General features: G+C 61.7%; 217 protein-coding genes, 3 tRNA genes and 2 pseudogenes (2 of these 222 running past the window's edge). 135 read left to right on the forward strand and 87 right to left on the reverse strand.

From position 1 onward, the window contains the following. A protein-coding gene (locus KUF59_RS17320; protein ID WP_212458391.1) for an MFS transporter crosses the window boundary here: on the reverse strand, positions 1–15 show its 5' portion. The gene continues 1,146 nt to the left of window position 1, outside the view; 15 of the gene's 1,161 nt are visible here — the first part of the coding sequence; it begins with the start codon at positions 13–15; the stop codon falls past the left edge of the window. 66 nt (positions 16–81) lie between these two features. Beyond that, positions 82–567, reverse strand: coding sequence for a GNAT family N-acetyltransferase (locus KUF59_RS17325; RefSeq protein WP_212458392.1), 486 nt, complete (start codon positions 565–567; stop codon positions 82–84). Positions 568–659: 92 nt separating this feature from the next. Here KUF59_RS17325 and KUF59_RS17330 point away from each other — a divergent pair, with 92 nt between their 5' ends. From KUF59_RS17330 to KUF59_RS17345, 4 genes are all read left to right on the forward strand, one after another. Continuing rightward, positions 660–1,811: a zinc-binding dehydrogenase gene (locus KUF59_RS17330; RefSeq protein ID WP_212458393.1), complete on the forward strand. Its 1,152-nt coding sequence runs from the start codon at positions 660–662 to the stop codon at positions 1,809–1,811. An 84-nt stretch (positions 1,812–1,895) separates the two neighbouring features. Beyond that, positions 1,896–3,644: a serine hydrolase gene (locus KUF59_RS17335; RefSeq protein WP_212458394.1), complete on the forward strand. Its 1,749-nt coding sequence runs from the start codon at positions 1,896–1,898 to the stop codon at positions 3,642–3,644. Next, entirely contained in the window at positions 3,641–4,120 is a 480-nt protein-coding gene (locus tag KUF59_RS17340) for a DUF5680 domain-containing protein (protein WP_212458395.1), read from the forward strand. Before KUF59_RS17335 ends, KUF59_RS17340 begins: the two co-directional genes overlap by 4 nt. Positions 4,121–4,136: 16 nt before the next feature. Beyond that, complete coding sequence (locus tag KUF59_RS17345; protein WP_212458396.1) at positions 4,137–4,604, forward strand: hypothetical protein; 468 nt, start codon at positions 4,137–4,139, stop codon at positions 4,602–4,604. A gap of 119 nt (positions 4,605–4,723) precedes the next feature. Here the strand turns inward: KUF59_RS17345 and KUF59_RS17350 are convergent, their stop codons facing one another. The 4 genes from KUF59_RS17350 to KUF59_RS17365 all read right to left on the reverse strand — a co-directional run bounded on the left by KUF59_RS17350 (position 4,724) and on the right by KUF59_RS17365 (position 7,494). Continuing rightward, positions 4,724–5,521, reverse strand: a complete 798-nt coding sequence (locus KUF59_RS17350) for a class I SAM-dependent methyltransferase (RefSeq protein ID WP_258769719.1) — start codon at positions 5,519–5,521, stop codon at positions 4,724–4,726. A 412-nt stretch (positions 5,522–5,933) separates the two neighbouring features. After that, complete coding sequence (locus tag KUF59_RS17355) at positions 5,934–6,401, reverse strand: hypothetical protein (protein ID WP_249140301.1); 468 nt, start codon at positions 6,399–6,401, stop codon at positions 5,934–5,936. 133 nt (positions 6,402–6,534) lie between these two features. Next, positions 6,535–6,852 carry a hypothetical protein gene (locus tag KUF59_RS17360; RefSeq protein ID WP_249140302.1) on the reverse strand — a complete coding sequence of 106 codons (318 nt, stop codon included), beginning with the start codon at positions 6,850–6,852 and terminating at the stop codon, positions 6,535–6,537. Positions 6,853–6,990: 138 nt separating this feature from the next. Then, positions 6,991–7,494: a GNAT family N-acetyltransferase gene (locus tag KUF59_RS17365; protein WP_212458398.1), complete on the reverse strand. Its 504-nt coding sequence runs from the start codon at positions 7,492–7,494 to the stop codon at positions 6,991–6,993. A gap of 212 nt (positions 7,495–7,706) precedes the next feature. On the opposite strand from KUF59_RS17365, the gene KUF59_RS17370 reads away from it, so the two are divergent. The 3 genes and pseudogenes from KUF59_RS17370 to KUF59_RS17380 all read left to right on the forward strand — a co-directional run bounded on the left by KUF59_RS17370 (position 7,707) and on the right by KUF59_RS17380 (position 9,364). Beyond that, positions 7,707–8,273 carry a hypothetical protein gene (locus KUF59_RS17370; protein ID WP_212458399.1) on the forward strand — a complete coding sequence of 189 codons (567 nt, stop codon included), beginning with the start codon at positions 7,707–7,709 and terminating at the stop codon, positions 8,271–8,273. 469 nt (positions 8,274–8,742) lie between these two features. Then, positions 8,743–8,832, forward strand: a pseudogene (locus KUF59_RS17375) (IS5/IS1182 family transposase); the annotation flags it as partial. 142 nt (positions 8,833–8,974) lie between these two features. After that, a complete protein-coding gene (locus KUF59_RS17380) occupies positions 8,975–9,364 on the forward strand; it encodes a COG4315 family predicted lipoprotein (protein ID WP_212458400.1) in 390 nt (129 codons plus the stop codon). Between the two features lie 8 nt (positions 9,365–9,372). On the opposite strand, the gene KUF59_RS17385 is transcribed toward KUF59_RS17380, so the two are convergent. From KUF59_RS17385 to KUF59_RS17395, 3 genes are all read right to left on the reverse strand, one after another. Next, positions 9,373–10,506, reverse strand: a complete 1,134-nt coding sequence (locus tag KUF59_RS17385; RefSeq protein WP_212458401.1) for a DJ-1/PfpI family protein — start codon at positions 10,504–10,506, stop codon at positions 9,373–9,375. 155 nt (positions 10,507–10,661) lie between these two features. Then, on the reverse strand, positions 10,662–11,228 hold the full coding sequence (locus KUF59_RS17390; protein WP_212458402.1) for a DinB family protein: 567 nt from the start codon (positions 11,226–11,228) through the stop codon (positions 10,662–10,664). A gap of 17 nt (positions 11,229–11,245) precedes the next feature. Further along, positions 11,246–11,599, reverse strand: a complete 354-nt coding sequence (locus tag KUF59_RS17395; RefSeq protein ID WP_212458403.1) for a cupin domain-containing protein — start codon at positions 11,597–11,599, stop codon at positions 11,246–11,248. Positions 11,600–11,996: 397 nt separating this feature from the next. On the opposite strand from KUF59_RS17395, the gene KUF59_RS17400 reads away from it, so the two are divergent. Then, positions 11,997–12,479: a phasin gene (locus KUF59_RS17400; RefSeq protein WP_212458404.1), complete on the forward strand. Its 483-nt coding sequence runs from the start codon at positions 11,997–11,999 to the stop codon at positions 12,477–12,479. A 275-nt stretch (positions 12,480–12,754) separates the two neighbouring features. Here KUF59_RS17400 and KUF59_RS17410 read toward each other — a convergent pair whose 3' ends face one another. Beyond that, on the reverse strand, positions 12,755–13,540 hold the full coding sequence (locus KUF59_RS17410; protein ID WP_212458580.1) for a Crp/Fnr family transcriptional regulator: 786 nt from the start codon (positions 13,538–13,540) through the stop codon (positions 12,755–12,757). Positions 13,541–13,695: 155 nt separating this feature from the next. Then, positions 13,696–14,250: a PAS domain-containing protein gene (locus KUF59_RS17415; protein ID WP_212458405.1), complete on the reverse strand. Its 555-nt coding sequence runs from the start codon at positions 14,248–14,250 to the stop codon at positions 13,696–13,698. Positions 14,251–14,716: 466 nt separating this feature from the next. Here KUF59_RS17415 and KUF59_RS17420 point away from each other — a divergent pair, with 466 nt between their 5' ends. Continuing rightward, positions 14,717–15,523: a rhomboid family intramembrane serine protease gene (locus KUF59_RS17420; protein WP_212458406.1), complete on the forward strand. Its 807-nt coding sequence runs from the start codon at positions 14,717–14,719 to the stop codon at positions 15,521–15,523. Positions 15,524–15,711: 188 nt separating this feature from the next. Next, positions 15,712–16,140 carry a CBS domain-containing protein gene (locus KUF59_RS17425; RefSeq protein ID WP_212458407.1) on the forward strand — a complete coding sequence of 143 codons (429 nt, stop codon included), beginning with the start codon at positions 15,712–15,714 and terminating at the stop codon, positions 16,138–16,140. A gap of 25 nt (positions 16,141–16,165) precedes the next feature. On the opposite strand, the gene KUF59_RS17430 is transcribed toward KUF59_RS17425, so the two are convergent. Further along, entirely contained in the window at positions 16,166–17,194 is a 1,029-nt protein-coding gene (locus tag KUF59_RS17430; RefSeq protein ID WP_212458408.1) for a patatin-like phospholipase family protein, read from the reverse strand. Positions 17,195–17,435: 241 nt separating this feature from the next. Here KUF59_RS17430 and KUF59_RS17435 point away from each other — a divergent pair, with 241 nt between their 5' ends. From KUF59_RS17435 to KUF59_RS17450, 4 genes and pseudogenes are all read left to right on the forward strand, one after another. Further along, complete coding sequence (locus KUF59_RS17435; protein WP_212458409.1) at positions 17,436–18,503, forward strand: hypothetical protein; 1,068 nt, start codon at positions 17,436–17,438, stop codon at positions 18,501–18,503. Positions 18,504–18,551: 48 nt separating this feature from the next. Continuing rightward, positions 18,552–19,040, forward strand: a pseudogene (locus tag KUF59_RS17440) (aldo/keto reductase); the annotation flags it as partial. Positions 19,041–19,310: 270 nt separating this feature from the next. Beyond that, positions 19,311–19,505 carry a hypothetical protein gene (locus KUF59_RS17445; protein ID WP_212458410.1) on the forward strand — a complete coding sequence of 65 codons (195 nt, stop codon included), beginning with the start codon at positions 19,311–19,313 and terminating at the stop codon, positions 19,503–19,505. Positions 19,506–19,676: 171 nt separating this feature from the next. Continuing rightward, entirely contained in the window at positions 19,677–22,139 is a 2,463-nt protein-coding gene (locus tag KUF59_RS17450; protein ID WP_212458411.1) for a putative bifunctional diguanylate cyclase/phosphodiesterase, read from the forward strand. On the opposite strand, the gene KUF59_RS17455 is transcribed toward KUF59_RS17450, so the two are convergent. From KUF59_RS17455 to thrS, 3 genes are all read right to left on the reverse strand, one after another. Beyond that, positions 22,125–23,411 (reverse strand): serine hydrolase domain-containing protein, encoded by a 1,287-nt coding sequence (locus tag KUF59_RS17455; protein ID WP_212458412.1) that lies wholly within the window; start codon positions 23,409–23,411, stop codon positions 22,125–22,127. The genes KUF59_RS17450 and KUF59_RS17455 overlap by 15 nt on opposite strands. Before the next feature lie 81 nt (positions 23,412–23,492). Then, complete coding sequence (locus tag KUF59_RS17460) at positions 23,493–24,056, reverse strand: nitroreductase family protein (protein WP_212458413.1); 564 nt, start codon at positions 24,054–24,056, stop codon at positions 23,493–23,495. Positions 24,057–24,150: 94 nt separating this feature from the next. After that, a complete protein-coding gene (thrS, locus tag KUF59_RS17465; RefSeq protein WP_212458414.1) occupies positions 24,151–26,193 on the reverse strand; it encodes a threonine--tRNA ligase in 2,043 nt (680 codons plus the stop codon). Positions 26,194–26,420: 227 nt separating this feature from the next. Between thrS and KUF59_RS17470 the strand changes: the two genes are divergently transcribed. The 3 genes from KUF59_RS17470 to KUF59_RS17480 all read left to right on the forward strand — a co-directional run bounded on the left by KUF59_RS17470 (position 26,421) and on the right by KUF59_RS17480 (position 29,477). Further along, positions 26,421–27,674 carry a hypothetical protein gene (locus KUF59_RS17470; RefSeq protein WP_212458415.1) on the forward strand — a complete coding sequence of 418 codons (1,254 nt, stop codon included), beginning with the start codon at positions 26,421–26,423 and terminating at the stop codon, positions 27,672–27,674. Between the two features lie 109 nt (positions 27,675–27,783). After that, a complete protein-coding gene (locus KUF59_RS17475; RefSeq protein ID WP_212458416.1) occupies positions 27,784–28,953 on the forward strand; it encodes an MFS transporter in 1,170 nt (389 codons plus the stop codon). A 98-nt stretch (positions 28,954–29,051) separates the two neighbouring features. Next, complete coding sequence (locus tag KUF59_RS17480) at positions 29,052–29,477, forward strand: hypothetical protein (RefSeq protein WP_212458417.1); 426 nt, start codon at positions 29,052–29,054, stop codon at positions 29,475–29,477. Positions 29,478–29,534: 57 nt separating this feature from the next. Here KUF59_RS17480 and KUF59_RS17485 read toward each other — a convergent pair whose 3' ends face one another. Both KUF59_RS17485 and KUF59_RS17490 read right to left on the reverse strand, forming a co-directional pair. Beyond that, complete coding sequence (locus KUF59_RS17485; protein WP_212458418.1) at positions 29,535–29,861, reverse strand: GrlR family regulatory protein; 327 nt, start codon at positions 29,859–29,861, stop codon at positions 29,535–29,537. A 151-nt stretch (positions 29,862–30,012) separates the two neighbouring features. Next, positions 30,013–31,347 (reverse strand): alpha/beta hydrolase, encoded by a 1,335-nt coding sequence (locus KUF59_RS17490; RefSeq protein WP_212458419.1) that lies wholly within the window; start codon positions 31,345–31,347, stop codon positions 30,013–30,015. A gap of 319 nt (positions 31,348–31,666) precedes the next feature. Between KUF59_RS17490 and KUF59_RS17495 the strand changes: the two genes are divergently transcribed. Together KUF59_RS17495 and KUF59_RS17500 are read left to right on the forward strand one after the other, a co-directional pair. Beyond that, the gene (locus tag KUF59_RS17495) at positions 31,667–33,034 is read left to right on the forward strand and encodes an APC family permease (RefSeq protein WP_212458420.1); all 1,368 of its coding nucleotides are present in this window, start codon (positions 31,667–31,669) and stop codon (positions 33,032–33,034) included. Positions 33,035–33,048: 14 nt separating this feature from the next. After that, positions 33,049–34,263 (forward strand): hypothetical protein, encoded by a 1,215-nt coding sequence (locus tag KUF59_RS17500; protein ID WP_249140305.1) that lies wholly within the window; start codon positions 33,049–33,051, stop codon positions 34,261–34,263. Positions 34,264–34,273: 10 nt separating this feature from the next. Here KUF59_RS17500 and KUF59_RS17505 read toward each other — a convergent pair whose 3' ends face one another. The 3 genes from KUF59_RS17505 to yidD form a co-directional block, all read right to left on the reverse strand. After that, positions 34,274–34,456 carry a hypothetical protein gene (locus KUF59_RS17505; RefSeq protein ID WP_212458422.1) on the reverse strand — a complete coding sequence of 61 codons (183 nt, stop codon included), beginning with the start codon at positions 34,454–34,456 and terminating at the stop codon, positions 34,274–34,276. Positions 34,457–34,583: 127 nt separating this feature from the next. Next, entirely contained in the window at positions 34,584–35,888 is a 1,305-nt protein-coding gene (locus KUF59_RS17510) for a tetratricopeptide repeat protein (protein WP_258769721.1), read from the reverse strand. A gap of 128 nt (positions 35,889–36,016) precedes the next feature. Continuing rightward, a complete protein-coding gene (gene yidD / locus KUF59_RS17515) occupies positions 36,017–36,367 on the reverse strand; it encodes a membrane protein insertion efficiency factor YidD (protein ID WP_258769722.1) in 351 nt (116 codons plus the stop codon). 248 nt (positions 36,368–36,615) lie between these two features. On the opposite strand from yidD, the gene KUF59_RS17520 reads away from it, so the two are divergent. Then, on the forward strand, positions 36,616–37,536 hold the full coding sequence (locus KUF59_RS17520; protein ID WP_258769723.1) for a COG3904 family protein: 921 nt from the start codon (positions 36,616–36,618) through the stop codon (positions 37,534–37,536). A 140-nt stretch (positions 37,537–37,676) separates the two neighbouring features. On the opposite strand, the gene KUF59_RS17525 is transcribed toward KUF59_RS17520, so the two are convergent. Continuing rightward, complete coding sequence (locus tag KUF59_RS17525; RefSeq protein ID WP_212458426.1) at positions 37,677–38,132, reverse strand: iron-sulfur cluster assembly scaffold protein; 456 nt, start codon at positions 38,130–38,132, stop codon at positions 37,677–37,679. Between the two features lie 257 nt (positions 38,133–38,389). Between KUF59_RS17525 and folE the strand changes: the two genes are divergently transcribed. The 3 genes from folE (at position 38,390) to KUF59_RS17540 (ending at position 40,660) form a co-directional block, all read left to right on the forward strand. Further along, on the forward strand, positions 38,390–39,082 hold the full coding sequence (gene folE, locus KUF59_RS17530; RefSeq protein WP_212458427.1) for a GTP cyclohydrolase I FolE: 693 nt from the start codon (positions 38,390–38,392) through the stop codon (positions 39,080–39,082). Positions 39,083–39,109: 27 nt separating this feature from the next. Then, positions 39,110–39,532: a phosphoribosyl-AMP cyclohydrolase gene (gene hisI / locus KUF59_RS17535; protein WP_212458428.1), complete on the forward strand. Its 423-nt coding sequence runs from the start codon at positions 39,110–39,112 to the stop codon at positions 39,530–39,532. A gap of 306 nt (positions 39,533–39,838) precedes the next feature. Continuing rightward, positions 39,839–40,660, forward strand: coding sequence for a hypothetical protein (locus KUF59_RS17540; protein ID WP_258769724.1), 822 nt, complete (start codon positions 39,839–39,841; stop codon positions 40,658–40,660). Positions 40,661–40,750: 90 nt separating this feature from the next. On the opposite strand, the gene KUF59_RS17545 is transcribed toward KUF59_RS17540, so the two are convergent. From KUF59_RS17545 to KUF59_RS17575, 7 genes are all read right to left on the reverse strand, one after another. After that, positions 40,751–41,668 carry a restriction endonuclease gene (locus tag KUF59_RS17545; protein WP_258769725.1) on the reverse strand — a complete coding sequence of 306 codons (918 nt, stop codon included), beginning with the start codon at positions 41,666–41,668 and terminating at the stop codon, positions 40,751–40,753. 198 nt (positions 41,669–41,866) lie between these two features. Beyond that, positions 41,867–42,214: a hypothetical protein gene (locus KUF59_RS17550; RefSeq protein ID WP_258769726.1), complete on the reverse strand. Its 348-nt coding sequence runs from the start codon at positions 42,212–42,214 to the stop codon at positions 41,867–41,869. After that, on the reverse strand, positions 42,211–42,477 hold the full coding sequence (locus KUF59_RS17555; RefSeq protein ID WP_258769727.1) for a hypothetical protein: 267 nt from the start codon (positions 42,475–42,477) through the stop codon (positions 42,211–42,213). The genes KUF59_RS17550 and KUF59_RS17555 overlap by 4 nt, the downstream gene beginning before the upstream one ends. A gap of 45 nt (positions 42,478–42,522) precedes the next feature. Next, positions 42,523–42,990 (reverse strand): hypothetical protein, encoded by a 468-nt coding sequence (locus KUF59_RS17560; protein WP_258769728.1) that lies wholly within the window; start codon positions 42,988–42,990, stop codon positions 42,523–42,525. A gap of 68 nt (positions 42,991–43,058) precedes the next feature. Next, positions 43,059–43,346, reverse strand: coding sequence for a hypothetical protein (locus tag KUF59_RS17565; RefSeq protein ID WP_258769729.1), 288 nt, complete (start codon positions 43,344–43,346; stop codon positions 43,059–43,061). Between the two features lie 114 nt (positions 43,347–43,460). After that, positions 43,461–43,658, reverse strand: a complete 198-nt coding sequence (locus KUF59_RS17570; RefSeq protein ID WP_258769730.1) for a hypothetical protein — start codon at positions 43,656–43,658, stop codon at positions 43,461–43,463. A gap of 2 nt (positions 43,659–43,660) precedes the next feature. Then, a complete protein-coding gene (locus KUF59_RS17575; protein WP_258769733.1) occupies positions 43,661–44,131 on the reverse strand; it encodes an Arm DNA-binding domain-containing protein in 471 nt (156 codons plus the stop codon). A 222-nt stretch (positions 44,132–44,353) separates the two neighbouring features. Here KUF59_RS17575 and KUF59_RS17580 point away from each other — a divergent pair, with 222 nt between their 5' ends. Then, positions 44,354–45,376, forward strand: coding sequence for a transglycosylase SLT domain-containing protein (locus KUF59_RS17580; RefSeq protein ID WP_258769735.1), 1,023 nt, complete (start codon positions 44,354–44,356; stop codon positions 45,374–45,376). A gap of 147 nt (positions 45,377–45,523) precedes the next feature. After that, entirely contained in the window at positions 45,524–46,693 is a 1,170-nt protein-coding gene (locus KUF59_RS17585; RefSeq protein ID WP_258769736.1) for a DUF2336 domain-containing protein, read from the forward strand. A gap of 177 nt (positions 46,694–46,870) precedes the next feature. Here KUF59_RS17585 and KUF59_RS17590 read toward each other — a convergent pair whose 3' ends face one another. From KUF59_RS17590 to KUF59_RS17605, 4 genes are all read right to left on the reverse strand, one after another. Then, complete coding sequence (locus KUF59_RS17590; RefSeq protein ID WP_212458435.1) at positions 46,871–47,449, reverse strand: Hpt domain-containing protein; 579 nt, start codon at positions 47,447–47,449, stop codon at positions 46,871–46,873. Between the two features lie 30 nt (positions 47,450–47,479). Then, on the reverse strand, positions 47,480–48,025 hold the full coding sequence (locus KUF59_RS17595) for a response regulator (protein WP_212407024.1): 546 nt from the start codon (positions 48,023–48,025) through the stop codon (positions 47,480–47,482). A 91-nt stretch (positions 48,026–48,116) separates the two neighbouring features. Next, positions 48,117–48,896, reverse strand: a complete 780-nt coding sequence (locus KUF59_RS17600) for an NAD kinase (protein ID WP_258769737.1) — start codon at positions 48,894–48,896, stop codon at positions 48,117–48,119. Between the two features lie 170 nt (positions 48,897–49,066). After that, positions 49,067–50,965, reverse strand: coding sequence for an autotransporter outer membrane beta-barrel domain-containing protein (locus KUF59_RS17605; RefSeq protein ID WP_212458437.1), 1,899 nt, complete (start codon positions 50,963–50,965; stop codon positions 49,067–49,069). Positions 50,966–51,360: 395 nt separating this feature from the next. On the opposite strand from KUF59_RS17605, the gene KUF59_RS17610 reads away from it, so the two are divergent. From KUF59_RS17610 to KUF59_RS17620, 3 genes are all read left to right on the forward strand, one after another. Beyond that, complete coding sequence (locus KUF59_RS17610) at positions 51,361–53,850, forward strand: caspase family protein (protein ID WP_212458438.1); 2,490 nt, start codon at positions 51,361–51,363, stop codon at positions 53,848–53,850. Between the two features lie 92 nt (positions 53,851–53,942). Further along, positions 53,943–54,248 (forward strand): hypothetical protein, encoded by a 306-nt coding sequence (locus KUF59_RS17615; protein ID WP_212458439.1) that lies wholly within the window; start codon positions 53,943–53,945, stop codon positions 54,246–54,248. A 115-nt stretch (positions 54,249–54,363) separates the two neighbouring features. Further along, positions 54,364–55,929 carry a S10 family peptidase gene (locus tag KUF59_RS17620; RefSeq protein ID WP_212458440.1) on the forward strand — a complete coding sequence of 522 codons (1,566 nt, stop codon included), beginning with the start codon at positions 54,364–54,366 and terminating at the stop codon, positions 55,927–55,929. Between the two features lie 199 nt (positions 55,930–56,128). Here KUF59_RS17620 and KUF59_RS17625 read toward each other — a convergent pair whose 3' ends face one another. Further along, complete coding sequence (locus KUF59_RS17625) at positions 56,129–56,266, reverse strand: hypothetical protein (protein WP_212458441.1); 138 nt, start codon at positions 56,264–56,266, stop codon at positions 56,129–56,131. A gap of 20 nt (positions 56,267–56,286) precedes the next feature. Here KUF59_RS17625 and KUF59_RS17630 point away from each other — a divergent pair, with 20 nt between their 5' ends. The 5 genes from KUF59_RS17630 (at position 56,287) to KUF59_RS17655 (ending at position 61,041) form a co-directional block, all read left to right on the forward strand. Continuing rightward, positions 56,287–56,649, forward strand: a complete 363-nt coding sequence (locus KUF59_RS17630; protein ID WP_212458442.1) for a hypothetical protein — start codon at positions 56,287–56,289, stop codon at positions 56,647–56,649. Positions 56,650–57,318: 669 nt separating this feature from the next. After that, a complete protein-coding gene (lpxD, locus tag KUF59_RS17640) occupies positions 57,319–58,329 on the forward strand; it encodes a UDP-3-O-(3-hydroxymyristoyl)glucosamine N-acyltransferase (protein WP_212458581.1) in 1,011 nt (336 codons plus the stop codon). Positions 58,330–58,599: 270 nt separating this feature from the next. Then, positions 58,600–59,643, forward strand: coding sequence for a class I SAM-dependent methyltransferase (locus KUF59_RS17645; RefSeq protein WP_408918099.1), 1,044 nt, complete (start codon positions 58,600–58,602; stop codon positions 59,641–59,643). 727 nt (positions 59,644–60,370) lie between these two features. After that, on the forward strand, positions 60,371–60,637 hold the full coding sequence (locus tag KUF59_RS17650) for a GlsB/YeaQ/YmgE family stress response membrane protein (protein WP_212458443.1): 267 nt from the start codon (positions 60,371–60,373) through the stop codon (positions 60,635–60,637). Positions 60,638–60,825: 188 nt separating this feature from the next. Next, entirely contained in the window at positions 60,826–61,041 is a 216-nt protein-coding gene (locus tag KUF59_RS17655) for a hypothetical protein (protein ID WP_212458444.1), read from the forward strand. A gap of 21 nt (positions 61,042–61,062) precedes the next feature. On the opposite strand, the gene KUF59_RS17660 is transcribed toward KUF59_RS17655, so the two are convergent. Continuing rightward, the gene (locus KUF59_RS17660) at positions 61,063–61,314 is read right to left on the reverse strand and encodes a hypothetical protein (RefSeq protein WP_249140309.1); all 252 of its coding nucleotides are present in this window, start codon (positions 61,312–61,314) and stop codon (positions 61,063–61,065) included. A gap of 935 nt (positions 61,315–62,249) precedes the next feature. Here KUF59_RS17660 and KUF59_RS17665 point away from each other — a divergent pair. Both KUF59_RS17665 and KUF59_RS17670 read left to right on the forward strand, forming a co-directional pair. Further along, positions 62,250–63,239, forward strand: a complete 990-nt coding sequence (locus KUF59_RS17665; protein WP_212458446.1) for a Bug family tripartite tricarboxylate transporter substrate binding protein — start codon at positions 62,250–62,252, stop codon at positions 63,237–63,239. Between the two features lie 293 nt (positions 63,240–63,532). Next, the gene (locus KUF59_RS17670) at positions 63,533–64,678 is read left to right on the forward strand and encodes an acyl-CoA desaturase (RefSeq protein ID WP_212458584.1); all 1,146 of its coding nucleotides are present in this window, start codon (positions 63,533–63,535) and stop codon (positions 64,676–64,678) included. 205 nt (positions 64,679–64,883) lie between these two features. Here the strand turns inward: KUF59_RS17670 and KUF59_RS17675 are convergent, their stop codons facing one another. Both KUF59_RS17675 and KUF59_RS17680 read right to left on the reverse strand, forming a co-directional pair. Continuing rightward, positions 64,884–66,197 (reverse strand): serine hydrolase domain-containing protein, encoded by a 1,314-nt coding sequence (locus tag KUF59_RS17675; RefSeq protein WP_258769740.1) that lies wholly within the window; start codon positions 66,195–66,197, stop codon positions 64,884–64,886. A 111-nt stretch (positions 66,198–66,308) separates the two neighbouring features. Further along, a complete protein-coding gene (locus tag KUF59_RS17680) occupies positions 66,309–66,845 on the reverse strand; it encodes a tetratricopeptide repeat protein (RefSeq protein ID WP_212458448.1) in 537 nt (178 codons plus the stop codon). A 246-nt stretch (positions 66,846–67,091) separates the two neighbouring features. Here KUF59_RS17680 and KUF59_RS17685 point away from each other — a divergent pair, with 246 nt between their 5' ends. The 4 genes from KUF59_RS17685 (at position 67,092) to KUF59_RS17700 (ending at position 69,537) form a co-directional block, all read left to right on the forward strand. Beyond that, positions 67,092–67,532, forward strand: coding sequence for a His-rich protein BRANT (locus KUF59_RS17685; RefSeq protein ID WP_212458449.1), 441 nt, complete (start codon positions 67,092–67,094; stop codon positions 67,530–67,532). 213 nt (positions 67,533–67,745) lie between these two features. Further along, on the forward strand, positions 67,746–68,123 hold the full coding sequence (locus KUF59_RS17690) for a hypothetical protein (protein WP_212458586.1): 378 nt from the start codon (positions 67,746–67,748) through the stop codon (positions 68,121–68,123). A 287-nt stretch (positions 68,124–68,410) separates the two neighbouring features. Then, positions 68,411–69,118, forward strand: a complete 708-nt coding sequence (locus tag KUF59_RS17695; RefSeq protein ID WP_212458450.1) for an outer membrane protein — start codon at positions 68,411–68,413, stop codon at positions 69,116–69,118. 173 nt (positions 69,119–69,291) lie between these two features. Further along, the gene (locus KUF59_RS17700) at positions 69,292–69,537 is read left to right on the forward strand and encodes a hypothetical protein (RefSeq protein ID WP_212458451.1); all 246 of its coding nucleotides are present in this window, start codon (positions 69,292–69,294) and stop codon (positions 69,535–69,537) included. A 9-nt stretch (positions 69,538–69,546) separates the two neighbouring features. Here the strand turns inward: KUF59_RS17700 and KUF59_RS17705 are convergent, their stop codons facing one another. From KUF59_RS17705 to KUF59_RS17715, 3 genes are all read right to left on the reverse strand, one after another. Next, a complete protein-coding gene (locus KUF59_RS17705; RefSeq protein WP_212458452.1) occupies positions 69,547–69,801 on the reverse strand; it encodes a hypothetical protein in 255 nt (84 codons plus the stop codon). 417 nt (positions 69,802–70,218) lie between these two features. Then, positions 70,219–70,998 carry an outer membrane protein gene (locus tag KUF59_RS17710; RefSeq protein WP_212458453.1) on the reverse strand — a complete coding sequence of 260 codons (780 nt, stop codon included), beginning with the start codon at positions 70,996–70,998 and terminating at the stop codon, positions 70,219–70,221. Positions 70,999–71,093: 95 nt separating this feature from the next. Beyond that, positions 71,094–71,489 (reverse strand): hypothetical protein, encoded by a 396-nt coding sequence (locus KUF59_RS17715; protein ID WP_212458454.1) that lies wholly within the window; start codon positions 71,487–71,489, stop codon positions 71,094–71,096. A 100-nt stretch (positions 71,490–71,589) separates the two neighbouring features. Between KUF59_RS17715 and KUF59_RS17720 the strand changes: the two genes are divergently transcribed. Next, positions 71,590–71,760 carry a hypothetical protein gene (locus tag KUF59_RS17720; RefSeq protein WP_212458455.1) on the forward strand — a complete coding sequence of 57 codons (171 nt, stop codon included), beginning with the start codon at positions 71,590–71,592 and terminating at the stop codon, positions 71,758–71,760. 12 nt (positions 71,761–71,772) lie between these two features. On the opposite strand, the gene KUF59_RS17725 is transcribed toward KUF59_RS17720, so the two are convergent. After that, positions 71,773–72,015, reverse strand: a complete 243-nt coding sequence (locus KUF59_RS17725) for a hypothetical protein (protein ID WP_249140310.1) — start codon at positions 72,013–72,015, stop codon at positions 71,773–71,775. A gap of 99 nt (positions 72,016–72,114) precedes the next feature. Here KUF59_RS17725 and KUF59_RS17730 point away from each other — a divergent pair, with 99 nt between their 5' ends. From KUF59_RS17730 to KUF59_RS17740, 3 genes are all read left to right on the forward strand, one after another. Next, positions 72,115–72,627 carry a P-loop NTPase family protein gene (locus tag KUF59_RS17730; protein WP_258769743.1) on the forward strand — a complete coding sequence of 171 codons (513 nt, stop codon included), beginning with the start codon at positions 72,115–72,117 and terminating at the stop codon, positions 72,625–72,627. A 232-nt stretch (positions 72,628–72,859) separates the two neighbouring features. Further along, a complete protein-coding gene (locus KUF59_RS17735; protein ID WP_212458457.1) occupies positions 72,860–73,579 on the forward strand; it encodes a class I SAM-dependent methyltransferase in 720 nt (239 codons plus the stop codon). A gap of 56 nt (positions 73,580–73,635) precedes the next feature. Beyond that, positions 73,636–74,322, forward strand: coding sequence for a class I SAM-dependent methyltransferase (locus KUF59_RS17740; RefSeq protein ID WP_212458458.1), 687 nt, complete (start codon positions 73,636–73,638; stop codon positions 74,320–74,322). A gap of 143 nt (positions 74,323–74,465) precedes the next feature. Here the strand turns inward: KUF59_RS17740 and KUF59_RS17745 are convergent, their stop codons facing one another. Next, positions 74,466–74,732, reverse strand: coding sequence for a hypothetical protein (locus KUF59_RS17745; protein ID WP_309500989.1), 267 nt, complete (start codon positions 74,730–74,732; stop codon positions 74,466–74,468). A gap of 104 nt (positions 74,733–74,836) precedes the next feature. After that, the gene (locus KUF59_RS17750; RefSeq protein ID WP_212458459.1) at positions 74,837–74,989 is read right to left on the reverse strand and encodes a hypothetical protein; all 153 of its coding nucleotides are present in this window, start codon (positions 74,987–74,989) and stop codon (positions 74,837–74,839) included. Positions 74,990–75,276: 287 nt separating this feature from the next. Between KUF59_RS17750 and KUF59_RS17755 the strand changes: the two genes are divergently transcribed. From KUF59_RS17755 to KUF59_RS17790, 8 genes are all read left to right on the forward strand, one after another. Continuing rightward, a complete protein-coding gene (locus KUF59_RS17755) occupies positions 75,277–76,224 on the forward strand; it encodes an alpha/beta hydrolase family protein (RefSeq protein ID WP_212458460.1) in 948 nt (315 codons plus the stop codon). Between the two features lie 154 nt (positions 76,225–76,378). Further along, positions 76,379–78,223 (forward strand): outer membrane protein assembly factor BamB family protein, encoded by a 1,845-nt coding sequence (locus tag KUF59_RS17760; RefSeq protein ID WP_212458461.1) that lies wholly within the window; start codon positions 76,379–76,381, stop codon positions 78,221–78,223. A gap of 15 nt (positions 78,224–78,238) precedes the next feature. Beyond that, positions 78,239–78,691, forward strand: a complete 453-nt coding sequence (locus tag KUF59_RS17765) for a hypothetical protein (protein WP_212458462.1) — start codon at positions 78,239–78,241, stop codon at positions 78,689–78,691. Positions 78,692–78,904: 213 nt separating this feature from the next. After that, the gene (locus KUF59_RS17770) at positions 78,905–80,539 is read left to right on the forward strand and encodes a hypothetical protein (RefSeq protein ID WP_258769744.1); all 1,635 of its coding nucleotides are present in this window, start codon (positions 78,905–78,907) and stop codon (positions 80,537–80,539) included. Positions 80,540–80,573: 34 nt separating this feature from the next. Further along, positions 80,574–81,659: a HamA C-terminal domain-containing protein gene (locus KUF59_RS17775; protein ID WP_258769745.1), complete on the forward strand. Its 1,086-nt coding sequence runs from the start codon at positions 80,574–80,576 to the stop codon at positions 81,657–81,659. Next, on the forward strand, positions 81,659–84,199 hold the full coding sequence (locus KUF59_RS17780; RefSeq protein WP_258769746.1) for a DEAD/DEAH box helicase: 2,541 nt from the start codon (positions 81,659–81,661) through the stop codon (positions 84,197–84,199). Before KUF59_RS17775 ends, KUF59_RS17780 begins: the two co-directional genes overlap by 1 nt. 50 nt (positions 84,200–84,249) lie before the next feature. Continuing rightward, positions 84,250–85,245, forward strand: a complete 996-nt coding sequence (locus KUF59_RS17785; RefSeq protein WP_258769747.1) for a hypothetical protein — start codon at positions 84,250–84,252, stop codon at positions 85,243–85,245. 433 nt (positions 85,246–85,678) lie between these two features. Further along, entirely contained in the window at positions 85,679–86,449 is a 771-nt protein-coding gene (locus KUF59_RS17790; protein ID WP_258769748.1) for a hypothetical protein, read from the forward strand. A gap of 406 nt (positions 86,450–86,855) precedes the next feature. On the opposite strand, the gene KUF59_RS17795 is transcribed toward KUF59_RS17790, so the two are convergent. From KUF59_RS17795 to KUF59_RS17830, 8 genes are all read right to left on the reverse strand, one after another. After that, positions 86,856–88,130 carry a DUF2130 domain-containing protein gene (locus KUF59_RS17795; RefSeq protein ID WP_258769749.1) on the reverse strand — a complete coding sequence of 425 codons (1,275 nt, stop codon included), beginning with the start codon at positions 88,128–88,130 and terminating at the stop codon, positions 86,856–86,858. A 195-nt stretch (positions 88,131–88,325) separates the two neighbouring features. Next, on the reverse strand, positions 88,326–89,105 hold the full coding sequence (locus KUF59_RS17800; protein WP_258769750.1) for a metallophosphoesterase: 780 nt from the start codon (positions 89,103–89,105) through the stop codon (positions 88,326–88,328). Beyond that, complete coding sequence (locus KUF59_RS17805) at positions 89,102–89,695, reverse strand: hypothetical protein (RefSeq protein WP_258769751.1); 594 nt, start codon at positions 89,693–89,695, stop codon at positions 89,102–89,104. The genes KUF59_RS17800 and KUF59_RS17805 overlap by 4 nt, the downstream gene beginning before the upstream one ends. Before the next feature lie 81 nt (positions 89,696–89,776). Continuing rightward, a complete protein-coding gene (locus tag KUF59_RS17810) occupies positions 89,777–90,619 on the reverse strand; it encodes a hypothetical protein (protein WP_258769752.1) in 843 nt (280 codons plus the stop codon). Positions 90,620–90,756: 137 nt separating this feature from the next. Continuing rightward, complete coding sequence (locus tag KUF59_RS17815; protein ID WP_258769753.1) at positions 90,757–90,951, reverse strand: helix-turn-helix transcriptional regulator; 195 nt, start codon at positions 90,949–90,951, stop codon at positions 90,757–90,759. A gap of 185 nt (positions 90,952–91,136) precedes the next feature. After that, entirely contained in the window at positions 91,137–92,144 is a 1,008-nt protein-coding gene (locus KUF59_RS17820; RefSeq protein WP_258769755.1) for a plasmid recombination protein, read from the reverse strand. A 142-nt stretch (positions 92,145–92,286) separates the two neighbouring features. Further along, entirely contained in the window at positions 92,287–92,634 is a 348-nt protein-coding gene (locus KUF59_RS17825; RefSeq protein ID WP_258769756.1) for a hypothetical protein, read from the reverse strand. Next, positions 92,624–93,277, reverse strand: coding sequence for a ParA family protein (locus KUF59_RS17830; protein ID WP_258769757.1), 654 nt, complete (start codon positions 93,275–93,277; stop codon positions 92,624–92,626). Before KUF59_RS17830 ends, KUF59_RS17825 begins: the two co-directional genes overlap by 11 nt. A 510-nt stretch (positions 93,278–93,787) precedes the next feature. On the opposite strand from KUF59_RS17830, the gene KUF59_RS17835 reads away from it, so the two are divergent. Then, entirely contained in the window at positions 93,788–94,099 is a 312-nt protein-coding gene (locus KUF59_RS17835) for a hypothetical protein (protein ID WP_404514263.1), read from the forward strand. Between the two features lie 496 nt (positions 94,100–94,595). Here KUF59_RS17835 and KUF59_RS17840 read toward each other — a convergent pair whose 3' ends face one another. Next, positions 94,596–95,312 carry a GntR family transcriptional regulator gene (locus KUF59_RS17840; protein WP_258769758.1) on the reverse strand — a complete coding sequence of 239 codons (717 nt, stop codon included), beginning with the start codon at positions 95,310–95,312 and terminating at the stop codon, positions 94,596–94,598. A gap of 104 nt (positions 95,313–95,416) precedes the next feature. Between KUF59_RS17840 and KUF59_RS17845 the strand changes: the two genes are divergently transcribed. The 12 genes from KUF59_RS17845 to KUF59_RS17900 all read left to right on the forward strand — a co-directional run bounded on the left by KUF59_RS17845 (position 95,417) and on the right by KUF59_RS17900 (position 109,222). Continuing rightward, positions 95,417–96,544 (forward strand): pyridoxal phosphate-dependent aminotransferase, encoded by a 1,128-nt coding sequence (locus tag KUF59_RS17845; RefSeq protein WP_258769759.1) that lies wholly within the window; start codon positions 95,417–95,419, stop codon positions 96,542–96,544. Positions 96,545–96,579: 35 nt separating this feature from the next. Beyond that, complete coding sequence (locus KUF59_RS17850) at positions 96,580–97,362, forward strand: SDR family oxidoreductase (RefSeq protein WP_258769760.1); 783 nt, start codon at positions 96,580–96,582, stop codon at positions 97,360–97,362. A gap of 27 nt (positions 97,363–97,389) precedes the next feature. Continuing rightward, the gene (locus KUF59_RS17855) at positions 97,390–98,271 is read left to right on the forward strand and encodes an alpha/beta fold hydrolase (protein ID WP_258769762.1); all 882 of its coding nucleotides are present in this window, start codon (positions 97,390–97,392) and stop codon (positions 98,269–98,271) included. Further along, complete coding sequence (locus KUF59_RS17860) at positions 98,271–99,557, forward strand: M20 family metallo-hydrolase (RefSeq protein WP_258769763.1); 1,287 nt, start codon at positions 98,271–98,273, stop codon at positions 99,555–99,557. Before KUF59_RS17855 ends, KUF59_RS17860 begins: the two co-directional genes overlap by 1 nt. Positions 99,558–99,599: 42 nt before the next feature. Beyond that, positions 99,600–100,916: an MFS transporter gene (locus KUF59_RS17865; RefSeq protein WP_258769764.1), complete on the forward strand. Its 1,317-nt coding sequence runs from the start codon at positions 99,600–99,602 to the stop codon at positions 100,914–100,916. A gap of 695 nt (positions 100,917–101,611) precedes the next feature. Then, positions 101,612–102,385: an enoyl-CoA hydratase-related protein gene (locus KUF59_RS17870; protein ID WP_258769765.1), complete on the forward strand. Its 774-nt coding sequence runs from the start codon at positions 101,612–101,614 to the stop codon at positions 102,383–102,385. A gap of 39 nt (positions 102,386–102,424) precedes the next feature. Next, on the forward strand, positions 102,425–103,285 hold the full coding sequence (locus tag KUF59_RS17875) for an FAD binding domain-containing protein (RefSeq protein WP_258769766.1): 861 nt from the start codon (positions 102,425–102,427) through the stop codon (positions 103,283–103,285). 6 nt (positions 103,286–103,291) lie between these two features. Next, complete coding sequence (locus KUF59_RS17880) at positions 103,292–103,774, forward strand: (2Fe-2S)-binding protein (protein WP_258769767.1); 483 nt, start codon at positions 103,292–103,294, stop codon at positions 103,772–103,774. Beyond that, positions 103,771–104,532 carry an N-acyl homoserine lactonase family protein gene (locus KUF59_RS17885; protein WP_258769769.1) on the forward strand — a complete coding sequence of 254 codons (762 nt, stop codon included), beginning with the start codon at positions 103,771–103,773 and terminating at the stop codon, positions 104,530–104,532. The genes KUF59_RS17880 and KUF59_RS17885 overlap by 4 nt, the downstream gene beginning before the upstream one ends. Beyond that, positions 104,525–106,927, forward strand: a complete 2,403-nt coding sequence (locus KUF59_RS17890) for a xanthine dehydrogenase family protein molybdopterin-binding subunit (protein WP_258769771.1) — start codon at positions 104,525–104,527, stop codon at positions 106,925–106,927. Before KUF59_RS17885 ends, KUF59_RS17890 begins: the two co-directional genes overlap by 8 nt. Further along, positions 106,920–107,669, forward strand: a complete 750-nt coding sequence (locus KUF59_RS17895; protein WP_258769772.1) for an SDR family NAD(P)-dependent oxidoreductase — start codon at positions 106,920–106,922, stop codon at positions 107,667–107,669. The genes KUF59_RS17890 and KUF59_RS17895 overlap by 8 nt, the downstream gene beginning before the upstream one ends. Before the next feature lie 11 nt (positions 107,670–107,680). Then, positions 107,681–109,222, forward strand: a complete 1,542-nt coding sequence (locus tag KUF59_RS17900) for a class I adenylate-forming enzyme family protein (RefSeq protein WP_258769773.1) — start codon at positions 107,681–107,683, stop codon at positions 109,220–109,222. A 15-nt stretch (positions 109,223–109,237) separates the two neighbouring features. Here the strand turns inward: KUF59_RS17900 and KUF59_RS17905 are convergent, their stop codons facing one another. Then, a complete protein-coding gene (locus KUF59_RS17905; RefSeq protein ID WP_258769774.1) occupies positions 109,238–110,176 on the reverse strand; it encodes a winged helix-turn-helix transcriptional regulator in 939 nt (312 codons plus the stop codon). Between the two features lie 286 nt (positions 110,177–110,462). On the opposite strand from KUF59_RS17905, the gene KUF59_RS17910 reads away from it, so the two are divergent. The 4 genes from KUF59_RS17910 (at position 110,463) to KUF59_RS17925 (ending at position 115,033) form a co-directional block, all read left to right on the forward strand. Further along, positions 110,463–111,683, forward strand: a complete 1,221-nt coding sequence (locus tag KUF59_RS17910) for an ABC transporter substrate-binding protein (RefSeq protein ID WP_404514250.1) — start codon at positions 110,463–110,465, stop codon at positions 111,681–111,683. Between the two features lie 5 nt (positions 111,684–111,688). Then, positions 111,689–113,245, forward strand: a complete 1,557-nt coding sequence (locus tag KUF59_RS17915) for a 4-hydroxyphenylacetate 3-hydroxylase family protein (RefSeq protein WP_258769775.1) — start codon at positions 111,689–111,691, stop codon at positions 113,243–113,245. A gap of 47 nt (positions 113,246–113,292) precedes the next feature. Then, positions 113,293–114,438 (forward strand): FIST signal transduction protein, encoded by a 1,146-nt coding sequence (locus tag KUF59_RS17920; protein WP_258769776.1) that lies wholly within the window; start codon positions 113,293–113,295, stop codon positions 114,436–114,438. Between the two features lie 154 nt (positions 114,439–114,592). Further along, positions 114,593–115,033 (forward strand): SRPBCC family protein, encoded by a 441-nt coding sequence (locus KUF59_RS17925; protein ID WP_258769777.1) that lies wholly within the window; start codon positions 114,593–114,595, stop codon positions 115,031–115,033. A 232-nt stretch (positions 115,034–115,265) separates the two neighbouring features. On the opposite strand, the gene KUF59_RS17930 is transcribed toward KUF59_RS17925, so the two are convergent. From KUF59_RS17930 to KUF59_RS17940, 3 genes are all read right to left on the reverse strand, one after another. After that, positions 115,266–115,988 (reverse strand): LrgB family protein, encoded by a 723-nt coding sequence (locus tag KUF59_RS17930; protein ID WP_258769778.1) that lies wholly within the window; start codon positions 115,986–115,988, stop codon positions 115,266–115,268. A gap of 8 nt (positions 115,989–115,996) precedes the next feature. Next, positions 115,997–116,371 carry a CidA/LrgA family protein gene (locus KUF59_RS17935; protein ID WP_258769779.1) on the reverse strand — a complete coding sequence of 125 codons (375 nt, stop codon included), beginning with the start codon at positions 116,369–116,371 and terminating at the stop codon, positions 115,997–115,999. A gap of 132 nt (positions 116,372–116,503) precedes the next feature. Beyond that, a complete protein-coding gene (locus KUF59_RS17940; RefSeq protein WP_258769780.1) occupies positions 116,504–117,214 on the reverse strand; it encodes a FadR/GntR family transcriptional regulator in 711 nt (236 codons plus the stop codon). Positions 117,215–117,390: 176 nt separating this feature from the next. Here KUF59_RS17940 and KUF59_RS17945 point away from each other — a divergent pair, with 176 nt between their 5' ends. The 8 genes from KUF59_RS17945 (at position 117,391) to KUF59_RS17980 (ending at position 125,602) form a co-directional block, all read left to right on the forward strand. Further along, positions 117,391–118,929: a sugar ABC transporter ATP-binding protein gene (locus KUF59_RS17945; RefSeq protein ID WP_258769782.1), complete on the forward strand. Its 1,539-nt coding sequence runs from the start codon at positions 117,391–117,393 to the stop codon at positions 118,927–118,929. 58 nt (positions 118,930–118,987) lie between these two features. Beyond that, complete coding sequence (locus tag KUF59_RS17950; RefSeq protein ID WP_212363485.1) at positions 118,988–119,971, forward strand: ABC transporter permease; 984 nt, start codon at positions 118,988–118,990, stop codon at positions 119,969–119,971. Between the two features lie 92 nt (positions 119,972–120,063). Continuing rightward, entirely contained in the window at positions 120,064–121,050 is a 987-nt protein-coding gene (locus KUF59_RS17955) for a substrate-binding domain-containing protein (RefSeq protein WP_258769783.1), read from the forward strand. Positions 121,051–121,115: 65 nt separating this feature from the next. Next, positions 121,116–122,180 (forward strand): aldo/keto reductase, encoded by a 1,065-nt coding sequence (locus tag KUF59_RS17960; RefSeq protein ID WP_258769784.1) that lies wholly within the window; start codon positions 121,116–121,118, stop codon positions 122,178–122,180. A 28-nt stretch (positions 122,181–122,208) separates the two neighbouring features. Then, a complete protein-coding gene (locus KUF59_RS17965) occupies positions 122,209–123,258 on the forward strand; it encodes an aldo/keto reductase (RefSeq protein WP_258769785.1) in 1,050 nt (349 codons plus the stop codon). After that, the gene (locus tag KUF59_RS17970) at positions 123,255–123,737 is read left to right on the forward strand and encodes a hypothetical protein (RefSeq protein WP_258769786.1); all 483 of its coding nucleotides are present in this window, start codon (positions 123,255–123,257) and stop codon (positions 123,735–123,737) included. The genes KUF59_RS17965 and KUF59_RS17970 overlap by 4 nt, the downstream gene beginning before the upstream one ends. Before the next feature lie 89 nt (positions 123,738–123,826). Continuing rightward, positions 123,827–124,582: an N-acyl homoserine lactonase family protein gene (locus KUF59_RS17975; protein WP_258769787.1), complete on the forward strand. Its 756-nt coding sequence runs from the start codon at positions 123,827–123,829 to the stop codon at positions 124,580–124,582. A 39-nt stretch (positions 124,583–124,621) separates the two neighbouring features. Further along, complete coding sequence (locus tag KUF59_RS17980) at positions 124,622–125,602, forward strand: aldo/keto reductase (protein WP_258769788.1); 981 nt, start codon at positions 124,622–124,624, stop codon at positions 125,600–125,602. Between the two features lie 204 nt (positions 125,603–125,806). Here KUF59_RS17980 and KUF59_RS17985 read toward each other — a convergent pair whose 3' ends face one another. Further along, the gene (locus KUF59_RS17985; RefSeq protein WP_258769789.1) at positions 125,807–126,691 is read right to left on the reverse strand and encodes a beta-keto acid cleavage family enzyme; all 885 of its coding nucleotides are present in this window, start codon (positions 126,689–126,691) and stop codon (positions 125,807–125,809) included. Positions 126,692–126,868: 177 nt separating this feature from the next. On the opposite strand from KUF59_RS17985, the gene KUF59_RS17990 reads away from it, so the two are divergent. The 24 genes from KUF59_RS17990 (at position 126,869) to KUF59_RS18105 (ending at position 158,199) form a co-directional block, all read left to right on the forward strand. Further along, positions 126,869–127,777, forward strand: a complete 909-nt coding sequence (locus KUF59_RS17990) for a LysR substrate-binding domain-containing protein (RefSeq protein WP_258769790.1) — start codon at positions 126,869–126,871, stop codon at positions 127,775–127,777. 207 nt (positions 127,778–127,984) lie between these two features. Then, on the forward strand, positions 127,985–129,262 hold the full coding sequence (locus KUF59_RS17995; RefSeq protein WP_258769791.1) for a ribulose-bisphosphate carboxylase large subunit family protein: 1,278 nt from the start codon (positions 127,985–127,987) through the stop codon (positions 129,260–129,262). Continuing rightward, positions 129,259–130,647 carry a four-carbon acid sugar kinase family protein gene (locus KUF59_RS18000; RefSeq protein WP_258769792.1) on the forward strand — a complete coding sequence of 463 codons (1,389 nt, stop codon included), beginning with the start codon at positions 129,259–129,261 and terminating at the stop codon, positions 130,645–130,647. Before KUF59_RS17995 ends, KUF59_RS18000 begins: the two co-directional genes overlap by 4 nt. 111 nt (positions 130,648–130,758) lie before the next feature. Continuing rightward, positions 130,759–132,609, forward strand: coding sequence for a TRAP transporter large permease (locus KUF59_RS18005; protein WP_258769793.1), 1,851 nt, complete (start codon positions 130,759–130,761; stop codon positions 132,607–132,609). Positions 132,610–132,661: 52 nt separating this feature from the next. Beyond that, positions 132,662–133,690 (forward strand): TRAP transporter substrate-binding protein, encoded by a 1,029-nt coding sequence (locus KUF59_RS18010; RefSeq protein ID WP_258769794.1) that lies wholly within the window; start codon positions 132,662–132,664, stop codon positions 133,688–133,690. 27 nt (positions 133,691–133,717) lie between these two features. Beyond that, complete coding sequence (locus KUF59_RS18015; RefSeq protein ID WP_258769795.1) at positions 133,718–134,503, forward strand: SDR family NAD(P)-dependent oxidoreductase; 786 nt, start codon at positions 133,718–133,720, stop codon at positions 134,501–134,503. A 74-nt stretch (positions 134,504–134,577) separates the two neighbouring features. Next, the gene (pyk, locus tag KUF59_RS18020; RefSeq protein WP_258769796.1) at positions 134,578–135,993 is read left to right on the forward strand and encodes a pyruvate kinase; all 1,416 of its coding nucleotides are present in this window, start codon (positions 134,578–134,580) and stop codon (positions 135,991–135,993) included. Positions 135,994–136,304: 311 nt separating this feature from the next. Then, a complete protein-coding gene (locus KUF59_RS18025) occupies positions 136,305–137,738 on the forward strand; it encodes an FAD-binding oxidoreductase (protein WP_258769797.1) in 1,434 nt (477 codons plus the stop codon). 40 nt (positions 137,739–137,778) lie between these two features. Further along, on the forward strand, positions 137,779–138,963 hold the full coding sequence (locus tag KUF59_RS18030) for an FAD-binding protein (protein ID WP_258769799.1): 1,185 nt from the start codon (positions 137,779–137,781) through the stop codon (positions 138,961–138,963). A 2-nt stretch (positions 138,964–138,965) separates the two neighbouring features. Then, positions 138,966–140,348, forward strand: a complete 1,383-nt coding sequence (gene glcF, locus KUF59_RS18035; RefSeq protein ID WP_258769801.1) for a glycolate oxidase subunit GlcF — start codon at positions 138,966–138,968, stop codon at positions 140,346–140,348. Positions 140,349–140,861: 513 nt separating this feature from the next. Continuing rightward, entirely contained in the window at positions 140,862–141,701 is an 840-nt protein-coding gene (locus KUF59_RS18040; protein ID WP_258769802.1) for a transketolase, read from the forward strand. Further along, positions 141,698–142,705 carry a transketolase family protein gene (locus KUF59_RS18045; RefSeq protein WP_258769803.1) on the forward strand — a complete coding sequence of 336 codons (1,008 nt, stop codon included), beginning with the start codon at positions 141,698–141,700 and terminating at the stop codon, positions 142,703–142,705. The genes KUF59_RS18040 and KUF59_RS18045 overlap by 4 nt, the downstream gene beginning before the upstream one ends. Before the next feature lie 700 nt (positions 142,706–143,405). After that, a complete protein-coding gene (locus KUF59_RS18050; protein ID WP_404514230.1) occupies positions 143,406–144,950 on the forward strand; it encodes an aminoacyl-histidine dipeptidase in 1,545 nt (514 codons plus the stop codon). Between the two features lie 126 nt (positions 144,951–145,076). Then, the gene (locus tag KUF59_RS18055) at positions 145,077–146,144 is read left to right on the forward strand and encodes a sugar ABC transporter substrate-binding protein (RefSeq protein WP_128944070.1); all 1,068 of its coding nucleotides are present in this window, start codon (positions 145,077–145,079) and stop codon (positions 146,142–146,144) included. Positions 146,145–146,209: 65 nt separating this feature from the next. Then, entirely contained in the window at positions 146,210–147,721 is a 1,512-nt protein-coding gene (locus tag KUF59_RS18060) for a sugar ABC transporter ATP-binding protein (protein ID WP_258769804.1), read from the forward strand. A 22-nt stretch (positions 147,722–147,743) separates the two neighbouring features. Continuing rightward, positions 147,744–148,721: an ABC transporter permease gene (locus tag KUF59_RS18065; RefSeq protein WP_258769805.1), complete on the forward strand. Its 978-nt coding sequence runs from the start codon at positions 147,744–147,746 to the stop codon at positions 148,719–148,721. 15 nt (positions 148,722–148,736) lie between these two features. Then, on the forward strand, positions 148,737–149,681 hold the full coding sequence (locus tag KUF59_RS18070) for an SMP-30/gluconolactonase/LRE family protein (RefSeq protein WP_258769806.1): 945 nt from the start codon (positions 148,737–148,739) through the stop codon (positions 149,679–149,681). A gap of 43 nt (positions 149,682–149,724) precedes the next feature. Next, on the forward strand, positions 149,725–150,474 hold the full coding sequence (locus KUF59_RS18075) for an SDR family NAD(P)-dependent oxidoreductase (RefSeq protein WP_258769807.1): 750 nt from the start codon (positions 149,725–149,727) through the stop codon (positions 150,472–150,474). Positions 150,475–150,961: 487 nt separating this feature from the next. Further along, a complete protein-coding gene (locus KUF59_RS18080) occupies positions 150,962–152,056 on the forward strand; it encodes a substrate-binding domain-containing protein (RefSeq protein ID WP_258769808.1) in 1,095 nt (364 codons plus the stop codon). Between the two features lie 45 nt (positions 152,057–152,101). After that, a complete protein-coding gene (locus tag KUF59_RS18085; RefSeq protein WP_258769809.1) occupies positions 152,102–153,679 on the forward strand; it encodes a sugar ABC transporter ATP-binding protein in 1,578 nt (525 codons plus the stop codon). Positions 153,680–153,722: 43 nt separating this feature from the next. Further along, positions 153,723–154,667, forward strand: coding sequence for an ABC transporter permease (locus tag KUF59_RS18090; RefSeq protein ID WP_258770021.1), 945 nt, complete (start codon positions 153,723–153,725; stop codon positions 154,665–154,667). Between the two features lie 33 nt (positions 154,668–154,700). Then, on the forward strand, positions 154,701–155,555 hold the full coding sequence (locus tag KUF59_RS18095; RefSeq protein ID WP_258769810.1) for an NAD-dependent epimerase/dehydratase family protein: 855 nt from the start codon (positions 154,701–154,703) through the stop codon (positions 155,553–155,555). Positions 155,556–155,733: 178 nt separating this feature from the next. Then, positions 155,734–156,732: an MBL fold metallo-hydrolase gene (locus tag KUF59_RS18100; RefSeq protein ID WP_258769811.1), complete on the forward strand. Its 999-nt coding sequence runs from the start codon at positions 155,734–155,736 to the stop codon at positions 156,730–156,732. Positions 156,733–156,918: 186 nt separating this feature from the next. After that, positions 156,919–158,199, forward strand: a complete 1,281-nt coding sequence (locus KUF59_RS18105) for a glycerate kinase type-2 family protein (protein ID WP_258769812.1) — start codon at positions 156,919–156,921, stop codon at positions 158,197–158,199. 60 nt (positions 158,200–158,259) lie between these two features. On the opposite strand, the gene gcvA is transcribed toward KUF59_RS18105, so the two are convergent. Beyond that, on the reverse strand, positions 158,260–159,153 hold the full coding sequence (gene gcvA, locus KUF59_RS18110) for a transcriptional regulator GcvA (protein ID WP_258769813.1): 894 nt from the start codon (positions 159,151–159,153) through the stop codon (positions 158,260–158,262). 235 nt (positions 159,154–159,388) lie between these two features. Between gcvA and KUF59_RS18115 the strand changes: the two genes are divergently transcribed. The 7 genes from KUF59_RS18115 (at position 159,389) to KUF59_RS18145 (ending at position 168,789) form a co-directional block, all read left to right on the forward strand. Continuing rightward, positions 159,389–160,315 carry an NAD(P)-dependent oxidoreductase gene (locus KUF59_RS18115; protein WP_258769814.1) on the forward strand — a complete coding sequence of 309 codons (927 nt, stop codon included), beginning with the start codon at positions 159,389–159,391 and terminating at the stop codon, positions 160,313–160,315. Between the two features lies 1 nt (position 160,316). Continuing rightward, positions 160,317–161,174, forward strand: a complete 858-nt coding sequence (locus KUF59_RS18120) for an alpha/beta fold hydrolase (protein ID WP_258769815.1) — start codon at positions 160,317–160,319, stop codon at positions 161,172–161,174. A gap of 66 nt (positions 161,175–161,240) precedes the next feature. After that, positions 161,241–162,254, forward strand: a complete 1,014-nt coding sequence (locus KUF59_RS18125; protein WP_258769817.1) for a TRAP transporter substrate-binding protein — start codon at positions 161,241–161,243, stop codon at positions 162,252–162,254. 7 nt (positions 162,255–162,261) lie between these two features. Next, on the forward strand, positions 162,262–164,121 hold the full coding sequence (locus tag KUF59_RS18130) for a TRAP transporter large permease (RefSeq protein WP_404514222.1): 1,860 nt from the start codon (positions 162,262–162,264) through the stop codon (positions 164,119–164,121). Positions 164,122–164,245: 124 nt separating this feature from the next. Beyond that, positions 164,246–166,219: a transketolase gene (gene tkt, locus KUF59_RS18135; protein ID WP_309500992.1), complete on the forward strand. Its 1,974-nt coding sequence runs from the start codon at positions 164,246–164,248 to the stop codon at positions 166,217–166,219. Between the two features lie 323 nt (positions 166,220–166,542). Continuing rightward, positions 166,543–167,262 carry a haloacid dehalogenase type II gene (locus KUF59_RS18140; RefSeq protein WP_258769819.1) on the forward strand — a complete coding sequence of 240 codons (720 nt, stop codon included), beginning with the start codon at positions 166,543–166,545 and terminating at the stop codon, positions 167,260–167,262. Between the two features lie 45 nt (positions 167,263–167,307). After that, complete coding sequence (locus tag KUF59_RS18145) at positions 167,308–168,789, forward strand: aldehyde dehydrogenase (protein ID WP_258769820.1); 1,482 nt, start codon at positions 167,308–167,310, stop codon at positions 168,787–168,789. A 15-nt stretch (positions 168,790–168,804) separates the two neighbouring features. Here KUF59_RS18145 and KUF59_RS18150 read toward each other — a convergent pair whose 3' ends face one another. Then, positions 168,805–170,412 carry a GMC family oxidoreductase N-terminal domain-containing protein gene (locus tag KUF59_RS18150; RefSeq protein WP_475647875.1) on the reverse strand — a complete coding sequence of 536 codons (1,608 nt, stop codon included), beginning with the start codon at positions 170,410–170,412 and terminating at the stop codon, positions 168,805–168,807. A 177-nt stretch (positions 170,413–170,589) separates the two neighbouring features. Between KUF59_RS18150 and KUF59_RS18155 the strand changes: the two genes are divergently transcribed. Continuing rightward, on the forward strand, positions 170,590–171,927 hold the full coding sequence (locus KUF59_RS18155; protein ID WP_258769822.1) for an MFS transporter: 1,338 nt from the start codon (positions 170,590–170,592) through the stop codon (positions 171,925–171,927). A gap of 73 nt (positions 171,928–172,000) precedes the next feature. Here the strand turns inward: KUF59_RS18155 and KUF59_RS18160 are convergent, their stop codons facing one another. Further along, the gene (locus KUF59_RS18160; protein WP_092295255.1) at positions 172,001–172,744 is read right to left on the reverse strand and encodes a GntR family transcriptional regulator; all 744 of its coding nucleotides are present in this window, start codon (positions 172,742–172,744) and stop codon (positions 172,001–172,003) included. 372 nt (positions 172,745–173,116) lie between these two features. On the opposite strand from KUF59_RS18160, the gene KUF59_RS18165 reads away from it, so the two are divergent. From KUF59_RS18165 to KUF59_RS18195, 7 genes are all read left to right on the forward strand, one after another. Further along, the gene (locus KUF59_RS18165) at positions 173,117–174,229 is read left to right on the forward strand and encodes an isocitrate/isopropylmalate dehydrogenase family protein (RefSeq protein ID WP_258769823.1); all 1,113 of its coding nucleotides are present in this window, start codon (positions 173,117–173,119) and stop codon (positions 174,227–174,229) included. After that, complete coding sequence (locus KUF59_RS18170; protein WP_258769824.1) at positions 174,229–174,549, forward strand: putative quinol monooxygenase; 321 nt, start codon at positions 174,229–174,231, stop codon at positions 174,547–174,549. The genes KUF59_RS18165 and KUF59_RS18170 overlap by 1 nt, the downstream gene beginning before the upstream one ends. A 30-nt stretch (positions 174,550–174,579) precedes the next feature. Further along, on the forward strand, positions 174,580–176,205 hold the full coding sequence (locus KUF59_RS18175; protein ID WP_258769826.1) for an NADP-dependent glyceraldehyde-3-phosphate dehydrogenase: 1,626 nt from the start codon (positions 174,580–174,582) through the stop codon (positions 176,203–176,205). A gap of 91 nt (positions 176,206–176,296) precedes the next feature. Further along, a complete protein-coding gene (gene otnC, locus KUF59_RS18180) occupies positions 176,297–176,953 on the forward strand; it encodes a 3-oxo-tetronate 4-phosphate decarboxylase (protein WP_258769827.1) in 657 nt (218 codons plus the stop codon). A 44-nt stretch (positions 176,954–176,997) separates the two neighbouring features. Next, positions 176,998–177,852, forward strand: a complete 855-nt coding sequence (locus tag KUF59_RS18185) for an SDR family oxidoreductase (RefSeq protein ID WP_258769828.1) — start codon at positions 176,998–177,000, stop codon at positions 177,850–177,852. Between the two features lie 204 nt (positions 177,853–178,056). Beyond that, complete coding sequence (locus KUF59_RS18190; protein ID WP_258769830.1) at positions 178,057–179,040, forward strand: D-2-hydroxyacid dehydrogenase; 984 nt, start codon at positions 178,057–178,059, stop codon at positions 179,038–179,040. Between the two features lie 347 nt (positions 179,041–179,387). Next, positions 179,388–179,831, forward strand: a complete 444-nt coding sequence (locus KUF59_RS18195; RefSeq protein ID WP_258769831.1) for a CBS domain-containing protein — start codon at positions 179,388–179,390, stop codon at positions 179,829–179,831. Positions 179,832–180,089: 258 nt separating this feature from the next. On the opposite strand, the gene KUF59_RS18200 is transcribed toward KUF59_RS18195, so the two are convergent. Then, complete coding sequence (locus tag KUF59_RS18200; protein ID WP_258770023.1) at positions 180,090–180,938, reverse strand: LysR family transcriptional regulator; 849 nt, start codon at positions 180,936–180,938, stop codon at positions 180,090–180,092. Here KUF59_RS18200 and KUF59_RS18205 point away from each other — a divergent pair. Both KUF59_RS18205 and KUF59_RS18210 read left to right on the forward strand, forming a co-directional pair. Beyond that, complete coding sequence (locus KUF59_RS18205; protein WP_258770104.1) at positions 180,819–181,112, forward strand: hypothetical protein; 294 nt, start codon at positions 180,819–180,821, stop codon at positions 181,110–181,112. The genes KUF59_RS18200 and KUF59_RS18205 overlap by 120 nt on opposite strands. 214 nt (positions 181,113–181,326) lie before the next feature. Beyond that, positions 181,327–183,366 (forward strand): methyl-accepting chemotaxis protein, encoded by a 2,040-nt coding sequence (locus KUF59_RS18210; RefSeq protein WP_258770024.1) that lies wholly within the window; start codon positions 181,327–181,329, stop codon positions 183,364–183,366. A gap of 930 nt (positions 183,367–184,296) precedes the next feature. On the opposite strand, the gene KUF59_RS18215 is transcribed toward KUF59_RS18210, so the two are convergent. After that, positions 184,297–184,647: a MarR family transcriptional regulator gene (locus KUF59_RS18215; protein WP_258769832.1), complete on the reverse strand. Its 351-nt coding sequence runs from the start codon at positions 184,645–184,647 to the stop codon at positions 184,297–184,299. A gap of 79 nt (positions 184,648–184,726) precedes the next feature. Here KUF59_RS18215 and KUF59_RS18220 point away from each other — a divergent pair, with 79 nt between their 5' ends. Together KUF59_RS18220 and KUF59_RS18225 are read left to right on the forward strand one after the other, a co-directional pair. After that, on the forward strand, positions 184,727–185,059 hold the full coding sequence (locus KUF59_RS18220; RefSeq protein WP_258769833.1) for a flavin reductase family protein: 333 nt from the start codon (positions 184,727–184,729) through the stop codon (positions 185,057–185,059). A gap of 133 nt (positions 185,060–185,192) precedes the next feature. Then, the gene (locus KUF59_RS18225; RefSeq protein ID WP_258769834.1) at positions 185,193–185,636 is read left to right on the forward strand and encodes a 4-hydroxyphenylacetate 3-hydroxylase N-terminal domain-containing protein; all 444 of its coding nucleotides are present in this window, start codon (positions 185,193–185,195) and stop codon (positions 185,634–185,636) included. A gap of 580 nt (positions 185,637–186,216) precedes the next feature. On the opposite strand, the gene KUF59_RS18230 is transcribed toward KUF59_RS18225, so the two are convergent. After that, positions 186,217–186,291, reverse strand: a tRNA-Thr gene (locus KUF59_RS18230). Between the two features lie 161 nt (positions 186,292–186,452). Next, positions 186,453–186,914 (reverse strand): hypothetical protein, encoded by a 462-nt coding sequence (locus KUF59_RS18235; RefSeq protein WP_212458463.1) that lies wholly within the window; start codon positions 186,912–186,914, stop codon positions 186,453–186,455. Between the two features lie 303 nt (positions 186,915–187,217). Between KUF59_RS18235 and KUF59_RS18240 the strand changes: the two genes are divergently transcribed. Together KUF59_RS18240 and KUF59_RS18245 are read left to right on the forward strand one after the other, a co-directional pair. Continuing rightward, positions 187,218–187,709, forward strand: coding sequence for a hypothetical protein (locus tag KUF59_RS18240; RefSeq protein WP_212458464.1), 492 nt, complete (start codon positions 187,218–187,220; stop codon positions 187,707–187,709). Positions 187,710–187,796: 87 nt separating this feature from the next. Next, positions 187,797–188,303 (forward strand): hypothetical protein, encoded by a 507-nt coding sequence (locus KUF59_RS18245; RefSeq protein WP_212458465.1) that lies wholly within the window; start codon positions 187,797–187,799, stop codon positions 188,301–188,303. Positions 188,304–188,371: 68 nt separating this feature from the next. Here KUF59_RS18245 and rlmB read toward each other — a convergent pair whose 3' ends face one another. After that, positions 188,372–189,202 carry a 23S rRNA (guanosine(2251)-2'-O)-methyltransferase RlmB gene (rlmB, locus tag KUF59_RS18250; protein ID WP_212458466.1) on the reverse strand — a complete coding sequence of 277 codons (831 nt, stop codon included), beginning with the start codon at positions 189,200–189,202 and terminating at the stop codon, positions 188,372–188,374. 217 nt (positions 189,203–189,419) lie between these two features. Here rlmB and KUF59_RS18255 point away from each other — a divergent pair. Together KUF59_RS18255 and KUF59_RS18260 are read left to right on the forward strand one after the other, a co-directional pair. Next, positions 189,420–189,505, forward strand: a tRNA-Tyr gene (locus KUF59_RS18255). Between the two features lie 140 nt (positions 189,506–189,645). Beyond that, a complete protein-coding gene (locus KUF59_RS18260) occupies positions 189,646–189,876 on the forward strand; it encodes a GIY-YIG nuclease family protein (protein ID WP_258769835.1) in 231 nt (76 codons plus the stop codon). Between the two features lie 18 nt (positions 189,877–189,894). Here the strand turns inward: KUF59_RS18260 and KUF59_RS18265 are convergent, their stop codons facing one another. From KUF59_RS18265 to KUF59_RS18280, 4 genes are all read right to left on the reverse strand, one after another. Further along, a complete protein-coding gene (locus KUF59_RS18265) occupies positions 189,895–190,926 on the reverse strand; it encodes an LLM class flavin-dependent oxidoreductase (protein ID WP_212458467.1) in 1,032 nt (343 codons plus the stop codon). 105 nt (positions 190,927–191,031) lie between these two features. Continuing rightward, positions 191,032–192,012 (reverse strand): NADPH:quinone oxidoreductase family protein, encoded by a 981-nt coding sequence (locus KUF59_RS18270; RefSeq protein WP_212458468.1) that lies wholly within the window; start codon positions 192,010–192,012, stop codon positions 191,032–191,034. 111 nt (positions 192,013–192,123) lie between these two features. Beyond that, the gene (locus tag KUF59_RS18275) at positions 192,124–192,369 is read right to left on the reverse strand and encodes a hypothetical protein (RefSeq protein ID WP_212458469.1); all 246 of its coding nucleotides are present in this window, start codon (positions 192,367–192,369) and stop codon (positions 192,124–192,126) included. Between the two features lie 30 nt (positions 192,370–192,399). Beyond that, positions 192,400–194,463: an ATP-dependent helicase gene (locus KUF59_RS18280; protein WP_212458470.1), complete on the reverse strand. Its 2,064-nt coding sequence runs from the start codon at positions 194,461–194,463 to the stop codon at positions 192,400–192,402. A gap of 77 nt (positions 194,464–194,540) precedes the next feature. Here KUF59_RS18280 and KUF59_RS18285 point away from each other — a divergent pair, with 77 nt between their 5' ends. Further along, the gene (locus tag KUF59_RS18285; RefSeq protein WP_408918100.1) at positions 194,541–194,699 is read left to right on the forward strand and encodes a hypothetical protein; all 159 of its coding nucleotides are present in this window, start codon (positions 194,541–194,543) and stop codon (positions 194,697–194,699) included. A gap of 9 nt (positions 194,700–194,708) precedes the next feature. Here the strand turns inward: KUF59_RS18285 and KUF59_RS18290 are convergent, their stop codons facing one another. After that, the gene (locus KUF59_RS18290) at positions 194,709–195,095 is read right to left on the reverse strand and encodes a YciI family protein (RefSeq protein WP_212458471.1); all 387 of its coding nucleotides are present in this window, start codon (positions 195,093–195,095) and stop codon (positions 194,709–194,711) included. 215 nt (positions 195,096–195,310) lie between these two features. Here KUF59_RS18290 and KUF59_RS18295 point away from each other — a divergent pair, with 215 nt between their 5' ends. Next, positions 195,311–195,496: a hypothetical protein gene (locus KUF59_RS18295; RefSeq protein WP_212458472.1), complete on the forward strand. Its 186-nt coding sequence runs from the start codon at positions 195,311–195,313 to the stop codon at positions 195,494–195,496. 30 nt (positions 195,497–195,526) lie between these two features. Beyond that, on the forward strand, positions 195,527–195,742 hold the full coding sequence (locus tag KUF59_RS18300; RefSeq protein ID WP_212458473.1) for a hypothetical protein: 216 nt from the start codon (positions 195,527–195,529) through the stop codon (positions 195,740–195,742). Positions 195,743–195,797: 55 nt separating this feature from the next. Here the strand turns inward: KUF59_RS18300 and KUF59_RS18305 are convergent, their stop codons facing one another. Further along, positions 195,798–196,514 carry a substrate-binding periplasmic protein gene (locus KUF59_RS18305; RefSeq protein WP_212458474.1) on the reverse strand — a complete coding sequence of 239 codons (717 nt, stop codon included), beginning with the start codon at positions 196,512–196,514 and terminating at the stop codon, positions 195,798–195,800. Between the two features lie 327 nt (positions 196,515–196,841). Here KUF59_RS18305 and KUF59_RS18310 point away from each other — a divergent pair, with 327 nt between their 5' ends. From KUF59_RS18310 to KUF59_RS18325, 4 genes are all read left to right on the forward strand, one after another. Beyond that, on the forward strand, positions 196,842–199,247 hold the full coding sequence (locus tag KUF59_RS18310; protein WP_212458475.1) for an ATP-binding protein: 2,406 nt from the start codon (positions 196,842–196,844) through the stop codon (positions 199,245–199,247). 390 nt (positions 199,248–199,637) lie between these two features. Next, positions 199,638–199,711: transfer RNA gene (locus KUF59_RS18315), tRNA-Gly, on the forward strand. Positions 199,712–200,072: 361 nt separating this feature from the next. After that, positions 200,073–200,252, forward strand: a complete 180-nt coding sequence (locus KUF59_RS18320; RefSeq protein WP_212458476.1) for a hypothetical protein — start codon at positions 200,073–200,075, stop codon at positions 200,250–200,252. Positions 200,253–200,437: 185 nt separating this feature from the next. Continuing rightward, positions 200,438–200,713, forward strand: coding sequence for a hypothetical protein (locus tag KUF59_RS18325; protein WP_212458499.1), 276 nt, complete (start codon positions 200,438–200,440; stop codon positions 200,711–200,713). Positions 200,714–200,898: 185 nt separating this feature from the next. On the opposite strand, the gene KUF59_RS18330 is transcribed toward KUF59_RS18325, so the two are convergent. Continuing rightward, entirely contained in the window at positions 200,899–201,090 is a 192-nt protein-coding gene (locus KUF59_RS18330) for a ParB N-terminal domain-containing protein (RefSeq protein ID WP_212458500.1), read from the reverse strand. Between the two features lie 424 nt (positions 201,091–201,514). Here KUF59_RS18330 and KUF59_RS18335 point away from each other — a divergent pair, with 424 nt between their 5' ends. Beyond that, a complete protein-coding gene (locus KUF59_RS18335; protein WP_212458501.1) occupies positions 201,515–202,264 on the forward strand; it encodes a hypothetical protein in 750 nt (249 codons plus the stop codon). A gap of 1,070 nt (positions 202,265–203,334) precedes the next feature. Here the strand turns inward: KUF59_RS18335 and KUF59_RS44360 are convergent. The 7 genes from KUF59_RS44360 to KUF59_RS18365 form a co-directional block, all read right to left on the reverse strand. Next, a complete protein-coding gene (locus tag KUF59_RS44360) occupies positions 203,335–203,613 on the reverse strand; it encodes a CPCC family cysteine-rich protein (protein WP_212456651.1) in 279 nt (92 codons plus the stop codon). Then, positions 203,610–204,101: a DUF4031 domain-containing protein gene (locus KUF59_RS18340; protein WP_212456650.1), complete on the reverse strand. Its 492-nt coding sequence runs from the start codon at positions 204,099–204,101 to the stop codon at positions 203,610–203,612. Before KUF59_RS18340 ends, KUF59_RS44360 begins: the two co-directional genes overlap by 4 nt. A gap of 1,783 nt (positions 204,102–205,884) precedes the next feature. Further along, the gene (locus tag KUF59_RS18345; protein ID WP_212456649.1) at positions 205,885–207,900 is read right to left on the reverse strand and encodes a hydantoinase B/oxoprolinase family protein; all 2,016 of its coding nucleotides are present in this window, start codon (positions 207,898–207,900) and stop codon (positions 205,885–205,887) included. A 12-nt stretch (positions 207,901–207,912) separates the two neighbouring features. Then, positions 207,913–209,964, reverse strand: coding sequence for a hydantoinase/oxoprolinase family protein (locus KUF59_RS18350; protein WP_212456648.1), 2,052 nt, complete (start codon positions 209,962–209,964; stop codon positions 207,913–207,915). A 56-nt stretch (positions 209,965–210,020) separates the two neighbouring features. Further along, on the reverse strand, positions 210,021–211,343 hold the full coding sequence (locus KUF59_RS18355; protein ID WP_212456647.1) for an NAD(P)/FAD-dependent oxidoreductase: 1,323 nt from the start codon (positions 211,341–211,343) through the stop codon (positions 210,021–210,023). Between the two features lie 11 nt (positions 211,344–211,354). Next, positions 211,355–211,810, reverse strand: coding sequence for an MFS transporter (locus KUF59_RS18360; RefSeq protein WP_212456646.1), 456 nt, complete (start codon positions 211,808–211,810; stop codon positions 211,355–211,357). After that, a complete protein-coding gene (locus KUF59_RS18365) occupies positions 211,807–212,109 on the reverse strand; it encodes a hypothetical protein (protein ID WP_212456645.1) in 303 nt (100 codons plus the stop codon). Before KUF59_RS18365 ends, KUF59_RS18360 begins: the two co-directional genes overlap by 4 nt. Before the next feature lie 237 nt (positions 212,110–212,346). On the opposite strand from KUF59_RS18365, the gene KUF59_RS18370 reads away from it, so the two are divergent. Beyond that, positions 212,347–213,081, forward strand: a complete 735-nt coding sequence (locus KUF59_RS18370; RefSeq protein WP_212456644.1) for an IclR family transcriptional regulator — start codon at positions 212,347–212,349, stop codon at positions 213,079–213,081. Between the two features lie 47 nt (positions 213,082–213,128). On the opposite strand, the gene KUF59_RS18375 is transcribed toward KUF59_RS18370, so the two are convergent. Then, on the reverse strand, positions 213,129–214,454 hold the full coding sequence (locus KUF59_RS18375) for an NAD(P)/FAD-dependent oxidoreductase (protein WP_212456643.1): 1,326 nt from the start codon (positions 214,452–214,454) through the stop codon (positions 213,129–213,131). 235 nt (positions 214,455–214,689) lie between these two features. On the opposite strand from KUF59_RS18375, the gene KUF59_RS18380 reads away from it, so the two are divergent. Further along, the gene (locus KUF59_RS18380) at positions 214,690–215,166 is read left to right on the forward strand and encodes an Lrp/AsnC family transcriptional regulator (RefSeq protein ID WP_018642567.1); all 477 of its coding nucleotides are present in this window, start codon (positions 214,690–214,692) and stop codon (positions 215,164–215,166) included. 21 nt (positions 215,167–215,187) lie between these two features. Here the strand turns inward: KUF59_RS18380 and KUF59_RS18385 are convergent, their stop codons facing one another. From KUF59_RS18385 to KUF59_RS18410, 6 genes are all read right to left on the reverse strand, one after another. Further along, entirely contained in the window at positions 215,188–216,849 is a 1,662-nt protein-coding gene (locus KUF59_RS18385) for an ABC transporter ATP-binding protein (RefSeq protein ID WP_212456642.1), read from the reverse strand. Continuing rightward, the gene (locus tag KUF59_RS18390; protein WP_212456641.1) at positions 216,846–217,700 is read right to left on the reverse strand and encodes an ABC transporter permease; all 855 of its coding nucleotides are present in this window, start codon (positions 217,698–217,700) and stop codon (positions 216,846–216,848) included. The genes KUF59_RS18385 and KUF59_RS18390 overlap by 4 nt, the downstream gene beginning before the upstream one ends. Continuing rightward, positions 217,697–218,647, reverse strand: coding sequence for an ABC transporter permease (locus tag KUF59_RS18395; RefSeq protein WP_212456640.1), 951 nt, complete (start codon positions 218,645–218,647; stop codon positions 217,697–217,699). The genes KUF59_RS18390 and KUF59_RS18395 overlap by 4 nt, the downstream gene beginning before the upstream one ends. A gap of 86 nt (positions 218,648–218,733) precedes the next feature. After that, a complete protein-coding gene (locus KUF59_RS18400) occupies positions 218,734–220,338 on the reverse strand; it encodes an ABC transporter substrate-binding protein (RefSeq protein ID WP_212456639.1) in 1,605 nt (534 codons plus the stop codon). Positions 220,339–220,609: 271 nt separating this feature from the next. Further along, positions 220,610–221,989, reverse strand: a complete 1,380-nt coding sequence (locus KUF59_RS18405; protein ID WP_212456638.1) for an aspartate aminotransferase family protein — start codon at positions 221,987–221,989, stop codon at positions 220,610–220,612. Positions 221,990–222,001: 12 nt separating this feature from the next. Further along, complete coding sequence (locus KUF59_RS18410) at positions 222,002–222,844, reverse strand: GNAT family N-acetyltransferase (RefSeq protein ID WP_212456637.1); 843 nt, start codon at positions 222,842–222,844, stop codon at positions 222,002–222,004. Between the two features lie 170 nt (positions 222,845–223,014). Here KUF59_RS18410 and KUF59_RS18415 point away from each other — a divergent pair, with 170 nt between their 5' ends. Continuing rightward, positions 223,015–223,683, forward strand: a complete 669-nt coding sequence (locus tag KUF59_RS18415; RefSeq protein WP_212456636.1) for a haloacid dehalogenase type II — start codon at positions 223,015–223,017, stop codon at positions 223,681–223,683. Between the two features lie 16 nt (positions 223,684–223,699). After that, on the forward strand, positions 223,700–224,974 hold the full coding sequence (locus tag KUF59_RS18420) for an NAD(P)/FAD-dependent oxidoreductase (RefSeq protein WP_212456635.1): 1,275 nt from the start codon (positions 223,700–223,702) through the stop codon (positions 224,972–224,974). Between the two features lie 50 nt (positions 224,975–225,024). Here KUF59_RS18420 and KUF59_RS18425 read toward each other — a convergent pair whose 3' ends face one another. Both KUF59_RS18425 and KUF59_RS18430 read right to left on the reverse strand, forming a co-directional pair. Continuing rightward, the gene (locus KUF59_RS18425) at positions 225,025–226,482 is read right to left on the reverse strand and encodes an NAD-dependent succinate-semialdehyde dehydrogenase (RefSeq protein ID WP_212456634.1); all 1,458 of its coding nucleotides are present in this window, start codon (positions 226,480–226,482) and stop codon (positions 225,025–225,027) included. A 17-nt stretch (positions 226,483–226,499) separates the two neighbouring features. Next, positions 226,500–227,537, reverse strand: the 3' portion of a protein-coding gene (locus KUF59_RS18430) for a tartrate dehydrogenase (protein WP_212456633.1). 6 nt of this gene lie beyond the right edge of the window; the window shows 1,038 of its 1,044 coding nt (coding positions 7–1,044); its start codon lies off the right edge, out of view; its stop codon occupies positions 226,500–226,502.

Here is a 227,537-nt window from a genome sequence, read left to right on the forward strand (position 1 = left end):
CCAGCGGCTGCGCAATGCCTCATCCCCCGAGAGATTGTTCCGACAGTGGGGTTACAACCGGCGCGTGTCAACCTGTGGATGTTATCGGCCTTCCAATGCCTTGGCGCAGACCGCGTAGGGCTGGCCTCTGATATCGGGTGCGTCGCGCAGCTTTGCAAAGCCCATCCGGAGATACATCGGCAGTGCAACCGACATCAGCGGCGTCGTGTGCAATGCGATGATCGACGCGCCGTCACGCCGCGCGCGGCGGATACATTCTTCCGTCAGCAGCCGGCCAAAACCCTGGCCGCGCGCCGGGGGATCGACGACGAGCATGCGGATGATCGGCCATTCCGGTTCGAAGAAGGCCGGTTTCGGCGCCTGCGGGCCAAAATAGGCGACGGCACCGACGATGCGCCTCTCGACCTCCGCGACGATGATCTCGCCATGCTCAGACAGTTCCGGCATTCGCGACACATTGTCCGCCATCGCCGGCCAATCCGAATAGTGCGGCGCAAATTGCGCAAAGGCAGCGACGGCGACGCGCGTCACCGCGTCTGCATCTTGCACCTGATAGTCACGCAGCATTGGCAAAATCCCGGATACTTGCTGCAGCGCATCGTCTCCCATAGGCTTGCATCGCGCCCAACAAACATAACAAGTGCGCGAGAGGAAACATCATGGAGCAAATCCGCGTCTGCACCCATGCCGGGCCGGGATCGGAGCCCGTCATCCGCACCGTGCCGTGGCCGAAGGTCGGCCGGAAGGCGGCGCTGATCAAGATCGGCGCCTGCGGCGTCTGCGGCACTGATCTGCACATCCTCAAGGGACATTGGCCAAAGCCGCTGCCATGGCCGTTCACGCTCGGACACGAGCTCGGCGGCGTCATCGTCGAATGCGGCGAGGAGTTCACCGAAGACTTCATGAGCAAGCCGCTGAAGGTCGGATCGAAGGTGATGATCCCGCCGCTGATGCCCTGTGGCAATTGCTACTACTGCATCCATTATCCGCAGACGGCCAACAAGTGCCTGACGCCGGTCTATTACGGCCGCTATCTCGGCTTCGATAAACCGCCTCACATGTGGGGCGGCTGGGCCGAATATGTCTATGTCGATCTCGAAATGCTGCCGGGCACCAAGATCTACAAACTGCCCGACGACATGTCGCTGCGCCTCGGCGCGCTGTCGGAGCCGCTGACCTCCTGCATCCGCGCCTTCAACCGCGCCACCCGCGCCGGCGGTTTCAGCTGGAGCGACACCGTCGTGATCCAGGGTTCTGGACCGATCGGCATCCTCGCGGTTGCCGCCGCCAAGGAGATGGGGGCAGGGCGCGTGATCTGCGTCGGCGCGCCGGAGGAGCCCAGGCTCAAGCTGGCGCGCGAGTTCGGGGCGGAGGCGACGATCAACATCGAGGAGCTGAAGACGCCGCAAGAGCGCATCAAGGCCGTGCGCGACATCGTCGGCGGCTTCGGTGCCGATCTCGTGATGGATTGCTCGGGCCATCCGACCGCCGGCCCCGAGGGCATCGAGATGCTGCGCGATGGCGGCACCTATGTCGAGATGGGCCAGTTCACCGACGCTGGCTCGATCGAGACATCCTGGCACCGCATCTGCACCAAGGACCTCAACGTTCTCGGCTCCTGGGGCTTTACTGCCAACGATCTGCCGCTCGGCGTCGACATGCTCTACCGCACCGCGGACAAATATCCGTGGCTGAAGATGCAGACGATCTATCCGTTCACGGAAGAGGGCGTCGCGCAGGCCGTGAAGGATGCGATGGCGATGAAGACGGTGAAGTCGACCATAGTGCCGTGGCCGGAATTGGTGGGATAGATTGCATCTCCGGTTGCGCAACCGTGATTTCCATTTGACGTTGAAGCCGCTAGCCTGCGCACCTTCGCAAGGCCGGCAGGTTTCATGAACACGTCATCCGATCTTCCCGACGGCTCCCTCGCATCCCTCATCCCCGACATCGACCGGCTCGCCGCCGACGCCATGGCGGTCTGGAAGGTGCCGGGCGCAGCACTTGCCATTGTAAGGGACGGCAAGGTCGTGCTCGCCCGCGCCTACGGCCAGCGCGACGTCGAGGCCGATCTGCCGATCACGCCGCGCACGCAGTTCGTGATCTGCTCGATCACCAAGACGTTTACGGCGACCGCGATCGCATTGCTGCATAACGAAGGGCTGCTCGACTGGAGCAAGCCGGTCCGCGACTATCTGCCGGAGTTTCGTCTCTCGGACGCGGTCGCGACCGAACGCGTCACCATTCGCGACCTGCTCAGCCATCAATCGGGGCTGCCGCGGCACGATTGGGTTCATGTGCCCGGCGATCTCGCGCCGGCCGAGATGCTGCCGCTGATGCGGCACCTCGAGCTGAGCAAGGACATCCGCGCCGTCTGGCAATACAACAATCTCTGCTACAACGCCCTGGGTCTCCTGATCGCGCGCGTCAGCGGCAAGAGCTTTGAAGCCTTCGTCCGCGAGCGCCTGACCAACAGGCTCGGCATGAGCGTCAGCTTCTCGCTGGACGACCTCGAGGCTGGATCGGAGCCGGCACGGCCCTACATGATGAACGTCGACACGCGGTTGCCGGCGCTGCGGATACCGATCCGCACCACGGCCGCCGGCGCCATCAACACGTCGGTGGCCGATCTCGCCAACTGGATGCGTCTGCACCTCGGCAAGGGCGAATTCGAGGGCGAACGGCTGTTGCCGGCCGCGCTGGTGGAGCAACTGCACACGCCGCTGGCGCATACCGGCAAGTCGGAATTTCCCGAGTTCGACCACGGACATTATGCGCTGGGTTTTCAGTCGAACACCTACCGCGGCGAGCGCCTGATGTGGCACGGCGGCGGCTGGACCGGCTGGAGCTCGCTGATGACGCTGGTGCCGGGGGCCGGCATCGGCGTTGCCGTGCTGACCAATCGCAGCCCGAGCGAGGTCCCGACCATCCTGTCGTGGTACATCATCGACCGGTTGCGCGGCCGGGAGCCGGCCGACTGGCTCTCGCGCTTCCGCAAGATGCGCGACGATTTCATCGCCCATATCCCCGCCGACAAGGAGGTGCGCGAGAAGGCGCGCCACAAGGACACCCGGCCGGCGCATGCCTTGTCGGCCTATGCGGCCGACTATGCCCATCCCGCCTATGGCGTGATCGAGATCCGCGAGCGCGACGGCGCGCTGCACTGGTCCTGGCGCGGCATGGGCGCGCCGCTCTCACACTGGCATTTCGAGACGTTCATGACGCCTGAGATCGACCAGTTCCATCCGGACAATCTCCCCATCACCTTCCAGACCGACCGCGAGGGCAACATCGCGCACCTGTCGGTGCCGCTGGAGCCGACGGTGAAGGACATCGTGTTCGAGCGCCGTGCCGCTGGTGACTGCCTCGATCCCGCATTCCGCGCCCGCTGCGTCGGGCAGTTCAGGAGCGGCGCCATCACCCATCGCGTGACCTTGGACAGCGAAGGCAGGCTCATTCTGAAGCCGGACTACCAGCCGGCCTATCGCCTTGAGCCCCAACAGGGCCGCCGGTTTCGCGTCGCCGAGCTGGAGGGCTTTGCCGTCGAGTTTCGCGGGGAGGGGGAGAGTATCGGCCAGATCATCTTCCACCAGCCGAACGGCACCTCAATCGCAGACCGCGTGGTGGAGCAGGAGAGGCGATGATGGATGTTCCCGGCGATCTCGTCGCATTCCTGATCGAGGCCAAGCGGCGCACCTATGCGGGCCTGGATGACGATGCGACCGTCGCCACGCCGTTGCTCACGGGCTCGAAGCAGCTCGAGCACCGTGCGGGGTCTTACGCCTACCGCGACATCTATTTCGGGATGGGTTTCTTCGTTGGCCAGGAGACGGTGTCGAGGGATGACACGGTCATCTGGTCGATGTGCTACAGCGGTGGCGCTCGCGCTGAGATCACGGACCGGACCACGCTGCTTGCCCTTTACAAGTTCCTGCGGCGGGCGTTGCTCGCGGCCGAGATCGAAAAACCCTATCGCGGTCCGCCGGTTCTCAGCGTCGATGACATGACTTATCGCAACGACGTCGAAGGTTCGCTCGATCGTTTCCACGGCGTCGAGACGATCGCGAAAGCCGGCGTACAGCTCTATGAGCTGCGTTACAGCGGCGGCCTGCTGCGATAGGTGCGGAGGACCTGCCATGTTCCGCGTCACGGCCGACAGCCTCGATGCCTATCTCGATTTCGACCCGGCGCGAAAGCCCGACCTCGTCCGGCTGCACGAAGTGATGCGCAAAGCTGCGCCCAATCTGAAGCGCCACTTCCACAAGGGCACGCCGGCGGGCCAGGCCGGCATGCGCATGCAGATGATCGGCTACGGCAAATTTCGCTACGCGATCAAGTCGGGCAGCGCGACCGACTGGCCGGTCGTCGGCGTCGCGTTGCAGAAGAACTATGTCAGCGTCTACGTCGCCGTGACGAAGCAGGACGCGCCGATCGTACAAGCCTATGCAGGCAAGCTCGGCGAGCTCCGGTCGGGACGCAACAACTTCAGTTTTGAACGGTTTGATGGCCTGAACGCGTCAGCGCTGTCATCCCTGGTCTCCGAGGTCGCCGCGATCTTCACGGCCGATCCGGAAAATCCCGTGCGCTACATGCAGGGAGCCTAGGGAGCGTACTCATAACAGGGTTCTGTAGCGGCGCCTCGCCGAATGTCCGCTTCGATCCGAAAGCGGCGGAATTTTTGCGTCGCCACGAAGCGACGTCCCATTATTCCTTCCGTTCGGTGCTAACGCCGCCCCAGCCCTATGAGCGCCGTCGACACCGAACTAAATCCCTTTGCCTCACCAGAACACACCCGCCTCCCTAGAGCAGTGAGCAGCCGTTCAGCATCTCCGGGATCCAAATTATCCAACGTGCGCCTCAGCCCGGTTCCGCGCGCTTGTTGCCAATATTCCTCGACATCCACGTATTTGAATGAATGAGATTCGAGACGTACTGAAACGTCAGTGAACCCCGCTCTAATCAAGAGGCTTGATAGTTTCTCTGGTTCGGCGATCCAGCCGGGCGCCTGCTCCCTCTTCATTCCCAACTCGTCCATGGCGGCCAGAATTTCACTTATTTGTGCTACTCTCCATGTCGAAACAGCTAGCAGTCCTCCGGGTTTCAGCACTCGTTGGAACTCTCCGAGAGCGTGCAATTGATCAGGAAAGAACATAATCCCAAATCCGCATAGCACACGATCAAAAGTAGCGTCCTTGAACACCAAGTGCTCCGCATCCATGACCTGAGCACGTCCAGGGACACCCCTCCGCGTTGCTTCCGCGTTTGTGGCGCGCACCATTTCATCCGAAAGGTCGATGCCGACGATCTCACCTGCGTTACTCAAAAGCTCAGCAGCGGGAAAAAAAGCTGCTCCTCGGCCGGTTGCCACGTCAAGTACTCGGTGATCGGGTAATATTTCCGCCGATTCCACCAAACGCTTACCAAAATAGGCAAAGCATCCTGGGCCCGTGTCATACTCCAATGCGGCGGTATCAAACTGCGCTCTAACTCGAGCTTTCTGCGCGGTTGCTTCGCTGTCCATGAAGCCTCCTTCCCGAAGCTGTGTTGGTCGATCGGGATCAATTATGGACGTCCGAGCACAGGCCGGTGCCAGTGTTGCGACCGATGATTACCTATCGAGCCGCCTTACGCAATCCGACCTCAACCGGACATGCATTGTGATCGCGGCAATCTGACCGTCGAGGTCCGCAACGGATCATTTTCGACCGATGAAGGCGAAAACGTCAGCTGGTTGATGTCGGCTTTGCCCAAAGAGCACCCCGTGCCGGGAGCGAGCTGGACGCGCTTCGCTTGGTCGGACGCCCGTGATTCAAGCTCCCAAACGCATGCTCTGTTGATTGCAAAGCCTACGTCCAGTTCGCATCAATCAGGCCAAGGTTGTGCGCTAATGAGTCCATGTTTGGTCTAGGCAGGCGCGACCTGACGGCCCGTCGTCAGGCCCAGGCGTAACCGCCGATGGCCGTGGGCTCGTCGTCGTCGCGACGTCGGCTCGCCGGACGCGTCCGATTCCTTGCGCCGCCTTCGCGCCGGTGGCGGACATCCAGCCGCTGAACCATTGCCAAGAGGCTGACGGCGAGCTCCCTGGCACGCGCGGCCGCCTGCTTGATCACGAACAGGATCGTCGTCACGCGGCTGAGAACGCCGAGCAGGAACACGACCGTGAAGATGTCGATATAGGCGAGGAAATCGCCGACCAGCATCAACTCCGGCGGAATGGGAATTCGGTGGTAGTAGGCGAGAACCAGGATGACGACGGGGATGAAGGCGATGATCTTGCGCAGCGTCAGGCGGTCGAGCAGGGCGGCCAGTTGCACGACAAGGACCTCCCACAGGAAATCACCGAACGCAGCCGGCTTGTCGATGGTCCAGGTCCTCCAAAGCGTCTTCCAGACTTTCCACATTCGCTCAGCCCGCATCTGCCTGCCACGCAACTCAATCATATCATGCGGAGATGGATGGCAAAGTCACACACAGGCGAGGCGGGCAAGCTGTCAGCTCGCCCGCCCCGAAACATGTTTCCAATGTCCGTGTGGCTCAGCGACCGCCGCCGCCGCCGCCGCCACCACCACCGCCTCCGCCGCCACCACCGCCACCGGCGTTGTTCATCGCGGAGCTGTAGCGGGGATCGCTCTGCTTCATGTAGGTGGGCGAGGTGTCGTGGGTCACCGGCACTTCACGAACGATGCGGCGGCCCCGCGGCACGGGCGTAAAAAACTCGCCGCAGCCACCCAGCACGAACACGTCGCAGGTCGAAACGCTGTAGGTGAATGCGCTGGCACTCGTCGAGATCGTCGCGGTCGCACCAGCGACAGTGATCAACGCGATCGCCGCAAGTCTGGATTTGATGGACATAGCGCTCTCCGTTCATTCGGTTGGGAATGTCGAAACAGTACGGACCGTTTGACGGAGCCTGATAAAAGCGGGTTCGAGGGCGCGCGCGCCAACGTGATCTGACGCACACAGGGTTAGGAGGCTGGGGGAGCCCCCGTGTCAGGCGGAAAGCGTGCACACCATGTAGGTCGCGCTCTCGCCGTAGGTTGCGAGCTTGACGCGCAGCGCAGCGTCAGGCGCGGCCGCACGGAAGCCAAAACGCTCCCACATCGCCTGCGTGCCATAAACGGAGACGAGCGCGAGAGAGCCGATCCCCGCCGACTTCGGCAGCGCTGCAACCATAGCCAAGAACGCGCCCGCGATTTGCTTGCCGCGAAAGTCCGGCAGCACCACCACGTCGTGCACATAGAGACAGTCGGCGTCATCTGGCAATCCGTGCAGGAAGTCGTCGAGCGGCGGAATGAGATGCAGTTTCCAGGGATGCGCGATCCCGTAACCGACGACCGTGTCATCTGCGATCAGCACCCGGCAACCGTCAGGGTAGAGGCGCATCTTCTCCGCAAACACCTCGGGGCGCTCGGGAAGCTCGGGGTGAATCCGCGCGGCGATGGCGGCGATATCGGGGAGATCCGACGGCAGTGCCTGGCGCCAATGCGAACTCACGGTCGTTCCTCTGCTTGTATCTGTGCCGTCCGCTAGGCCGTGGACCTATAAACTCGGCGGCGTCATGTAACTCGTTGCTCCTCAAGCGACCAAGTCCGGGCCGCAGCGCAATGTACCGCGATGGGCCAATTGCGGAAGTCCCGCATGGCTCGTATGTGCGACGCGGGATAGAGTGTCATGCTCAAACATGACCCCGCGGTAGAGGTGGTAAGATGATTGTCACACCGAGTGCTGTTCATAAACTCATTACGAGTTTTGCTACAGCACTCACGCTTCTCGCGCGGCCGTGTTTCGGGAATGAGCGTGCTACCATAGATACGAGAGGGTTCTCCGTCACGTTTGGCGAGATGTGGCACGTATCAACGGACAGCAATGGCACCATATTAGGAAGCATCAGGGGTGAAGAACCGCCATTTATTGTGATGTATTATGCCGACCAATCCATGAATGCTGATGGCGCAAAAGGAAATATGCTTGAACGCATGAAGCAGAGTTCGATTGCCGACATGCTTGGGGATAACGCGCGTAGGATGGTCGATGAAAGCAAGTGGCATCGCCATGATACCGTTCACAGGCCGGATGGAATTACTGAGGAGCAACTCGATTCCGAAGCCTACACCCGGGATGATGACGGTAAGGCCGTCGAAGTATGTTCATTCATGAGGTTTTACCATGGCGCCCCACACGCTGAACTTTACCTCGCATATATTTTGAACAAGCCGTGCGATAAAGCTCGCGCAGAATTTGACAGCTTTGCGAGTTCTATAATCTGGAAATGAATGGCTTGCGGGCGGCCGCCGACCGAGCTGCGGCCTCAGCGCATCTTGCTTTGATCTATTCTAGTTCTTGAACCCCACTCTCGAGCAATACCACGAGGATTCTAAGTCTCTCCAACCCATCTTGGCTCCGGCATCCTTGCACTCGCTGTAGGATTTCCAGTTGCCCACGTTTTTGCACGTTGACCAGCCGCCAGCCACGGAGCATCTGCCTGAGGAGGCATTGCCAGTAGCATGGAGGGGGGCGGCATTAGCGGGTGCAATCGACGAGACGGCGATAGCCAAACTCGCAACGAAGAGTAACGAGACTTTCATAGCTATGTCCTTCCGACCTGGGATGCGACTGGCCATCCCGGGTTGTAAGATAGCACGCCTCCGATGCGCAGTTGAGTCTGCTCCGGGTCATTTTCGACGGCTTCAGCGGAAATCGTCGGCTGGCCGATGTCCGTTTCTTGCCGCTGCCCAAGATGCATGCCGTCGGGTGGCGACGCGCTACGACAGGCTTGCCGCTCGCTATCAAGCCTTCGTTCAGCTCGCGTCAATCAGGCTATGGCTGCGCGCCCTAATGAGTCCGCGCCTTGGTAGCGCAATTATTCCCTCGGGGAACGGTGGGTCGCGAAAAATATCATTCCGGTCTCCTTCGGAATACACAGCGTTGCGCGGCGTCCTATCCGTGCAGGCCAATTGCATGACAAGGAGACAAGATGACGAAAATTTCGCTTCCCCTCGCACTCGTCGCGGCTGCGTCCTTCGCGGTGATGTCGGCGGTCGTCGCCGCGCCTCCGGCCAAGACCGGAACGACCTCCAAGGGCGCGGTGCTCACCGACGCCAAGGGCATGACGCTCTATACGTTCGACAAGGATGCCGATGGCAAGTCCGCTTGCAACGGCCCGTGTGCGACGAACTGGCCGGTGCTGAAGGCCGAAGCCGGCGACAAGGACGGCGACGGTTACACCATCATCACGCGCGACGACGGCTCGAAGCAATGGGCCTACAAGGGCAAGCCGCTTTACACCTTTGCCAAGGACCAGAAGCCCGGCGACATCACCGGCGACGGTTTTCTGAACGGCGCCTGGCATCTCGCGATGCCGTAGGCAAGCCGCTATCTCGGATATTCGAGCTGCATCGCGACGAAATCGGCGGTGCGTGCGCCGTAGCGGAAATCGATCGCACGCAGCGTCTCGTCCAGGGCTTTTGCCGGCGGCAGCAAGGCCGTCGCCGGCGGGCTTTGCTGGAGGGGCCAGTCCGTCGCGGTCGTGTCGGGCAGGATGCGCGCGCCATTGCGGCTTGGCTGCGCCCCCGCCGTTGCCGCATACGTGACCGCGCGCGAGCGATAAGTCCGCGACCAGGCATCAGTCGCGAGCGCAAGCGACACCTCGTCGAGGCCGGGGGTGAGCGCGATGCCGAGCTGCTCCCTGGTCCAGAAGGCCAGCGTGTTCGTGATTGCCGTCAGCGCAAACGGACGCGTGAATCTGAAGGCTTCGCTGCGATGGCGGGCATCCCAACTGGCCAGACCAATATCGCGCGCCACAGTCGCAGCCCTGTCGCGGCCGGCGATCGCCTCGATCAGGGTCAGCGCCATCGGCATCGACGCCGTGATGCCGGTCGTCGTTGCGACGCCCTTGTCGACCACGAACCTGCGGTCAGCGACGTAGCGGATCGCGGAATGCTTTTTGAGATCCTTGACCGAGTACCAGTGCGTGGTCGCGGCCTTGCCGTCCAGCAGGCCAGCATTGGCGACGATGGTGGCGCCGACGCAAACGCCAATGACGATCGCGCCCTTGGCCGCCTGGTCCCTGATCCATTGCAGGGCAACCGGATCGTCATCGCGGCTCATGGCTGGTACGATGACGTAGTCGGCGCCATCGGGATGTCGCGCATCGAAGTCGGCGATCGTCGCATGCGGTTCGACCTTCAGCGCCGGATAGAGCGTCACTGGACCCGAGCGCGTCGCCACCATCAGGACGTCGGCCACGTCGGCGCGCGCAAGGATGCCGTAGGGCATCAGATAGTCGGTGGTCTCGCTCATGTCGTTGATGCCGATGATTGCGATCAGCGGACGTTGGCGCTTCGGTGGCTTCAACGCGGCGATGGTTGCGTCGGTCTCGTCCCTTGCGATCGGCGCCGGCGTTCCACGCGCCGCTTCTCCGGGGAGGGAGAGCAACCAGATTCCGCCGATGATGAGCAACAGGGCGGTGATGCCGACACCGCTCCAGATCAGAAATCGCCAGCTCATGAAATTCCGCTCGCAAATGTGCCTCCAGCGGCGCGGAAGCTACGCGCGCGCGGCGCCGAGCGGAATGACGCAATTCCCGCAAAAACCGCCATGGGGCGTGGCGGCGCGGATCGTGGATGATCGCGATCCGCCCTCATGCATTCCGCCGGCGTCGATCAGTCGCCTTTCCAGATCGTTGCCTCCGTCCAGCCCAGCTCCGCAAACTCCGATGCGCGCAGCGGCGCTTCCTCGGCGGCAAAGAATTCATCGAGCTGTGGCGGCGCGACCGTCGTTCCCGACAACATTGCGTGCGCCTGACCGCGGTGGTGAATCTGATGCTGGAAGAGATGCATCAAGAGGCGGTCGCGGCGTTCGTCTTGTACGCGCGTGTCGCGATTGACGCGGACGATGCCGTCCAGGTCTTCGGGAGCGAGCGCGTTGCATATGGCGATCAGGCGCCGGTCCATCGCGATCTGGGCCGGCTTCAGTTCGGCGACAGTCGGAAATGGAATCTGGTTCGCCCAGGCCGCCGGGCCAAGCCAGCCGCCCTCCAGCGCATCAATGTAGAACAGGTCGACATAGTAGATGTGGTTCAGCGTCTGCTGAAGGCTTGGAAAGAAACTTCTCCGCTCGGCTTCGAATTCCGCCTGGCTGAGGCTTGCGCAGGACGTCAGCAGGCGATGATTGGCCCAGGCGTTGTTGTAGGCGAAAGCGCGGAATGTTTGGACGAGGCTTGAAGGCATGTCTGAGACCCCGGCTCCTATGCCAGCTTGCGCGGCGCCGCCGTGGCTTTGTCGCCGGTGTTCGGCGTGCCGGTCGGCTCGATCAGCAGGAGATGAACCTCCTCGCGCGCGACGGGACGATGCTCGACGCCTCTTGGAACCACGAACAGCTCGCCGGGGCCGAGTGTCACGGTGCGGTCGCGCAGCTCGATATCGAGCGTGCCCTTCAGGACGAGAAAGAAATCATCGGTCTCGTCATGCTTGTGCCAGGTGAATTCGCCCTTGACCTTGACGACCATCACATCGTTGTCATTGAAGGCCGCAACTGTGCGTGGCGACCAATGGTCCTGGAAGGTCGAAAGCTTCTCCGCGAGCGAGATCCCGTCTGTCATTTTTGGCCCTTGTCGCCTGGGTTGCAACAGAATCGATGTGGGTTCGCGCGGGTCGCTCGACAAGCCGAATGTGCGGGGATGCGGCGCCGCGCATTGGTCCAATTCACCTGATCGCAGGGTAGCGCGATCGATTCGCTGCAACTTTAAAGGCATCAAGTTCAAACATCCGGAGTTTCGTCGCCCGCATCACATTATTTCGATGCGAGAGTCCGAAAGCGAACGGAAGCTGCGACTTTAGTCGGTCATGATTGGCTTCGGCGGGGGTGAGAGCGGTTTATCCGCAGAAGCATCCGACATGTCGGGAAGGAGCACTGGCTGCCTGGTGCCGCGCCGCACCAGGAAGCTTCGGGGGAGTGTTGAATCCGCCACCTAGTTTCGCTTGAAAGGATCAAAGCCTGTGAATGACGCCAATGTGAAAGTCCAAACGAACGCCGAACCGCTGAATGCAGCGAATGGAAGTGAGAAAATCAGGTTCGAACTACCGCTGTTCGTCGCAGACGGACTCTTCCGCGGCTTCGCCGAGCAAGGCGCTACAAGGGCCAAAGAAAATCTCGAGAAGATGAAGGCGGCTTCCGAGGAGATCACCGAAGTCCTGCGCGAAGCCTATTCGACCAACGCCAGCGGTGCTGCGGACTACGGCGTCAAGGTCATGCAGATCTCCAGCGTCAACGCCAGCTCCGCCTGGGAATTCCTCGTCCAGCTCGCAGGAGCCAAGTCGCTGGTGGATGTCGTAAACCTGTCCACCATGCAGAGCCGCAAGACCTTTGAAGCTGCCACTCACCAGAACCGGGAGCTTTGGGAACTCGCGCGCAAAGTCGCGACCGAGACGGCCGAGCCGGTCAAGAAGAGCTTCGACCGGGTATTGCATAAGGCCTCTTGAAACGGGCTGCCGGCCGCGCGGATCGGCTGGACCAGCGTCTCCGCAAGAAGAGACGAATCCAGCCGACGGTGGCCGACCTTGCCGAGAGACGACATCAAGCTGGAGGAAACACTTATGGGTATGGTCATGATCCGCTGCCCGGAAACGGGGGACTCCATTCCGACCGGAATAACGACGGATCCCGAAAAATTTCAGTGTAGCGCGGTGTTCTTTTCGCGCACCTATTGCCGGATCTGCTCGGTCACGCACGAATGGTTTGCCAGGGACGCCTGGGTCTACGATGCCGCCCTGGCCAACGGGGAAGCCGGGCGCTGGCGGTCGTCTCCCGCCGGCGCGGTGTAATCCCTCTCGGCTCCTCCCGACACGATCCGATCGATCCTGCGGCTCATGACCTTGTAGCATTCGCATGCGGCGGCCTCGAGCCTTGGCCTGTCGATCTCGAGCTGGCCACGCCGATTGGACCTCAGGGCTCGCGATGCCCGAAGCGCGCGCACGACGTGTGTGACCGTCGTGCGTCGGACGCCGAGCAGCTCCGACAGTGTCTCTTGCGTCAATGGCACGAGGTCACCGCCATCCGACAGATCGTGGATATGAAGCAGCCAGCGGGACAAGCGAGCCTCGACGGAGTGCAACGCATTGCAGGCCGCGACGTGCTGGAATTGGGCCAGCATCGACCTCGTGAGGATCTGCACGGCGTCCGCGATGGCCGGGCTGCGACCGAGCGCGGCGTGAAATCGCGCCGGAGGGATCTGTAATGCGGTTCCGGGCACGCGGACGACCGCCGTCATGGGCGAGCGGGAGGGACTGATCGCCGACATGAGGCCGACAGCGCTCTCATTGCCGATGACCGCGGTGGCCACCGTCTGCCCGTTGGGCAAGCCCATGATGAAGGCGATTGCGCCGCTACAGGGAAAGTAGAGCTGATCGATCCAATCGCCCGATCGGACCAGCACGGCATCGCGTTCGAGAGGGACCTTCCGCAAATGAGGTGCAAGCAAAGCGAAGTCGGCCGGCGGCAATGCAGCTAACAGTCGATTACCAACCCTGGTCGTACGCTCCATCACGGGAATCTCCTTCCCGGACGCCTAAAGGCTTGCAGAACCCACCGGCGCAACGCTTCGTTGCAGAAAACGGCAGGCTACGGCAAACAACCAAACTCGCCGCGCCGGATAAGGTTCCGCTGTCGGCCGTGTGGCGTTTCGGAGCGGCGGTCCCGCTACCTGAATCCCTCATACACCATCAGCCCGCGGGCGACCTGCAGCTTGCGGATGGCGCGGGGCAGCAGCTTCTCGGGCTGATGCAGGTAGCGCCAGGAGGTGAGGGTGAAGGCGCCGAGGGCTGCGCATTCATCGTCGAACGGCGCGAGCACGCCGGTGACGCTGACCGGCGTATGCGGGCGGGCGTTGAAGGGGAGGAGCAGAAGCTCGAGATGCGATTTGGTGCCGTCATCGCGCACCGCCGTGATGCCGGCGATCGCTCCGATCGTCTCGTCGGCGACGATGGTCGCGATCTCCTCGATCTCGCTACGGCTCTGCGGCGCAAATAGCGCCGCGAAGCTCTGGTCCTTCAAGTCGCGTCCGGCCAGCGCGCAGACGCGGGTGCCGGCGACGCGGAAGGGGAAGCCGAGCTTCGGCTCGCAGGACAGAACGAAGATGTCGCCGAGCAGACCACGGACGGCGGCCGGGTCGATGTCGGCGCGATCGGGCGCCCGGGCCGTGCCGCGCTTGTCGTCCCAATAAGCGAAGAATTCGCGGCTTGACGGATGTTTCATGTTTGACGCTCGCCTCTCGGCGCACATCGTGGGACAGACCTGTCCCGCTTCAGTGCAGCTGAGATCCCTGTGTTGTTGTGCAGGAGGGGCATTGCAGCGTCCATGCCGCAGAGGTGTTTTTGGCCCCGGGGCGGGTGTCTTTGCGTCATTAACGTTAAATTAACTATGCGCTTTGCGCTGCGGAGACTGCTGCTATGGTGGCCGCGGTCGCAAGCCCCGCTGCTTTCATCCAGGTTCTCAGCGGGGCCTGTACACAGGCGTCAAACAGTTTGGTCACCGCACGGGGAGGGGTGGGGATACTCCTTACTTCTCGATTTTCGCGGACAAGGCCGACACGGACAGGGAGGGCTTCCCAGGGCCCTCCCTTTTCCGTTTCGGGTCACCGCATTGTGCCCTTGCACCGGGCGGGCAAAGGCGCCTATCTGCAGGGTGATCGCGACGACCGCGCCCGAAAACCGAGCTTCCCTTGGATTCCCCGCAAAATTCTCCGCCGGACGTGCCGGCCGAACCCGAGGGCGGCCCGCGCGAGCCGATCCTGACCCTGCCGTCGGCGCTGACCGCCTACATCATCCTGCTGGCGGTGATCCATCTGCGGATATTGCTGCCGCCGGAACTGGAGAACTGGACCATCGACGTCTTCGGCTTCATCCCGAAGCGTTACGATTCCTCGCTGCTCAATCTCCAGATTCCGGGCGGCACCGGTGCGAAGGTCTGGACCTTCGTCACGTATTCGCTGCTGCACGCCAATCTCACCCATCTCGGCTTCAACGTGCTGTGGCTGCTGCCGTTCGGCAGTGCGCTGGCGCGGCGGTTCGGCGCGGTGCGCTTCTACGTGTTTCTGGCGGTGACGGCGGCGGCCGGGGCGCTTGCCCATCTCGTCACCCATGAGCACGCGATCGCGCCGATGATCGGCGCCTCGGCGTCGGTATCCGGTGCCATGGCGGCCGCGATCCGCTTTGCGTTCGTGCGCGGCAGCTTCCTGTCGTTCAGCCGTACCGATGCCGAGACGGCGGCCAAAGTTCCGGCGTTGCCGCTGTCGCGTGCGCTGCGCGACGGGCGGGTGCTCGGCTTCCTCAGCGTCTGGTTCGGCGTCAACATCATCTTCGGCATCGGCGCGATCGGGGTCGGTAGCGAAGGCGCCACGGTCGCCTGGCAGGCTCACATCGGCGGCTTTTTCGCCGGCCTGCTGCTGTTCTCGCTGTTCGATCCCGTGCCGCGCGCGCGGGGCGATGCTGCAGATGCGTCATCACGGGACATTTCAAACCGTATTTGAAGCGGCGCTTGCGGCTCACGGCGATTTCATCCATCATCTTGCGCAAAGAATGTCGTGAACCGACAAGCCGGTAGCGGCCCTGCTTCGTGCAGCGCCTGAAAGATGAACCGGCATTGAGACTGTTAGTTGAAGACTCGCGAACAAGTCCGAGCCGTGCCAAGCGGCCGGGTCGGATTCAGGAGGCGACAATGACGGTACGTTCTATCCTCAACACCAAGGGCCACCAGATCATGAGCGTCGGGCCCGACGACAAGATGTCGGCTGCGATCAAGCTGCTCGGCGAGAAGAAGATCGGCGCGGTGCTGGTGATGAATCAGAGTCGGTTGGAAGGCATCCTGTCGGAGCGGGACATCGTGCGCGTGCTCGGCGATCGAGGTGCGGGCGTGCTGGAGGAGCCGGTCTCTGATGTCATGACCCGCAAGGTCGTGACCTGCAAGGAGACCGACACGGTCGCGGAGATCATGGAGAGGATGACCACCGGCAAGTTCCGCCATCTGCCTGTTCTCGACAATGGCAAGGTGGTCGGCCTGATCTCCATCGGCGACATCGTCAAATGGCGCGTCCACGAATTCGAGGCCGAGCAGGAAGCCCTGCGCGACTACATCAAGACGGCCTGACGCAATTCATCGCGCTTTGGCGCGCCTATTCGCTGGCCTTCGGCGCGGTGCCTTGCGGCGCCGGTGCCAGCACGTGGATCGCCTCCTGGATCGAGTCGATCGCGCGCTCGGCGGCGCGGGTGCCGAACGCGATCAGATCGTCGGCACGGTGGAAGTCGAACCAACCGATCTGGCCGACCCGCGGCGTGATCAGCATGTCAGGCGGATCGCCCGCAAGCCGCGCGCGGGTGATGCGGTCCTGCATGATATTGAAGGCGTCGACCATGACCGACGAGATGCCGGGCCGCCCGCCGCCGCCGAAAAACTCCCGCTTCACCGTCCGTTCCGGCGAGAAGAATCTCGGGAAACGACGCTTTGCAGTGGTGTCCTCGGCCACGGGCGCGGCGTCGTCCTGCATCGCGCCGTGCGAATAGATCGTGGTGGAATGGGTGAAGATGTCGCTGGAAAGATTTGCGGCGATGACGATTTCCGCACCCAGCGCACGCGCCGCCGAGACCGGCACCGGATTGACCAGCGCGCCGTCGACCAGCCAGCGGTCGCCGATCAGCACCGGTGCGAAGATGCCGGGTAGGGCATAGGAGGCGCGCATCGCGTCGACCAGGCGGCCGCGGGTCAGCCAGATCTCGTGACCGGTGCGGACCTCGGTCGCGACTCCGGCATATTTGACCGGCAGGTCCTCGATCAGGGTCGGGCCCATCGCTTTCTCCAGCCGCGAGGCGAGCTTTTCGCCGCCGATGAGGCCGGAGCCGTTGAGCCGGATGTCGAGGTAGCCGAGGATATTGCGCACCCCCCGCAGGCTGTGTGCCCATTCCTCCAATGCATCGAGATTTCCGACCGCATAGGCGCCGCCGATCACGGCGCCGATTGAGGTGCCGACTACGACGTTGGGAACGATGCCATTGGCAATCAGGGTTCTCAGGATTCCGATGTGAGCAAAACCGCGCGCTGCCCCCCCGCCGAGTGCCAGCCCGATGACCGGGCGGCGGACGCTGCCGAGGCCGACCTTTTCGCCGTTGGACCCGTTCGCGCCCCGGCCCTTCAACATATCAAGCACCGAACAACTCCCACGACACAGACCGTTCCGCGCACGGCCAGACTAAGACACCGCGAGCCCGCCCCGCCAGATTGACCGCGAAGCATGGTTTATGCCGCTTTGGACAGGGCGCGCGGCGCCAGTATGGCGACAGTGAATTGCACTGGAAATAACCAGTCGGGGTTCCCAACAGTTCCAAAGTCAGTATTTCCTTGGGCTTCTCAGGCTTGAATTTGCCGCGTTTTCGGTGAAAAGCAGGAACATGATACTCGGGGGTGACGGCATCGACGGATGGCGGCGCAGCGGACGGCTGCTGCCGGCGTTCATGCTTGTCGTTTCCGTGCTGGTTTTGGGCTCGACCGGGGCCCGCGCCCAGTTCTTCTCCGACCGTCCGCCGCCGGTCCCGCCGGCCTCCGTGCCCGATCCCGGCAATGCCGTCAGCCTGGCACCGCCCTCGGGTCCTGCGGGTGCGCCGAGCCTGCCGCCGACCCTGACGCAGCCGGCGTCTCCGACCATCCCGCCGACGGTCTCGACCGTTCCCCCGGCGGCCCCGCTCGGGGCCGCGGTGCCCGGCCAGGGCGTGCTGTCGCTGACCGCGAAATACGGCAAGGACCTGCCGGCGATCACCAGCGGCCTGGTGTGGCGGGTGTTCTCCGACCGTCCCGACGAGACCGGCACGTTCAAGCTGATCCGCGAGGATCGCAATCCCACGCCGAACATCGTGCTGCCGCCGGGCAACTACGTCGTGCACGTCGCCTTCGGCCTCGTCAGCGCGGTGCGCACGGTCAGCCTCAAGGCCGAGACCGATCGCGAGTCCTTCGTGCTGCCGGCCGGGGGCTTACGCATCGAGGGCCGCGTCGGCACCAGTCGCATCCCGCAGAACCAGATCTCGTTTGCGATCTACAAGGGCAGCCAGTTCGAAGGCGGCGAGCGCTCCTCGCTGGTGCCGAACGTCGCTGCCGGCGACGTCGTGCTGCTGCCGGAGGGCACCTACTACATCATCTCCAACTATGGCGACGCCAACTCGGTGGTGCGCTCCGACATCCGCGTGCAGGCGAGCAAGCTGACCGACGTTACCATCACCCACCGCGCCGCGGTCATCACGCTGAAACTCGTCAGCGACAAGGGCGGCGAGGCGCTCGCCAACACGGCGTGGTCGGTGCTGACCCCCGGCGGCGACATCATCAAGGAATCGATCGGCGCCTTCCCGCGCGTCGTGCTCTCCGAAGGCGAATATCGCGCGATCGCCAAGAACGAGGGCAAGGTCTATGAGCGCGGCTTCAACGTCGTCAACGGCGTCGACGGCGAAGTCGAAGTCGTGGCGCGCTGACTTCGCCTTGCCTCGCCCCGCTTGCCGGGAGGGGGCACACTTTCGCTGCGGCTCAATTGGTTTCAGCGCGTCGAGGCCGGCGCCCAGACCATCCGCCGCGCCCGCGCCGTACCCGGTTGCCGCACCGCAGCGAGTATTCGCTCTGGTGGCGCGAGCCGGAGGCGGCAAGGGATTCCTGACCGGCGCAATCAACGCGGATACAAGGTTCGACCAGAGCGACTTCCGCAACATCGTACCGCGCTTCTCATCCAGCGCACGAAAGGCCAACCAGGCTCTCGTCGATTTGCTGGGTGAGATCGCCGCGGCCAAGACGGTGACCCCGGCGCAGATCGCGCTTGCCTGGCTGCTTGCGCAAAGGCCCTGGATCGTGCCGATCCCGGGTACCACGAAGTTACCGCATCTTGCGGAGACTATCGGCGCTGCCGACGTTACGCTGACGCCGGATGATCTCGCTGCCATCGCCAATGTCCTGGCCAAGGTCGCGGTGCAGGGGGTGATCGCTATCCGGCCCATCTCCAGGCCAGGGGCGGCCGTTGAGCACTATCTTGCAAACGTCGCGGGCGGAAAGGCGCTGCTGGCACCTTCCTCTGTGTGCAAAAGTGAACACTGAGCGCGACCCGCGACACCGCCACCAGGGCCCATCGATCGCAACTGCGGTGCAATGGTCGCCATCGGATGCACAAATTCGACAATCAATTTTATTCTCTTTCCATCCCGCTGCGTTATATGTCGGTTGTCCGTCCACGGAGGCCGGATCACTGAGGCCTGTCGGCGCCAGTGACGAGCAGGGGGTTTCAGCCTTTCGACATGTTCGAAGTGGTCCTCACCAGACGCAAGCGATGGGGCTGGCGGTGGCAGGTTTGCGATCAGTCCGGCAAGGTCTTTGCCGATGGCTTTGAGCGCACGCGGCCGGCTGCGAAGTATCATGCCGAGCGTGCACTGTTCTTCCTGCTCTCCCAGGCCTATCTGACCAAGCGTTCCGCCGCCCCGAGCGAAGACTGACGATCGAAGCGATCGCGGCGTCATGCGCCTGTCATGGTCTCTAACGCGCACTAACCATCGCCCGACTTTAAACTGTCATAATCGCCTTCCGCGCCGTGCGCGCACGCAGCTTTTACAGGCCGTTAAGCACCCCTGCATTGGATGCGGGCGGCGAAGTGCTTGGGGAATGCGATGAATGCCGCGAAGAAAACGTCGGGGAAACCGGCGCCCGACATGTTCGACGACATTCCGGTGCTTCAGCGCAAATGGCGCGCGGCCTTGCGACCCGGCGAGCGCCTTCCGCGCTATGAAGACGTCATGCTCGGCAGTCTCGGCCGGCTCGCCGATCATATCGCGCTGCTGCGCCATGACGGCGCGCTCGAATTGTCGCGCAGCGGACGCTATGTGCAGCAATGGCTCGGCGACGAACGCTGGGACGTTCCCGTCGCGCAGCTTGCGCCGGATTGCGCCACTGTGCTGAGCGGAGCTGCGGCGAGCGCGCTCGAAACCGGCAAGCCGCATCTCGCGCGCGCGCATTGCGTGCGCGACGGCATGGTCAGGACCTACGACGTGCTGGCGCTGCCAACCGCCTCGCGGTGGGGCGTAACCCTGATCGGCGCCTACATCAACGAACGCGGCGCGCAGTACAATCTCCTCGACGCGATCTTCTCCTCCACCGACGATGCCGTGATCTCGCTTGCCGCATTGCGCGATGCGCGCACCGAGCCGTTCGACTTCCAGGTCGTGCATCACAACAAGAGCGCGGAGCTGTTCCTGGAGGTGCCGGCCGGCGGTCTGCTCTGGCACCGCCTGAGCGAGGACGGCGGCCTGCTGGCCTCGGCCGAGATCGTCGAGCTCCTGCGCACGGCTGTCGCAAGCGGCCGTAGCGCACCGCTCGAGATCGAGATCGGCGGCCGCCATTTGCGCCTGAGCGCCACCGCCTTCGCCGATGTGGTCTCCCTGACGATGTCCAACGTCACCGCGCTCAAACGGCGTGACGCTTCGTTCCGGCTGCTGTTCGACAATAACCCGATGCCGATGTGGGTGTTCGACACCGAGACCAAGCAGTTCCTGAGCGTCAACGACGCCGCGATCCACCATTACGGCTATAGTCGCGCGGCCTTCCTGCGCATGACATTGCCCCAGATATGGCCGCAGGACGAATGGGACAGCCACGCCCAGGCGCTGGAGCGGCTCGGCGATACCTACCGCTCCTCGCGCAACTGGCGGCATCTGCGGGCCGACGGCAGCGAGATCGAGGTCTTGACCTTCGGCCGCCGCGTCACCTTCGACCAGCGCGACGGCTATCTGGTCGCGGTGGTCGACATCACCGAACGGCGCAAGGCCGAGGCGCGGATCGCCTACATGGCCCACCATGACGGTCTCACGGAGCTGCCGAACCGCGAGCATTTCCAGGAACGCCTGAAACAGGCGCTCGATCAGGCCGGAGGAAAGCGGGTCGGCGTGCTCTGTATCGATCTCGACCTGTTCAAGAACATCAATGATTCCTTCGGCCATCCCGTCGGCGACCGCTTGCTGAAGGAGGTCGCCGAGCGCCTGCGCACCGCGATCCGCGGCGCCAACCTCGCCGCGCGCCTCGGCGGTGACGAGTTCGCGGTGGTCCTTGCCGCCGACGTCTCGCCGAACGAGGCCAGCGCCTGTGCGGGCTTGCTGATCGACATGCTGAGCGCGCCCTACGACATCGACGGTCAGGAAATGGTGATCGGCGCCAGCATCGGCATCGCGCTGTCGCCCGGCGATGGCGCGACGTCGGAAGAGCTGATGCGCAATGCCGACATGGCGCTGTACCGGGCGAAATCGGACGGCGGCGGCGTGCACCACTTTTTCGAGAAGGAGATGGATCGCCAGGCGCAGAAGCGGCGCGACATGGAGCTCGATCTGCGCCGCGCCTTCGCCAATGGCGAGTTCGAACTGCACTACCAGCCGCTTGTCGCGATCGCCGCCGGCCGTATCGCAGGCTTCGAATCTTTGTTGCGCTGGCGCCACCCGGAGAAGGGGATGATCTCGCCCGCGGAGTTCATCCCGGTCGCTGAGGATATCGGGCTGATCACCCAGCTCGGTGAATGGGTGTTGCGGGAAGCCTGCAGCGAAGCGGTGAAATGGCCGTCCGACGTCAAGGTCGCGGTCAATCTCTCGCCGGCGCAGTTCCGCAGCCGCAATCTGGTGCAGGTCGTGATCTCCGCGCTTGCGCAGTCCGGTCTGTCGCCGAAGCGGCTTGAGCTCGAGATCACCGAGTCGATCTTTCTCGCCGAGACCGACGTCAATCTCGCGACGCTGCATCAGTTGCGCGAGCTCGGCGTCGGCATCTCCATGGACGATTTCGGTACCGGCTATTCCAGCCTCAGCTATCTCCGCAGCTTTCCTTTCGACAAGATCAAGATCGACCGCTCCTTCGTCAAGGACCTCGCGCAACGGCCGGATTGCGTCGCGATCGTGCGCGCGATCTCCGGTCTCGGCCGCAGCCTCAACATCACGACCACGGCGGAGGGCGTCGAGACCGAGGACCAACTCGACTGGCTGCGCGCCGAAGGCTGCAACGAGGTACAGGGGTTTCTGTTCAGCGCCGCGCGTCCCGCGAGCGAGATCGGCACGCTGCTCGCCGAATTCGGCCAGCGCGCATCACGGGCGGCGTAACTCGGGCGGAAAGGTATCGTAGACCAGCGCCTTGAAGGCGGGGGTGATGCGGCTGCGCTCGTTCTGCGTCTGCTCCAGCATGATGAAGATCATGTCGAGCTTGCGATCGACGCCGAACAAGGTGCCGCTGCCGGAGTCCCATTTCAGTTCGCCGAGCGAGCCGGGCGGCGGCGGCTTTGCATTGCCGGGATCGGTCCGCACCCCGATGCCGTAACCGTAACCAAATCCGTCGCCGGGAAAATAGAAATAGTCGCGGCCGACGCCCGAGCCCGGTCCGATCTGGTCCGTCGTCATGTCCTTGAAGGCGGCGGGGCTCAGATAGCGCTTGCCGTCGAACTCGCCACCATTGAGCAACATCTGCGCAAAGCGGCTGTAGTCGTTCATGGTGGAGAGCAGACCGCCGCCGCCGGATTCCCATTCGGGATGGCCGAGCCGATCACGCTCGGCGTCGAGCAGGATCATGTCGCTGGGCAGCGGTCGCGCCATCCGCGCCAACTCGTCTTCGGTCTTCAGCACGAATTTGGTGCTGGTCATGCCGAGCGGATCGAAGATGCGCTCCTTCATGAAGCCGTAGAGCGTCTGCCCGGAAATCACCTCGATGACGCGGCCGAGCACGTCGGTGGAATGGCCGTAGCGCCACAGCGTGCCCGGCTGGCGCGCCAGCGGCAGTCGCGCGATGCGCTCGGCAAATTCCTTGTTGTCGAACTGGCCCTCGAAAATGTTGGCATCCTTGTAGGCCTGCTCGACCCACTTGCCACCGATATAGTCGTAGCTGATGCCGGAGGTGTGCCGCATCAGGTCGCGGATCGTCACCGGGCGCACCGGCGCCACCAGATCGAGCGCAAGCCCGCCATCCGGTCTCGTCCTCTCAATACCCACCTTCGTGAAGGCGAAGGAGGGGATGTATTTCGACACGGGATCGGTTAGCGCGAGCTTGCCCTCGTCGATCAGCATCATCGCCGCGACGCTGGTGACGGGTTTTGTCATGGAATGGAGGGCGAAGAAAGTGTCCGGGCTCATGGGGGTGCCCGTCCTGACGTCCTGCACGCCAAAACTTTTGAGATAGACCGGGCGGCCGTGTTGCTGAATGAGGACCACGGCGCCGGGCAGCTTGCCGGTCCTCACCTCATTGTCAAAGAAGGCGGTGATGCGCTCGAGCCCGTCCGGCGACGGCGCGGGAATGTCGGCCGCGCGGCTCTGTCCGATGCTGCAGATGCAGAGCAGGGCCCACAAGGAAGCGGCGAACGGCGATTGTGATCGCGCGCGATCCATCCCGGCATCCTCCAGTCCCGATCGTCTCAATGCGATCGATCAAAACCGGAAGATGTCTTACCGTCAACAGAGACAGCTCGATTAAAACCGCGTCACAATCTCCGAGAGCGCCGGGCGCGGACGGTCTTCGCTGGGTTTTGTGGGCTTGCCGATATGGACGAAACCGGCAAGCTTCTCGTCTGCCTTCAGGCCGAGGCCGTCGAGCACGTCGCGATCGAAGGCGAACCAGCCGGTCAGCCAGCAGGCGCCGTAGCCCAGTGCGGTCGCCGCGGTCACGATGTTCATCGCGCTGGCGCCCGCCGACAATTCCTGCTCGAAAGCCGGCACCTTCGGATGCGGTTTTGTGAAGCTGACGATGCCGATCACGAGCGGAGCGTCGGTCAGCCGCCGCTTCTCGACCTCGACATCGGCCGCCGGCGCGCCCGGATTCTTGCGCGCGAACACCCGCGCGATTACCTCGCCGGCGCGCATGCGCGCCTCGCCCTCGAAGACGATGAAGCGCCAGGGCGCGAGCTTGCCGTGATCCGGCACCCGCGCGCCGATGGTGAGGATCGTCTCGAGCTCGGCGGGCGAGGGGCCGGGCCCCGTCATCTCGCGCGGCTTGACCGAGCGGCGGGTCTTCAGGAGTTCGATGGCGTCGGGCACGGAAGTATCCTCTTCGGCTGGTCGTCGGGCATGCATACCCGAAATAGGCATGCATGCCCGGAACCGAAAGCGAATTTAGATCTATTTCAGCCGATCAGGCCGTTTCCCGCGCCCGCTTCACGTCCGGCGGCGTCGCCTCGTCGAGCAGAGCGGCTAAAGCTTCCGCGGTCGGCATCACCTTCTGGCCGTCGCTGCCGAGACGGCGGACGGACACCGAATGCGTCTCGGCTTCCTTCTTGCCGACCACGAGCAACGCCGGGATCTTGGCCAGCGAGTGCTCGCGGACCTTGTAGTTGATCTTCTCGTTGCGCAGGTCGAGGTCGACGCGGAGGCCGGCCTTGCGCGCCTCGGCCGCGACCTGCTTGGCATATTCGTCGGCCTCCGAGGTGATGGTGGTGACCACCACCTGCACCGGCGACAGCCAGAGCGGGAAGTTGCCGGCATAGTGCTCGATCAGGATGCCGATATAGCGCTCCATCGAGCCGCAGATCGCACGGTGCACCATCACCGGCGGCTTCTTGCCGCCGTCATGGTCGATGTAGAAGGCGCCGAACCGCTCCGGCAGGTTGAAGTCGACCTGCGTGGTGCCGCACTGCCAGTCGCGGCCGATGGCGTCGCGCAGCACGTATTCGAATTTTGGCCCGTAGAAGGCGCCTTCGCCGGGATTGATCTCGGTCTTGATGTGATTGTTCTGCGACTGGATCTCGCGCAGCACCGTCGCCATCACGCGCTCGGCGTGATCCCACATGTCGTCGGTGCCGACGCGCTTGTCCGGCCGGGTCGACAGTTTCACCGTCAGATCGCCGGTGAAGCCGAAATCGGCATAGGTCGACAGGATCAGATCGTTGATCTTCAGGCACTCGTCGGCAAGCTGCTCCTCGGTGCAGAACACATGGGCGTCATCCTGCGTGAAGCCGCGCACGCGCATCAACCCGTGCATGGCGCCCGACGGCTCGTAGCGATGCACCACGCCGAACTCGGCGAGGCGCAGGGGCAGGTCGCGGTAGCTCTTCAGGCCGTGCTTGAAGATCTGCACGTGGCCGGGACAGTTCATCGGCTTCAGCGCAAACCAGCGCTTGTCCTCGGCCTCGTCGCCGGCGGACTGCGCTGCGAACATGTTTTCGCGATACCAGCCCCAATGGCCGGAGGTCTCCCACAGCACCTTGTCGAGGATCTGCGGGGCGTTGACCTCGCTGTAGTCGCCGGTCAGGCGTCGCCGCATATAGGCGATGAGCTGCTGGAAGATGGTCCAACCCTTGGCGTGCCAGAACACGACGCCCGGACCTTCCTCCTGGAAGTGGAAGAGGTCGAGCTCACGTCCGAGCTTGCGATGGTCGCGCTTCTCGGCTTCCTCGATCTGCTTCAGGTAAGCGTCGAGGTCTTCCTGCTTTGCAAAGGCAGTGCCGTAGATGCGGGTCAGCATCGGATTGTTGCTGTCGCCGCGCCAATAGGCGCCGGCCACCTTCATCAGTTTGAAGGCGTTGCCGATCTTGCCGGTCGAGGTCATGTGCGGGCCGCGGCACAGATCGAACCAGTCGCCCTGGTAGTAGATCTTGATCGGCTCGTTGCCGGGAATGGTGTCGACCAGCTCGACCTTGAAGGCCTCGCCCTTGTCGCGGAACACCTGCTTGGTCTTCTCGCGATCCCAGACTTCCTTGGTGAAGGGTTTGTCGCGCGCGACGATCTCGCGCATCTTCTTCTCGATGGCGACAAAGTCTTCCGGGGTGAACGGCTCGTTGCGGAAGAAGTCGTAATAGAAGCCGTTCTCGATCACGGGGCCGATGGTGACCTGGGTGCCGGGCCACAGCGCCTGCACGGCCTCTGCCAGCACGTGGGCGCAGTCATGGCGGATCAATTCGAGCGCGCGCGGGTCGTCGCGATTGATCAGCTCGATCTTGGCATCGGACTCGATGGGATCGTCGAGGTCGGAGACGACGCCGTCGAGCGCCATCGCAACCGTGCGCTTGGCCAGCGACGGCGAGATGCCCTTGGCGATCTCGAGGCCGGTGATGCTCTTGTCGAATTGACGCTTGGCGCCGTCGGGGAAGGTGAGGGTAACCTTGGCGGGCGCGGTCACGGGTTTCAGATTGCTGAGGCTGTATTGAAAGCCGGATTCGGACTTGTGGTCGTCGGACATGCATTTCTCCTGAAGCTCACTCCTGCGAACGGACGCAGGTAAGCGGGAGCGAGCGGTATAGCAGGCGATTCGGGCGATGCAATCGGGCAAATCTTGGGAAAATCGGGGCCGGAGCGGTTCGCCGAGGCGCGCGCCGCCATGCCACCATGGGTTGCGGCCTTGAGTTTCATTGTCTAACGTTGTCGTGCTCTCACGTCTCTGTGGTTCGACCGTTGTTTTCGTGCATCATGAAGGTTCGGCTGCTGTTTCTCGCGACCCTGCTGTTGATTGCCGGTGAGCTGCGGGCGCAGACCCCGGCGGAGAAAGCGGGATTTCCGTCGAAGCTGGTCATCTACCTTGCCAAGGGGCCGGCGAATTCGTGCGGACAGGGTTGCGATCGCTGGATCGCCGTCGAGGGGACGGTCGATCAGGGGGCAGCCGCACGAATCCGTCGGTTCCTTGCCGGCGTCAAGGATACGCAGCGACCGATCTATTTCCACTCGCCGGGCGGTGCCGTGGACCAGTCCTTCGCGATCGGACGGCTGCTGCGCAGCCGCAAGGCTATCGCTCGCGTGGGACGGACAATCGTCACCGCATGTGCTTCCGGGACGCAGATCGACGACGCCTGCCTGAAGATCAAGAACGCGGGTGGGGAGGTCGAGGCAGAGCTCACCACCCGCAAGGCGATGTGCAACTCGGCGTGCGGCTATCTGTTCCTCGGCGCGACGACGCGCGAAGTTGCGCCCGACGCGGCGATTGCGGTTCACAACTCTAGGCTCACGTTGCTGATCCGCGGCGATCCGCCGCCGCAGGTGGTTGCCGAACTGAGGCAGCAACGCCTCGCGATGGCCGATCGGGAACGGGCGGCCTTCATCGCTGCGATGGGAATCAAGGGCGAATTGACCGACCTCATCAAGACGGTGAAATTCGAAAGTATCCACGTGCTCACGCGCCCCGAGCTTTACCGCTTCGGCATCGATACGCGTGCCCAGCCGGAGACATTGTGGACGCTGGAGAAGGGCGCACGGCCTTATGCTCGTAAAGTTGTGCTCGCAAGGAAGGACGACGGCGCCTCGTTCCGGATCATGGAGTGGCGGCTGTTCTGCGAGAACAAGAATCGCGCGCGGCTGTTGTTCTCACGGGAGTACGACGTGGGCACGACCGGCAAGAGCACGATCGTCATGATGGCCGAGCCGGGAAAATCGGTGTCATTCGGGCGTTTCCCGGCGCGCGTCGGGAAGTTCGATGTCTGGAGTGATACGGTGGCGCCCGACACGATCAACGCGATGCTGTCAACGCCCCGGCTGCTCATGGGCGAGAGCATGCCGGCGGCCGACGGCCAGAGCAATCTTACGACCTTCGAGATCGATACGACCGGCTTCGCCGAGGCATGGACGCAGATGCTGACAGTATGCCCCGCGGCATCGACCGCGACGATGGCGAGTCCGTTTCCGTCGGGCCCCGCGGCCGGCTCTCCAACGGTGGATGCGGTGCCGCCATAGTGAACGCCGCTCCCTGGCGAGGCGGGGCGCGGTGGCTTGCGCGACGAGGCCGCGAAATAAGTCCGGCAGGGCCTTTCGGGTCGTAACGCGATCGCTTAAATGCACTTGCATGGAAAATGCCGCCGCCGCCGGCCGCTTCGCGCCCACCGCCCTGATGCTTGGAAACGTCGTCACCGGCTGCTCGGTGCTGGCGCCCGCTGGGATGCTGCCTGAGCTCGCATCCGGGCTCGATATCAGCATCCGCACCGCCGGCCTTTTGATCACCTTCGGCGCCATCACGCTCTGCATCGGCTCGCCGTTGACGGCGTGGCTGACCAGCCGCATCGAGCGGCGGACCCTGCTCACGGCAACGCTTGCGGTGCTCGCCCTCGGCAACATCGCCTCCGCGCTCGCGCCGGACTATACGAGCCTGCTCGTCATCCGCCTGGTGATGCTGGCGGTTGGCGCGCTCTACACGCCGCAGGCCGCCGGCACCGCGGCGCTGATCGTGCCGGCGGAGAAGCGCGGCAGCACGATCGCTTATGTCTTTCTCGGATGGTCGCTGGCCGCAGCCGTCGGCTTGCCGCTGATCACCTTCATCGCCAGCCGCTACGGCTGGCGCGCGGCCTACGCCGAGGTCGGCGTGCTCGGCTGCCTCAGCTTCGTGCTGTTGGCTCTGCGTCTGCCCGCAGGGCTGAAGGGCACGCCGGTCGATCTCAAGACCTGGGCCGACGTCGGCCGCAGCCGCATCATCGTGCTGCTGCTTGCGATCACGATGCTCCAGATGTCCGGGCAGTTCGTGGTGTTCACCTTCATGGGGCCGCTGCTCAAGACGCTCACGGATGCCGGCCCCGACGCGATCGGGCTGGTGTTCGGTCTCTACGGCCTGTGCGGCTTCCTCGGCGTCGCCATCGCTACCCGCATCGTCGACACCTGGGGGCCCTACAAGACGTCGGTCCTGTTCACCAGCCTGCTGCTAACAGGCGTTGCCGGCTGGGCCCTGACATCAGGCAATTTCGCGGCGATGGCGGCTGCCGTCGCGATCTGGGGCTTGGGCTTTGCCTCGACCAATTCGATGCAGCAGGTGCGGCTGGTCACCGCCGCGCCGGCGCTGGCGCCGGCGACCGTCTCGCTCAACACCTCCGTGCTCTATATCGGCCAGGCCGTGGGCTCGGCGATCGGCGGGGCCTTGTTTGGACGCGAGTTGCCCCACGCGTCTGGCTTCGTGGCGGCCGGCTTCGTTGCGGTGGCGCTCGCCATCGTGGTCCTGACCAGGCCGCGGGCGGCCGTCCAGGTTTGATCCCGGCGGCGGAGGCGCTTTTCCCGCTGTCAGCGCTTGGCAAACCGCGCGGGAGAGGGCTAGAAGGCGAGTGGTGGGACCAACGAGAGTTGACTGAGATGAGGATGATTCTGGCGCTTGTCGCGGTGCTCTATGCGGGGACGGCGCTTGCGCAAACCGACAAGCCGCCGATGGTGGGGGACAAGCCGCTGGTGCAGGTCAAGCCGAAGGGGACCAAGACGGCAGCACCGAAACAGGCTGCAGCGCCAGACGCGGCTGCACCTGCCGCACCGGCAGCGCCAAAAGCAGCCGGAGCGAAGGGCAAGCCGCAATCCACGGCCGTCCGGCTGCAAAGCTGTCTCGATCTCGATGACGGCACCAAGGACCGGCTCAACTGCTACGATGCGGTCATTCCGCCCCAGCCGAAGCCGAAGCCCGCGAAGGCCAAGGGCGTGGCCGATTGCCGCTTCTTCAAGGAAGAGGACGAGCGGCTGACCTGCTTCAACGGCTTTGCCGAGAGCATCCCGAAGCTGCCCAAGAACTGAGATATCAGGAATTGAGACAGCTAGGGACCTTAAGTCCCGCGTTGCGCGCCGGCTCGGCTAATCGCTAAGCCGGGCCAGCACGGCCCTGAAGGCGAGGCCGGGCAACTGCAAAGCGGAGCCTTCGAACTCCACCATGTCGCCGTCTGTCCTGCCGTTCAGTGTCAGCGTGATCCGGTCGGTCCCGAACAGCGGCCGGAAGGCCGGGTCGGCATTGTAGCGCTCGGTCGAGATCTTGGCCTTGAGGCTGTCGCCTTCGCCGGCATAGGTGCCGATGAAGGCGAAGGCGGAGTTGCCGCCGCGCATCTTGCCGTTGGCTACATAGACCACGCCGCAACCGGTGCCGTGCACGGTGTGGAAATCGACCTTGTAGAGTCCCTCGCGCAAATTCAGTCCCCGAATCCTGACCACACGTTAGGGGCGTTGTCGCAAGAAACAAACCCGTGTCGTCACGGGTGGATTGCCCGTCAACATCACAATTTGATCATCGGATGAGCGGGCAGAACGCAGCGCAGCCGAATGCCTGATCTTGCAGAAACTAGCGGCTCGACGAGGCCGAGCTGCTCGCCGCCACGCGGGTCAGCGCCAGCGACGGCGTCGCCGCCATCTTCACCAGCACGTCCTTGAGCGGGTTTTGCGTCCAGGCGCGGGTGACGTAGTCGCGATGGGTGATGCCGTTGCCGGTCTCGACGAACACGACGCTGCCGGGGCGCAGCGGGCCGTCCATGTCCTCGGACACGCCGATGCCCTTCTGTCGCAGCATGCTCATCAGCTCGCGATCGCGGCGCGCGGTGTAGCGCGTGTAGGAGCTGACGAAGAAGCTGGAGCGGTGGTTTTCGATCCAGGAGGCGAACTTGTCGAGCTCGCCATAAACGGCGTCGAGCAGCACCACGCCGCGCACGCGGTCGCTGATACCGCCGACCTCGAGGCTCCAGGCGGTCGGCAGGAAGCCGCCGCTATAGCCGACGATGACGATCGGCATGTTGGCGAAGGCGCGCGCGCTGTTCGGATCGCCATAGAGGCGGGCGAGGTGCTCGGTTGACTCAGCCATGAAGCGCTTGAAGCCGCCGGGCTGCCAGAACTTGCCGGCACTGGAATCGGCGGCATTGACCGCCATCTGCGGAGCGAGCAGCACGGCGTTGGCGCCGGAGTCGGTGATCTGCTGCGGCACCAATTGCCGGTCGCGCACGTCGCGCTCGAGGGTCGCGCCATTGCCGTGGAAGAACACCACGATCACGCCCGGCTTGCGCGCGTCGAAATGCTCGGGGACGTGCATCATCACGCGGCTGTCGCTGTAGGTCTCGTCCTGCCAGTAGACGCGCCCCGAATAGCTGCGGTGGCCGCGGCGCTCGCCCTTGGAGATGTTGAGGAAGGGCGCCTCGGAGGCGGGGTTGTTGCCGAAATAGGGAAAGGCCGAGGACTTCATGCTGACGAGGGTCGTCAGGTCGTCGCGCTGTGGGCGCTTGTAGGGGACCTGCGGCTCGAGCGAGGCGACCTTGTAGGGCGGCGGCTCCGGCTGCTGCACCGCGCGCTTCGGCGAGAAATCCGACATCTGGCGCTGCAGGAAGCTTTCGCTCGCGGAAGGGAAACGCTCCTTGAACTGCGGCGCCGGGAAGCGGTCGTCGAACGTGTCGCCGCTTGCGACTTGCTGGGTTCTGGCGTTGGTATTGGTTTTGGCGACGGCTTGCGTGTTGGCCTGCGAGTTCGCGGCGAGCGCTGCCGGGTTGGGCGCCTTGCCGCATTGAACCAGCGCCAGGGACAGCGGCACAAAGGCGCAGACGATGCCTATCCGACGCGCGCGGCCGCGTGCGCCGGACGATGTCGTCCAGTCAGCACGCGTGTCTGCTTCAACTCTCGGAACGGCCCCGACCATCCACCCAGTAACCCCAAGCCGTGAACCCAGCGGCAATGTTGATCTAATTGAGCCGACTGGCGTTTAGGCGACGTTAAGCTTCCGGAGAAACTCCCCACATCCGGATGGCTTCAAAAGACCACGCAATCGTGTCGCGATTGTGGGGGAGGGGGCCGGGCTTCACCACACGACGCCCGGTTTATTGCCTACGGACGCGCGTAAGAGGTGCCCAAATACCATTCTTGGTTGCCTCATTTAACCCTTGTTAACCCTGCTTGAATTGACTGGCTCAATCTGCACGATGCTTGGAGAGGCGAGCACGCCTCAGCTTAGGGACCCGATGACGGCATCAGAGGCGGGAAGCGCGGCGTGGCCTGGCCGGCATCTCGGAGGCGGGTCCGGTGTTTCCGTCCTCGTGGCGACGGCGATCGTCGTGGCCGACATGATCGGTGTCGGCGTGTTCACGAGCCTCGGCTTCCAGGTCAAGGACATCCCGTCCGGCTTCTCGATCCTGCTGCTCTGGACCGTCGGCGGCATCGTCGCGCTGTGCGGCGTGTTCGCCTATAGCGAACTCGGGGCGATGTTTCCGCGCTCGAGTGGCGAATACAATTTCCTCAGCCGCGCCTATCACCCCGCCTTCGGCTTCCTCGCCGGCTGGGTCTCGGCGACCGTCGGCTTCGCCGCACCCGTCGCGCTCGCCGCGATGGCCTTTGGCGAATACGCCAAATCGGTGTTTCCCGACCTGCCGCCGATCCCACTCGCCATCGGCGTGGTCTGGCTGGTGTCGATCGTCCAGCTCACTGGCGTCAAGCACTCCTCGACCTTCCAGCTCGTCGCGACCATCCTGAAGGTCGTCCTCATCGTCGCCTTCCTGGTCGCGGGCTTCGTCATCGGCGAACGGCAGCCGATCAACTTCCTCCCGGTGCAGGGCGACTTCGGCCACATCGCCAGCGCGCCCTTCGCGATCGGGCTCGTCTTCGTGATGTATTCCTTCTCGGGCTGGAACGCCGCGACCTACATCATCGGCGAGATGCACACGCCGCAGCAGAGCCTGCCGCGCGCGCTGCTGGCGGGCACGCTGATCGTCATGGTGCTCTATGTCGCGCTTAACGCGGTGTTTCTCTATGCCACGCCGATCGGCAAGCTCGCCGGCCAGCTCGACGTCGCGAGCGTCGCCGGGTCAGCCATTTTCGGCGGCATTGGCGGGCGCATCGTCGGCGCGATGATCTGCGTCGGCCTGATCTCCTCGATCAGCGCGATGATGTGGATCGGCCCGCGCGTGATGATGACAATGGGAGAGGACATTCCGGCGCTGCGGGTGTTCTCACGTAAATCCGCGAACGGCGCGCCGGCCTATGCCATCCTGTTTCAGCTCGCGGTCGCCAACCTGTTGCTGTTCACCCGCAGCTTCGAGGCGGTGCTCGAATTCATCCAGTTCTCGCTGCTGTTCTGCTCGTTCTTCACCGTGCTCGGGGTGATCAAGCTGCGCATCACCGCGCCCGACCTGCCGCGCCCCTATCGCGCCTGGGGATACCCGGTCACGCCACTGGTTTTCCTGCTCGTGACTGCGTTCATGATGTACTATCTGCTCACCGAGCGGCCGGGTCAGTCACTGTCGAGTATGCTGATCATGCTCTCCGGCCTGTTGATTTACGCCATTTTCCGCAAGCGGCCGGACGCCGCCACAGCTTCAGACAATCGCGCATAGAGATGTTTCGACCCATGAGAATTGCGGCCGTCGCTTTCACCTTGTTGTTCGCGGTCGCCGGCGCCGCGCTTGCGGTCCCGGGCGCCGCGCGCGCCGCGGACGTCACGCCCGACGACACCGCGCGCTTCCTCGCCGGCATGCAGCCCTCGGCGGAGTCGCCTTTGACGCCGTACACCAGGGATCCCTCCTGGCAACGCCACGCAAAGTTTTTCGACGGCGCCTTTGCCCAGCTCGAGCAGCGCCAATTGGCGAAGATCCGCGCCTGGTCCGACGTCAATTTGGCGGCGCCGCGGCCGACCATGTTCTATCTCTTCAGCGGCCCGGACTTCCTCTACGCCGACGCCTTCTATTCCAAGGCGAATACGTATGTGCTCGGCGCGCTGGAGCCGGTCGGCGCGGTGCCCGACTTGACCAAATTGCCGCGCGGCTCGGTCGGCGCTGCGCTCTACAATGTCGAACGCTCGCTCGGCTCGATCCTGAGCTTCTCCTTCTTCATCACCAAGCAGATGAAGGTCGACCTGCACAGCAACCAGGTCAATGGCACCTTGCCGATCCTCTATGTCTTCCTCGCGCGCTCCGGCAAGACCATCAAGAGTGTCGAAATGATCTCGCTGGACGACAAGGGCGGGGTGCGTGCCGCCGGCGAAAATGCAGGCCCCAACGCCACGCGCGGCGTGCGCATCAGCTTTGCCGGCAGCGACGGCCAGGCCAAGACGCTGTATTATTTTTCGACCGACCTCTCCAATTCCGGAGCGCGTGCGGCCGGCTTCCTGAAGTTCTGCGAGACGCTCGGACCCGGCAACAGCCTGATCAAGAGCGCGTCGTATCTGCTGCATTCCGGCAATTTCACCGTGGCGCGCGACTGGTTGCTCGCCAACAGCGCGACCATCATCCAGGACGATTCCGGAATTCCGCTTGGACACTACAATGCGCGGCAATGGCGCTTCTTCCCGTTCGGCCGCTATCTCGGACCGATCGCGGAATTCCCGGGCCGCTACCAGGACTCCTACGCGCAGTTGTTCACGCGCGCGCAGCCGATCGACTTCGGCATCGGCTATCGCTGGCGCACCCATGAATCGAATCTGCTGCTGTCGGTGAAGGTGCCGGGCAGCGAGACCGCGCCTGCGGAAACGACCTCGTCGGCCGAGCCACCGCCCAAACCGCGTCCGAAGAAGCCGCGCCCGCCCGCGCCGATCACGCCGCTGGATCGCTCGTTCTGGTTCCGCTAGCGTGCTTTAGCTACCAGCGCACATTCTGACTAGGCACGATGAAAGCGGTCGAGCTCGGGGCCGCGGTGAAGCTGGCCGTGAGATACCAGATCGATGCGGCGACAATGATGAGCAGCGCGATGATGGCGAGCAGGTCGACTTGCCTGGGGTCGTGATGCCGGTGGGCGTTATCGGGGCTGATTTTCCAGCGCATTGTTGTTTCCTCCCGGAGGGAAGCAACAAGTCAACGCGGCTGCCCGTCTTGCAGTTCCCCGCGCCGTGATGCGCAAGCCCGCTGGAGGCGCTGCAACAAGCCGGAGCTTTGGCGCCCGGTCCTGATGTTACGGTCCCAAGAGCCGGGTGAGGTCGGCATCGCCAGGCGGAATGCTCGCCAGATCGTCATCAAGCGCGCCCGGCGCCGGTTTCCAGAACGAGCGAAGCAGTGATTTCGTCTTCGCATCGATGTCGAGCGCGGCTTGGACTTCCTCGACCACTTTCTTGCGCGCGCGCTCGGCCAGATCCCTGTCGTTCTGCTCGAGCGCGTGCTTGTGCTGCTGTCCGTAGGCCGACGCAAGCCAGACGTGGAGGTTGAGGCTCTTGGCCGCTTCGGGCTGCCGAAGCAGTCGCGTGCCGATCTCGAGAGCTCTGGTGAAGCCCTGGGGCGGCGGTTCGTAGAGCGCAAGGAACACGGCCAGTTCGGTGTCCTGGTCGCCCTGGATTACTTTTTCGGCGTCGGCGTTGCGCCGTTGCGCGGCGTAAACCGTCGCCAGCGCTTGCTTTGCAATCGGGTCGGCCGGGTCGACACGATTGGCTTCCTGGAGCGCAACGGTCGCGCTCTCCAGATCGTTGTGACGCGCCCGCGCGGTGCCCCAGGCGGTCAGTTGACGCGAGTTGTTGAGGGCCGTCATCGGCACCGTCAGCAGGGCCGCATCCGCCGACTTCACCGTCGGGTTGGTGGAGTCGACGATCCGTCCGTTGAGGTCGATCTTCAATCCTTCCCTCAGAGCTGCATCGACCACGGCAGGGCTTGGCCCGTCGATGGTGTCCAGCAGCTTGGTCAGGATCGTTCGCGTGCCGACATAGCCGAGCCAGAATCCGCCCGGGGCGAAATAGAGAAAGAGCGCGATCGCCAGCAACTGGCCCGACCCGTCCCATCTGAAGCCGGCGTTGTTGATCTTCTCCGCGGCCTGCCAGAGATAGTGGGGTACGAAGTAGAGCTGCGTCAGGCCGACGCCGACCAGCGTCTTGGTGAGCCAGTCGGAGATGTCTTCGAGATTGGTGTTGACGCGGCTGGTGGGCGCGGCTGCAGCTGGCGTCTGGCCTGGCGCGGCGCCCTGTTGCGGCGCCGGAGCGGGTGCGGCTTGCGGCCGCGACAAGGTGCGGGGAATGCCGAACAGCAACCCGAGCAGCCATCCGCAGACGGTGCTGGCGCAGGCGAACACCATGCTGAGCGCGACGATGCGCAGCGAGTCCAAGCCGCGCGATGGCAGCGCACCGAGGAACAGCGCAATGAAGCCGGCGATGGCGAAGCCGAAGAAGTAACTCGCGAACCAGTCGAAGATGATCGCGAAGTCTCTGTTCTTGAGCGCCAGGACCAATCCGCCCGACGACGGTGAATCCTGTGAACCCGGCAATCCGTAAGCCATTTGATGCCCTCGACGAAACGCTGGGCGGCAAAAACGATGGTCCAAAAAATTTCGGTGACGACGAAACTATCAAAGGTTGTGCTAGCAAACAGCAGCGACCGGCGAATTTCAAGGTGTTTTGGAAAAGATCAGCCGGGATGCGACGGATTGTACACGCCGCGCCAGCGCCCATAGCGCCACGGCAGATACCAGCGAGCGCCTTGCGGCGCGGCCTCTGGTACGCGGTCGATGCCCGATGTGCCCAAGGGATTGCAGCGCAACAGCCGCGCGAGCGTCATCCAGCCGCCGGCCCAGAGGCCGTAACGCGCGATCGCCTCGTCGCCATAGGCCGAGCAGGTCGGCAGGTGCCGGCAGTTGTAGCCGACCAGAGGCGACAGCGTGTGGCGGTAGAGCCAGATCAGCGCGCGGCCGAATCTGCGCGGGAGCTGCAGCACCAGCGTGAGGGCGGTGGAACCTCGATGTGAGGCTGAATGCTTCATGTGCGCCGTGCGGCAATCCTGTGCGACGAGTTGCGCGGTTCCTGCGCAGGGAACAGTAAGCTGTTGTACGCGCGCCATATTTTGCATGTTTTTAGGGGGCAGTGCAGCAAGTCTCTGTGGACGAGCTGTATTCCCCCGGATACCATTTTTGTGACGTCCATGTGTAGAATCATACGTCTGTATGATGGACTCATCGGGCACTAACCGGGGATTGTTGGGCTACCTTGGGGCTTGGGGAAGGAACCAGATTGAGACCTCTAAAGTCGTTCGATCCTCGCAGGTGGTTGTTGGTGGGAACCGCCGCCCTGTGTGTTGCATTGCCCGGCGCAATCGCAACCTCCGGCACGACTGCTCGCGCCGGTGGCACACTCGAAGAGCGCAAGCTGCCGATGAAGTTCAACTGGGTCGCCTGCGAGCCGGACTGCCGCGGTTGGGTTAGCGCCGTCGGCATCATCACATCAGATACGCCGAAAGATTTCGAGGAGTTTGCGCGCGGGCGCCAGCTTGGCGGCGCGACCGTCGTGCTCGACTCCAGCGGCGGCTCGGTCAATGACGCGATCACGCTCGGTCGGCGTTTCCGCAATCTGGGCCTGCTGACGACCGTGGGCGTCAGCAATCGCGGCGGGCAGGCGACGCGTCCGACCATCGCACCGGAAGCCTATTGCGAATCCATGTGCGCGTTCCTGCTGCTGTCCGGCAAGAAGCGCTACGTGCCGGAAGCCGCGCATGTCCGCGTGCACCAGATCTGGATGGGCGACCGTGCCGACGATGCCAAGGCCGCGAGCTACAGCGCACAGGATCTGATGATCGTCGAGCGCGACATCGGGCGGCTGGCGAAATACACCTTCGACATGGGCGGTGCGGGGGACCTCCTGTCGCTCGCGCTGAGCGTTCCGCCGTGGGAAGACCTGCACGAGCTGACGGCCGGGGAGCTGAAGCTCACCAATCTCGTGACCACCGATCTCATCGCGGACGTGTTGCCGAATGTGAATCTCGCAGGACCCGCGATGGCCGGCCTCGCGGCGCCCGCGATGGCCGACGCGGCGCCGAAATCGCAGGAACGGTTCGCCGATCATCCTGACGTGCAGGCGGCAAAGTCGACCCAGACCGCGGAAGCGCTGGTGCCGACCGGCGGCGTCGCAACGCCGACCACGGCGCCGCAGAAGTAACTCCAAACTCGGTCATTCCGGGGCGCGCAAAGCGCGAACCCGGTATCTCGATCCGTAACCTAACCTCTGGATTCTCCGATGCGCAATTGCGCATCTGAGGTTCTCGCTGACGCGAGCCCCGGAATGACGAACCTGCAGAATCAGCCCTGCGCCGTAGCCGGCTGCTTCGCCTTGGCCTCGATCTGGCCGATCGCATCGACCACGGCATCGAAGGTCAGCAGCGTCGAGGCGTGGCGCGCCTTGTAGTCACGGACCGGCTCGAGGAACTTGATCTCGGCCCATTTTCCGTCCGGCGGGGCGCCGTTTTCTTTCAGCATCTTGCGAACGGTTTCGCGTAACTCACGGAGTTCGCTCGCGGTCGAGCCGACGACCTGACTTGCCATGATGGATGAGGAGGCCTGTCCAAGCGCGCAGGCCTTCACGTCATGGGCGAAGTCGGTGACGGTGTCCCCACTCATCTTGAGATCGACCTTCACGGTCGAGCCGCACAGCTTGGAATGGGCCGTTGCGGTCGCATCGGGGTCGGAAAGCCGGCCCAGACGGGGGATATTCCCGGCCAGTTCGATGATCCGCTTGTTATAGATGTCGTTCAGCATGTCATGGAGTCCGAGGCGCAGCTTGCGGCTTCCTGAGGGATCGGTCTTGGCGGCCGCCGTCCTCGGTCCTATATAGGGTCGGAACTGGCGGAAAAACAGTCCAGCCGTGCAGCAGCGGTGGTCCAGAACCACGCCCGCAGCGCTAAGGTAAAGGACCGCTCGGCGCCAGGATCGGTTATTCTCTTCAGGCGTCCGGCGGCATTCCGCCCCGTCTGCCGGTGACACTCCGGCCGAAAGGCCGGTCGAACGGAGTTGACATGGACGCGTTGATCAAGCCCATCCGCCCCAACAAGCCTTCTGACAAGCAGCCCGAGGGCCGCCCCGCAGAGCTCGATCCTGCGGAATTCCTTGCGGCCGCCGTCCGTGCCGACCAGCCGCGCCCCGCGCGCGCCGAGGCCGAGCACGCCGTGAAGACGCTGCTCGCCTATATCGGCGAGAACACCGAGCGCGAGGGCCTGTTGGATACGCCGCGCCGCGTGGTCGAGGCGTTTGACGAACTCTACCAGGGCTACCACCAGTGCCCGGCCGAGGTGCTCGACCGCACCTTTGGCGAGACTGCCGGCTATGACGACTTCGTGCTGGTGCGCGACATCGAATTCACCTCGCAATGCGAGCATCACATGATGCCGTTCTACGGCAAGGCGCACATCGCCTATACGCCGGTCGAGCGCGTCGTGGGCCTTTCGAAGCTTGCGCGGCTGACGGACATTTTTGCCCGCCGGCTCCAGACCCAGGAGCACCTGACCGCGCAGATCGCGGCCGCGATCGACGAGGTGTTGAAGCCGCGCGGCGTCGCCGTGCTGATCGAGGCCGAGCATACCTGCATGTCGGTGCGCGGTGTCGCCAAGCATGGTGCATCGACGTTCACCAGCCGCTTCACGGGCATGTTCCGCGACAACCCGGCGGAGCAGGCTCGCTTCCTGTCTTTGGTGCGAGGCTTACAGCGCTGATCCTCGCCGGTAACTAGCGAGGGTCTTGTGTCCGCTCATTCCCACGACATCGAGGAAGGCCTCGACTTCCGGCCCAAATTCGACGCCGCCGGTCTCGTCACCGTCGTTGCAACAGACGCCGCGACGGGCGACCTGCTGATGGTCGCCCACATGAATGACGAGGCCCTGCGCAAGACGATTGCGACCGGCGAGGCCTGGTATTTCAGCCGCTCGCGCAACGCCTTGTGGCGAAAAGGTGAGAGCTCGGGTCAGACCCAGCGCGTCGTCGAGATGCGTACCGATTGCGACCAGGACGCGGTCTGGATCCGCGTCGAGCAGGTCGGCGCGGCCTGTCACACCGGCCGCAGGTCTTGCTTCTATCGCAAGGTTGAGCCCCAAGGCGGCATTGCGAAGCTCGTCTTCGTGGACGCCGAGCGGCTGTTCGATCCGGACAAGGTCTACAAGAAGTAGGCCGCGGCCGCCCCGGGGGCGCAAAACCACTCCTTAACCCCGCATTAATGCCTAATCTCGCAATAAGTATTTGATGTTGCTTTATTATTTATCGAACTATGACTCGTAAAGCTAGCGCCCAGCTAGGCTTTTGAGCGATGCGCCGCAAGGGCCAAGGGGCCGACCAAAACTGACCTCCTAAGCACTGACACGTTTGTGCAATTTAGACCAAGTTACCCACCCGCTTCCTGCCCACCATGATGCGGGCTGTCACGGTGCGCTATGGTTCAGCCCAGCGTGGTCGGTGGCCTTGAAGGGATTTGTCGGGTGTCAGAAGTAGATGATTATTTAGCAGCACTGCAGAAGTTTCGTGAGTACTACGACTTCCTCGTCAAAGTGCATGATGCAGCCCGGAAGCAAACCGTAGAACCACGGAGGGGGTGGGCAAATGTGCTGTTGTTTCGTCTGACCGTGGCCGCAACGAGTATCCTGAAGCTGACGTCCCCGAGCGAGGAAACCGAAAAGGAGGCTGGCATTGAATGGTTCGTACTTGATCATCCCTCAATCGCCGTGATCGGCAGGATGATAGTCGATGCGGCCATATTGTTCGGATATATTTCTGACCTGCATATCGCAAACGATGAATGGGAATTGCGTATGCACATACTTGAGCTTCACGACATCACCTCGCGCGGTCGCATATCGGGGCATCTGGACAAGATGAAACTCGGTGATGAAGATGGACTCGAAAATGAAAAACGGCAGGAAAGAAAACGTACTCTCAGAAAGCTGATTTCCGAATCACCTCAATTCAAGGCGCTCGACCAGGAGCGGCAGAAGAAGATAGTAGATGGAAGCGAGGTCTATCTAAGAGGTCTTCGTGCTGCTGTTCGCGAAATGGGTCAAGACGTCAATCACTTTGACGCAATCTGGGCGAACACTTCAAATTTCGTGCACACACATCCGGCCAGCCATTCGCGATCCGAAGCGCTGTTTGTCGATCAAGCTGCCAATACCCTTGATTTAAAGAACCAGTTTTTGCAGATGGACGTCGTGCTCGATTACTGCGCAGGCTGGCTTAAGTTCGTTGTTGAACGGACGTTCCTGCTATACCCAGAATTGTTCCTCAAGGGAGAAAGGAAGCACTAACAATTGGGGCAGCCGTTGCGGCTGCACGTAGTCGCCATCTTGGAGGACGACATGAAACGGTTTCTCTTCATCGTCGCTGCGCTCGCGGCCTCAGTCGTCCATTTCTTCGAAATAGTCCAAGTCGATTCGCTTGAGTTCAATGGTCCGCTCGGTACGAACTCCCACGCCGTATTGCATCATCAGTCTGGTGAGTTCGTTGCCGTCAACCAGGATAATCTTCTGAGGGATGCGCAAGGCAAACTCGGAAGCGCCGCGCGTGAATGAACTGGTTGTAACGAAAACTCCCTTGGTCGCTCCTTGTCCGACCAACGCCCCGGCGAATTGCTGGATGCGCTCCCGGCCTACGGTATTATCCGATGCATACCTTTTCGCTTGAATGTAAACTACGTCGAGCCCTAGCGGGTCTTCGTTGACTATGCCATCAATTCCCTCGTCACCGCTCTTTCCAAGCCGTTGAACAACGCTGGCGCGACTTCCGCCGTATCCCATCGCTATGATCAGATCGACGACGAGGCGCTCGAAGAGCGCCGGTGACAACTCCAAGACGCGTGCGAGTAATTGTGTCCTGAGGCTTGCCGAGATCGTGTCCTCGGCGGCTTGAAGGGTTTCTTCTGGTGTTGCGGACGACAGTTCAACGATTGACTGTTGTTTTTCTACCTGATCAGATTCCTCTGCTTCACCGGATTCAACCCGTGGTGTTTGGAACGCCAGAAACTCAGCAAATTGGCGGAGAGTACGTGCGTCCACGCGATCCGGGTTTTGTTTGAGGAGTTCTCTGCCCCTGTCGGTGACTACGAAATGGGAGCGTCTGGTTCGCTTGAGTGCGCCAGCCTTGTCGAGATAGGTGCGTGCCCAATGAACCCGATTAGCAAATACCCTCTGCTTGCCGCTTGGGAGTAGAAGCTCCCGATTCTCAGGGGTCAGATGAAACTCGTCTGCCAAGGCATCGATAGCCGCGTTTATGTTCCTCTCCTGACCGTCAGCCCCGAAAGCTAACAAGGGCCTCATGAGAGACTGATAGTCTGGGACTGACAAACGAAGCCCTCCAATCGCAGGTCGACACTACCTTATGGCATACGGTGGCGATGGCGACCTTGTCGAGTCACTCATCATTATACAGTAGCTGCCCTTCCTCTTGGAAGGTTCTGTCCGTGCGGTAGTTGGGGGACAAGTGGACATCAACGGTGTCTGAGCCGAGCCGATCGCTTAGAAACGGGGGGCGGCCCGATATTGTGTTGGCTCTTCGAAGCGTTCTCTTTCCAATAGACTACGGGTGTTCCGTTCAATCTGGGCAAAAAAGAAGATGCCGCCCGCCACTGATGACGAAAGAACAAATCCTAAAATTGCGCCCATGATAATCCCGAACACGACTCCGGCATTCGCTACGTGGCCGAAGCCTTGCAAATTGATGTCAACGTTGGCAACTCCGAAAACGGGCGGAAGAATCAAGCCGTAGAACGCGCCGTAAATTCCTCCGACAAGGGTACCGAAAAATATCGAAAGCACCGCCATCAGTTCGGCAATTCCCATCACCAACCTTCGAAAAGAAGTCATCTTAACCCTCCAGTTTGCGCGTTCTCCTTCCGCTTGCGCGACTGCGTGAACAGCTCCTGCAACGCAACGCTCATGAATGAGTTGAGCGCCTGAATCGCCTGCGAGCGGTCGGGAAACGAGCCGCCCATGCCGCCCAAAGGCTGACCGTTGACGTTGATGATGCCGTTATCGTAGTCGACAATCTCGAGCGTGAGCTTGAGACCCGCGTCGCGCGGTGTCGGTTCAATGGTGACCGACTCTTGTACCAAGGTTTTCATTGACATATAGGTCTCCTCGTTTTGTCACTGAGCAAGCGACGCTCAGCGTAGTCATTCAACGTAGGTTTTGAACGCGCCTGAAACGGCACGGCACCATTCACCCGGTCCGCGACCAGCTTCTGCCTGTTGATCTTTTAAGTGACGAGCAAGATCGGAGGCATCAGGCGGAGCCTTGGTCATAATAGCGTGCGCCATATTGATCAGTATATCCGGCTGCTTGGTGGTGCAGATGGCGCGATGAACGTGCAGAGTAATAACGAACAAAGCGCGCTGATCAGAGTTCATTCCGTTGAGGTCGAAAGTCATATGAGGAGTGACTTGCGCAGGAGCCGGGGCTTCCTTCAGCTTTTGAACCAAAGCCTTGGTGATTTCGTCCTGCAGTGGCGGTGTCACTATCGGTTGGGCGTCCTGCACGGCACCACGGATGGCGTCGTAGGCCGAGTTAGGAATGGTCGGGGTGAGTTGCGCATTGGCCGTGCCCATCATGAGCATGGTGAATGCGATAGTTAGATACTTCATGGTTCCTTAGTTTCCTTGATGATCGACACAAGCGGAGGCAGTTGTTAGCTTCGCAAACAGTTTTCAGATCAGATGGCCCTGAGATCGTCGGCGGTGAGTCCGATCCGGAGGGCGAGGCGGAGAAGCTTCGCGACCGGGGCGGCGACGGGTGCCGTTCCGTTGGCGTAGCGCTGCGACTGGCGGTGTGACACGCCGAGATGTTCAGCGGAACCGACGATTGAAAGGCCGAGTTTGTTGAGCGCGGCGCGGTATTCCGCGGTGGTCATCTCGTCGTAGGGCTTCTTGTGGTTACGCGCCTTGGCAAGTTGGGCGCGGAGCGCATCGCGCTCGGCCTTGAGTTCGTCGTACGTGGTCAATGTCGTGGTGCCTGTGATTTTGGGACGTCGTTGAGTCGTATATGTCAGGCCGTCGTATGCGCCGTCTTGTCCGATCGCGCCAAAGACTTGTGATCCCGAGCCAACTTTAGGTTCTCACTCCGTCAATACGGCGGCGTCGTCCGGTGGTTGCAACATGCGGGCGACGTCCTCCGGCGACAGGTAGCGCGCAGTGGGCACCGACACGATGTTGACCTCGCCGATGATGCCGACGTCGATGCCCCCCGACACCTGGAGCGGGAGCACTCGAGCGAGAAGCTGCGTGTAGTATTTAGGATGCTTGCGCGCGAGCATCTTCAGGTATCCCAGCAGCCCGCCCTTGCCGCACGCGTGACCTTGTCCGCCTGGAGCTTGCCCAACCGGGGGAGCAGATTTCTGGCGACAAGCTTCTGAGCTTGCGGCCACGACTTATTTTTCTTCTTCGCGTATTCCTCGACATAGCGCGCGGCCAACTCCTCGAACGTGCCGCGCCCCCGCTCGGCCTTCTTCTCTGCCGCAGGGTCGTTGCCCTTGGCCACCGCCAGCATGTGCTCTGCCGCCATCAGTCTCGCGTCCTCCAAGCCGATGGCATCCGCGGCTCCAAGATGCAGCCATCGCGTCCTGCGACCATGCCGATAGATGACCTTGTAAGCGCGATAGCCGGTGGGCTCGACGCGCAGCGCGAGGCCGCGCTGCTTGGTGTCCCAGATCAGGTATGCCTGTTGGGAGGGAAGAGCCTTCCACACCAGCAAGTGCGTGAGTTTCTTCCGGTTGGGGGTGGTCGCCATAAACTAATGCTCCGCTAGCAAATCGGGCTTAATTGCCTTTAACCGCGTTTAACGGTACGCAACGGAAAATACAATCATTTCAATGACTTAAGCCTGCTAGCGGGCCGAATGCAAGGGGGCGCAAAGGCGGCCCCCGTTAACCCCGCATTAACCATACCTGTCCCAGGGTGAGACGACAGGGCGCCGAATTGCCGGCGCCGCCAACGCGCTTGCGGCACCATCATGTCGGTCGACAATTCAAGTGCCACGCTGACGGGCAATATCGATCCGTCCCGCGCGCGGGTAGCCGGCGCAATCAAGCAGGCCTCCGGCCGTACCGGCGTCAGCTTCGAATACATGCTGACGACCGCCAAGATGGAATCCGACTTCAACCCGACCGCGGGCGCCTCGACCTCGTCGGCGCACGGTCTCTATCAGTTCATCGATCAGACCTGGCTCGGCACGGTGAAGGAGGCGGGCGGCAAGCTCGGCTATGGCAGCTATGCCGACGCCATCACCAGGACGTCGTCGGGCAGCTACACCGTGGCCGACGCATCGATGAAGCGCTCGATCATGAAGCTGCGCGACGATCCGCAGGCCGCCTCCGACATGGCTGCGGTATTGACGCAGTCCAACAGCTTCAAGCTGACGGGTCTGCTCGGCCGCCGTCCGAGCGACAGCGAAATGTACATGGCGCATTTCATGGGCGTCGGCGGCGCGGCAAAGCTGATCGCCAATGCCGAGGACAATCCGCGCGCGAGCGGTGCGCGGTTGTTTCCGAACGCTGCCGCGGCCAACCGCTCGATCTTCTACGACAAGAGTGGCAGCGCGCGCAGCGTCTCCGAGGTCTATTCGGTGCTGTCCTCGCGCTATGCCAGCGCGGCGAATTCCAAGGCGACGCGCACCGCCATGGCGCTCTATGGCGCAACGCCGTCGACGACGGCGGTGGCAAGCGCCAACGCCGTGCAGGCCACCGCGCCCGTCATCGACAATGCTTCCTTTCTGCAGACCTTCCCGAACACGCGCTCGGTGACTCCCGTCAGCTCGACGTCGGCAACGACGGTCGCGGACAATTCGACCGTGAACGCGCCGGTGTTTCGCTCGATCTATCAGCCGGGCGATACCAGCCAGCCGGTGTCGACGACGGTGCAGAAACTCTGGGGCAACAACGCCTCGCTGACCTCGGTCGCGAGTGCGACACCGGACGTCCGCCCGCCGCAGCCGCTCGATCTCTTCAGCGATCGCTACGGCGCGTTCAGCAGCTGACGGTACGCTGCAAAATTTGCAGCCCTTAACAAAACGTCAATAAACCCAAGCAGTTATAGTGAACGCTTTGTTAAGCGTCGTGGTTTATTTTGTCTTGCAGGTGACGGGGGTCACCGTTTCGTTTTCGTTGCGTAAGCCGGAAGGACCATGATCGTTCGGCAGTTCATCAATTGGATCAGGACGGCCTCGGCGGGTGAGCGGGCCGAGGCAACGCGGGCATTGGCCCGTGCCTGGTTGATCTCAGATCTTTCGTCAGACGACCGCATCGCCGCCGAAGGCGCGCTGCTGATGTTGCTCGACGATCCGTCCCCCCTTGTGCGCCAGGCGATGGCAGAGGCCTTTGCGCGCAGCACTGATGCGCCGGCGGCGATCGTGCAGGCGCTCTCGACCGATCAGCCCTCCGTCGCCTTGCCCGTGCTCGAACATTCGCCGCTGCTGATCGATGCCGACCTCGTCGACATCGTCGCGACCGGCAACAACGAGGTGCAGTGTGCGGTCGCGCGCCGCATTTCGCTGCCGGCATCGGTCTGTGCCGCGATCGCCGAGGTCGGCTGCGCGGCCGCAGCGCTCGAGCTGATCGAAAATCCCTATGCCGAGCTCGCGCCATTCTCCTGGGACCGCATCGTCGAGCGTCACGGCCATCTCGCCGCGATTCGCGAGGCGATGCTGGTGCTGGAGGATCTGCCGGCCGCAACCCGCGCCGCGCTGGTCGCAAAGCTGTCCGATACGCTCGCCCAGTTCGTGGTCGCCCGCAACTGGCTGAGCGCGGACCGCGCCGAGCGCGTTGCTACCGAAGCGCGCGACCGCTCCACCATCAACATCGCGGCGCGCTCGCGCGGCGAGGAGATGCAGGGCCTCGTGCACCATCTGCGCGCGACCTCACAGCTCACCGCCGGCCTGATCCTGCGCGCGCTGCTCTCGGGCAATCGCGAATTGTTTGACGCGGCGCTCTCCGAACTGTCCGATCTGCCGCTGGCGCGCGTGTCCGCGTTGCTGCACGATCGCGGCGGCAGCAGTCTCCACGCGCTGCTCCGCCGCGCGGGCTTCCCGGAATCGACCTTCGCGGCCTTCCAGGTTGCGCTCGATGCCTGTCACGAGAACGGTTTTGTCGACAGCCAGGACGGCGCCGCCCGGCTGCGCCGGCGCATGGTCGAGCGCGTGCTCACCCATTGCGAGACCGACCGCGGCGCCACCGAGCCGCTGCTCATCCTGCTCAGGCGCTTTGCGACCGAATCCGCGCGCGAAGAGGCGCGGCTGTTCTGCGACGAGCTCGCCGCGGAGGAGACGATCGTGCACTACGATCTGGCGGCGGCGTAACAAAGAATCTGTAGGGTGGGTTAGCCCCGCAGGCTGCGCGACGCGCAGTCTGCGAGGCGTAACCCACCTCTTTACTTTCCGCGCTGACAGAAAAGTGGTGGGTTACACCCAGCGAATTGCGCTTTGCGCAATCGCAAGGCTAACCCACCCTACGGCAGCTCGCATTAACGGAGAGCGCTATTCCCCCGGCACGATGCTCGGCGCCAGCACCGCTTCGAGATGCTCGGGGCGGTCGCGGTTGACGTGGGCGAGATATTCGTCGGCGACCTTGCGCAGGCGGCGGCTCAGCTCGCTGCCGACGGAGATGCTGTCGAGCTTGGTGTTCTCGCGCACGATCGCCTGGATGGCGTTGATGTGGTGCGAGAACAGCTCAGTCGGTACCCTGGCGAGGTCGGGTGCATGCTCGATGACGCGGCACATGCTCTCGGCAATGACGGCCGCGGAGGGATAGCCGAACGTTGCGGCATCGCCCTTGATGTCGTGGGCGGCGCGAAACAGCTCGTCGCGCGCATCCTTGGTGAAGCCGATCGTCTGCACGGCCGCATAGGCGGTGGCGAGGCGGCCGGCCTCGATCGCCATCCAGTCCTTGAACTCGCCGGAGAGGCCGGCGAGCGCCTGCTCGGCGCGGCCGACCGGATCGTCCATGTCCTTGTCCTCGACCCGGCGCAGCACCTTGCGCAGCGGATTGGGCTGCGTGATGACGTGGTGGGTGGCGAAGGCCTTGACCTCGATGTCCCGTGCGCTGTTCTTGGCCATGATGCCTGCCTCGCGGCTTGATGCTTTCAGCTAGATGGAGGACCGCGCCTTGTCGAGCAGCGAGGGCTGTTGCATCACCTCGTGCTTTTCGCCGACGCGGCGTTCGGGGCCCATATAGGCGGAGTTGGTGTTGCGGCGGCGGTCGGGGCCAAAGTAGGTCTTTGTCTTGATGAAGGGCCGGGGACTGGCGACCACGTTGAGGATGCGCTGATAGAGGCCCTTTGCCGAGATTGGCTTGGCCAGAAATTCGGTGACGCCGGCATCGCGCGCGACGGTGACGCGGCGCTTCTCGGAATGACCGGTCAGCATGATGATCGGCGCGTAGGGGTTACCCTTGGATTCCGGCTGGCGGATCATCTGTGCGAGCTCGAGCCCGTCGAAGATCGGCATCGACCAGTCGGTGATGACGATGTCGGGCACGTAGTGGCTGTACATTTCCAGCGCGGTGGCGCCGTCCTCGGCCTCGTAGACCTCGCGCGCGCCGAAGGAGTGCAGCAGCGTCCGCAGGATGCGGCGCATGTGCGGATTGTCGTCGCAGACGAGGAAGCGCAGCTTGTTGAAATCGATGCGGAACATGACGCCCGGGCCAAGCGGTAGACTTCGTTAACCATATCGCGCCCGGGGTTAACGAAGCGTTGCGATCGGCTCAAAGCGGGCCGGCAGGGCGCTAATGCCCGAACTGCTCGCGCAGAATCCGCTCTTCCAGGCTGTGGCCGGGGTCGAACAGCATGCGCATCGAGATGGTCCGGTCGGACAGCACCTCGACGCGGCGGACGTCGCGCACCTCGTCATGGTCGGCGGCCGCCGCGACCGGCCGCTTGTCGCCTTCGAGCACCTCGATGACGACAAAGGCCCTGTTCGGGAGCAGCGCGCCGCGCCAACGGCGTGGGCGGAAGGCGCTGATCGGCGTCAGCGCGAGCAGCGCCGCGTTGATCGGCAGGATCGGCCCCTGGGCGGACAGGTTGTAGGCGGTCGAGCCCGCGGGCGTCGCCACCATGATGCCGTCGGCGCTGAGTTCTGACATGCGTTCGTGCTCGTCGATCAGGATCCTGAACCGCGCGGCCTGGTTGGTCTGCCGAAACAGGGCGACCTCGTTGATCGCGTGATGAAGATGCACGACGCCATGCACGTCGGTGGCGCGCATCAAGAGCGGATGGATCACCGACTCATGCGCGGCCTCGAGCCGCGCCCGCAGATCGTGCGTCGAGTATTCGTTCATCAGGAAGCCGACTGTGCCGCGGTGCATGCCGTAGATCGGCTTCCCCGTGCGCATGTTCTGGTGCAGCGTCTGCAGCATCAGCCCGTCGCCGCCGAGCGCCACGACGACGTCGGCCTTGTCGGGATCGCAATTGCCGTAGGCGGCGGTGAGCTGCGTGAACGCGGCCTGGGCCTCGGTGCCGGCGCTGGCGACGAAGGCGATCCGGTCATATCGCGGGGATTTTGTCATGGGCACACGGACACGCTTTTCGACGAAGGTTGCGCGGAGGGTCCTCTATAGACCTCCGCGGCCATTGTCGAGGTGACCGGCCCCGAATGCAAACGGGCGGCCGTCAAAACGGCCGCCCGGCTGGATTCAGGGTAAAAAAGTCCCGATTGGCGCGGGATCAGTATTTTGGATCAGTATTTGGCGACGACCGTGCCGCCGGGATTGAAGCGGTAGTTCACGCCGACAGTGGTGATGAAGCCGCGCTCGCGCACGTCGAGGAGCTCGCCAGCGAGCGAATAGCGCTTCGTCCCGAGGTCGTAATAGTTGGTTTCCGAACGGACCGTCCAGTTCCTGGCGAGCGCGAATTCGCTGCCGATACCGAGCGTCCAGCCGAGCCTGGTCTGCGTGTCGCTGGGGCCGCAGTTGATCTGGAAGACGTTGTTCGGACCGGTGTTGCAGGAGCCGAACACCTTGGTGTTGCCGTAGGCGAGACCGCCGCGGCCGTAGACGATCGAGCGATCCCAGAAGGCATAGCCGACGCGGCCGGTGGCGGTGCCGATCCAGTTCACCCAGGCTTCGCAGGTGGCATCGACGGCCGGGCAGGGCCGCGCGCCATGCGCATTGGTGCCGTTGATGTTGGCCTCGACGCCGAACACCCACTTGGCACGCTGCCAGTCGTAGCCGGCCTGCACGCCGCCGAGACCGCCGGCAAAGCGCGGATTGGTGGAGGTGCCGGGGACGACGAAGTCCCAGTCGGTCCGGCCGTTGAGGATGCCGGCGCTGCCGCCGACGAAGAACCCGTTCCAGTCATAGGGCGCGACGACAGCGACCGGCGCTTTCACGGGAACCTTGGCGTACATCGGCGCCGGCGCGATCATCTCCGGCGTGAACTGATAGCGGATGCCGCCGTTCAGGCTGTAGCCCTGGATGTTCTGACCCTCGCGATAGTCGGCGCGCAGATAGCCGAGCAGGCCGGTGCCGACGACCTGCGCCGAGACGCCGACGCCGATCTGGCCGTAGGTGCCGATATTGGTCGAGGAGATCTGGCCCGCGCCGGAGAGCAGGTTCAGCGGGACCGGCAGGCCGGCGTTGTCGAACGACGAGGAGATCGCGCCCTCGAACTCGTGGTAGACGCTGGCGATCGCAAAGGGCTGCCAGATCATGTTGCCCGACGCGATGGTGGTGCCGCCGCGGATGCTCAGGCGGCCGAGCTCGCTGTTGATGTCGTTGACGTGGAGCGTGCCGGGCAAAGTGAGGCCGGTGCCGGTAACAAGGGTGCCGGTGACCGTGAGCGGATCGACCTTGACCTTGGAGATCACGATGCCGGCCGACGGCTCGATGAACCAGTTGTTCTGGAGCGGCATGTTGTAGCCGACATTGCCGCTGAAGGCGACGCCGCGCGCGTCGAGCTTCTGGCTGAACAAGCCGCTGACGAGCGGGTCGTTCAGCGAGTTCTGGTAGTAGTCGGCGCGGAGCTGGCCGTCCATGAAGAAGCCGCCCTTGGTGATGGCGGCGTACATGCCGGCGAACGGCACTTGCAGATTGTCTTCGAACGTGCCGCCGAGCGGGTTGAGCGCACCGGCCGACGACTTGTCGCGCGCGCGTGCGCCGAGATAGCCGACCGTCGCGCCGACATGGACGTTGAAGCCGTTCCAGTTCAGCCGCGCCACGTCGGTGCCGGCCTGCACGCCGGCGAATTGAAGGCTGGTCGAGTTGTTGCAGGTGATCGTGCCGGGCACGGGGACGCCAACGACCGAGATGTTCGTCGTGGTGCTGGTGCTCTTGGTGGTGATGTCACCGCCGATGGCGCGCGCCCAGACGCCGCCACCTTCCTGGTTCGGCTTCGGGTTCGGCGGCGCGCTGACGAATGCGCTCGACTGGGTGAGGAAGGCCGTATTGGCGGTGTTAATCGCCGAGATCAGCGAGTTGACCGCACCGCCCGAGGCAAACGGCAGCAGTGGAGACAGCGCGCCGGCTACGCCCGTACCGGAGCAGTCGGCCATGGCTGCGTGCGACGCCCCGAGTGCGGCCACTGCCACGATGCTGGCAATTCCCGTCCGCCCCAGGCGGGTCCCTGCCAAGAACTTCATTGCAGTCTCCAATCGAAGAAATAGAATCGGCGCGCGCATGCGAAACAATCTGCAACAAAGCCTATTGCAGGACTGGCGCGCTCGAAAAGGTCGATGGACCCTGTTCCATGTGACCTGTCGCGGATTTCCGCGACGCTGTACCCCGGCCGCCACACCCCGATGTGGCGGGATGCCGCAGATCTGAGCGGCGAGGTTGTGACATCGGTCACGCTGGCCTTGTGGCCGCACGGAATACCATCCTGTACAAGCCCGTTTCGGCACATTGATCGCGGCCCACCGCGGCGATAAACTTCGGCCAAACTTAGCGAATTTTTCGGGTAGGCCGGCGCGCAATTCTCGCCTCAAGCAACACTTGAGGAAATGTGCGGCGCCGCTTGCCCGGCATGGAAATTTCGATGATCAGGCGCCTTATCGCACTTGCGGCGAGGATCGGCGGGGCCATTCTGCTGGTGGCCCTCGGCTCCGATTCCGCGTTCGCTGAGCGGCGCGTGGCGCTGGTCGTCGGCAACTCGACCTACCAGTCGGTCCCGCAGCTCCCCAATCCGTCGCGCGATGCGAGCTCGGTGGCAAGGATGTTTCGCGATGCCGGCTTCGACACCGTCGAGACGCTGGTCAATGTCGGCAATCTCGAGTTCAAGCGTGCCATCCGCAAGTTCGAGACCACTGCCGATCAGGCCGATATCGCCGTGGTCTATTACGCCGGCCACGGCCTCGAGATCGGCGGCACCAACTACCTGATCCCGGTCGATGCGCGTCTGGCGAGCGACCGCGACGCCGATGACGAGGCGATCCCGCTGGAGCGGCTGGTCTCCTCGGCCGACGGTGCCAAGCGGCTGCGCCTGGTCATCCTGGACGCCTGCCGCGACAACCCCTTCGTCACCACCATGCGGCGCGAGCGGCGCAATAGCGCGACCCGCGCCGTCAGCGGCGGCCTCGGCAAGGTCGAGCCGACCTCGACGGACACGCTGATCGCCTACGCGGCGAAGGCGGGCTCGACGGCTGACGACGGCGATGGCGAGCACAGCCCGTTCACGACGTCGGTGTTGAAAAACCTGCCGGTGCCCGGCCTCGATGTTCGCCTGGCCTTCGGGCGGGTGCGCGACGAAGTGTTGAAGGCGACCGGCAACCGTCAGGAGCCGTTCGTCTACGGTGCGCTCGGCGGCGGCACCATCTCCCTTGTGCCTGCGCCGGCAGTGCCGCAGGAACAGCCGGTCAGCGACGTCAAGGCTGACTACGATCTGGTGCAGAAGATCGGCACGAAGCGGGCGTGGGAGGTCTTTCTCGCGACCCATCCGACCGGCTTCTATGCCGAACTGGCCCGCGCGCAGATGGAGGCCCTGGGCAACCAGCCGCAGGCGGCGCCTCCCAACGTCCAGGTCGCGGCCTATCCGCAAGCACCCGCGCCGCCGCGCGATGCTCCGCCGACCAAGGAGCAGATCGAGTGGGACCGGATCAAGGACAGCGTCGACATCCCGGCGCTGCAGCGCTTCGTCAAGCGCTTCCCGGACTCGCCGCTCGCGATCGCCGCGCAGCAGCGTGTCGACATGTTGAAGCAGGCGAACCAGGAGCGCGAGGACAGGGCGCGCGCCGAGCGCGAGGCGGCGCGGCTGGCCGCCGAAGAGGCCAAGCGCAAGGCCGATCAGGAGAAGGCCGAGCTTGCCGCGCAGAGGAAGCGCGAGGACGACGAGCGCCGCGCTCGCGAGGCCGAGGCCGCCGAGAAGGCGCGGGCGGCGGCTGCCGCCGTCGCCGCCGAGAAGAAGCGGCAGGAGGATGAGCGGCGCGCACGTGAGGCCGAAGCCGAGCGGCAGGCCAAGGCTGCAGAAGCCGAGCGCAAGGCGCTGGAAGCCAAACAGAGGGCCGAGCAGGCCGAGCGCGACCGGATCGCCGCCGAGGCTGCCACCGCAAAGGCGGCCGCTGAGAAGCAGGCCAAGGATGCCGAAGAGGCGCGCAAGCGCGCCGAGATTGCTGCTGCCAAGCAAGCATCAGCCGCCGAGAAGAAGCGCCTCGAGGACGAGCGCCGCGCCGCCGCCGCGGAAGCCGAACGGCTGGCGAAAGCCGCGGAGGTCGAGCGCAAGGCACAGGAAGCCAAGCAAAGGGCCGAGCAGGCCGAGCGCGACCGGATCGCCGCCGAGGCTGCCGCCGCGAAAGCGGCCGCCGAGAAGCAGGCGCGCGAAGCCGATGAGGCCCGCAAGGCGGCCGAGCTCGCCGCCGCCAGGGAGGCTGCCTGCAAGAGCGAGCAAAGCAGGCTCGATGCGATCATCGCCAAGGACAGCGACAAGGGCAGCGACGGCTCCGGCATCGACGACCTGAAGGCGTTCTCGAAGACCGTGACCTGCGACCGGCTCGGCCCGGTCGTGGTCGCCGCGATCGATCGCTTCAACGTGGAAGCCGCCAAGCGCGCGGCGACCCAGCCCAACTCGCCGCAGCTCGTCACCTCGGCGCAGACCGAGCTGGTTCGCATCGGCTGCCTGACTGGCAAGCCGGACGGCAGACTGAGCGACCCGACCCGCGCTGCGCTGGTCCGCTACCTCGCGATCGGCGGCCAGCCGACCCAGCCCGACAAGATCAGCGTGACGACGGATCTCGTCGCCGAGCTGACCAAGCATGCGACGCGGGTCTGCCCGCTCCAGTGCAAGAGCGACGAGACGCTGAAGGGCGACGTCTGCGTCGCCAACGAAAAACCCGCACCGGCGACCGCCTCGCGCAAGAGCGACGACGAGGACAAGCCGCGCCGCAAGCCGGCGGCAACCGCCGAGCGCGAGCCGGCCCGCCGCGCCAAGCCCGAAACCGAAGCGCCGCGCGCCCGCCAGCAGGCGGTCGCGCGCCCAAGCATCGTCAGTGGTGGCGGTGGCGGTCACAGCACGATGATCGGCGTCGGATTCTGATGTCGAAACGTTGAAACCATCGGCCGGTTCTGGCGTTATCGGGATCGGTCCGATGAGAGCGTAAGAGAACTAGAGTTACGAAGGAGCAGGTCATGCACAGCCTTTACCGTCATTCACTGGCGCTCGCGGCCGTGATGTCCGTGTCCGTCGGAATAGTGACGGCGCAGCCTGCTTCCGCCGCCGACCAGGCGAACGACCGGATTTCGGCGCAGGAGGTGGCCAAGGAGACGGCAAAGCCTGCGCCCGTGAGGCATCGCGTCGCCCATGTCGGCCGCCGGACAGTTCATCGCACAGCCGCGATCTACCGTCGCGCCTTTGCGCCGGTCGCGCGCGATTATACCTGCTCCAGCATCTGGTGCGGCCGGCAGTACGTGCTGATGCTCGGCATCGGCTATTAGCATCCTCGCTAGGGCGTGATCGCCCGCAACGTGAATCCGTCGTAATTTTCAGTTACCTCCGCGCACGCCATTTGCGTGTCGCGGGCGTATGCGCGACCGGGTAGGGAGATGCATCATGTCGATTGGTTTGCCCGCGCTGCGCCGCTCAGGTCTTGCGCTGGCGCTACTCGTCATCGTCGGCGCGGCCCATGCCGACGATGCGCCGCCGCGTCCCGACGCCGCCGCCACCGCGCAAAAGGGTGGCGCGCGCGGTGCAGGTGGACAGGCGCAGGGCTCGCCGTCCACTACCGAGCAGCATCGCCTGCCGCCTGATGCAACGACCAGCCAGACGCTGGAGCTGCCCGGCCGCACCCTCAACTTCAGCGCCACCGCAGGCTCGATCCGCCTGTTCGACGACAAGGGCGAGCCGCAGGCCGACATCGCCTACACCTCCTATCAACTCGACGGCACCGATCGCGCGACGCGGCCGGTCACGTTCTTCTTCAACGGCGGTCCCGGCGCGTCCTCGGCCTGGCTTCAGCTCGGCGCCGCCGGACCGTGGCGGCTGCCGATCAACGCCGACGTTGTCACGCCGTCGACCTCGCCTGAGCTCAAACCCAACGCCGAGACCTGGCTCGACTTCACCGATCTCGTCTTCATCGATCCCGTCGGCACCGGCTACAGCCGTTTCGTGACGGGCGGCGAGGAGGCGCGAAAACGCTTCTACTCCGTCGATGGCGACGTCGCCGCGCTCGGGCTCGTCATCCGCCGCTGGCTCGAGAAGCACGAGCGGCTCGCCTCGCCGAAATTCGTCGCAGGCGAAAGCTATGGCGGCATTCGCGGGCCAAAAGTCGTGCGCAATCTCCAGATACAGCAGGGCGTCGGCGTGAAGGGATTGATCCTGATCTCGCCGCTGTTCGACTTCCGCGAGTTCACCGGCACGAGCCTCCTGCAATATGTCGCGACGCTGCCGAGCTACGCGGCGGTCGCGCGCGAGACCAAGGGAGAAGGCAAGGGCGCGGTGACGCGCGCCGATCTCGCCGACGTCGAAACTTACGCAAGAGGCGAATTCCTCAACGACCTCATGAAGGGCCAGGCCGATGCCGAGGCCACCACGCGTCTTGCCGACAAGGTCTCGGCGCTGACCGGCATCGACCAGGCGACGAGCCGCAGGCTAGCCGGCCGCTTCGACGTCGCGGAATTCCAGCGCGAGCTCGATCGGAGGAATGGCAAGGTGACGGGGCGTTACGACGCCTCGGTCCGCGGCTTCGATCCCAATCCGGATTCCAATTCGTCGCGCTTCGGCGACCCTTCCGGCGATGCGCTCCAGGCGCCGCTGACCAGCGCCGCCGTCGACCTGACGACGCGCAAGCTGAATTGGCGTCCCGACGGCTCCTACGAAGTCCTCAACGGCTCCGTTGAGCGCAACTGGAATTTTGGCCACGGCATCAACCCGCCCCAGTCGATCTCGGAGCTGCGCCAGATCTTGGCTACGGACGCGAAGATGAGCGTGCTGGTCGCGCATGGCCTGTTCGATATCGCAACCCCATATTTCGGCTCAAAGCTGGTGCTCGATCAGTTGCCCGCCTTCGCTTCACCGCCGCGCGCAAAACTCGTGGTCTATCCCGGCGGCCACATGTTCTATTCGCGCGACGCCTCGCGCCAGGCGCTTCGCGGCGAAGTCGAGAAGATGATGAAGTGAACGATTTCCGCGGTACGGTCTTTTGAATGCGCCAATCTGTCCCGTCTTTCGCGGATGGCAGAGAAGCGATCGGCCTTGAATCACGAATTGGAGGGCAAGCTCAACTTGACTCGCCAGCGAGAAGTTCGGTCGCTATCCGCCAGAAAGCAGACGCATTATGCTCACTTGCAGTTTTGGCGTTCATGACCCAAAGCGGGCATTACTTGACGCCGCCGAAGTCATAAACCTCTTTCAGCTTCACCGCTCCGGCCAGGGAAAAAATCACTTTCCGCTGCGAAGCCTTGCGCCAGATCAAAAGGTGATTTTCTGGACCTTCAGAACTTGCGAGCAGGACCATCTGTTTGCGAGGGACTAAAAATGAAGATTGTCTTCTTATCGCTGGCCCTAATGGGCCAACCGGCCACGATACCGATCGCTGACAAGGTTCCAGTGCTGAACGTGGAGGCGGGATGCAAAGCAACAGTGGAAGAAGCCAAAGCGCACGGACTTACTGCCGTTGAGAGTTTCTCGGATTGCATGAAAGACGAAAAGGAGGCGCAACAACAGGTAAGCACTTTATGGGCGACCAGCCCCAGTGACGTTCGCAATCGTTGCGAGGGCACAGCGTCGATAGGTGTCCAAAGTTACGTCGAACTGCTCACGTGTTTGCAGGCCGCGTTTGTCGCAGCCCACCCCGAGGCTGTCCCTCCAAGGAAAGCAAGGGATCGAAATAAGCACTAGGTGGATGGAGCCTGTTATCCCGGAAGGCCGAGTCCGGTTGTGGCCCCAATGCGAAGTGCGGGCCAGCTCCGAGATTGTCGGCTCATCGGGCTAGACCGGAAGTGGGTGGCCGCACCTCCCGACGCCGCTGTTGACCCGGAGCGGTCATCACCGTGTCGGATTTCGTGTGACGCACGACACCGCTGCCGTCCAAGACCGGCATAGGGTCTCTGCTCCATTTTGTGCGGCGCATTCGAAGTTGATCCCGTATTGATTTAGGTCAACGGCAAGACGCGGCACGTCACGTCACGTTAGGTTTGATCGTCCTCCTACCAGCAGAGAACAGCATGAAAAGAAATGCCAAGCTTCTCGGATTGATCGTGACTGCGGCGCTCTTAACCGCAGCTCCGTTGTCGCCTCACTACTCGCCGGCGAAAGTGGTGTCTGTATCCCTTGATCGTGCTGAAGCGAGAGTTGGGCGACCACTCACGCCGATGAGCGTAGCAGGCGTCAATCGCAGAGTGCATCGCCGAGCCTACTACGGTGCGGCAGCGGTGGGAGCCGGTGCTTACGGGGCATATCGCTATAACAGGGCCTGTGGGTATTCACCGTATCCACCCTGCTATTGACGCTCATCGCTTGGTACTCGAATTCGATCTGCGGCCGGGAACGGTGATGATCAAAGCGACTTTGGGCAACCCGAGGTTCTTTCGCCGAAGTGGACCATTTTCACTTGCAGTTGTTGCGAGTACAGCACGCGGCGTTGCAGATGAAGTCGAGCTGCTCCTGGAAGGAGTGGCCCCTCTTCAGACGGCTGGCCCGAAGGAAGTGAGCTTTCTAGACAATCGACGTTACGCTTCCGCACTGGATCAGACGTTGGCTGGTGCTGTCATCGTGCATCCTGATATGGCTGCGCGAGTGCCATCGAAAGCGGTGACGATCGTAACGAATGAACCATACGCTGCCTGGGCACGCGTTGCGGCACTGTTCCATCCGGTGCCTCCGCCGTCTCCAGGTATTCACCCGTCTGCATTTGTTGCGGACGGAGCGGTCGTCGATCCGTCGGCGGAGGTCGGACCGCTTTCTGTGATTGAGACCGGAGCAGAAATAGGACCTGGCTGTCGGATCGGACCTTGCGCAGTTATCGGCGGCGGGGTGATTGTTGGTCGAGATTGCCGGATTGGCGCACATGTGAGTCTGAGCTACGCGCTCCTTGGAGCGCGCGTCTACGTCTATCCAGGCGCTCGGATCGGACAGGAAGGGTTTGGATTTGCCTCGACCAAGGATGGATTTCTCTCCGTCCCCCAGCTTGGGCGAGTCATTATTGAAGACGACGTCGAAGTCGGTGCCAATACGACGATTGATCGAGGATCATCGCAAGACACGCTGATTGGCGCCGGCTCACGTCTCGATAACCTTGTGCAGATCGGTCACAATGTTGTCCTCGGCCGCTGTTGCGTCATCGTCGCACAGGTCGGTATTTCAGGTTCGACCGTGCTTGAGGACTTCGTCCGCGTGGGGGGGCAGGCGGGGCTGGCCGGGCATCTTCGGATCGGACGGGGCGCGGAGATCGGGGCGCAGGCGGGTCTGATGTCGGATCTGGATCCGGGTGCCAAAGTGCTTGGAAGCCCAGCCCAACCGAAAAAGGACTTCTTCCGGCAGATTGCCACGCTCATGAAGTTGGCAAAGAAGAAAGAATGACTCGTTCTACAAAAGCCCGGGCCGCGTGGTTCTTTCGGGCAAGTTGGCACAGACTTGCGGCGACTGCAAAGGACGTACCGCGTGTATCCATTGTCCACTTTGCTGCGACGTTTCATCCGTCAGGGTACCTTGAGGGTCCGCGACGTCGACGGCAAGGTCCACGTTTTTGGCGAACGTCTGCCCGGGCCCGATGTCACCATCAGCCTCCGCGATCGCAAGCTCTACGCCAAGCTGTTCATCAATCCGGAGCTATACGCTGCAGAAGCCTATATGGACGGCACGCTGACGCTGGAGGACGGTGCAGCAATTCATGATTTTCTGTTTCTGTTCTCGGTCAACCGCGCCGGGCTTTATTCTTATGGCTCACAGAAGCTGATGCGGCGGGTGTGGCGCGGCCTGCGCCGCTGGCATCAGGCCAATCCAATCGGGCTTGCGGCCGCGCATGCCCGTCATCATTACGACATCTCGACCGAACTTTACCGTCTGTTCCTCGACGATCAGATGCAATATTCCTGCGCTTACTTTCGAGATACCGAGCATGAAACCCTGGAACAGGCGCAGCGCAACAAGCTGATCCACGCCACCAGCAAGCTCCAATTGAACCCTGGCATGACCGTCGCAGAGATCGGCTCTGGCTGGGGCGGTTTTGCCATTCATCTGGCGCGCGAAACCGGCGCCCATGTCACCGCGGTCAATGTTTCGCCCGAGCAAATCAAGGCAGCGCGCATTCACGCCGAGGCCGCAGGCGTTTCCGATCGTGTCGTGTTTCGCGAACTGGACTACCGCCAACTCACCGGACAGTTTGACCGGGTGGTTTCGGTCGGCATGATGGAGCATGTCGGCATCGGGCATTTTGACGAGTATTTCCTCAAAATCCGCGAGCTTCTGACGCCTGACGGCTATGCCTTCATCCACTGCATCGGCCGGATGTCGCAGCCTGGCACCACCGGTCCCTTCATCCGCAAGTACATCTTTCCTGGCGCCTATGTGCCAGCGCTATCCGAGACGTTCGCCGCAACAGAGCGCTGCGGTCTGTGGTGCGACGACATGGAAGTGCTGCGGCTGCACTATCGTTACACAGTGAAACACTGGCGCGAGCGCTTCGCCAAAAATCGGGCCCGGGCTGCTGCGATCTATGACGAGCGGTTCTGCCGGATGTGGGAATTCTATCTTGCCGCCGTCGAACTCGAATTCTTGCATGGCTCTCACATGGTGTTTCAATTGCTGCTGTCGACCAAACGTGACGCGGTGCCGATCAGACGCGATTTTATGCTCGACGGTGAGAGGGCGGCCTGGGCGCTGCCAGCCAACTGAACGATGCGGGCCCGACATTTGTTGCGGTGCACGAGTCTGCAAATGGCCCCAATGCGAAGTGCGGGCCAGCTCCGAGATTGTCGGCTCATCGGGCTAGACCGGAAGCGGGTGGCCGCACCTCCCGACGCCGCTGTTGACCCGGAGCGGAAGTCGGATTTGCACTGCTTCGCCACAGCACCGAACTCTCCCTCTCGCGAGACAGGTCAGTGCTACTGAGCAATCATTGGCGGCCGACACTGATGTAGATCAAGCGGAGGCGACCAAGCCGGTTGATCCTTGCCACGGGCAGAATTCCTGCAAGGAGGATCCGATGATTTCTCGGCGCAAGGTTCTTTCTTCTCTCGGATTGGCGACCGCGTTTGGCTTCATAGCTCTACCTGCGATGATGGTGTCGGACGCGGAAGCCCAAACCGCCGGCATGGAGCGACGTCAAGACCGGCGTGAAGGCCGGCGCGATCGTCGGGAAGACCGACGCGATGCACGGCAGGAGCGACGTGATGTGCGGCGTGGCACCACCACGACGGGAAGCACCGGGAGCACCACCGGTACAACTGGTGCAGCTACGAAGTAAATCACCGGCACTGCCGGACACGTGGCCGGAGTAGCGCGGCGGACGACGAGGTGCGCCGTTCGCCGCCATTGCTGACGGCGAGGCAGACAGCCTGCGCGTAACCCTCTGTCGGCAAGCGATCTGACCGATTGTCGGCTTCAAGAAAGGAGCGATGAGATGAGCATCCTTTGGACAATTATCATTGGCTTTATCGTTGGGATAATTGCCAAGCTTATTATGCCTGGCGACAAGACTGAGCCGAAGGGCTTCATTCTAACAACCATTTTGGGAATCGTAGGCGCGTTCGTTGCGACTTACCTCGGCCAGGCTGTCGGATGGTATACGCCCGGAGAATCTGCGGGCTTTGTCGGTGGCGTGGTCGGCGCAATAATCGTCCTCTTTGTCTATGGCTTTTTTGCAGGTCGCCAGGGACGCGCTGCCTGACGGAAGGCCTCAGTCGGCCCAAAGATCGGCGCGTAGGTAGGCCTGCCACACTGCTCGCGCATCGAGGGAGGTCGGCTTAGGCCCTTCGCGTCATTTCACTGCGAAGCGGACCTTCTGCCGAAGCAGCGAAGCCGCGACAGATTCCGACGCAAAGCGTTTGCCCGCGCGAAACTTAAGGAAGGCCTGCCATGCTCGCTAGCCTGATCTATCTGATCATCTACGTCGTCGTAATCGGCCTCGTGATTTGGCTCTTGCGCTTCCTAATCGACATCAACCCGCTCGGCGAGCCGTTTCGACGCGTCGCCAACATCGCAGTAGTGGTGATCGGTGTACTGATCATCATCATGTTGCTCTTGAACTTTGTGGGCAACCACCTCATGGCGCTTGGTCTTGCAGGCGATTAGTCCGGCACGCCGCGACCCACGCTAATATTGCTGGCAGATCCAATTTCCGTAGGCGTCTTGGTAGCAGCCCCTATTGCCGTAGTAGCCGTAGCTGTTGTTGTAGTAGCCGTAAGCGGCGGCACCGGCCGCTGCGGCTCCCACTGCTGCGGCACCGACCGCCGCTCCGCGATAAGGATAATACCCGCCACGATACGCCGCGCCTCGATACGCCGCGCCGCGATAGGCCGCCCCGCGATATGCAGCCCCACGATAGGCCCCCCCGCGGTAGGCCACGCCACGGCCCGCAACGCCAACAGCACCGCCTCGGACACCTGCCGCGTGGACCCCTCCGCCAGCACGGGCGCCGCCACCACGGTAAGCCAGCGCGTCATCGGGAATAAAGGCCATGCCCACAAGGAGGGTGGCCGCGAAACCTGTGAGTGCATTACGCAACATTGGTGTTCTCCTTCCCTGACAATTGCAGATGGCGAACAGCGAGGCGCCACCATCAACGAGGTCAACTCTGCTCGGCAACGCCCTCGCCCGACGAAGACGCGAATGGCCCCGGGGGAGTTGCGGGAGTGTAAGACCGGGTCGTTTGCGCTGATCGGGTGAGATGCTGCGTCATGCGCCGCCTATTCCAGACCTGCAATTGTCCTAGGGTGCAATGATCCGTCAGCAACTATGTCCGAGTTGGGCGAAGGTCTTGTTGGTGACTGCGCAATAATGCCCGTCCATCAGGGCCGAAGCAGTAGTTTGAATGATCGGGCGCATCAAAATGCATCTCGGTCGCGGCAACGGCCCTTCAAATTTTCGAAGTCGCGCTGGCCAATCGCTCAGCACCGCAAGTCAGTACTTGCCCTCACCACGCGTCGTCAGCACATCAGGTCATCCAATGTCGCCTTATGGCCCGAAGGCGAAGTCGTTGGATGTCCGTTTTTCTGCCGCTGTCAGGGGGCAAGCCGACATCAAGTGGGTATTCCAAGCAACCGATTCTATGAGTACGCGCCCTAGAGCATGATCCGGTAAAGCGTGAAGCGGTTTTCCCTCGCGACAAACGCGGAACGCGTTTGCGCGGAGATCATGCTCAAACAAGGACCTATTGCGCAATGACGGTCCATCCAAATCTCATCGCGCTTTAGGAATGCGCCAATCTGACCCGCCTTTCGCGGATGGCAGAGATTGGGCGATGCGATTACCCTTCCAAGAAGATTACAGGGAGGGAAGTCATGTCAGCGACCATCAATCGCCGCCGCTTCATCGCCACCGCGGCGAGCGCGGGTACGATGCCGTTCCTCCCGCGCAGCGCCTCGGCGCAGGGCGCTTGGCCAACGCGAAACATCCGCATGATCTGCAGCTATCCGGCGGGCGGGCAGACCGACCTGCTCGCGCGCGCCTTCGGCGAATTCATCGCCAAGCAGGTCGGCAAGACCGTCGTGATCGAGAACAAGGCAGGCGCCTCGGGCGCGATCGGCGCACAGGAGGTCGCACGCGCGGAGCCGGACGGTCACACCATTCTGTGCTCGATCTTGACGACCTACATCATGAACCGCGTGACCATCAAGAATCCCGGCTACGACATGGACAGGGATTTGACGCTGGTCAGCGTCATCCCGGGCGCAGGCCTGCCGCTGATCGCGAGCCCGAAGACGGGCGTCAAGACGCTGGAGGACTTTGTCGCCTTCGCGCGCAAGAACGGCAAGGTCAATTTCGGCACCTATAGCGCGGGCTCGGCCCCGCACATGACCATCAACGAGCTCAACAAGCAGTACGGTCTCACCATCGAGCCGGTCCATTACCGCGGCGAGGCGCCGATGTGGACCGGCCTAATGGAGGGCACGCTCGATGTCGCGATGGGCAGCTACACGGCAGCCCAACCCGTCCTGCAAAGCGATCGCGGCGTCGTCTTCGCCGTACATTCGAAGAAGGTCGACGCGATCCCGGCCATCAAGACCCTGCCCGAGCAGGGTGCGACCGCAAAGTTCTTCACCGTGAGCGGCTTCACCGGCTGGGCGCTGCCGAAGGCGACGCCGCAGCCGATCGTCGATCGGCCGGCCGGGCTGTGTGTCGCCGCCAATAATGATCCGAAGGTGAAGGAGGTACTTGCGACCTTCGTGCTGGAGCCGGCGCTCGGCTTCAAGGACACCAACGCGCTGTACCAGCGCGAGCTGCCGGTGTGGCTCGAGGCGGCGCAGTCGCTCGGGCTGGAGCCGGCGTAGTCTGGAGGACGGGCGTGGCGCGACAGGCGCGTCGCGTGCTCGGTGGGCGCAGCGCGGACCGGCAAATCCGCTGCAGAAAATCTTGCGCGCGCAGCGTACGCTGCCGCAAACGGTATCATGATGCTTTGACCGCCGATGTGCTGGCAGAGCCTCTGGTCGCGACTCCGTGACTGTTTACCGGTCGCGGGAATCCTGCCTATTAGACCGCGTGCGGGATGGTCCGTGCATTGAAAGCAACTGAGGTCGCGAGCGTGCCTATCAATATCGATCAAGGCGAGGAACACGATGACATCATGTATCCGCAGGTCCTTCCGTTTCTGTTAGTCCACGCAGGGTGCGTCGCGGCGATCTGGTCGGGCGTCTCCTGGCAAGCGATTGCGATTTGCGTCGCCCTGTATGGGTTGCGCATGTTTGCGATCGGTGCCGGGTATCATCGGTACTTCTCGCATCGGGCCTACGCGACGAGCCGGGTGTTTCAATTCATCCTTGCATTCCTCGCCCAAAGCAGCGCTCAAAAAAGCGTGCTCTGGTGGGCTGCGAAGCATCGGCATCACCATTTGCATTCGGATACCGAGGACGACGTGCATTCGCCGCGGCACAAGGGCTTCGTGTACAGCCATGTCGGCTGGATCTTCTATCGACGGCACGATGCAACCGATCTCGTGAAAGTGTCGGATTTCGCGTCGTATCCCGAGCTGATGTGGCTGCACAAATTCGAGCTTTTGCCGGCGGTCGTGACCGCGGGTCTCTGCTTTCTCATCGCCGGATGGTCAGGGCTCGTGGTCGGATTCCTCTGGAGCACCGTGCTGCTGTATCACGCAACCTTCTGCATCAATTCCCTCGCACATGTTCACGGACGCAAGCGGTATGTTACGGGTGATGACTCCCGCAACAATTGGCTGCTGGCTCTGTTGACGATGGGTGAGGGCTGGCACAACAATCATCACGCCCACCAAAGCAGCGCCCGGCAAGGCTTCTACTGGTGGGAGATTGACGTGACCTACTACGTTCTGCTGACCTTGTCCTGGCTCGGGATTGTCTGGGATTTGAAGAGGCCGCCCGAGCAGGTTCTGCGCAATGAGCACCGGCTGGCATCGCGCGTGGTGAAGCGAACGGCTGAGCAGCTTGCTGGTCGCTTCAATCCCGAATACATCGCGCAGGCGATCAGATCGTCAGTCCATGAGACCGGATTGTCGGTGCGCGACGCGCTTTTTCTGTTGCAGCATCTGCCCAGCATGCCGACCCGTGACCGGTTACTGGCTGAAGCCCAGCGCATGTTCGCCAAGACGATATCTTTGGACGACATCGTCGACCGTGCACATGAACTTCTGGTCGAATCGGTAAGCGTGCTGTTGGCGGTTCCGGCTCCTGTGGCCGAGGCAATTCCGATACCCTTGGCGAACGGTGGCATTCGCCCGGGGCATCCCCATCGGGATTAGATGACCAACTGGCGGTGCTGGTTCAACAATTCGAATCTGAGGCGGCAATGTCGCTCGGTTCGACCTCAGCACTGCCGGCTGGGTTTGGGCCTGCACGAACCGTCACAACGTCGACCGCGGCCCGATGATGGCATAATGCCACCGATTTGCCCGACGTGTCAAGTGATTTTCGGAAAATGCGCAGGGTCCATGCCGCAGCCGTCAGCTAATGGGCGCCCGCCAGCCACACGCCGGTGACCTTGCCGCCCTTGGTGCGGACGCGCCGGACCGGCTCGCCGTGGCTTGAGTAGCCCGCCGCGGAGACGATGTTGCCGGTGTCGCGGCCGGTGACCTCGATCTCGGCGGCATCCATGAAGGGATTGTTGAACTGCGGATTGGCGACCAGCACGCGGTCGCCCATCGGCACGAGGTCGCTCGCACCCCAGATCGTCCACCAGCGGCCGGTCCAGTCGCGCACGCGCCTGTTCGCCGCGCCGCGCGTCTTGAAGGCACGCAGGATCTGGAGCACGCCGTCCATCCAGAACGGCGCACCGCCGTCGATCGAATTCGAGAGGATGGAGATCGAAAGCTCACAGGCGGGAATCGAACAGGTCCGCGAGAGGTAGCCTTGAAAACCGCCGCCATGGCCGAACCAGTCCCAGCCGTCGGTCTTGCCGGCGTTGACGCCGAGGCCGTAATAGCCCTCGAGACTTTGCGGGACGCGCCAATGGTGGCGCGTCATTTCGCGGCGGCTCGCGACTGAGAGCACGCTGCGCTTGGCGTTGGGCGCAAGCTGGCCGAAGAAGCGCGCGGTGTCGGCGGCGGTCGCGACGAAGCCGGCCGCCGACGTGATCGCATACGTGTCGTTGTCGCCGGGGATCACGCAGCGCTCGCCGAACGGCAGTTTTCGCGTGTGACCGCGGGCAAACGCGGCGCCCTTGGGAAGCGGCACATTCGGCTCGGTCTCGCGCAAGCCAGCGGGTGCAATGATCTCGCGCTTGATCCAGACCGGGTAGGGTTCTTTCGTGATGGCCTCGATGACGAGTCCGATCAGGCCAAAGCCGTGATTGGAATATTTGAAGCGCGTGCCGGGGTCGATCGCGGTCGGCGCCCGCAGCTCGGCCATCAGCTCCTTCGCGTTCAGATAAGGGCGGGTGTCGATGAACTGGCCTGAATCGGCGCCGTCGCGCATCAGGCCGGCGGTATGCGAGAGCACCTGTGCGATCGTCGTTTCGGCGACGCGGGGATGAAGACCCCTGACATGCTCGCCGACGGGATCGTCGAGCCTGAGCTTGCGCTGCTCGCGCAGCTTCATGATGCCGGCCGAGGTAAAGCTCTTGGAATGCGAGGCAATGCGGAAGCGGTGGCGCGGCGTGAGCTTCTCGCCGGTCTTGAGATTTGCGAACCCGAATGCGTGCTCGGCGACGATCTCGCCGCGATGAGCGATCGCGATGATGCAGCCGGGTTGTTGGGCGAGGGTGACCTGATATTCGAGCCATTCGCCGATATAGGCGATCGCGGGGCGGAGCCAGGCGTCCATTGCTTGACCGGAAAATGAGGGAGGATCTCGTCCCGGGAAGGCTAGCCGACAAAGCAGAACCGGCGCAACCCTTGCGGGTCGCGCCGGCTCGAAAGCGTGGTTGCTATGATCTTAGTAGACCAGCGTCGCGCCGGTCGGCTTGTCGAGCGCCGCGGCGAGTGAGCGATATTCGTCGCTTGTCGTGCCGGCGAGGGAGGCGATCTTGTCGAGGTGATATTTGGCCTGCTCGCGGTTGCCCTGTTCGAGCTGCCAGAGCCCATAATACTGCCAGGTGCGAACGTGGTTCGGATCGTCCTGCAGCGCCAGCTCGTAATAGACCTTCGACTGCTTGTAGTCGCCGAGCTTGCGATAGGAGTAGCCGATCAGATTGGCGACGTCGGCGACGTCGTCGCGCTTCAGCGACTTCAACTGGTCGATCGCGTTCGTGTAGTCGTTGCGGTCGTAGATCGCAGTGTAGGCGGTCCGATAGGCAGCGAGGAATTTGGGATCGCTGACGGAAGAGCTCTTCTTCTTTTTCTTGGACGAGGTGTCCGACTTCGGCGCGGAGGGCTCGTCGCTGCCCGCAGCATAAGCGCTCGTCAGCACGGGCGCTGTGGCCAGCGCCATCGAGACAAGTCCCGGTACCAGAAGCATAGAAAGTTTGCGCATTGATCTCTCCCGAATGGAATGAGGCGATCCTACACGATTGCCTCACGTTCGGAACACCCGGACGGCAAAAACATTCCCGGGTCGGTTGTGGATTCCCCCGTGGGGGAAGATGACAAAGATGTCATGCAGATGAACGGAAGCCGAAAAGGCGCTTCAGAATGGGTTCAGCGCGCCCCGCCTAACGTCTCCTCCATGATCAGGGGTCGGCGAGGGCGCCGCCTCAGATCCCTTGAGAGGAGACCAACCATGTTGAAGACCTTGTCAGCAGCTTTCCTTGCCGCTTCCGTGATCGCAGCCCCCGCCTTCGCCGCAGAATCGGCGAAGACCACGACAACCGCGCCGGTGATCAAGGCGGACCAGACGCAGAGCAAGGCGTCGACCACCACGGCCGTGAAGCCCGACGTCAAGCCATCAGCCAAATCCGACGTCAAGACGGACGGCAAGGCCGACGTGAAGTCCGATGCCAAGACTGACGTCAAGTCGGACAAGAAGGCCGATGCGACCGCGAAGGCGATGAATGCCAACGCTGCCGTGATCCCGTCCGAGCACCACAAGTCGGTGCGCAAGCATCGCCATCACCACAAGGTGATCTCGGCCAAGACGACTGACAAGACGACTGGGAAGAAGGCGGTGCAGCCCGACCTGACCAAGCCGGCCGTGCCGGCGACGACCGAGAAGCGCAGCTAAATCTGATCCGGCGAGGCGGCAATCTCGCATTGCCCCCGCCCGCCTCGCGGGACCTCAGAGCCGGCCCGACCGTCATGGCGATTGCGGAAACGCAAAGCGCCATGACGGCGGGCCGGTGCGTTTGCTAGAACGATTGCCTGCGTATGACGTGGCGAGGGGAATGGACGTTTGAGGAGACTGGCACAACGGGTGGGCGTCCTGGCGCTGCCATTGATGCTCGCGGCCTGCTTCGGCAGCGACGGCGGCGGATCGTCGATGATGGGCGATGCCGGCGCTAACGCCCCGCAGCCCTTTCCCGACAATTACCGCACCGAGGCCTTGGCCTATATGCGCACCTATCTGAACAATCCGGTCGGGGTGCGCGACGCAGGGATGGCCGACCCGGTGCTGCGCACCGTCGGTGGCCGGCCGTTCTACGTGGCCTGCCTGCGCTTCACCCCGCGCGAAAGCGACGGCAGCTACCGGGGGCCGCGCGAGCGTGCCATCGTCTACGTCAACGGCCGGCTCGACCGCATCCTCGAGCGCAGCCCCGATACCTGCGTCGGTGCGGTTTACGCACCCTTTCCGGAACTGGAAAAGATGAGCCGGTAGCGCAAAGCCGGCCTTCATTCGTCGGTGGTAGGACAGGGGCGGCCTGAAGCCGAAGATCACATTTCGGGGAGCTTTGAACGGGACCACCTCGGCGACCGACAGATCGGTACGGCAGTGTGCGCGTGAGCGAACAAATCTGTCGTCCGGCGAGGTCGTCAGGGAACAAAAAGCCGCCGTTGCGGCCCCGTCACAGTAACGGACGATCAACGTTCCGGCATTGTCAACAAGCAACCAAAATCAGGCCACGTTGTTTTCTGAGGGTGAATTCGTAATAACGGGGATGATCGATGAAGAAATTCTTGCTCGGCGCAGCCGCATTACTTGCGCTGGCCGCGCCTGCCGCCGCAGCCGACATTCCGCCGCGCCCCTATACCAAGGCTCCGGCCTATACCCCGCCGCAGGTGGTCTATAACTGGACCGGTTTCTACATTGGCGGCCATGTCGGCGGTGCGTTTGCCGGCGACAACACCTTCCAGTCGAGCGACGCCCGCTTCCTCGGCGGCGTGCAGGGCGGCTTCGACTACCAGTTCGCGCCCAACTGGGTAATGGGTCTTGAGGCCCAGTATTCCTGGCTTCCGACCAACAATAACGGCGTCCTGTTTCCGGGCGGCACGCTCGTGACCTCCAACACCGACCAGCTCGGTTCGGTCACCGGCCGCATCGGCTACACCTGGGGTCCGGCGCTGGTCTATGCAAAGGGCGGCTACGCTTGGCGGAATAGCGACTTTGGCGTCAGCGTTGCCGGCGTGCCGACGGCCTTCACCACCACGGGCAACAACAAGGACGGCTATACCGTGGGCGGCGGCCTCGAATACCTCTTCGCGCCGAACTGGTCGGCCAAGGCCGAGTACCAGTACTACAATTTCGGCAGCACCACCGTTACCGCTGGCCCTGCCGACGTCCTCGGCGCGCGCGGCCGCAACGACGAGCACACCGTCAAGCTCGGCGTGAACTACCGCTTCGGCTGGGGCGGTCCGACCGCCTCGCGCTACTGACACCGAGGTCGATTGATCCAAGACATGACAAAGGCCGGCTCTGCCGGCCTTTGTTTTGCGCGTTTCTCATCGGCGTCATGTGCGCGCGGTAAAGCAAAAATAATTTTTGGCCCTTAGGGAACACGCGCGCCGGAACGCGTTATTATGGGTTGCCGGGCTGTGGGATGACGAACATGCGTATCTTGGCGTCGGTGCTTATCTCCTCTTCGGTCCTCTTCGCCCTGCCGTGTGCGGCACAGACGATCCTCAAATCCGAACCGCTGATGCTGGCCCCCTACGAAGTCGCCTTGGTTCGGGATTATTCCTGCGGCCCCGGCAAGGTGATGAAGGTGACCGGCGCGATCCGCGGCCTGCATCGGCGCAAGGCCTGCGTCCTCTTGCCGGGCGAGCAGGCATCGCTCGCGACCGCGACGCCCTGACGCTACCCCTCAGCTATTGAATTCGAGCTCGTGGCGGGATTCCCGCTCCGCGTCCGCCTTGTTGCGCACCGGATCCTCGCCTGGTTCGGCCGGGCAGGGCTTGATCTCGTAGTCATTGTCCAGGATTCGGCGCGGACCCGCGCCGTCCTCGTCCGGGGCGATGTCGACCACCAGGCCGCTCTTCTGCGCTAGCGTCCACACGTCGGCCTCGCTTGGGTAAGTTTTGCTGATCTGGGCATCGTTGCAAAATAGCGCGTAGGGCATCGATTCCGCTCCGAAAGCCGCCTTTGAAGAACCATCCTTAACGTCCGGGAATGCCTGGAGGTTTCAGGCGCGACAGCACCGAATCCTCTAGATCACGGGCCTGTGAACGGGGCCGAAAGGGGTTTTGAGTCGTAAACGAGTCCTGAATCCCAAAAAAAAGAATCCCTGGGACTCTCTGGCCGGAATCAGCGGATGTTTCTGGCCATGACGACCGACCTGAAAACCTCCTGCGGGCACATGCTCCTGCCGCTCACGCTGGCGCTGGTCGGGGCCTGTGCGGCCAATCTGGTTCTTGTCTGGTCCTGGCTGTAATTGCCGTCCAGCCCCGGTCATCGGCACCATCGATGAATAAGCAAAGGGCCCTGGGAAAGTCCCAGGGCCCCCGTGGCGCGTCGAGGTGGCGAACGGTGCTCGCCGTCAATATCTGGCGACGAGCGGGGCGCCCATGCCAAAGCGGTAGTTCACGCCGAGCATGAAGGTTTGCATGCTCTGCTTGATCTCGAACGGAAGCGTCGCGGCGGCGCCCCCGATGCAGGCGGCGCAACTGATCAGGACACCATTCCGCCCGAAGTCGAAATAATTGTATTCGGCCTTCAACGAGACGTTCGGCAGCAAGGCATATTCGAGACCGCCACCCACGACGAACCCCGCGATATTCTGCGTTCCGTTCATTGGTATGGTCGTGCCCAAAAAGTCGGTCTGGGTGAAGTTTTGGTCGAAGTGGGCGAATGCGGCGCCGCCCTTGGCGTAGAGCAGGACGCGATCGAAGGCGTAGCCGACGCGGGCGGTTGCGGTGGCAAAGCGATCGAGCTTTGAGGTCAGAAGGAAGCCGACGCCACCAACACCAGCGGGGACCGTCGCCGTCGTGTCCTTCATGTCGGCCCAGTCGAACTGACCTTCGATGCCGACCACGAGGGAGCCAACCTGATAGTCGCAGCCGGCCTGAACGCCGGCGAACCAGCCACTGTTGTGGACGGAATTGAACTCTATTCCCTGCAAGGGTTGCCATTCGTTCAGCCCGCGGCCGCCGCCGCCATTACCGCCGACATAGCATCCGGTCCAGGAGTAGGCGGGGGCAGCGGCAGGTGCCGCCTTGTAGGGAAGCGGCACGTCCGCCGCCAGGGCAGGTGCGAGCACGGCAGGTGTAAGGGTGGAAATCGCGAGCGCGATCACGCCCGAAAGCAAAGTCTTGTTCATGAGTGAGGTCCTTAACGCTTGGTGGTCGGAACCTAGCGTAGGACTCGTGGGAAGGGCGTACCTGCGCCGCCACAGGCGTGTGGCGGGCGGCTGGACTAGGACGAATCTGTGCTGGACTTGCGCGCAGGGCTCTCCCGAATGGCGTCGCGCAACTTGGCCATCGTCGCCGCGCAATACTCCTCGCGTTCGCGCTCGAAACGCTCCTGGTGCTTGCGGAAGTTCGCGACCCGGCTCTGGATCTCGCTGCGGAAGTCGCCGGCGATCCGGGGCGGCGCGACCTGGAGCGGCTGCTGCGGCGGTGCCGGGGCGGGCGCCGGCGCTTCGATCTCCAGCGTTGGCTCGATCGCCACATAGGACACGACGTCAATGCTCGCGACCGGTGCGGCCGGGGCGTCGTCCGCCTGATGGAATCCGTCCTTTCGGCCGGTCACCGACTGGACGAAAGCCATTGTCTGCGCGATCAGCGCGTCGCGTTCCCTCATCCACTTCATGGTTCACCTCACCCCCCGCCATTCCAGCAAAGGGCCGGCGCCGAATCAAGCGCCTCGACAGGGGATTGCATATTTTTCCCGGTCGTCCGAAAGTGGGATCATGAACACGGAAGAAGCAGAACAACTGCCGGAGGAGGCGCTCGGGCTGCGGCTGGTGCGTGCCTTCCTGACGCTTCCGCCCGAGCAGAGGCAGCACGTGCTCCAGATCGTCGAGGACATGTCGCGCGGGCCTGACCGACACGAGGAGGGGGCCGAAGCGGCCCCGCGCTGACGGCGATAATCCCTAGCGCTCGCGCGGATTGACGTTGGGCACGAAGGGCGTGCCGACCACCCGCACATCGCTGCGTTCGACGGCATTGACCGGCTGGGCGAACGGGGCGGTGTCTGTGATCCGGCTGTCCACGGCCGGCTGAGGGGCGAGCCCCTGTGCAGGCTCGACCAGCGTGGCAGCGCCAGCGACAACGATGCAGGACAGCGTCACCGCAGCCAGCAGCACCATGTTGCAGTTTTCTTCCCTGATGCGCATGGGATGAGAACGGCAGCGCCCGGCCATTGTTCCCAGGCCGGCTTGCGTGGGCGGAGCGCTTCCGTTTCAATTCGGCCGATGGCGACAGATGCAGCAAGAGTGGTGATCATCGGCAATGCGGCCGGCGGCAAGTCGACCCTGGCCCGCACGCTTGCGGCGCGCCGGAATCTGCCGCTCGTCGAGGTGGACAGGTTGCTTTGGCAGAAGGGTTGGCAGCTCACGCCTGCCGACGTTTATACCCGGCGGCATGCCGAGGCGATCGCCGGCGAGCGATGGGTGATCGAGGGCCTCGGCAGCCAGGACTCGATCGCCCCGCGCATGTCGCGGGCGACCGAGGTCGTCCTGATCGACCTGCCGCTCTGGCTGCACTTTGCGCTTGCCGCGGAACGTCAGGCCAAGTGGGCGCAACAGGAAGCGCCGCCCGCGGGGCTTGCCGAACTGCCGCCGACGCGCGCGCTGTTCGAGACCATGTGGCGGGTCGACCGGGAATGGATGCCCGACATCCGCGAGCTCTGCCGCAAGGCAGAGGCCGATGGAAAGAAAGTCAGCCGGCTTCAAAGCCTGGAGGCGATCGATGCTGTCGCGCGGGCGGAAGCGGCTGCCGGCGCTTGAGATCAAGTCGCTGTTACCAGCCCGGCGCAATCAACAGGCTGAAGACGATCGCGAACAGCAGCCCCGTCATGGCTAGCGCCGCCACCGCACCCGCGGTGATCTTGATCATCTCTTTGCCGCTGTGGGGACGCATGGGATCGCTCCTGCTGCATTCTACCTGATGTTGAGTTGCGATCCAATCTGTGGTGAATGAGCCGCCCGGCACCGCCGCATCACCTTTGAGGGACGAGCGATGACGGACGAGGTTGACGGCGGCTGGGCGGCGTCCGCGCAGGCCTGGATCGTCGAGCAGGGCGAGGATGGCGATTATGGTCGCCGCGCCGTGCTGGATGCCCCGATGCTGGCGCGGATCGAAGGCCGCCGCTTTGACCGCGCGCTCGATGTCGGCTGCGGCGAAGGTCGGTTCTGCCGCATCATGCAGCGCCTTGGAATCCGGACGACCGGCATCGATCCCACCCAAGCGCTGCTTGCGCGCGCGAGGCGATTGGACCCCGCAGGTGACTATCGGCTCGGCCGTGCGGAGACCATGGCCGAGGAGGGGCAGTTCGATCTTGTGGTCAGCTATCTCAGCCTGATCGATATCCCCGACATCGGCGCGGCGATCGCGAATATGGCGGCTGCGCTACGGCCGGGCGGCACGCTGCTGATCGCCAACCTGACCAGCTTCAACACCGCCGGCATGCCGGAGGGCTGGTACCGCGATGGCGATGGCGGCTCGCGCTTTTCGATCGACCATTACATGGACGAGCGGGCGGTCTGGGTCGAATGGCGCGGCATCCGGATCTACAACTGGCACCGGCCGCTCAGCACCTACATGACGCTGCTCCTGAACCAGGGCCTGCAATTGCGCCTATTCATGGAGCCGGCGCCGACGGCCGGCGATCCCGAACAGATCGCGCGTCATCGCCGCGTGCCGTATTTTCACATCATGGAGTGGCAGAAGCCGGTCTAGAGCCTTCGCTCGAAAACGCTCCTAGAGTGGCATCGGTTCGAAGGGGGTCTTAGCGCATGGATTCAAAACGCCCGCCCGTTCTCGCCCATCAGCGCTTCGTCGCCGACCGCGACAATTTTGCCGGCCTCGATCTCGCTGGGCGATTCGACCGGATCTTGAAAACCAACCTGTGGGGGGCGCCGACCTCGGTATCCGGGCTCGGCTCCGAGGATCTCGCTACTTCAGCGATCCGCGAGGCATTGCCGCCCCTGTTGCAAAAGCTCGGTGCCCGCTCGCTGCTCGATGCGCCCTGCGGTGACGCCGGCTGGATCGCGGCTTGCAAGCTCGACGTCGACTATATCGGCGTCGACATCGTGCCGTCCCTGATCGAGACCAACAGGCGGCGCGCCGCGAACGGGGAGGTAGCCGGCCGCTTCATCGTCGCAGACATCACCGGCGATGAGCTGCCGCGCGCCGATCTCATCCTCTGCCGCGATTGTCTCGTGCATCTGAGCTTCGAGAACAACGGCCGCGCCGTCGCGCGCTGCCGCGACAGCGGTGCACGCTACCTGCTCGTGACAACTTTTCCGGGATGGGAGAAGAACGAGGATTGCGAGGATGGCGACTGGCGCGCATTGAACTTCGAACGCGCGCCATTCAACTGGCCGGCGCCGCTCGAACTGATCAATGAGCGCTGCGACGAAGGCGGGGGCGGCTGGAACGACAAGAGCCTGGGGCTGTGGCGGCTGGCGGATCTACCTTAGTCCGCCGATTGATCCCGGCGTATCTATTCACCATTGCAAGTCACGGCCGGAATGGAGGTGACCATTCCGCGAGGTCGGATCCGCTTGTCCGGCGGAGCATGTGCTCCGCCGTCAGAGTTCGACGCCGACAGGCTTGGCTGGCATCAGGCCGCGCGGGTCCAATCCGTCGCGGGATCGAGGGCCTTCAGGCGCTCTTCCAGTGCGGCGATCGTCACCAGCAGGTTGTCGCGACGCGCCCGCAAGGTCAGGGCCAGCATGGGATAGCCGAGGGCGGCGGGGTCCGAGACGCGGGCGCGCTGCTCTTCGTCTTGGATGTCGGAAACCAGCAGTTGGACTTTCCAGCGCAGATCCGCGATCAACGCCTGGAGTTGCATGGTCGATGTCTTGGATTGAAACAGCGGCTGCATCATGTCGCCTCGATGTGAGACAGGCCCACTGCGGGCCCGTCAGGTTGAGGTAACCTCAGCAAACCGGATGCCAGTTTCGGCCACGCGGCCGGGGCCGGCGGCTCTGCCTAACCGGGATCCTGCAATCTTGCGATCTGCGAATTGTGCTGCGATCGCTTGTCCTTGGCTTCGACGCAAATCCGCAAAATACCCGCGGCGACGATCGCGAGCAGGCTGACCCAGACGCAGGCGGAGAGGGCGGCGGAAGCCATTTTGCGCATGTTGGACTCGCAAGGCCAAACGAGCCGCCGCGCCGAGTATGATGGCGCGGCGGCTTCGCCATGGTGATCCCGGAGGGCAATATCCGGTGGCGCCAACGTAGCCTGCGGCGGCACGGCTGCAATCGAACTCGCATGTTAAGCTTGATGCCGCGGCCGCCGGCCCTTCCGGGTAAGGCGATCAACCCAAGCGATCGTGATCTCAAGTCGCCGAACTCTCGCCAAAGTTGTGGCGATGCTGCCGGCCGGCCTGTCCCTTGCGATCAGGCCATGGCAGCGGAGGCAGTCGCATGCGGTTTGGTCTCAGTCTTGGTCTCGGCCTGGTGCTGCTTGCGACCTGCGCTCACGCGGCGGGACTGAGGTCGGTCGAGGTTACTGCCGAGGGCGACCGGCCTACGCTGAACGTATTGATCTGGTCACCCTGCGCGGCGCCGCCTGACAACATTCGGCTCGGGCCCTTCACATTGCCTGCCGTTCGCGATTGTCCGGTGGCAGGCAGCAAACTTCCGCTGATCGTGGTGTCGCACGGCTTCGGCGGCAACAATCTCGGTCACCACGATACCGCAGAAGCGCTGGCAGATGCCGGCTTCGTGGTGGCGGCGCTCAACCATCCCGGCGACACGACGGCGGCCAACAGCGCCAACACGTTGTCGCCAACCGCGCTTGGCGAGCGTCCGGCTGATGTCAAACGTCTGATCGATTTCATGCTCGGTGCGTCGCCGGTCGCAGCCTCCATCGATCCCGAGCGCGTCGGCTTCTTCGGCTTCTCGCGCGGCGGCTATACCGGGATCGTGATCGCGGGCGGCAATCCCGATTTTACCCGCGGGACCGCGTCCTGCGGCGGCGACGCACGTTGCGCCAAGCTCGCGGCGCTGGGCGGCCTCACGCATGATCCGCGCGTCAAGGCGGTCGTGATCGCCGATCCCCTGAGCTTCTTCGATGCGCCCAAGTCCGTCGAGGATATCAAGGTCCCGATCCAGCTCTGGAGCTCGCAATTTGGTGGCGGCGGCGTCCTGCCCGAAAGTGTCGCGACCGTTGCGCACAATCTGAATCTGACGTCGGAGTTTCACTTGGTGCCCAATTCCGGACATTTCGTGTTTCTGGCGCCGTGTCCGGCGGCGATGGCCGCGCGCGTTCCCGACATCTGCACCGATCCGCCCGGCTTCGATCGCGTTGCGTTTCACGAGAGGCTCGACGCTGAGATCGTCGCCTTCTTCCGCAAGCATTTTGGCATGTGAGGTGCGATAGCGGGACCGGAGCGCAAACGCGATCGCGAACGCCGGATGACAGGTAGCGCCCCCGCGGCCATTGCCCGGCGCGACACCTTCAAGTTACACTTCCTTCCGCGCAATCGGCCACGCCCGTCTCCGTCCCGGTGTCGGAATGCCAACCATGAAGCAAAACGCTGTCGCGCTCGCCTTGCTGATCTGGTCCTGTTGGCCGGCACTGGCCCAGCAGGACGGTGCGGCGCTTTACGCGGCCCATTGCGCGCAATGTCACGATACGACCGACAGCCAAAGCCGCGTGCCCGGCCGCACTGCGCTGCAGGCGATGTCGCCCGAGCTCGTCCTGAGCACGCTCACGACAGGCAGCATGGCCTCGATCGCCCGCACGCGCAGCGACGAGGAGCGCAAGGCGATTGCCGCCTTCGTGACCGGCAAGGCCGTCGACGACGCTTCGCTGGCCAGGACCGCAGATAGCTCCGGGCGCTGCACGCTGCCCCCAGCCGCCTCTCCCGCACTGCTGGACGGCCCGCGCTGGAATGGCTGGGGTGTGGATGTCAGCAACAGCCGCTTCCAGCCGGCCGACATGGCAAGGCTCGCGGCCGACGAGGTGCCGCGCCTGCGGTTGAAGTGGGCCTTTGGCTTCGCCGGCGCTTCGCTCACCTTTGCGCAGCCGACTGTCGTCGGCGGGATGCTGTTCGTCGGCGGCACGGATCGCAAGGTGCACGCGCTCGATGCGAAGAGCGGCTGCACACTTTGGACGTTCGCTCCGGACGCTGCAGTGCGGGCGTCCATCAGCTTCGGGCAAATCGCCGGATTGGACGAGGGGACCCTGTTCTTCGGCGATCTCCGCGCCAACGTCTACGCGGTGAATGCCCGCAACGGTGCGGTGATCTGGAAGGTGAAGGTCGAGGAGCATCACGCCGCCCGCATCACCGGCGCGCCGACGCTTTATGAGGGCAGGCTCTACGTGCCGGTGTCCTCGCTCGAGGAGGCGGCCGGGTCGCAGGCGACCTACGAATGCTGCACCTTCCGCGGCAGCGTCGTGGTGCTGGATGCTGTGACCGGCAAGCAGGTCTGGCAGGCCTACACGATCCCCGAGGTGCCGCATCCGACCACGAAGAACGCGATCGGGACCCAGCTCTACGGTCCCTCCGGCGCGGCGATCTGGTCGGCGCCGACGATCGATCCGGAGCGCAAGGCGGTCTATGTCGCCACCAGTAATTCCTATTCGAATCCGCCGTCGATCACGAGCGATGCGGTGCTTGCGTTCGATCTCGCGACCGGCAAGCTGTTGTGGAAGCAGCAGGCCACGCCGAAGGACGCCTTCATCGTGGCGTGCTTCTTGTCCGATCGCACCAACTGTCCCGATGACAACGGGCCGGACCACGATTTCGGCCAGTCGCCGATCCTGGTGAAGCTGCGCGACGGCAAGCGCGTGCTGGCGATCGCGCAAAAGTCCGGCGTCGTGCACGCTTTCGACCCTGACCAGGACGGCAAGATCTTGTGGCAGACGCGGGTCGGCAAGGGCGGTGCGCTCGGCGGCAGCGAGTGGGGCTCGGCGGCGGATCAGGACCGCATCTATGTCGCGATATCAGACGTGCGGTTCACGCGCGACGGCACGCGGAGCCTCGAGCCGAAAGAAGGCGGCGGCCTGTTCGCGCTCGATCTTGCGACCGGAAAGGTATCGATGGAGGTGCCGCCGGTTGCCTGCGGCGACCGTGATTTCTGCAGCCCCGCACTGTCTGCGGCCATTAGCGTCATTCCTGGCGTGGTGTTTTCCGGCGGCGTCAGCGGCTACATGCGCGCCTACGCAACGGCGGATGCAAAACTGCTGTGGGAGTTCGATACCACGCGCGATTACGTGACGGTGAACGGCGTACGCGCCTACGGCGGCGCGATCGACGGGCCCGGGCCCGTCATCGTCGACGGCATGCTCTACACCAATTCCGGCTACGGGCAGTGGAGCGGCGTGCCCGGCAACGTGCTGCTCGCGTTCGAGGTGGTGCGCTGACGCGGCGGCGAAGCGATGCGGTACAGGCTCCCGATGATTGCATTGTCCTTCCTCGCCTGCGTCGCGCCGGCGCGCGCCGATGACTGCGAGGCCAAGGCGGTCGAGATCGCGGACAAGATCGGTCTCGACGCCGGCGAGCGAACATCCTCGGGCTCCATTGCGCTCAGCGCGCGCAATGAGGGCGAGGATGACTATGGCGCTTATCTCCTCTGCAAGGGAGCGCTCGGCACGACGCTCCGCTATCTCAGCCCGCCGTCGCCCGGCCAAAAATGGTTTCAGTTCGTCGGCCGCTCTGGCGCGGTCCTCACCGGTGTGAAGCCGTCATCGATTGAGCTGGGCGCGCAAAACTGCGTCGAGAACGCGCGACTGCGCAAGACTTCATTCCGATCGCCGGGGTCGGCGTTCCAGATGCAATGCACCGTGTCGAGGAATGACGATCGCGCGGAGCTGTCGTTGGCGGGGCGGTAGTGGTGAGTGGTGCCGGCTGAGGGGATTGAACCCCCGACCTTCGGTTTACAAAACCGCTTGTCTGTAAACAGGATATCGCCCGAAGGGACCTAAAACGCAAAATTTGTTGACAGTATAATAGGTTATGGCGGTATCGAAAATCGACCGCTTGTGGAACGGGCCTTGGGTCTCCATATCTGTGTATCCCCATGTATCCCGAAAAGGCCAGGGAAAATGGCAAACAAGCGATACGCGCTGACCAAGGATTTGCTGAGCGAGGCCGGCGCGAAGCGCGACGCGGACGTTGAGTGTCAGTTCGCCATCGACAATCCCAGAGGCCTGAGCATCCGCGTCAGGGGCGGGGAGGTCGCTTACTATGTGCAGGCCCGCACGCGTGTCCGAGGCCAAAAGTCCACGGTCGTAAAACGGCGGCTTGGTGCAGTGGGAGACTTCACGTTCGCCCAGGTGAAGAAGATCGCCACCGAGGCAATTTTCGCGATCAAGAACGGGCGCGACCCGGACGCCGTCATCGAAACCAGGTTGATGGGCGGCGACGAAAAGTCCGTCGCTGTCGCCGTTGACCGCGCCGAAGCCTTGAAGGGCGAGCTGTGGACCTTCGAGACTCTGATTACGCAATACGCGCAGCGAACGAAAAGCTCGAAAGACGGTGGCCGCAACGAAGCAGCTAAGCTGCGCCTTGCGCCGTCGTCCGTCACCGAACTTGAGACGCGATTGCGAGATCGGCCGGAGAACGCCGAGCTCAAGAAGCGCTTCGTAAAGGAGCTTCGCCTCGAAGATCTTGAAGAGGTTCGCGACCTCATTGATGCCAGCGGTTCAGGTCCCTCGGCTGGGGCAAAGTACGTCGATCTCGCAAAACGCGTGCTGCGCTGGGGGCTCAAGCAAAAGCGACGCTTCACCGGTCTCGAGCCGACCGCGACGTGGTGGGAGGCGTTGTCCCACGAGTACGAAATGGAGGATCGCTCGGGGCGCTATCTGACCCCGGCGCAGATCGGGATGCTCATTGCGCTTCTGGAGGCCGTACGGCCTTTGGGAGGTAATAACAACGATGCGGTCTTGGGTGCTCTGCAGGTTTCATGGATGATCCCCCAACGAAGCTCCGCTCTGGTGAACATGCTCGCCTTGGGCTCCGATCGCTGGGTTCCTGATCCCGCGCCGGAACGTGTTGGTTGGCGCGTCTATAACTGGAAACCCGACGAGGTGAAAAACAAGCGCGAAATCAAGCTAAGCGTTCCGCCTATTGCCATCGAGATCCTCGAAAGAGTGGCGCGATACTCTAAGCAACAGTTGGGCGCGGTCTCGATCTGGGCGTTTCCGCAGGACCGCAACAAGTATCTTGTGCGCGCTCTCGCCGCTAAACAACGTAACGATGATCGCGTACCGGCCCACCTTGATAAGGCGATTACCCCTTCCTCCCTCAATCACGCGCTCGACGCCCTGGCAGGACGCAAACCGGGATGGCCGGATCTGCTCACTGTCGTCGGGCTGCCCAACAGGATTGGCCCTCATGACGAGCGTCGGTCGGTCACGAGTTTCTTTGAGAATTTCGGCGAAGGTGCATATGCATCCGCGCTCCTGGATCATCGCGTGAGCGGTGCCGACAAGATGTCGCGCGAGGTCGCTGCCATCACCCAGACGGTCTACAGCGCCGCCGACCGCGTGGTGTTCAAGGCCGAAGGCATGCTGATGTGGATGGAAGCGGTGTTGCCGGCCTACGAAGCTGCAAAGAAGGATCCGCGTTTGGCCAAGGCAGTTGAAATGCGGAAAGCTGCTTTGGCGAATGGGTTGCCGGATGGGAAAACGGGAGGGCGAGCCAAGGCGCGTGCCGCGGGGGCGGTTGCCTCGGCTTAGGCTTCGAAGGTCATACTGCCGGGGGCGGGCGGGCATGGCGCGCACCCGGTGGAAAACAACCCAAAAGCTGCGTATTTCCAATAACTTCTCTTCACGGCGGAGCGCGTCGGCCTGTATACTGCAACCAATGAGCGAGGGAGCGATACTTGATGCCGAAGAAGCCGCCGATCTGAAGTCGGCGCTCGCTGCGCTTTCTAAAGACTACGGCAGTTTGGCCGCGCGCATCCGGGTTCTAACCCATGCGATCGTCTGTCCGTCCACGGGCGTGACGCTGCGGCTCCATTTTCCCTCGTTCCGCCAGAGCAAACCGACCGTCGCGGAGCTTGTTGACGCGATTGCGACTTATCTCGTTCATTTTGCGTTGCCGAGATCGGAAGTTGAAGCGCTTACGTCGGCTTACCAGTCGATCGAAGCCTTCGATTTTATGAAGCGTTACTCGATACTCGAATCTCGCGCCCGCGCTCTTTTTATCAAGGCTAACCAGACTACAAATCGGAACGGCGAGGCAGGTGAGCTACTGCTCTACCTTTTGACGGAATGGATACTTGGCGCGCCCCAGCTGATAGCTAAGATGGCGCTAAAAACCAATCCCAACATGCCCGTGCACGGTGCCGATGGCGTGCACATTTGTTACCGCGAAATCGATAAGAAGCTGCTTCTCTATTGGGGCGAGTCGAAGCTTTATGCTGACGTCGGTGAAGCCATTGCTGCCGCCGCGAAGTCGATCAGCGAAGCGCTCAAGCCAGAAAAGCTCCAGCACGAGATCAATCTCGTGCAACAAAACATCGATCTTTCAGGCTTGACGCCGGAGGCAAAGGACGCGCTGCTCCAGTATCTCAATCCGTTTGAGGAAAGCTATAACGAACGCCACGATGTAACGACATGCCTCGTTGGATTTGATTTTGATGGTTTTGCCAAAGTGGCAAAGGTCGTTGCGGACGAGGCGGAAGCGAAATTCAAAAGCTTTGCCGAAGCTGAGCTTTCAAAGGTCGCGCCTACACTGGAGAAAGCGCTGACGGATGCCGGCCTTCAAACCCAACCGGTGGAGATTTTCTTTTTCCCAGTCCCATCGGTGGGCGATTTCCGAGATCTCTTCCAGAAAAAGATTGGCTGGAAGTAATGATCGCAGAGCTTTCGAACCGCGTTTGGGAGAGTCTTGAGTTTCACGAAGCTGTACGGCTCGTCGAAGTGGCATGGCTAAAGCGAGAACTTGGCGTCACGGAGGGTGATGGCATTCCGCTTGAAAAAGCCGAAAAGCTCGTTCGTGCGGCGGCGATCCTTGCATGCTCCGATCAGCAGAGTCACCGCGAGACCGCCTTCCGAGCGGCAACCTGCGTGTATGACCTTGTTGGATGCGCGGAACTCCCGATGGACCAGGCTTTGCGCGTGGTCTTGTCACGCCTCGGAAATTTTCCGTCGCTTGCAACAAAATCGGACGTCGATACCGCGTTGCCGCACCTGCCGTTCAGCCTGGTAACGGAAGAGCTCGAAAAAGCTGCAGCGCGTTCGGTGACGATTAATGAAGAGCGACTGGTGTTCACCAACTTCCAGTACAACCTTTGGAGCAAGCTGTCGGCCAAGGAACGGATCGCTTTGTCGGCGCCCACTTCGGCCGGGAAGTCGTTTGTTCTACAGAACTATCTGGTCTCGGTTTTCTCCGAAAGCGAACCGCTCACGATTGTCTACATCGTGCCGACCCGGGCGCTGATCGCTCAAGTGGCTCTCGATCTTGGCGTTTTCTTCCGCGATGCCGGAGCAAAGTCGACGCCAGATATTGTCACCATTCCGCCAGACAGCGAAACGACCCTTCCGGAACGAGCGATCTATGTGATGACGCAGGAACGCGTCCAGTTGACGCTGGCAAGCCATCCGGAAGTCGCGGCGGGTATTGTCGTCGTAGACGAAGCTCAGTCGATCTCTGATGGTGCGCGCGGCGTTCTCCTGCAGTGGGTTCTCGACGATCTTCTGTCCCGCAGTTCAAAAGCGCAGGTACTTTTCGCGAGTCCCAATGTCCGTAACCTGAATGTCTTTGCGCATCTCTTTGGTCTCGAGGACGTAAAGCAGGTCTCATCAAGCGAGCCGACAGTGGCTCAAAACTTCCTGACCGTGAAGATCACGTCCAAGACCAAGGGACGCGTATCGATTATCCGGACATCTCAAGGAACGGAAGTGGAGGTTGCGCAGATTGAGGTCGGCCATCCGTTGGCCAGCAGGGTCGAGATGCTTGTGCATGTGGCCGCCAAGCTTGGACAGCGCCGTGCGAATATTGTCTATGCTAACGGCGCCGCGGATGCTGAAAAGATTGCAATGCAGCTCGCCGATCTGTTTTCGGAGCGGGAGCCAACGGCTGAACTAACCGCTTTGTCGGATCTGGCACATGAAGTCGTGCATCCGAATTACGTCCTCGGCGAATGTGTCAAGCGAGGCGTCGCCTTTCATTACTCCAATATTCCCACTCAGTTGCGCCGGGCCGTGGAGAATGCTGTTGCGAAAGGCCAAGTGGACTATCTTGTCTGCACCAGCACACTGCTTCAGGGCGTCAACCTTCCGGTCCGGAACATCTTCATGTGCCAACCGGAGCGTGGAAAGTCTCACCCACTGGATTCAACCGACTTTTGGAATTTGTCAGGCCGCGCGGGAAGGCTCCGGCGAGAGTTCCAGGGAAATATCTTCCTGATCGATTACCCGCGCTGGAAAACCCAGCCGCTTCAAGGACCAAAGGACGCGGTTATCACTCCCGCCATTCAATCAACATTGCGAGACAGCCAAGCGCAGTTGATTAGGGTGATGCGGAATCAGGCTCAACCGGGGCGCGGGGATGATCCGGCTCTCGAAACGGCATTTGGTCGCCTGTTCTCCGACTTCAAGCGCGGTCACCTGAACGGCACGCTTGCAAGAGCAGGATTCGGGGAGAGCGCTGCCGCGACAGAATTTGTCAACGCGCTCGTCGCTGCTGATGGTCAAATTAGCTTGGCACCGGAGGTCATCCGGCTGAGCCCTAATATCTCTGCGCACAAGCAAGAGCGGCTTTTCGGTGCGCTCCAGGCGGAAATCGCCAAGGGGAGGGCCCAAGCGGCTCAACTCGTGCCGGATCATCCCCGAGATACGGATGCGTTCGATTCTTACGTGCGTATTCTCAAGCAGTGCTACGAGCTAATCCTTGGCTTGGATACCGCGCGCGGCTTGCACCGGTTTCATGCGCTGATCGCTTTGAAGTGGATGCGCGGGCTTCCGCTCCCCCAAATCATCGATGAGCAAATCCGCCGGGACACCCGCGACAAGGATCGACGAACGATCATTCGAGAGACGCTCGAACTGGTCGAAAATCAGATCCGTTTTCAGGCGGTGCGGCTGTTTGGCTGTTACAATACGCTGCTCGGTCATGCGCTGACGGTCAATCACTTTAAGGATTTGGCCGGGAGCATTCCGTCCTTACCGCTTTATCTGGAAGTTGGAGCGTCGGACAAGACGATGATCAGCTTCATCGCCCTTGGGCTTTCCCGTGTAGCAGCGATGCGGCTGAACGATCTTTCGGCGCGAAAAGACCTGGATACGACGGCCGCCCTTCAATGGCTACGCTCCCGCCAACTTGAACAGCTTGGGTTGTCGCCGCTTCTACTTGAAGAGGTGCGGTCGCTTTTAGCGGTAAATAGTCGGTAGACGGTGCGAAATCAAAGCACCGTGCTGACCATGCAAAGGGCCTAGGGGCCATGTCGATTCCACCCGAGGCTTGGTCCTTCGCCGAAAGGCATCAACGCTTCTTCAAGTTCAAGCAGTGTCTCGCTGCTGGCGATCAATCGCCGTGCGAAGGTCAGATCGTTCGCGCCCACATCATTCCTCGTTTCCAACTGAAGCAAATCGCCAAAAGTGGGCATATCGTTGCGGTTCCAACCTCGTTGCTGGCCATCATGAAGATGCAGAGGACGGGGTTCGAAGCGCAAGAGATTGGCGTCGGCGAGTTCTCGACCATGAACTGCTTCTGTGCCGGTCACGACAAGGCTCTGTTCGCACCGGTCGAGGACGCTCCGCTCATCTTCTCATCCGAGCAGCTTGCGCTGCTGCACTATCGAGCAATTGCCGCTGAATTCTATCAGCGAAATAGCCAGTTGGAGTCGGCAGAAGCCGAGCTGGATTATCAGTCGGACGAGCCGCAAAATGCCAGATTCGTTTGGATTTCCATGTGGAACGATAAGGCCTCTGAGGAGGCGAACTACGCCTTGGTTCATACCGAGAGACTGATTGCGACCCGACGTTTCGAGGATATCGGTAGCCTAGTTGTGCGCTTTGACGCGCAGCCTGCTGTGATGGCCGCTGGCGCATTCCGGCCGCAATACGATTTTGCCGCACGGCGCCTCCAAGACCTACGCGACATATGTTGCTACGTGGCGATGCATTTGCTCGCCGCGGACGGCCGCACAGTTTTGGCTTTCACGTGGCTTCGACGTGACTCTGCGGCGGGCCGGTTCGCCCAAACCTTCGCCGCTCTATCAAGAGAGCAGATGGCTTCGGTTGCTGTCCAATGCGCTTTCGAATACGTCGAGCACACTTGCATGTCTCATTCGTGGTGGAGCGATCTGAGGCGCCCGATGCGAGCCGCGCTGCTCGAGCGCGTCAGGCGTGCGAGCTCTTTGTCTTATCGCCGCTCGCCCCGTTGCCTATCGTACCGCATACGCTATGCCGGTTGGCGCGTCGCGGGCATCCGGTAGCCGCTGCGCTGCGGAGACTGTAAGGGTGTCGTATCCAGCCTTGTCCTGCTCGCAGTGTCAATCCGAAGACATGCCCATCTACCCAGGAGCGATGCCAGCTACCCTTGAGGCGCTAGGAGAGGGGAGGCCAATCGGCGAAAAGCCACTTTAGAATGATAATCGGACCACCACGCTATGTGATTAAATGAGGTGTTCGGCCGTGCCGCGCGCCGACACCGATGAGGTACGGTTAAGGCATTTTAACCGCGTTTCGTTCGCTTGCTTGCGGCGTAGACGACGGACAACTACCTTTGATCTGTCCACTGCTCCCTGAGGGGCAGGCCGGTCCATGGAGGGACCTGGACCTTGCCGCGGCGGCTTCTCCACTAAGCAGTCCGCTACTGGCACAAATTGCTTCGCGCACCCCTTGGAAAATTTGAATAGACGCCTTCGGATGTTTGCCGACGCGCGCCCCCTTCGTGTGGATGCGAGCGGTGTGACCGATTCCGACGGCCAGCTCAGGGAGCCAGTCTTAAGGCTGGCCAAGTGGATGGCAGTTAATGCGACCAATGGTCTTGGCGGCGGCAATCAAGGCTCGAAACCCAGTCCCGGTTTCAGCACGCTCCCGAAGGACGTGCTCAAAAAGCATCGGCTGAAGAGGGTTAGCGCGTACGTCCACGACGATAGCCATGAGCCTTCGGCAGCAGCACAAACCAAGCGCGATCAGCGAAAGAAGCGTGAAAAGGAACAGAATATCGTCGGGTGTCACGTCGATGTCCCGAAGGCGGGGAGGTCGGTCATCCAGACCCTGGCCGCCGCGATGCGGGTCGACAATGATTTGCATTCGACTATTTCATCCGTCATTTCGAGCGAAGCCCTCCAGGAATTTATCAAGAATCTGGCTGCGTCGGAGCTCGATGCATCATCGATCTCCGAACTGATCCATAATGAGGAGCTGGTGCGCCTTGTGGTCGCCTGCACTGCGAACCCGACGCTTCTCAAAAGCGCGTCGCTGCTGGTCAAGTCGGACGCGAATGTCTTCGCCGCATTGGCCAACACCATTTGCGCCGTGGTGGAAGGGCCTAATGATCCGCAGATCATGTTGGATACGATGGCCGCCGCTTTGCAGTCTCCGGACGATACGTTGAGTATGATCAAGGTTCGTCACGGAAGCGGCCTGCGAGCTTGGATTGTGAGGTGGGCCTTGGGTGGTTCGAGCCGATAGTGGGGGCCGAGAATTGAGAGCGACTAGTCGTGGACTAGTCGCTCTCAATTTGTCGACTAGTCCTGGACTAGGCCGCGACAAGTCCTCTTGTGAAGGGGACTAGTCCGAGACTAGTCGTTCAAGCTGCAGCGCAACCGGGCTTGCCTGACCGCAAGGGAGCGGCCATCGTCGTCTTAGGCCGCCGCGATGATGTCGACCGAGCGCATTTGATGAGTTTCCGCCGCTTGGCGCCGAGTTGGGTTCGTGCGCGGACGTCCGGCGCGAGAGCGACGTTTCGGCTTTGGTCGAGCGGAGGATAGAGCGGCTTGACTGTTTCGACGTGGGCGGTCGACACCAACACAAAAGGCGCGCCCGGCCCGGTGACCGAACAGAGCGCGGAGAGGTCTGCTACAAGGCGGAGCTGCTCTTACTCCGCCGCTTCCCCCTTCGCCTCGATCATCATCACGTCCAGGCTCTCGATCTCCTGCATCGCCCGGCCGGCGATGCCCTGCAGGTCGCCGTAGAGCCCGGCCGTCGAGTCCAGCACGCCGCGGAGCTGCTCCTCGCGCTTGGCCCAGAGGCGCGTCATCATCTTGCGTTCGCGGTCGAGGTCCTGGTGCATGTCGGTGAAGCGTTCGACGATGGCGTCGATGCGCTGGCGGAAGCGGGGGCCCGTCAGGTAGGCGTAGACCAGCTCCATCTTGGTCTGCTGACCTTCCTGAGCGGTGCGGCTGGCCGCGACGTCGATCAGCCATTGCCGCAGGACGTTAGCGATAGGAACCGAGAAGCGGGGAGCCGCCACCCAGACGTTGTCGATGACGTCGAAGGTTTCGAGCCCCTTAGGCAGGGCGCTGGAGACGATCAACGAGATTTCGGCCTTCGCGGCGCGCTGGTCGTTCCTGACCTTGGCGAGCCAGTCGTGGCTCCAGTTCTTGGTGCGCTTGGATTCCCACAGGATGGTGCCGCACACCTGGCCGCCGGAACCGAGCACGCGATGCAGCAGGTCGCCGCCGTTGTGGCCGGTGAGGACCGGCTCGATGAGATCGCCGGGGAAGTTCGCGCGCAGCAGGGCCTCGAGTTCGAGCTCCGAAGTTTCGCCCTGCAACTGCTGGGATCCTTGCTCGGCCTTGCGCTTCAGATCCTCGATCTGCCGCTGCATGCCTGCGATCTGCGCCTCCTTCTCGGCGACCCTGGCCTTGAGCGCGTCTTCCGCCTCCAACCTGGCCTTGTCGCGCACGCCGGCGAGGCCGTCCTGGATCCGCTTTTCGACGGTGAGATCGAGCTCCCGCTTGGCGTCGTCGAGCTCCCGCTCCTTGCGCAACACATCCGCCTGGGCCTTCTGCGCCACGGCCAGCTTCTCGGTGTTCGCCGTCAGCACCTGCTGCATGTCGGTCAACTGCTGATCGCGCGCGCTGATTTCGTCGGCCAGGGCGAGTCGCGCCTTCCTGGCCTCGGTCTCCGTGATGGCGGAGCGTTCTGCCCTCAGTTTTGCTGCAACCTGCTCGTCGATGGTCTCGCGCGCCTTGCTGAGCTCGCCCTGCGCCTCGCGGAGCTGAGCTTCACGGCGGCCGAAGTCCGCTTCCTTGGCCGCCAACTGCTGCTCAAAACGGCGGCGCGCGTCGGCGACGAGAGGTTCGGCGAGCGCGTCCGTCACGGGGATCTGCGTCTTGCAGTTGGGACAGACGATTTGCGGGTTGGTCACGGCATCGATCCTTTCGCGGCTGCCCGCATTGGTAGCGCCGGTTCGGGGCGTGCTTAAGCCTTGAGCAGGGGTTGTCCCCGGCATTTGCGCCTTCGGCGGCCGCGGCAACGCGCGGGCCAGTGGCGCGGCATGCGGTTTGGTTGGATCCTTATCGGTCATTGTGGAACGCTCTTTCTCCGGCCTTGCGGCGCGGCCTTACGTCCCGACGTCAAGGACGAGGGCACCATTGAAGGCGGGATTCTCGTTGCCGTAGCCGTGCGGATTACACACGATCCGGGTATTCCCCACGCGGTAGTCGGAGGAATTGTGAACGTGTCCGTGGATCCAGAGAGCCGGCTGATGCTTTTCGATCAACGCCGTCATGTCCGAGACGAAGGCGGCCGTCACCAGCTCGCTTGCGTACCTTGGATCGACCGAGTTCCAGTGCACGGCGTGGTGGCTGACTACCACGCAACGATCGGTCGCTGAACTTGCCAGCGCCTGATCAATATACTTGGTCGACTGATGGTGCATGATCGCGGCTTCACGCGGCCTGAACCGTTGCCACGGCTGCTTTCGCCAACCGATCAAGCGGTGGTCGTTCATGCCGGAAGCGCAGGCGGTCATCGCAGCGGCCTTCTTCGCCTCGCCGAACGCTTCGTAATTCGTCCAAAGCGTGGCGCCGACGAACAGGATGCCCTTGTCCCCTCCGATCTTGACCGCGGCATTTTCCAGCACATGGATGTTGAATGCGGGTGCCTGAGCACGCGCGAGAGCGAGCTCATTGGGGATGAAGCGGCGATAGTATTCGTGGTTGCCGAGCGTCATCACGATCGGGATCTCGATCGGCACGATGCGCCGCAAGTGCTCGAACGCCTTGACGGCACCTTCGCAGGTATCGCCGGCCACCACCACGACATCGACGCCCTCGACGATCGAGATAGCCTTTGTCGGGTGCACGTCGAAATGGATGTCCGAGAACGGCTGAACCTTCATGCGCCATAGTCCAAATTCTGACGCTCTTGGAACGCAGCAAGAAGGGCTTCTTCCGCCTGGTCGAACTTGCGGGGATCGTCGGAATGCCGGCGGCCGTATTCAAACCACGACGCCGCAAGCTCGGTCGCGAATTCATGGCCGACATCAGTGAGCCCGACGATCTGCGACATGACCAGCGCGGCCGTCGCGTCGTGCTGGAGCGCCGTGTACAGGAGTGAGGTCATGGCGACGTCGACCGGCACCGTGACCTCCATGATCGGCATCAAGGCCAACGCGGCGCCGACGGCGGCGGTGGCGTCACCACGAAGAGCGGCGGCGAGGTCGTCCCCGCCGTGGAGGACGCGGACGTTCCCGAGCGTGGCGCGCAACAGCGAGCGCTCGGCGTTGTGAAACGAGTCCGGGGGCAACCGGCGCCACCACGCCAGGGGTGAAGTCTGGTCCGGTTCGTGCGGCCACGGAAACGGCCGCGTGAGCCGCCAAGCCGGATTGTGCGGCATGGTCGGTCCAGCTTGCCCCGCGACAACCAAACGGGGGCCTCCGAGGTGGCGCCCGTTCTGCTCCTGCGTGTTGTCGGCCTTCGCTTCATCCATCGTTGAACTCCTACGCCACGAATAGCGCCGCCCAAGGCGGTCCCATCCTCCGACACAACCAGATTGCGAGTTTTGCGCCGCCTAGCGTGAGAGGCCGGACTGCCACTGATCGGGGCCGCGGGGCCGGGCCTGCAGAATATCGGCGATCCGGACGGCCCCCTCGGGCGCTGCGCGCACCGGCTGTTCGGTGGCGACCTTCGTCTGTACCGCGGTCAGCTTGCGAATGACCGGCTCGAGAATCTGGAGCAGACCCGCGTGCACCTCGTCGCGGAGGGCCGCCGTCATGTTGTCGATCTTGTCGGCGATCGGAACGCCAAAATGACGATCGAGCTCTCCGCCGCTGATCTTGATGTTCCGGGGGAATCCGGAGGAGCCGTAATAGTCGATGACCGCGGAATCGACATGATCGATGTCGTGCCCGAGCTTCTTGAGATGGGACTGAAGGACCAGGCGCGCCGCACGCAGGTCGTTCTCGATCGGCTTGCGCGTCTTCCAGGTCGTTTCGCCATTCCCGCGCTTCACGTCGTAGACGCCGGCCCAACGCTTGGCCTCGTCGATGACGATGATGTCCACCATCACGGAGCGCTCCACGCGGGAGTCCGACTTGAGCTTGATGCTGGAGAGATCCTTCTCGGAGTTTTCCGACGCCAGCAGATCGAGAGCGGCAGCGGTGATCGGAATGGGGCTTTCCGTCAACACCTCGAACCGGCCGCTGGAGGCAAGGATATCGGCCAACACCCGCTGGATGAGGAGGCCGTGGCGCTGCACGACCAGTCCAAAGAAGGAGAATGCACGGGAGAATTCGGCGCCGATTATCGGATCGATCGAGGACGTCGCATCGAGCGCGCTGGCCACGACCTGTTTCGCTGCGCGCGAGATGGCTTCATCGGTAGTCAGCAGACCAAAGGCGGGGTCAATCGGCATGTTGCCTCTTGCTTTCGATGGGTGAGTTTTTCTATTGTCAATACGACATAGCGTATAAAACTGAATATGTCAATAGGGTCTGCAGCGACTCTTCTAGGTTTCGTAATGATGATGGCTTCGAAGGAGTGATCGGGCCACTATTGATTGGGGCCGAAGAGGTCGGCCAAGCGCACCTTCAGAGCATCGGCGATCTTCGTTAGCGACTCCAGCCTGGGATTCGCCTCGCCTCGCTCTATTTCGCTGATCAAAGCCTGACGAAGGTCGGCAGCTCCAGCAAGCTCTTCTTGTGACAGCTCCGCCAGTTGTCGCAGCCGACGCACGTTGTCGCCCAACGTCCGCGCATTGCGGGCGAGGTTGGCGGGAGCCTTCTTGCTGGGCCGACCCATAGGGACCGCACTATCTGATCGTGGATTCTGGTACCTTTTCTGTGATTCTCGCTTCTCGGTCCAATTGATACAATCGACGGGGTAGAGGAAAGCTGGAGGCGCCGAGCCTCATCGGATCGCGGATCGTCTACTCACTTCGGCCCGCGATCATGCTGTCCGATCCCGTGCTCTTCCAGGAGAGCCAGAGCGGCGCGAAGCGCTTCCTCCTTGAGTGCAAGTTCGTTTTCCAGCTTGGTCGTCACCATCTGCTGCTCCGAGATCCGCTGCCGGGCCTTGTGCTTCAACGCCTCGATGCGGTGATGCATCTGCATCGTGACGTCGTTCACGCGGGCCTGCGCCTCCAACTGGGTCTTTGCGATCCGGTCGTCGATGATCTGCTTCGCCAGCGCCTTCGCCTTCTCGAGGTCGGCCATCAGGCTGGCGCGGGCGTTCGCCAGCGACTTGGCCTGGCGCTGCTGTTCCGTCTTCTCCTTACGGGTCACGCGCTGCCGGCGCGGCCCCAACCTGGTGAGGCCGCAGTGGGAGGCCACTTTTTCGTAGTAGTCGTCCTGCAACGCTTTCATGGCGGCCTTATAGGCCCGCTTCTGCTCACGCTTGTTCTCGCCGCGTGCCTTCGACGCCGCCGTTGCCTCGTAGCCGGGATGCACGCTCTGGATCTGAAGCTGTCCGTCCTTCGGGAGATCCGGGACGACGACCCAGTGAACATGCGGGTACGGTTCATCCAGGTGCTCGACGACGCACTGGAGCGCGTCGCCCCACTTGTCGGCCAGCCAGCCGATGTTCAGGGTCCGCCAGTGTTTGTACGCCGCCGCTTTCTCGGGATCGGCCTCGATGTCGGCGACGGTGTCGGGCCAGCTCGCGACGCCGACCGCGACGACCGGGGTGTCGCACCGCACTTTGTGGCCACGCTTATCAACGGCCTCATCGGCCCGCGTCGAGGCCAACGCGAATGCCTCCTGCGGATCGCAGCCGAACACGATTTGCGGCGCCCGCGGCTCCGCCACGTGAGGGCAGGCATGCGGTGCCCGCACCATCTCGTCGCGGATGTCGAACAGCGACGGATTTCGCTTTTTGGAGCGCCACTTGTGGGCGCCGCGGCGGGCGTATACGTTCAGACGGCAGAACTGGTGACCCATCATGGTGAGTAACTCCTCCGGCCTCACCATCGTCCGGACGGCTGCAAGAAGGAAGAGGGGGCCAATCCAGTATCCGGCCAACATCTAGTCGGTTCACTAGATGTCGTTCGCAGGCCCTACGGTCCGATCATTGTTGCCAGGCTTTCTACTCAGACGTCGGGTCGGACGGGAGGAACGTGTCCGCAAGTTCGCTCGGCTTTCCCCGTTCGGTCGCCTGGAGCCGCTCACGCAGGCTAGGGCGGCTGACATCGCCGGGAAGGACGCCTTGGCGCACCAATAGGTCCTCCATCGCAACGAGCATGATGTCGTTCAATCGGCATGCTTTGGTGGCCGCCAGTATGCGCAGCGCACCATGAAGCTCCGGCCTCATTGTGACGGTCGTCCGAAGGGTCTCCCCGTTCAGCTCCTGAGAACGGTTGGACTGCGAATAGGTGAGGGCATCGCGAAGGTGCCGCGAGCCAGCATCGAGGGCTTCCTTGGGGTTACGGCTCATTGAAGATCTCCAGTCGGCGCAGAATCCAATCGGTGACGATTTGAATCTCGGCGGCCGCCCGGCCGTTCGGCTCATATTCGACCACCCCCATGCCGACGGCGACGGCGTCCTGATACGCGAAGCGGTAGGCGAGCTGTCCCTGCACGACGGTGCCCAACAGGCGGTGGTTATCGATCCATTGAACGAGGCGGGCGCTCAGGGTCGGCGGCGTCTGAGACAGAAGGATTGCAAAAGGGATGCCGTGATCGATGAACAGGCGCCTGAGACGCATTGCGACCGACGTCGCCAGCATCGTGGGCTGAGTAACGATGAGAGCAAGATCGGCGACCTTGACCGCGTCGGCGATCGTCCTGCCGTCATGCGCCGGCGTGTCGACGACGACAAGATCAAACAGGTGGCGATTGCGTGCGATCCAGCCGGCAAGTGCGTCAGAACGCAGCTGTTCCACGCACGGCCAACGCTTTCTTCTCAAGCTCCTCCACAATTGCAGCGACCCTTGCGGATCGGTGTCCAGCAGGGCAACGCGACAGCCGCGGTGCGCTGCCGCCACAGCAACATTCAGGGACGTGGTCGATTTCCCCGTTCCGCCTTTCTGTTGAACTGCCGTCAAAACCTGCATTTGCCCGCGCCCGCTTTCGGTCATCGAGCATCGCAGCTGGGCGCCCGCGGATCAATTTTGTGCAGTCGAGAGCAAATTTGTGGACAGTCCCTGATGGCTTCAGGCGAGATTTCGCGTTTGGAAAAAAGCCGGAAAAAAATCGAGCGGACTTGTCCACAGCAAAATCGCTCGAAACCGCCATTTTACCTGACATTGGACTGGATGCGCCCGACACTGCATCACTGCATCACTGCATCACTGCATCACTGCATCACTGCATCACTGCATCACTGCATCACTGCATCACTGCATCACTGTATCACTGTATCACCGTATCATTGCGTCCAGGCGCGCGCCGGAGGCGCTCCATAGGGAGGCAGACAGCGACTTTCTGTCGGTGCTCGATTGCCTCGTTCGTCTGCGCAATAGCTCGGGTCCAGATCGTCTCTCAACCACAGCTGACGCCTCCCTTCTTTCACACGTGGTCGAGGACACTCCTTACCGGGCGCTGTGCTACGCTCCTGCGCGATCTCGTTGCCCTCACAGTTCCAAATCATGATGGTGATCATCATGATGAGCAGCACAAGCGAGCGGCTGGCTACGCGTGTCCCGGACCTCGACATCTTTTCGCAAGGTCTCGTCGAGCGCGAAAATGGCGGCTGGAAAATCACCCTCAAGGGACGGACAGTGCTGGAGTTCATGGAGGCGCGCCCCGCCGTCGAGCCACCAACAGAGACAGTGCCAGCCGAGAACAAGGATGCGCCCATACCACCGCTTCCGCAGCCAGCGGAGCGCTTTAGGCGGCGACGCGAACGTCGCGAGCGGCGTCGTGAAGCCCGAGAACGGGCGCGGGCTAACGCTTCCTAATCCTGAGGACGGGGGCCTCCTTCTAGTGGTGCCGGACGCAGCGCCGTCCTCTGCACCGCAGGTGTTTCCTCAGAACCATTAGCTTTCGCGGCCTGTCATCATCAATGCGGCTGCCAGACCGAAGCCGCCTTAAGGAACGCTAGGGTCTCATCGGAGGCAAGCTTGTCGGCTGGCGGAAAATAGCTGAGCTTGACGATTACCGTGCGCGTCGCGGGGTGTTTCTGGTGCGAAACTGGTGCAGTAACGCCTGCTCATGCAGACGAGCCTGTGACATCCGTAAGGTCTCCATCGCAGGACTCTCCTCACAATGATCATCAAGCGGATCGACTTTACCCTCTCAAAGCTGAAACAGGGGTTCGATTCCCCTAGAGAGCACCATTCGTGATCCCAATGTCACGGTGATCGCATCGGCGAGTTCGCTCGCAGGGCTTTCAATTTTCGCGAGCAACTGAGAGGGACGCTCTCGGTCGAACGTCCGCTCGTCCCATGAATGATCCTAGGAAACCCGAAGCAGCGCTGGAGGCAGAGCGGCGATTAGATCCGCCATACCATCTCCAAGGAGCGAGACGTGTTCGCTGGCAGCTCGAAATGCGGCTTCGGGATTTCCTTCCTCGATGGCCTGAATGATGCGCTCATGTTCCGCGATCGTGGCAGCCATCCGGCCGGTTTGGAAAGTGATGTTTTTTCGATAGACCGCGAGGCGTTTTCGAAGTGCGCGCGTTTGAGCCGAGATGAAATCCGTGTGCGACGCCTCGTAAAGGAGTTCATGGAACTCCTGGTTGATGGCGTAAAAAGCCTCTTCATTTCCCTCGCCGACGGATGCGGACAGGCGTTGTTGAATTGCGCGCAGTGCTGCTTTCTCGCCATGGCTTGCGCGGCGGGCGGCCAATTTCGCGCAAAGCCCCTCAAAGGCCGCCATCGTCTCGAACATCTCGAGCAACATCGGAATCGAGATGGATGTGACGATCATTCCATGTCGCGGCCGCGCCTCCAGGAAGCCGGTGGTGACGAGCGCCTTCAAGGCCTCGCGTACTGGCGTGCGCGAGATCTGGTATCGCGCAGCCAATTCAATTTCGTCGACCCGGCTTCCGGGGGGCAACGTACCGCTGACGATCAGCTCTTCAAGCTCGTCACGCAGATCTTCGGCCAGGGTCCCGCCTCGGCGGCGCAAAACCTGCTGATCTTTGGCGGCATCGGAAAAGACTGCTGTCATATCCCCTCAATTCAAGGCCGGTGATTTTGAAGCTCTGGACGAGTCAAGCAGAGCTCTCAAACACGTTAGTAGTTAGCGCGCAGATCAGAAACTCAAGAGGGCAATTGTACGCCGAATGCAAGTCGCGCACGTGCAATCATGGCCCTTTGATCACCCTTTCGAACAGTTTTGGGGCATTCGAGGACGCATTTAGGATCTCAGTCTCTTATTATTGCACATGTTATTGTGCGCAGGATGAAGAGTTTCATATCTACGCCCCGCCTGCCGGGCTGGAGGCGCTAAGGGCGGGCATCCTCGACGATCTGGGCCTTCCCTCTCAATCGGCTTTGGTGTCCGACGGGGCAATCGAGTCGCTGTACCACGTCTGCCATACGCTTCTGCGGCCTGGGGATGAGTTCATCACGACTGATCCGACGTGGAACTGGCCAATGGCCTTTGCACAAGCGGTCGGTGCATCGGTCAAGCAGATCCCGATTTACGGTTCTCAGCATCGATACCGGCTTGATCCTGCTCGGCTGGAAGAGGCGATCGGTCCAAAGACTAAGGTCGTCTACCTCGTGGATCCAAACAATCCGCTGGGGACGGCGTGCACAAAGCCAGAAATCGAGAGGATAGTGGCCGCGGTCAATCGGGCTGGGGCCTATCTGATCCACGACTGCACATATCGCCATTTTGCGTACGAGCACCATCTTGCCGCGCAGCTCGCGCCTGATCGCACGATCACCATCTACAGCTTTTCGAAATGGCTTGGGCTTGCCGGTCTGCGGATCGGCGCCGTCGTTGCGCATCCCGATGTCATCGAGCGCCTGGCGGCCGCCCCTCCCAATAATCTCGGCTCAAGCATTCTGTCCCAGCGCGCTGCAATTGCGGGTTTGAGCATCAAGGACGAATGGTTTCCGGGCGTGCTTACCGAGCTTCGCGACAATCAAGCTCTGGTGAAGGCGGCTGTCGACAAGATCTCGGGCCTGAGCGTGCCGGTCTATCCCTCCAACGGAAATTTCCTGGTCATCGAATGCGGTGAACTCGGCATTCGGCCTGAAGCGTTGGTCGCTGCCTACAACGAGCACGAGATCATGATCCGTCAGGGGGGGTATCACACACCAACCTTCGGCGAAAAGTTCGTGAAGGTGTCGCTGAGCGTACCAAGAGCGTGGGCCGAGGAGTTTGCCAATCTACTTCCCGCGATGGTGGAGAGAGCGAGGACTTCGAACAAGCCCGCGAAGGTTTTTTAGCTCGCGACGAGGCCAATCTCTGGGAGGGCGACAAGATGGATCTTCAGCTCGGTGGAAAGAAAGTCCTCATCACTGGGGCATCGCAAGGGATCGGCGAGGGGCTCGCGCACGCTTTCGCGGCCGAAGGTTGCGCGCTGCATCTCACCGCTCGATCGGAGGACAAGCTCGGGATTCTTCGAAAGGAGATTGCTGCTGCTCACGGCGTGAGCGTCGGTGTCACCGTAGCTGACATGACTGCCGAAGGCGCATGCGAACGCATCGCCGAAGACGCGGGAGATATCGACATATTGGTCAACAACGCCGGCGTCATTCCGAGCGGGACCCTTTTTGACATCACTCCTCAGCAATGGCGTGACGGATGGGCCCTGAAGGGGTTTGGCTACGCGGACATGATCCGGTTGGTCTATCCGCGGATGAAAGCGCGCGGCGGCGGCGTCATTCTGAACAATATCGGCAATGGCGGAGAAGTTTGCGATCCCAACTACATCGAGGGCGCCGCCGGCAACGCTGCCATCATGGCAATGACCCGGGCGCTGGGTGGGACCAGCCTCGACGACAACATCCGCGTTGTCGGCGTGAATCCCGGTCCCGTGGACACGACGCGCATCTACAACATGCTGCGCAAGTTCGCCGAGATACGACTTGGCGATTCCGCTCGCTACGACGAGCTGCTCGATCGTTACCCGCTCAAGCGTCCGGCGAAGGTCCACGAGATCACCGACCTGTTCCTTTTCCTGGCTTCCTTCAGGTCCGGATACACGTCGGGCACGATCGTCACGGTCGATGGAGGGATCGCATCCCGGCGCGCGGTAGTCTGAGACATCCAAGCAGGCAGTGAGTAAGCCATGGCATTTGTACGGGCCAAGGACGGCACCAAACTCTACTACGAGGAAGTGGGCGAGGGCGCGCCGCTGATCTTCGTGCACGAGTTCGGCGGAGACCTTCGCAGCTGGGAGCCCCAGTTGCGTCACTTCAGCCGGCGGTATCGCTGCATCGCGTACAATGCCCGCGGTTACAGTCCGTCCGACGTGCCCGAAGATATCGCGAGCTATTCACAGGAGCTTGCGGCGCAGGACGTCAGGGATGTAATGGACGGCCTTTCGATCGACAAAGCCCATGTCGTTGGGCTGTCGATGGGCGGATTTGCGACGCTGCATTTCGGGTTAAACTTTCCGGAGCGTGCTCTGTCCCTGGTCGTGGCTGGCGCGGGCTACGGAGCGGAAAAGCACTACGAGGACTACTTCAGGTCCGTTTCTCTCGAGGTCGCAGATCAGTTCGAGAAACAAGGCTCGGCAGCCTTTTCGAAGACCTATTCGATGGCGGCTTCGCGTATTGCCTTTCTGCTCAAGGATCCCCGCGGCTGGCAGGAATTCCAGCGTCATCTTGGCGAACATTCGGCGCGGGGTTCGGCAATGACCATGCGCGGAGTGCAGACGCGGCGTCCATCGATTTATGACCTGGAGAGCCGGTTGCGCGCTCTCGCTGCGCCCATGCTGGTGATCGTCGGCGACGAAGATGATCATTGCCTGCAGCCCGGGATATTCCTGAAACGAACGGTGCCGGCGTGCGGCCTCCTTGTCATGCCCAAGGCGGGTCACACCCTGAACCTCGAAGAGCCCGGTCAATTCAATCAGGCTATTGACGACTTCCTGGCCACCGTCGCCCAAGGACGATGGCTGCCCCGTGATCCAAGGGCCATGCCGTCCGAGATCATGAAGACATCCTGATGACAGCCCCGTCAGCAAACTCAAATCATGCCTCCAAATACGTCAGCGCAGGACGGTTGAACCGGCGTCTCGACGTCATGGCGCGGTACGGTGCGACCGAAAAGAGAGGCGTCAACCGACAGGCTCTCTCAGCGGAAGACCTTCAGGCGCAGTTGCAGATGGTTCGGTGGGCGGCGGAGTTGGAGCTTCGGCCGTCCACCGACCCCGCAGGAAACCTCTTCATTCGCTATGAAGGAACCGACCCAGCGCTTGCCCCGATCTTGACCGGGTCTCATTTGGATAGTCAGCCAACCGGCGGCCGGTTCGATGGCGTCTACGGCGTATTGGCCGCGCTGGAGGCAGTCGAAGCCATTCGCGACGCCGGCCTGAGACCGCAACGGTCGATCGAAATCGTATCCTGGATGAACGAAGAGGGTTCTCGGTTTGCACCGGGAATGATGGGGTCAAGGGCCTACGCGAATCCTGATGGATTGGCTGACATCCTGTCGACAACCGACGCTGACGGCGTCAGCGTGTCGAGCGCGCTCGAGATTGTCCATAAAGGCCTGCGGGACGTTCCGCACCGAATGTTGGGCGGACGCCCATACGCGTACATCGAGACGCATATCGAGCAGGGACCGGAACTCGAACGACAGAATACGACGATCGGAGTCGTTTCAGGCATTCAGGGAAAGAGAACCTTTCGAGTGACCATTTCGGGTGAGGCCGCGCATGCGGGGACCTCCTGCCGGGCCGTCCGCAAGGACGCGTTGATGGCGGCGGTTCGAATCATCGGAGCGCTCGACCAGCAGTTTGACGATAAGGCCGATGTGGTGAAGTTTACCGTGGGGCGGCTGACGGTTGAACCAAACGCCCCGTCGGTCGTCCCCAGTGCCGTCACGTTCTCCATCGATCTGCGACATCCAGAATCGGCCGAGCTTACGCGATTGGGGGACTTGGTTGTCCCCATTTGCGAAGCGCAGAAAGGGCCATGCGCCGTCAGCGTTAAGGAGCTTTCCACTGCGATGTCCGTCGAGTTCGCGCACGAGCTGCGCAATTGCATTCGGCGTGCCGCGGATCAACTGAAGATCGCACATCTGGATATTTTGTCGGCTGCCGGACACGACGCCCGCTATCTCGGCGATGTCTGTCCGTCGGCGATGATCTTCGTGCCATCGCATCAAGGCATCACGCACAACGAGGCGGAGTTCACCTCGCTGCAGGATCTCGTTGATGGAGCACGCGTACTGGCTGACGTCCTTTGCGAGCTCACGTCACAAGAAGCGAGTTCCTGCCGAGCATCGTAGTGTCGTCTTCACGTTGGTTTTGCCACTTAGGGGGAAGTTGTCATGCAGATTGACGCCGTTGTCGCAAGCGCAGGTTCGGCTGATCGCGAAGCAGGGGATCGCCTGTATCGAAAAATAGCGTGGCGGCTGATTCCTTTCCTGATGATCTGCTACGTCGGCGCGTATCTGGATCGCGTGAACGTAGGCTTTGCAAAGCTGCAAATGCTGAATGATCTCCAGTTCAGCGAGACCATATACGGGCTCGGCGCCGGTATCTTCTTCATTGGGTACTTTCTGTTCGAAGTTCCGAGCAATTTGATGTTGCAGCGGGTCGGGGCGCGGATCTGGATCGCCCGGATCATGATCACCTGGGGCATCATCTCGGCGTGCTTCGCGTTCGTATCAACTCCTCTCCAGTTCTACATCCTGCGCTTTCTGCTCGGTGCCGCCGAGGCAGGCTTCTATCCGGGTGTGATCCTCTACCTGACCTATTGGATACCATCGCACAGGCGCTCGCAGATGATCGCGCTGTTCATGACGGCGATTCCGATCGCCGGAATCGTTGGTGGACCTCTCTCCGGCTGGATCATGCAGTATTTTGATGGGCACCAAGCGCTTGCCGGTTGGAAGTGGCTCTTCCTGTTCGAGGCAATTCCGTCGATCGTTCTTGGCATAGCAACGATCTTCTGTCTCACGGACCGTCCGGAAAAGGCGCGTTGGCTATCCGAGCAGGAGAAGGCGCTCGTCGTGAGCGCGCTGGATGCGCAAGCGCAGAACTCGGAAAGCACGTTGACGACCATGGGCGAGGCGTTTCGCAATCCCCGCATGCTCCTCATGTGCATGATCTACTTTTGCGTCATTATGGGCCAGTACGGTCTCACATTCTGGATGCCGACGCTTGTGAAGTCCGCGGGCGTTACGGGAGTGCTGCAGATCGGCCTGTTCTCTGCCATTCCCTACACGTTCGCGGTCGTGGTCATGATCAGCGCGGGCAGGAACTCGGATCGAACGCGCGAACGTCGTTGGCACGTCATCGTTCCCATGTTGGCCGGCGCGTTAGGGTACATGATCGTTGCCGCCGCTGGAGGCAATGTGACTTTGGCCCTGATCGGACTGTCCCTCGCTGCGGCCGGCGTGATCACTCCAGGTCCGCTGTTCTGGGCGCTTCCGTCGGCATTTCTGGCGGGCACGGCCGCTGCAGCAGGTATCGCTGCCATCAATGCGTTTGCCGGGCTGGCCGGATTCGTCAGCCCCTATTTGATCGGGTATCTGAGGGACATAACGGGGACGTCGACCATCGCGATGTACACGTCGGCCGCTGTCCTGGTGCTGGGTGCACTGGCGATCCTGAAGGTGCCCGCGAAGTTGGTCAATCGCTAGAACCCCAATCGGATCGACACGATGGCCAATCTTCTGGGCGCGGCCGAGCTTTGCTCCGCCGCGCTCTTGGAAACCGGCGGAGCTGAAATCGCTCCTCGATTTGTGTTTCGGCGTGGAGGAACTCCACTCCACGCCGAAATATCCTGGCTAGTTGAAGGCGGGTCATTGTCACAACAGACTTTTGATCGGAGGCGTGCCGCACTTTTCGACGGTAGCTCAAATGGTGGGTTTTCAACGGGGATTACCTGACACTCTCTCCTTCGGACTGCCTCTCCGCAGTATCCAGCTGTTCGGAACGACAACATAGCGCGACAACGGTTGTCGCGGTTCCGCGATGTCACCTGTGGTCACCGCGCTAACCGTAGCTTCGAAACGTGGGTTGGAGGGAGCGCGTTCAGGAACATGGTCCGAAAGCTCGAGTCTCGGCGTCGGCCTAGCACCGGGGATTGCGTCTTCCAGCCTATTTCCGCCTGAAGTGGGCCGGCACCCCCTGTGCAGCACGGCACCGCGAGGAGGTGGGCTCGAACGCAAAAATCTGCATCCCTGGTTGATCGCGCGCCATTTCCGGTGCCGTCAACTGGCGCGATTGAAGCGTGTCAACCTCTCCGTCTTGACGCTATAAAAAAATCAGTCTACTTATGCAAGTGACGAACGTCGGCTCCAAGGGTCGGCGCTGGTCGGGAGGAGAGGCCTTGGTGAAAGACATCATCGTCGCGAAGCGGGACGGCGTAGCGCGCGTCACATTGAACCGGCCAGCGGCGAGGAACGCCGTCACGCTGGCGATGTGGCGTGAGCTCGCCGACATTTTCTCGCGCTTCGCTGACGATCGGGATGTTCGAGCGGTCGTGCTGGCGGGCGAGGGTAAGGACTTTTCCGTCGGCGCCGATATCTCCGAGTTCGACAGTATTCGGGACGACAAGCAACAAAGCGCCGACTACGAAGTCGCCGTCGATGCCTGTTCTGGCGCGATCGCGGCGTTGGGAAAGCCCGTTGTTGCAGCCATTTCCGGCTATTGCCTTGGAGGCGGTTGTCATCTCGCGCTGGCGTGCGACTTTCGCTTCGGCGATCGAACCGCAATCATCGGGATTCCGTCGGCAAAGCTCTCGATCGTCTATGGCGTTCGGAGCGTGCAGCGGTTGTTGGCGCTAACCGGCATCGCAAACGCCAAGCGCATCCTTTACTCCGCGGACCGCTATCCGGCCGAGCAGGCGATGTCGATGGGATTGATCGACGAGATACACGACGATGCTTCGCTCGCCGCCGAGCGCTTCCTGGAGCGGCTGGCGGACAATGCGCCACTTTCGATCGCTGGCGCGAAATACATGCTGAACGGGCTTTCGACGGGCGCCGGCGGCCTCGATTTGGCCGTGGCGCAGCAACTCGTCGATGTTGCTTCCGACAGCGAGGATTTCAGGGAAGGCCGTCGCGCGTTTGCGGAGAAGAGAGCTCCGCGGTTTCGTGGCGAATAACGATGGCAAACACGGAAACAGTCTTGGAGGGCAAATACGATGAAGCCTGCCAAGTTTGAATATGTGGCGCCGACGACGGTGGATGCCGCGGTCGAAGCTTTGCGCGCGGCCAATGGCGAGGGCAAGGTTCTCGCCGGCGGTCAGAGCCTGCTTCCGCTCTTGAATTTTCGGATGACGCGGCCTGCCGTGCTGGTCGACCTGAATGGCATCAAGGAACTGTCGTTCATCGAGCTGAGAGGCGATCGCGTAGCGATCGGTGCCTTGACGCGGCATCGCGAGATCGAGCAATCGCCGCTGATCGCATCGAAGCTGCCGGTGATGGCGGCGGCCATGCGTCACGTGGCGCATCTGGCGATCCGCAATCGCGGCACTATCGGCGGCAGCCTGTCTCATGCGGATCCCGCCGCGGAGCTACCGATGCTGTCGCTGTTCTACGGCGCGCGCCTGTCGGTTCAGGGACCGTCCGGCCGGCGGACCATCGCTGCCGAGGATTTTTTCGTCGACGCGCTGACGAATTGCCTGGCGCCTGAGGAGATCGTGGTGGAGATCGAATTTCCGATCCTGCAACACGACGGATGGGCCTTCGAGGAAGTCGCTCGCCGCTTCGGCGATTTCGCGCTTGCCAGCATCGCCGTCGCTGTCCGACGCGGTGCTTCCATCATCGAGGACACGCGCGTTGCCGTGATGGGCGTGGCCGATACACCGCTCCGGCTGAAAGACGTCGAGGACAAGCTCCGCGGCACCACTATCGACGGCCAGACGCCGGATCGATTTTCCGAGCTTGTCACGTCCTGCGTGTCTGCAAATGGCGACCTGCATGCTTCGGCCGAATATCGCCAGCACTTGCTCGGGCAGCTGGCCAAGCGGGCCATGCAGACGGCGCTGGCCGCGAAAGGGTAATCGGCGATGAGTACGACAGTATCGGTGACCGTCAACGGCACGACGTACGACGTACAGGATGTCGAGCCGCGGCTCCTGTTGTCAGACTTCCTGCGCGATACGCTCGGACTGACAGGCACTCATGTCGGATGCGAGCATGGCGTTTGCGGCGCGTGCACGGTGCTCGTCAACGGCGATAGCGTCCGCTCCTGCCTGATGCTCGCCGTTCAAGCCAACGGCGCCGAGATCACGACCGTGGAAGGCCTCGGGACGCCGGAGGCGCTCAACGTCCTGCAGGCCCAGTTTCGCGAGCATCACGGGCTGCAGTGCGGCTTCTGCACGCCCGGCATGCTGATGACGGGCGAAGACCTGCTCCGGAAATATCCGCTCGCGACCGACGACGAGATCAGGGAAGGGCTGTCCGGCAATCTCTGCCGCTGCACCGGATACCAGAACATTGTCGCTGCAATCCGGGCTGCGGCGGCCAAGCGCGCGGAGGCCGTGACGTGAAGCTCAATTTCCTCCCCGCCGGGCGCCTTCGCATGAAGAAGAGCATCTATGTGGCCGGCGCCGATCGCAGCGAGATGATCGATCTTCCTGTCAGTAGCGCCTTGATCCGGCACAAGCAGGGCAACATCCTGTTCGACACCGGCTGTCACCCTTCGGTGGTCGATCACCCTGAGGAGCGTTGGGGATCGCTCGCCAAGGTCATGAAGCCTTTGATGAGCGCAAGCGAGACCCTGCTGCCGAGCCTTGCCTGTGTCGGGCTGGAGCCGGACGATATCGACGTCGTCGTCAATTCCCATTTTCATCCCGACCATTGCGGCTGCAATCAGTTCTTCCGCAAGGCGACGATCCTTGCCCACGCCAAGGAAATCGAGGCCGCGAAGGCGCAGGGTGCGGAAGCCGTGGGCTATCTCCGTGCGGATTGGGACTACGGCCAGCCGATCGAGCCCTTGCACGGCGAGAAGGACATCTTCGGAGATTCCAGCGTCGTCCTGGTGCCCTTGCCAGGCCATACGCCGGGCTTGGTCGGTGCGCTGGTCAGCCTCGATCGCGATGGTCAGTTTCTGCTCGCGTCGGACGCCGTCAGCCTGCGGCAAAACCTCGATACCGATACCGCGCCTCGCAATACCTGGAACGTCGAGGAACAGCTGAAGACGTTCGCAGAGGTGCGGCGGATCGAGAACGCCGGTGCTGCGGTGATCTGTGGCCATGACGACCAGCAGTGGCGGGGCCTGCGTAAGGGAAGCGAAGGCTATGAATAGCGAAACGCGCCCTCATTCATCGGACGTCTTGCGGCCGCGCAACGTCGGCGCGCCGATCAAGCGTACTGAAGACCCGCGGCTCTTGACCGGCCGCGGCGAGTATTCGGCCGACCGGAAGCCGGATCGGCCGCTGCACATCGCGTTCCTTCGCAGCGGGCAGCCGCATGCGCTGATCTCCCGGATCGATACCGCTGCTGCGCAGGCGATGTCCGGTGTGGTCGCGGTGCTCACCGCGGAGAGCATCGCCGGCGACTTCAAGCCGGTGATCCCGGTCTCGCGGATGCCGAACTACTACGCGACGCCGATCGTGCCGCTGGCTTCCGGCAAGGTCCGCTATGTCGGCGAGGCCGTGGCTGCCGTGATAGCCACCTCGCGATATCTGGCGGAGGATGCGCTCGAGTTGATCGAGGTCGACTACGAGCCGCTTGGGGCGCTCTCGCGCGCGGAACTCGCCGTTGCCGATGGCGCGGCACTTCTGCACGACGAGGCCGGAACAAACGTCCTGATCGCGCGCGAGTTCAGGAAAGGCGACGTGGCTGCCGATCTCAAGGCGGCCGCGGTCAGGGTAGGCGGTCGGTTTGAGATGACCCGCAAGGCACCGCTTGCGATGGAGCCGCGGAGCTATACGGCCGAGTACGAGAAGCGGCGAGATGCCATCACGCTCTATACGTCGTCGAACATTCCGGGCATCGTCCGCGACGCGATTTCGGAATCGCTTGATCTTCCAGGTCATCGGTTGCGGGTGGTGGCGCCCGATGTCGGTGGTAGCTTTGGATCGAAGGGGTCGCTCTATCCCGAAGAGCTCCTGATCTGCATCGCGGCGCGCAAGCTCGGCCGCTCGCTGAAGTGGACGGCCGATCGTCTGGAAGATGTGAGCAGCTCGAGCCAGGCCTTCGCGGAAATCGTCGATGCCGAGATGGGTTTTGACGCCAACGGCATCGCGACCTCGCTGCAGGCGGACGTGATCGGCGACGTCGGGGCCTATTCGATCTATCCCTGGACCTGCGGGCTGGAGCCGGTGCAAGTCGTCAGCTTCCTTCCGGGTCCCTACAAGATCGCGTCGTATCGCGGCGCCGTCCGCGGCGTCGCCACCTGCAAGCCACCGACCGGTCCCTACCGCGGCGTCGGCCGGCCGATCTCGACCTTCGTCGCCGAGCGCCTGATGGACCTTGGCGCCAGGGCGCTCGGTCTTGATCCTCTCGAAATCAGGCGCCGCAACCTGGTCCGGGCCGAGGAATTCCCGTACCGGATCGCATCCGGAATCATCTGGGACAAGACAGGTTTCGTCGAATGCCTCGAGGCCGCTGCTGAGGCTGCTGGTTACCAACAGCTTCGCCTCCAGCAAGCGGATGCGCGCAAGCGGGGACGTCTGTTCGGCATCGGGATCGCCTCCTACGCGGAGCTGACCGGCATCGGATCGCGGATCGCCGTCGCACCGGGCATGCCGATCAACACCGGCTCGGAAACGGCGAAGATCACCATCGATTCGACCGGTGCTATCACGGCGGCCTTTGGTGTCGCCTCTCACGGACAAGGGCTCGAGACGACGCTGGCGCAAATCGTGGCCGATGATCTCGGCGCCCGCTTCGACGACATCCGCGTCATTCAGGGCGACAGCGACGAGGTTCCGATGTCGACCGGGACCTATGCGAGCCGTAGCGCGGTGCTCGGCGGCGGTGCTGCCAAGCATGCCTCGCGCATCCTCCAGGACAAGATCAAGCGGGTTGCGTCTCATCTGCTGGAGGCCAACCAGGACGACATCGAGGTTTCGGACGGCAAGGCCGCGGTCATCGGCACCGACCGCGTGGTGACCTTCAAGCAGGTCGCCAAGGCAGTTTATTCCGACATGAAGACGCTGCCGGTCGAGGCGCGCGAGGAGCTGACGGCGACGTACACCTACGACCCGATCAATGGGACGACCGCGGCGGCCACTCATATCGCCGTGGTCGAAGTCGATCCTGCGACTTGCTTCGTCAAGATACTGAAATACGTCGTCGCGGAGGATTGCGGGAGGATCATCAATCCGATGATCGTCGACGGCCAGGTCCATGGCGGCGTCGCGCAAGGTATCGGTGCGGCGCTGTTCGAGGAGCTCGTCTATGACGATGACGGTCAGCTTCTGAGCGCGAGCCTCGTCGACTATGTGATCCCGTCCGCGCCCGAAGTGCCGGCCATGGATGTCGTCCACATCGAAAGCGAATCGGCGGTGGCCGGTGGATTCCGCGGCATGGGCGAGGGCGGCACGATCGGCGCGCCGGCCGCCATTGCCAATGCGATCGCCGACGCGTTGTCGCCGCTCGGCATCGACGTGTCCATTCTTCCGATGACTCCGGAGCGCATCTTCAGGCTCATGGAGCAGGCCAGATTCAACGCGAGAGGAAAAGCAGATGAGTGATCTCAAAGGACGTGTCGCGCTCGTGACCGGCGGCGGACGAGACGTAGGCGCGGCGATCGCCAAGCTCTTGGCGGAACACGGCGCCAGCGTTGCGGTCAACTATCACAGCTCGAAGTCCGAGGCCGAAGCGGTGGTCGCCGAGATCGAGAAGGCCGGCGGCAAGGCCAGGGCTTATCAGGCCGATATCTCGGACGCCGACGTCGTTAGGAAAATGGTTGCCGGCATCAAGAACGATTTCGGCGGGCTCGACATCCTCGTCAACAACGCCGGGCTGGTGTTTCGCAAGCGTTTCAGCGAAAGCACGCCCGAGGACTGGAAGAGGCAGATCGACACCTGCCTGTACGGTGCGCTGAATTGCTCGCACAGTGCCGGGCCGCTGCTTGAAGCGTCCGGCCGCGGCCGCATCATCTCCATCATGGGGGACTCATCGAGGGTCGGCGAGTCCGGCCTCGCACTCGGTGCGGCCGCGCGCGCCGGCACGATCGCGTTGATGAAGTCGCTGGCCCGCGAATGGGGGCGCTCCGGCGTGACCGCGAATTCGATCTCGCTGGGCCTCATCGAAACCGCCCACGACAAGACCTGGGTGGATGCCAATCGCGACAAGCTGGTCAAAGCCTACGCCATCCGCCGGCTGGGCCTGCCGTCCGACGTTGCACCGTTGGTCGCCCTGCTGGCGTCCGATGCGGGCAGCTGGATCACGGGGCAGGTGATCAGCGTCAACGGCGGCTACAGTATGGTCTAGGAGATACGACGATGCTGCACGTTGATCTGATCGCACCGATCGCAACGCTCCTCGATCGTCATGCGAAGCAGCGGCCCGACAAGGTCGCGTACTGGGACTCGTCGCGATCCGTCACCTACGCGGAGCTTGCGACGCGTACCGCCTCGATCGCGGCGAACCTGGCGAAGGCCGGTCTGCGGGAGGGCGACAAGGTTGCGATCTATCTGCCCAACGGCGTCGACTGGATCGAAGCCTGCTTCGCGGCGCTGCGTGCCGGTGCGGTCGTGGTTCCCATCAGCTTCGATGCGGCGGAAGGGGAGATCAGCTATCGCCTGACCGATGCCGGTTGCAGCCTCGTCATCACGGCTGCGGCGAGGAAGGAGCTGATCGCGAAGATCTGCGGTGATGCCGGGATTGCGCCGACGGTGATCTTTGCCGGTGTCGATGCGGCGCAGGCCGGCAGAGCGCTGTCGGATCTTGCAACAGAGAGCGCCGCGAAACCGCTCGATCCCGACGACATCGACCGCTCGTCCTTCATCATCTACACGTCCGGCACGACGGGCCGGGCGAAAGGTGTGCTGCTGTCGTTGCGCGGCATGCTGTGGATCGCCGCGGCATGCTGGGCGCCGATCGGCGAACTGACCGACAAGGACGTCGTTCTGTCACCGTTGCCGCTGTTTCACTCCTACGGTCTCAATCTGTCGGTGCTCAGCGTGCTCGCGGCCGGCGCGAGCGAGCACATCATGGAGAAGTTTTCACCGCAGCAGGCGCTCGATCTGTTGCAGACAGGAAAATATTCGATCCTGCCGGGCGTGCCGACGATGTTCCACTATCTCCTACATCGTGCGCAGGAGGCTGGGATCGAACGCCTCGGCTCGGTCCGGCTGTGCATCTCCGCAGGCGCCATCATGCCGGCGACCCTGAACAACGCCTTCGAGAAGCAGTTCAGGACACGGCTGCTGGACGGATACGGCATCACCGAGACGTCCACGATGGTCACGATGAACTGGCTGCATGGCGCGCGCCCTATGGGATCGTGCGGACTGCCGGTGCCGGGCCTTGCCGTGCGCATCGTCGATCCATCCTCGCTTGAGGATGTCCCGATCGGCGAGGAAGGCGAGCTGATTGTGCGCGGGCCGAACCTGATGCACGGCTATCACAACAAGCCTGCGGAGACGGCGTCTGCCCTGCGAAAGGGCTGGTACCATACCGGCGATCTCGCGAAGTCGGACGCCAGCGGCTATCTGACGATCACCGGCCGGATCAAGGAACTGATCATCCGTGGCGGCCAGAACATCGCGCCGGCCGAGATCGAGGAGGTCGTGGTCCGACATCCGCAGGTGACCGATTGTGCCGTTGTCGGCATTAGGCACGCCACGCTCGGCGAAGTGCCGTGCCTCTTTGTCGTGGCCAAGGCCAACGAGCTGGATGTCACGTCGCTGATGGACCACTGCAGGGCCCATCTCTCATCCTACAAGATCCCCGAAGCGACCCATCTCGTCTCGGAGATTCCACGCACGGGCTCGGGGAAGATCATGCGCTTCAAGCTGGTCGAGGCATTGAGCCGCGCTTAGGGCAGGCGTGCAGGGCTATGAATCGACGGAACGCGGTCCCAGGGCGCCAAACGCCTTGGGATCGTAGGTCAACCTGTAGCGCATGTCGGCGGCGACAATCGGCTGCTTGCAGCGGTCGCAGTTCACCGACGCATGGAAATCATGCCCGCAGGTAACGTGGGTGAGCAGCAGTGGCGGCTTGCCTTTGGAGAGCCAACGATCGCCCCACTGCAGCATCGTGATGAACGGCCCGTAGAGGTCGCGCCCCATGTCGGTGAGGAGATACTCATAGCGATCGGGCGAGCTCTGGTATTGCCGGCGGCGCAACACACCGCTGGCGACGAGACGGTTGAGCCGGTCGGTCAGGATATTCGGCGCGATCTCGAGTTCGGTGAGGATCTTGTCGTAGCGCCGATTGCCGAAGAAGCCCTCGCGCACGACCATGAAGCTCCATTTGTCGCCGATGATCTCGAGCGCGCGCGACACAGAGCTTGGGCGGCCAAGCTGGAAGCGGTTGCCGTCGGAGGCTCTCCGTGTGTTGCGGCCGGCCTTGGCGGGGTGGCGCCCGGCGCCCGGTCCGTCGCGGTATTTGGCATCGCGCGCGCTGACGCTTTCACCACAATGCGAGCACGCGACGATCGGGTGGCTGTCGCAACCGCAGCCGATGTGGACCAGCGTCAGTGGTGCGGGCTTGCCGCCTGCGAGCCAGTGATCGCCGAACTGCATCAACGCGATGAAGCTCGGATAGAGATCGAAGCCCATCTTGGTCAGACGATATTCCTTGCGCAGCGACGTTCCGGGCGCGACCTGACGGAAGATCGCGAGCTGCGTGAGTTTCCTCAGACGATCGGTCAGTGTCGCCCTGGGAATGCCGAGTGCTGCGCGGAATGCCTCGAACGTCTGCGTCCCGAAGAACGCCTCGCGGATGATCAGGAAAGCCCAGGCGTCGGACACGATATCCAGCGTGCGCGCCACAGAACAGTTTCGTTCGCGCCTGATAACGCCGGCCTGACTCTTGGCCGGCTTCGCCGTCGGTCGGGCGGAAGGTTTCGTGGACGGGGCCTTGGCGGCGGCTGGCATGTCTCGGGCAATCCGTATTCGCAGTCACCATTCAAGGGCCGCTTCACAAGCCCGGCCCGTTTAACACATCGGCGCGATTGACTCCCACGAAAAATCAGTCTAGTTACGCATGTAACAAAAGTCTAGTTATGCATGTAATGGCGCGGATCGCGCCGCGCCTGATTTTCAAGGGAGGAGCGTGATGAAGGCTGGAGTGCAGATAATCTTGATCGCAGCGGCAGTCGCCTTCGCAAGCAACGTCGCCGCACAGACTGCTGCGGTTTCCGACGATGCCGTGAAGATCGGCGTGCTGACCGACATGTCCGGCCAGTTCTCTCACGAATCCGGTGAGGGGTCCGTGACAGCAGTGAAAATGGCGGTTGAGGATTTCGGCGGCAAGGTGCTGGGCAAGCCGATTGAGGTGCTGGTGGCCGACCACCAGAACAAGCCGGACACGGCCTCGGGGCTCGCGCGCAAATGGTTCGACGTCGATCATGTCGACATGGTCGCCAATTTGATCAATTCCTCGATCGCGCTCACCGTCTCCCAGCTTGCACAGCAGAAGAACAGGATCGCCATCATCAACGGCTCCGGTTCATCGCGCCTCACCAATGATGCCTGCACGCCCAACAGCGTTCACTATGCCTACGACACCTACGCACTGGCTCGCGGCACCGGCAGCGCGCTGATGAAGGCAGGTCAAAAGAGCTGGTACTTCCTGACGGCGGACTATGCCTTTGGACATGCGCTGGAGGGCGACACCACTGCGGTCGTGAAGAGCCTGGGCGGTGAGGTGGTTGGATCGACCCGATATCCGATCGAGGCGTTCGACCAATCCTCATTCCTGCTCCAGGCGCAGTCGTCAAAAGCCCAGGTCATCGGCCTGGCGGGTTCAGGCAATGTCCTCGTCAATTCGATCAAGTCGGCGCAGGAGTTCGGGATCACGAAGGGAGGCCAGACGCTTGCCGGACTGCTGGTATGGATCACCGATATCAAGAGCCTCGGCCTTCGGACGGCGCAGGGGCTCGTGCTGACCAACGCCTTCTATTGGGATCGCGACGACGAGACGCGCGCATGGTCGAAGCGCTTCCACGAACGCATGAAGCGGATGCCGCATATGGGCGACGCCGGCGACTATTCGTCGACCATGCATTATCTCAAGGCGATCGACGCCGCCGGGACCGACGAAGCCAAGGCCGTGATGAGCAAGATGCGCGAGATGCCGATCAACGACTTCTTCGCCAAGAACGGCCGCATCCGCGAGGATGGGCGTATGGTGCACGACATGTATGTGTACGAGGTGAAGCAGCCGTCGGAATCCAAGGGCGAATGGGATTTCTACAAGCTGCGCGAAGTGATCCCGGGCGAGCAGGCGTTCCGCCCACTCAAGGACAGCCTCTGCCCGCTGGTCAAGAAGGGGTGACCTCGATGGATCAGGACGCCGCTGTCGATGGTCTCGCCACTCTTGCTCGGGAGCCGATCCGCAGCGGCGCCGATTATGTCGCAAGCCTGAGGGGCCGGAAGCTTAAGGTCTATCTGATGGGCGAAGCGGTCACTGAGCCGGTCGATCACCCGATCATCCGGCCCTCGATCAATGCGGTCGCGGAGACTTACGATCTCGCCAATGACAATCCCGAGTTGGCCTCGGCGACGTCGCCACTGACCGGCGAGCGCATCAACCGCTTCCTGCACATCGCGACCAGCCCCGCGGACCTGGTCATGCAAAACAAGATGCAGCGCAGGCTCGGACAGTTGACGGGCACCTGCTTTCAGCGCTGCGTCGGCATGGACGCGTTGAACGCGCTGCACTCCGTGACTCATGATCTGGATCGGAAGTACGGCACAGGCTACCACGACCGCTTCAAGGACTTTCTCGCTCGCGTTCAACGCTCGAACCTCGTGATCGGCGGCGCGATGACCGATGTGAAGGGCGATCGTGGCAAATCGCCGTCGCAGCAAGCAGATCCCGATCTCTTCGTGCATGTCACGCGGCGCACTCCGCAAGGGGTCTATATCAGCGGGGCCAAGGCGCATCAGACCGGTTGCCTGAACTCGCATTGGCTCATCATCATGCCGACGATGAGACTGGACCTGGACGACAAGGACTACGCCATCGTCGGCGCGCTTCCGGTGGATGCCGCGGGCATCACCTACATCTATGGCCGGCAATCCTGCGATGCGCGCAGCGCCGAACAGGGCAACATCGACGCGGGCAATGCGCGGTTCGCCGGCCAGGAGGCTATGATCGTCTTCGAGAATGTGTTCATCCCGATCGAGCACGTCTTCATGGACGGCGAGGTGGAATTCGCGTCCGCGCTGGTCGAACGCTTTACCTGCTATCATCGCCGCAGCTACGTCTGCAAAACCGGCGTCGGCGACGTCTTGATCGGCGCGGCGGCGACCATTGCGGACTACAACGGTGTCGAGCGCGCCTCCCATATCCGCGACAAGCTGGTCGAGATGACCCATCTCAACGAAACCATCTACGGGGCAGGCATCGCCGCGAGCCATCAGGGGATCGCGATGGAATCGGGCGCGTACCTGCCGGACGAGATGCTTGCGAACGTCTGCAAGCACCACGTCACGCGCTTGCCCTACGAGATCGGCCGGCTGGCGCAGGATCTCGCGGGCGGGCTGATGGTGACCTTGCCGTCGGAACGCGAGCTGCGCCACGAGACGATCGGTCCTTTGATTGAAAAGTATTTGAAAGGCCGGCCGGAAGTCGCGACGGAGGACAGGATTCGTGTTCTGCGCCTGGTCGAGAACATGACGCTGGGCAGGAACGCGGTTGGATATCTGACGGAATCCATGCATGGGGCGGGTTCGCCGCAGGCGCAACGGATCCAGATCGCGCGGTCGATGCAGATCGAATTCAAGAAGGAATTGGCCAAGGCGCTGGCTGGCATTTCGTCGACATCGCGGGCGGAGATCGAGAGCGATCTTTCGACCTACATGGCCAGAGTATTCGCGCCTGTTCACAACTAAGCCTGCAAAAATCGATCCAAAGCGTACTGCAACCGGTTGTTACTTCGATGCTCGGTCGACGCCCATCTGGTGTTCTGGCGGTCAAGACGAAGGCACCCACATCCGCAGGCGCGGCGGAGGAATTAGCGCGTCTGCTCCCTGTCAGCGGTTTGGCGATGGTGGTCGTATTTCTTTCTCCCTACTACGATCCGCATCGGTTCACCGCTGCGATGGCGTCTCATTTTGTCGGCACACCGGTTTTCGGTTGCACCACCGCTGGCGAGATTGCGCTCGACGGATGGGACGAGAACAGTGTGGTCGCACTAGCCTTTTGTGCTACCGACTTCGAGGTAACCGCTCATCCCCTCCTGGGACTCTCGGATGTTGATATCGAGGACGGTCATAGCTTAGGTGGAGACCATCGCCTGTTATCGCTGGGCACGGATGGCGATGACGAGCGCTGCTTCGGACTCGTGCTCATCGACGGTATGTGCCAGCGCGAGGAAATCGTACTGTCGGCCATTCACGTCTGGCTTGGTCATATCCCGATTGTCGGCGGATCAGCTGGAGACGATCGACGTTTCGAGCGCAGTTGGGTATTTTTTGGCGGCCGCGCCCACTCGGATGCCGCAGTTCTCCTCGTCGTCAAAACATCGTTACCGTTTCGTACCTTCTCCAGCGACAATTGCCGGCCGGGCACCGCGAAAATGGTAGTTACGAAGGCTGATCCTGGCCGGCGTATTGTTCAGGAATTGAACGCCGAGCCGGCGGCGATTGAGTATTTGCGCACTTCCGGTATCGCAAGCCGCGATCTGGATCTGGCTGCGCTTGCCTCCCATCCTCTCGTCGTGCGAGTCGGTGACGGGTGCTATGCAAGGTCGGTACGGCGGGTCGACGCCGCCGGAGCACTCCATTTTGCCTGCGCTATTGACCAAGGTGTCGTATTGACCGCGGCCATACCGAGTGACCCTGTGTCTCCCACCCGGGAACTTTTCGCGCAAATCCGGAGGGAGATCGGCGAGGTCTCTCTCTATATCGGGTTCGAATGCATTTACCGGCGTATCAGCGCAGAGCAGCACCAACGCGATCTGGACATATGCGATCTGTACCGCAGCCATCGTGTGTTCGGGTGCAACACCTATGGCCAATTGTATGGCGCGAGACACTTGAACCGAACGCTGACCGGTGTCGCGATCGGCATGCGAGAACTCTAGTCGTGTCTCACAACGACCCTGTGCTCTGCTGGTCTTTCGTCCACATCGCGTGCGGAGATTGAGAACGACCCTTCCACCTATACGGCCAGCGTATTCGCGCCCGTTCGCGATTAGGGCGCGCAGGCTGGTTCAGCTCGAGCTTTCGGAGACGACAATGGCTATGACAATGACGGGTGAAATCCAGCTTGCCGCGCCGAGGGAGGTCGTTTGGGCCAAACTGAACGACCCCGTCGTTCTGAAAGCCTGTATTCCCGGCTGCGAGGAGCTGGAGCAGATAGACGGTCAAGGGTTTCGCGCCGTTGCGAAGATGAAGGTGGGGCCCGTCTCCGCGCGTTTCAAAGGCAAGGTTACTCTGACCGATCGCGATCCGCCGAACGGCTACAATATTTTGGGAGAAGGTGAGGGCGGCATCGCCGGTTTTGCAAAAGGCGGAGCCAGGATTCACTTGGCCGAAGAGGACGGCGGGACGCTGCTGAGCTACCGCGTCGAGGCGCAGATCGGCGGCAAGCTGGCGCAGCTTGGTCAGCGGCTGATTAACGGAACGGCCAAGAAACTGGCCGATGAGTTCTTTGCCAATTTCGCGCGATCACTTTAGTTGACGACCGCTCGTCCAATTCGCCTGAGGAACGTAGTATACGATAGCTTGCCACCCGAATGTTCTCTGCGTAGGGGAATCTTGGATGGCGACAAAGCATGCCTCCGCGCCAGCGGCACTGCGTAAGGCGCAAGCGGCGAGGACGCCAACGTCTATCCATCGAGACCGTATCAGTTCTCCTGCCGCCTTCGACGCTTCAAGCGGCACGTCGATACGCGACGGCATCGGTACATCAGTGCAGCAGCAATGTTACCGCGAGCGGCACCAACAACGACGTTACAAGCGCATTCAGGCCCATGGCAATGCCAGAAAAAACGCCGGCCACTTCGTCGACTTGAAACGCGCGTGCTGTGCCGATGCCGTGCGCAGCGATGCCGACCGCGAAGCCGCGAGCGCGAAAATCAGTGACGGTTATCCGATTCATAAGCGGAGTGACAATCATGGCGCCCATTATGCCGGTGAGAACGACTGAAACCGCTGTGAGAGATGCGTCGCCATGCAGCGACTCGCTGATACCCATGGCGACGCCGGCAGTGACCGATTTCGGCGCCAACGAGAGAATCACTGCTTGTGGCAGATCAAAGGCGCGGGCGAACAGAACGACGGAGACGATGGCCGTGATAGAGCCGGCGACCAGTGAGATCAGCATCGGCACGATCGCCGCTATGACCCGTTTGCGGTTGTCATAGAGTGGTACCGCGAGTGCCACCGTAGCCGGCCCGAGCAGGAAGTGCACAAACTGCGCGCCGGAAAAGTACGTGGTGTAAGAGGTACCTGTCATTATCAGAAATGCGCCGATGATCCAGATTGAGTGCAGGACCGGATTTGCGAGCGGATGGCGATGCGTCGCAAGCGAGACGGAATCTGCGATCGCATAGACAGAGAGCGTTATGGTCAGCCAGAGGAGAGGCGACTGCGAGAGATAAACCCAGAGAGAGAATGAGTTTTCGTGCATCGCTTTGCCTAGTTTTTCGCGAGCAGACGGCTGACCGCGAGGAATGTGGCGACTGTCACCAGCAAAGTGACGACCACCGACGCAGCCAGCGTCAGCAGGATTCCGCCCCCATGTTCGACAACCAGGTCGAGCTTTTGCACCACGCCGACGCCGGCAGGAATGAATAACAGTGACAGATGTGCGAGCAGGCCGCGGCCTGTGCTCTCGATGGCATCGTTGTGCAAAGGGCCTCGGCGGAGCGTAGCGTAGCGATCACGCGTCAAGAGAAGAAGCAGCAAGAATGTCAGGCCGAGCACCGGTCCTGGCATCGGTAGGTTAAGGCCGCGCACGATCGCTTCGCCGGCCAGCTGGCAGAGCAGAATCAAGCTCAGGCTCGCGATCATGAGAAATGTCCGTTGCGTGACAGACGCCGCGACGGAGTCTGCGCGGTCGCCTTGCGGAGCGACAAATCGTTAGAGGGCGCTCTTACCGAGCCGAGCGCAAGTGGCCGAAGCGCAACCTGACGCGGCTGGAAGCTACGCTGCCGGAATCTTCAGAGAAGACATGAAGTGCTCCATGTTCGCCTCGACGCTTTCTCGGCTGAGCAAACCTGTCTTTTGATCGCGGATCATTGCGTACATCTTCTCATGCAGGCCAACGGCGCGATAGCGGCCACTGACCTCCAGCGATTTGCGGACCCAAGGGGCGACCATGTTCAGAACGAAGTCGGCGATCACAACGATGAGCTTGTTGCCGGCTGCCGCATAGACCGCGCGATGAAAGTCCAGGTCGGCCTCGAGCAGCTTCTCGATTGGCGAGTTAGGATCCTCGGAGAGAACCTTCAGGCGGTCGATGCTTTCTCGCATGATTGCCAGGTCACGATCGGTGCGTCTGATCGAAGCCAGCTCTGCGCAGTTTCGATCGAAAATGTACCGGAGCTCCATCAGCATTTCAGGTGAAGAATCCTGGAGATAGAGTTGGAACATCATCAGCGGCATCACGGCAGTGCCTTCGTCCTTGCGGATGTAGTTGCCGTGCCCATGCCGCGTCTCGATCAGTCCTGAGACCGCAAGGGTCTTCATCGCCTCGCGGATCGGAGTGCGGCTGATGCCGAGCTTTTCTGCAAGCTCCTTCTCGTTGGGTAGCTTGTCACCTGGATTCAAATTGCCCTTGGCAATTTCACCGGTGATGTAATTCAGCGCGACTTCGACACGCGTGGGTAGCTTCTTGTTCTCCATCTGCTCCATCGGTCGCTCGCAGCTCTCATTTTCCGCCGTCGCATTGCGATCACATAAGCCGCCGCGCGACCAGATCAAACCAACGAACATCCACAAGGTAGGAGGTATGATCTCTGTTGACAACAGGTATAAGGTATGACCTCATATCTCCGCGCAGACGCCAAGACGTCCGCTGGAGGAAATCAATGCTTTCGTTGTCCGGGCCAGAGCCGGAAGTCCGCGATGACGCTGCCATTGGGCTGCACGACCAGCCTCTGCTGGTAGCGGACGGTATCGCGAAGTCTTTCAACGGCGTCCCAGCCCTTCGCGACGGTCGGCTTGTCCTCAAGCGCGGAACCGTCCACGCGCTCTGCGGCGGTAACGGCGCCGGAAAGTCGACCTTCCTGAACATCGTGATGGGCTTGTTGCACCGCGACGAAGGCAGCATTCGCATCGACGGGGTGGCTGTCGATTTCAGGAGTGCCGCGGATGCTTTGCGGCATGGCGTGACCATCATCACTCAGGAATTGTCTCCGGTTCCCGAGATGACCGTGGCCGAGAACATCTACTTGGGAAGAGAGCCGAAGATCGGCGGCCTTGTGGTGGACTTCCCGAAGATGCGGCGGGCCGCAAAACGGCTTCTGGATGACCTTGAGTTCGATGTTCCCGTCGGCGCCCGCATGCGGGACTTGAGCCTGGCCCAGATCCAACTCGTCGAGATAGCGAAGGCACTTAGCCACCGTGCGGACATCGTCATTATGGACGAGCCCACCTCGGCCATCGGCGAGCACGAGGTGCATATCCTCTTCAATGCGCTGAAGCGGATAAAAGCACGCGGATCCGCGATCATCTACGTCTCGCACAAATTGACCGAGATTTTCGAGATCGCGGACGAATACACGGTTTTCCGCGACGGTCGGTTCATCGAAAGCGGAGCAATCTCCTCGATCGATCGCAATCACCTCGTTACACAGATCGTCGGGCACGAGATCAAGACGGTCGAAAAGGGAAGGCCCAACGAAGGCGCGCCAATCCTGCTCGAAGTGCGCTCCTTGTCGCGCGGATCTCACTTCAAGAACATCTCTGTGACCGTCGCTGCAGGAGAAGTCCTGGGCATCTACGGTTTGCTTGGCTCGGGTCGGACCGAATTCTTGGAAACGATATTCGGCATCCACGCGCCGACCGCTGGCGACGTCTTCCTCGATGGGAAAAGGGTGGATCCGGGTAATCCCAAGAAGTGCATCCGACAAGGCATGGCTATGGTTTCCGAGGATCGGAAGGATACCGGCCTCGTTCTTTGCGCGTCTATCGCACACAACATTGCCTTGTCATCGCTAACGCTTCGCGCCGTCAGCGGATTTGTCCGCCGCAAAGCGGAGGCGGCTGCGACCGATCGGATGATGAAGTTACATCGGATCAAGGCGGCATCTCCAAACGTTGCTGTAGAGACGCTTAGCGGCGGAAACCAGCAGAAGGTGGTTTTCGCACGCTGTCTCCTGACCAATCCGCGTTTGCTGATATGCGACGAGCCAACACGTGGAATCGACGAGGGCTCAAAGCAGGAGATCTACGCTTTTCTCCGCGAGTTCGCGGCGAAGGGCAATGGGGTGCTCGTCGTCTCATCCGAAGCGCCGGAGATACTCCAAATCAGCGATCGAATTGCGGTGTTCCGGCAGGGACGACTCGATCACGTCGTCGACGGGCACGAGACAACCCAGCAAATGCTGACAGATCTCGCCAGTTGAGCGGATCGAAGGTTTTTCAAGAATTCGCGTGCGCATGCGGTCGAAGCAAGGAGTGGATATGGTGGCCAACGTAATAAGCAACGTCGCGACGGGTGCCCGATCCAAAAGTATCGCTGCTATAGGACCATACCTGAAGTCGTTCAGCATCGTCATCGTGTTCGTGGTGATTTCGGCGTTCTTCGCCGTGGCCAACGAGTACTTCATGACATGGCTGAACTGGGTGAACCTGCTGCGGCAATCCTCGATCAACGGCGTTTTGGCGATCGGAGTGACGTTCGTCATTCTGACAAGGGGCATTGACCTTTCCGTCGGCTCAGTGATGGCCCTCGCGGGCATGATCGCTGCCAGCCTCGTGACTTCGACCAACCAGCACTTCGTGCTTTGGGCGGTTCTGGCGGGACTCGGGACGGGCGCGCTGTTGGGCTTGCTGAACGGCGTCATCGTGACGACCTTCAATGTCCCGCCTTTCGTCGCCACGCTCGGAATGCTGAGCATGGCTCGCGGCTTGACCCTCATCTTCTCTGATGGGCGCCCTGTTCCGAATCTCTCCGAGTCGTTTCGTTGGATCGGCGGCGGCAGCGTGGCGGGCGTCCCCGTACCAGTCTTGATCCTCTTTCTTGTGTTCGCGACCGGCTGGGTGGTGCTCTCTTACACCACCTTCGGACGCTACGTTTACGCCGTAGGAGGGAACGACAAAGCGGCCAAGACGAGCGGCATCTCGACTCGGACCGTCATTGCATCCACCTACGTGATCTCCGGACTTCTTGCCGGACTCGCCGGTCTGGTGCTGACGTCTCGCACTACCGCCGCACTTCCACAGGCGGGCATCGGTTACGAACTCGACGCGATTGCGGCCGTGGTGATCGGCGGGACTAGCCTCGCAGGAGGGCGCGGTTCGCTGGTCGGGACGTTGTTCGGCGCACTCATCATTGGAACCATCAACAACGGCATGGATCTGATGGGCGTGTCTTCCTACTACCAGCAGCTTCTCAAGGGCGCGATCATTGTCGTCGCCGTGATGCTTGACCAATTTCGCAAGTGACCCCTGCGAAAACCATTACAGACGATGGGAAACGGCTGTAACGCCCAGCAATGGGCGGACTAGGTGACTGACTATATCAATCGGAGGAGACAATGAAGTTTACGCGTAGATCGACGATGGCGGGTTTTGCCGCTGCTGCAATCATTCTTTCGACCAGTACGGCCTTTGCTCAAAGCAAGACACGGATCGCCGCCTTATCGTTCGGAGAATCCGGCGAATACATGAAGGCCTGGTCCAGCGAGATTCAGAGCCATCCGGCAGTTAAGGACGGTTCTGTCGCAGTCACGATCTTTGACGGCAAGTACGATCCTCTCGTCCAAGCGAACCAGATCGATACGGCCATTACTCAAAAGTTCGATGCCATCATTATGTCGCCGTTCGATCTTCAGGCGTCGGCCCCCGCGATCGACAAAGCCATTGCCGCTCGCATTCCGGTGATCGTGTCGGCTCTGAAAACAGCGTCGAAGAACTACACCGCGTCGATCATCGTCAACGACACTGAAGGAGGGCGTATCATCGGGGAGCAACTCGGCAAGCTGCTTCCGAATGGTGGGAACGTGGTGCTGATGGAAGGTCCGATCGGTCAGTCGGCGCAGATCGAGCGCAAGGCTGGCATCGATGCCGGCTTGGCCAAGTTCCCGAAGCTCAAGTTGATTGCCAGCAAGTCGGGCAACTGGAGCCGTGCCGAGGGGCAGTCGCTCATGGAGAATTGGTTGCTCGCGCATCCGGGGCAGATCAATGCCGTACTCGCCGAAAATGACGAGATGGCGCTGGGCGCGATCGAGGCCATGAAGAGCGCAAAGGTCGACTTCAAGTCCGTTCCGGTGCTTGCGATCGATGGCATTCCGGATGGAAAGCGTGCCGTTCAGAAAGGCGAAATGACCATAACGCTCTACAAGTACGCCCGTGCTGAGGGGCAGGGCGCGGTCGATCTCGCCTTACGTGCCGTCAAGGGAGACAGCTACAAACCCCGGTCCGAAATCTGGGAGTCTCTGATGGAGTGGAAAGGCGGGGCGCAGAAGGACTACGTCGTTCCCTGGCTTCTCTTGGATTCCTCGAACGTCGCAAAATACATGTGAGTCCAATCGTGCGCACGCGGTGAACAGCCGCGTGCGCACTGATGCTTAAACAGGGATATCTGGATATGGTGGCTCTGCAGAAGAGGGCGCTTCCGAACGGGCGTCTGAATTTGACTTCGCTTGGGCTGGGAACATCACCTTTGGGCGGGTGCGGTGTTCCGGTTAGCTTCGAGACCTTCGAGGCGGTGATCCTGAAGGCCTACGAGCAGGGCGTACGCTATTTCGATGTTGCTCCGCTCTATGGTCTCGGAAAGTCGGAGCATTTCCTCGGCCATGTCCTTCGTGTTCACGGTCTTCGTTCGGAGGTCGTAGTAAGCACCAAGGCGGGCCGGCTGTTGAAGCCGGCAAGCCGTTCGAAGCGCGCGGAAAGTCTCTACGGGATCAATTGGGTCGATCCGCTGTCCTTCGTCGACGAATACGATTACAGTTACGATGGCATCATGCGGTCCTTCGAGGACAGCCAGCAGCGCCTCGGTCTCGACCGCATCGACATTCTCTTCCTGCACGATGTGAGCGGAGTCTGGCACCAGGAGAAGTATCCACTTTATCTGTCGCAACTCCGCGAGAGCGGATACCGCGCGTGCGACGAACTCCGTCGCTCAGGAGCGGTCAAGGCGATCGGTCTCGGTGTTAACGAGACGGCTTCGGTGCTTGAAGTGGCAGCCGAATTCGATCTCGACTGCTCGCTTGTGGCAGGGCGGTACACGCTCCTCAATCATGCGCCACTGACTGACTTCTTTCCCGAGGCCCAACGTCGTAGCATCGGCATCATCGCGGGCGGGGTCTACAATTCGGGGATCCTGGCGGAGGGCAGTCGGGGTAACGCCTTGACGCGGACCTATGACTACCAGACGGCGTCCGAAGCGATCGTACAGCGCGTGAAGGCGCTGGAAGCTGTCTGCGAACGTCACAACGTCGCGCTCGCCAATGCGGCTTCCCAGTTCGTCTATGCGCATCCGGCCGTGACATCGGTGGTTCAAGGCGCGCTCACAACGGCACATGTGGAGCAGAACGTCGCCTCGATATCGGCGCCAATTCCTCAGGCGTTCTGGATGGACCTCAAGAGCGAAGGTCTGATTCCCAAAGAAGCCCCGCTCCCGGATCAGGGCTCCCTGGCCCTGTCCGGCTAAATTTCCACGACAAGCAAGGAGAAGAGCGATGATTCCGCTCGAAAAACGAACTCTAGGCCGCACTAAAGTGTCCGTCACATCCGCGGGGCTCGGGACAGTGCCTCTTTCAGGGTTCAATGTCGGAGTGCCCTATTCCGAATTCGAAGCTGTCGTTAAGGTAGCCTTCGATCTCGGGGTCCGCTACTTTGATTGCGCGCCGATGTACGGTCTCGGAAAGTCGGAGCATTTCCTCGGCCGCGCTCTCCGCGATCTCGGCATCCGCGATCAGATCGTCGTGAGCACGAAGTGCGGCCGCGTACTCAAGCCAGCCAGCCGAACACCGAAGCTCAACACAGTTTACGGCATCGAATGGGTTGATCCATACCCGTTTAGGGACACCTACGACTATACGTATAACGGCGTGATGCGCTCGTTCGAAGACAGCCAACAGCGGTTGGGCCTCGACTACATCGACGTCCTTTTAGTCCACGACGTCGGGCGCGCATGGCATGGCGATCAAGCAGAATTTTATTGGAATCAGCTTCGAGAGAGCGGATACCGTGCCCTCGACGAGCTGAAGAGTTCGGGTGCAATTGGTGCGGTAGGCCTCGGAGTAAATGAGACCGACTCCGTCGTCGGAGTAGCGCGCGAATTCCCAATTGATTGCGCGTTGATCGCAGGTCGATACACGCTGCTCAACCATGCACCACTCGATGGGCATTTTGATGAGCTTCATTCCCGAAATGTCTCGGTAATTGCGGGTGGCATCTACAATTCGGGCATCTTAGCCGCTGGATCGAAGGCGGCAGCCTCGACCTATGACTACCAGCAGGTCCCGAGCGCCATCCTGGAGCGCGTCCGTTCAATCGAGAAAGTTTGCGAACGACACGGTGTTGATTTGCCCACCGTCGCGACCCAGTTCGTGCAAGCGCATCCCGCCGTCGCCACCGTTGTTCAGGGCGCGAAGTCCACAAGCGAGGTTACCCAGAACGTCCACGCTGTCTCGGCGCGGATACCCGCTGCTCTCTGGCAGGACTTGAAAAATTTTGATCTAATCCCATCGAATGCTCCGGTTCCGGAAGACGGGCGATCCTCGTGAGCGGATTTCTAAGCGCACAGTTCCGTGCCGACGATCCCTTCGAGGGGATTGCACCGGGTTCAGCAGTCGCCGAATACGATGTCGTCATCGGGCCGGTCGTCCACTATCTGCGCGATGTTGTGACTGACCGCTCTGTTCGTCTTCTCGCGAACTTCATTGGGGCGTCGCGTCTGGAGGATGAAAGCAAGCCTGACGCCGGCGATTCGGATCATGTGTACGAGATTCTTGCAGCGGTTCGGGTACCGGTGCAGCGGCAGCACGAGCATCATCATGTGAAGCAGGCGGCGCATCTGCTGCTGCCGCCGCGGGCGGCACCCCTGGCGCCACATCAGCGCTCGTCCGAAGTGAGCTTGCTGTCAGGGGCGTGGGACCATCTGCGTCTTGCGAGTCCGATCGCTTGCGGCGGCTTAATCGACCTGCGGCAGTGCTGCGGCCAACTTAAGCTTGGTGCTGACCTCCTGATTGGAGCCTCCAAATGACGAGATATGCCATCACTGTGCTTGAATACGCAGCGAGCCCCCAACATCCGACAAGTGGGGTGTTGTACGGCCGTCACAACAGCGGAAGCATGAACCTGCCGTTTGCTTATGTGCTCCTGCGCAGCAGCGACACGGTCGCTTTGGTTGACACCGGTTACGATCAGTCGGACTTCGGAGGCGAGATCGCCAATTCCATCGGCGTCACCGGCTGGACCCCACCTTCGGAGGTCTTGGGAGCCGTCGGCATTCGTCCCGAGGATGTGCAGCATGTGTTCCTTACACACGCTCATTTCGACCACATGGGTGGGCTGGACTACTTCCCGAACGCCAAGTTCTACATCCAGAAGCGCGAGATCGAGAGCTGGGTCTGGGCGATGTCCAAGGGACGTCGTTTTCGATCCCTCCTCGGCGGCATCAATCCTGCCGATATCTTGAAGCTCGTGAATCTCGGGCTGAAGAATCGGCTGGTCGTGCTGGACGGTGCGTCGCACGACGTCCTGCCGAATGTCGATCTTCTTCCCGCCTTTGACACCCACACAGCAGGTTCGCAGTACGTGGCGGTTCGCAACGGCGGAAGCTTAGAGGACCGATGGGTCCTTACTGGAGACGTTGTCTACACCTACGAAAACCTGCATGGAGGTGATCGGGATGATCCCTGCTTCGTGCCACCAGGACTGGCTACGGGAAGTCAGACAAACCTCATTCTCGCGGCGGAAGAGATGCTCGCCAGCGTCGGCGGCGACATGCTGAGGCTCGTCCCCGTCCACGAGGAAAAGCTCAAGGATCATTTCCCATCTCGGGTGAGTGATCGGGGACTGAGGATCGTTGACATCGCGACACTTTGAAACAGCTCAGGGGCTGGCGAAGCAGCAAGGGTATCGCTCATGGATTACATACGTTTGGGCCGTTCGGGCCTCAAGATTTCGGAAATTGTACTTGGCTGTATGAGTTACGGAGTCGGGGAGAGAGGGAATCATCCCTGGACCCTAGGCGAGGGCGATAGTCGGCCATTCATACGGAAGGCTCTCGATTCCGGGATCAATTGCTTTGATACGGCTAACGCGTACTCGGACGGTACGAGCGAGGAGATCGTCGGCAAGATTCTCAAGGAAATGGTCCCGCGAGACGAAATCGTGATCGCTACTAAGGTCTACGGCCGCATGCGCCCGGGACCAAACGGGATCGGCCTTTCGCGAAAGGCAATTCTTGCCGAAGCGGAAGCCAGTCTCCGGAGGCTCGGCACTGACTATATCGATCTATACCAGATCCATTTCTGGGACAACGACACGCCAATCGATGAGACTCTTGAAGCCTTGAACGACCTCGTACGAAGCGGGAAGGTACGCTACATCGGCGCGAGCAATGTCTATGCGTGGCAATTCGCCAAGGCTTTGTACCGATCTGACGCGAATTCGTGGGCGCGTTTCGTCTCCATGCAGTGTCATTTGAATCTTCTTTATAGAGAAGAGGAGCGAGAAATGCTTCCGCTCTGTCGGGACGAAGGCGTCGGTGTGATTGCGTTCAGTCCGCTTGCCCGGGGCCGGCTCACCCGGCCCTGGACTGAGAGAAGCTCTCGCTCCGATACTGATAACGTAACGGCACAGTTCTACGGCCATGCCGAAGCCGCTGACCGCAGCATCGTCGACGCAGTTACGGATATTGCGACGGAACGACGGGTGGCGCCAGCGCATGTGGCGTTGGCATGGGTCGCTGCGAAGGCTGGAGTGACGGCACCAATTGTTGGTGCGACTAAAACGCAGCACCTTGACGATGCAATTGCAGCGCTCGGCCTGAAGCTTACATCCGATGAAATAGGCAGACTGGAAGAACGCTACGTGCCTCATACCGTGGTTGGATTGAAATAGAGTGTAGCTCGGTCGGACTTCTTCATTCGGCATTAAGTGAGGGTTGCGCCCGCAAGCTGCACCTGCCGCAAAAAAAGTGCCGGGATCTATTGAGATCCCGGCACAGTCAGGGAGAACCTCGGAGATGTGCAGAATTCCTGGTATCGTTGGCTGATTTTTACCGAAGGGCGTTATCCGGTGCCGATCGTATCGAGATGCGCCGCATCAGGAGATTTCGAGAATCTCCCGGACGTCATCTGGAGAGGCGATCTCCCGGCCGCATCCTCTCGCGATTATGCAAGTGCGGCGGACGAGTTCCTCGTTAGTCGGACAGCCGAGCTCAATGTACGGGTAGTCTCCAATCCCCGGAGCGATATTGCCGCCACGCCTCGCGACGCCCTCGCACAGATCCAACAAATTTCCGCCGACAATATTGGCAGTCCAGCTGTGCCGGACGCTCTTGGGCAGAAACGGCAAGAACGCGTCCAATCCTTCGAGCGTGCCGGGATGGCCCGTCAGATACGGCCCATCGGTCATGTTGAGCAGGAAGTAGCCGGGCTCGGCCACGAGGCCCATCTCCATGAATGCCAGCGCGCGTCGCACAAAGCCGATCGACCAGCAGGTCATCTTCGGCTTGATGCCGGCATTCTTCAGGGAACGAAAGTAGTGCTCCACCGCGTTGGTTCGGTTCTCGTAAACGCGATCGGAGTGCGAAAAACTGAGCTTCTCACGGTCGAACACGTCGAGATTGGTGCTGCCGGTATCAATCGGAACGATGTCCGGTTTGGTCGCCGGGTCCTTGGCAAGTTCGAAAATGCAGTTAATCCGCGCATTCGGCTCGGTATCGTTGGCGAAGAAGCCGAGCGTTGGCAGGATCAGCATGTCGCATTTCTGCCGAACCTTTCGGATGATCTCAGCGTTCCTTTCGGCGGTATGGAGCGGCGCCCCGTCGTCCGCACGAGCGTGGAAGTGAAGAATTGAAGCCCCAGCTTCGCGGCAGAGAGCTGCCGTCTCGGCGATCTCATCTGCCGTCCAAGGAACGTGAGGGTTTCCATCCCGCATCGCGTATTCGTTCACGCGAGCCTCGACGATCATCTTCTTGTGCGTCATTTTTGATGCCTCATGCCAACGACCAGGCAGACTTCAAGGCCGTCCGTAGTGGGTTGGGCCAGCCACGATCGAGCGTTGCGCCAGCTTAAGACTCCGGCGCAGAACCCCCAAACGACTTTTAACGCCACCCTTGTGATAAAAGCTCACAGCCGCTAGAATGTCATTTTGAGGAAACGAATGGCGCGTCCAAGGCCATCGCTCAACGCGTTACGTGCTTTCGAAGCAACGGCACGGTTGCGCAGCATGACTGCGGCTTCGCTTGAGTTATCGGTGACTCATGGAGCGATCAGTCGCCATGTTCGATCGCTTGAAGAATTGCTTGGCGTTCCGCTCTTGGTACGAACGTCCTCCTCGACAGACCCGACGCCTGAGGGGAGTCGCCTGGCCGAAGGACTCACCGCTGCATTCAATCTGATAGATGGTAGTGTCGAGCAGATATTGCCTGGACCGCTGACGGTTTCATGCTCCGCGACCATTATGATGTATTGGCTAATTCCCCGCCTCGCGGCATTTCACGATGCTCATCGAAACATCGATCTCCAGTTCAATCTGAACTACGATCAAGTGGATTTCATCCGTGATAAAGTAAGTATCGCAATCCGGTCCAGCACCATTGCACCACCCAAGGATGTTGTCATAAAAGAGCTTACGCGGGAGTGGATTTCACCCGTTTGTGCGACTTCTTATGCGAAGGCTAACAAGCTCCAAAAGCCAAGCGACATCGCGGATTGCCGTTTGTTGGGCACGCGGACGCGTCCCGAGGCCTGGTCGGACTGGCTCGACGAGTTGGGGCTGCGGCAAGATGTCCGCATTCAAGAATCCTACGAACACTTCTATTTGCTCATCCAGGCCGCATTGTGTGGCCTTGGCTTGGCGCTGGTCCCCACGATGTTTGTCCTCGAGGAGATCAACAGTGGAAGACTGGTCGCGCCGTTCGGAAGCATCCCCGGCAAGCGAAAGTTGATGTTGTGGACGGCCCCTCACGTGGCGACCCGTCCCGAGAGTAGGGCCGTTTCCTACTGGCTCACGCGCGAGATGTCCGCCACCGCGAAGATGTGTGCAACGTTGGGCAGAGTGGACGCTTAGTCCAGTCGTTCGAAGCCCCGAGCCGTGTTGGATCCGTGGATCGCGGGATGTGAGTTTTTCTCACAGTCCGCTTCATCAATATCGTTTGCTGCCGCGGTGTACTCAAGGTCAGATGTGCCGGTCCATCACACGAACGGTTCTGTTGGCCGTCCGGATGGAAGAGACGAATTTTCGGAAGAAACGCAGCAAACCTCGACAGGGCGTACCATGCGCAGCGATAATCCGCGATCCGAGTTCACCGCCCGATATCTCGTCGAAACCGGCGATAGCGTGGCGAGGGCAGCGGAAGTCATTGCCGGAGAGCAATCGAGCGGGACGTTTCTTGCGTTGCCCGGCGAAACGGATGAACTCAAGAAGCGGTCGCGAGCCCGGGTGACGAGTGTAACCGAGTTGCCGCCTGTCGATAGCCCGACGCTCCGCAGCTCTTTCTTCGAGAAAAAGGATCGACCAAAAGCGTTTCAACGCGCCGAAATCGAAATCGCCTTTCCGATCGATAATGTGGGCTGCAATATCCCGACGTTGTTGGCCACCGTTGCGGGCAATCTGTTCGAACTCGGCGAGACGACTGGTCTCCGGCTTCTCGACATCGACATGCCCGTTAGCTATGCCGCCGGCTTTCCAGGGCCGAAGTTTGGTGTCGATGGTACCCGACGCCTGGCCGGAGTCTTTGATCGGCCAATGATTGGCACGATCCTGAAACCCAGCATTGGCATGTCTCCGTCCGAGACCGCCGCGCTCGTCGACAAGATTTGCGAAGCGGGCATAGACTTTCTCAAGGATGACGAGCTGATCGCGGATCCGCCGTATGCGCCCTTTGAGGAGCGCCTGAAGGCTGTGTTCCCGGTCATCGAAAAGCATGCCGATCGGTTGGGTCGAAAGCCGATGTACGCAATCAACATCAGTGGCTCGATCGACGACATGCGACGTCGCCACGACCTGGTTCTGGAAGCCGGCGGCACGTGCGTGATGGTGAGTGTGAACTGGTGCGGCTTTTCGGCAATTGAACATCTGCGAACATACACTAATCTACCGATCCACGGTCACCGCAATGGATGGGGTCTGTTTACACGCCACCCGTGGCTCGGCTTCGACTTTGCCGCGTTTCAAAAGCTATGGCGCTTGACCGGTGTCGATCATCTGCATGTCAACGGCCTGAGGAGCAAATTCTGGGAGCCCGATGATTCGGTCATTGCTTCGGCAAGGTCGTGTCTATCGGCGTTTTCAGGCGTCAAGCCGATGATGCCGGTCTTCTCGTCAGGACAGTGGGCAGGACAAGCCGGCGATACATTTGAGCGGCTTGGAAGCGTCGATCTGATGCATCTGGCTGGAGGCGGCATCATGGGGCATCCAGGTGGCATTGCTGACGGTGTCATGAGCCTGCGCGAAGCGTGGGAAGCCGCAGTTCAAGGCGTATCAGTAACCGAATACGCCAAATCGCATCGGCCGCTTCATCTCGCCCTCTCGAAGTTCGGGGGCGCGACGTGACCCAAGGTCGATACCGGCTGGCATTCTACGGCGACGATTTCACGGGGTCGACTGACGCTCTTGAGGCTGTGGCATTCGCCGGGCTGCGTGCGGCCCTGTTTCTACGTCCGCCGACGCCAGACGTCTTGAAGCATTTCGGCGACATCGAGGTCGTCGGCCTCGCCGGGGTAAGCCGCGGCATGTCTCCCGCGGAGATGACCGAGCGCCTGTCGGGAGATTTCCGGTACCTTGCATCGCTCGGCGCACCGATCGTGCACTACAAGGTGTGTTCGACCTTTGACAGCTCACCGGAGATCGGCAGCATCGGCCGGGTGATCGAGATCGCGAAGTCGGTGTTCGGCAACGATCCGATCCCGATCGTTGGCGGAACGCCTTCGCTGCAACGATACTGCCTCTTCGGCAATCTGTTCGCCCGATCCGGGACGGACGGGAATATCTACAGGATCGATCGTCACCCCATCATGAGCGTTCATCCGGTCACGCCGATGAACGAAAGCGATCTGGCCGTCCATATCGGGCGGCAGGCAGCGCTCAAGATCGAAAAGCTCACGTTGCCCTTCCTTGATCAGGATTATGCGAGGGCCGCCGACCGGTTCGCAGAACTGACGAAACTCGGGCCCGACGCGATCTTGCTGGATTCCGCGAATGCGTCGCAACTGACGCAGGTTGGTCGACTGATCGCCGATCGCGCGACGGAGAATCGAAGCGCATTTGTGGTCGGCCCGTCAGGCGTAGAATACGCCTTGATGCAATGGTGGCGCGAGGCCGGGATCATTCCTCCGCCGTCTAAAACCTACGGTAACCCGTCCCCGGTTGACCAGGTGCTCGCTGTGTCGGGCAGCGCTTCCTCGCTGACGGCCTTGCAGATCGAGGCCGCCGTGCGGGCCGGTTTTGCTGAAGTGCCTCTCGATGCAGCAGACTTGCTTGATCCCGACAAGCATGGCGCCGTCGCGACCCAAATCGTCCAACGCGCCATTTCTCTTCTCAAGGAAGGGCGCAGCGTCATATTGCACACGGCCCGCGGTCCGAATGATCCGCGGATCGGAAAGATGATTGAGAAGCTCGTCGGCGGAGGAATGTCTCGCGAACTCGCCAAGCATGAGGGCGGCCGCAATCTCGGCCGGAAGCTCGGACAGCTCGTCAGTGACATCCTCGATGCGGTGCCTTTGAAGAGATTGTTGTTGTCGGGCGGCGACACGTCGAGCCAGGTCGCGCAGCTGCTGGACATCGACGCCCTCCAAATTGCGGCCCGCGTAAGTCCGGGTGTTCCTCTTTGCAGAGCCCGAGCGACACGCGGGCGACTGGATGGACTTCAGATAGCCTTTAAAGGCGGTCAACTCGGCGAAGAAGATTTCTTCAAACACGGGTGGCTGGGCAAAATTTAACAAAAGCGAAACAGGGAGGATGCCGTGAGTGTCCCATCGATGCCTTCAGGTGGCGTGGTTGCGCACGATGGTGCGGGCGACGCTGGTTCACGCGCGGTTCTGGAAGAAGCCATGGAGAACTCAAGCAAGAGCGGCCTGCTCGCGGCTGCAGACGGTGTCGACCGACTGATCGGCCGGCTGCTTGAGGTTTGCGTCTCCATACTGCTTGCCGCCGAGATACTGCTGCTGTTTGCGGGTGTTCTGGCGCGTTACGTCTTCCTCAAGCCGATCATTTGGTCGGACGAACTCGCATCCATGTTGTTTCTCTGGCTCGTGATGCTGGGGTCCGCCATCGCCTTGCGGCGGGGCGAGCACATGCGGATGACGGCCCTATTCGCGTTCGTATCGCCCCGGATGCGAGCGCAACTCGACGCAATCGCGTTGGCCGCAGCGCTGGGGTTTGTCGTCCTGCTCTTCCCGGCCACGCTCGAATACGCCATCGAGGAAGCTATTGTCAGAACTCCGGCGATGGACCTCTCCAATGCGTGGCGCGCCACCGCTGCACCCGTTGGCTTCGGGTTGATGGGCATGTTTGCACTGCTTCGGCTCGTTCGCCTCGCTGACACGAGGCTGATCTTTTCTTCGCTCGGCATCGTCGCGTTTATCGTGGGCGTGTTTTGGTTGCTCCAGCCGATCTTTGGGCCGCTTGGCAACATCAATCTCGTCATCTTCTTCGTCGTCGTGGTGGCGTGCGCCGTGTTCACCGGAGTGCCGATCGCCTTTTCGTTCGGTTTGGCGACGTTCGGCTATCTCATGCTCACCACGAGGACACCGCCGCTCATCATCGTGGGCCGCATTGACGAGGGCGTCAGCCATCTGATCCTGCTTTCGGTTCCTCTGTTTGTCTTCCTCGGCCAGCTCATCGAAATGACGGGCATGGCGCGGGCCATGGTTGCATTCCTTGCCAGCCTGCTGGGCCATGTGCGCGGAGGCCTGTTGTACGTGCTCGTCGGAGCGATGTACCTCGTCTCCGGCATCTCGGGGTCGAAAGCTGCGGACATGGCGGCGGTCGCGCCTGTCCTCTTCCCGGAAATGAAGCGCCGCGGCGCCAAGGAGGGAGACCTCGTCGCATTGCTCGCAGCGACGGGCGCCCAGACTGAGACAATTCCCCCAAGTATCGTGCTCATCACGATCGGGTCTGTTACCGGTGTCTCGATCGCGGCCTTGTTCACCGGCGGCTTGCTCCCTGGCGTCATCCTGGCGATCACGCTCTGTTGCGTCATCGCGTGGAGGTACCGCAACGAGGATCGCAGCCTCGCTCGTCGCGCCTCCGCCAAGGAAATCGGCAAGACGTTCTTGATCGCCGTGCCGGCCATCGCACTGCCGTTCGTCATTCGCTCTGCGGTCATCGAAGGCGTGGCGACCGCGACCGAGGTGTCCACGATCGGGATCGTCTATGCGATTGTCGTCGGCATCCTGTTCTACAGGCAGTTCGACTGGCGGCGGATCAAGCCCATGCTGGTCGAAACCGCCAGCTTGTCCGGCGCAATTCTGTTCATCATCGGCACCGCGACGTCGATGGCGTGGAGTTTGACGCAATCCGGATTTTCGCGCTCGCTCGCCGTAGCCATGAAGCAGTTGCCGGGCGGATCGATGAGCTTCATGGCGGTGTCCATCGTGGCCTTCGTCATCTTGGGCAGTGTGCTCGAGGGCATCCCCGCGATCGTTCTTTTTGGGCCGCTGCTTTTCCCGATCGCTCAAGCGCTCGGAATCGATCTGGTCCACTATTCGATGGTCGTCATATTGGCGATGGGCGTCGGTCTGTTCGCGCCGCCCTTCGGCGTTGGCTACTACGCAGCTTGCGCGATCAGTCGCGTGAATCCGGACGCCGGAATGAAGCCCATCGTGGGTTACATGGCGGCCCTGTTGATCGGGCTCGTGATCGTGGCGCTCGTTCCTTGGATATCGACCGGATTCCTGTGAGCGGTGATGCTCAACCACAAGAGACAAACCAAGTAGAGGATGGAGGAAGCAAATGAAGCGGACTTTCAATCGCAGGACTTTTCTGCAGGGGACCACGGCAGCAGCTCTGGCGACTGGCGTTGGCCTTCCGATCAAAAGCGCTCAGGCGGCCGCGGAGTTTCGGCTTCGCTGGGGCTTCAATCTCGCCGAGTCGCATCCGATTACGACGCGCGCCAGAGAGGCGGCTGAACGGGTGCTGACGGAGACGAAAGGGCGGGTGGAAATCAACGTATTTCCCAACAACCAGCTCGGCGGTGACACAGACATGCTGTCGCAACTGCGCGCCGGCGGACTCGATCTGTTTCTCAATTCCGGGATCAATGTTCTCTCGACGATCGTCCCATCGGCATCGATCTACGGATTGGGGTTCATCTTCCCCGACTACGATGCCGTCTGGAAGGCGATGGACGGAGAGCTCGGCGATGCGTTGCGGGTTGCTATCGGAAAAGCGAACCTCGTAACCGTGGGCAAGATGTGGGACAACGGATTCCGCAACATCACCACAAGCACGAAGCAGATCAACACCCCCGCCGATCTGAAGGGCGTCAAGATCCGCGTGCCGGTCGGCGCGCTCTGGACGTCGATGTTCCAGGCCTTTGGCGCCGCGCCGACGACGATCAACTACAGCGAACTATATTCCGCGCTGCAGACCAAGATCGTCGACGGTCAAGAAAATTCACTGGCAAATATCTTCACGGCGAATCTCTTCGAGGTTCAGAAATACTGTGCCTTGACCGGCCACATGTGGGACGCCTTCTTCTGCGTCGCCAACAAGCGGAACTGGGAGGCCATCCCGGAGGATCTCCGCAAGATTATCACGACTGCAATCAACGATGCCGTGACGGCCGAGAGAAAGGACATGGCAACGCTCGCGACATCGCTGCGCGGCGACCTCTCCAAGAAGGGCCTCATCTTCAATGAGCCTGACGTCGCGGCCTTCCGGGAATCGCTTCGTACTGCGGGATTCTACAAGGAGTGGCGTGCGAAGTATGGCGAAGAACTGTGGACGACGCTTGAGCGCACCACCGGAAAGCTGACCTGAAGACGACGAGGCGGGAGTTAGATCGACATGAGATTGAACAACAAGGTGGCGCTCGTCACGGGTGGCGCGCGCGGTATCGGCTTCGCGATCTCGAAGGCATTGGCGCGAGAAGGGGCTCGCATTGTCATCGCGGACCTCAACGTTGATGGCGCGAAGGCGTCGGCGGCGATGCTCGAAAACGCAAGCCGGGAACATCTCGGCTTGAAGGTGGATGTGGCGGACCAGGGGTCTGTGACCGTGTTGTTGGATGAAATCGCCCAGCAGTGCGGCGGACTGGATATTCTGGTCAACAATGCCGGCATCGGCGGCAATACGCCCTTCCTCGACATCAAGCTCGAGGATTGGCAACGAATGATCTCGATCAATTTGACTGGTGCATTCATTGTCGCGCAAGCGGTTGCGCGCCAGATGGTCAATCAGGGCCGCGGCGGAAAGATCATCAACATTGCTTCGCTTTCGGGACAGCGCGGTGGAAACGGACGAGGCGCATATGGCGCGGCCAAAGCCGGGCTGGAGTTGCTCACGAAGGTTATGGCGGTCGAGCTCGCGCAGCACCGGATCAATGTCAACAACATTGCTCCAGGAGCGATCGAAACCGAGATGGCCAAGACGGCACACGACCCGGCGACGCGGAAAGCCTATGAATATCTCATCCCAATGAGCCGCTATGGGCTTCCGGAGGAAATTGCCGATGCCGCGGTTTTCCTGTCGTCGGACGAGAGCCGATACGTTCACGGCCACACATTGAACGTCGACGGAGGGTTCCGCGAGGCCGGCTTGATGTTCGGGCCTGACAAGACGCCTCCGCGATAGCCGGAGATTGACGCACCTTGAGGAGCCGCTTCGTCCGGGAGCGGTCCTGATTTGCCGATGGAGAGATTACTGACGTGCGCCGAAACCGCCGAGCAAAGATCGTAGCAACCGTTGGACCGGCATGCTGCGAACCAGAGATGCTTCGAAAGTTGTTCGAGGCTGGGGTCGATACGTTTCGGCTCAACTTCAGCCACGGTGCGAAGCAGGACCATGCCAAGGTTCACGCCGCGATCCGAGCTCTGGAGATCGAGATGGGCAGGCCGATCGGTATTCTGCTCGACCTCCAGGGACCCAAGATTCGTATCGGTACGTTGCGCGAAGGGAGCCTGACGTTGGTGGCGGGCGAGACCGTCCGGTTCGTTCAGGAAGGCACCGAAGGTGATCGGGATGCGATCCCATTGCCGCATCCGGAGGTGTTTGCGGCGGCAGCGCCGGGGCACGATCTATTGATCGACGATGGACGGCTGCGAGTTCGCGTCAAATCGCTCGACCGCGAGAGCCTTGAAGCCGAGGTGATCATCGGCGGAAAGCTTTCCAACCACAAAGGAGTTAACCTGCCGGGCACGATCCTCGATCTGTCGCCACTTACTCCGAAAGACCGTGGAGACCTCGATTTCGGTCTTCGACTGGGCGTCGATTGGGTGGCGCTATCGTTCGTGCAGCGGCCGGGAGATCTCATTGAGGCGAGGGGACTGATCGGGGATCGGGCAGGCCTCGTCGCGAAGATCGAGAAGCCGGCGGCCCTCGATCGAATTGATGACATCATTAGTCTATCCGACGCGATCATGGTGGCGCGAGGCGATCTTGGCGTCGAGATTCCTCATCAAGACGTTCCTGGCCGACAAAAGGAATTGGTGCGGGCCTGTCGATTGGCAGTAAAGCCGGTAATCGTGGCCACGCAGATGCTCGATTCCATGGTCGCTTCGCCGACGCCGACCCGCGCGGAGGCATCGGATGTAGCGACGGCCATCTACGATGGAGCCGACGCGGTAATGCTGTCCGCAGAGTCTGCCGTAGGCCGCTACCCGCGTGAAGCAGTGGGGATGATGGATAGCATTATCCGCAGCACCGAACGTCACAAGATGTATCGTTCTATCGTCGATGCGTTGCGTCCGGAGGAGGAGCAGACGGCCCCTCACGCGGTGGCCGCGGCGGCTGCGGGATTAGCATCTGCGATCCATGCCTCTGCGATCGTCGTCTACACATCTGGAGGCACGACCGCAGCTCGCATTGCCCGTCGCCGTCCGGATGTGCCTGTTCTTGCAGTGACTCCGAGTATGGACACTGCGCGTCGGCTTTGTTTGCTCTGGGGTACGCACAGTGTGTCGTCAACCGACGTGAACGACTACGAGGAGATGGTGTCTTGGGCCGTCTCTACCGCGGTCGGCGAGCAGTTCGCTGAAAGCATGGACACGGTAGTGATCGTCGCTGGAATCCCATTCGCGCAGGCCGGTACCACGAACAACATCCGCGTCATGGCGGTGCCTTGAGTTTCTGTAAGCTTAACTCACATTGCCGTTACAACTAGTCGTTGGCAATTGTCCACTTTCATCGCGCCTAGTGTCGGCTTCTACGCCTCGCAGACTAAGAGCCATGCCAAGGAAAGGGCGTTGGAAGCTGCCGCGCTGCTACGGGTCAATTAGGCAAGTGATGCGTGGTCGCTCGCATCTGACTAGCGCATTTGCTCGCTCTCATGGCGGGTAGTCGGGGAACCGAAGGATGTTACCTAACCTCAAAACCGCGGATCTGGTCTGGCTGGTGGCACAAGGCCCATTCTGCCGGGCGGAGTGGAGGAAGAGCCATGCCGATTGCATTCCCAATACCTGACGAGGCCGTGCTCGGCCGCCGCGGTGAAATTCTGACCGGCCTCGGCCAACTCGTTGCCCCGGAGGTGCTCATCATCTCCGAAGATGAGCGCCGCGCCTTCGAGACCGACGCCCTTACCGCCTATCGGCGCATGCCGCTCGCGGTCGTGCTTCCGTCGACCACCACGGAAGTGTCGACCGTCCTGAAGTTCTGTGCGCAAAATCAGGTGAAGGTTGTTCCGCGCGGCGCCGGAACGTCGCTCGCGGGCGGTGCGATTCCGCAGGAGGATGCGATCGTTCTCGGCGTATCGAAGATGAACCGGATCTTGGATGTCAATTTCGAGAACCGGACCGCCCGAGTGCAGGCGGGCGTGACCAACCTTGCTGTGAGCCAGGCAGTTGCGCATGAAGGCTTTTTCTATGCGCCCGACCCCTCGAGCCAGCTCGCCTGCACCATCGCCGGCAACATCGGCATGAATTCGGGTGGGGCGCATTGCCTGAAATACGGCGTGACGACGAACAATATCCTTGGCGTGACGCTTGTCTTGCTCGACGGAACGATCGTTGAGATCGGCGGAGAGCACCTCGACAGCCCGGGCTACGATCTCCTCGGTCTCATCGTTGGATCGGAAGGCCAGCTCGGCGTCGTTACCGAAGCGGTCGTGCGGATTCGTCGCGCCGCGGAGGGCGCCAAGCCCGTCTTATTCGGCTTCGATACGAGCGAAGAAGCGGGGGCCTGTGTCGCGGCAATCATGGGTGCGGGAATCATCCCGGTTGCCATTGAATTCATGGATAAGCAGACGATCGAGATCGTGGAGGGATTTGCCAAGGCAGGTTATCCGCTCGACGTCGGCGCTCTTCTGATTATCGAGGTGGAGGGCTCCGACCGTGAGATGGAAGCCATGCTCGCGCGGATCGTCGGAATCGCGCGGAAGCACAATGTCCGTCACATCAAGGAGAGCCGCTCCGCAACGGAAGCCGCGGCAATTTGGAAGGGACGCAAGTCCGCGTTCGGAGCAACGGGGCGCGTTGCCGACTACATCTGCATGGACGGTACGGTGCCGCTTGGTCAGCTGTCGAACGTCTTGAAACGGACAGGCGAGATTGTCGCATCCTACGGCCTGCGCGTCGCAAATGTATTTCATGCCGGCGACGGCAACATGCATCCGCTGATTCTTTACAATGTTAACGATCCTGCCGAGCAGGCAAAGGCGGAAGCAGCTGGCGAAGACATCCTGAAATACTGCGTGGAAGTTGGCGGCTGCCTGACCGGCGAACACGGGGTCGGGATCGAGAAACGCGATTTGATGCGCTTCCAGTTTGAGGAACGCGATCTGCGTCAGCAAATGCGTGTGCGAGCCGTCTTCGATCCTGCATGGTTGCTCAATCCCGCAAAAGTGTTCCCGCTCGACAACCGGTTAACGGCGTAGCTACGCCGTGCGACACCGGCATCGGGAGGGAGTTGTCCATATGACCCGTCATAATCCAACGTCTGAGGCTGATGCCTGCGCAATCGTTGCAGAAGCTGCGGCGCAGCGCACTCCACTGGCAATTCAGGGCGGTGGGACGAAGCGCGCGTTCGGCAGGCCGCCGCAGTTCGAGTCGACCCTCTCATCATCGCTAATGACAAAAGTCACGCTCTATGAGCCAGCAGAATTCGTGATTTCCACCGAGCCTGGCGCCTCTCTCAGCGGGATCGTTCGGCTCCTCGCGGAGCATCGGCAAGAGCTCGCCTTCGAACCCCTCGACTACCGCCCACTGCTGGGCAGCGACGGTGAACCGACGATCGGAGCGGTCGCCGCAATGAACCTTTCAGGACCGCGCCGGATCGCTGGCGGGGCAGCCCGCGATAGTTCTCTCGGGGTGCGGTTCGTCAATGGGCGCGGCGAGGCGATCAAGTCCGGCGGTCGTGTGATGAAGAACGTGACTGGCCTTGACCTCGTCAAACTCATGATCGGCGCGCATGGCACACTCGGCTTCCTGACCGAAGTCACGTTCAAAGTCGTCCCGAGCGCCCAGCGTGTAGCAACATTGTGCCTGGTTGGCCTCTCCGACCGAACCGCCATAGCGACGCTGTCGGCGGCACTCGGCTCGCCGTATGATGTCAGTGGTGCAGCGCACCTGCCCGCGAAAATCGGTGGCGGCGCGCGCACCTTGATCCGCGTCGAGGGGTTTCCCGATTCGGTCGAATATCGCCTCGGGGAGCTGCGGTCGCTTTTGAAAGCGTTCGGCACGGCCGAGGTGCTTGCCGATGGCACTGGGAAGGATCTCTGGGTGGCGATCCGCGATGCAACGGTCCTCGCTGAGCCGCGCGATAAGGCGATCTGGCGCATCTCGACGGCACCCACCAAAGGTCCTGATGTCGCGGCGCTGATTGCTCGGACTATCGATGCGCGGTGGTTCTTTGACTGGGGTGGCGGGTTGATCTGGCTGGCGTGCTCAACGGCCAGTGCCGCCGGTGCGGCAACGATTCGCGCAGCGATCCGTCAGGCCGGTGGACATGCCACTCTCGTTCGCGCACCCGAAGACGTCCGTGCTGCGGTCGATGTATTTGATCCGCCGGTCAAAGCCATCGCGCGGCTTCAGACCGGGCTGAAAGCCTCTCTCGATCCGGCCGGCATATTCAATCCTGGCCGGATGTTTCCCGAGCTGTAACGATGCAGACAACATTTACCGCTGAACAACTGCAGAATCCCGCAACAAATGCATCGGAAAAGATCCTTCGGAGCTGCGTTCATTGCGGCTTCTGCACCGCTACCTGTCCGACATATCTTCTGCTTGGTGACGAGCTCGACAGTCCTCGCGGCCGCATCTACCAGATCAAGGACATGCTGGAGGGCAGCAAACCGGCGACCACGCCCGTCGTCAAGCACATCGACCGCTGCCTATCGTGCCTGTCATGCATGACTACCTGTCCGTCGGGCGTGCACTACATGCACCTTGTGGATCATGCTCGCGCCTATATAGAACAGACATATCGGCGGCCCTTCCACGACCGGCTCGTCCGGACCATGCTCGCGATGATCCTTCCCTATCCGAGACGGTTCCGAGCGGCGATCACTGCGGCGCAAATTGGCCGGCCATTAAAGTCTGTCTTGGCCGGCTTGCCGCATGTAGGCGTTCGGCTTGCCGCGATGCTCGATCTCGCGCCAACCCATGTGCCACGTCGATCCGCCTCACAAAAGCCGGGTGTCTTTCCGGCGATGGGAGAGAAGCGCGGCCGCGTCGCAATTCTCAGCGGTTGTGCCCAGCCTGTACTACGCCCCGATTTCAATGAGGCAGCCGTCCGGCTCCTGGCCCGCCACGGCGTCGAGGTGGTGCAAGCCAGAGGTGAGGGGTGCTGTGGCGCGCTGGTCCATCATCTCGGACACGAACGCGATTCACACGAATTCGCAAGGAGAAATATCGACGCATGGATCGCGGAGATGGATGGCGAGGGCCTCGACGCGATCATCATCACGGCGTCTGGATGCGGAACGACGATCAAGGATTATGGCTTTATGCTCCGTGAAGATCCCGCCTATGCCGATAAGGCACGGCGGGTTTCGGCAATCGCGCGAGATATCACCGAATTCCTCTGGCTGATGAAATTGGACTTCTCACCGAAAGCGTGCGATCTCGTCGTCGCCTACCATTCGGCCTGTTCGATGCAGCATGGTCAAAAGATCACTGATGAACCGAAAGCGTTGCTTAAACGGGCCGGCTTTACGGTAAAGGATATACCTGAAGGACACATCTGCTGCGGATCGGCGGGGACTTACAACATTCTTCAGCCGGAAATAGCGAAACAACTGCGTGCGCGAAAAGTGGCGAACATCCGACGCGTGAGAGCAGACCTAATCGCGACGGGAAACATAGGCTGCATCACGCAGATCGGCGATGGCGCCGACATACCGATCGTCCATACGATCGAGTTGCTCGATTGGGCGACCGGAGGGCCAGCGCCGAAGTCATTGCGGTCGGCTGATCTTAAAGGCACGCGAGGTAACAACGGTGTGTCTGGTTGCAGCGAGTGCGAGAGTCCCGACCTTGCGCGGTGAGAGCTCGGGCGTGGAAGACGCAAAGCCCAACTTTGTTTTAGATTTCGCTGCCGATCATCCAGCGGCATCTGGCATGAATCTGATTTGAGCGGCGGTTCTGGATTGGGCGGCGTGGGTCGCTAGTGCGAGCGCGCCCACGGCAAACAAGAACGATCTTCCCAGCGTGCCTCATCTCCAAAGTACAAATGTTCGTCCAGAGATGGAGGATGATCGTCACCGACTTGACGCATATTAAGCGAGGCGGGCGGATGGCTCGCGCGCCGATCTTCGTTCGAAACTTGGAACGGCGTCGCCGTCATGCATGAATCATAATCATCTAAATGCCCATCTAATTCTTTTGCTGTAATCGCCTAGACTTATATTGCTGGTGGCAATCGCGGACCGAAGAGAGCGCGAATCGGAGAAGCGCCCAGATCGAGTGCGCAACGGAAGATCGCCGTATGCCTCGTCTCGTTCGCTGTTCCGACAGGAGCGCGGGTTTCGCGCGTTCCGCAACAACAAGGATCCGGCGATATGACGGTTCAAGGCCACAACGTCTCACTGCACGAACGAGCTCGCCGCATCAGATGCCATGCGCTCCGAATGGGCGAAGTGCAGGGGCAGGGCTACATCGCCCAAGCCCTGGATATCGCTGATGTATTGGCGGTGGCTTACTTCCATGCCATGCGGTATCGGCCGGAAGATCCAGATTGGGAAGAGCGCGACCGCTTCCTTCTCTCCAATGGTCACTATGCAATTGCGCTGTACGCCGCCTTGATTGAGGCGGGCATCGTTCCGGAGGCAGAGCTGGAAACCTACGGCTTCGATGATAGCCGTCTGCCAATGTCCGGCATGGCAAGTTACACGCCGGGGATGGAAATGTCGGGCGGTTCGCTGGGGCTCGGTCTTGCCATCGCGGTCGGTCGATGCCTTGGATTGAAGCGAAAAGGATCCGACAGCTTCGTCTACACCTTGTTCTCTGACGGCGAGCTCGATGAAGGATCGAAGTGGGAGGCGATGATGTCCGCCGCCCACTACAAGTTGGACAATCTCATCGCCGTTGTCGATGTCAACAACCAGCAGGCGGACGGCCCTTCCGGGCAAATGATGGGCTTCGAACCGCTAGTCGACAAAGTTCGGGCATTCGGCTGGTTCGTTCAGCGTGTGGACGGCAACGATCTCAATGCCGTCGTTGCAGCATTCGACGCGGCATCGGCGCATCAGGAAGCCGTGCCACGAATGATTATCGCCGATACGGTCATGGGAAAAGGGGTGCCGTTTCTCGAAGCGCGTGAGCGGAATCATTTCATGCGCGTCGATGCGAATGAGTGGAAGTTGGCGCTCGCGGCGCTGCAGGATGGGAGCCAGCTATGAAGGTCACGTCGAGCACCACCACGGCGAAGCCGCGCCTGACGACGTCGGCAATGATCGCCTCGATCGCCGCAGAGGGGCAACCGACGAGAGCCGCGCCATTCGGCCATGCCTTGATCGAGCTCGCGCGCCGGCGTCCGGAAGTCGTCGGAATGACTGCGGACCTTGGCAAATACACCGATCTCCATGTGTTCGCGAAGGAGTTTCCGGACCGCTACTATCAAATGGGTATGGCCGAGCAGCTGCTGTTTGGTGGCGCGTCCGGTCTTGCCGCAGAAGGCTTCATGCCCTTTGTGACGACCTACGCGGTGTTCGCTTCCCGGCGTGCCTATGATTTCATTCACCAGACCATTGCCGAAGAAGATCGTAATGTGAAGATCGCGTGCGCGTTGCCAGGGCTCACCTCCGGCTACGGCCCGAGCCATCAGGCGGCGGAAGATCTGGCACTGTTCCGCGCGATGCCGAACATGACGATCATCGATCCGTGCGATGCTCTGGAGATAGAGCAGGTCGTGCCCGCCATGGCGGAGCATCATGGCCCGGTCTATATGCGCCTTCTGCGAGGGCAGGTGCCGCTCGTGCTTGACGAGTACGACTACAAGTTCGAGCTTGGAAAGGCGAAGCAGCTGCGAGGCGGGGATGACGTTCTCATCATCTCTTCCGGCCTGCTTACGATGCGGGCATTGGAGGCCGCGAAAAAGCTCGAAGCCGATCGCATCGGCGCGTCGGTCTTGCATGTGCCGACGATCAAGCCGCTCGATGTCGAGACGATTGTGGCGGCTTGCAGAAGGCCGGGGCGGGCGGTCGTCGTCGCGGAGAACCATACGATCATTGGTGGGCTAGGCGAAGCAGTTGCCGCTGTTCTGATGAGGGAGCGTGTGCATCCTGCATTCCACACGATCGGCCTGCCGGACGAATTCCTAGCCGCTGGCGCCTTGCCTACGCTTCACGATCGATACGGAATTTCGACGGATGCGATCGTTGGCAGCGTCAAGTCCTGGCTGTGACGGCTACGTACCACGACGCGTGGACCCGGGTCTGGCTTGTCGACCTTGAACGAGTCGCCCGACCTCTGCCCGTACGGAGCCTCAGGGAGCAGATGGACACCTGCGCGTAGGTCAAAACCTGCGCGGCGGGTAGCCCCCAAGAGAATCCTAGTGCTCGCGGCCATAGGCCTAACCTCGTAAGCTACCGAGCTTTAGCGTTTCGTGCTCATAGCGGACGTGCTTGTCGGCGGGCCGCTCCGGCATTTGGCATTCTGCTTGGCGTGGAAACAGGCTCCAGGAAGCCAATCAGATATCCTGCGGTTTGCCTGTTTGCTGTCGACGCCACCACGAATCTCTCGCGTGCTTATCGACAAGCCAAGCGTCGCCAGCAAGGATCGGCATTTGCCAGGATTCTCGGCAAGTCTTATTCGACACTGGCTTTCTTGCAGGTGCAGACGCCATTTGCCGCGGCCGTTTAGCACCCGTTTCTCCGATGCTAACGCCGGTAAAGACGCTGACGGTAGGCGCGTGGGAGATTGTAGAACGTAACTCCCAAGTGGCCACTCGATCGAAGTTTGTTCGCCGGTCGAAACCGCCATTTGGATGAGAACAATTCACTCAATGAAGCGCGCAATTCGTTTGATCTGCTGATCGTACTTCTTATCGTCGGAAGAATGAGGGCGACCGCAATGCACGACGGCGCCGGCACTGGGAGGAGCTCATGTCTGCGCACCAGACCGCAACAACAACCGTAAACGATCGACGTCCAGACGTGGCCGCTCACTCAGTGGGAGCCGATAAGAGTGGAGTCCTTGCGGACCTCAAACCCGACGTCTTCTTTCGCTACTTCGAAGAGATCAGCCGCATTCCCCGCGGGTCCTATAACGAGAAGCAGGTGAGCGACTACATCGCAAAGTTCGCGCGGGACCGCGGGCTCGAGTGTTACCAGGACGACATCCACAATATTCTTGTCAAGAAGCCGGGAACGAGCGGATACGAGAACGCGTCGCCGCTCATCTTCCACGGTCATACCGACATCGTGTGCGAGAGCGATGAAGGTGTGGAGCACGATTTCGAGAAGCAGGGCATCAAGCTGCGGATCGACGGCGACTTCATCCATGGCACCGGTACGACGCTTGGCGCCGATAACACGGTGGGTGTGGCGCTGGCGCTATCCGTGCTCGACGCCAAGGACATTCCCCATCCGCCGCTCGAGGTCGTACTGACAGTCCAGGAAGAGGTCGGAAAGGGAGGCGCTCAACACTTCGATGCGTCCCGTCTGACGGGTCGGCGGTTGATCGACTTCAACTGGCACGATCCCAAGAGTCTGTTCGCCGGCTGCGCGGGCGATATCTCGGCGCGCTTCCGGATTCCGGTCGAATGGCAGAAGGCGCCGGCCGGCTTGACGGCGATGCGCCTGTTCGTGAAGGGACTGAGCAGCGGCCACTCGGAGTTCGACATTCACCTCGAGCGCGCCAACGCGATCGTCCTTCTCGCTCGGGTCGTCGGTGCGCTCCTCGACGAACTGCCGGTCCGGCTGGCGTCGGTCAGGGGAGGCGTCAATCGGTACGTCATTCCGGGAGACGCCGAAGCGCTCCTGCTCGTGCATCAGGCAGATGTGGATCGTGCGAGCGAGATCGTCCGGAATGTCGCCGCAGATATCAAGAAGGAGTTCTTCGTCAGCGACCCGAAGCTCGAGGTCGGTCTGGAGCCGAGCGACGGTCTCATCGAACGCGTCCTTTCGGATGTTACCGCCAGTTCGGTCGTCCAGGCGATCACGCTGACGCCCAACGGCGTCCAAAGCATGAGCCTCACAATCGCGAATCTGGTGGAGAGTTCGAACACCATTGCCCTGTTGTCGACAAGCGACGAGGAAGTCGAGATCCTATCGACCATTCCGAGCGCGATTAGCTCGCGGCGCTACGCCATCCTCAAACGTATCGAGCGGCTGGCCGAGCTGATGGGGCGTGGGACCAAGGTTACCACCTTCGCCGATTGCCCGGAGTGGCCCTACAACAAGGATTCGAAGCTTCTGGCCGTCGCCAGCCGCGCGTTCGAGGATACCTTCAAGGCAAGGCCTCACGTTGAAGTATCGCACTCGAGCCTCGAGTTGGGTCTCTTCAACAAGAAGATCCCGGGGATCGACATGATCTCGATCGGACCGGAAGCGTTCGATGTGCATACCACTCGAGAGCGTCTCAATCACACTACTGTTGAGCCCATCTGGCGGCTTCTGAAGGAAATACTCCGCAATCTCAGAGATTAGCGCGACATCGCGCATCTCGGCGGAATGATCGTTGGCAGCGTTCCAAACAACTGGTGCGCTGGACGAGGTTGCTCGCGCCCGCGCGAGCAGCAGATGTTGCACTAGAACAAACATTTGAGGGGAAACATGAAACGTTCTTTCCGTACGTCATTGGCAGCGGCGCTGGTCGCCGCCGTCGTCGCTCCGACTTCAGTCTTCGCCGCCGACTACGGCGCCGTCTTTCCGGGAATCCTCATGGACAAGGTGATTCCGCCGACCGGCAAAGAGGCAAAACCCCAGGTCAAGACAAACCGTCCCCTCAAGGTTGGTTTCCTGCCGACCGCGATGGATACCTACTATCAGCGCGTGCTGGCCGGAGTGAAGGAAGAGATCGATCGAGCAGGCGGACCCGCGACGATCCAGCTGCTCGTGCAGGCACCGAAGAGCCAGTCCGCGACGGACGATCAGGTCCGCACGATGGAGGCCTGGATCAACGAGCGCGTCGATGCGATCGCGGTCGCGCTCTACAACGAAGGCGCCTTGGAGCCGCTGATCCGGCGTGCGACCGAAGCGGGAATCCCGGTGTTCCTGTTCAATTCACCCGTCGCTGATGACCCCTATTACGTGAGCGATATCGGATACGATCAGAGCGACGGTGGTCGCGCTCAGGCGCAGTGGATTGTCGATCACTACAAGGACAAGGGAGAGGTCAAGATTGCCGTCCTGGAGGGCTTGCCAGGTCCGCACACGGCGCAGCGCATGAAAGGCTTCAATGAAATCCTCTCGAAATACCCGAACCTGAAAATCGTCGCCAAGCAGCCGGCTGGCTGGGTGCGAGCACAAGGTCTCACCGTGACCGAGAACATGCTCACCGCGCATCCCGATGTGGAAATTCTCGTTGCCCTCTACGACGAAATGGCCTTGGGAGGTCTCCAGGCCTTGAAGGCGCGGAAGCTGAACGGGAAGATTGCGATCGTCGGTTACGAGAACATGAAGGAGGCCAACGACGCGATCAAGGTCGGCGATTTTGCGGCCACCGTGGATACCGGGGCCAAGGAGGAAGGCCGCAACATCATCCGCGCGGTCGAGCAATTCGTTATGAAGGGCGAAAGCGTTCCGAAGAAGATCTTCGTCGCCCCGAAGACCTACGACGCCAAGAACATCGGCACGTTCGATCCGGCTGACTACATCTACGTCGCAAAGAACACGAAGTAGATGATCTCGAGGGGGCCACGCTGTTGTGGCGTGGCTCCCTCCGTTTGAATGTGGGGGGGCGCATCATGAGCCAGTCGGAACACGCGCTCAAGATCACGGGCGTCGGCAAGAGGTTCGGAGCGACCAACGCGCTGTCGGGCATTTCGATGAATCTCGCCAGGGGTGAGGTGCTGGGACTGGTCGGTGAAAATGGGGCCGGAAAATCGACCCTGATGAAGATCCTGTCCGGAGCCCATGCGCGTGACGAAGGCGACATCGAGATCGATGGGGTTCGCGTGGACATCCGCGAGCCCGCGGACGCGCAGCGGGCGGGTATAGGCATTATCTATCAGGAACTCAGTCTGTTCCCTGACCTGGACGCGGTTGAAAACATTTTCATTGGCCGGGAGATGTCGGTCGGAAAATATCCGAACATGACGGTGCCGCTTCGAAAGAAGGCCATGCGGGATTGCGCCGCTCGAATCCTGAACGATGTGCTTGGCGTCGAGATCGATCTGGATTGTCCGGTTGGTTCACTTGCCCTTGCTCAACGGCAAATCATCGAAATCGCCAGGGCGTTGAACTCGAATGCAAATATCCTGATCATGGACGAGCCGACCGAGGCTCTCGAAAAAGCCGAGCGAGAACAGCTCGTCAGAATCATCAACGATCTCAAGCAAGCGGGGAAGTCTGTCATATATGTGTCCCACAAGCTTGATGAGGTTCTGAAGATCTGCGATCGCGTGGTCGTATTGCGGGATGGGGCATGCGTCGCGGACTTGCCGGCGTCATCGCTCGACGTGAACAAGGTGATCAGCTTGATGATCGGCGGCTCGCTGGCGAAGCAGTTTCCGACGAAGTCAAGCCCAGGCGCTGATCCTGTCCTCAAGGTAGAAGGGCTATCCCGACGCGGAGCGTTCGAAAACGTCAATTTCGAACTGCACGAAGGGGAGATTCTGGGTGTTGCGGGACTCGAAGGATCGGGAAAGAGCCGCCTTCTGAGGGCGCTGTTCGGCGATGGTGCGTCGGAGTCCGGTAGAATCGTGCTGAAGGGTCGTTCGACTTCGATCAGTTCGATATCGGACGGGATGAACAACCGGATTGCGTTTCTTCCCGCCGAGCGCAAGACGGAAGGTATCTTCGCCGAACATAGCGTCGGCTGGAATTTGACTGCCTCCAGCCTGGCCCAATTCGGCGGTGTTCGCTTGGATCGACGAGCGGAACGACTGCAATGCATCAACCAAATCCGGAAGATGGGCATCAAATCGGAAGGACCGCAGCAGTCGATCGGACGACTGAGCGGCGGTAACCAGCAGAAAGTGCTGTTGGCGAGATGGCTGCTGACCGAGCCGGACGTATTGCTTCTCGAGGAGCCGACGCGCGGGATCGACATCAAGGCGAAGGCCGATGTCTACCAATTGATCGCCGGCAGCGCGCAAGCGGGCAAAGGGATCATCGTGGTCTCGTCGGACAGCACCGAGCTGCTGGGATTATGCCATCGGATATTGGTCATGTTCGAAGGCGAGGTGGTCGGAATATTGGACGCGGCGTCCGCGAACGAGGAAGCCATCGCCTCGCTTTCGATCCAGCGGACCTGAGAGAAAGTTAATGGAGAACGGAATGTCGACCCAGGCCCTGGACGCAAAGAACCCGGTATCGAGATTCAGGCTGTCCGGAGGCGCGAGCGGCATCGTGATCGCGTTGATCGTGCTCATCGTGGCGCTTGGAGTCGCGTCGCCGCGCTTTCTGAGTGTCGGAAACCTCACCGATATCACGCGCCAGGCCGTCTTCGTCGCGATCATCGCGTTCGGAGCTACCCTCGTCATCGCCATGCGAGGGATCGATCTCTCGGTTGGGTCGACGCTTGCGTTCACCGGCCTGATCGCCGCGGACCTGATGAACCGCGGGTTCAATCCATATGTCAGCGTCGCCGCGAGCCTTGCGCTCGGAACGTTGATCGGCGTTGTGAACGGCGTCCTGGTTGCCAAAGTCAAGATTGCGGACTTCATCGTCACGATGGCGATGATGGTCATCACGCGTGGATTGATCATGGTCTACACAGAGGGGATTCCGCTCACCGGCTTGTCGAATCCATCCTTTCAGGTCTTCGGCCAGGGATTCGTTGGTTTCGTGCCGATGCCGGTGTTGGTGACCATACTGACGTTTGCGGGGGTCTACTTCCTGCTTTATCAAACGCGCTTCGGCCGTTACACGCTATCGATCGGAAGCAATCCGGAAGCGGCCCGATTGGTCGGAATAAGGATCGACCGCATCAAGATCGCGGTCTATGCGCTGACTGGATTGTTGGCGGCGCTGTCCGGTGTTCTCCTCACTTCGCGTCTCGAAGCAGCAATGCCGGAGGCCGGCGAGGGATATGAACTGGATGTGATCGCGGCGGTGGTCATGGGAGGGACGAGTCTTGCCGGAGGCAAGGCGTCCTTGTTGGGAACTGCTGCCGGCGCGGTCCTCATGGCGGTCGTGCGCAACGGTCTCAATATCCTCAACGTCAACACGTTCTGGCATCAGGTTGTGATCGGCGCGATCATTCTGTTGGCCGTGTGCGCCGATAAGTTCGGTGGCCGCTCGCGAGATACCTGAGTGAGGGAGGCAGCTGTGGGTTTTGGCCTTGGCCCGATCGAGAATAGCTTGCGATATCCCGTCGCGGGCGTCGAGCCGCTCGATCGTCGGTTTACGTACAAGATAGGAAACGCACCGATCGAACGTCTTGCGACGGGCTTTGGATGGGTGGAGGGGCCCGTCTACTTTGGAGATAGCGGCAGTCTTCTCTTCAGCGATATTCCGAACAACCGCATCTACCGCTGGCTCGAGGCGGATGGGCATCTGGGAATATTCCGCAGTCCCTCGAACTATGCCAATGGCCATACCCGTGACCAAAGCGGACGCCTTGTTAGCTGCGAGCACCTTCGACGCGTCACCCGCACCGAGCTCGACGGCCGTATCACCGTGCTGGCGGATCGCTACGAAGGCAAACGCCTTAGCGCGCCCAATGATGTGATCGTGGCCTCCGACGGTGCCGTGTGGTTCACCGACCCCGGCTATGGCATCGACAGCGACTATGAGGGTATCAAACAGGAGGCCGAACTGCTCCGGGCAGTCTACCGATTGGATCCCGCCGGATCGCTCCGGGTGGTTGCGGACGATTTCGTGCGGCCCAACGGCCTTGCCTTGTCGCCGGACGAATCGCGACTCTATGTCGTCGATAGCGGGATAACGGATGGCGGCCCGTCCCATATCCGCGTCTTCGATGTGGTCGATGGGCACTTGCGGAACGACGCGGTATTTGCCGACGACTTTGCGCCGGGTTTCACGGACGGCCTGCGCGTCGATGTGCATGGCAACGTCTGGTGCAGCATGGGGTGGGCGGATCCCGCCGAAGACGGCGTGCGCTGCTACTCGGCGGAAGGCGCCTTGATCGGGAAGATTCATCTGCCGGAGACCTGCGCGAACGTTTGCTTTGGGGGGCGTCGCAAGAACCGGCTGTTCATGGCGGCGAGCACGTCGATCTACGCTGTGTGTCTCAACACGACGGGAATTTGACTGACGCCGGAAGCTCGATTGGACGGGACGAGGGAGACTTGAAGTGCTGGCGGAAAAGATTGCGATCATCACAGGGGCCGGAAAGGGAATGGGCGAGATCCATGCCCGCGAATTTGCAGCGCAACATGCGGCAGTGGTCCTCACCGACGTCGATACAAAGAATGGCCATCGTGTTGCCGATGAAATATCGGCATCCGGCGGCAAGGCAATATTCGTCGATCACGATGTGGTCGATGAGGGGTCGTGGAGCAACGTCGTTGCTGAGGCGGAGCGCGCCTTCGGATGTGTCAACGTACTGGTTAATAATGCAGGAATATTCATCCGCGACACGATCGAGAACCTCTCCGTCGTGGACTTTCGAAGGCTGTACGAGGTGAACGTCACCGGTGCGTTCCTCGGATGCAAGCTGGTCGCTCCCAGCATGAAACGGGCCGGCGGAGGTTCGATCGTCAACGTGTCTTCAGTGTCCGGCATCGTCGCGAACATGCCGGGCATGACCGGCTACTCCGCGACGAAAGGGGCCATTCGCATGCTCACCAAGGCTGCCGCCGTCGATCTGTGGCAGCATGGGATCAGAGTGAACTCGATACACCCGGGCACGATCAGGACCCCCCTCAATGAGGATTACTTCTCAGACCCGGAGAAGACGCGGCTCATCCTGGGAAGCACGCTTATGGCAAGACCCGGAGAGTGCTCGGAAGTGTCCGCGGCGCTCATTTTCTTGGCGTCCGACGGATCGAGCTACATGACGGGTTCCGAATTGGTGGTTGATGGCGGTATGACTGCGGTTTGACGAGCTGTTTTCGTCGCCTCCTCCTCCTGAAAGCGCTTCAGCTTTGAACCCAATCCGGTGCGGGCACTGCCGAGCATGGCAATAGCATGCCCGTGCCGCCTGTGATCTTCGCCTAGAACATTGCCCGGAAACCGCGGGCGATGGCGAGGCTGGAAGATCGTGCTCGTTCGATCATCGGACTGTTGAGTCAAAATGCACAACGGGTGGGGTGCCACCTTCCTCGCTGGTGTCGGGCGCTTTTCGCTGGGATTTCCGGCACAAATGGAGCAATTGACTGCCGTTCCGACAATCATGCGATATCCATCGCAGGTCGATACGATGCGGCGATCGAAGTCATGCGACACTGGACCGGCACGAGGACGTTGACGGTTCAATTTTGCGTGCGATAACGTATGCATTAAGGGGCCAGTAAGATCCCGACGAATTCGGCGCAATCGCTTTTGGAGGGATCACGATGTCTAGCCTCACTACAAAACTCACAGTTACGATGGCGGCGATCGTCGCCTGTATGGTCCTGGCCACAGGTCCATCGACGGCGGCGGATGTTGCTGCGGCGTTGAAGGATATCGAGGAGCATCCAGCCTCCGGTCCGCACGGGGAAAAGCCGGTCCTCGCCAGCGATCTCTCACTCACCCCGGAAGAGATCGCAAAGATCAAGTCGATGAACGCGACTGCAGCTATCGTCATGCACTACACGGCCTCCGATTGGGCGAAGGCGCAGATGGCGGGCCAAAGGGCTGCTCTCGATATGCTCGGAATCAAGATCATCGCTGTCACGGACGCGGGCTACAAAGCCGAGCAACAGGTCTCCGACATTGAGACGGTCATGGCCCGCAAACCGAACGTGATGATTAGCGTTCCTGCAGAGCAAAACGGCACGGCCGCCGCGTACAAGCGTGCGGCGGCTTCCGGTATCAAGATCGTGTTTCTCGATCAGACTGGCGCCGGAATGTCGCCTGGGACGGAGTATGTGAGCCTCGTGTCTTCCGACAATCGAGGTATGGGCAAGGCTGCGGCGCTGCTTATGGCGCAGGCGCTGAACGGAAAGGGCAATATTGGATTGATCCCGCACGCTTCCGACCTGTTTGCGACCGTCGAGCGCGTCATGGGGTTCAAGGAGGCGATCAAAGCCTACCCTGACATCAAGATCGTGGCCGAGCAGGGCGTCGGTGGCCCTGACTTTTCCGGAGAGTCTGAGCGTATCGCCTCTGGGATGCTGACCGCCCATCCTGAACTGAACGGGATTTGGGCTGTCTGGGATGTGCCGACCGAAGGCGTGCTCGCTGCGGCGCGCACCAGCGGACGCGGGCCAAAGGATCTCGTGATCACGACCTGCGACCTTGGCGTGAACATCGCTATCGACATGGCGAAGAATGGTTACGTGAAGGGGACGGGATCGCAGCGGCCGTACGGCGCAGGCTATGCGGAAGGCATTTTGGCGGGCTACGCACTGATCGGCAAGTCAGCGCCGCCCTATGTCGTGCTTCCCGCACTGGCGGTGACCAAGCAGAATTTGATTGCCGGCTGGCCAATGTCCAATGGGACGCCGCCACCTCAGGTGGTGACGGACGCCTTGAAGTAGGACTGGTGGGCCCGGGCTTTAGTCCCCGCACGCGAGCTATCGGTCATGATCGAATCCAGCGACGCGGTCGAGATGACCGGCATAAAGAAGTCGTTCGGAGGACTCCACGTCCTCCGCGGCGTCGACTTCGCGGTCAAGCAGGGGACGGTCCATGCGCTGATGGGTGAGAATGGCGCCGGAAAGTCGACGCTGCTCAAGATACTTCAGGGAATTCTGACGCCGACCGAAGGCTCCATAACCGTCTTCGGTCGGCAGATGAGCGGTTTTAGCGCCGCTACATCACGCGCGTTGGGTATCGGGATGATATTTCAGGAACTGAGCCTGATCCCGAGTCTCACCGTCGCCCAGAACATCTTTCTGGCTCGAGAGCCGAGGAAATTTGGGCTTCTCGTCGACGATCGCATGGCGCGGGATCGATCGAGAGTGATCCTGTCCGAACTGGGCATGGATGTCGATCCGGCAACGCCGGTCGAGAAGCTCAGCACCGGGCAGATGCAGATGGTAGAGATTGCCAAAGCGATCTCCCAAGACGCTCGCGTGCTCATTTTGGATGAGCCGACATCCGCGCTGACCGGCGTTGAGGTCGAGCGTCTCTTTTCACTCCTCAAACGTCTATCCGCGGATGGCGTCGCGATCGTCTACGTGTCGCACCGGATGGACGAGATATTCGAGATTGCCGAGGAGGTGACCATCCTTAGGGATGGCCGGAACGTTGCGACCGCCCCACTGCGGCAATTGGAGATCCAGGACGTCGTCGAGCATATGATCGGCAAGCGGGTTGGAAGCTTCAGCTGGCGGCCGCGTTCGGTCGACCGGACGCGTTGCCCGGCTCTTGAGGTCCGATCGCTATCCGGGCCGAACAAGCCGATCAACGCTTCTTTCGAAGTTCATTCAGGTGAAGTGCTTGGCATCGCGGGGCTGTTGGGCTCCGGCCGCAGCGAACTGGCTCGGGTCTTGTTTGGTATCGATCCAATGATCTCCGGCGAAATCCGGGTGAAAGGCCAGGCTGTCAGGATTCGCAGTCCAAGCGACGCGATGGCGGCTGGAATCGCCCTCATACCTGAAAGCAGAGCTCGCGAAGGCCTGATCGCGGCGCACAGTATACGCACAAATCTCAGTCTGCCTCGGTTGGGCGACCTCGCTCGTGGACCGTTCCTTGACGGTGCCAAGGAGACCTCTTCCGCAACCGGCTTGATCCAACGATTGCGTATCAAAGCGACCTCCAGCTTTGTCCCGGTGCGTACCCTCTCGGGCGGTAATCAGCAGAAAGTTGTGCTGGGGAAATGGTTGGCCATGAATCCCGAGATCCTGATCCTGGATGAGCCCACGGCGGGCATCGACATCGGCAGCAAAACGGAAATCGTCGATCTCATCCGCGAACTTGCGGATGAGGGACGAGCCATCATCATCATTTCTTCCGAGCTCGCCGAACTTCTGGCGGTTAGCGATCGCGTGCTCATCATGAGCGACGGACGCATTGCCCGCGAGGTGTCCAGGGACGAGATTTCCGTGGCGGCCGGCGAGCCGACCGGAAGTGCAGACGAAGGGGTGCAGATCGCCAAGGCGGAGCACAACCTTCAAGTCCTTATCCAGGAGGTGCGGCTCAATGCTCCGACGTACTGATGGAAGTGGAACTGCAGTGACGACGCATCGAGGTCCGTTGGCCATGGTTAGAGGCACTTCCATTGTCTCGGACTGGCGACAATACGTCGTCTATATCGGGTTCACGCTGATCTTCGTAATATTCGCGATTACGCTGAGTGATCGCGGCTTCCTGTCGGCCAACAATCTGCTCAACATCGCACGACAAACCGCGATTATCGCGATCATGGCGATGGCCATGACCTTCGTGTTGTGCGCCGGCGAGATCGATTTGTCGGTTGGGGCCATTGCAGGTTTGGCTTCCGTGACCTCAGCCCTCGCTCTTAGCCGTTACGGGCTTGTACCTGCCATTGCGGCCGGACTCTGTACCGGTCTCCTTGTGGGAGCCGTGAATGGAAGCTTGACCGCCTGGATCGGCATCCCCTCGTTTCTGGTCACGTTGGGTATGATGGGCTTTGCCCGTGGGCTTGGCATGTGGATGAGCGGAACCTCTCCCGTGCCGGTGATCGATGAAACCTTCATCGCTATTTTCGGATCGGGGAATATCGGCCCGGTCCCCATCCTTGTATTGTGGGTCGTGATCCTCGGCGCGCTGGCTCATACGGCCCTGCGAAAGACACCCTTCGGACGAAAGATCCTGGCCACTGGTGGTGGTGAGACCGCAGCGCGCTACAGCGGCATCAAGACAAAAACCGTAAAGTTTCAAGCGCTTTTGATGACTGCCACGGCGGCTTCCATCGCAGGTATGCTTTACGCGGGACGCCTGCACTCGGGGCGCTTCCAGTTGGGAGAGGGCGATGAACTGTCGGTTATCGCCGCCGTCGTTCTTGGCGGCACCAGCCTGTTCGGCGGAGCCGGAACGGTCATCGGATCAATCGTGGGGGCGCTGCTGATCGGCGTTATCAACAATGGTCTTATTCTGCTGGGGCTCGATTTTAGCCAGCAGCTTATGGCGCGCGGCGTTCTCATCGTTCTGGCGGTGGCCTTGGGCCGCAGCCAGCGCGCGTGACTGAGCTGAACTCAAAAAAAGAAGGACTATCGCATGACCTTGGTCATCGTCACTGGTGGAAGCGGCAAGCTCGGCCGAGCTTGCATAAAGGATCTCTTGGATCACGGCTACAACGTGGTCAACGCGGATGTCGCACCTCCTGCGGTGGACCTTTGTCCTTTCGTGCAGGTCAATCTCACGGATCTTGACCGCACGATAGAGCTGCTTTCCGGCATGGAATGGTATCACAATCGAGGGGTGGACGCAGTTGTTCACCTCGCTGCCGTTCCAATGCCCGGAGTTGTGGCTATCAGCGAGGTTTTCGGTATCAATACGGCCAGTACCTATAATGTCTTTGAGGCGGCGCGCCGCCTTGGCATACGCAATGTGGTCTGGGCGTCAAGCGAGACCTTGCTCGGTCTGCCATACAAGGATCCGCCGCCATATCTTCCTGTCGACGAAGACTATCCGGCGAGGCCCGAAACGGCTTACTCGCTGTCCAAAGCGGTTGGTGAAGAAATTGCGCGTCAGTTTTGCCGGTGGGATCCCCTGCTCAAGATTGCGTGCCTGCGATTTTCGAACGTGATGGATCCTGCCGAGTACGGGCAATTTCCCTCCTTCGATCCGGAAGATCGAAAGTTCAATCTGTTCGGGTACATCGATGCACGTGATGGGGCTCAGGCGGTTCGGCTATCGCTGGAGGCAGATATCAAGGGAGCAGAAGTCTTCGTAATTGCCAATGCCGACACGGTATCGCCGACATCGAGTGTGGAGCTCGCGCAGAAATATTTTCCAGGCGTACCATTCAAGAGGAAAATCAGCGGACATGAGACGCTGCTCTCCATAGACAAGGCTCGTCGAGTGCTCGGTTATTCGCCGAAGCATAGTTGGCGGTCGGCTCAAAAATAAGCGCTAGACCCGAAGATTTTCTCGTTCCAAGATTCCGGCGTGCTCCTCTTAGTTGAGATGAAATGGGGTCACCTATCCACCAGACCATTTCATTTGTGGCTTTGTGCTCGCGCGCCGTAGCCTTCCCAGGGTCAGCTTAAACTAACAAACCGCAGACAGCGTTCCCTGGGAGGAGCAAATGGATTCGAGCAAGAACCTTTCGCAAGTAAGTCGCCGCGATCTCGTCAAGGGAGCCGCTTTGCTGGGCGGTGCCGCGTTGACCGAGGCGGCCACCACGCGCAGCGAGGCGAAAGAGGCGAAGTCGGATAAACAAGCTCCATCGTATTATCGGTTCGCGTTGGGCGAAGCACAGGTCACGGTCGTCTCTGACGGGCCGTTGCCGCTTGGAGACCCAAGCGAAAGCTTCCTGGGCGTGCCGAAGGAGGAAGTTGTGCGGATGCTCGACAAGAGCTTCCTTCCCACAAAGGAGGTCGTGCTCGAGCAGAACGCGCCGATCGTCAATTTTGGAAACAAGCAGGTCCTGTTTGACACCGGCATGGGGTCACTCAAGCAGTTCGGGCCCACCACGGGGCGCCTGAAGAGCAGCCTAGCGGCTGCCGGGGTCGCTCTTGAAGATATCGACGCGGTCGTCTGTTCTCATGCGCACTGGGATCACATCGGTGGCATCTGGGGGGACGACAACAAGCCGACGTTTCCGAACGCACAGATCTACATCAGCCAAACCGATTACGATTTCTGGACTGACAAGAGCAAGCTCGGCGGTGACTTGGATGGCCTAGTCAAGGCGGCGATTCATAACCTGCCGCCTGTGCGGGACCGCATCGTTTTCTTCAAGGATGGCGAGCAGTTTCTGCCGGGAGTTCATGCAATTGCAGCGCCCGGCCACACACTCGGGCATCACTGCTTCATGATCGAGTCGGCGGGAAAGTCGTTTTGCTACGTCGGGGATTTGACCCATCATCCCGTGCTGCTGTTCGAAAAACCCCGAATGGAGTTTCTGTTCGATACCGATTCGAAGCTTTCGGCGAAGTCGCGGGTGAGGGTCCTGGACATGTTGGCTGCCAACAGGACGCCGCTGATGTCTTATCACTTCCCGTGGCCGGGCCTCGGGAATGTAGGGAAGGATGGCGAGGGCTTCCGTTACTATCCCGAACCAATGCATGTGTCGTCTCTTTAACTTGCGGGATTGGTCAAGTCGGACACCGTCAGACATTGACCGGCACTGTCAGCTGAGTTCAGCCCCCGGCCTGTTGGCGGCCTAACAAGTTGGTCGGTCGCACCGGCCAAACCAAGCGCGCAAGCGCTCCTCCCGCGACTGGCCCGGCCCTGGAGGCCGGGCCATTTTTTTGAATGGGTAATTGAAATGAAAGATCAACGCCTTCTGCTTCGCGCGATTGTTGATGCCGCGATCGCCGCCGCCCATCCCGATGTCGTGCTGGCCCCCTATCTTCCGGTAGCCCCGAAGGGGCGTTTGATCTGTCTCGCCGCCGGCAAGGGAGCCGCAGCCATGGCGGCAGCGGCCGAACGGCATTACCTGGATGCGTTGAAGCTTGATCCGGATCGACTGATCGGCATCGCAACAACTCGGCACGGTCATCGTGTGCCGACAAGATGCGTCGAGGTCGTCGAGGCTGGGCATCCAATGCCCGACGAGGCAGGGCTGGAAAGTGCGGAACGGACGCTGCAGCTTGCCCAGAGTGCCCGAGAGGAGGACTTGGTATTGGTGTTGCTGTCCGGTGGTGGCTCCGCCAACTGGATCGCACCTGCAAACGGCATTACCTTCAGTCAGAAGCTGCATCTGACGCGTTTGTTGTTGCGCTCGGGCGCGCGGATCGACGAGATCAACGTCGTCCGAAAGCACCTGTCGCGTATCAAAGGCGGACGTCTCGCGCGTGCTTGTTGGCCGGCCGAGGTCGTGGCGCTTGCAATCTCCGACGTGCCATTCGACGATCCATCGTCAATTTCGTCCGGACCGACCGTGCCGGATCAGACAACGCTCGCGGATGCGCTGGCGGTGCTCGAAAGATACGGCCTTGTGCCAGATGAAGCGATTGGTCGTGCGCTCCATGACCCGCAGAACGAGAGCTGTAAAGCTGACGATCCGTGTTTCGCCCGTATGCGACTGGAGCTGATCGCAAAGCCCCGCGATTCGCTTGATGCCGCTATCGCCACGGCAAGGAAAGCTGGTTACGAGATCATCGATCTCGGAGCTGATCTTGAAGGTGAAGCGCGCGACGTCGCAGCCGATCATGCGCGCCTGGCGCTTCAAGCCCGGCTGGAAGGAAGACGCGTCGCGATACTGTCGGGTGGAGAGCTGACCGTCACCGTTCGCGGCAATGGGCGTGGCGGACCCAATCAGGAGTATGCACTCGCGCTGGCCCTCGGTCTCAATGGCGAAAGCGGCATCGCAGCTCTTGCAGCAGACACCGATGGTGCAGATGGCGGCGGCGGAGCAGCATCAGATCCTGCTGGCGCCATTGTTGACGAGCAGACCCTCAGTAGAGCCAAGTCGCACGGCCTCGACGCACGGACGTTTCTTGGCAACAATGACGCAAGCGCCTTCTTCGCAGAGACTGGCGATCTGCTGCACACTGGTCCGACGCTGACGAATGTCAACGATCTCAGGGTGATCCTGGTGGAGTAGCCGATGCCGTTACCCCTAGGAGCCCAGCGCCATGCGATCAGTTGCGCATTCGGCGTGCCGCTATGTCTCAGTCTCACGTAAAGCTTGCGACATCCATTTCCGGAACGTGGCGATCTTGGGTACGTTGGTGCGAGAGCGGCGATAGACCAGGCTGTGGCACAGCATACGCGCTCCATTCGCTCCGAAAGGCATGACTAGCCGGCCGCTTTCGAGCTCGCGTTGAACGAGCAGTCGGCTTTCCAGGCATACGCCGAGCCCGTCAACGGCAGTGCTGATGGCCATAAAGGAGCGGTCAAAACGAGGGCCGCGCTCTAGATCCAGCTCGACCTTTGCATCCTCTGCCCAGTGCTTCCACCGATAAAGATTGACCTCGGAGTGGATCAAAACATGCTTTTTCATGTCAGCCGGCGTTCGGATCCGTGAAGCGCCTTTCATGAGCTTCGGCGAGCACAGCGCGACGATTGTCTCGAGCGGAAACGAATCGACACCCAAGTAAGCTGCCGGCACGAACGTGCCGTATCGAATATCGATGTCCACGGCATCGCCTCCGAGATCGGCAGCGTCGCCCGACGCATTCAATCGCAAATCGATTTCCGGATTGAGCGCACCGAACCTGGAGAGTCGCGGCATCAGCCACTGGCTCGCGAAACTCGGGACCGAATGAATCGTCAGAATGTCGCTTTTGCCTTTTCGCGCGACAGTCTGGCTTGCTGCTTCAATGCGTCCGAGCGCCTCGGATATTTCGTCGGCATACTTTCGACCGACGTCGGTCAGCATGACCGCCCGATTGATCCGGTGAAAGAGCTGTACGCCTAATGTGGTTTCCAGTGACCTGATCTGATGGCTCACGGCGGAAGGCGTCACCCTCAACTCGTCGGCGGCGCGAAGGAAGGAGCCAAGACGCGCGGCGGCTTCGAAGATTTGAATGGCGCGCAAGTGGAGCAGATGGGTCATGGTTCACATGAATGCAGTTCATCTAACCGGGACTTTAATTCCTTTGTTGGTGCCGGGCAAGGTTACTAGGCTCAAGCGATAGAGAATGCGGACAGACAACCGCAAGACCCGGAGGTACGTCCACTGTGCTCTCATTGCGAGAGTCCTCCGGTCTTTGCCAAGTCAGTGTGCCTTCGCGAAAGCGAGGGAGGCCGCGCGCGCGTGAAAGCAATACGAAGAGGGGCACCATCGCGACATGAGCATGACCCGGGATAACAAGAATTCGGACCGATCCGAAGCAAACAATATCGGGTTCATCGGCCTTGGATCCATGGGCTCAAGGATGGCTGCACATCTCTGCGCTCGCGGTTATCGAGTGAGGGGGCACGACGTCAGAGCTGAAGCTCGCGCCGCTTTCGAAAAGGAGGGTGGCATCTGGGCTGATGCGGCGAAGGATGCTGCGCTGGGCGCTGATTTTCTGGTGCTCATGGTGGTGAATGTTGGCCAGGCCGAGCAACTGCTGTTTGAGGCGGGTGTTCTTGACGCGCTGCCGAAGGAAAGCGGCGTCGTTCTCATGGCGACTTGTCCAGCGGCAGACGTTGAAAGAATATCAAAAGCGGTCGCGAAAGCCGGGCGCAGCTTCGTTGATGCTCCCGTGTCCGGAGGAGTCGCGGGTGCGGCTTCAGCTACGCTCACCATCATGGCGGCCTGCGCCAACGAAACGTTCGCCCGCGCCAAGCCTGTTCTTCAAGCGATGGGAGACAAGGTGCACCACGTCGGGTCGAGTCCTGGGCAGGGTGCGCTGGTCAAGACGATCAACCAGCTCCTGTGCGGCGTGCATCTGGCAGCAGCCGCAGAAGCGGTCTCGCTCGGTGCGCAGGCGGACATAGATCCTCAGGTCCTGATCAACATCTTTTCCGAATCCTCAGCTTCAAGCTGGATGCTGCGCGACAGGGGCTCCCGCATGATCGCGGGTGAGCCTCAGGTGACCAGCGCCATCGATATCTTCGTCAAGGACCTCGGAATTGTCTTGGATGCCGGCCAGCGTCTGAAAGCTCCGACGCCCCTCGCTTCGATCGCACAGCAGATGTTCCTAGCGGTTTCGGGCCAGGGTTTCGGTCAGGTCGACGACAGCCAGGTCGTGAGAGCGTATCGCGCAATGACCAGCGTGTCGGGACGGTGAGATGATGCGGCAGGCAAACAGTCACTTCGCAGACCTGACCGATGTTACGCTGCACTACCTAACGGCGGGCAAGGGCGACCCCGTGGTTCTCCTGCACGGGATCCCTCAATCATCACATGAGTGGCGGTTCGTGATGCCCCGGCTCGCGGATCGATACTTTGTGATCGCTCCGGACCTTCGTGGACTGGGCGACTCGACCCGTCCGCAATCGGGATATGACAAGAAGACCGTAGCCGAGGATATCTGGCAGCTCGTCAACGGCCACCTGGGAATGAAGCGCTTTCATCTCGTCGGCCACGACTGGGGTGGGCCGGTCGCGTTCGCGCTCGCTGCACATCACCCGGAGGCGGTGTCGAAGCTCGCAATTCTGGACGTGACGATTCCGGGCGATGGCGGAGAGATGTCGCAGGGTGGGCGGCGATGGCATCACCCGTTCTATCGCACTCCGGATCTTCCCGAGGCTCTCTGTGCGGGGCGAGAAGAACTGGTGATGAACTGGTTCTTCGAGAACTACGGCCATCGCGCCAATTGCCTCTCGGAAGACGACAAGCAGGAATACTACCGGACCTACAAGAAGCTCGGGGCCTTCCGCGCAATGTTCGGCTACTACCGGGCCTTCGCGCAGGACGTTGCCGACAATCAGGCGATATTGGCATCGCAAGGCAAGCTCAAGATGCCGGTGTTGGCGCTGGGCGGCGAGAAGGCATTCGGACGCGGACTCGAGACTGTCGAGTCGCTGAAGCGCGTCGCTGAAAACGTGCGGGGCGGCACGATTCCGGACAGCGGACATTGGGTGGCTGAGGAGGCACCGGAGTTCATCTCCGAGGCGCTGTTGAGCTTCTTTGCAGAGAAGGAATAGGCGCAGGCGTACGCCACGCAGAAATCAACCAAAGAGAATAATAGCTACATTGTGGAGGAGGAGACGATGGGAAAATTGTCGCGACGTGGAGTGCTGCACGGCGGCGTTGGTGTTGCACTTGGTCTTGCCTGCCCCTCGATTGTCAGGGCCGAACCTCAGTTCAAGCTGAAGTTCGCCAATATCATGCCGAAGGATCATCCGCTCAACACGCGGATGACGGAAGCCGCCGAGACGATCCTGAAGCTGACCGATGGACGTGTCGCCATCGAGGTCTTCCCGAACAGTCAGCTCGGCACCGACGCTGATATGCTGAGCCAGCTGCGGTCGGGGGCGATCGAATTTTTCGCATCATCGGGACTTATCGTGGCCACCCTCGTGCCGGTCGCCGCGATCACCGGAATCGGATTCGCTTTCGCGGACTATTCGCAGGTGTGGAACGCGGTTGACGGTCCGCTTGGAAAGCACGTCATCGCGAGTTTTGCCAAGTCGAACCTCGTTGCCTTCGAGAAGATGTGGGATAACGGTTTCCGGCAGACGACCTCGGCCAAGAGTCCCATCAAGACGCCTGAAGACTTGAAGGGCTTCAAGATCAGGGTCCCGCCGAGCCCGCTGTGGACTTCGCTGTTCAAATCCCTGGGCGCGTCACCGACATCGATTCCATGGGGCGAGACCTACTCGGCCCTTCAGACCAAGGTGGCCGACGGCCTCGAAAACCCGCTGGCGGGAATCTACTTCGCCAAGATGTACGAGGTTCAAAAATACCTCTCTGAAACGAACCACATGTGGGATGGCTTCTGGTTCCTGGCCAACAGGCGGGCGTTTGAAGGCATCCCCGCCTCGGACCGCGACGTGATTGTGAAGACAGTCAACGAGGCTGCAATCAAGCAGCGGGCGGACGTCGCGGCGCTCAACAACTCGCTCCAGGGCGAATTGAGCTCGAAAGGTCTTGAGTTCGTCAAGGTGGATACGGCTGCTTTCCGATCCAAGCTCCAGCAGTCCGGCTTCTACGGCGAATGGAAGGCCAAGTACGGGGACGAAGCCTGGTCTCTTCTCGAGGCAGCGAGCGGGAAGCTGAGCTGAGGGCACGATGGCGGTGACCGACGAACCAGTGATGATCGGCGTTCGGCCGGGTCTTGGCCCAAGGCTGATAGCTTGCCTGATATCTCTCACCGAGCTGTTCGCGGCCGCCGTCGTTGCGGTCGAAGTCGGAGTGCTGTCGATCGGCGTGATTGCGCGGTATGTCTTTCACGCGCCGATCGTCTGGACCGACGAACTCGCTCAGATCCTGTTCGTGTGGCTCTCCATGCTCGGCTCCGCCATCGCGCTGCACCGCGGCCAGCACATGCGCATGACGGCCCTTGTCGATCGTTTCGGCCCTTCGGCGCGGGCAAACTGCGAAACGGTGGCGTTGTTGGCTTGCGTCGCCTTCATGGTCCTCATGCTCTGGCCGGCGATCGACTACGCGCATGAGGAGTCGTTTGTGATTACTCCGGCGCTGGAGTTGCCGGGATCGATACGCGCAGCGGCGTTGCCTGTGGGCCTCGTCCTGATGGTCGTCTTCGCGCTCGCAAAAGTCGGTTCGATTGCACGACCGCGGCTGGTGACCGCCTTTTGCCTGATGGCCGGCCTCACTGCGCTCGTGTGGTTGTCTCGCGGCTTCTTCCTGGGCCTCGGAAACCTCAACCTCGTGCTGTTCTTCGTGGGCCTGGTCGGCGTGGCCGTGTTTCTCGGCGTGCCCATCGCATTTGCGTTCGGCACGGCTGCACTCGGATATATCGGCCTTGCAACCAATTCGCCCGTTCTAACGATTGCCGGGCGGATGGACGAAGGAATGTCGCATCTGATCCTGCTCGCCGTTCCGCTCTTCGTGTTCCTTGGATACCTGATGGAACTCACAGGGATGGCGAAGGCGATGGTCGACTTCCTTGCTGCATTGCTCGGGCACGTCAGAGGCGGGTTGAGCTATGTGCTGATCGGCGCGATGTACCTGGTTTCCGGTATCTCCGGTTCGAAGACCGCGGACATGGCTGCCGTCGCACCCTCGCTGCTGCCCGAAATGAGGAAGCGGGGGCAAAAGAGCGGCGAACTCGTCGCCTTGCTCGCCGCGACCGGCGCCCAGACCGAGACCATCCCGCCCAGCCTCGTTTTGATCACGATCGGCTCGGTAACCAGCGTGTCGATCGCGGCGCTCTTTACAGGGGGCTTGGTACCGGCGGTCGTCCTCGGTCTCTTCCTGGCGCTGGTCGTTTGGTGGAGGAACAGGCGGGAGGATCTCTCGCACATCTCGAAGCCGCCGCGGCAGGATGTTCTCCGCGCGTTTCTCTTCGCGCTCCCGGCGCTCGCGCTTCCGTTCATCATCAGAGCGGCGGTCGTCGAGGGCGTGGCCACGGCCACGGAAGTCTCGACAATCGGTATCGCATACTCGGTCATCGTTGGACTTTTGATCTATCGCCGGTGCGACTGGTCGAAATTTCCAAAGATGCTGATCGACACGGCCGCGCTGTCGGGCGCCATTTTGTTCATCATCGGAGCCGCGACAACCGTCGCCTGGTGTTTGACGCAGTCGGGGTTTTCGCGCGATCTCGCAAAGGTCATGGCGTCGCTTCCCGGCGGCGGCCCGACCTTCATGGCCGTGTCGATCCTGATGTTCATTGTCCTGGGGAGTGTGCTGGAGGGAATACCGGCGCTCGTGCTTTTCGCTCCTCTAATGTTCCCGATCGCGAAGGCTGTCGGGCTTCACGAGGTGCACTATGCGATGGTGATCATCCTGGCGATGGGAATGGGACTCTTCCTTCCGCCATTCGGCGTCGGCTACTACGCAGCTTGCGCGATCGGTCGCGCCGATCCGGCGGAAGGCATTCGTCCCTTGATGGGATACATGCTGGCGCTGCTTGCCGGCCTCGTCGTGGTCGCGTTCATCCCCTGGCTCTCGATCGGCTTTCTCTAGCGCTCCGGCTTGAGCGACCTGACCGCACAGCAACGAAACAATCTCAGACTCGAACAGACAAGGCTTAAACATGACTATCGTGCCGCGAACGCCCGTATCCCGAGATCACGAACTGGATCGGGCCATGGCAAACGCGATCAGGATGCTCTCGCTCGACGCCATCGAGAACGCCTCCGACGGTCATCCCGGCGCGCCGCTTGGTTGTGCCGAGATCGCGACGGTGCTGTTCACGCGCCATCTCAAGTTCAACTCCGTTGATCCGACATGGATCGATCGCGACAGGTTCATCCTGTCCAACGGTCACGGATCGATGTTGCTCTATTCGCTGCTCTACCTCAGCGGATACGAGGCGATCGACATCGATCAGATCAAGCGGTTCCGCACTCTCGGATCCATCTGTCATGGTCATCCGGAATATGCGGTCGAGCATGGTATCGAAGTGACCACCGGGCCGTTGGGGCAGGGCTTTGCGAACGGCGTAGGTATGGCCATCGCCGAGGAATATCTGCGTCAGATGCTAGGTTCCGACCTGCTCGACCACTTCACCTATGTCATCGCGGGTGACGGTTGCCTGATGGAAGGGGTTGCCCAGGAGGCGCTTGCGCTGGCAGGCCATCTTCGTCTCGGAAAGCTCGTCGTTCTCTGGGACGACAATTCGATGACCGACGACGGCAGCACGGAGATATCGACCAGCGAAGACATCCGAACTCGCTTCCGGGCGGCGGGTTGGCAGGTATTGGATGCGAACGGACATGATTTCGAATCGATCGACGTGGCGATCGCTCACGCGAAGTCTGACCCGAGGCCAAGCCTCATCGCATGCGCCACGATGATCGGACGCGGATTCCCGCGCCTTGAAGGGAAGAGAGGCGCTCATGGCGGGCGCGTTTTCAAGGAGGATACGCAAGCCGCTCGCGAACGCCTTGGCTGGACCAGTCCGCCCTTTGTTGTCCCTTCGGAGGTCCTGAACGGCTGGCGGAGCCTGGTCAGCGCGCGCAATACAGAACGGTACGATACCTGGAAATCGCGGGTCTCCGAACTTGCGCCTGAGCGACGCGCGCTTTTGGAACGCCTGGCGCGCCGCAAGATGCCTGCGGATTGGCAGGCTCACTTGCGGCAATACAAGAAGTCCGCGCTTTCCTTGCCGGCCCAACCATCCATCCTGTCGTCCGGCGAGGCGGTGGCGACGTTGTTCGACGTATTTCCGGAATTGCTCAGCGGCGCGCCGGATCTTGAGGGGCCCACGTGCCACAAGCGTGACCTGCAGGCTTTCACCGCGATTGAGCGCGGTGGCCGTTTTGTGCACTACGGCGTCCGCGAACACGCGATGGGATCGATCATGAACGGGATGGCCGCTCACGGCGGAATCATGCCGATCGGGGCGACCTATCTCGCCTTCTCCGATTACTTGCGGCCCGCCATCAGGATGGCAGCCCTGATGGGATTGCCCGTCGTCTTTATCAACAGTCACGATTCCATCGGTATTGGGCAGAACGGCCCGACGCATCAGCCGGTCGAATTCCTGGCCTCACTAAGGGCCATCCCCAATATTCTGGTGCTCCGTCCCGCGGATGCCGTCGAAGTCGCGGAGTGCTGGGAGATGGCGCTGTCGCGGCGCGACGGCCCATCGTCCTTCATCCTGTCCCGCCAAGCTCTCCGGCCGGTGAGGACGACGCACTCGAACGAGAATCTGAGCGCGCATGGTGGCTATGTTCTGGCCGAAGCGACAGGCGGGGCACGACGGGTTACGCTGCTGGCGACCGGATCCGAGGTCGCCGTCGCGCTCGACGCAAAGGGACTTCTCGAGAAGCTGAATATTCCGACCGCTGTGGTATCGATGCCGTGTTGGGAGGCATTCGAGCAGCAACAAGAGAGTTATCGACGAAGCGTTCTTGGAGAGGACGTGCTGCGCGTAGGCATTGAGGCCGCCGTCCGGTTCGGGTGGGAGCGCTATATCGGAGACGCCGGCATATTTGTCGGCATGTCCGGCTTTGGAGCGTCGGGACCGGGCGACGAACTGTTCCGCCATTTCGGGATTACGGCGGAGAACATTGTGACGAAGGTCTTGCAACGTCTTGAGTCCGGCAAGCAATCGTGACGGCCGATCCGGCCGTCGGTCGAGCGCCACGCCGACGGCCGGGGAACGAGGCCAGCGCACGATCGCGCTCGGCGACGTTTGCCTGGCCGATCCTCCCTTTGCCCCGTGTTTGGTCCCTCTGCTGTATGCAGGCTGTCTGTCTATCTACTGACCGGTAGCCCGGAGGTGCCTGTAGGGCGCATTCGTCCGGCGGGTCAGGATCGGTCACGTCGCGTGGCCGGTTCCAGCCGCGAGGCTTGACAGAAATAATGCATACATTAATAAATTCACAGAGGCGTTTTTTTGCGGACTTGGGACCCTGGCCGCAGCTGAGGGAGCCGATGATGAAGAGTTCGATTCAGAGAGTGAAGGCGATCGTGTTCGATACGTTCGGCACGGTGGTGGACTGGCGTGGAAGTATTATTCGCGACCTCTCGGCGTGGGGGGAATGCGAAGGGGTCAAGGCGGATTGGGCCGCGTTGGCCGACAAGTGGCGGGGGCGGTACGAACCCGAGAAGGATCGGGTCAGGACCGGGGAAATCGCCTGGACCAATCTCGATGAGCTGCACGCTCATGCCCTCGATCAGGTGCTGGCTGAACTTGACCTGGAAGCCCTGTCAGTGGATCACCGCCGGCACATCAACCGCGTATGGCACAGGCTGGAAGGCTGGCCCGATGCGGTCGAGGGGCTAACCCGCATCAAGCGCCGATACGTCATCGGCCCATTGTCGAACGGGAATGTTGCGCTGCTCGTCAATATGGCGAAGCATGCCGGGCTACCGTGGGACAACGTCTTCTCTTGCGAGCTGTTTCGGCACTACAAGCCACATCCCGAGACCTATCTCGGCGTGTGCAGGCTCATGTATCTCGATCCAGCGGAGGTCATGATGTGCGCTGCGCATAATGGCGATCTCGCTGCTGCGCGCGCAGCTGGCCTGAAAACGGCCTTCATCCCGCGTCCGACCGAGCATGGTCCGGGCCAGAAGACCGACCTCGAGCCGACGCAGGATTGGGACGTCGTGGCCAACGACGTTATCGAACTTGCCGAGCGCGTCGGCGCCTAGATACACGCCAGTCTGCGGGCCCAGTTGAGAACAGGATATAGCGCAATGCAATCCTACAAGATGTTCATCGGCGGTGAATGGGTCGAGGCGGTCGGCGGCGAACGCTTCGAGTCTCTCAATCCTTTCACGGGCAAGGCCTGGGCAACGATCCCGCGGGGAAAGCCTGCGGATGTCGACCGGGCCGTGGCGGCGGCCAAGGCGGGATTCAGAACGGGGCCCTGGCCAAAGCTGACGGCGACCGAGCGCGGACATCTGCTCCGCCGCCTCGGCGATCTCATCGCCGAACACGCCGAGCAACTCGCCCGAACCGAGGTGACGGACAACGGCAAGCTCATCAACGAGATGGCGTTCCAGCTGAAGTACATTCCGCAGTGGTATTACTATTTCGGCGGCCTCGCGGATAAGGTCCAGGGCGCTGTCATCCCGATCGATAAACCGCAGACATTCAATTTCACACGGCAGGAGGCCCTCGGCGTATGCGTCGGCATCACCGCCTGGAATTCGCCGCTTCTGCTTCTCGCCTACAAGCTCGCTCCGGCGCTCGCCGCTGGAAACACCTTCGTCGCAAAGCCGTCTGAGTTCACGTCCGCCTCAACGCTGGAGTTCGCGAAGCTTGTGGACAAGGCCGGCTTTCCGCCGGGCGTTTTCAACGTGGTTACTGGGTTTGGAGGTGAGATCGGCGATGCCCTGATCTCGCATGCCGATGTTGCAAAAGTTGCTTTCACCGGAAGCGAAGCCACCGGGCGCCGAATCGGCGAACTGGCGGCACGCAGCTTCAAGAAGGTGACGCTCGAACTCGGCGGCAAGTCGCCTCACATCGTCTTCGACGATGCGGAGATCGACAACGCGGTCAAAGGCGTCATCTCGGGGATTTTCGCTGCGACCGGACAGACATGCATCGCCGGTTCACGTCTCCTCGTTCATCGGAGCATCCACGACCAGTTCGTGGAGCGCGTCGTCGCGTTTGCCGGACGGGCCAAGAAGGGCGATCCGCTCCTGGCCAGCACGCAGGTCGGTCCCGTCACGACGCCCCCTCAATATCGGAAGATTCTCGACTACATCGATGTAGCGAAGGGTGAGGGAGCCACCTGCGTGCTGGGTGGTGGGCCCGCGGCCGGGCCCGACGTCGGCGAAGGCGGCTACTTCGTCGAACCGACGATATTCACGGGGGTGCACAACCGGATGCGCATTGCCCAGGAAGAGGTCTTCGGTCCCGTTCTGGCATGCATTCCTTTCGAGGACGACGAGGAAGCCATCGCGATAGCGAACGACACGACGTTTGGCCTGGCGGCAGGGTTCTGGACGCAGGACATTCGAAGGATACTTCGGGTTTCGGAACGACTTCAGGCCGGTACGGTGTGGGTCAACACCTATCGCGTGATCAGCTACCTCTCGCCTCTCGGAGGTTACAAGCATTCGGGCATCGGCCGGGAGAATGGACTGGATTCGATCCAGAACTATCTCCAGACCAAGAGCATCATGATTGGGACCGCGGAAGACGTGGTGGATCCCTTCGTGATGCGCTGACAGGCGTTGCGCCTCTCACCCGGCCTGATTGTTTGGCGGCTGTCGACCGCGGATCATGTCGGCAGCCTTTTCTGCGATCATAAGCGTCGTGGCGTACGTGTTCGCAGACGGCATCGTCGGCATGATCGAGGCGTCAACGATCCGCAGGCGGTCAAGTCCGTGGACCCGAAGCTCGTTGTCCACGACAGCATCCGGATCGGTTGCCGGTCCCATGCGCGCAGTTCCGATGAGATGGTAGCAGGTGGTCCCGTTTCGATAGCTGTAGTCGAGCAGTTCGTCGTCGGTGGTCACGTCAGGGCCGGGCAGGGTCTCGTTCTGGAGATACTGCGCGAGTTCGGGCGTCGACAGGAGGCGGCGGATCAGGCGGAGGCCGCCGATCGTGGCACGTCGATCCTGCGGGTCGCTGAGATAGTTCGGCTGAACGACCGGGTCCTCGAAGACGTCCGTGGAGCGGGCGTGCACATATCCCGTGCTTTGCGGGCGATGCGGCCAAGCGCCGGCCGACACGCCGGGATAGTCGTCCAGCACATAGACGGCCCCTTGCTTGTAGGAGCCGGGCGTGAACACGCATTGGAGGTCCGGCGCATCGAGGCCTTCGAATGATTTCCAAAAAACATGGACTTGCGACGGGGACGTCGCCAGGATGTTGGGCAAGCCGACGGCCCAGCGGGCGATCTGTCCTCCAAGACGTAGCCCGCGCGACAGTTCGTTCAATGTGACGACGTCCGGCCGGGCTTTCATGACAATCCGCACCGCATAGTGGTCGCGAAAGTTCGCTCCTACTCCGTTCAACTCGTGTCTCAAGGGTACACCCAAGGACGCAAGCGGAGGCGCTGGGCCGATGCCGGAAACCTGGAGCAGCCGTGCGGTATTGACGGTACCCGTCGCTAGGATGACTTCGCGTCTCGCGCGAACTTCGTTTGGCGTGGCGCCACGTCGACGCAGATACCGCACCGCGACTGCGCGACGCTGGTCGAGCACAATTTCGCTCGCGCGAACGTTGGTGCGGAGTTCCAGGTTTGAACGCGACAGGGCAGGCTTCAGGAATGCGCGCGCGCTGCTGACTCTCCAGCCCCGGTCGATCGTGCGCTGGAAGTATCCCACTCCCGCCTGATGGCCGTTGTTATAGTCCGGGTTTTGCGGAATTCCCACGTTGATGCAACCGCGAATGAAGGCCTCGGAGACGGGGTGAAGCCAGTCCATTCGACTGACCGGAATTGCTTCGCCTTGCTCGGGCCCCTTCTCGATATCCAACCGCCGCACCGAGCGACGAAAGTAGGGGAGGACGTCATCCCAAGCCCACCCCCGGTTGCCCCGTTGGGCCCATCCATCGAAGTCAGCCGGTTGTCCGCGGTTGTAGACCATTCCGTTGATGGACGAGCCGCCGCCCAACGTGCGGCCCTGCGTCGTTGCGATCGGTCGGCCGCCGGTTCGCTCGGTCGGATCGGTCTTGAATTGCCAGGTGCAGGTCGGATCGAACAGCGTCTTGATGAAACCGGCGGGCAGGTGGATGAACGGGTTGCGATCGGGCGGTCCCGCCTCGAGCAGGCAAACCGTGGCGACGCCATCGGCCGTAAGCCGGTTCGCGAGGACGCATCCAGCGGCGCCGGCGCCAACGATCACGTAGTCGAATTCCTCGCTCATCGATCCATTCCCCAGGCGTGTTTCGCGTTGTCGACCCATGGTTTCCCGCCCGGGACCAATGATGCTGCGAAAACGGCTTGATTTCCAGCCTTACATTTGTAACGATCGCATTAATGAATGCATTAATGAATGCTGTAAAGCAAGGAGGAGGGGGCCATGGGTGAGAAAGCGGGGCGATCGAAGACCGGGAGCGATGATGCTATCTACCGGAAAGTCACGCTCTATCTGATGCCGCTGCTGATCACGTGTTACACGGTGTCGTATCTCGACCGGATCAACATCAGTTTTGCCAAGCCCCATATGATGGGCGATCTCGGATTGAACGAAGCCGTCTACGGGCTCGGCGCGGGACTCTTCTTCCTCGGATATGCGGCATCGGAAGTCCCCAGCAATCTGTTGATGCACCGTTTCGGCCCGCGGCGATGGCTGAGCCGCATCCTGATGACCTGGGGCCTCATCTCGATGGGGATGATGCTGGTTTGGTCCGAACATTCCTTCTATATCTTCCGCATCGCGCTGGGGATCGGAGAAGCCGGGCTATTTCCTGGTGTCATCTTCTACCTGATGCGATGGTATCCGACCGAGCGTCGCGCCACCGTCACGTCGCTCTTCTACCTCGCTGCACCTCTTGCCGGCATCTTCGGCGCGCCGATTTCCGGTCTGATCATCGCCCACATGCACGGAACTGCGTCACTCGCCGGCTGGCAGTGGATGTTCTTGCTAGAAGGTCTCCCGGCCGTCCTGCTGGCATTCGTGGTCTGGTTCAAGCTGAGCGACACCATCGAGGGTGCCTCTTGGTTGTCTTCGTCGGAAAAGGTGCGCCTTCGCGCCAACATCGATGCGGAGAACGTCAGGAAGCCCGAGATGGGCATCCTTGACGTCTTCAAGAACGTCGACGTGCTTCTGCTTGCTGCAATTCTCTTCGGGATCGTGCTCGCCCAATCTGGGATTTTCTTCTACCTCCCGTCCTTGATTAAGGGGGCAGGGGTTACGGACACCGTCCAGCTCGGCATTTATTCGGCTGTGCCTTACGCCGGAGCGGTGATCGTGATGCTCGCAGTCGGTCGCAACTCCGATCGGAAGCGCGAGCGCTTCCTGCACTTCGTCGGAAGCTGCCTGTTCGGCGTTGCCGGCTTCCTGATCAGCGTCTGGTTCAAGCACAACCTCGTTCTTGTCCTGATCGGGCTGAGCATGGCGCTGGGCGGAGTCATGGCCGTGCTGCCGGTATTCTGGAGTCTGCCGACGGCCGCGCTCAAGGATGTTTCGGCCGCCGCCGGAATCGCCTTCATCAATTCGATCGGATTGACGGCCGGCTTCTTCGCGCCCTTCATCATCGGCTTTCTCACGCAATCTACCAACACGCTGGACCTGGGCATCTACTGTGTGGCCGGAATCTGGACGGCGTGCGTGGCCGTTTCGGTGGTCTACTTCACCCGGCAAAAGTCCCGCAGCGCGCCTGCGACAGTTGGGGCCTCTGCCGGTGCGGCTCGTTGAATCGAGGGCAAACAAACTGCAGCGCTATCCGCGGATAGCGCTGCCAGGCACGAAGTGCGAACTGATCGGCCGCTCAGGGCAGCTTCGAGAGCAGGTCGGTCAGAAGCCTTCCCGCACGTTCGCGGTGCTCTTGGTGCAGGCGCATGGCGGCGTCAGCGTCGCCCTTGGCAATTGCCCGCACCAGAGCGGCGTGCTCCCGGTTCGATTGCGTCGGTTTAGGACGAAGGCGGAGCGTCAGCAGGCGCGCACGATGCGCCTGCGACCAGAACTGATCGACTGTCTGAATGATGCGTCGGTTGCCGCAACTGTTGATCAGTGTCCGATGGAAGGACTCGTCCGCTTGGGCCCACGCCTCCAGGTCGTCCCGATCCAATGCGTCGTCCATGTTGGCGACGGCCATATTGAGAGAGACCAAAGCCTCCTTGGCGATTCCACGCCTCGCGACGAGCCCGGCGGCGGTCGCTTCCAGGCTCGTGAGCACCTCGTAGATCTCGCGCATGTCGTCCGCCGACACCGGAAGGACGCGCATTCCGTGGCGCGCGCGAATTTCGACAATGCCTTCGGCGCGCAGCCTCACCATCGCCTCTCGTACAGGGGTTCGGCTCATGCCGAGACGTGCCGCCGCCTCAAGTTCAAGAACGAAGCTGCCGGGGGCGATAGCGCCGCTCAATATCAGCTCGCGTAGCCGGGCATAGGCGATATCAGCTTGATTGGGTTTGCCGCTCGGGGACGCAACGGGGGTGAGGCGCGTCCGTGTCGGCACCTTTCGGGGCACAGGCTTGAGGTCTGGCGACTTTTTTCGAGGCTTGGTTGTCATTGCGGTCAGTTCTTCTCTCCCTGGTCTTTACCACTATCGCCGTGAGCAACCAATTCCATCGCGACCATCAGTCGGAAGGTTCGGTTGTGGAAAGATCCCAGCCAAATCCGTCACTTGTCGAAACCTAGCCCTGGCCCAGGTCGAAAGAGAAGGGGAGGCTCATCGCTTGCTCCAAAAACTCGTGGATGAGGGGGCGGTCCCGCTGATCGCCCCTCGACTAGCCGGGAAAGGATCGTGCTTCAACCTTGCAGCTTTCGTCATACCGGACTAGTGTACAAGTAATGCATACGTTATCGAACGCAAAAGCTACGCCCTTTGTGTACAATGGCGATGCGATCCGCAGCCTAAGCAGAACCGACCTGGAGATGCAGCGTGACAGTCTCTTCCAACAAACTTGATATTGCGGTCCTGCCCGGCGACGGCATCGGGCGTGAAGTCATGGCGGCCTGCCTCGAACTTCTGGCCGCCGTGGAAGCCAAGACCGCCGGCGCCCCTTTGCGAATGAACACCTGGCAGGCTGGAGCGCAATTCTATGCCGAGAGCGGTGAGGCGCTGCCGAACGCCACCCTCGATGCGTGCCGCCGGGCGGACGCTGTTCTGTTCGGCGCTATGGGGTGGCCGGACATTCGGCATGCGGACGGAACAGAGATCATTCCCCAGCTCGATCTTCGGATGGCGTTAGATCTCTACGCCGGGGTTCGCCCGATCCGTTGGTTTCCGGGCCTCCCGCGGATCTTGTCGGACGAGCGCGTGGATGACATCGATTTCGTCCTGGTCCGGGAGCAGACAGAAGGGCTCTTCCACGCGCGGGGTAGGGGCAAGGTCGTCGGCGACGATGAGGCGTACGACACGATGTGCATCACCAGGAACGGAACCGCGCGAGTGAGCGATTTTGCCTTCCGGCTGGCCCAACGTCGCCAATCAAGGCGCGGCCAGGCGCGGGTGACCTGTGTCGACAAGGCGAACGTGTTCACGTCCATGGCGTTCTTTCGCAAGATCTTCGATGAGGTCGCGGCGACGCACCCGACCATTGGGGCCGACCATGCGTATGTCGACGCCATGGCGCTTGTGATGGTCAAGAAGCCGTGGACACTCGACGTCATGGTCACCGAGAACATGTTCGGGGACATCCTGTCCGATCTCGCCGCCGGACTCGTTGGTGGAATGGGCATGGCCCCGTCCGCCGACGTCGGCGATAAGCATGCCTTGTTTCAGCCTGCGCACGGTACAGCCCCTGACATTGCCGGACAGGGAAAAGCGAACCCGTGCGCAATGTTCCTCTCAGCCGCTATGATGCTTGATTGGCTCGCGGAGAAGCATAGCGAGCCTCAGCTGGAGGTTCGTGCTCGTCTTATTGAAGCATCAGTACAAATGGCGCTCTCTTCCGGGGCGGTGCCGATCGAGCTGGGCGGCACGGCGGGATGCGCGGCGGTCACACGTGAAACCATTGCAGCTCTTCCGCAAGCGATGAAGGCGGTGGCGTGATGGGCGAGTTCGTCGTGACCGTGACCTTTTCGATCAAGGCGGGGCACACGGTCGAATTTCGCGAGGCGATGCTGGCGAACGCCGCCGATTCGATCGCACTCGAACCAGGTTGTTGGCTCTTCGATGTCTGTGAAGCAGCCGACGGCGCTGAGATATTCCTTTACGAAATATATGACAACAAAGCGGCATTTGACGCCCACTTAGCGACCGAGCACTTCCGCCGTTTCGACCGACTGGTCTCGCCCTGGGTGATCGAAAAGCGGATTGCGACCTACGTCCGTCTCGGGGTCACGACAAGATCGCACAAGTCTGGTCATTAGTGACCTGGGGCCGTCGGGCTGGGGAATATCATGAACTCCGATCAACTGAGAATGTTGTTTCCTAGCGCCGATGATAAAGGTCTGCGCGAGTTTGCGATCCAGCCGATCGAGCAGCGTCGCATCCTCGTCGGTGGTGAAATCCGCGATTGGGCGGGGCCAACCAAGGATGTGCTCTCGCCGGTGATGGTTCGTGACGACAACGGTCGTTTGACGCAAGCGCGGCTCGGCAGTCATCCGTTCGGAAGTGTCGAGTCGGCATTGGTCGCTCTCGATGCTGCTGTGACCGCTTACGAGAATGGGCGTGGTGTTTGGCCGACGATGCGCGTCTCCGACCGTATCCTCGCGATACAGAAATTCCTGGCTCGCATGAGTGCATGCCGAGGAGATATCTCGCGGCTGATCATGTGGGAGATCGGAAAGACACTGGCCGATTCCGAAAAGGAGTTCGACCGCACGATCGACTATATTAGGGAAACCATCGAGGCCTTACGCAATCTCGACAATGCGAACTCCCACTTCGAAATCGTGGAGGGGACGGTCGGCCTCATCCGCCGCACTCCGCTCGGAGTCGTGTTGTGCATGGGCCCTTACAACTACCCGCTCAACGAAACCTTCGCGACACTCATTCCTGCCCTGATCATGGGCAATTCCGTCGTGTTCAAGCCGCCGCGTACCGGGGTGCTCCTGTTCGAGCCGTTGCTCAATGCCTTTTGCGAGGCGTTTCCCCCGGGGGTCATCAACTTCGCCTATGGAGATGGCGCTGAGATTGTCCCAGCACTTCTCAGCACCGGCAAGGTCAACGTCTTGACACTTATCGGGTCAAGCCGTGTGGCAGACCATCTCAAGAAGGTGCACCCAAAGACCAATCGTCTGCGTGCCGTGTTAGGGCTCGACGCCAAGAACGCGGCCATCATCATGCCTGACGCAGACATAGGGCTTGCGGCGCGCGAATGTCTGGCGGGAGCTCTCTCGTTCAATGGACAACGCTGTACCGCCCTGAAAATGCTGCTCGTCCATCGTAATGTTGAGCAGGCGTTCACGTCAGAATTTCTGCGGCTTCTCGGCGATCTGAAGATCGGAATGCCGTGGGCATCCGGTGTAAGCTTGACCCCCTTGCCTAGTACGGGGAAGGCCAAGCAGATGACCGAACTTCTGGATGACGCCGTCGCCAATGGCGCCGGTGTTCTCAACGCCGGCGGTGGCGCGGTCGAAGGCACCTTGTTCTATCCGGCGGTGGTTTACCCCGTGACGTCAGCGATGCGGCTCTATCGGGAGGAGCAATTCGGTCCACTTGTCCCGATCATGAGTTTTGAAGACCTTGACGTTGCGCTCGACTACGTCGCCACATCCGAACACGGTCAGCAGGTGAGCCTGTTTGCCAGCGATCCTGACATGATCGGCCGTATGGCGGACTCGCTGGTCAATCAGGTGTGTCGGGTGAATATTAATTGTCAGTGTCAGCGTGGGCCCGATGTCTTTCCGTTCACTGGAAGGAAGGATTCGGCCGAGGGCACGCTGTCGGTCACGGATGCGCTGCGTTCGTTTTCAATTCGCTCGATGGTGGCAACAAAATACACCCAGCCAGCGCGCGAAATCCTCAATGCCATCGTTGATGGTCATCATTCCAACTTCATCCACACCGGCTTCATTCTCTGATCCTGAACAACTCCCGAGTGATCCGTAGCGAGAATGGGCTGCGTTCAGTTCCCTTCGGCGCGGGGTATTAGTTCCAGTCTTCGGTATGCACATGAGCGAGACCAAACGTCGAGAAGAGATTTGTCGTTTCGGCCGGTCACTATTCGAACGAGGGCTGACGCCGGGTTCGTCGGGTAATATCAGCGTCCGACTGGAGGACGGTGGGTGGTTGGTGACGCCGACCAACGCTTCTCTCGGCTTTCTTGATCCAGCCCGGATATCGAGGATCGACGCGGAAGGGCGCGTCGTTTCCGGCGATCCTCCGACCAAGGAAGTGCCGCTCCATGCTGCGCTCTACGACACCCGCAGGAACGCGGGGGCTGTCGTTCACCTTCATTCGACGCATTCGGTGGCCCTCTCGATGCTGCCCGAGATCGACCCACGTGCGGCCCTGCCGTCGATGACGCCTTATTACCTGATGAAGTGCGGTCTGACCGCCCTGATCCCGTACTACCGCCCCGGAGACCCCGCGGTCGCGTCGGCGATTATGGGCCTCGCGGGGAAATACTCTTCCATCCTATTGGCCAATCACGGGCCGGTCGTCTCGGCCGAAACGCTCGAGGCAGCCGTGTTTGCGACCGAGGAATTGGAAGAGACCGCCAAACTGTATCTGCTGTTGCGGGGCCTCAATCCACGCTTCCTGTCACCAGAGCAGGAGAAGGATCTGGTCAAAACGTTCGGATTGGCCTTGCCGGGATCGGCCCACTAGCAGCGCACGCCCGGGTGGGGGTCTCACTTGAGGAAGGACTAGAGATGAACGTCGACATCATCGCGCGAGGGCGCGTCGCAGTTGTAACAGGTGCGGCGAGCGGCATCGGGGCGGCTGCGGCACGCCGCTTTGCTCGCGAAGGGATGCGCCTCGTGCTGTTCGATAGAGACGAGGAGAGGCTTCGGGTGCTCGCCGGCGCGCTCGATACCGAAATTGTCGTCGTGCCGGGCGATGTATCCCGAGAGGTCGATCTGGAAGCTTTGAGGGACGCGGCATACGAGCGGTTCGGTGAAGTTGCCTTGCTGATGAACAATGCAGCCATCATCGAGCGCGCGGGCCCTTGCGAGAAACTTGGAGCTTGGCGACATGCGCTCGATGTCAATTTCTTCGGTGTACTCGCTGCCCAGCACCTCTTCGTTCCGCGAATGATGGAAGCAGAAACGCGAAGCGCGATCGTCAATCTCGGGTCCAAAGAAGGGATCACGACCCCTCCTGGAAAAGCGGCATATTCCGTCTCGAAGGCGGCAGTGAAGGTTCTGACTGAACAGCTCAGCCACGAGCTGTTGAAGGCGACTGGAGGTCGTGTCACGGCGCACTTGCTGGTGCCCGGATATACATGGACCCCCATGAACTTTCCAGGCCTGAAGGCGATGCAGGACGTCAAGCCGGAGGAGCCCTGGACGGCTGAACAAGTGATCGACCTGTTTGTCGAACGGTTTCGGCGAGGCGATTTTTACATCATTTGCCCCGACAATTCCGTCACATCCGAGATGGACGCCAGACGAATTCGCTGGGCCGCCGACGATATGGTTCAAAATCGGCCCGCGCTTTCCCGGTGGCATCCCGATTGGGGGCCGCGCTTCGCCGCCTGGATGTCAGGACCGCCGGAGAAGGATTGAGATATCGTTGAAATGCCGAAGTTGAGCAATACTCATGTGTTCGACCGTCTTTTTCGTTTTCCCGGTGCGAAGCGTTCTTTCATAACTGCTTGAAGTCATTTTGCGGAAACTGGCGATCTCTCGTCCGCCGTATGCGGGGAGGGAATGTACGGTCGCGATAAGCGGCGGCTCGAAGAGAATGCCACGCCTCGACGGAGTTTCAATATGAGCAAGACCATCACAACCGCAAAGGTCGTGTTTCTCGATCGAAGCACGATGCTGCCTGACGTTGTTTTGCGCCAACTGTCGTTTCCGCATGAATGGGTCGAGTACGAAGCCACGCGAGCCGAGGAGGTCAGCGATCGGATCGCTGATGCCCATGTTGTGATCACAAACAAGGCGCCGGTAACTGCGAAGGCGATTGCCTCAGCGCGCAATCTGAAACTGGTGGCAGTCGCTGCGACCGGCACAGATGTAGTGGATATTGCAGCCTGTGCTGCCAGGAATGTGCTCGTATCGAATATTCGGGACTACGCGGTCGACACAGTTCCCGAACATACATTCGCTCTCTTGTTCGCACTTCGGCGCAGCCTCCTCGCGTATCGGGACTCGGTGCGGACCGGACGCTGGGCTGAGTCAGGGCAGTTTTGCTATTTCGATTACCCGATCCGGAATATCGCAGGATCTGTGCTCGGGATCATTGGAGACGGTGCGCTGGGACGTGCCGTCGCGGACCTCGCGCGAGCGTTTGGGATGCGCGTCCTGTTTTCGTCTTACAAGGGTGTACAGGGAATGGGGCCGCTCTATACGCCGTTTGAAGACGTGCTGCGTCTCAGCGATGCGATCACGATCCACGCTCCGCTGACGCCGGCAACGCGCAACATGATCGGGGCGCCCGAGTTCGCGCTCATGGAGCGCAGGCCGATACTCATCAATACGGCCAGAGGTGGTCTGGTCGACGAGATCGCTCTGGGTGAGGCGCTTCGTTCCGGTCGCATATCGGGTGCTGGCTTTGATGTGGCTACCGTCGAGCCTCCCTCAGCCGATCATCCACTCATGCAACTGACAGGGCTGCCCAACTTCATTCTCACTCCTCACGTCGCGTGGGCAAGTCAGGAGGCGGTGCAATCGCTTGCTGACCAACTCATGGATAATATCGAAGCGTTCCGGAGTGGGACGCCGAAGAATGTCGTGACGGGTGCTCATTAGGAAACGGAGCGAGGAGCGGACTGCGCGTTGCTCAAGCTCCATCGACGGCTTTTGACCCATAGCAGCCCTTGAGCCGGTGCCAGTGCTTCGACCGCTTGAACCTGGGTACCTATTCCACCACTCTGTCTCCAGGGTTTGCGCTGCGCAGGATGATGTCTGCGGCTTCGAGCTGGAAGTGGTGAAAGTGCTCCCGGCCTACGCCATCGAGGCGGTGAAATCCCGCTGTCTGGATCGCTGACAGGCTTCGCCGGCGGCGTCGGCGCGGTGCTGACGAGGCAAGATATTTCGACTATTCTTCAATGCGGACCATCAAGAAGGGGCAGGACAGTGCCCCCGAGGGGAGATCGATGAGCACAGTAAAAAGCGCTCTGGCCCAGAAGAAGGGCGCCCTGATCGATGTTCGTTCTGGCGACATGGTCGTCGAAGCCTTGCGCCAGATGCGCGACAATCGGGTCCGGTCGGTGCTGGTCATCGACGACGACGTGCTGGTCGGTATCGTGACCCAGGGTGACTGCGCCATTAAAGTGCTGCTGCCCGGGCTCGATGCGAAGACGACGCCCGTGGGCCAAGTGATGACGGGCAACCCGGTGACGGTTAAGCCGGACGATCGGCTGGAGGGCTGCATGGCAATGATGGCTGCGCGCGGCATTCGCCATCTGCCGGTGCTGGATGCGGGCAGGGTCGTAGGCGTGATCTCGATCGGAGACGTCGTCAAGAACATCATCCGGGATTTGGAGCACAACGTGGACGACCTAATGGGCTATATCATGAAGGACGGCCCCGGGGGCTGACATCTTGTGGCCCATCTGCGACCTCGGAAAACGTCCGCTTTTCGGCCGCTATTTGGGGCCACCTGACATCAATCGGCCGGCCCCTAGTGAGAACGTGCCCTAGTGAGCGATCAGGGCGACTTCACGTGCTCGACTAGAGTCGTGGAAGTCCCTTGACGAAATCGCGACGCTTGGGAGGCGACCTGCAGCAACTCGCAAGCCTCGCGCATTCTATTCCTTCACAGCAGGTCAGTAGCGGGCAGAGCGGGAAAACCACCACTAACCTCGAAGATGGTCCAGGAACGCTCGCAGCGCGGACGGCACTTGACGGTGGGAAGAGTAGTAGGCGTGGAAGCCCGGTCCGGGCGAAATCCACTCGGGCAGCACCGCAACCAGTGAGCCCCTCGACAATTGAGCTTCGACCCTGGCCTTCAGGCAATAGAACAGGCCCACGCCGGCCTCCGCCATTCGGATCGAGAGCTCGGAGTCATCCAGAATGATCGTTCCGGGAACGTCGATGGTGAGACGTTTCTCTTGATGCTCGAATTCCCATTCGTAGATTCGATCGGTGCCCAGGCGGATGCGGATGCACTTATGGATCGAAAGATCTTCCGGGTGTTTTGGATAGCCATGATCTTTGAGATAACCGGGTGAGCCGACGATGACCCATTCAAGACTGTCGCTCAGTCGCGAGGCAATCATGCCCTCGGGCACGGTCCCGCCATAGCGGATGCCCGCGTCAAATCCCTCAGCGACCATGTCGACGAACTTGTCGTCGACGGCAATCTCCACCTCGATCTCAGGGAAAGCGGCGAGAAACGCTGGGAGCTTCGGCGCGAGAAGCAGGCGCGCAGCGTCGCGCAGTGCGGTGATCCTGACGCGGCCTACAAGGTGGCCCCGGAACTCATTCAGACCCTCGATGGCTTCCTCAATCCCGCGGAAGCGAGGCTCCAGCTCACGCACGAGCATTTCCCCAGCAGCTGTAAGATGCACGCTCCGGCTGGTGCGATGGAGAAGGCGGACGCCAAGCCGTTGCTCGAGGCTTCTCATGGAATGGCTGAGAGCAGAGGCGGAGACACCCCTGATCGTCGCGGCGCGACGGAAGCCGCCTGCGCGTACAATCGCCAGGAAAGCTTCCAGCTCAACAAGGTCGGTTCGGTTACTCATATCGAGATCGATGCATACGGCTCAACAGTCAGTCAATTTGCATTCAACAATCCGACCTTCGGTGACCGGCCAGACCTCGCGGTCCGTCCATCCTCCACCAAAGCACGGTCTGAGAAAAGGGTTGGCCTTCAATAGTTTCCGATGGGTTCGCCAAGTCACTTGTGGCTAGGCCGGTCAGCGTCCAAACGTCTATGGTCGACGCTGGCCATTCCTCTGCAACGACGATGCATCCCATCGTCCGGTAAGACGGATTTACCTGACTTTGACCTCTCTCCACTCATTTTCAAATCTGTCTGGGAAATCCCCGACCGCTGGGTGGGCCAGTGCGAACACATGGGGGCGAATGAGGATGGCTGGGCGTATCAAGGGGAAACCGACGAGCAATCTCATTCCGCCCCTGCGATTTCGTGCGAAGATTGTAGTCGGATTCGGGGCGGTTCTCGTCATCCTGGCCGTCAGCATGGCGTTCGCCTATTTCGGGTTCGAGCGTGTCTCCGATGGAGTCGGGTCCTTCCGGGTCAGTGTTTCGGAGGCCGATCTCGCACGCAATATCGATCATGAACTGCTGGCCTACCGCTCGGGTGCTCGATACTTCGTGGTCACTGGCAAGGAAGACGATGCGAAGGCAGCGCTGGATGCCGAGGCCAGCTTGAAGAACGCCATCGATCAATCGATCAAGAACACCAAGGCGCCGGATCGCCTGGAGCGTCTCAACAAGCTCGCAAAGGAGTTCACTGGCTTTTCGGCGACATTTGCCAGAATCCTCGAACTGAAGCGTAGCAGTGCGCTGATCGTGCATGATCAACTCACGCCCAGCGCGAGCCTGCTGAAATACAAGCTGGACGATATTCGTCTTGGTGCGTCAGACACCGAGACCCAGGCTATTGAGTTCGGTACAAAGCAGGTCAACACGCAGTTTCAGGCCGCGAATGCAGCCGCCAGCAATTTCTTTCTTAATTCGGATCAGTCGGTCGCAGCAAGTGCGCTCGGTGGGCTCAAACTGGCCGAGAATTCGTTCAAGGCGATCTATTCGGCGGACGAGAAGGTCGTAGCCGGCCTCAAGGAAGCCAAGGCGTTGCTGCAAGCCTATCGCGAGGCGTTGGAGAAGCTCATAACGAATGCCAAGTCAGTCGATGAACTTGTGGCGGAGATGGGCAGCTCGGCCGGTACGATCATGCAAGGTTCGGCCGCGATGAAATCCGATCTCCTTGGCGAGCAGCGACGACTGGAAACGGAGTCGGAACAGGCCGTCGGTCGGACCGAGCAACTGATCTTGATGCTCGCTGCCGGTGGAATACTTTTTGGCGCTGTGCTCGCCTTCCTGCTCGGCGCGGGCATCTCTCGCCCAATGATCGCGATGTGCAATGCGATGCGAAAGCTGGCGTCGGGAGATTTTGACGTGGTATTGCCGGGGCTTGGCCGAAAGGATGAACTCGGTGAAATGGCCGCGGCGGTGGAAGAGTTCAAGCTGCAGGCGATTGCCAAGGCTGAACGGGACGCCGCAACGGCGGAGGCGCATAATCGGGAGCAGGCGGCCTCTCGACGCGCCGAGCTGGTTCGATTCGCCGACAAATTCGAGAGCGCGGTCGGCTCCATCGTATCAACCGTCTCGGCCTCCGCAGCGCAGCTCGAGACCGCTGCGACGACACTGACGCGGACCGCAGAGACCACACAGGGCTTGTCGAGCCAGGTAGCCAGCGTTTCCGAGCAGGCTTCCTCCAACATGCAGTCGGTCGCTACCGCGACGGAAGAGCTTTCTGCGTCGGTCGAGGAGATCGGTCGGCAAGTCCAGGGTTCCAACCGTATCACGGAAGCTGCCGTGGTGCAGGCCAAGGAAACCGATGATCGCATAGCCAGGCTGTCCCGCGCGGCGCAACAGATCGGTGACGTCGTGAAGTTGATCACAGCGATCGCCGAACAGACCAATCTCCTGGCCCTCAACGCCACCATCGAGGCGGCGCGCGCGGGTGAGGCAGGGCGGGGCTTCGCCGTTGTCGCGAGCGAGGTCAAGTCGCTCGCGAGCCAGACAGCAAAGGCGACTGACGAGATCTCGGCCCACATTGCCGCAATGCAGGGTGCCACGAGCGAGTCAGTGGGGGCGATCAAGGAGATTGGGACGACGATCGATCAGATATCGGCGATTGCAGCCTCGATCGCGAGCGCGGTCGAACAGCAGGGCGCCGCTACCCAGGAGATCGCGCGTAGCGTCCAAACCGTCGCGCAGGGCACGCAGGCTGTGGCCGTCGATATTGGACAGGTCAATCGCGCCGCAACCGAGACCGGAACTGCTTCGGACGAGGTGCTGAGTTCGGCCAAGACACTATCGACCGAGAGTGTGCGTCTGCGGACCGAGCTCGATCGCTTCATGGCCAACATACGGGCGGCTTAGCCCGAAAATGCTCAAAGGAATTGGCTCACGGTTAAACCGCGCCTCATGTGAAAGGTGCTCGGTCGGCGGTTGTAGTGTGGTTGCGCCCCGCAATTTGAAACTGCTTGCATCGGATTTCGCCGAGACCGACACGCGTCGTGCCGGAAATGCCTGTCAAAATTGACTCGCGTCTCGCAGATCGCTCTTCATTTGGAAACAAATGCCAAGCTATTGGTTTCGCTGGAGCGAAATTCTGCGCTTTTTTCCAAATGCGCGTTGAAGCCATTGAATAATCAAACAGATTTTGATTCCGCCATTCGGAGGTTCGATCCCTCCCGCCCCGGTCACGGTGATGCCCAGGCCGAGCTTGCGGAGCAACCGACGTTTGCGCTTGCGATGGCGAAAAAAGCTCTTCGATTATGCCGTCGGGCCAAACGTCGGTTAATAGCGCCTCCGGCCATTGTGGACGGTGGGATAGAGGCACAAGCGCGCCAATGCGTGGCCTCTTCGGCACGCTCTGATGGTAGCTGCATCGCAACCATCATTAGCCACAGCTCGAGACTCTGCCGAATGCCGACGCGGCAACTGGCGCGGCAAATCTGAGCTCTTATCTCTGGGGTCCCGCAATTGTTCGCGTTTGAATCGATGACTGCCAGCTCAGGTGAGATGAGCGATGGAGCAAGCGGAAGCCGCCCTTCCACCGTCACCGAGTTTTGCGAAGTGGCGAACGTCGTTTCTTACGAGACTCCGGCGAGTTTGTTGTGGCAGCTCGCTGATCCTCCTGACGCCTGAGCGTTGCTTTGACATGTTCGGCGAGCTTCAACGCACCGTCTGCGTTCGAAGCAAGTCGAGACAAAAGCTGAGACTGCATTTTGAACTCCTCGCGCGTCAGCATTCCAAACAACGCGTCATTGACCGGGCGCTGCAATGCGGCAAGGCGGATCAATAGGCTCATTCCATGCTGGGTGAGCGTGAGTTGCACCGCCGTCCGTCTTCCGGATGGGGGCTCTTCTCGAGCAGGCTGTCGGAAACCAGCTTATTGATCTCGTTAGTGACGAAGGCGCCGCTTAGGTACAGCCGTTCGGCGACCTGATTCACGCCCATCGGTTCCGCCGCAGTCGAATTCTTGATCGGGATCAGGATCAGATACTGGGTCGGCGAGAGGTCGACAAAGCCTGCGAATATTTCCCGGCAGGCCTCCAGACTGCGGTCCGAACGCGAAATAGTCGTAGAGAAGGCCGCGAAGCGTGCGGTCTCCTTCCTTGTCGAGCAGCTCGGGTTTCGACGCCGTAAAAGGCGCATCGGTCACGGTTATTCTCTCCGCGAAATCATAGTCTTGCGAGATTGCCTAAGAAGCACGCATGCGCGCGGTCTGCCCGCGATGCTCGATGGTTTTGCCGTCAACATTCTCGCGCGCGATCAGGAGCAGATCTCCAACCAGTTCGCGCGCGCTCTTTCCGACAAGTGGGACCAGGTGAAGACGTCCGTGGGCCATGCCGAGGCGCCGCTGATCTCGGGCGCGATGGCTCATTTCGAATGCGCGCCCTACGCGATCTATGAGGGCGGCGACCACGTCTTCTTCGTCGTCCGTGTCGTGCGCCACGCGACCCGTTCCGAGACGGCCGCTCCTCTGATCTTCTTTCGCGGTCGTTACCGCGATCTCGTCGATGAAACCCAGCGCGAGCCGACCTGGCCGCTTCCCATTCACTACTAGCTTCGAACTGGAGAACTGCGATGCGTAGCGCAAAGGATTATTTGTCGGGCCTGAAGGATGGCCGGACCATCTACATCAACGGCGCCTCGGTGAGCGATGTGACGACGCACCATGCCGCAATCTCGCGAATTCGATGGCCGGGTTGTTCGACTTTGCGAATGCCAAGGAAAACGTCGATCTGATGACGTTCGATACCGATGCCGGACGTGCCAACCGGATCTGGCAGCTTCTGGCGTCCTATGCCGATCTGGTCCAGCGGCGCAAGGCGCTGGAAGCATGGGCGGGGTTGCATGCAGGCTTCATGGGCCGCGCGCCGGATCACGTCGCATCGTGCATTTCCGGCCTGTACATGGGACTCGACGTGTTCAAGGCCTACGATCCGGCCCGCGCCGGCGCACTCGAGAGCTACTACCGCTACGCGCGCGACAAGGATCTCTACCTCACCTACGTCGTCATCAATCCGCAGGCGGACCGCTCGAAGGGGGTTGCGGAGCAGGCTGATCCGTTCCTCACCGCCGGCGTCGTCGATCGCGATGCAGAAGGCATCACGATCCGTGGTGCGAGGCCGCAGTCGTGATCTCTGGCGAGCTATCGCTCCCCGCGGTCTGAATTCTGTCCCGAAAGATTAGTCTGCTTCAGAACCGCTAGAGATACTGAAGGAATTCGAAACATGGCGTAATGGTCGGGTTACGGCGAGTGCCCGCTCCAGTTGCTCAATCGCAAGCCCGAATGCGTCGGCGGCGCGGCCAGCTAGTACGCTTGGACGCAACTAGTTCATCAAGCAATATATCAGCAAATTGACTGAAGAGGCCGCGAACAGCGCCAGCGTCACTGCAACCAGCGCTTCAGGGGGCTCGAATTGGGAAGCATCCACATACGAGAAGTATCCGGCGATTCTACGCCGGGAGTCCCGCGAACAATTTGCTGGACGATTCAGAGTTCGTTTACGACTCTGCGGCGGCCGGCGGTGAGGATGGTGCGGGGAAATTCGGCGCATTTTTGCTTGAATCGGCGGGCGATTGATCGCTTTAAGGACATGCTGATCCGAACAAAAAACTTCATCGTTTCGAATGTAGCCCCATGTATCCCCAAGGTATGTTGAGTCCCCTCCAGGGGGAAGTTCGGGCTACATTTCTGCTGTAAGTCATTGTAAATACTGGTGCCGGCTGAGGGGATTGAACCCCCGACCTTCGGTTTACAAAACCGCTGCTCTACCGCTGAGCTAAGCCGGCTACCTTCGGGAACACGGCTGCCAGCGTGGCGCCGGCGCGTCTGCCCGTGCGCGGTCGCAATACCAGACTTGTTCTGAAAGTGCCAGAACGGGCGCCGGTCAGCCGGCATGAAACAGGCGGCCGGAGGGCCGCCTGTTCTGGTTCATTCGCGTGCGAACCGGCTATTGGCACAGATGCTGGCGGCCGTCCTCGCTCTTGAAATAGGTGCCGGGCCTGCAAACGATGCCGTTGCGGGCGGCGTAGCTGTTCCAGTCGCCGGACCAGCCGGGACCGCTGCGGTCGTAGCTGGCGTAGGAATTGTCCCAGGCGCGGAACGGCGCGGTGGCGACCGCGGCCGCCGTGCCGACGGCAGCGCCTGCGACGGCGCCTGCGGTCGCAGCCGGCCAGAAGCCGTCCGGGTTCGCTTCACGCTGCACCATTCGCCGATGACGATATTGGCTTCCGGCGGCGGGATTTCCGGCGCGATAATTCTGGCAGTTGGGGTCCGGGAACGGGCCCGTGCACCGCGCCGGATCGAGGCCTTGCGCGAAGGCTGGGCTCGCCAGTGCCGACGCCGCGATCGCGACAGCACCAAAAATAGCTGCGTGGGAGAGTCTTGTGCTCAAGAGTCTTGGGCTCACCATGGGAGGCTCCATTTTTGGTTGAGACCTTGGCTAAGTGCGACGTGTGGCAGCCGTTCCGCTGTTTCTCGCACAAGAGGTCAAATCGACGTGAACCCGCTGGGGATGTGCATCTTGTGCCATGCAACCTCGGTGCCGACGCTGCGTCGCGGGCGCGACGGCGTTAACGATTCGATAGCGCGCTTTCCGGCATTTGAGTCCCTGCCAATCCTTACGCATTAGGCTTACCGGAATTAATCGGGGTCACCTTAACCCTCTGTGTCCGGCGATCGGTTAGGTTGCGCGCCGAATAACCGGGGCCCGTCCATGCGCGCTTTTGCGCTCGTTGCGTTTCTGATCGGACTGCCTGCGTCGGCGCTTGCCGGCGACGGGTTCGAGATCGTCGTCCCGGGCCGTCCCGGCGTGCCGGTCATCATCAACGGCATCGACGCGTCCTATGCCGTGATCGAAGGCGAGTGGGGCCTCGCGAAGAACCAGCAGGTGCAGCCCACGATCTATGGCGGCCGCTACGTCCCGGATCGTCAGCCTCCGGAAGTCGGCCACTATTATCCGACCATGGGACTGCGGCCCGGCTATGGGCGCCTCGAGGTCGAGCCGCCCGCCAACCGCAAATTGCCGCAGCCGGCGCAGAGCTACTATCGGAGCTGGGGTGCGCAATCGGCGCCGCTGCCGGCGCAAATGGACGTTCCTGTCAACCCGCCGCCGGTGATCCTGGCGCCGGAGATCGGCGGCGAACCGCGCCACCATCGTCCTCGTCCGGTGCCTCACGCGGAAGCGCCCGGCAGGTCGCCCAGGTAAGACGCCAGCCAAGCAAGCAAGGCAAGCAAAGCAAGCACGTTAAAAACCAAGTCAAAACCAACGAACGAAAATCGACAGGAGAGAGTAATGCGTCAGATGATTTCAGGACTGGTCGCGGCAGCCGCCGTGTTGGTCGCAGGTGCAGCCCCGGCTGCGGCTTGCGGCTGGAGTGGCTGCGCGCCCGTCGTTGCGCCGGTCTATTCGGGCTGCAACACCGGTTGCGGCGGGTATGGTTATGGCTATGGTTATGGCGCCGGCTTTGAGCGCCTCGCCGAGCCGACCTCGCAGTATTATTACGTCAACCAGGGCCCGACCTACACCGGTCCGGGCGCCTTCGCGCCGTATCCGACCTATCGGGAAGACGCTGTCGTGACGCCCGGTTACGGCTACGGCTACCGTGCGCGCCCGTACGGTTATGGCTATGGCGCGGCCGCGGTCGCTCCCTACCGTCCGTATTATCGTCCGTATCGCTATGGCTACGGACCGCGCGTCGGCTACCTGCCGCGCGTCTCCTACGGCCCGCGCTATGGCTACGCGCATCGCCACGCGCCCGGCTACTATTACGGCCACCGCGTGCTGCGCCGCTATTACTGATCGCCCGATCGGTTGAGCTGATTTCGAAGCGCCCGTTCGCATCATGCGGACGGGCGCTTTCGTTTGCGCTAGCGCTTCATCAATCCAAGCCGGCTCGCGCCGACATAAAGCGACAGCACCGCGGCGTTCGAGACGTTGAGGCTCTTGATCTCGCCGGGCATGTCGAGCCGCGCCACCACGCTGCAGGTCTCGCGCGTCAATTGCCGCAGGCCCTTGCCCTCGGCGCCCAGCACCAGCGCCAGCGGTTCGCGCAGCGCAACTTCGCTCAAATCTTCCGAACCCTCGCTGTCGAGCCCGACGGTCTGAAAACCGCGATCGTTCAACGCCGTCAGCGCGCGGGCGAGATTTTGCACGGTCACAACAGGCACCAGCTCGAGCGCGCCTGAGGCGGCCTTCGCCAGCACGCCGGTAGCCTCGGGGCTATGGCGCGCGGTGGTGACGATCGCCTTCACTGCAAAGGCCGCGGCCGAGCGCAGGATGGCGCCGACATTGTGCGGGTCGGTGATCTGGTCGAGCACCAGCACCATACCCTCCGGCGCGAGCGTCTCGATGTCAGGCGAGGGCAGTGGATCGGCCTCCGCCAGCAGACCCTGATGCACGGCGTCCGGCGACAGCAGCCGGTCGATCTCCTGGGGCCGGACGATCTCGGGCGTGATCCGGGTCGGGATGTTTTCCTCGGTGAGCCGCCGGGCGGCGTTCTCGGTCAGGATCAGCTTGCGGATCCGCCTGGCCGGGTTGGCAAGCGCCAGGGTCACGGTGTGCCAGCCGTACAGGATGGCAGGGCCGTCGGATCCCGAATCGCGCTCGCGCCAGGCCGGGCGGCCGGCCGATTTCTCGGCCTTTTTGAAGGGCTTACCGTCGCGGCGGCGGCCCTTGGGAGCGAATTTTCGATCGTTCATGGCTGCGCTTGTGTCACGGGTTCCGGAATATGGCAATTTGGCCGTCCCCAGAGGCCATTATGGACGATTTTCCCCGAACGCCTCGGTTGACTTTGCCCTGCCGCATCGCCCATAAACGCGCCCGGTCGCGCCCCGATCCGGGTTGTTGCGGCCTTCACGTTCCATGGCCGTTTTCGGTCCGCCGGCAAGGTCCGGCCCGATAGTGCTGCCGTCGAGCGGGGGAGTGTCCCGAGTGGCAAAGGGAGCTGACTGTAAATCAGCCGCCTCATGGCTTCGCAGGTTCGAGTCCTGCCTCCCCCACCAGCCTTCGCTCGCTTCGCGAGCTACGGCTCGGCAGGCCAGCTCAGGCGGTCGTGGCGCGAAGCGAGCGAAGGCTGCCGCGCCGTAGCCCGAAAGGGCGTAGGCGGGCTTAGAGACCTCCGGAAGATGCTCGCATGATCTAAGTGTACATTCTCAGGAGCACGAGCGATCCAAATCGCTTCTACGTCGGTCTCACGTCCGACCTTCGGGCTCGTCTCAAAAAGCACAACGCTGGTGAAGTCCCGCACACATCGAAGTTCACGCCGTGGGAGCTCAAGACCTATGTCGCGTTTTCTGACGAGCAGCAGGCGATTGCGTTCGAGAAATATCTAAAGTCAGCTTCGGGACGCGCATTCGCCAAGAAGCGACTTTGAGCGCAACTCGGGTCGCGCTCACCCCACCATCTCTCTCACCATCGGCACCACCTTCCTCCCATAGAGTTCGATGCTCCGCATCAGCTTCTCATGCGGCAGGGGACCCGCTGAATACTTCAACTGAAACCGCGCAATGCCGAGCGCCTTCGCCGTCGCTGCAATCTTGCGTGCGACTGTCTCCGGCGAGCCGACATAGAGCGAGCCGTGATCGGCTTCATTGACGAACTCGTCGCGGCCCATCGGCGGCCAGCCGCGCTCCTTGCCGATGCGGTCGCGCATGGTCTTGTAGTCGCTCCAGAGCTCTTCGCGCGCCTGATCGTCGGTCTCCGCGACGTAGCCCGGTGAATGCACGCCGATCGGTTTTGGCGTCCGGCCGAACTCCCTGGAGGCGCGGTGGTAGAGCTCGACATAGGGCGCAAAGCGCGCGGGATCGCCGCCGATGATCGCGAGCATCAGGGGCAGGTCGTAATGCGCGGCGCGCACCACCGATTGCGGGCTGCCGCCGACGCCGATCCACGTCTTCAGCGTGCCGGTCTCGACCGGCGGAAACACGCGCTGGTTCTGCAGCGGCGGGCGCAGATTGCCCTGCCAGCTCACCGGCTCCTGCTTCAGGAGCGCCGCGAACAGGTCGAGCTTTTCCTCGAACAGCTCTTCGTAGGATCGCAGGTCGAAGCCGAACAGCGGAAAGGATTCCGTGAACGAGCCGCGGCCAAGGATCACCTCGGCGCGGCCGCCCGAGACCGCATCGAGCGTGGCAAAGCGCTGAAACACGCGGATCGGATCGTCCGAGCTCAGCACGGTCACCGCAGAACCAAGATGGATGCGCTTGGTGCGCGCGGCGATCGCCGCAAGCACGGTTTCGGGCGAGGAGATTGCAAAATCCGAGCGGTGGTGCTCGCCGAGCCCGATGAAGTCGATGCCGAGCTCGTCGGCCAGCACCGCCTCGTCCACGACGTTGCGGATCACCTGCGCGTACGGCAACAGCGCGCCGTTCGCGTCCCTGGTGACGTCGCCAAAGGTATCCAGTCCGAGCTCGAGCGGTTTGGTCATTGATCAGATCTCTGTCGGGAAGAACCCGAGAGATAAGGGACCGCTGACCAGCCGCAAGATCGTGACGGGAAATGCTCGGTTTCCGTTCGTGAACCCAATTCGCGTTTAGGACGAGATCCGCACCACCATCTTGCCGAGCGCGTCGCGCGTCTGCATCGCCTTGAAGGCGTCGCGAAAATCCGCGAATGCGAACACCCGGCCGACCACGGGTTTGAGCTTGCCCTCGGCGAGCCAGCTCGTCAGCTCGGCCATCAGGCGCTTCTGGACGTCGGGCTCGCGTGTCGGAATCTGCGCGAGGTCGACGCCGAGCAGCGCGCCGCCCTTGAGCAGCGGCAGGTTGAACGGCAGCGCCGGAATGCTGCCCGCTGCGAACCCGACCACGAGATGCCGACCGCGCCAGGCGATCGAGCGAAATGCCTGCACCGAGATCTCGCCGCCGACGGGATCGAAGATGACGTCGGCGCCGTGGCCGCCGGTCAGCTCCTTCAGCGCGTCGCGCCAATTCGGCTGCGTGTAGTCGATGACGGCGTCGGCGCCGTGCGCCCGCGCAAAGTCGCGCTTCTCCGGCGTGGAAGCCGCGGCGATGACGCGCGCGCCGAGCAGCCTGCCGATCTGCACTGCGGCAATGCCGACGCCGCCGGCCGCGCCCAGCACGAGGAGCTGCTCGCCCGCCGCCAGCATGGCGCGCGCGCTGAGCGCGTAATGCGCGGTCAGGTAATTGGCGCGGAAGGAGGCCCCGACCTCCGCCGCAACAGCGTCGGGCAGCGGGTGCACCGCCTCGGCATTGACGGTGATGTATTCGGCGAGCGCCCCCGATCGCGCCATGCCCATCACGCGCATGCCGGGCACATAGCCCGCAGCGTTGTCGGGAGCTTCGTCGACCACGCCGGCAAACTCCGTTCCGGGTGTGAAGGGCAGGGGATCCTTGGTCTGGTACAGTCCCTGAACCTTCAAGCCGTCGACAAATCCGATTCCGGCAGCGTGAACCTTGATCCGCAATTGTCCCGCCGCGACGGGCGGCATCGGGACGTCCTTGAGCTCGATTTGATCGATCGGCGCGTATTGTTCGACGACGACGGCTTTCAAGTGAGGCCTCCTGCAAGGTCCGGTGCGCAGGCTAGGGCGGAACCCGCCCGCATCTCCTCCGCCAGCAAACCCGCGGCCCACGCCGATATCTTGCGTCGTCGCGTCGCGATGTCAGAACGTGAATTTCTCGGCCATCTCGCCGGCGCTGCGCGAGCGCAGGACGCGGCGGCGCAACTGCTTGAGCCCGTCGATCTCGGCGTCGATCGCCTGGATCGCCTTCATCTGCTGCTGGCGAAGCGCGCGCCGGTCCCTGATGTGGACCATGGTCTGGTCCTTCGACTTCTGGAGCACGTCACGGGCAAGCCGCCGAAGAGCATCGAGCTGCGCCACAATCTCTTTCTTGCCTGTGTTTGCCATCAATCTGCTCCTTGATGAATTGGTCGGCGTCTACCGCCACATCCCCCGCATGCGCGCGCCGACGTCGATCCTCGGCCCTTGCGCGGCCGTCCGTGCCTGACCGCTTGCCGCTTGCGGCCAGCTCGTTCGCTCGAACAGCGGTACCAGCGCCTCCGGAATGAAGCGGGTGCGCGAGGCATAGACGTGGCGGTCGCCTTGCGCGGCCTGGCCGTGGGTGAAGAAGCGTTGCGGTACCACCAGGTGCAGATCGTCCTTGGCGCGCGTCATCGCGACATAGAGCAGGCGGCGCTCCTCCTCGATCTCAGCGCTCGTGCCGGTTCCGAGGTCGGACGGCATGCAGCCGTCGACGACATTGAGCACGTAGACCGACTTCCATTCCTGGCCTTTTGCGGAATGGATGGTCGACAGGATCAGGTAGTCTTCGTCGAGCAGGGGAACGCCGGCCTGGTCGCTGGTGGCATCAGGCGGGTCGAGCGTCAGCTCGGTCAGGAACTTTTCGCGCGAGACGTAGCCGCCGGCGATCTGCTCGAGCTGCACCAGATCGGCGCGGCGCGTCTCGGAATCCTCGTGGATGCGATCCAAATGCGGCTCGTACCAGAGCCGCGCGCGATCGAGATCGGCGGGCCATTCGGAATAGCGCAGATTCTCGATTGCTTGGATGAACGCCGTCCAGTCGGCACCGGCACGAGGCGGGGCAGGGAGCTGGCAGAGCGCATGGATCGGATTGGCGCTCTCGGCCATCTGGTCGAGCACGCGTTGCGCGGTCGCCGGTCCCACGCCCGGCAAGAGATGGAGAATGCGAAAGCCGGCGACGCGGTCGCGCGGGTTCTCGACGAAGCGCAGCAGCGCCAGCATGTCCTTGACGTGGGCGGCGTCGAGAAACTTCAGCCCGCCGAACTTCACGAAGGGGATGTTACGGCGGGTCAGCTCGACTTCGAGCGGCCCGCTATGCGACGAGGTACGGAACAGCACCGCCTGGTGTTTCAACAGCGAGCCCTGTTCGCGGTTGGCGAGCACCTGCTCGACGATGTAGCGCGCCTGCTCGGCCTCGTCGCGCAACGAGACGAGCTGCGGCTTCTGGGAGGAGGTGCGGTCGGTCCAGAGGTTTTTGGTGAACCGCTCCTTGGACAAGCCGATGACGCCGTTGGCCGCCGACAGAACCGGCTGCGTCGAGCGGTAATTGCGGTCGAGCGTGACGATCTCCGCGCGCGGCGAGAATTGTTGCGGGAATTCGAGGATGTTGCGCACGGTCGCCGCGCGAAACGAATAGATCGACTGCGCGTCGTCGCCGACGACGGTGAGCCCGCGTCCCTCCGGCTTCAGCGCCAGCAGGACCGAGGATTGCAGGCGGTTGGTGTCCTGATATTCGTCGACCAGCACGTGATCGAAGCGGCTGCCGATCTCCTCGGCAATCAGCGCATCGCTCATCATCTGCGCCCAGTAGAGCAGCAGGTCGTCATAATCGAGCACGTGCTGCGCCTGCTTGGCCTCGACATAGCTGGCAAACAAGCCCTTCAGTTCCGCCGCCCAGCCCGAGCACCAGGGATAATGCTGTCCGAGCACCTTCTCGATCGCCATCTCGGCATTGACGCAGCGGGAATAGATCGAGAGACAAGTGCCCTTGGCGGGAAAGCGGTTTTGCGTTTTCGAAAGGCCGCATTCGTGCCGCACCAAATTCATGAGGTCGGCGGAGTCCTCGCGGTCGTGGATGGTGAAGGCGGGATCGATGCCGATCCGCTCGGCGTATTCGCGGAGCAGCCGTGCGCCGATTCCGTGGAAGGTGCCGGCCCAGGTCAGCGCATCGCGCATCACAGCGGCCTTGTTCTCGCCGAGCACCTTGCGTGCGATGCGCTCGACGCGGGATGCCATCTCGGCCGCGGCGCGCCGCGAAAAGGTCATGAGCAGGATGCGGCGCGGGTCGGCGCCGGCGACGATCAAATGGGCGACCCGGTGGGCGAGCGTGTTGGTCTTGCCGGAGCCGGCACCGGCAATGACGAGGAGGGGGCCGCCGACCGTGCCGCCGTCGCCCACGCCATGCTCGACGGCGCGGCGCTGCTCGCCATTGAGCGTATCCAGATATGTCGCCGCCGCCACGAATCGCCCCCCTGAGAGTGGGCCAGAATCGGCGATATCAGGCCAATCTGCAATCCGGCTGGACGCCGGGCGGGGGGATGGCGCAACGAATTCATGGCCGCGCTCTTCCGCTGCTGGTGTTCGTGCCAGGCACGGCGGTAGCGGCGGTCGCGCCGCAATACGCGCCCTATCTGTGGTTCCTGGCTTTTGGCGGGCTTTTGATTCAGCGCATTGTCACGTCGGGACCGGCGAAGTAGCGCCGTCCGTCATTTTTCGGCCGGTGTCGCGCCAAACCCGTCGGCCGGCACGAAAAGCTTAACCGGGCGGATTTCGTAGACCGCAGTCGGATTGACCTGACGCAGCCTCCGCACCGCGGCGATCACTTCATCTTCCGTGTCGAATTCCAGAAGATGGAAGCCCAGAAGCTGCTCCTTGGTCTCGGCAAACGGGCCGTCCAGCACCATGCCCGCGCCGGGGCCGCGCACGGTGCGGGCCTTTTTGGTGTCATCCAGACGCGCGGCCGGCCCAAGATGTCCGCTTGCTCTCAGGGGCGCCTGAACCTCGATGACTTTGGCGACGACCGCGGCGTCCTCTTCCGGCGTCCAGGACAAAAGCTCGCTTTCCACGTGATAGGCCAGAATGGCGTAGAGCATCGTTACCTCGTCTGTTTTTTGCGCATCCGCGCGCACTGAGGACGTATCACGCAGGCCGTCCCCGACAACCCGCGGACACGAAATATTGCGTCGTTGTGCCGTGACGAAACAATCCTGAAACCCGATTGTCTGCCGCGTGTGTGAACGCGACGCACAACCGTCGCGACTGATAGCCACTGAGAACGCTGCACAAAGCAGCGGCAGCGGAGGCGGCAATGTCAGGTCGAAGCATCAAGATCATCTGTGACGCACGGCGATCGGCGCAATCCGATTCGGGCGATCTGCACGACCAGAGCGGCCACCATCGCTACTATGGCAGCTCGGCCTCGAACGGCGGCGAGCAGATCGTCGAGAGCCGGCGGGGCAAGCGGCCGCGGTCGCTCAACGTGTGCGGCTTCTGATTGCGCCGCCGCTGAGAGAGCTCGCTCGACATGACCCTTTCGACCGTGCTGATTGCTGCAATTCCCTTCGTTCTATCTCTTGCAAGCAGGACCAACCAGGCAATCGCGCCCTGCGCGGTGACCAGCGTGTTCACGCTGCTTTTGAGTGCCGACTTCGAGCGCGCCGCACTGGCCTGGTTCATCGGCATGCTGATTGCGATCGTGGCGATCCGCGAGCGGCTTCGCCTGATCTCGTTCTGGCCCTAGAGACGCAAACAAGAATCTGGAGCCCCGTTCCGATACCATCGGAACGGAAAAGGCTCTAGCGATCGCCCAGCACCTGATTGACCAGTGATGCCCGCAGTTGCGCCAGTTCGCCGCTGGCCTCCATGTCCGCGATCGCCTTGCCGACCTTCGGGACGAGATCGCGGTGCCGCTCGTGCAAATAATGATGGATGTAGATGCGCTGCAATGGCGGGGAGAGCGGATAGATGCGGGCCTCCAGATTGAGCTTCCGCACCGCGACCAGCCCGCTGAACAGATCGGTCACGATCAGGTCGAAGCGGTCGGCATCGAGCATCTGGATCATATTCTCCAGGCTCGTTGTCGCGGTGACGCGGCTCATGCCCCGCGTGCCGGCCTCCGACGAACCGACGCCGCGCACGATGCCGATGCTGTAGTCCTTGATCGAATCCCAGCCGGCGACGTCGAAGCGAAGCCTGGTGGTGAAGACCGAGGGTTCGATAAAGTTGATCGGTGGCGAGATCTGCACCAGCGTCGGATAGTCTTTTGAGAGGTTGGCGATTCTCTGGATCTCGCCGTCGAGCTCGCCGGCGCTCGAGAGCGCGAGTGCGCGCTTGCCGGGGACGTCCTCGAATTCGAGCTTGATGTTCAGACGCGCGTAGACCTCCCGCAGCATTTCGCCGCCGACATATTGATCCGGGATGTCGGCGATTCGCGCGAGCCGGATCACCGATTGGGCCTGCGTCGGGCTACCTTGAAGCAGCAGCAGCGTCCCGATTAGAAATGTTCGCCACATCACGCGTCTCCTTGTCCGTCCATTGCTACCGCTGGATTGAGGGATCAACGCGATCTACCGGAAGGTGGTCCCTTTCCGGGACCGCCTTCAGCCCGCCGCAGCGGGCGGCTCCGAACTTTCACCGATGTCAATTTAGCACGCCCGGTGCTAGTTTGTGACGGCTTCCTGCCGCTGGGCGGAACATTTGACCCCCGACGAGCCAATTGCACAGGGACCGGCAGGGAGGCTATGCGAGCAGGTCTTGAAGGAGTGGGCCGAATGTTGGCTTGCTAGAGGCTGCGTGGGGCTGGCCTCGGCAGGGATGCCGCCATCACGGGGGAGCGGTGCATGGGCAGTGGAGGAGAGAACGACCTCGGCCGCAAGCGCGTCGTTGCGCCGGCGGCGTCGAAGGACGAGTTGAGCGGTATCGGAGCGCCGATCGTGCAGCCGCTTCTCACTGCGCGTTTGTCCCGAGTTTTCAACTGGCTTGGCGGCGGCATCGGCCCGCGCCTTTTGGCCGCGGTGCTCTTGTTCAGCTCGCTCGTGACGCTGACCCTGACAGCGTTGCAGCTCTATCTGGACTATAATCGCGAGGTGAACGTCATCGAGACGCGCCTCGACGAAATCGGCCGAAGCTATCTCGGCAGTCTCGGCGAAAGCCTGTGGAGCCTCGATCAGAATCAGCTCAAGCTCCAGCTCAACGGCATCTTGCGCCTGCCCGATATTAGCGCCGTCGAGATTCGCGAGATCGCCGACCGTCCCAATCCCATCCGCATCGCGGTCGGCGAATCCGCGACTCGCTCGGCGCTCGAACGGGACTATCCGCTCACCTATGTCGTGGCCGGGACCAGTCGGCAGATCGGCGTGCTCCAGGTGCGGGCAACGCTGACGGAGGTGTATCGGCAACTCGTCAACCGGGGGCTGGTGATCCTGGCCAGTCAGGCGGCAAAAACCTTCCTGGTCTCGTTCTTCATCATATACATGTTCTACCTGCTGGTGACCCGGCATCTCGTCGCCATCGCCGGCTTTGTCAGCAAATACAATTTGGTGCGGCCGCCGCCGCCGCTTCAGCTCGACCGCCGGCCGCCGCGCAATCCGGACGAGCTCGACAAGATGATCGATGCGTTCAACGCCATGTGCGCGAGCCTGCAGCGCGCCTATGGCGATCTGCGCCAGGCCAACACCCAGCTCGAACGCGACCTCGTGATCCGGCAGCGCGCCGAGGAGGACGCGCGGCAAAGCGAACAGCGTTTTCGCGACTATGCCGAGACCGCGTCCGACTGGTTCTGGGAGACCGGGCCCGACCACGTGTTCACCTATATCTCGGACCGCGCAAACGCCTTCGGCATCGGCGGCAACTACGTGATCGGCAGACGCCGTGGCGACACCGCGGCCGACCGTGACAGCGAGCCGCAGAAATGGCTCGACCATATGGCCTTGCTTGATAGGCACGAGCCGTTCCGGAAGTTCGAGTACCGTGGCCGCGACGCCGCAGGACGCATCCGTCATGTCAGCGTCAACGGCCAGCCGGTCTTCGCGGATGACGGCCGCTTCCTCGGCTATCGCGGATCGGCCACCGACCTCACCGAGCAGCACGAGACCGAGGAGCGGCTACGACAGGCGCAAAAGATGGACGCTATCGGGCAGCTCACCGGCGGCGTCGCGCACGACTTCAACAACGTGCTCACAGTCATCACCGGCACGATCGAGATCCTCCAGGAGGGGCTCGCCGACAAGCCGCAGCTTGCCGCGATCGCCCAGCTCATCGACGATGCGGCGACGCGCGGCGCCGAGATCACCTCGCAGCTCCTGACCTTTGCCCGCCGCCAGCCGCTCGATCCCCGCGAGATCGACGTCAACGGTCTCGTGCGCGAGACGGCGCGGCTGCTCAAGCCGATCCTCGGCGAGCACATCAACATCGAGACGGCGCTCGCTGAGGACGCGTGGTGCGCGATGGCCGATCCCTCGCAGCTCTCCTCGGCAATCGTCAATCTGGCCGTCAACGCACGCGATGCGATGCCGGGCGGCGGCAAGCTGAGGCTGGAGACCGGCAATCTGGCGTTCGCGTCGATCGCGGACTCCGGCGACGGCGAGGTTCGGCCGGGCGAATTCGTGATGGTCGCCGTCACCGATACCGGCCATGGCATCCCCGCCGAGATCCGCGACCGCGTGTTCGAGCCGTTCTTCACCACCAAGGGGATCGGGCACGGCACGGGGCTCGGCCTCAGCATGGTCTTCGGCTTTGCCAAGCAGACCGGCGGCACCGTCACGATCGAGAGCGAGGAAGGCCGCGGCACGGTGGTAAGACTGTTTCTGCCGCGTTCGGTGGGACAGGCGGCGGTGCGCGCCGAGCCGCTGCAGGCGCCCGGTCCGTCGCGCGGACACGAGACCATCCTCGTGGTCGAGGACGACCCGCTGGTGCAGGGCTATGTGATCGCCCAGCTCGGCAGCCTCGGCTACCGCACGCTGGTCGCCGGCGACGGCGCGGCCGCGCTCGCGTTCGTCGATCAGGGCGCCAAGTTCGATCTCCTGTTCACCGACATGATCATGCCGGGCGGCATGAATGGAAAGGAACTGGCGGATACGATCCGGGCGCGCCGCACCGGCGTGAAAGTGCTGTTCACCTCGGGCTACACCGACAACACCCTCATGCATGAGGGCCACCTCGATCCCGGCGTGGCGCTGCTTCAAAAGCCCTACCGGAAGATGGAGCTGTCGCAGAAGCTCCGCGAGGTGCTGGGCGGGCCCGGCTAAAGCGTTTTTCGAGCGAAGTGGACGCCGGTTCGCATAAAGAAAACGCGTCAGAACTAGATCTAGATCGTCCAAAAGAAAAGGCGCGGCGGGAGTGACCCCGTCGCGCCCGATTTCTTGTCTCGCTGGTCCAGGGCTGAGAGCGCCCCGATGCCAGGCTCTCATGCGAGAAGCTTAGCGGGCGATCCCAGCGAGGTGACAGCGCTTGAGATAAGACACTGGATCACCTCCTTTCGTTGGTTTCGGGAGACTTTAATATAGGGCGCAGCCGCGCCGGTGTTAAGGCCGCAATCGCAAGGGTTTAGGGCCGGAACCGGGACTGTTGCCAAGTTGCCTGTCAAGTTGCGTCGGCGGTTGAGGCGGCCGTCCTGCCGTGTTAGGTGATCCCAAGATGCGGGTGTAGCTCAATGGTAGAGCAGCAGCCTTCCAAGCTGAATACGAGGGTTCGATTCCCTTCACCCGCTCCAATGATTTCAATGCCTTAAACTGGCAACGTATTCTACTTCCGACAAGGCTAGGCTGAACACTTCCGACAAAGTCTTCTCGCTCTGTTCACAGCGGCGCTGCTGATAGAGCAGTCGCTGTTGGTTCAAACCCGTGGCCACGCGCCTCAAGCTACACGATCAGAAGAATCTTCTGGTCGAGGGCAGGGGGAGGGAAAAATTCGCGGAAAGCATGCTTATGCAAATGAAGCATCGTGCCGATCATTCCGGCCGCGATGTAGCCTCGTTGCTCCGATAATCTAGGCCGTCACCAGGATCGATGGAGGTCGATATAATGTCTCACAGAGCAAAGGAGGTAATGGGGACATCAGTACCGGACCGCTGGATGGCGGAGATCACCTATTTGGATGGCAGACCACAACAGACGACTGAGTTCGAGGAATTGGAGGACCTCGACGAGATTGTGGAGAGGGGACCCGACTGGAATACGATCGACAAGATCGTCATCACTCTTAATCGCCCGGAGGCACCTAGCGAGCTCTTTAAGGAGCTGTTCGGAAAGTAACGCGCAGCGTTCGGTGCGCCACCCCAACAGCCGACGTCCGCGCCTGAGGGCGTGACCCTCCGGCAAGGTGTGGTCGGGTTGTCTTGGGTCCTTTAGGCCCCCGGGCACGCGGGGTACGCGCCATCGCAGGCCCTCAGCGCATTTGCATTTTTCGATTTCCGGCTTTCCTATGCTGAAATTCCGCTTTGAAAGATTTCACCAAGATGCGGCGCGTTCCTCTGGTCGAAGCGATAATGGAAGGCTGGTCGAGGCTCGATGCCGGGCAGCGCGAGAGGTTTTTTCAGGCGTTCCTGGCGGCGGCGCTGCGGCTCGATCAGCTCGCTCTGCGCGCGTGGCTTCGACGTCGGCTCAAGAACCCACCGCTCGCCGCTCCGATCGATCTGGCCCGCTTGATAGGGGGCATCGACATTGCCCTTGTCCTGAGGGCGGCGGGCGAAGCTGATCCCGCCGCCGACCGGTGATGATCCCTACGAGGACGAAGCCTACCGGTTGTGGGCGATCAAGCAGCAGGGTAAGTGACCGAGACATTATCGTCCGTCGTCCTGCCAAAGCCCCCCTTTAACGACAGCACTGATGACCCGAAGCGGGTCACTTCCGCAGCGTTTGTCTGCTGCTGATCCAAACAACGATACGCTCGGCGAGCGGCTTAGGCTGGACGTCGAAGAGAACTTCCATAATGCTTGAAGAAGTTATCAAGCTTCACTGGTTCGCCGGTATCTCGCCAGAACAGTTTTTTACCAAGGCTGGCCGCCACCGCGAGGCGGTGGTGGCCGCCGATTAGAGTATGGTCATCGGATGCTGTGGCGATGATCTCGCCGTCTTCGTCCACGATTTTCATGTGCTGCCTCCAATCCAGCGCGCGGTCAGCGCCGCGATGGTGCGCAATCCATCTAAACCTCGTGCCGGTCCCGGCGTTCCAATCCATGAAGGTCACTGCTTCCGTATTCGACAAACGCCATATCGCGCACCGCACTTTGTGTACCGATCTGTATAAAATTAAGTCGGGAATGCGCGATTGCAAATATCCTCAAAGGGCGCGGTCGCGCGGTCCCCCCGGAGGGTCACGCGCTCCACAGAACCTTGGCGACCGATTGCGGAGGGAGCGCCATCTTTCGACGGTCTATGTCGCGGGCGTTTGACCCCCTAGACAAACGCGGGAGGCGGATCGAGTTTCACTCCGTCGGGGCATCGAGTTGGTCAGATATATATGTATATCTCGACAGAGCCGTTCCCGTTCGCAGCGACAACATTAGGTCATGCCAATGAAACGCGATCCTTTCCAGCAAGAAGTCCGCAAGCTCCAGATAGAAGTTTCGGTAGGAGGCGCGGAAACGAATTTCACGTTGCCGCAGCGCGTGGGCTCTCGGATTGTGCGCGAGCTGAGCCAAGCCTTACCGCCGATGATCTTCTTCTTCGTCGGTTTCAACTTCATTGTTCTGACGACAAACCTCCTAGTCGCCCACTATGCCGTCGCCGTCAGTAATTTCATGCTTGCTACAGTGGCCGCGCTTGTCGTCGGCAAGGCCGTGATCACTGCGAACACGATGCCATTCATCAGGATCTTCGACCGGGCTCCGCTCATCCAACCAATCCTGTTCAAGACGGCCATCTATTGGGTTGCGACCGTAATTGCGCGGTTGGTCGAGCGTTTCGTGCGTTTCTCGGTAATTGAAGGGAACTGGCCGGGTGATTTCGCGACCTATCTGATCTCCGACTTCGCTTGGCAGCGCTTCAGCGCGATTTCCCTTTGGATATTGGTGCTCTTTTTGATCTACGTCACTGCGTCGGAATTCAGCCATCTCTTGGGAACGGCGGAAATGCGGCGGCTTTTTTTCGCCTATAGACCATCCGAGTTGCAGTTGAACAGGCGTCAACGCGCTCGGGAGCTCATCCGCTTGCACCGGCTCGCGGACGAACATGAGCTTGCCGAATTTCGCGATCCCGGCAGCGTTGCGCACCACCAACTCGTGGAAATCATGGAGCGTCTCGCGCGAGCGCCGAAGCCCGCTTGACGGTGACGACCTGCTGACCACTGGGCATCAATCGTAGCGCTCCAGCGTCCCCAGTAACGCGCCTCAGGCGGCGGGGCACAAGGCCATAAGGAAGGCCGCAAAGCCGGGGATAGTGGCCTCGCCTCGCGTGGTCGGAGATCGTCACGAGGCCGTAGGAAGGCCGTCCAGCCAGCCGGGGCGGCAGGCCACGGGACCACCGGGCGGGGCCGGGCCAGCGCATCAACGGGCAGCGCAAGAGGCCGCCGGGCACTCCAGAAGCTCGTCGGGACACAACGGAGGACACAAAAAACCTAATAAGTTAATTTCATTATGTTTTTTTGTCCGATCAGGCTCCCACAAGGGGAAATGCAAAACCGGGCCAGCTTCGCGCTGACCGGGCTGAGAAACCAATTGCACCAGTTGACGCAGTTAATCAGGCCGCGAGCCGCATCCTGGCCCGCTCAACATCGTTCGCCGTAGGCTTGCCCATGATACGAGTCCAACACTGTGCGCCATTCATTCGCTTGGAGAGATTGTAGACGTTGCCGATCTCGGTCGGCGGCAATCGCGTCGCCTTTCTTGCGGACGGCATGATCGAGGCACTTGGTGATGGCTGCATGTTCAGTCGAGATCACCGGCTAGGGTCGCGGCGTTCCTCCACGGGCGGTGCGGGGTAAATGGCTTGCGGCGCAGCGCTGCTGATCACTGAGGGGGCCAGCGAAACGTGCTGGAAGGCGTCCTCCAGCGGCTCCTGGCGAGGTGGCACCTATACCAATGCCACCGCCAATGGAGCTTTCGAAGCCGTAGCTGCGGGCTTCCGACGGCTGGAAATTGTCATTTGAAATCTATAGGAGGGTTTGGTCGCGATTTGTCGGAAGTAGATTGGGAAACCATGCGAAGCGTCTGACTTCCAAGCTGAATACGAGGGTTCGATTCCCTTCACCCGCTCCAATGTTTTCAGCCACTTAGCCAAAGGCAGTTTTTCTTTGGTGGCAACTTTGGTGGCAACTATTCTACCTAACGTTTCAGAAAATAAAAAAGCCGCCTCGTGGGCGGCTTTTGATTGACAACGTTGAAATTCACCTTGCCGCTTAGCGTTCTGTTTCCGTGGGAGGCCGCACGCTCATCTGGTGCGTCGGATCTGAGGCGCCGCACTGCTCGAAGTTTCGCCGCGCATGCGCGAGTGACAGTGAGCCATTGGGACCGTCCCGAACCTCGTCGGCATCGTGATCATCTTGCCCGTCGTCTTCCCAGAAGCACACCGGGCAAATCTCGTAGCCGCCTCTTTCGTGAAGTGTGCGACAGCGGCAGCACGGACACCGATATGCGGGCGTCTCAGAGAAGGGCTTAACAATATTGCGGAACGTCATCCCCGAAGCTGTATGCCGCCAGGCAACTTTGTCAACACGGCTGCCGTGACCGTGATTTCTTTCCCGCAGCGAATGCACATGAAATCCTGGCCGACGGGATCGCCAAATATGTCGAGGTCAAGGTTCAACTTCCCGCAGTGCGGGCAATGGCAACTCGAACCACCCTCATGCAGGGCGCACCTCGATTTTGAAGAAACTGCTTCGGTTGCGGCTACTGCTTCGCGACGCGGTTTCCAAATGTTGGCGGAATCGCGTCTTCCTAATTCAACAGCACCAAGCGCGACAGCGGCTGCGCGGCGACTGGCTGTAAGATCATAGTGCGGCGCAGTTCGTTTTTCTTGGAACCATGAGCGCTTCATTCCGATTGCCGCAGCCATTGCGTGCAGTTCGGCTAAGTCAATCTGATCCGTGAACATGTGGCAGCTTTGCACTTCCCTGCCTCGCATCTTCCAACCCCAGCTTTCCAGTTCATCAACATAGACGGCCATACAATCCTTTCGTTGGTGCCAGCCAACGCCAGCCACGAAAGCAATTTTACCATCACTTCATTTGCGTGTGTAAATGGAACGCTAGAACTGTTGTTTTTGGTGGCAACTTTGGTGGCAACTTCGTCCGTGTCATCAAGGGTTTGAAGGACGACGACAATTCGCAGAAAACGTCGAAAAACCCTATAAAACAAGATGTTTTCGGTGATTTTCAGTGAACCTCAGTGATGCCCCGTCAACAGCCTTTCTTTGCCTTCCAAGCTGAATACGAGGGTTCGATTCCCTTCACCCGCTCCAATAAATTCAAGCACTTATCGGATTTTTTGATTTCCATTCCGACAAGACGGCTGAATCCATTCCGACAAATGTTCACTTTCTGGCCGCCTGCTTGCGCCGCTTGATGCGCTTGATCTGTGCGTCCTGCTTGGCCTCGTCGTCGTGATGGAGGTAGTGCGCCATCGCCTTGGTCGATGACCATTAGCCCTTCTTCATCAGCTGCGTTTCTGTGAGGCCGGACGTGCTCGCCTCGGTGGTCCCGCCATGCCGGCCAAACGACGTGAAGGCATCGCCGCTGGTGTCACGCTCGGGATTGAGAAAGCGATCCAGCGCAGCATCGACAATGGCTGACTTGAGGAGGGTGCTGAGTTGATACCATTTATGCTCGAGGCGTTTCTCGACGGCGATGTAGCCTTCAAGAAGGACAAGAGAAGGGTCGACAGTGCCAAGTCATCGTCAAGTGATAGGGGTCGAATTGATAGTACGGAGTCACGCTTAAGCGCATGTCTGCGCGAGTGCGGTCTTCACATGTTCAATGGATTGCTCCAGCGATCTCAAGAGCCCGCGCAGCTCGCTTATCGATGCTTCCTCCAAGCGAAGGTTATTCGTGCTGACAGTCTCGACAATCAAACTATCGATTGAGGCGACCGAGCTAGGTCTCACCAAATCCAATCCGGATGAATCGACGATCCGACTCACTACCTCACCGGAGGGACTAACCGTTGTGACGAAGTCTAATCCGGATGCGACCTCCCGTTCGAGCACATGAACAGGAACGTCAACACCTGCCAAAATGTAGCCCACCCCCTCAGCTCGATAGCCAACACGAAAGAACCGCCCGTCGGACAGGGAGACCCGGCCTTTCTCAAGAGGAATTGGCTAATCGCGCCCGCCTGAATCGTAACTACATCGGAAGATCGAGCGCGAGGAAAACGCGCCGACCGTTGACGCTCTCGAACAAATTTCAGAAGCGCTTGGGATTGACCCTGTCGTCCTATTTCAGGACCGATAGTCGCCGGGTGAACACCCCTGCGCGGACTGACAGTCTGAGAGGCGTTGGCCCCGCCTCACGGCCAGCCCAGGCAGCCCCTGCTATTGTGTTGCTTCCTCCTGATGTTCGGGCACAGTGCGGGTGGGTTGAGTCGTTCTCAACAACTTGTGGCGGTTCATACGATGAAGGCAGGCAAGGCTCGGCTTTGTGCGTATTGCGGTCGCGACGCCACAACCGTTGATCACGTGGTGTCGCGGGCGCTGTACCTTCTCGATTGTGAGCCCTGCTTCAAAAAGACGACTGGTCCCCTCGTGTCGCAAGGCACGAAAATGTAGATCCTCGATTTTCAATTCGTCGCAAGCACGCGTGAAGGCCGCGCTGACCGAGCGATGGTTGTAAGGGAATACACGACCCCAGCCCTCGAGTTATGATGCGCTGCTGGAGCATGATCTCCCACACAACGTAGCCGGTCAGATTGAGAAGCGGGACCTTCTGGTCGTTGCCATCCTTGACCCGAGGCTAGCCGGTGGTCAGACGCTCCGACGCTCGCAGCGTAGGGTAGCGCGCCGCCAATTCCTCGAAGAGCTCTCGCACCAGCCCGGCATCTTCCTCGGACCGCCCCGCTTTGAGGCGTGCGTCGAGCGCGTCGAACAGCTGGTGCTTGACGAAGAACCGCCATGCGACCGGCAGGCGCGCCAGGATGGCGGTGAGTTCGCGATAGCGGGCTTCGGTCCAGCGGGCCTCGAAGGCGGCGCGATAGCTGCCGAAGTCGAAAACGTCCGCCTGCCGTCCCGGCCGCGCCCGTAGCATGTCCTGGCGCAGCCTACGCGTGCCGTCCTCATCGACGCGACTGCCGTCGATAACGACGCCGTATAGCGCCCGCGCGGCCTCGCGTGAGACGTAGCCCGAGAGAACGTCGATCAGCACGCGGCGCGGCTCGCGCAGGAGCGGATCGCCAAATCCGCCGGCGCCGGCGCCGACGAGACGGATGCGATCGCCCGGCTTGCAGGGCACCACGTCGGTGTTGCCGAGCGCCTCGGTGTCCGGTCCGTCGGGATTCCTGGTGAAAATCGCGTTGGCGCCAGCGCCGCCACCGAGGACGCCCCAGGAGGCGAAATGGGTGCGGTCGCGATTGCGCGCGGTGACGGTGCTGCCCGGCGTGAACACCTCGAACTCCATCGTGAGGCCGAGCCCGCCGCGATAGGTGCCGGCTCCGCCGGAATCGGGCGCGAGGCAATAGCGCCGCATGCGGATCGGCACTTCCAACTCGTTGATCTCGACCGGCGTGTTGCGCAGGAAGGCATTGTTGGCGCCCGAGCCGTCGCTGCCGTCGCCGTCAGCCATGCCGCCCGCACCGCCGCCGACCGGCCCGAGCGAGGCCATGACACCGCGCCCTTCCTGGTCCATCGTCTTCACCGTGACGATCGCCATGCCGCCGGCGGAGCAGGCGGGCAGGCGCTCGGGAATGGCGCGGGAGAACACGCCGAAGGTCAGCATGTGCGTGATCTTGCAGGTCAGGCTGCGCATGCCGACGGCCGCCGGCGCCGTCGCATTGACGACCGTGCCTTCCGGCAGGACGCAACGAACCACGCGATCGAGCCCGGAATTGAGCAGGATGTCGCTGTTCAGTGTGTAGAGAACGTAGTGGAATCCGACCAGCGCGAGCGCATGGCGCGGCATGCCGCCGGTCGGCATGTTCAGCGAAGAAGCGAGCTGCGGGTCGCTGCCGGTATAGTCCATGACGGCCCGGCCGTTGTCGATCGTCAGCGTCAGCGCGACGCGCATCGGCTTGCCGTTCTCGCTGTCCTCGTCGGCATATTCGGCGAAGAAATACTCGCCGTCGGGGATCGTCTTCAGGACCGCCTCGGCCTGCTTCTCGGCATAGTCCATCACCTGGTACATGCCGGCCTTGAAGTCGTCGATGCCGAAGCGCTCGATGATCTCTAGCACGCGTTTCTCGCCGTTCACCAGCATGGCGATCTGCGCCTGCAAGTCCCCGCGATTTTGCGACGGTGCGCGCACGTTCATGGTCATGATGTCGAGCAGGCCTTCGTCGAGCTCGCCCTGATCGACGATCTTGCAGGGCGGAAAGCGGATGCCCTCCTGCTGGATCTCAGTCAGCCTGCGCGACAGCGATGCTGGGACCGCGCCGCCCATGTCCGTGTTGTGGATGTGGCCGCCGACATAGCAGGCGATCTCGCCGCGGTAGAAGACCGGCTTCCACATCAGGATGTCGGGCGTATGCGTCGCTACGCTGCCGCTATAGGCATCGTTGGTCATGCAGATGTCGCCGGGCCGATACTCCGTGATCAACCCCAGCACCGGGCCGTAGTCGAGGCCGATGTACCAGGTCGCGCCCAGCGTCTTCGGCGAGGCGAAGGCAAGCCCTTCCGGCGTGATCAGGGCGCAGGAGAAATCCTCGGTCTCCTTCACGAAGGTGGAATGCGCCGTGCGGATCAGCGTGTAGGCCATGCTTTCCGCGGCGGCCACGCAGTAATTGGCGAAGATCTGAAGAGCGGAACCACTGAGTGCCATAGTCGGAATTCCCTAAGCCGCCGCGGCCAGATTGATGATGTGAAGATTGCCCCAGCGGTCGACGTTCACCTCGAAGTCGGGGAGCACGCAGGTGGTGGTATCGTCCTGCGCGATGATCGCGGGGCCCGTGAAGCGGTCGCCGGCGCGGAGTGTCTCGCGCCGATAAAGCGGCATCTGCCGCATTGTGCCGTCCATCCAGCACGGCACGGTCGCGACGGGCTTCGCCGGGCCGGTCGAGTCCGGAATGGGGGTGATCACAGGACGCGGCGTGCGGACCTTGGCCACGACGCGCAGCGCCACCACCTGGATCACGGCCTTCTCATCGCGGTAGCGGTAGAGGCGTTCATGGGCCTGATGGAAGGCTTCGTGCAGCGCGGCGATGTTCTTCGCGCGCATGGCCTCCGCGTCGAACGCGGTCTCGATCTCGAAGGACTGGCCCTGGTAGCGCATCTCGGCGGTGTAGGTCAGTTCCGGCACCGGACCGGTGCCGACCTCGGCGCGCACCCATCCGATCGCTTCCTGCTCCAGCGCCTGCCGCGTGCGCTCCAGCGAGTCCCAGTCGTCGTCTCCGAGCGTGCACCATGCGACCGCGACGAAATCGTTGCGCGTGTCGGCGATCAAGCCGCCGAGCGCGCTCAGCACGCCCGGGGTCAGGGGCACGGTGATCCGTTCCATGTTGAGCGCGCGTGCAAGGTGACAGGCGAGCATCGGACCTGCGCCGCCGAAGGCCATCAATGCGAATTCCCTGGGATCGATCCCGAAACGCGAGATCATGCGGCTGATCCCCGAATACATGCCCGAGATCGAGACATTGATGATCGCCTCGGCAACGGCTTCGATCGACTCGCCAAGCCGCGCTGCGAGGGGAGCGATGGCATCGCGTGCGGCAGCGACGTCGAGCCTGACCGAATCATAGCCGAGCGCGGTCTGGCCGAGCACGCCGATCGCCGCGAAGGCATCGGTGATGGTGGGCTCGCGTCCGCCGCGCCCGTAGCAGACCGGGCCCGGCGTCGAACCTGCGCTTTCCGGTCCCACCTTGAGCACGCCGAACGGGTCCACGCGCGCGATCGAGCCGCCGCCGTCGCCGATCGAGGTGACGGACACCGAGGGAATGTGGATCTGATGGTCGCCGATATATTCACCGGTGGCGTATTGCGGCTCCCCACCGACGATCAGTGCGACATCCGCGGTGGTTCCGCCGATGTCGAGGCTCATGACGTTCTTCAGCTCGCAGAGCTGCGCGACCCAGGCGGCGCCGATCACGCCGGACGCGGTGCCTGACAGTACGATCTGGACGCAATCAGTCTTGCCGCGTTCGGCGCTCATCACGCCGCCATTCGATTTGGTGACCTTCAAATCCGCCGTGACACCGGAGCCGCGCAATGCCGCCTGCAGCGAGGTCAAATAGTTCGAGACCACCGGCTGCACGTAGCCGCCGATCACCGCCGTGTTCGTGCGCTCATATTCGCGGATGATCGGCCACACCTCGCTCGCACAGGAAACGAACAGCTCCGGCGCCGCCTCGGCGATGATCGCCCGCACCTGCCGCTCGTGCTCGGGATTGCGATAGGCATGCAGCAGCGAGATCACGACGCCCTCGCAACCGGTCCGCTTCAGTCCCGCCACCGCTTCGCGTACGCTCGCCGCGTCGACGGGTTCGAGTTCCTTACCCTCGGCGTCTAGCCGTCCGTCGATGCCGAAAGTGCGGTAGCGCGGCACGAGCGGCTCCGGCCGCGCCGACATCAGATGATACATGTCGGGGGTCTTCAGGCGCGCCAGCACCAGGACGTCCTCGAAATAGCGGTTGGTGATCAGTCCGAGGCGGATGCCCTTGCGCTGCACCACCGCGTTGACTCCGACCGTGGTGCCATGGGTGAAATGCACGACCTCGGCGGGATCGATGCCGTAGCGCTCGCCGAGCATGTGCATGCCGTCGGCGACCTCGCGGCCCGGCGCGTCCGGGCGCGAGAACACCTTGAGGCTGCGCACGGTGCCGTTGCTCTCGTCGAGGACCGCGAAGTCGGTGAAGGAGCCGCCGATATCGACGCCGATTCTCAAACCCATAGTCCAGGTCTCTCCTTTAAGGTGTTGCCGAGCCATGCCCGCGGACGGGCAGGGCCTTAGCGGCGCTTTTCCATGTGGTCGCGCAGCTGGAAATAACTGCCGAGGATCGGCATGAACCACGTCTGTCCGTGATAGAGCGGGTGCGACGGCAGCGGCGTACCGAAGGCGTCGGACGCGAGATCGTGCTCGCCCAACAGATGGCGCGCCAGCCGATGGCCGAGCCAGGTCATCGTCGTGACGCCGCTGCCGTTGCAGCCGGCGGCGTAGTAGCAGCCTTGCGGATCTCGCCCGAGATGAGGCAGGGCATCCAGTGTTACGGCAACCTTGCCACCCCAGCTATGGCTCACCTTCACGTCGCGTAGTTGCGGAAAGCGTTCTGTCATCTGTGCGAACAGGATCCTTGCGCTGGCCTTGCGGTCGAGCGGATAGAAACGCGCGCGACCGCCGAACAGGAACCGCTGCCCGTCGGGCGAGTAGCGGTAGTACGCCGTCACTCGGTTCGCCTCGGCCACGCCGCGATCCGCGGGGATGAGCGACTTTTGCAGCTCTACGGGCAGAATTTCGGTCGCGATCTGATGCGAGGTGACTGGGACGAGACGCCGCTTGAGCCAGGGCGTTGCCGCGCCGGTGTAACCGTTGGTCGCAATCACGACGCGCTTTGCGCGAATCTCCCCTCGGCCGGTCGCGATGCGGTAGCCGGCGCCCGCAGGCGCGATCGACGTGACCGGCGCATGGCAGACCAGTTTCGCCCCGGCGCCGAGGGAAGCTGTGAGCAACCCGCCGAAGAACTTTGCGGGATGCAGATGTCCTGCGCCGTTGATCAGCGCGCCGCCGACATAGACCTCGCTCGCAAGCTCGCTGCGCAACTCGCCGCGATCCAGCATGCGCACGTCGCTGTCGGTATGCGCATTGAGCCTGGCGATCCGCCCCTCCCAGGTGCGGACCTGCACGGCGGTCCAGGCGGCGGCGATGCGGCCGTTGCGGCGGTAGTCGCAATCGATGCCGTGTCGCGCGATCAGCGTCTCGAGGAAGCGGTAGCCGGCCGCCGCCTCGCGCAGCCTGTCCTCGATCGCGGTGTTGGCGGCCACTGCGCTGACGCGCTTGGACATGCTCTTGCCGACATTGACGCCGCCGGTGACCTGGCCGCCGCTCAGCGTGCTGGCGCCGATGCCGGGAAGCTCGGCCTCCAGGACGACGACCTCGGTGCCGTGCGCGGCGAGTTCGAGGGCGCAGGATATGCCGGCATAGCCGGCGCCGATGATTGCGACATCGGTCTCACGGGGCAGGCTGCCGGCGCCGGCGTCGTTCGGACGCCAGCCGTCCCACCAATAGGGTGTCTCGGAGAAATCCGTAGCGAATATGGAGGATTGAGCCGTCATCGTTCCGGGGCCTACGATACGGGATCGGCAACGGCCGCAGCGGGGCCGGCGAAATAGGGCGCGGTCCCGCCGAACAGAGCGGTGCCGGTGTTGTAGGCGATCCCGCTCGCGGTCACGCGCATCTCGCGCGGGAACATGTCGGCGAGGCCGATCGTCATGCCGCTGGTGATCAGCGGATAGACCAGCACTGGGATGACGGGGGCCGCGATCGCGCTCGCTGGGGTGGCGAAGCTTGCGACATAGAAGGAGAGGAACATCGCGGGGATCACGAGGATGCAGCCGGCGAGCAGCGTCGGCCGGCGTCCCACGGTGTCGTTGACCCACCCGTAGGTGACGGTGGTTGCTATCAGCACCATCTGGGCGATGAAGATCGCCAGCGACGCATGTGTCTCGTCGATCTTCACGGAGTTCGTGAGATAGGTCGCGAGGAAGCCGAGCACGAGATAGTTCGACAACGTGTGGCTCATGTGCCGCTCACCGAGACGAAGAGGGCGGTACGGCGCCCCAGGCGATCACCCACGCGTCCCATCACGATGCCGCCGAGCGGCCGGATCAGGAAGCTCGATGCGTAGATCATCATCGTTTGCAGCAAGGCGACGGTCGGATTGCCGGGCGGGAAGAATGTCGTGGAGATCACCTTCGCCAGCAGGCCGAAGATCGCGAAATCCAAGAAGTCGATGAGATTGCCGGCCACGGCGCCGGAGATCGCCTTCAGCTGGAGGCGGCGGGTGAGTGAGCCGGGGACCGTCGCTCCATCTCGGGTCAAGGCCAGTACTCCTGTTGTTGGACCCGTCCGCTTGCGCGGACCATCGAGAACAAGCGCCGCATGTTTCTGTTGCCCGGCTCAGTAAAGCGTGCCACAATGTGGAACGTCGTTCCATTTATGAGTAGCAAGGAAGCTGGAGGATGGCAAGCGCTGTCGGGAAAAGCCGGCCTTGTGCTATGGGCGGCGCTCGTGCCCTTTGCCGGGGGATGCCGCTCCGCAGAAATCGCGGTCAGAGTGATGAAGAGCCTTTTGAAGAGCCTGGAAGTTCTGGAAGCCGTCGCGGAGATGCAGCCGGTCGGCGTGAGCGAGCTTGCGCGCCGCCTCGACCTGCCCAAAACCACCACGCAACGCATTCTGCAAACATTCGCGACGACCGGCTGGTTGCGTCCGGTCGGCGGGGAGGCGACGCGCTGGCAGATCGGCCATCGAGTGCTGCATCTTCAGGTGCCGGAGCTGCAAGGCGGCCAGCTTTATGTCGTGGCGCGCAAGCCGATGCAGGAGCTGCGCGATCAGGTGAACGAGACCGTGCATCTGTCGATCCTGGATGGGCTCGACGCCATGCTCCTGATCGATCGCGTGGACTGCACCCAGAACGTCAGGACCTTCAGTCCGATCGGCGATCGATCGCCTATTCATGCAACCGCCATCGGCATGGCTGTGATGGCGCATCTCTCGCCCAACGAAATCGATGCCATCATCCGGCGGGGCCTGACGCGCTATACCGAGAACACGATCACGGACCCGGAGGCATTGCGCGCGGAGCTCGGTCGTGTGCGCGAGCGCGGCTACTCGCTGAACAATTGCTGCTATCGTCCCGCCGTCTGCGCGATCGGCGCCGCCATTCTCGATTCGCAGGGCCGGCCCGTCGGCGGTCTCTGCATCTCCATGCCTGCTTCTCGCAACATCAAGCACAACGAGAAGATCTGGGGAGGCATGGTCAACGCGACGGCGCGCAAGATCAGTGTCGGCTGAACTTGCGTTGCATGCCCTCGCAGCGACGTGCGCGTCAGCTTAGATATCTAGAAGTCCGAGACCTTTCCGACCGCAAGTCCGGCAAAGCGGTCTGGCAGATAGGGTTTGGGATCGACGATCGGCGCGGTGTCAGTCACAAGATCCGCGATGAGGTGCCCCGAGCCGGGGCCGATACCAAAGCCGTGGCCGCTGAAGCCCGCGGCCAATATCAATCCAGGCAGACCAGACGCCTCCCCGATGACCGGCACGCCATCGGGCGTCGAGTCAATGTAGCCGCCCCATGCGGCGGTGATCTTCGTGTCCTTCAGCGCCGGCAACAATTCGAGCGCACGCCGATGCGTGAGCTCGATCGTGTTCTGGTCGGGAGTGGGATCGAGAATGCGCATGCGCTCCATCGGCGTCGGTCCGTCCACGCGCCAACGCTGGAGCGTTTCATGTCCCGATCTCACGCCTTCAAGACCACCAGGGAGCAGACTGCGCCACCGGCGCAAGAACATCGGCAAGAATTGTGGGGCAAAGCGCAACTGCTGCGCCGTCGGATCGATGCGGCCTCGGCCACTGATGGCGAGTGTGTAGCCGCCATCACCGCGTTTCGTCACCGAAACGGCGGAGGTGTGGAGCGCGTCCGGCAGGCCATTTGCATCGCCCGAGACGGCCAGAATGGACGATCGGATCGAAGCGAGCGGAAGGCGGATGCCGGCTTGATGGCAGAAGGACGAGGACCACGCGCCGCCTGCCAATATGGCGACACGCGTGCGGATTGCGCCGCGCTCCGTCACGACTGCGCTCACGCGGCCGCCCTCGGTCTCCAGCCCGCGCGCCGTACACATCTGGTGTACGGTGCTCCCGCGCCTGAGCATCGCCCGTGCTACTGCCGGCGCAGCGTTGGCGGGATCGGCGGTGCCGTCGGTCGGCGAGAAGACACCGCCTTTCCAGGCACGTCCCGTCGCTGCGCCGCGCTGCGTTGCCGCGGTCGCATCGAGCATATGCGTGGTGACGCCGACCGTTCGTGCGAAGTCGCGCCAGCGCGCCCAGCCCTCGAGTTCAGCCTCGTCGTTGCTCAGGTACAGAAGGCCACAGCGGGAGAAACCGGTGCTCTCACCGCTTTCGGCGCAGAAGCTTTCCCAGAGGTCCAGGCTCTGGGTCGCCATCGGCAACTCGCGGGCATCGCGGTTCTGCTGGCGGCACCAGCCCCAGTTTCGGCTGGACTGCTCGGCTCCGATCCGCCCCTTCTCCACCAGCGCGACGCTGAGGCCTCGCAGGGTGAGATAGTAGGCCGCGAACACCCCGATGATGCCGCCTCCGATGACCACGGCATCGGCGCTGCGGGGAAGATCCGGCGTGGTCTCGATATGGCTCAGTGGCGCGGGCATCCTGGTTTCCTAGATTTCGATCGTCGCAGCGTAAGTCGCGCATCGGCGCGGGAGGCGCTGGATTCGATAGCGGCCCAGCATTTTATGCTGTATCGTCACTGCACGACAAAACTGCCTTCTACGCGAAGGATATGACATCAGTGGTGGACGACAGGTGCAGGTTGAGTGAGCTTTCGGTTCATTGCGCCAAATTTTCTGCTGCGCCTTCCGGCGTGTCCCCAATGGAGAGTCACCAATGAAGCTGGATCGGATCGACATCAAGATCCTGCACGAACTCCAGAAGAATGGTCGCATCACCAATGTCGAGCTCGCCGAGCTGGTGAACCTGTCGCCCAGCCCGTGTCTCATGCGTGTGAAGAGACTGCAGGCCGAGGGATATATCGAGGGTTACGCGGCCCAGATCAACGTGCGCAAGCTCGGACAGACGCTGACCGTGTTCACCGAGGTGACGTTGAAGAACCATCGGCAGATCGACTTCGCCCGTTTCCTGTCGGCGGTCGACAAGGTCGACCAGCTGATCGAATGCCATCTGGTCTCGGGAGGTTACGATTACATGCTGAAGTTCGTCACCGCCAGCATCGGCGAGTACCAGACGATCATGGAGCGTCTGACGGACATGGATATCGGCATCGACAAATACTTCAGCTTCGTCGTCCTCAAGTCGCCGATCGTGCGCTCGCAGATGCCGCTGACCAGTCTGTTTCCGGCTTGATTGGTCGCTCATCAGCCGCTTCTACTGATGGCTATAGGTGCGCACCTCTTCGGCGTTCTGTTTCAGATTGTCGAGCCAGTCGGGATCGAGCTTGGGGACCGAAGAGAACAGCAGCCGCGTATAAGGGTGCTGTGGTGCCGCAAGCCGGGCCGACGTGATCTGCTCGACCTTCTGACCGCGATACATCACGATGATCTCGTCGCAGATCGCCTCGACGACTGATAGGTCGTGGCTGATGAAGATGTAGGAAATCCCGAGCTCGCGCTGCAGCTCCTTGAGAAGCTCGACCACAGCGGCCGCGACGACCGTATCGAGCGCCGACGTGATTTCATCGCACAGGATGAGCGTTGGCTCGGCGGCGAGCGCGCGGGCAAAGTTCACGCGTTGCTTCTGGCCGCCTGACAGCTCCGCTGGCAATCGATGGCGCACGGATTTGGGCAGCCGAACCAGATCGAGTAGCTCGCCGATGCGCGCATCGCAGGCCTTGCCCCTCATGCCGTGGTAGAAGGTGAGGGGGCGACTCAGGATGTCTTCCACCGACTTCGCCGGATTGAGCGCGGTGTCCGCGTGTTGGAACACGATCTGGATCTCACGGAGTTCGTTGCGGGTGCGATTGCGGCCTGCCTTGCCCAATTCGCGCCCGTTGAAGATGATGTCGCCGGCATGAGCGGGCAGGATGCCGGCGATCGCCCGCGCCAGGGTCGACTTGCCGCAGCCGGACTCGCCGATGATGCCGAGATTCCGTCCTCGATCGAGCTTGAGGCTGACCGCCTGTACGGCCTTGATCAGCGGCTGTCCGTCGCGCGAGCGAGGGCCGTAGCCGACCGTCAGGTTGTCGACCTGAAGCAACGGATGCTCCATCACGTCCTCGCCTTCAGGCTCCCGCTGCTGCGTCTTCGGCCTGAACGCAGCCAGCAGCTGCCTTGTATAGGGGTGCTGAGCGTGCTCGAGAATGTCGTTGGTCGTCCCTGTTTCCTGGACCGTGCCGTCCTTGAGAACGACGATGCGGTCGGCGATCTGGGCGACCACGGCGAGATCATGCGAGACATAGACGCCGGCGATGCTGTGCTGCGCCGTGACGGATTTGAATGCCCGCAACACCTCCACTTGCGTGGTGACATCGAGCGCTGTGGTGGGCTCGTCAAAGATGACGACCTTCGGCTGGCCGATCAGGGCCATCGCAGCGGCCAGGCGCTGCAACTGACCGCCCGAGACCTGGTGCGGATAGCGGTTGCCGATCGTTTCGGGCTCCGGCAGCGACAGGGCCTTGAACAGTGAAAGCGCTTTCGCCTGTGCCTCGGCCACCGGCATGAACTTGTGGATCCGCGCCACCTCGATGACCTGATCCATGATGGTGAGCGCAGGGTTGAAGGCAGCCGCGGCGCTTTGCGGGACGTAGGCGACGCTGGTCCCGCGTATGCCGGCACGTTGCGCTTCCGAAAGCTTCACCATATCGACGCCGGCGACCCGCACCTCGCCGCCAGTGATGGCGCAGCCTTGCCGGGCGTAGCCCATCAGCGTCATGGCAATCGTGGTCTTGCCCGAGCCGCTCTCGCCGATGAGGGCGACGATCTCGCCTTGGGCGATGTCGAGGCTGACACCCTTGATGATCTCGACCCGCCTGCCGGCGTCGGTCGTTGCCTCAACCCTCAGATTGCGGATCTCGACGAGGTTTCCCGTCATTCGGCGCTCCGGTCGCGGATCCTGCTCGGCAAATTGTCGATCAGAAGGTTGACGCTGATGGTGAGGCTGGCGATGGCGAGCGAAGGGAAGACCACTGCCGGTGCGCCAAAGGCCAGGCCGCCGATGTTTTCGCGAACCAGCGCTCCCCAGTCGGCGTAGGGCGGCTGCACGCCGAGTCCGAGAAAGGACAGGCCGGATAGCAGCAGCACGATGAAGACGAAGCGCAGGCCGAGATCGGCAAGCACGGGACCAAGAATGTTGGGAAGAATCTCCGAGGCGATCAGATAGGGCAGGCGTTCGCCCCTGATACGGGCGACCACCATGAAGTCCATCGTGTTGACGTTGACAGCCAGAGCGCGGGCGAAGCGATAGGCGCCTGGCGTGTAGATCACCGACAGCGTCCCGATCAGCGCCGGGATCGACGAGCCGACCGCGGCGACCACGACGAGGCCGAACAGCTTGCTGGGTATGGAGTTGAGCGCATCGAGAAAGCGGCTCAGCATGCTGTCGAACCATCCTCCGGCGACTGCCGCGGTCATGCCGAGCGCGACGCCGGTGAAGCAGGCGATGGAGACGGCGGCGAGAGAGATGCCGAGCGTGTAGCGCGCACCCATCAGGATGCGCGAGAAGATATCCCGGCCAAGATAATCGGAACCGAACCACAGTTCGCGGCTCATAGGCCCGAAATAGTCGGTGTCGACGATTTCGCCGACAGAATGCGGGATGATGTTCGGGGCGAAAAGGGCGACGCCGGCCCAGAGAAGGATGATGCCGAGGGCCGACAGGCCCACGAGATTGAAGCGATAGCCGAGCCGCATGCCGAGTCGTCCTGACGATGCCGGTTTCGTCATCGCAGCCTCGGATTGGACAGCACGGCGATGATGTCGGCAGCCGTGATCAGGGTCAGATAACCCAGGCAGAAGATCATCGCGCATGTCTGGATCAGCGGCAGGTCACGGGTCGAAACGGCATCGACCATCAGCTTTGCGACGCCGGGATAGTTGAAGATGGTCTCCACGATGATCACGCCGCCGAGCAGATAGGACAGCGAGAGCGCGACCGCATTGACGATGGGACCGAGCGCATTGGGCAGTGCGTGTCGCAGCACGATCCGGGGGCGCGAGGCGCCCTTGAGGAGCGCCATCTCGACATAGGGCGTATTCAATGTCTCGACCACGGCGGCACGGGTCATGCGGATCATCTGGGCCGAAACGCCGAATGTGAGTGTCATGACCGGCATGGCGTAGATCCGCAACAGGTCAGAGAACGACTTGACCTCGTTGGTGAGGGAGAGGGCCGGCAGCCATTTGAGGTAGACTGCGAAGAGCAGCACCGCCAGCGTCGCGATCATGAATTCCGGCACCGAGATGATGCCGATGGTCCCGACGGTCACGATGCGGTCGTACGGCGTGCCGCGCCACATCGCGGCGGTGATGCCGAGCGTCAGCGCGAGCGGCACCGCGATCGAGGCGGTCAAACCCGCGAGCTTCATCGTGTTGACAAACCGCCCGCGTATCAGATCGGCGACCGGGACGTTATTCGCATAGGACCTGCCGAAATCGCCCTGGAAGAGGCCGGCTATCCATCTCAGGAATCGAACGATCGCGGGATCATTGAGATGCATGGCCTTGCGCAGACCCTCGATGGCCTCGGGCGTTGCGGACTGCCCGAGCAGGATCGTGGCGGTATCGCCGGGCAAGAGCGCGGTGGCAAAGAAGACGGCAAACGAGACGATCACGAGTGTGATCATGGCGATGAGAAGCCGGCTCACCACAAGCGACGCAACTTGCTTTTTCACAATCGGGCTCCCGCACCACGCCGGTCATTTTCTTCGGCTCGGGCTCCAATATCAGGACCCCGAGCCGTGACCTCGCCATGCGCCGGTCAGGCGGTCAGCCAGACGTATTCGGCGAAGGCGTAGCCCATCATACCGCCGAGCGGGTTGGGCTCCAGCCCCTTCAGCTTGGCGTTGATGGCGTCCACGTTGGAGATGTAGGCCGGAATGATGGTGCCGGCCTGCTCCGACACCAGGACCTGCATCTCATTGTAGATCTCGCGGCGCTTGGCCTGATCGAGCGAGCCGCGGGCCTCGACCAGCAGCTTGTCGAATTTCTCCGAGACGAAGCGGCTCTCGTTCCATGGCGCATCCGACTTGTAGAGCAGGGAGAACAGGATGTCGGGCGTCGGACGTGGGTTGATGTTGCCGAAATGGATCGGTGCCTTCAGCCAGTAATTGCTCCAGTAGCCGTCGGAGGGCACGCGCTTCATGTCGAGCTTCATACCGATCTGCGCGGCTGAGGCCTGGATGATCATGGCCATGTCGATGGCCGAACCCGGCGCCTCTGACGTGATGACCTCGATGGTCTGACCGAGGACGCCGGCCTTCTGGAAATGGAATTTGGCCTTGTCCGGGTCGAACGTTTTGGGCTTGAGGGCGGCGTTGTGGTAGACATTGGCGGGCGACACAGGCTGGTCGTTGCCGACGACGCCGAAGCCGCGCAGCGCCGATTTGACGATCTGCTCGCGGTTGACGACGTATTTCATGCCTTCCACGAAATCCCGGTTGTTGCCGGGCGCCATGTCCATGCGGATGTTCAGGTCGGTGTAGGTGCCCGACGTGGTCGTGGACAGCGCGAAGCCCTCCTTGCCGTCGAGCAGGCGCACCGACCGTGGGTTGATCGAGGCACCGAGATGGATGTCTCCGGACAGCAGGGCGTTGATCCGGGCATTTTCATCGGGGATCGCGAAGAACTCGAATGAATCGACGTTCGGGCCGCTCTTGAAGTAGTTCGTATTCCGCACGCCGATCGAGCGCTCGCCGGGGGTGAACTGTTTGCACTTGAACGCGCCGGTGCCGTTACCCGAGGAGAAGTCGGTGGTGCCGTCGGCAACGATCATGAAGTGATGCATGGACAGGATTGTCGGCAGGTCCGCGTTCGGGCTCGCTAGCGTGACCTCGACGGTGGTCTTGTCGACGGCCTTGAAGTCGGCCATCTGGGACGCGATCGCCGCGACCTTCGATCCGGTGGCCTTGTCCAGATGGCGCTTCAGCGAAAAGACGACGTCGTCGGCGCTGAGCTCCTTGCCGCTGTGGAAGGTGACGCCCTTCTTCAGCTTGATCGTCCAGGTCTTGGCATCGCCGCTCTCGATCGATTCGGCGAGTTCCATCTGCGGCATGCCGCTCTGGTCGAGGAACGTCAGACGATTGTAGAAGGAACAACAGCGAACGTAATCGGTCGAGAGCGAAGCCTTGGCCGGATCGAGTGTGTCAGCGGTGGAGGACGACCAGGCTGCGGCCTTCAGCGCGCCGCCCTTCACGGGTGTCGCAGCAACCGCGTCCGATGCGCGGCCGAAGATCGTGCCGGCGGCAGCCAGGGCCACTCCATTCGCGAGCATCATCTTCAGCAGGTCGCGGCGCGAAGCCCCGCGCCGAATGGCGCTCTCGATCATGGCATCGTCTGAACAGGACCAGTTCGTCGTATCGCTCATATCAATCCCCTCGCTGGCTAAGACTACGGCTATGCTGCGGTGAGCGGCAGATTATTCTGCCGCGCCATTTGTGGCCGATGCCGGCGTGCTGCCGTCATCTTGACGATTGCCGCGTTTCCACTCAGGACTGCACTCTTCCCGCGATCAAAGTCTCGCAGGATAGGCCCGCGGCTTCCGCCGAAAAAACCGCGAGCCGCGGCACAAAATTGCGAAGATGCCTCTGTTTCTAGTATTTCGGACCTGCTTGCAGCCGGCTCATTGTGCATGCCTATTAATGTTGCAGTGCGGCGCGAACTTCGGCATCGGCCAGCGTATCGTCGAGCGTCTTGGCGGTGCGCTCGATGATGGCTTCGATATCTGACTCCGAGCAGCAGAGCGGCGGCGCATAGCCCAACACGCCCGTCGGGAAAGCCCGGATGACGAGACCGTTCTTCCAGGCACGCTCGAAGATGCGCTTGGCCGGCTCGGCCGCAGCCGGAAGTGGTGTCTTGCGTTGCTTGTCGGTGACGAGTTCGATGGCGGCCAGCATGCCACGGCCGCGCACATCCCCGACAAGGGGATGATCCCTGAGCGACTGAAGGCCAGTCATCAGACGGGCGCCCGCCTTTGCGCCATTCGTAAGCAAGCCGTTTTCGTATAGGTGCAGCACTTCCAGGGCCACTGCGGCACTGACCGGATGCGCGGAGTAGGTGTAACCGTGGCCCACGGCGCTGGAGCCCGCCGCATCGGCAATCGTGTCATAGACGTGATCCGACATGAAGACCGCGCCCATCGGTACGTATCCGGACGTCAATCCCTTGGCGACGGTCATGAGATCGGGGACGATGTCGTCCTCGCTGCATGCGAACAGCGGTCCGGTCCTGCCGAACCCGGTGATGACCTCGTCCGCCACGAACAGGATGCCATGCGCCTTGCATCGCGCGCGCATCGCTTTTATCCAGCCCTTCGGCGGCACGAGCACGCCGCCAGATCCCTGGATCGGCTCGGCGTAGAACGCGGCAACGCGTTGCGGGCCTCCGATCTCCTCGATCTTCGCATCGAGCGCGGCCAGCGAAGCCGCAATGATGGCGTCCCCGTCGTCTCCGGCCGGATTGCGATAAACATAGTGCGAGGGGATCCTGTGCTGCCAACTGAGCGGCACGCCGAACCCTGCATGGAAGGCGGGCAGGGCCGTCAACCCGGCGCCGACGGTCGAAGATCCATGATACCCCTGTTCGACCGAGATGAAATGCTCGCGCTGCGGCTCGCACCTTGCGTGCCAGTAGTAACGGATGAAACGCACTGTGCTGTCGACGGCGTCAGAACCGCCCAGCGTGAAATAGAGGTGGTTGAGGTCGCCGGGAGCGCGCTGGGCAAGCTCGGCCGCAAGCCGGATTGCGGGCTCCGAGCCGAGGCTGAAATAGCCGGTCGCGTAGGGGAGCTCCTGCATCTGCCTGGCGGCGGCCGCAACGATGCTCTCGTGCCCATAGCCGGCATTGACGCACCAGAGCCCGGCAAAGCCGTCCACGAGCTGATGTCCGGACGCGTCCGTTACCGTCGCGCCCTTGGCCGATTTCAGCACCCTGACGCCGGACGCTTCGTGCCCTCGATAGGACGCGACCGGGTGGATGAGGTGGGCTCGATCGAGCTCGATGAGAGAATTGCTGAGCATCAAGGTCTCCGCTTATCCGAAAGCCTGGCTGGCGAGGGCGAATGTGGTGGGCGATGTGCCGGCGGATCGCACGTCGGCGGGACGCTGCATGGCAATGCCTTCGTCGACCCGGAGGAGCCCCTTGTCGATGAGCCAGGGCCCCAATCGAGATGCGTCGGCGGTGTCCACGCGAACAAAGCATCCTTCGCGCCCGGCCATGAAATAGGCGAGCAGTGACTGCGCGTCGTCCGCGTTCGCGGCCACGACAGGACCGATCACCTCACCTCGGCCGAAGGCGCGCTGCGCCGCAAACCCGGTGACGCTTCGGCCGTTATCTCGCACGGCGAGACGGCCGGCCTTCGCAAGGGTGCGGAGCAAATCCTCCCGGTCGGCGCCATACGCGCTCCTGTCGAGTGCGATGATCTCGCGGATGTCTTGCGGCTCTGCCGGCCGGACATTGGCAGGCGGCATGACGCGCAAGGCTGGCCCCTGATGCTGGACGATGGTTCCGGTCCGGCAAAAGCCGAGTTTCTGATAGAGCGGCAGACCCTCGCTGGTTGCAACGAGCCTTAGCGTGCGCGATCCCGCCAATGCGATGGCGGCCTCCAGGAGGTGGCGGCCCAATCCGCGCCCGCGGGCGGATTCATCGACGATGACCATGTTGATGGTCGCGAGGTCCTGCTTGTAGGGCGTCATCAGGACCGTTCCGAGCACGGTCGTGGTGTCAGCGTCCAGCGCGACGAGGCCCGCGCTGAGGCCGAGCGCCAATTGCCAGTCCTCGAGGCGGTGTGGCCAGTTGGCTTGGCGCGAAAGGCGCAACGCACCGTCGAGATGTTCGGGGCGGAAGGTGGTGAGCGGGATGGTGCTCTCTGTCATTGACTCATGTTCCTGTCGCCCGCCAGTCTCGTCTCTTGGCGACGTGCAGATCGTCTGAAGGCCGCGGTGCGAACGATATCTTCCACCGCAGCCGGCGGAAAAGCCGCATCTTATGCCGCGCAGCTGTTCTATTGTCGTGGCGCTGATATCGCGCGCACCAGGACAGGATGATGAGCCAGTTTCGCCCGAAATACGTGACCTTCGATTGCTACGGCACGCTGACGAATTTCCAGATGGCGGAAGCCGCGCAGGACCTCTATCGCGCGCAGCTCCCCGAGGCGCAGATGGCGGCTGTCGTGAGGGATTTCGCGGCGTATCGGCTCGACGAGATACTCGGTGCCTGGAAGCCCTATGCCGACGTGATCCACAACGCGCTGGAGCGCGCCTGCAAGCGCAATGGCGTCGCCTTCAAGCCCGAGCATGCGCAGATGGTCTACGAGCGCGTGCCGAGCTGGGGGCCGCATGCCGACGTTCCGGCCGGCCTTGCCAGGGTCGCCAAGGAGATTCCGCTCGTCATCCTCTCCAACGCCATGAATGCGCAGTTGCCGTCCAACGTCGCCAAGCTCGGGGCGCCGTTTCACGCCGCGCTTACGGCCGAACAGGCCCAATCCTACAAGCCGCGCATGAAGGGCTTCGAGTTCATGTTCGATACGCTCGGCTGCGGTCCCGAGGACGTGGTGCACTGCTCCTCGTCCTTCCGCTACGACCTGATGACGGCGCACGACCTCGGCATCAAGAACAAGGTGTGGGTCAATCGGGGGCACGAGCCCGCAAATCCCTATTATGGCTATGTCGAGATCAAGGACATCGGCGGCCTGCCTGCCGTGTTCGGGCTCTGAGCCGGCAGGATCTGCGGTGAAATACGTCTCCTACTGGCACGATACCGCACCAGGCTTCTCCGGCGGCGCCGAGGGGCCGGTCGAGGGACACTATGACGTTGCGGTGATCGGCGGCGGCTTCACGGGTCTTGGAGCTGCGCGCCAGCTCGCGAAGGCGGGAACGAAGGTCGTCGTTCTCGAGGCGGACCGGGTGATCGGCGGCGCATCGGGCCGGAACGGAGGCCATCTCAACAATGGTCTCGCCCACAGCTATCTCGCCGCCAAGGCTGAATTGGGCAAGGAACAGGCAATCGCGCTTTACCGCGCGCTCGACTCCTCGATCGACACGCTCGAAGCGCTGATTGAGGAGGAGGGCATCGCGTGCGATTTCCGCCGCGCCGGCAAGCTGAAACTCGCCTCCAAGCCGAACCATTTCGATGCCATCGCCCGGAACTTCGATGCGGTCCACCGTGAGGTGGATCCGGAGACTGCGCTGCTGTCCCCCAAGGATCTGAGCCTGGAGATCGGCTCGCCCTTCTTCGGCGCGATGCTCTCGAAGAAGAGCGCGATGATGCATATGGGTCGCTACGGCGTCGGGCTGGCCGAGGCGGCCAAGCGCCGCGGGGCGGTCATCTTCGAGAACGCACCGGTCACGTCGCAGGCGCGCGAAGGATCGCGCCATCGCCTGGCGACGTCGCGCGGCAGCGTGACCGCCGATCAGGTGCTGCTGGCGACCGGCGCCTACACCACGCCGAACTTCGGCTATTTCCGTCGGCGCATCGTCGCCGTCGGCAGCTTCATCATCGCGACCCGGCCGCTGGACGCAGCCGAAATCGCGGCGACCATGCCGGGCAACCGCACCTGCGTCACCTCGGTGAATATCGGCAATTACTTTCGGCTGGCTCCCGACAATCGCCTGATCTTCGGCGGGCGGGCGCGCTTCTCGGCGACATCCGATCAGCGTTCCGACGCCAAGAGCGGCACCATTCTCGTCGACGGTCTCACCCGAATCTTCCCGCAGCTCGCCGGCATACCGATCCACTATTGCTGGGGCGGGCTCGTCGACATGACCAGCGACCGCTTCCCGCGCGCCGGCTATCAGGACGGGTTCTGGTATGCGATGGGCTATTCGGGCCACGGCGCACAGCTCTCGACCCATCTCGGCATGACCATCGCCGACGCGATGCTTGGACGTGAAGATCACAACCCGATGAAGGGCCTCGACTGGCCCGCGGTGCCCGGCCATTTCGGCAAGCCATGGTTCCTGCCGCTGGTCGGAATGTACTACAAGATGCTTGATCGCGTGCAGTAGCGCGAAGCATGCAAGAGCGCGGTCAGACGCTCTTGCCGCTCTGTCGTCGCTCAGCCCAATCCGCCGATATGGAAGGTCTTCATTTCGAGGTATTCCTCGATCCCGACCTGTGCCCCTTCGCGTCCGACGCCGGATTGCTTGACGCCGCCGAAGGGCGCGACTTCCGTCGATACCATGCCGGTGTTGAGGCCGACCATGCCGGCCTCGATCGCCTCGGCCACGCGCCACGACCGCTTCAGGTTCGAGGTGTAGAAATAGGCGGCAAGCCCAAAGGGCGTCGCATTTGCGATCGCGATCGCCTCTTCGTCGGTCTCGAAACGGAACAGGGGGGCGACCGGACCAAAGGTTTCCTCGTGCGCGAGCACCATGTCGGTGGTCGCCTCGGTCAGGACGAGCGGCGCGGTGAACTGCGCACCCTTGGGCAGCGCGGCCGGCCGCGTCGCGATGCGCCCGCCCTTGGACAGGGCGTCGGTGACATGGCGGTTGATCTTGCTGATCGCCGCCTCGTTGATCATCGGTCCGATCGCCACACCGGGCTCGAGGCCCGATCCGACCTTCATCTCGTTGACACGGGCGACAAGCTTCTCTGCGAAGACGTCATAGACGCCGGCCTGCACCAGGATCCGGTTGGCGCACACGCAGGTCTGGCCGCCATTGCGGAACTTTGACGCAATCGCACCCTCGATCGCGAGATCGAGATCGGCGTCATCAAAGACGATGAAGGGCGCGTTGCCGCCGAGCTCGAGGCTGACGCGCTTGACGCTGTCCGCGGCGCCGCGCATCAGCAGCGAGCCGACGCGTGTCGAGCCTGTGAACGAGATCTTGCGCACCGTCTCGTTGGCCATGATCTCGGCGCCGATTTCGGCAGGCATGCCCGTGACGACGTTGATGACGCCCGCGGGAATTCCGGCACGCTCGGCCAGCACGGCGAGGGCCAGCGCCGAATAGGGCGTGAAATCGGACGGCTTGATCACGACGGTGCACCCCGCAGCAAGCGCGGGAGCCACCTTGCGCGTGATCATCGCGTTCGGGAAATTCCATGGCGTGATGATGCCGCACACGCCCACCGGCTCCTTGAGAACGATGATGCGCCGATCAGCCGTCGGCGAGGGGATCGTCGTCCCGCCGATGCGCCGGGCCTCCTCCGCGAACCATTTGACGAAGGAGGCGCCGTAGCGGATCTCACCCTTGGCTTCCTCCAACGGCTTGCCCTGCTCGAGCGTCAGGATGCGCGCCAGATCGTCCAGATGCGCGATCATCACGCCATGCCAGGCTTCCAGCAGCGCGGCGCGCTCGGCATTGGTTTTTGTGCGCCAGGCTGCATAGGCCTTCGCGGCCGCGGCAATGGCGGCGCGCGTGTCGTCCCGCCCCATGTCCGGTACGGTCCCGAGAACGGTCTGCGTCGCCGGGTCGATCACGTCGATCGTCGCGCCCGAGAGGGCGCGGCGCCATTGGCCGCCGATCAGGCCCTGCTGCCGGAAGAGATCTTTGTCGCTCAGCTTCTGCATCTGATGCTCCTTGTCGATCAAGCGAGACGGGAAAGTACTGCTGCGGTGATGGCTTCGGTGCGCTCCTTGCCGGGAATCGTGCCGATCCCCTGGGAGGTAGCGACGGCCAGCGCCGCCATGACACGTGCTGCCGCTTTGGTCTCGCCAAGATGCTCGAGCATCATCGCCCCGGACCAGATGGCCGCGATCGGATTGGCCGTGCCGAGATGGGCGATGTCGGGGGCCGATCCGTGAACGGGCTCGAACATCGACGGGGCGTTGCGCTCCGGATTGATGTTGGCGGAGGCGGCAAAGCCGAGCCCGCCCTGGATCGCTGCGCCGAGATCGGTCAGGATGTCGCCGAACAGGTTGGAGGCGACGACGACGTCGAGGCTCTCCGGCGCCATCACCATGCGCGCGGCGATCGCATCCACGTGATAGCTCGTGCATTCGACGTCCGGATAGTCGGCCGCGACCAGCCGTGTCACCTCGTCCCAGAAGACCATCGAATATTTCTGGGCGTTCGACTTGGTGACCGAGGCCAGCTTCTTGCGCCGCTTGCGCGCCTGCTCGAATCCGAACCGCAGGATCCGTTCGACACCGGCGCGCGTGAACACCGAGGTCTCGACCGCGATTTCGGCGGAGGTGCCCTGATGCACGCGCCCGCCGGCGCCCGAATATTCGCCTTCGGTGTTCTCGCGGATGCAGAGGATGTCGAACGCGGTCGTCTTCAGCGGACCGTTGACGCCCGGAAGCAGCCGATGCGGCCGGACATTGGCATACTGAGCGAAGCCCTTGCGGATCGGCAGAAGCAGGCCGTGCAACGACACGGCATCGGGCACTTCGGCCGGCCAGCCGACGGCGCCGAGCAGAATCGCATCGAACTTTTCGAGCGTCTTGATGCCGTCAGCAGGCATCATCGCGCCGGTTTCCTTGTAATAGGCGCAGGACCACGGAAATGTCGTGCCTTTGAGTGCAAAGCCCGAATGCTTGGCGGCGGCCTCGAGCACGGTCCGTGCGGCATCCGTCACGTCGCGGCCGATGCCGTCGCCGGGGATGAGTGCGATTGCGTAGGT

This window comes from Bradyrhizobium arachidis, assembly GCF_024758505.1.
Lineage (GTDB): Bacteria > Pseudomonadota > Alphaproteobacteria > Rhizobiales > Xanthobacteraceae > Bradyrhizobium > Bradyrhizobium manausense_C.

Bases quoted from the DNA above. Each gene is read 5' to 3' on its own strand.
- KUF59_RS17780 (WP_258769746.1), top strand. From the start codon at position 81,659: ATGATCGCAGAGCTTTCGAACCGCGTTTGGGAGAGTCTTGAGTTTCAC.
- KUF59_RS17890 (WP_258769771.1), top strand. From the start codon at position 104,525: ATGAATAGCGAAACGCGCCCTCATTCATCGGACGTCTTGCGGCCGCGC.
- KUF59_RS18105 (WP_258769812.1), top strand. From the start codon at position 156,919: ATGAAAGATCAACGCCTTCTGCTTCGCGCGATTGTTGATGCCGCGATC.
- KUF59_RS17995 (WP_258769791.1), top strand. From the start codon at position 127,985: ATGCGCAGCGATAATCCGCGATCCGAGTTCACCGCCCGATATCTCGTC.
- KUF59_RS44360 (WP_212456651.1), bottom strand. From the start codon at position 203,613: ATGACGTTCCGCAATATTGTTAAGCCCTTCTCTGAGACGCCCGCATAT.
- KUF59_RS17695 (WP_212458450.1), top strand. From the start codon at position 68,411: ATGAAGAAATTCTTGCTCGGCGCAGCCGCATTACTTGCGCTGGCCGCG.
- KUF59_RS17915 (WP_258769775.1), top strand. From the start codon at position 111,689: ATGGATCAGGACGCCGCTGTCGATGGTCTCGCCACTCTTGCTCGGGAG.
- KUF59_RS17920 (WP_258769776.1), top strand. From the start codon at position 113,293: ATGCTCGGTCGACGCCCATCTGGTGTTCTGGCGGTCAAGACGAAGGCA.
- KUF59_RS17645 (WP_408918099.1), top strand. From the start codon at position 58,600: ATGGACGGCACGCTGACGCTGGAGGACGGTGCAGCAATTCATGATTTT.
- KUF59_RS17595 (WP_212407024.1), bottom strand. From the start codon at position 48,025: ATGTTCCGCATCGATTTCAACAAGCTGCGCTTCCTCGTCTGCGACGAC.
- KUF59_RS18415 (WP_212456636.1), top strand. From the start codon at position 223,015: ATGAGCCAGTTTCGCCCGAAATACGTGACCTTCGATTGCTACGGCACG.
- KUF59_RS18010 (WP_258769794.1), top strand. From the start codon at position 132,662: ATGAAGCGGACTTTCAATCGCAGGACTTTTCTGCAGGGGACCACGGCA.
- KUF59_RS17340 (WP_212458395.1), top strand. From the start codon at position 3,641: ATGATGGATGTTCCCGGCGATCTCGTCGCATTCCTGATCGAGGCCAAG.
- KUF59_RS17965 (WP_258769785.1), top strand. From the start codon at position 122,209: ATGATTCCGCTCGAAAAACGAACTCTAGGCCGCACTAAAGTGTCCGTC.
- KUF59_RS17710 (WP_212458453.1), bottom strand. From the start codon at position 70,998: ATGAACAAGACTTTGCTTTCGGGCGTGATCGCGCTCGCGATTTCCACC.
- KUF59_RS18005 (WP_258769793.1), top strand. From the start codon at position 130,759: ATGGAGAACTCAAGCAAGAGCGGCCTGCTCGCGGCTGCAGACGGTGTC.
- KUF59_RS17925 (WP_258769777.1), top strand. From the start codon at position 114,593: ATGGCTATGACAATGACGGGTGAAATCCAGCTTGCCGCGCCGAGGGAG.
- KUF59_RS17390 (WP_212458402.1), bottom strand. From the start codon at position 11,228: ATGCCTTCAAGCCTCGTCCAAACATTCCGCGCTTTCGCCTACAACAAC.
- KUF59_RS18155 (WP_258769822.1), top strand. From the start codon at position 170,590: ATGGGTGAGAAAGCGGGGCGATCGAAGACCGGGAGCGATGATGCTATC.
- KUF59_RS17370 (WP_212458399.1), top strand. From the start codon at position 7,707: ATGATTGTCACACCGAGTGCTGTTCATAAACTCATTACGAGTTTTGCT.
- KUF59_RS17975 (WP_258769787.1), top strand. From the start codon at position 123,827: ATGAACCTGCCGTTTGCTTATGTGCTCCTGCGCAGCAGCGACACGGTC.
- KUF59_RS18170 (WP_258769824.1), top strand. From the start codon at position 174,229: ATGGGCGAGTTCGTCGTGACCGTGACCTTTTCGATCAAGGCGGGGCAC.
- KUF59_RS17655 (WP_212458444.1), top strand. From the start codon at position 60,826: ATGCTCGCTAGCCTGATCTATCTGATCATCTACGTCGTCGTAATCGGC.
- KUF59_RS17480 (WP_212458417.1), top strand. From the start codon at position 29,052: ATGAGGATGATTCTGGCGCTTGTCGCGGTGCTCTATGCGGGGACGGCG.
- KUF59_RS17335 (WP_212458394.1), top strand. From the start codon at position 1,896: ATGAACACGTCATCCGATCTTCCCGACGGCTCCCTCGCATCCCTCATC.
- KUF59_RS18060 (WP_258769804.1), top strand. From the start codon at position 146,210: ATGAGCCAGTCGGAACACGCGCTCAAGATCACGGGCGTCGGCAAGAGG.
- KUF59_RS17610 (WP_212458438.1), top strand. From the start codon at position 51,361: ATGATCAGGCGCCTTATCGCACTTGCGGCGAGGATCGGCGGGGCCATT.
- KUF59_RS17355 (WP_249140301.1), bottom strand. From the start codon at position 6,401: ATGTGGAAAGTCTGGAAGACGCTTTGGAGGACCTGGACCATCGACAAG.
- KUF59_RS18300 (WP_212458473.1), top strand. From the start codon at position 195,527: ATGACCCTTTCGACCGTGCTGATTGCTGCAATTCCCTTCGTTCTATCT.
- KUF59_RS18195 (WP_258769831.1), top strand. From the start codon at position 179,388: ATGAGCACAGTAAAAAGCGCTCTGGCCCAGAAGAAGGGCGCCCTGATC.
- KUF59_RS18190 (WP_258769830.1), top strand. From the start codon at position 178,057: ATGAGCAAGACCATCACAACCGCAAAGGTCGTGTTTCTCGATCGAAGC.
- KUF59_RS17775 (WP_258769745.1), top strand. From the start codon at position 80,574: ATGGCGCGCACCCGGTGGAAAACAACCCAAAAGCTGCGTATTTCCAAT.
- KUF59_RS17360 (WP_249140302.1), bottom strand. From the start codon at position 6,852: ATGTCCATCAAATCCAGACTTGCGGCGATCGCGTTGATCACTGTCGCT.
- KUF59_RS17550 (WP_258769726.1), bottom strand. From the start codon at position 42,214: ATGACTTCTTTTCGAAGGTTGGTGATGGGAATTGCCGAACTGATGGCG.
- KUF59_RS17620 (WP_212458440.1), top strand. From the start codon at position 54,364: ATGTCGATTGGTTTGCCCGCGCTGCGCCGCTCAGGTCTTGCGCTGGCG.
- KUF59_RS17830 (WP_258769757.1), bottom strand. From the start codon at position 93,277: ATGACCGAAAGCGGGCGCGGGCAAATGCAGGTTTTGACGGCAGTTCAA.
- KUF59_RS17625 (WP_212458441.1), bottom strand. From the start codon at position 56,266: ATGGTCCTGCTCGCAAGTTCTGAAGGTCCAGAAAATCACCTTTTGATC.
- KUF59_RS17930 (WP_258769778.1), bottom strand. From the start codon at position 115,988: ATGCACGAAAACTCATTCTCTCTCTGGGTTTATCTCTCGCAGTCGCCT.
- KUF59_RS18320 (WP_212458476.1), top strand. From the start codon at position 200,073: ATGGCGGAGATCACCTATTTGGATGGCAGACCACAACAGACGACTGAG.
- tkt (WP_309500992.1), top strand. From the start codon at position 164,246: ATGGCAAACGCGATCAGGATGCTCTCGCTCGACGCCATCGAGAACGCC.
- KUF59_RS17735 (WP_212458457.1), top strand. From the start codon at position 72,860: ATGACGGACGAGGTTGACGGCGGCTGGGCGGCGTCCGCGCAGGCCTGG.
- KUF59_RS18025 (WP_258769797.1), top strand. From the start codon at position 136,305: ATGCCGATTGCATTCCCAATACCTGACGAGGCCGTGCTCGGCCGCCGC.
- KUF59_RS18305 (WP_212458474.1), bottom strand. From the start codon at position 196,514: ATGTGGCGAACATTTCTAATCGGGACGCTGCTGCTGCTTCAAGGTAGC.
- KUF59_RS17350 (WP_258769719.1), bottom strand. From the start codon at position 5,521: ATGGACAGCGAAGCAACCGCGCAGAAAGCTCGAGTTAGAGCGCAGTTT.
- KUF59_RS17765 (WP_212458462.1), top strand. From the start codon at position 78,239: ATGCGGTACAGGCTCCCGATGATTGCATTGTCCTTCCTCGCCTGCGTC.
- KUF59_RS17835 (WP_404514263.1), top strand. From the start codon at position 93,788: ATGATGGTGATCATCATGATGAGCAGCACAAGCGAGCGGCTGGCTACG.
- KUF59_RS18405 (WP_212456638.1), bottom strand. From the start codon at position 221,989: ATGCTCAGCAATTCTCTCATCGAGCTCGATCGAGCCCACCTCATCCAC.
- KUF59_RS18090 (WP_258770021.1), top strand. From the start codon at position 153,723: ATGGTTAGAGGCACTTCCATTGTCTCGGACTGGCGACAATACGTCGTC.
- KUF59_RS17940 (WP_258769780.1), bottom strand. From the start codon at position 117,214: ATGGAGCAGATGGAGAACAAGAAGCTACCCACGCGTGTCGAAGTCGCG.
- KUF59_RS17385 (WP_212458401.1), bottom strand. From the start codon at position 10,506: ATGAGCTGGCGATTTCTGATCTGGAGCGGTGTCGGCATCACCGCCCTG.
- KUF59_RS17330 (WP_212458393.1), top strand. From the start codon at position 660: ATGGAGCAAATCCGCGTCTGCACCCATGCCGGGCCGGGATCGGAGCCC.
- KUF59_RS18185 (WP_258769828.1), top strand. From the start codon at position 176,998: ATGAACGTCGACATCATCGCGCGAGGGCGCGTCGCAGTTGTAACAGGT.
- KUF59_RS17450 (WP_212458411.1), top strand. From the start codon at position 19,677: ATGAATGCCGCGAAGAAAACGTCGGGGAAACCGGCGCCCGACATGTTC.
- KUF59_RS17650 (WP_212458443.1), top strand. From the start codon at position 60,371: ATGAGCATCCTTTGGACAATTATCATTGGCTTTATCGTTGGGATAATT.
- KUF59_RS17900 (WP_258769773.1), top strand. From the start codon at position 107,681: ATGCTGCACGTTGATCTGATCGCACCGATCGCAACGCTCCTCGATCGT.
- KUF59_RS18390 (WP_212456641.1), bottom strand. From the start codon at position 217,700: ATGACGAAACCGGCATCGTCAGGACGACTCGGCATGCGGCTCGGCTAT.
- KUF59_RS17590 (WP_212458435.1), bottom strand. From the start codon at position 47,449: ATGGCCAAGAACAGCGCACGGGACATCGAGGTCAAGGCCTTCGCCACC.
- KUF59_RS18345 (WP_212456649.1), bottom strand. From the start codon at position 207,900: ATGGCACTCAGTGGTTCCGCTCTTCAGATCTTCGCCAATTACTGCGTG.
- KUF59_RS17425 (WP_212458407.1), top strand. From the start codon at position 15,712: ATGACGGTACGTTCTATCCTCAACACCAAGGGCCACCAGATCATGAGC.
- KUF59_RS17325 (WP_212458392.1), bottom strand. From the start codon at position 567: ATGCTGCGTGACTATCAGGTGCAAGATGCAGACGCGGTGACGCGCGTC.
- KUF59_RS18030 (WP_258769799.1), top strand. From the start codon at position 137,779: ATGACCCGTCATAATCCAACGTCTGAGGCTGATGCCTGCGCAATCGTT.
- KUF59_RS17855 (WP_258769762.1), top strand. From the start codon at position 97,390: ATGGCATTTGTACGGGCCAAGGACGGCACCAAACTCTACTACGAGGAA.
- KUF59_RS18375 (WP_212456643.1), bottom strand. From the start codon at position 214,454: ATGCCCGCGCCACTGAGCCATATCGAGACCACGCCGGATCTTCCCCGC.
- KUF59_RS18140 (WP_258769819.1), top strand. From the start codon at position 166,543: ATGAAGAGTTCGATTCAGAGAGTGAAGGCGATCGTGTTCGATACGTTC.
- folE (WP_212458427.1), top strand. From the start codon at position 38,390: ATGGACGCGTTGATCAAGCCCATCCGCCCCAACAAGCCTTCTGACAAG.
- KUF59_RS17935 (WP_258769779.1), bottom strand. From the start codon at position 116,371: ATGATCGCGAGCCTGAGCTTGATTCTGCTCTGCCAGCTGGCCGGCGAA.
- otnC (WP_258769827.1), top strand. From the start codon at position 176,297: ATGAGCGAGACCAAACGTCGAGAAGAGATTTGTCGTTTCGGCCGGTCA.
- KUF59_RS17670 (WP_212458584.1), top strand. From the start codon at position 63,533: ATGTATCCGCAGGTCCTTCCGTTTCTGTTAGTCCACGCAGGGTGCGTC.
- KUF59_RS17445 (WP_212458410.1), top strand. From the start codon at position 19,311: ATGTTCGAAGTGGTCCTCACCAGACGCAAGCGATGGGGCTGGCGGTGG.
- KUF59_RS18330 (WP_212458500.1), bottom strand. From the start codon at position 201,090: ATGAAAATCGTGGACGAAGACGGCGAGATCATCGCCACAGCATCCGAT.
- KUF59_RS17750 (WP_212458459.1), bottom strand. From the start codon at position 74,989: ATGCGCAAAATGGCTTCCGCCGCCCTCTCCGCCTGCGTCTGGGTCAGC.
- KUF59_RS18215 (WP_258769832.1), bottom strand. From the start codon at position 184,647: ATGCGCCTTTTACGGCGTCGAAACCCGAGCTGCTCGACAAGGAAGGAG.
- KUF59_RS17490 (WP_212458419.1), bottom strand. From the start codon at position 31,347: ATGGTCGGGGCCGTTCCGAGAGTTGAAGCAGACACGCGTGCTGACTGG.
- KUF59_RS18130 (WP_404514222.1), top strand. From the start codon at position 162,262: ATGGCGGTGACCGACGAACCAGTGATGATCGGCGTTCGGCCGGGTCTT.
- KUF59_RS17980 (WP_258769788.1), top strand. From the start codon at position 124,622: ATGGATTACATACGTTTGGGCCGTTCGGGCCTCAAGATTTCGGAAATT.
- KUF59_RS18050 (WP_404514230.1), top strand. From the start codon at position 143,406: ATGTCTGCGCACCAGACCGCAACAACAACCGTAAACGATCGACGTCCA.
- KUF59_RS18400 (WP_212456639.1), bottom strand. From the start codon at position 220,338: ATGAGCGATACGACGAACTGGTCCTGTTCAGACGATGCCATGATCGAG.
- KUF59_RS17410 (WP_212458580.1), bottom strand. From the start codon at position 13,540: ATGGAGCGTACGACCAGGGTTGGTAATCGACTGTTAGCTGCATTGCCG.
- KUF59_RS18370 (WP_212456644.1), top strand. From the start codon at position 212,347: ATGAAGAGCCTTTTGAAGAGCCTGGAAGTTCTGGAAGCCGTCGCGGAG.
- KUF59_RS17755 (WP_212458460.1), top strand. From the start codon at position 75,277: ATGCGGTTTGGTCTCAGTCTTGGTCTCGGCCTGGTGCTGCTTGCGACC.
- KUF59_RS18125 (WP_258769817.1), top strand. From the start codon at position 161,241: ATGGGAAAATTGTCGCGACGTGGAGTGCTGCACGGCGGCGTTGGTGTT.
- KUF59_RS17380 (WP_212458400.1), top strand. From the start codon at position 8,975: ATGACGAAAATTTCGCTTCCCCTCGCACTCGTCGCGGCTGCGTCCTTC.
- KUF59_RS17880 (WP_258769767.1), top strand. From the start codon at position 103,292: ATGAGTACGACAGTATCGGTGACCGTCAACGGCACGACGTACGACGTA.
- KUF59_RS18100 (WP_258769811.1), top strand. From the start codon at position 155,734: ATGGATTCGAGCAAGAACCTTTCGCAAGTAAGTCGCCGCGATCTCGTC.
- KUF59_RS18380 (WP_018642567.1), top strand. From the start codon at position 214,690: ATGAAGCTGGATCGGATCGACATCAAGATCCTGCACGAACTCCAGAAG.
- KUF59_RS17545 (WP_258769725.1), bottom strand. From the start codon at position 41,668: ATGAGGCCCTTGTTAGCTTTCGGGGCTGACGGTCAGGAGAGGAACATA.
- KUF59_RS17910 (WP_404514250.1), top strand. From the start codon at position 110,463: ATGAAGGCTGGAGTGCAGATAATCTTGATCGCAGCGGCAGTCGCCTTC.
- KUF59_RS17825 (WP_258769756.1), bottom strand. From the start codon at position 92,634: ATGAGCCGTAACCCCAAGGAAGCCCTCGATGCTGGCTCGCGGCACCTT.
- KUF59_RS18275 (WP_212458469.1), bottom strand. From the start codon at position 192,369: ATGGCAAACACAGGCAAGAAAGAGATTGTGGCGCAGCTCGATGCTCTT.
- KUF59_RS17575 (WP_258769733.1), bottom strand. From the start codon at position 44,131: ATGGCGACCACCCCCAACCGGAAGAAACTCACGCACTTGCTGGTGTGG.
- KUF59_RS17435 (WP_212458409.1), top strand. From the start codon at position 17,436: ATGATACTCGGGGGTGACGGCATCGACGGATGGCGGCGCAGCGGACGG.
- KUF59_RS17675 (WP_258769740.1), bottom strand. From the start codon at position 66,197: ATGGACGCCTGGCTCCGCCCCGCGATCGCCTATATCGGCGAATGGCTC.
- KUF59_RS17665 (WP_212458446.1), top strand. From the start codon at position 62,250: ATGTCAGCGACCATCAATCGCCGCCGCTTCATCGCCACCGCGGCGAGC.
- KUF59_RS18225 (WP_258769834.1), top strand. From the start codon at position 185,193: ATGGCCGGGTTGTTCGACTTTGCGAATGCCAAGGAAAACGTCGATCTG.
- KUF59_RS17785 (WP_258769747.1), top strand. From the start codon at position 84,250: ATGTCGATTCCACCCGAGGCTTGGTCCTTCGCCGAAAGGCATCAACGC.
- KUF59_RS18245 (WP_212458465.1), top strand. From the start codon at position 187,797: ATGCGTCAGATGATTTCAGGACTGGTCGCGGCAGCCGCCGTGTTGGTC.
- KUF59_RS17555 (WP_258769727.1), bottom strand. From the start codon at position 42,477: ATGTCAATGAAAACCTTGGTACAAGAGTCGGTCACCATTGAACCGACA.
- KUF59_RS17605 (WP_212458437.1), bottom strand. From the start codon at position 50,965: ATGAAGTTCTTGGCAGGGACCCGCCTGGGGCGGACGGGAATTGCCAGC.
- KUF59_RS17810 (WP_258769752.1), bottom strand. From the start codon at position 90,619: ATGCCGATTGACCCCGCCTTTGGTCTGCTGACTACCGATGAAGCCATC.
- KUF59_RS18160 (WP_092295255.1), bottom strand. From the start codon at position 172,744: ATGACAACCAAGCCTCGAAAAAAGTCGCCAGACCTCAAGCCTGTGCCC.
- KUF59_RS18235 (WP_212458463.1), bottom strand. From the start codon at position 186,914: ATGGTGAGCCCAAGACTCTTGAGCACAAGACTCTCCCACGCAGCTATT.
- KUF59_RS17840 (WP_258769758.1), bottom strand. From the start codon at position 95,312: ATGACAGCAGTCTTTTCCGATGCCGCCAAAGATCAGCAGGTTTTGCGC.
- KUF59_RS17720 (WP_212458455.1), top strand. From the start codon at position 71,590: ATGAACACGGAAGAAGCAGAACAACTGCCGGAGGAGGCGCTCGGGCTG.
- KUF59_RS18295 (WP_212458472.1), top strand. From the start codon at position 195,311: ATGTCAGGTCGAAGCATCAAGATCATCTGTGACGCACGGCGATCGGCG.
- KUF59_RS18080 (WP_258769808.1), top strand. From the start codon at position 150,962: ATGGCGGCGATCGTCGCCTGTATGGTCCTGGCCACAGGTCCATCGACG.
- KUF59_RS17685 (WP_212458449.1), top strand. From the start codon at position 67,092: ATGTTGAAGACCTTGTCAGCAGCTTTCCTTGCCGCTTCCGTGATCGCA.
- KUF59_RS17680 (WP_212458448.1), bottom strand. From the start codon at position 66,845: ATGCGCAAACTTTCTATGCTTCTGGTACCGGGACTTGTCTCGATGGCG.
- KUF59_RS18290 (WP_212458471.1), bottom strand. From the start codon at position 195,095: ATGCTCTACGCCATTCTGGCCTATCACGTGGAAAGCGAGCTTTTGTCC.
- KUF59_RS17470 (WP_212458415.1), top strand. From the start codon at position 26,421: ATGAAGGTTCGGCTGCTGTTTCTCGCGACCCTGCTGTTGATTGCCGGT.
- KUF59_RS17725 (WP_249140310.1), bottom strand. From the start codon at position 72,015: ATGCGCATCAGGGAAGAAAACTGCAACATGGTGCTGCTGGCTGCGGTG.
- KUF59_RS17500 (WP_249140305.1), top strand. From the start codon at position 33,049: ATGAGAATTGCGGCCGTCGCTTTCACCTTGTTGTTCGCGGTCGCCGGC.
- KUF59_RS18220 (WP_258769833.1), top strand. From the start codon at position 184,727: ATGCTCGATGGTTTTGCCGTCAACATTCTCGCGCGCGATCAGGAGCAG.
- KUF59_RS17525 (WP_212458426.1), bottom strand. From the start codon at position 38,132: ATGCTGAACGACATCTATAACAAGCGGATCATCGAACTGGCCGGGAAT.
- KUF59_RS17585 (WP_258769736.1), top strand. From the start codon at position 45,524: ATGATCGTTCGGCAGTTCATCAATTGGATCAGGACGGCCTCGGCGGGT.
- KUF59_RS18210 (WP_258770024.1), top strand. From the start codon at position 181,327: ATGGCTGGGCGTATCAAGGGGAAACCGACGAGCAATCTCATTCCGCCC.
- KUF59_RS17495 (WP_212458420.1), top strand. From the start codon at position 31,667: ATGACGGCATCAGAGGCGGGAAGCGCGGCGTGGCCTGGCCGGCATCTC.
- KUF59_RS17985 (WP_258769789.1), bottom strand. From the start codon at position 126,691: ATGACGCACAAGAAGATGATCGTCGAGGCTCGCGTGAACGAATACGCG.
- KUF59_RS17875 (WP_258769766.1), top strand. From the start codon at position 102,425: ATGAAGCCTGCCAAGTTTGAATATGTGGCGCCGACGACGGTGGATGCC.
- KUF59_RS17850 (WP_258769760.1), top strand. From the start codon at position 96,580: ATGGATCTTCAGCTCGGTGGAAAGAAAGTCCTCATCACTGGGGCATCG.
- KUF59_RS18095 (WP_258769810.1), top strand. From the start codon at position 154,701: ATGACCTTGGTCATCGTCACTGGTGGAAGCGGCAAGCTCGGCCGAGCT.
- KUF59_RS17630 (WP_212458442.1), top strand. From the start codon at position 56,287: ATGAAGATTGTCTTCTTATCGCTGGCCCTAATGGGCCAACCGGCCACG.
- KUF59_RS17945 (WP_258769782.1), top strand. From the start codon at position 117,391: ATGCTTTCGTTGTCCGGGCCAGAGCCGGAAGTCCGCGATGACGCTGCC.
- KUF59_RS17475 (WP_212458416.1), top strand. From the start codon at position 27,784: ATGGAAAATGCCGCCGCCGCCGGCCGCTTCGCGCCCACCGCCCTGATG.
- yidD (WP_258769722.1), bottom strand. From the start codon at position 36,367: ATGAAGCATTCAGCCTCACATCGAGGTTCCACCGCCCTCACGCTGGTG.
- KUF59_RS18335 (WP_212458501.1), top strand. From the start codon at position 201,515: ATGAAACGCGATCCTTTCCAGCAAGAAGTCCGCAAGCTCCAGATAGAA.
- KUF59_RS17865 (WP_258769764.1), top strand. From the start codon at position 99,600: ATGCAGATTGACGCCGTTGTCGCAAGCGCAGGTTCGGCTGATCGCGAA.
- rlmB (WP_212458466.1), bottom strand. From the start codon at position 189,202: ATGAACGATCGAAAATTCGCTCCCAAGGGCCGCCGCCGCGACGGTAAG.
- KUF59_RS17745 (WP_309500989.1), bottom strand. From the start codon at position 74,732: ATGATGCAGCCGCTGTTTCAATCCAAGACATCGACCATGCAACTCCAG.
- KUF59_RS17690 (WP_212458586.1), top strand. From the start codon at position 67,746: ATGCTCGCGGCCTGCTTCGGCAGCGACGGCGGCGGATCGTCGATGATG.
- KUF59_RS18045 (WP_258769803.1), top strand. From the start codon at position 141,698: ATGAAGGTCACGTCGAGCACCACCACGGCGAAGCCGCGCCTGACGACG.
- KUF59_RS18410 (WP_212456637.1), bottom strand. From the start codon at position 222,844: ATGACAGAGAGCACCATCCCGCTCACCACCTTCCGCCCCGAACATCTC.
- KUF59_RS17860 (WP_258769763.1), top strand. From the start codon at position 98,271: ATGACAGCCCCGTCAGCAAACTCAAATCATGCCTCCAAATACGTCAGC.
- glcF (WP_258769801.1), top strand. From the start codon at position 138,966: ATGCAGACAACATTTACCGCTGAACAACTGCAGAATCCCGCAACAAAT.
- KUF59_RS18350 (WP_212456648.1), bottom strand. From the start codon at position 209,964: ATGGGTTTGAGAATCGGCGTCGATATCGGCGGCTCCTTCACCGACTTC.
- KUF59_RS17415 (WP_212458405.1), bottom strand. From the start codon at position 14,250: ATGAAACATCCGTCAAGCCGCGAATTCTTCGCTTATTGGGACGACAAG.
- KUF59_RS18340 (WP_212456650.1), bottom strand. From the start codon at position 204,101: ATGGCCGTCTATGTTGATGAACTGGAAAGCTGGGGTTGGAAGATGCGA.
- KUF59_RS17505 (WP_212458422.1), bottom strand. From the start codon at position 34,456: ATGCGCTGGAAAATCAGCCCCGATAACGCCCACCGGCATCACGACCCC.
- KUF59_RS17955 (WP_258769783.1), top strand. From the start codon at position 120,064: ATGAAGTTTACGCGTAGATCGACGATGGCGGGTTTTGCCGCTGCTGCA.
- KUF59_RS18120 (WP_258769815.1), top strand. From the start codon at position 160,317: ATGATGCGGCAGGCAAACAGTCACTTCGCAGACCTGACCGATGTTACG.
- KUF59_RS18065 (WP_258769805.1), top strand. From the start codon at position 147,744: ATGTCGACCCAGGCCCTGGACGCAAAGAACCCGGTATCGAGATTCAGG.
- KUF59_RS17895 (WP_258769772.1), top strand. From the start codon at position 106,920: ATGAGTGATCTCAAAGGACGTGTCGCGCTCGTGACCGGCGGCGGACGA.
- KUF59_RS18040 (WP_258769802.1), top strand. From the start codon at position 140,862: ATGACGGTTCAAGGCCACAACGTCTCACTGCACGAACGAGCTCGCCGC.
- KUF59_RS17580 (WP_258769735.1), top strand. From the start codon at position 44,354: ATGTCGGTCGACAATTCAAGTGCCACGCTGACGGGCAATATCGATCCG.
- KUF59_RS18145 (WP_258769820.1), top strand. From the start codon at position 167,308: ATGCAATCCTACAAGATGTTCATCGGCGGTGAATGGGTCGAGGCGGTC.
- KUF59_RS18175 (WP_258769826.1), top strand. From the start codon at position 174,580: ATGAACTCCGATCAACTGAGAATGTTGTTTCCTAGCGCCGATGATAAA.
- KUF59_RS17600 (WP_258769737.1), bottom strand. From the start codon at position 48,896: ATGACAAAATCCCCGCGATATGACCGGATCGCCTTCGTCGCCAGCGCC.
- KUF59_RS17455 (WP_212458412.1), bottom strand. From the start codon at position 23,411: ATGGATCGCGCGCGATCACAATCGCCGTTCGCCGCTTCCTTGTGGGCC.
- gcvA (WP_258769813.1), bottom strand. From the start codon at position 159,153: ATGACCCATCTGCTCCACTTGCGCGCCATTCAAATCTTCGAAGCCGCC.
- KUF59_RS18115 (WP_258769814.1), top strand. From the start codon at position 159,389: ATGAGCATGACCCGGGATAACAAGAATTCGGACCGATCCGAAGCAAAC.
- KUF59_RS17760 (WP_212458461.1), top strand. From the start codon at position 76,379: ATGAAGCAAAACGCTGTCGCGCTCGCCTTGCTGATCTGGTCCTGTTGG.
- KUF59_RS18425 (WP_212456634.1), bottom strand. From the start codon at position 226,482: ATGCAGAAGCTGAGCGACAAAGATCTCTTCCGGCAGCAGGGCCTGATC.
- KUF59_RS18240 (WP_212458464.1), top strand. From the start codon at position 187,218: ATGCGCGCTTTTGCGCTCGTTGCGTTTCTGATCGGACTGCCTGCGTCG.
- KUF59_RS18085 (WP_258769809.1), top strand. From the start codon at position 152,102: ATGATCGAATCCAGCGACGCGGTCGAGATGACCGGCATAAAGAAGTCG.
- KUF59_RS18285 (WP_408918100.1), top strand. From the start codon at position 194,541: ATGGCGCAACGAATTCATGGCCGCGCTCTTCCGCTGCTGGTGTTCGTG.
- KUF59_RS17805 (WP_258769751.1), bottom strand. From the start codon at position 89,695: ATGGATGAAGCGAAGGCCGACAACACGCAGGAGCAGAACGGGCGCCAC.
- KUF59_RS18205 (WP_258770104.1), top strand. From the start codon at position 180,819: ATGGAGAAGGCGGACGCCAAGCCGTTGCTCGAGGCTTCTCATGGAATG.
- KUF59_RS18310 (WP_212458475.1), top strand. From the start codon at position 196,842: ATGGGCAGTGGAGGAGAGAACGACCTCGGCCGCAAGCGCGTCGTTGCG.
- KUF59_RS17960 (WP_258769784.1), top strand. From the start codon at position 121,116: ATGGTGGCTCTGCAGAAGAGGGCGCTTCCGAACGGGCGTCTGAATTTG.
- KUF59_RS17740 (WP_212458458.1), top strand. From the start codon at position 73,636: ATGGATTCAAAACGCCCGCCCGTTCTCGCCCATCAGCGCTTCGTCGCC.
- KUF59_RS17570 (WP_258769730.1), bottom strand. From the start codon at position 43,658: ATGCTCGCGCGCAAGCATCCTAAATACTACACGCAGCTTCTCGCTCGA.
- KUF59_RS17820 (WP_258769755.1), bottom strand. From the start codon at position 92,144: ATGATGGGTCACCAGTTCTGCCGTCTGAACGTATACGCCCGCCGCGGC.
- KUF59_RS17510 (WP_258769721.1), bottom strand. From the start codon at position 35,888: ATGGCTTACGGATTGCCGGGTTCACAGGATTCACCGTCGTCGGGCGGA.
- KUF59_RS18385 (WP_212456642.1), bottom strand. From the start codon at position 216,849: ATGACGGGAAACCTCGTCGAGATCCGCAATCTGAGGGTTGAGGCAACG.
- KUF59_RS18055 (WP_128944070.1), top strand. From the start codon at position 145,077: ATGAAACGTTCTTTCCGTACGTCATTGGCAGCGGCGCTGGTCGCCGCC.
- KUF59_RS17705 (WP_212458452.1), bottom strand. From the start codon at position 69,801: ATGCCCTACGCGCTATTTTGCAACGATGCCCAGATCAGCAAAACTTAC.
- KUF59_RS17800 (WP_258769750.1), bottom strand. From the start codon at position 89,105: ATGAAGGTTCAGCCGTTCTCGGACATCCATTTCGACGTGCACCCGACA.
- KUF59_RS18265 (WP_212458467.1), bottom strand. From the start codon at position 190,926: ATGACCAAACCGCTCGAGCTCGGACTGGATACCTTTGGCGACGTCACC.
- KUF59_RS17615 (WP_212458439.1), top strand. From the start codon at position 53,943: ATGCACAGCCTTTACCGTCATTCACTGGCGCTCGCGGCCGTGATGTCC.
- KUF59_RS18360 (WP_212456646.1), bottom strand. From the start codon at position 211,810: ATGAGCCACACGTTGTCGAACTATCTCGTGCTCGGCTTCCTCGCGACC.
- KUF59_RS17790 (WP_258769748.1), top strand. From the start codon at position 85,679: ATGTTTGCCGACGCGCGCCCCCTTCGTGTGGATGCGAGCGGTGTGACC.
- KUF59_RS17950 (WP_212363485.1), top strand. From the start codon at position 118,988: ATGGTGGCCAACGTAATAAGCAACGTCGCGACGGGTGCCCGATCCAAA.
- KUF59_RS17345 (WP_212458396.1), top strand. From the start codon at position 4,137: ATGTTCCGCGTCACGGCCGACAGCCTCGATGCCTATCTCGATTTCGAC.
- KUF59_RS17560 (WP_258769728.1), bottom strand. From the start codon at position 42,990: ATGAAGTATCTAACTATCGCATTCACCATGCTCATGATGGGCACGGCC.
- KUF59_RS17700 (WP_212458451.1), top strand. From the start codon at position 69,292: ATGCGTATCTTGGCGTCGGTGCTTATCTCCTCTTCGGTCCTCTTCGCC.
- KUF59_RS17770 (WP_258769744.1), top strand. From the start codon at position 78,905: ATGGCAAACAAGCGATACGCGCTGACCAAGGATTTGCTGAGCGAGGCC.
- KUF59_RS18355 (WP_212456647.1), bottom strand. From the start codon at position 211,343: ATGACGGCTCAATCCTCCATATTCGCTACGGATTTCTCCGAGACACCC.
- KUF59_RS17990 (WP_258769790.1), top strand. From the start codon at position 126,869: ATGGCGCGTCCAAGGCCATCGCTCAACGCGTTACGTGCTTTCGAAGCA.
- thrS (WP_212458414.1), bottom strand. From the start codon at position 26,193: ATGTCCGACGACCACAAGTCCGAATCCGGCTTTCAATACAGCCTCAGC.
- KUF59_RS17395 (WP_212458403.1), bottom strand. From the start codon at position 11,599: ATGACAGACGGGATCTCGCTCGCGGAGAAGCTTTCGACCTTCCAGGAC.
- KUF59_RS18015 (WP_258769795.1), top strand. From the start codon at position 133,718: ATGAGATTGAACAACAAGGTGGCGCTCGTCACGGGTGGCGCGCGCGGT.
- KUF59_RS17715 (WP_212458454.1), bottom strand. From the start codon at position 71,489: ATGAAGTGGATGAGGGAACGCGACGCGCTGATCGCGCAGACAATGGCT.